The sequence below is a fragment of the Azospirillum sp. A26 genome (assembly GCF_042604635.1).
GTDB classification, from domain to species: Bacteria; Pseudomonadota; Alphaproteobacteria; order Azospirillales; family Azospirillaceae; genus Azospirillum; species Azospirillum palustre.
This window is the reverse complement of record NZ_CP170473.1, coordinates 1,130,001-1,305,000: the sequence shown is the minus strand read 5'-3', so window position 1 is coordinate 1,305,000 and position 175,000 is coordinate 1,130,001. Positions and strand designations below refer to the sequence as shown.

Genomic DNA, 175,000 nt, shown 5'->3' with positions numbered 1-175,000 from the left:
ATCTTTCAGATCACGTGGTAGCGGAGCGTTCCGTAAGCCTGCGAAGGGTGTCCGTGAGGCCGCCTGGAGGTATCGGAAGTGAGAATGCTGACATGAGTAGCGACAAACAGTGTGAGAAACACTGTCGCCGAAAGTCCAAGGGTTCCTGCGCAAGGTTAATCCACGCAGGGTGAGCCGGCCCCTAAGGCGAGGCCGAAAGGCGTAGTCGATGGGAACCACGTTAATATTCGTGGGCCTGGCGGAGGTGACGGATTGGAAAGCGTGTACGATCTTATCGGATTGATCGTGCTGTGGACCGGTTCCAGGAAATAGCCCCGCCTTATAGACCGTACCCCAAACCGACACAGGTGGACTGGTAGAGTATACCCAGGCGCTTGAGAGAATGGTGTTGAAGGAACTCGGCAAATTGCCCTCGTAACTTCGGAAGAAGAGGGCCCCGTTTGTGCGCAAGCGCAGGCGGGGGGCACAGACCAGGGGGTAGCGACTGTTTACTAAAAACACAGGGCTCTGCGAAGCCACACAAGGCGACGTATAGGGTCTGACGCCTGCCCGGTGCCGGAAGGTTAAGAGGAGGAGTGCAAGCTCTGAATTGAAGCCCCGGTAAACGGCGGCCGTAACTATAACGGTCCTAAGGTAGCGAAATTCCTTGTCGGGTAAGTTCCGACCTGCACGAATGGCGTAACGACTTCCCCGCTGTCTCCAACACCAACTCAGCGAAATTGAACTCTCCGTGAAGATGCGGAGTTCCCGCGGTCAGACGGAAAGACCCCGTGCACCTTTACTACAGCTTTGCAGTGGTGCTAGGGACTTCATGTGTAGGATAGGTGGGAGGCTTGGAAGCATGGGCGCCAGCTCGTGTGGAGCCAACCTTGAAATACCACCCTTGAAGTCTCTGGCATCTAACCGTGGCCCGTTATCCGGGTCCGGGACCCTGCATGGCGGGTAGTTTGACTGGGGCGGTCGCCTCCCAAAGTGTAACGGAGGCGCGCGATGGTGGGCTCAGAGCGGTCGGAAATCGCTCGACGAGTGCAATGGCATAAGCCCGCCTGACTGCAAGACTGACAAGTCGAGCAGAGACGAAAGTCGGCCATAGTGATCCGGTGGCTCCACGTGGACGGGCCATCGCTCAACGGATAAAAGGTACGCCGGGGATAACAGGCTGATGACTCCCAAGAGTCCATATCGACGGAGTCGTTTGGCACCTCGATGTCGGCTCATCACATCCTGGGGCTGGAGCAGGTCCCAAGGGTTCGGCTGTTCGCCGATTAAAGTGGTACGTGAGCTGGGTTTAGAACGTCGTGAGACAGTTCGGTCCCTATCTGCCGTGGGTGTCGGAGTTTTGCGAGGATCTGTCCCTAGTACGAGAGGACCGGGATGGACATACCTCTGGTGCACCGGTTGTCACGCCAGTGGCATGGCCGGGTAGCTAAGTATGGACGGGATAACCGCTGAAAGCATCTAAGCGGGAAACCCACCTCTAAACCAGAGCTCCCTTGAGAGCCGTGACAGACCATCACGTCGATAGGAGGCATGTGGACCGGCAGCAATGCCTGAAGCTAAGCCTTACTAATCGCTCGATCGGCTTGATCTCTCACCGGGCGCCATGCACAGCGGTAAGCCGCTTCATGGACGATCTGAAGACGCATCCCGTCACTTGAAACTCGATTTTATCGCGATCAGCGAAAAGGCCGCCTCCCTTGTGGGAAGGCGGCCTTTTCGCGTTCGGAGTTTGGGCCCCTCGTCTACTCGCCCAATCCCTTGAAGCCCATGTCGCTGTCGGCGATGGTGACGAACCAGTTCTTCGGATCGCCCACCGTGCCGGCCAGCTCGGGCTGGTCGAGCGCCGGCCGCACCATCATACGGGTCGGCGTGCGCAGGCCGTTCTTGAGGCAGAGGAAGCCCATCATCGACAGCGGCCGCGCCGCCTGGGCGTTCAGCGTCCGGCACATCAGCGCAACCATACCCTCCCGGCGCGCCAGTTCGGTCATCAGCGAGAAGGCCGCCATCAGCCAGCCCGGCCGGGCCAGATAATCGCAGACCACGCCGACCGGTTCGCCCTTCCAGTGGTCGACCCGCAGCACGACATAGGCCAGAACGGTCTCGCCGCGCATGACGTAGAAGCGGCGGAAGCGGTCGGCCTGGGGGGACAGGTCGAAGCGCCAGTTCAGGAAAGCCCAGTCGCGCCGGGCAATCACCGAATGCTGCGGCGAAGCCGCTTCCCAGAGGTCGTCGACGCGATAGTCGAAACGGTCGATCTCCACCAGCCGGGCGCCGAGCAGCTTGGCCGAGAGTCCGTAGCCCATCGAGGCCGACGCCAGCGCCGGCTTGCCCACCCTGGCGACCAGCTTGGCCAGACCGCCGCCATAGGGGCTGACGCGCAGGCAGCGCAGCGGATCGATCACCCGCAGATAAGTCGGCACATTGCCGAGGTCGAGCCAGCCACCGCGCTTGTAGGATTTGTAGGCTGCCTCCGTCATCGACAGCGACACGGCGAGATCGCTGGCTCCGGTGTGGGTTTCCGACAGGGCGGGGCCGACACCGCGCAGGCGCCATTCCGGGGCGACCATCAGGTCGATTGCCCAGGAGGCCCGGCGGTTGCGCTCACCCACCTTCAGGGCGAAGGGGATGCCGCCCTGCTGCCCGACCACCGCACCGTTCCGCTTGCACAGCCAGAGCTGCGGCCCTTCATGCTCCCGTTCCGGTGGTTCCTCGAACAGCCAATGGAAGTGGTCGGGACACAGCTGGATTGCGTCGGCTCCGAAATGCGCGCGCTGGAATGCCTCCAGGGAGGCGTGGTCGCCCGGTTCATACCGGGCGACGCCACGTTGCTTCCAGTCGATGACACTCATGCCTCATCCCCGACGGACACCGGCTGCACCAGATGGGCATCGCGCAGGATGCGGGCGGAGGTGCGGCGCTTGGCGGTGATGTCCTTGTAGACGCGGTGGACCTGCTGGACGGTCAGGTTCAGCGCCTCCGCGGCTTCCTCTTCGCTGGCGCCGCGACCGTAGGCGCAGAGCGCCAGATCCAGCTTGTCGTAGGGCAGGGCGTAATAGAACTCCTCCTGCGACTGCGGCAGCGTGTAGGTATCGGTGCTGGGCGACTGCGCCTGGATTTCCGCCGGCAGGCCGAGATAGGCGGCCATCTGGTAGACCTGCGACTTGTAGAGATGGGCGATCGGCTTCAGGTCGGCCAGACCGTCGCCGCCGCGCACGAAGAAGCCCAGCTCATATTCCAGCCGGTTCGGCGTGCCGAGCACGGCGTAGTTCAGGCGGTCGGCATGGGTGTATTCGACCGTCTTGCGCATGCGCTGCTTCAGGTTGGTGGCGGCGACGACGTCGAGATAGACGTCCACCGGCATGCGGCTGGTCTGGCGCTCGCCGTCCGGCGATTCGACGGTCAGGGTGAAGTAGTTGACGCGGTCGGCGTCCAGCAGGTTGCCGGCCAGACCGATCTTCTGCTTCCAGCCCGGACCGAATTCCGGGAACAGCCGGCGGATGGCGTTGTCGCGCCGCTCGTAGCAGCCGAGCGCCTCCAGCGGGCCGGTGATGTTTTCCATCACCGGGGTGACGCCGAGGTGCTCGCAGAGCAGCGTGCCGAGACGGGTGCTCTTCGGCGAATTTTCCTTTTCCGGCATCAGGATGCAGAGCACGCGTTCCGGCCCGAGGGCGCGGACGGCGAGCGTGGCGCAGACCGAGCTGTCGATGCCGCCGGACACGCCGAGCACGATGCCCTGGCGACGCAGATCATGGGCGACGATGCGTTGGATGGCGTCTTCGATCTCGCGAGCCGCGGCCGCGCAATCCAGATCGAGGGCCTTGGAGTCGAACGAGGTGAGGGCGTTCAGCATGGTCACGGTTCCCAATGGGGGTTGATGCATCGTCGGTCAGAAAAGGGCGCGGCGGTCAGGCCGCGGTGGGCTGAGGTGCGGCGGTCCGGGCGTTGCCGGCCAGATCCTCCAGCACGTGAATTTCGGCGTTGTCCAGGGCGGCCCGCTGGTCGCGGATGCTCTGGGGCAGTTCGTCGTGGACGTAATGGGCCAGCATCTGCAGGGTCAGCGTGCCGACCAGCGCCATCTCCTCCCGCTCGCCTGCCATGCGGCCGTTCTGGCGGTGGGCCTTGTCGGCCAGGGCCGAGACGGCCGCGGCATCGGTCAGGCCGTAGCGGGCGAGCGCCTCCGGCGACAGCAGGTCGCGGACATAGTCCGGGGCGCCGTCGCCGAACAGGGCCGTGGTCATCGGGGCCCGGTAAGGCCGCTTCGGCCGCTGGAAGATCTCGGCCGGCAGATGGCGGGCGGCGAGCCGGCGCAGGGCCAGCTTGTCGCGCAGACCCAGCATCTTCACCCGGTCCGGCAGGGCGGCGCACAGGTCGTCCACCGCCGGGTCGAGGAAGGGGTAGCGCACCTCAATGCTGTTGGCCATGGCGACGCGGTCGCCCTGGGCCGACAGCAGGTAGGGGGTCATGAAGGTGGCGATCTCCGCCCACTGGCTGCGCGCCAGCGGCGACCAGCGCGACCAGCCGTCCGGCAGATGGGCCGCGACATGCGCCTCGAAGGCGGCATCGTCGGCGGTGGCCTGGACATCGGCCGACAGCAGGCGCTGCGACCAGGCAGTGTTCCGCCAGCGGGTGCGGTGGGCGTAGAAGGTCTCCTCCGTCTCCATCATCCCGCGCTTGAAGAAGGCCTGCCACAGCGGGCTGTCCTTCTGGCCGTTGACGGCGGCGAAGGGATGGACACGGCCAAGCAGCTTCGGCCGCGCCTTGCTGTCGGGCTGACGCGCCCAGAAGCGGCGGACCTTGTCCTCCTTGAAGATGTCGTAGCCGGCCAGCCACTCGTCGGCACCCTCGCCGGACAGCACCACGCGGATGCCGCTCTCGCGCACCAGACGCGACAGCAGGAACAGCGGGGCGGGGGCGGTGCGGACCAGAGGCATCTCGCCATGGCGGATGACATCGGGCAGGGCGGCCTGGATGTCCTGCGGGCTGCAGAGGATGTCGTGATGCTCGGTCCCGACATGGCCGGCGACCAGCCGCTGCTGCGGCGTCTCGTCGAAGCCGGCATCGGTGAAGCGGACACCGAAGCTGTGCATGTGGGTGGTGTCGAGCTTGCGGGCCAGCGCCGCGATCACCGAGCTGTCGAGCCCGCCGCTGATATAGACGCCGACCGGCACGTCGGCGCGCAGCCGCAGGCGGATGGCGTCGAGCAGCTTCTCCTCCAGCCGGTCGGCGGCCTCGTCCAGCGACAGCTTGGCCAGCGACGGATCGGTGGCGAAATCGGGCTGCCAGTAGCGGTCGACATGCAGCGCCAGCGTGGAGTCGACGCGGATCGCGGTGGCGGCCGGCACGCTCTCCACGCGTTCGAAGACGCTGCCGTGCGGGGCGGTGCTCCAGTGGGTGAAGACCTGGGCGAGGCGGGCCGGGTCGAAGGCCGGATCCACCCGGCCGCCGCCGAACAGCGACTTGGCTTCGGACGCGAACACCAGATGGTCGCCGCGGCGGGCGTAGAACAGCGGCAGGATGCCGAGCCGGTCGCGGACCAGCCACAGCTCGCGCCGCGTGGTGTCCCACAGGCAGATGGCGAACTGGCCGTTCAGCTTGGCCCAGGTTGCGGGGCCGTATTCCTCGAAGGCGTGGACGATCACCTCGGTGTCGGTCTGGGTGTAGAAGCGGTGGCCGCGCGCCTCCAGCTCCCGCCTCAGTTCGACATGGTTGAAGATCTCGCCGTTGAAGCTGATCCAGAGGGTGCGATCCTCGTTGTGGATCGGCTGGAAACCGCCGGCCAGACCGACGATGCTGAGACGCGCATGGGCAAGCCCGATCCGGTCGTCACGGTAGAAACCGTAACCGTCCGGGCCGCGGTGACCCAGCATGGCGATCATGCGCTTCAGCTCGTCCAGACCGGCCGGTTCGGCACGCGATCCTGCGAGAACTCCGGCGACACCACACATGAGCGTGCTCTCTGTCCTGGGGTGGGTAGTGTTCGTGGTGGTGTTCTGTAGGGAGAGGGTTTCGCTCCCGCTCTGCCCCGTCCCCGCTATGCGGGGGAGCGGACGGACGCCGCCGTCGGCCGTGCCGGCGAGCCGATTTCCTCCACCAGTTCCGCCCGCCGGATTTTGCCGGAGTCGGTCTTCGGCAGGCTGTCGCGGAACTCGATGAATTTCGGCACGAGGTGGCTTTCCAGCCGGCCGCGGCAGTGCTGGCGGATCGCCGCCTCAGACAAAGCGGCACCGTCACGGGCGACGAGAAAGGCCTTGACCGCCAACCCGTCGGCATCGTCGGGAACGCCGATCACGCAGGCCTCCAGCACACCCTCCAGCTCATACAGCGCGTTTTCCACTTCCTTGGGGCTGACCTTCTCGCCACGGCATTTGAAGACGTCGTCCTTGCGGCTGACGAAGTAGAGATGCCCCTCGGCGTCCTGGGTGAACAGGTCGCCGGTGAACAGCAGGGTCTCGCCCTGCGGGCCGCGGCGAAGACGACGGGCGGTCTCCTCCGGCCGGTTCCAATAGCCGCGCATCACATTGGCGCCGCGCACCACCAGCTCGCCGACCTGGCCGGGAGGAAGGCGGCTGCCCTCCTCGTCGGCGACGAAGGCTTCGCAATTGGGGATGGCGCGTCCGACCGAAGCCGGCTTCAGGTCCAGCTCGGCGGGATCGAGCGTGCTGATGCGGGTGCAGCACTCGGTCATGCCGTACATGGAATGGAAGACGGCCTGGGGAAAGCGCTCGCGCAGCCGGTGGAGATGGGCGGCCGGCAGCGGGGCGGCGGCGTTGGTCAGATAGCGGAGGCTGCCGAGATCGGCGGTCTTCGCCGCTTCCAGCCCCAGCAGGGTGGAGAAGACGGTCGGCACGCCGGGCAGGCCGGTGACGCGGTGCTGCACCATGCGCTTCAGCGTTTCCATCGGGAAGGCGAAGGAGCGCTCCAGCACTAGGGTGAAGCCGACGCAGGCGCCGGTCAGCACCTGGGACAGGCCATAGCCGAAGGTCAGCGGCAGGACGCACATCACCACGTCGTCTGGGGTGTTCCCCAGATAGGTGGAGATCGCCCAGCTGGTGTTGACGTAGTTGGCGTGGGTCAGCATCACGCCCTTCGGACGGCCGGTGGTGCCGGACGTGTACATGATGGCCGCCAGATCCTGGTCGATCAGGCCCGGTTCGGCCGGCTGCCGGTGCTGTGCGGCCAGCGCGTCGGCATAGAGCAGGCCTGTGGCACCGTCGGGCAGGCCGGCGCCCACCCACAGCACCGTCGGCTGCGTCTCCACCGTCTCCAGCGCCGGCAGGACCTGCCGGGCCAGGGCGGATGGCGCGATCAGGACCCGGATGCCGGCGTCGGCCAGCAGATAGGTCAGCTTGTCGGCCTTGGTGGATGGGTTGACGGGCACGAACACGCCGCCGACCTTCAGCGTGCCGAACAGGCCGGCGACATATTCGATGGAGTTCTCCAGCATCACCGCGACGCGGTCGCCGCGCGCGATCCCCGCCGACTGGAGCGCACAGGCGACGGCGTCGCTTTCACGGTCCAGCTCGGCAAAGCTGCGGCGGGCATCCCCGGCGATCAGCGCGGTGCGGGAGGGATCCCGCTTGGCCGTCTCGCTGAGGAACTGGTGAACCAGATGGGCCATTGTGATGTCCTTCTTCGCCCGTCTCTCGGTGCCCGTCTCTTGGCCGCTCGCCTTCCCAATCCCGCGGGATCAGGCGGCGTTGCGCAGTTCCTGCTTGCGGCCGACGAAGGCGGCGATGCGGTCCACCGATTCCAGGTTGTCGGCGACCATGTCGTCGTCATCCACGGCGATGCCGAAGCGCTCTTCCAGGAAGGCGACGACGTGCATGATGCCAGTGCTGTCGATGATCCCCGATTCCAACAGGGATTCGCTGTTGTCGAAGCCGGAGTCCTTGCCGAGCAGGAAATTCTCCACGATGAAGGCGCGGATTTCCGGCAGGGCGGGAGCGGTCAGGGTCGTGTCGGTCAGGGTGGCGGTCCGCATGTCTCTGAAAACTCCTGCTGGGTTCGGTCGACTTGGGTTGTCGTAACGGGGGTTGTCGTAACGGGATTCGGTCGGGAGGCCGGTCGGTCTGAACGGGGAGCCGGATGTTCGGCCGGGACGCTGTTGGGGGTAGGTCCGGCTACCCCCTGTCATGTGTCCCGCTGTGTTCCGGCTCCTTGTTCTCGCATCCGTCTGATATGCAATTTTATTGTGATGCTCGCGGTGGTTTGCGAGGGCTCAAAGGATAGGAGTGGATTGAAGTCTGTGGTTAGCCACTCTGTTGTCCCGTAATAGGGCTTGTCGCGGGACGCTTGACGTTCGGCATGCCGCCGGCCCTTACGGTCATACGCCTGCCGACTTGGGTTTTACCATCGAACCTGTCCATTCGGGCGTTGCCCCATTGGCCGAATCGCCGGTGTTCGCGGCCTTGCGCTTGCGCAGCCAGGCCGGGATGCCGGTCAGTTGGACGCTCAGCCATTCCACGGTGGCGTCGTCGGACACCGGGAAGGCTTTCAGCCGCAAGGGATCGCTGGAGGCGTCGTTGAAGCCGGGGTCGATGGTGCGGGCGGTGCGGTAGCCGGCACGCCGGATCTCATCCACCTCGCGGTCGCTGAAATCGCCGTTGGGGAAGGCGAAGTGACGGCAGGACCGGCCCAGCGCCTCCTCCAGCTCGGCACGGCACAGGGCGATCTCGTCGGAACAGCGGTCGTCGTCGCATTGCAGAAGGATCGGATGGGTGCGGGTATGGGCGCCGTAATCGGCGACATCGGTCATCCGCGCGATCTCGTCCCAGGTCATCGCCTGGCGGTCGTCGCCATCCTTGTCGGGATCGTTGCCCGCCTCCGCCAGCAGGCGGCGGCGTTCCGGGTCGGGCACGCGCTTCAGACGCTCCACCCCGATGCCGTCGGCGGCGGCGGTCTTCCACCAGTAGGGGCGGGCGGTGCCGACGATCTGGCTGCACAGGTAGATCGTCGGGCGCAGGTCGAATTCGCGGAACAAAGGCGCCAGCGCCGTGTTGTTCCGGTGCCCGTCGTCGAAGGTGATGACCAGCGGATAGTCCGGCAGCTTGTCCCAGCGGCCGGTCTCCATCGCGGTGGCAACGGCATCGAGCGTAGTGAAGCCGTAATGCTTGGCGTACCAGCGCAGATGCTCGCGCAGCACCTCCGGGGCCGGATCGTGGTAGACGACGATGGTCACCGCGTTCCGCGCCTTCAGGAACCGCTGCATCGCACCGAATCCCGACCAGCGCACCAGATTGGCAATGGCGTTTTTCATGGTGCCCCTTCCTTCATGTCGATGCTCCCGGTTCGGGCCTGGGCCCAGGTCCGTGCCTGGGCTGGGTCAACCTGAACCGGGAGAGGCCTGCCGCTTTTCGGGTCAGCCGGTGGTGCTCTTCGAATGGCCTGCCGGTCCGGCGGCCGGAACCGGTCCGGCGGGAACGGCGGGCGACGCGCTCAGGCTGCCGCGCGCGTTGCGGCGGTAGATCTCCAACAGCCGCTCGCGGAACACGGCGACGTCGAACTGGCGCTCCCACCGCGCGCGGGCACCGGCGCTGAGGTTGCGGCGCAGGGTGCGGTCGTCGATCACCCGCGCCAGCGCATCGGCCAGCGCCGCCACGTCGCCCGGCGGAACGAGCAGTCCGGTCTCCCCATCGGCGATGGCGTCGGGGACGCTGCCGACCGGGGTGGCGACGATGGTCAGTCCCTCCGCCATCGCTTCAAGGACGGACATCGGCAGGCCTTCGAACATCGACGGCTGGACCAGCACATGGGCGCCGGCCAGTTCGCGCCGGCAGCCGGCCTGATCCAGCCAGCCGGTGAAGCGCACGCGGTCGGCGATGCCCAGTTCCGTCGCGAGGCTGCGGTAGGTCTCCAGATCGCCGTCGCCGGCGATGGTGACCTGCCAGTTGCGGTCGCGGCAGGTGGGGGACGCCAGCGCGTTCAGCAGGACGTCGATGCCCTTCAGCTTGATCAGCCGGCCGAGGAACAGCAGGCGGACCGGACCGGCGAAATCCTCTTCCGCATCGTCGCGCACCGGCGGCGATGCCGGACCCGGCACGGCGTTGTGCAGCAGGGTGGTGCGCTGGCGCGCCTCCGGCCCGAAGGCCTCGGCCACCCAGTCGCGCCAGAACTCGCCCAGCACAACGATCTCGCTGGTCATCGCCATCATGCGGCGGATCGCCCAGCGCATCACCGGACCGGCGTCCTTGAACTGCTTGGGGAAGCGCCCGCCATGCAGATGCAGGATCACCGGCACGCCGAAGGTGCGCGCCATGGCGATCAGGATGCCCTTGCGCAGGACACTGCCGTATTCGGCCATATGGATGTGGACGAGATCGGCCTTGCCGGCGGCAAAGCAACCGGCAAGCCGCGCGGTCGCCCGCGCGAAATAGAGGGGCATCAGGTGGAATTTACCGGGGCCGTAGCTGTCGACCACCTCGAACTTCACGTCCGGGCAATTCTGCCGGAAATCGGTCGTGAAGTTGTCGACCACACGGCCCATTCCGCCTTTCTCCTGGGTGCCGCCGGGGGAGACGATATAGATCATGTCCGCTCCTGATCCTTTCCCGGCCCGCCTTTCCTGCGTTGCGCCCCGGCTTTTACCGTGTGACGTCCGTCTTTCGACGGCTGCGGCGGGCTTGTTATGTTTTCGGCCTCTGTTCCTTGCCGGCCCGACGATCAGGCCGTGACAGGTGCGTCGCGGTGCGGCCGATGGGCTGCCGCCCTTTGGAACGCGCCGCAGCCGGAGGCCGGGCGGCGTTCACGTGCAAGTTTACGCGATGCAGCATCCGCACGCTGTGGAGCGACCGAACGGGTTGGCCTGCCGGTATGGTTACCCAACCTGTGCATGTGCATCTCCCTTTCGGCTATGCCCGCATTGATTGTTTTCTAATCCGATCATCGACAGTTGCGTGACCATGGCCTACCGCCTTTTGGATGCGGTGGCGGCCGATCCGGCCAGCTTGTCCAGGTCCCCGGACAGCTCGACGGCGCCGCGGTCCAGCTCCTGGTAGATCGCCAGAAGCGACTTGGCGTAGGCGTCGATGACGAACTGTTTCAGGAACAGGCGGCGGCCGTTTTCCGCGAGCCGGCGATAGAGGTCCCGGTCGTGGCCGACCTCGACGACGGCATCGGCCAGGGCGCCGGGGTCGTTCACCGGGATGATCCGGGCGGTCTCGCCGTCGGTCAGCACCTCCGGGATCGAGCCCACCGGCGTGGTGATGACCGGCAGCTGCGCCGACAGCGCCTCCAGGATCACCATCGGCAGCCCTTCGTGGGTCGAGGGCAGCAGCAGCATGTCGTGCGACCGGATGTGCGCATGCGCCTCCTCCCGGCCGATCCAGCCCAGGAAGCGGCATTCCTCCGCCACCCCCAGTTCGGCCGCCATGGCGCGGTAGCCGTCGACGTCGCCGCCGCCGCCGATGGTCACCCGGAAGGGCTGGCCGCGCTCCTTCAGCAGCGCGCAGGCGCGCAGCAGCGTGCCGATGCCCTTGCGCTCGGACAGGTTGGCGAGCACCAGCAGGGACAGGACGGCGCCCGGCTCCGGCGGTGTCGGCGTGCCGAGGTCGGCGCCGACATCCGGCACGGCGTTGTAGAGCACCCGGATCTTGCGGGGATCGGTGCGGACCGACTGGACCAGGAAGTCGCGCCAGTTGTCGCCCAGCACCACCACCCGGCCGCAGCGGTTGAACAGCCAGCGGCTGATGCCGCGGGCGAACATGCCGCCTTCGAAGAACTCGACGAAGGAGGCGCCGTGCAGGTGGACGACGGTCGGGCAGGACATCAGCCCCGACACCAGCTGGACCGCCGCCTTGCGCAGGAAGCTCGCACGTTCCGACACGTTGATGTGCACGACGGAGGCCCGGCGGCGGGCAAGGATCCAGCCCAGCCGTGCCAGTGTTACGCCGAGATATAAGGGTGACAGCAGAACGCTACCGGTACCGCGGGTGTCGAGGATGATGGAGCGGGTCGTGCCCGACCTGTCGAACTGGTCGACCACATAGCCCGTCATGCGGCCGATGCCACCGCCGCCATCGAGTGCGCCCGGCGTCGCGAACACGACGACGGTCCGGGTGGGCGCATCCGGTTGGCCGGTGGGGGTGCGGATGTCGTTGGTGCTGTCCATAGGCGTCGGGGTCCTTTTCGTGCTCAGGCAGCGTCGGACGCGGAGAACAAGGCCTGCCGCAGGCGGCGGCGCAGGCCGACCGGCATCAGCGAATGCATGGTGAAGGTGGCGAGCGCCATCGGCGTCGGCTGGCCGTCGCGCAGCGCCGAATTCAGGATCCGCCAGCGCGTGCCGGCGGTGCGGGCCGCCTGTTCGCCGCCGGTCGCCTGCAACAGCAGGCTGGCATAGGCGCGCGGCGACAGGTGGTCGCGCATCGACTCGGCCCATTCCAGCGCTTGGTTGATGTTGTGGCAGGTCGACAGGGTGACGCGGTTGTTTTCCTCGGTGTAATGGACGGCCATCACGTCGGGGATGTGGATCAGCGCCACGCCATCGATCCGGCCGCAGGTGATCAGCCATTCCCAGTCGTCGAAGCGGGATTTGGGGACCGGGTTGCGCAGCAGCAGCGCCTTGGGGGCCAGCAGCGTGGTGGTGGGGGCGAAGGTCTCGCCCTTGAACAGGCCGCGGCGGACGAACAGGTAGTCGCCGATGGCGTCGGCCGGGGTGGCGAGACGCCGGGGCCAGGCGAAGGTGCCGCGGGCGGTCACCACCTGGCAGCGGCAGCTGACGATGGGGAAGCGGATGCCGGCCGGGCGGCCCGCCATCTGCAACTCCACCTTCTCCGGCATCCAATGATCGTCGTCGTCCAGGAAGGCGATCCAGTCGCCCCGTGCGGCGCGTACGCCGATGTTGCGGGCCTCCGCGGCACCGTGGTTCGTCTCAAGCTCCATCACGGTCAGCCGCGGATCGGCCAGTGTCGCCAGATGCGAGGCGGTGGCCGGATCCGGCCCGTCGATCACCACGATGACGTCGAGGTCGCGATAGGTCTGGTCGAGAGCGCTGCGTACCGCCCGCATCACCATGTCCGGGCGGTTGCGGGTGGGGATCACGACCGTAACCTGATTGTTGGTCGCCTGTTCGCTGTTTGCCGGGCGGTTGCTGCTTGCCGGCTCGTTCTTCGGGCTCATGGGTCTGCCTTCGGTCGAAGGGAAATGGGAAAGGTCGCAGGGGACCGGGGGCTGGAGCGCCCTGCCGCTAGTGCCGGGACAGGGGGCCGGGATAGGGGCCGGCGTAGGCGGTCTGTCCGGCATAAGCGGGGGACGGGACGCTGGCGGCAGCGTTCCGGCGCAGGCGGTACTCTTCCGCTGTCCGGTCGTTCAGCAGACGCTGCCAGCGGCTCTGCTGGATCAGCCGGACGACGGCGATGGTGGCGATCACCCAGTTCATCGAATGGCGCTCGGCGAACACACTCTCGGACACCGAAACCGCCAGCAGGGCGCAGCCGACGGCGAAGGCCCAGGCGGCCTCGGGCCGGCTGTTGCCGTAGCGGGCGGCGAAGAAGCCCTGGAACAGCATGCGGCCCAGAACCACCACCACCAGCGCGACACCGACGAGGCCGAGGTCGAGCGTCAGTTCCAGCCAGCCGCTGTGCGCCGAGGTGATGCCCCAGTCGCGGGTGAAGCTGGAGCCCGGTCCGTTGAAGCCGGACCAGTAGGCGGCATAGCCGTAGCCTTGCAGCGGCCGCTCGCTGACCGAGTGGACGATGTGCTCCCACAGCACGGTGCGGCCGGTCAGGGTCGGGTCGCGGCCCAGCGCATAGAGCACGTCGTACCAGAAGGTCGCGCCGGCGGTGACCATGATGACCAGCAGGGCCAGCAGCAGCGCCATGGTGGGGGCGAAGTTGCGGATGCTGCCGCGCAGCATGGTGGTCGACAGCAGGGCCACCGACACCAGGACCGAGGTGACGAGGCCGGTGCCGGACCGGCTCATCACGATTAGCAGCATCGCCAGCAGGATCAGCGGCCGGGTGAGCCAGCGGCCCATCTCCTTCTGCCAGTCCAGCCAGACCAGCGCCAGGACCAGCCAGACCATCATGCGGCCGGTCACGTTCTTCTGGAAGAACACGCCCTTCCAGGCGCCGATATGCTGCGCGCTGTCCAGGCCGATGGCCGGCATCGCGAAGATCATGAAGAAGGAGACGAACATCAGGAACGACAGCCCGACCACCAGCAGTCGCATGATCTCCGGAAAGCGGAAGCGCAAAGCGAGCCAGATGCCGAACACCGTCGTGAACATGAAGGCAATCGACCGGCGCAGCGTGATGTCCGGGAACAGCGACCAAAGCGCGGTCAGGAAGGCGAAGGCGATCATCGCCGTCAGCGCCGGGCTGGCGAAGGGGATCTGGAAGGCGATGGCCGGCCGCAGTGCGATGGCGGCCAGCACCAGAACATAAAGACCGCCATAGAGGATGGTGACGCCGGCCGATTCCAGATCGCCCGCGAGCGGGTCGCCGCCGGTCAGCATCAGCGGAAGCACCGAGCCTCCGAAGGCGATGATGCCGATGACGGCGATGCTTTTTTCCAGAAAATCCAGGATTTTCATCGGCTTTCCCTTAGGCTGCCGTACCGTGTTCGGCTGTGCAGCACTGAAGATGCGGATGACACCCCTCATCTCGTAGCCGGGCGGTGGCATTAGACCGAAGGAGGCCGGGCCCGAAAGAGGTAGCCGCTTTCGCGCCACCCCCTCCCTTTGCCGCCCGAAAAAGGGAATGCACCCTGAGGACTCCAACGAAAAAGACCCCCGCGCGGGTGGCGCGGGGGTCCGGCTGGCATCCGGTTCGGGGAGGGGGCCGGTTACGACCCGTCGCCCTTCAGCACCATCACCGCGGTCTTGCAGAGGATGAAGAAGTCGAACAGCAGGCCGCAGTTGCGGACATAGAAGACGTCCATCGCGACACGCTCCTGGAAGGTGGTGCGGTGGCGCCCCGATACCTGCCAGTAACCGGTCAGGCCCGGACGGACGGTGCCGATCACCGCGGCGGAGTCACCCACCTCCGGCAGCTCCTTCGGCATGTAGGCACGCGGGCCGATCAGGCTCATGTCGCCCATCAGGATGTTCCACAGCTGCGGCAGCTCGTCGAGCGAGGTCTTGCGCAGGAAGCGGCCGAGCGGGGTGATGCGCGGGTCGACCGTCAGCTTGTGGTAGGTCATGTACTCTTCGCGGGCGACCGGGTCGTTCGCCAGCAGGTGCTGCAGCTGCTCTTCCGCATCGACATGCATGGAGCGGAACTTCAGCAGGTCGAAGGTCTGCTTGCCGCCGGCCCAGCGCTTCTGGCGGAACATGACCGGGCCGGGGCTGTCCAGCCGGATGGCGACGGCGAGGCCAAGCATCAGCGGCGCCACCAGGACCAGCAGGATCGCCGACAGAACGATGTCCATGGCGCGGCGGATGCGCAGGTAGCCGGTCGGCGGGCGGACACTGACGCGCAGGGCCAGCGAGCCGTGCAGGTTGTGGTAGGTCGCGTCGACGGCGCTGACGTTGCCTTCGCCCAGCACGCAGTAGACCTGGCGGAAGGGCAGGGTGCGGACCAGACCGGTCAAGTCGTTGCCGTGGCGGCCCATGTCGGCGACGATGGCGGCGCTGGCCTGGCCGGCGACGGCGGGCGACTTGGCCAGCAGTTCGACCGGACCCATCACCGGCAGGCCGGCGACGCGGGTCTGCCACAGGCTGTCGTCGTCATCGACGAAGCCGACCGGACGCATGCCGAGCCAGGGCAGGCGCTGCAGCTTCTCGGCGATGGCCGCACCCTGCGGGCCGGCGCCGACGATCATCACCGGCGTCCGCCAGTCCAGCGCGCTGGACAGCAGGCCCTGGATCAGCAGCAGGTCGGCGACATAGGTGACCGCGAAGCCGAGCAGCGCGATCGACAGCGCTTCCACGAAGAAGGAGCGGAAGCCTTCCATCACGATGAACGGCACCGCCAGCACGGCACAGCATAGGAAGGCCGCCTGAAAAGTCCGTCTCGTGCGTTCCATGTAGTCGAAGCGTCCGAGCGTGTAGATGCCGAACACCGACTTCACCAGAGGCACCAGCATCAGGCCGGTCACCAGCGACCGCTGCCAGGCGGCGGCTTCCATCGGCTCGGTCAGCGCATCGGCACCGAGGAAATGGTTGAGCGTCCACCCCACCAGGGCGAGGACCAATCCATCCGAGAGTGCAAGCAGCAGCCCGGGGGCGATCGTGGGGATCGTCGCCTTTTTCGCCGAGGTCAGATCGATGACCACTTCTGGGTCCAGTTTGCTCATCGCAGGTCCCGTGGTTGAAGGAAATGCCAGCCACCGCACGGCCATTCGTGCGGATGGTCGCTCGTCATCAGCGTCTCTTGGGATTCGGCCGGTCTTTACTTTGCTGCACCCCCGCGTAGGCAGAGGCGCATTTATGTAAAGAACACTCTTTCATGATTTTGGTGGGCCGATCCGCTGTTCGTTGAGGACGAATTAGGATGAGGAAGCCCGGCCAGCAACAGAGCATACGGACGTTGATTTCGCGTCCGCGATACCACCGGTGTTTCGAAGGGTGCGGGGGTCCGAATATTATTGGGGATACTTTCGGATGCCGTCCCCAGCGGGTATAGCGTTTCGGGTTAACGGCAAGGTGGTGTCGCACCCCCGGCGGCACCTGCGATCCCCGCAATTTTTAGGTATATGCCGCCAAAACCTCCCCCGACCGGACGAAAAGCGGCGGCGCGAACGGGGATGATCTCCGAACTTGCGGGGTGGGTCCGCCACCCGGATCGACCGAAGGGAACCCTCCGGCAATTCCGAGCGGGGGCGTGGCGCGAACGCACCCTTGCCTGTTGCGGGGCGCAAGAGGCAGCGTGCGAACTCGCCGGAAAGCATACTCGGAACGTCCAGGATGTCTGACCGAAGCCGTGCTGACTAGCACCGAAGAGTGTTCCGGTCGCTTCAAGGCCGAATTGACGCTGTCCCGACCTCCGCCAAGATTTGGCGCGTTCTTTTTCCTTATCTGCGCCCGTGCGGCACGCCCTTCGGAAACGGTCCATGCGACATGGACCCATGCGACAGGGCGGACGCGATGCTCTCCCCAGCAGGCGAGACCGGAAGAAGAAGCGGATTACAGGGGGCGAAGGAAACCGGATGGCTGTCGAAGCTGGTACGATCATCAAACATGGCTGGATGTTCATGGTGGCGAACGTGGTCAACCGCGCTGCGGGACTGCTTCTGCTGCCGCTCTATGCGAAGGTCCTGTCTCCGGCGGAGTTCGGCGTCTATGCCCTGATCAGCGTCGTCGGCGACATCGTTGCGGTCATGCTGATGATCGGCATGATCAACGCCTTCACCGTCGTCTATTTCGAACATCCCGACGATCGCAGCCGGTCCCGCGTGGTCAGCACCACGATGATCGGTCTGTGGGGCGCCTCGCTGGCGCTGCTGGCGGTGGCCCTGCCGGCTGGCTGGGGCGCCAGCGATCTGCTGTTCGGCGGCACCGACCAGGGGCCGATCATCGCCTTCGCCTTCGCCGGCATCGCCTTTAGCGCCGTGTTCGAACTGGCGCTCGCCTATTACCGGGTCCACAAACGGTCAGGCACCTGCCTGCTGATCTCGGTCGGCAAGGCGGTGGGGCTGATCGGCCTCAACCTCAGCTTCCTCCTGGTGATGGATCTGGGTGTGACCGGCATCTTCCTGGCCAACGCCATAACCTTCGTCGGGCTGGGCATCGCGCTGACGGTGGCGATCCTGGCGGCGAACGGCGTTGGCTTCTCCTTCGGCATCCTGAAGCGGGTGACGGTGCTGGGCCTGCCCTTCATGCCGCAGACCATGCTGGACATGGGCAACCAGTTCGCCATGCGCTATCTGGTCAATCTGCTGATGGGCGTCGCGGCGGTCGGTGTGCTGTCCTTCGGGCTGCGGCTCGCCACCATGCTCTACATGTTCCTGACCGCCTCCTTCCTGCAGATCTGGTCGGTCAGCCGGATCGAGGCGCAGGACAGCACCGCCGGGCGCGACCAGTCGGAATTCGTCTTCTACCTGTTCGTCGTGCTGCTGTCGGCGGCGGCGCTCGGCATGGCGCTGACCGCGCCGGAGGTGCTGTGGCTGATCGCGTCCGCCGAGTACGAGACGGTTCTGCCCTGCATGCCGCTGCTGGTGCTGGCCTATGTCGTCCACGGCGTGCGCATGCATGCCGAGGTCGGGCTGGTGAAGACCAAGAAGGTCGGCGTGCTGCCGGCGATCTCGCTGGGCGGGTTGGCCGTCGGCACGCTGGTCATGGCGGTGACGCTGGGGCCGCTCGGCCTGATGGGCGGCGCCATCGGCGTGCTGGTGCGCGAGCTGGTGATGCTGGGCGCCACGGAGGCGATGTGCCGCCGTCTCAGCCCGAACGAGCCGCCGCTCAGCGCGCTGCGGGTGACGGGCATCCTGGCGCCGGCCGCCATCGCCTATCTGGCCGGCCTCGCCCTGTTCGGGTTCGAGGTGAACCCGACCTTCGCCGCCGCCAAGGTCGGGCTGACCATGCTGTTCGCCGTCGCCGCCCTGTTCGGGCCGAGCTTCGGCAAGGCCGACCGCGCCATGCTGTTCCGCATGACGGCCCGATTTCGTCGCCGGCCCCAGACGGCCTGAGAGTCGGCCCGAGAGCCGCTCTGACGGCCAGCCCGACAGCCGGCGTGACAATGCTTGATCGGAGAGGATGACACCGCGATGCAGGACGCTCCGCACTACACATTTCGGCAGACGGTTGCGGCGGACGCCACCCGCTACGGCGGGGGCTCCGGCCTCGGGGCGGTGCTGAAGCTGCTGGCGGGCAACCGCATGTTCCGGGTGACCTTCACCCTGCGCAGCTGTCAGGCGCTGAACCGGATGGGCGGGCCGCTGGGGAAGCTGTTGCGCAAGCCGCTGCTCGCCGCCTGCCGGCTGCTGCACCGTTGGACCCAGCATTCCGCCGCCATGGACCTCCCGTGGGAAACCCAGGTCGGACCGGGACTGCGCATCCTGCACGGCTGGGGACTGGTGGTGAACGCCAGTGCCCGGATCGGCGCCAACGTCACCCTGTTCCACGGCGTCACGCTGGGCCAGAAGGACGATCTGCTCCCCACCGGCCGCGTCACCCATTACCCGGAGCTGGGTGACGGCGTCTGGGTCGGGCCGCATGCGGTGGTGATCGGCGTCAGCATCGGCGACGAATGCATCGTCGCCGCCTCTTCCGTCGTCACCAAGCCGATGCCACGCCGCAGCGTCGTCGCCGGCAATCCCGGCAAGGCGGTAGCCGAGGTCACCATCCCCGACATCCCGCATCCGGCGCCGGTCGGCGGCGTGTCGGCCATGATGCCCGGCAACGCCACCTCGCCGGTGCCGGGCTGATCCCGTCAGGTCCATCCCCGGAAATGGAAAAAGGGTCCGGCAGCGTTGCTGTCGGACCCTTTTCCTTCAGGCACTCACCCGGCCGGACGAACCGAACAGGTCAGGCGGCATGCGCCAGGCTGGTGTCGGTCGTGTGCAGGTCGTGATAGGTGTCGAAGGTGACGCCGAACACGTCATGGCTGACAAGCTGCTGCGTCGTCGCCAGCTCGGCGGCGGTCGCGGTGGGCGTGTCGTTGGCGGCGCTCATCGTGTGGGCCAGCAGGTCGGCCGAGCTGAGCGACGCGGCGGCGGCCTTGGCGGCCGAGGCGTCGACGATCGTGCCGGTGCCGGTGGCGTCGGCGATGGTCGCGGCGGTGGCGTTGGAGATCTTCAGGCCGAAGGTCTCGTTGCCTTCCGTCACGCTGTCGCTCAGCACCTTGACCGTCACGGTCTTGGTGGTCTCGCCGGCGGCGAAGGTCAGCTTGCCGCTGGTGGCGGTGTAGTCGGAGCCGGCCTTGGCGGTGCCGTCCACCGTGGAGTAATCCACCGTGACCGGGGTGCCGGAAGCGGACGACAGCTTGACCGTGAAGGTGGCGTTGGCGGTGTTGGCGGTGGTGGTCGGGGTATCGAACACCGCACCTTCCATGGCGCCCTTCACGATGGCGGCCTTGGTCGGGTTGATGGTCTTGTAGTCGTCCATCAGGATGCCGCCGACGTCGCCCGATTCCGGCGTCCAGGCCCAGAAGGTCCAGCTCATCCCCTTGTCGCCGGCTGCAATGTCGCTCTTGCCGTCCAGGTTCCAGTCGCCGTTCAGATACTTGGCCATGGTCTTGGCCCAGGTCTGCTCGGCCGAGCTGGTGAACTGGCCGCCCCATTCACCCAGCATGATCGGCGCGGTGTCGTTCTTGTACAGGTACCCCCACATCTTGTCGTACTGGGCCGGCAGGTTGTTGGGGTAGTTCGGGTCGTTCAGCCAGCTGAACTGCCCGACGCTCTGGCCGTAGGCATGCGGCGAATAGACCAGCTTGTTGGGGGTGTCGAAGTGAATCGGCCGCGCCTGCGCACCGGCCAGCGTGCTGCTCCATTCGGTGCCTTCGACGAACAGCAGCCAGTCCTTGTTCACCGTCTGGATGGCGTTGCCGATGCGCTCGGCAGCCGACGCCCAGTCGGTGGCGGCGCTGCCGCCCCAGGTGGCGCTGACGCTCGGCTCATTGTGCAGGTCGGCGCCGATGACCGTCTCGTTCCCGGCGTAATGCTGGGCCAGCATCTTCCAGTTGTTGATGACCGTCGATTCCGGGTGCTTGTCGGTGTACCACAGCCCGTGCTCGTTGGTGCCGGCACCGCCGTCGTTGCGGTGGTGGTCGAGGATCACCTTCATGCCGAGCTTGCCGGCATAGTCGATGACCTTGTCATAGACCTGCAGGCGGGTCAGACCGGCCAGATCCGGGTTCTTCGAATAGTCGATGCCGTTGGTCACCGCGGTGCTGTCGAACATCTCGTCCGACATAGTCATGCGGATGGTGTTGAAGCCGACCGACTTCATCTTCTCCAGGTGGCCCTGGTAGCTGTCGGCCCACAGGCCGGCGGGCACGTAGTTGTAGCCCTCGCCACCGAACCAGTTCACGCCGGTCAGGCGGACGGTGTTGCCGGCCTCGTCGACGATCTGGTTGCCCTGGGTGTGCAGGAAGCCCTGGATGCCGCCGGCGGTCTTGGTGCCGGTCGGCTCGGTCACCGTCACGTCGCTGACCGACAGGCTCGGCTGGGTCGGCGTGGTGGGGTTGTTCGGGGTGGTCGGAGTGGTGGTGGTGCCGGCGAACCAGGACTTGTCGGCCTTCACCTCCATGGTGCCGTTCCACCACATGGCCTGCTGCCCGGCGACGACGTCCTTGCCGTCGAGGGCACCCTTGTCGATCGACACGATGCTGTCGGTCGGGTTCACGGCGTGGCCGCCGATGGTGATCTTGTTGACGTAGAGGTTGCGGTCGACACCGTTGACCACAGCGTCGTTGTCGTACTGGATCTGGACCTTGTGGGCGGCATCGGCGCTGACATCAGCGTTGAAGGTGAAGTCCTTGGCGGCGGTGCCGGCCGTGCCTTCACCGATCATCTTGCCGTCGACCAGAACCTTGAAGTGGGCGTTCACGCCGCCGGCCGCATTGCCGTAGGCATTCACGACAATAGGCGTGCCGCCGGTGGTCGGGGTCGTCGGCGTGGTCGGCGTCGTGGGGGTGGTCGGAGTGGTCGGGGTCCCGGTGGAGCCGGCGAACATGTCCTTGGACATGTTGAAATCGAGCGAGCCGCTCCAGGACAGCATTTCGCGGCCGGACAGCGTGCCCTGACCTTCAGCGGCGTAGGAGACCGTCGAGCTGTTGGAAGCGATGGTCTTGCCGTTGACTTCGATCGACTTGACGATCAGGTCGCGGTACATGCCGGCCTTGTCGGTCGACAGCCAGTCGTTGTCATAAACGATCTGGACCTTGTGCGCGGCGTCGGGAGCCACCTTGGTGGTGAAGCTGTACCGGCCGGCGCTGGTGGAATTGACCGTCGCCTGGCCGACGGCGACGCCATCGACGAGGAACTTGAAATGCGGCCAGACTCCTCCGGCAGTCACACCCGAGGCATTGACGACGAAGGTCGTATCGACGGGGCTCGTTGCCATTGGAAGTATCCTCTTTTCCGTGAATTTCGCTGAAACCCAATCTGGCCGGAAAAGGTTAACGAGGTATTTCAAATTTTAGCGAAATGCGGCTCTAATGCCACTATCACTTGTGAAAAGAAAGAGACACGAAAAACCCCTTTGTCGATGCATTGCAGCAACAAAGGGGTTCGGTATGTCAGTAAGTCTTTGATTTAGCGCTTTTTTGCAGCGCTCAAACGGGTATCACTTGGGCTTATGGGCCACCACGAAAACCTCAGGCCGGAACAGATAGAGCTGACCAACCCTTCCGAGCTTGCGATTAAGGGTTAACGGTAGCCGTCCCAAAAATGCCTCAACCAGCTTGGCATAGCCCAGATAGGCGCGGCTGGCGAAATGCAGGTTCATCCGGCGGCGCACCGCCATCGGCAGGATGTAGACGGCTTCGACGCGGCCGAAGCCGGCCTGACGCAGCATCGCTTCCGTCTCGCCCCAGCCATATTCGCGCAGATGCATGCAGATCGGCTCGTTCAGGCCGAACACCTCCGACAGGTCGGCCGGACCGGCGTATTTGTGCGGCATGCTCAGGATGTACTTGCCGCCCGGCTTCAGGATGGTGCGGACATTCTCCATGTGGGTGAGAACGTCTTCCGGATGCATGTGCTCCACGACATGGGTGGAGATCACGCTGTCATAGCGGTCGGGCGCCTCGAAACGGGAGAGGTGGATGCCGTCGCTGTTCTTCCAGGTGACGTTGGAATCCTGCTCGATCCAGGTCGCACCGCGCTCGCGCGTCACCTCGGTGGCGACGCAGCGATAGCCGTGGCGGGCGAGGTAGCGCAGAAGCCGGGCCTTGCCCGATCCCACCTCGTAGACGTCCTGCGGCCCGCCCAGCAGCGTCAGGAAATGGCGGAAGTCGAGGTCGTCGTTGCGGGTGTGCGCATCGTCCTCCGCCTCGTTCAGCCAGGGACAGCTGGTGTAGAGCGTCGTATAGGCCTGCTCGAACACGTCCCAGCGCTCGTCCGGCTTGCTGTCCAGCAGCTCGCGGGCAAGCCGCCGCTCCAGGTCCCAGTGGCGCTGCACCATCTCCGCCGTCAGCGGGTAGGTCGGCGAGAGGTGGAACTTCCGCCGGTAGCGCTCGACGAGCGCATCGTCCGCCGTGCGATCGGCGGGCAGGCGATCCATCGGCAATGTGTCGGCTGTGTTCTGCACGATCGACCTCTCCATCAGATGGGTACAGGACGCATTGAGGGACTCTAAACGGGTGCGGCACCGGACGCGCGCGCGCGAACGAGAAAGTGCGCGGGCCTATCGCAGGGGGTGGATGGCACCAACGGCTTACCCCCGCGGTACGTCATCCGGGGCACTGTCAGCCCGACCGCGCCTTGCCGGTGCGTGCCTTCTCCCGCAGCGTCTCCACCACCGCCGTGTAGAGCGGCAGGGGCCGGGACGCCTCGTCATAGGGGGAGGGGTGGGCCCCCAGATCCGGATGCTCCCGCGCGATGAAATTCAGGTCGGAGCGCAGGTGCCACCAGCACAGCTCCTCCACCCGCGCATTGTCCAGCATGTCGGCCAGATACTGCCGGGCCAGCTGGGCCATCGCCCGGTCCTTCTCCGCCCGCGACCAGGAGCGGGGCAGGCGGGTCTCGTCCACGTCCATCTCCGTCAGATGGACGGACAGGCCCAGCTTGTCGACCGCGCGCAGGAATTTGCGCATGCCGGCGCTGTCATAGGGCTTGCCGCCGATCAGGTGGCTTTGCAGCCCGATGCCATGGATCGGCACGCCGCGCTTCACCGCCCCGGTCAGCCAATCGAGCAGATAGGCACGCTTGCGCTGCTGCCAGCCCTCGTCGATCTCGATGCCGAACTCGTTCAGCACCAGCTTCGCCTTGGGGAACGCCTTGTGCACATGGTGGAAGAAGGGATCGAGCCACTCCGGCCCCTTCTCCGCCCCGCCGGCCGCCACCCACCACATGCCGCGGCGGAAGCCGTAGCGGTCCTGTTCCTTCGGGTGGCTCTCCACTGTCTCCCAGAAGAAGACCTCGTTGGCCACGTCGATGCGGTAGAAGACGTCACCGTAGCGCTGCCGCACCGCCTCGACCACGCCGGTGAAGCGCGGCCAGACGTTTTCTGCGCTCAAGCTGCCGTCCGGCGAGAAATAGGCGCTTTCCGAGATGCCCAGCTCCGCTTGCCGGCCTGCGGGAAGCTTCATGTAGGGCGGCATGCCCATATGCTGCCAGATGATCGTGTGCCAGTTCGGCGTGGCGCCGATGCTGCGCGCCAGTTCGACCGCGGCGTCGAAGCGGCGCCAGTCGTAATTGCCCTCGGTGTGCTGGAAGACGCCCCATTTGCCGCCATTCTCCGGGGTGACGACGTCGCATTCGCGCGCCATCAGCCGGTCGAGCATCGGGTCTTCCGGATCGATGAAATGGTCGCGGGCGGCACCATGGCGGATGCCCAGCGCCCGGCAGGCGTCGCGCAGGGTCACCGCCGGCTCCGCCGCCTGCGGCTGGGTGGCGGCGGCTTCCGCCGTCGTCGGACCGCTGGCACCGCGGCAGCTCGCCAGCACCGCACCGGCGGCGGCGGTCCACAGCAGGTCGCGCCGGCTGGGGCGCCAAGGGGTCGGGTGCCATTTCGGGAAACCGGGCTTCGGACGTTCGGTCATGCGGAGGGGCTCTCTCTTCCTGTCGCGGGGGCCGGTCGAAGCGGCCAGCGGCCGGTTCCGGTCATGGAGAGGCCCCTCCCTCCGGGCGCCGCAGCGTCCGGAAGGAAAGGGCCTCTGGGTCGAAGGAGCTTCAGGTCACTCCGGATTCCCGCGTTACGGGGCGGTCCGCAGCGTGGTGTCGCCGTAGTATTTCCGGGTCGCCATGTAGCTGTTGTACGGACCCTGGTAACCGCGCGACGCCGCCTTCTTCAGGTTCACGTCGGTCATCACCGCGACGAACTTGCTGTGGTCGATCGGACCCAGGTCGGCGACCGCCTGCAGGTCGCTGGCGGTGGTGTGGCCCCAGCGGCTGACGAACAGCACCTTGGAGGCGGCGCCGCAGACGATGCGGGCATCCGACACGGCCAGTGCCGGGGCGGTGTCGAACACCACCAGATCGAAGTGCGGCGACAGGCCGGCCATCAGGTGGATCAGGCCGTCGACGTTGAAGCGGTCCAGCGTCTCCGGCATCAGGCGGCCGGCGGGGATCATCGCATAGGGCGCGTCCTCGCTGGTGTGGACGATCTCATCCAGGGTGGCGGTGCCGGAAACCCAGTCCGACAGGCCCTTCTTGGCCGACAGGTTGAACAGGCCGTCGATGCGCGACCGGCGGAAGTCGGTGTCGACCACCACCACGCGGCGGCCGGCCTGGGCGGCGACCTGGGCGACGGCGAGGCTCATCGAGGTCTTGCCGTCCTGCGGGCGGGCCGAGGTGACGGCGATGGAGCCGACCGGACCCAGATCCGACAGGTGGTTGCGGAACAGGGCGCGCATCGATTCCGAGAACAGCGAGAACGGATGGTTCTGGAAGATCTGGTCGAGGCGGCCGCGGGTGCCGCGGGTGGAGTGGTGCGGGACGATGTGGACCGTGCCCACGCCCAGGATGCGGCGGACGGCTTCCGGGGTGCGGATGCGGCGCTGGAACAGCTCGATGCCGAAGACGATGAAGATGGCGACGGCGAGCGAGGCGACGAAGCCGGCCAGCAGCATCAGGATGCGGAACGGACCCGACGGCTCATGCGGAACCTGCGGCGCCGAGACCAGCTTGACGGCGGTCGGGAAGGCGCGGTTGTCCTGCTGGGCCTGCACCTCTTCCAGACGGCCGAGCAGGCTGTCCAGCAGCTGGCGCTTGGCCTGGGCCTCGGCCTCCAGCGTGCGCAGCGGCACCGCTTCCTCGGTCATCGTCTGATAGCCGGATTCCAGCTTGGCGATCATCGCCTTCAGGGCGTTTTCCTGCTCGATGGCGACGTTGGCCGCCTCGCGGACGCCGCCGATCTCGTGGCGGACCTCCTGCTGCAGCGAGGAGTTCGCTTCGTTCAGGCGGGCCTGGAGTTCCTGGATGCGCGGGTGCTTCGGACCGTACTGGCGCGACAGCTGGGCCAGCTCGGTGGAGATCGAGGCGACGGTGGCGCGCAGCTGGGCGACGACGGGCGAGGCGAGGCTGCCACCGTTGCCGCCTGCGCGTTCCAGCGTCTGGGCCTGGGCGACGGCGCGGGCACGGGTGGCGGCTGCTTCGGCCAGACGCAGGCGGGCCTGCTCAAGCTCGGTGGTGGCCATCAGGCCGTTGGTGCCGTTCTTGACCAGACCGGCCTTGAAGCGGACGGCGTCGACCTTGGTGTCGGCGGCGGCGACTTCCTTGCGCAGGGTGGCGATGCGGTCTTCCAGCCAGGCGACGGCGCTGGTGGACAGGTCGCGGTCCATCTGCTGGCGGGTTTCCATGTAGCGGCGGACGACGGTGTCGACCACCTTCTGGGCGATCTCGGGGTCGCCGGCGGTGTAGCGGACCTGGATCACGCGCGACCGGCCGACGACGCCGACTTCGAGGTTGCGGCGGACGCGGTCGAGCACGCCGTCGATGCTGTCGGCGGCACGGGTCTCGCGCAGGTGGGTGTCCTTGGTCATGTTGTCGCCATGGGCCAGAACGGCCTGAACGACGCCCGGCAGTTCCGGACCGAACACGGCATGGGCCTGCTCGCGCGTCCAGGCGGTGGCACGCTCGACGAAGGGCTTCGTCTCGTCGGCCTGGACCGGCGGGTTGTATTCCTGGTTGGTCGCCAGCTTCAGGTCGGTGACGGCCTGGGACAGCACGGCGGTCGACTTCAGGATTTCGATCTCGCTGAGGATCGCGCCGTCTTCCGGCGTGATCGAGTTCAGCGCCTGGTCTTCCGCGCGGACGACGCGGACCTGCCGGTTGTCGACCAGCAGAAGGGCTTCGGACGTGTACTTGTCCTTCATCAGCGAGACGGCGAAGGCCGACAGGGCGGTCAGCGCCAGCACGATGAGGATGATCAGCGTCTTGTGCGCCGCCAGCACCCGCAGGATGAAGCGGAAGTCGGGGCCCATCGCCGGAGCGGGGCCGTCGAACTCACGCGGCACATGGTGGCCGACCTGCGTGGGCCACGCCGGAGCCGGCGGGCCGCCGTGGCCTCCGTTGTTGATCTGGGGAAGGTTTTCCACGTCTCAAAGCTCCTTCTGGATAGGCGACCGCCGGATCGGTGACGGAGAGATCCGGGTGGAAGCGGGCGCTGCGGCGCCCGTCCCGCGGGTTCGGAGGGATGCGGCACGGCGAAGGCGAAGGGTGCTCCAGGCGAAGCCGAAGGCACCGATGCAATAGCGGCGGAAGAGGCGGCGGGGCTCCTGCGCCAGACGGAAGGCCCATTCCAGGCCGGAGCGCTGGACGGCCTCGGGAGCGCGCTTGAAGCGGCCCGCCAGGAAATCGACGATGGCGCCGCCGTTGACGATCAGCACCGGATGGTCCAGCGCGCGCTTCAGCTCCGCGGCGACCTGCTCCTGCTTGGGCATGCCCATGGCGAGAAGGATCACGTCGGGGCGGTTGGCCCGCGCCTGGGCGATGTAATGCTCCACCGGGTGGAAGCCGTGCTGAAGGTCGGCGTAGCGGTGCGGCGTCGCCGTCTCCAGCACCACGCGGGCACGGTCCAGCCACGGGGTGGCCGTGCCGTAGATCGCGACCTTGCGGGGGCTGAGGGTCTTCAGCAGCAGCGGGATGAAATCGGTGCCGTTCATGTTCAGGCCGGCCGGCATGCCCAGCACCGGCAGAACCGCCTGCAACCCGATCCCGTCGCGCAGCAGCACGTCCGAGGCGCCGAAGGCGGCCAGGGCCGCGTCCGACGTCATGCAGACGTTCAGCCCGTGCGCGTTCAGGAAGGACAGCACCGTCGGACGGTCGGCCGCGCCCAGCCGTTCGATCAGGGCCCGGCGCTCGCCATCGTTCGAAATGCACCGCATGCGCTCGATCAGTTCCAGGACCTCACGAGGATTCGGCATGCGCATCTCCCAAAAAAATTAATCGGAACAAAGCATTGAACGTTACACGACCGATCTGGCGGCCGGTCCGGCTTGACCCGGTGCCGGGCCTGTCCGCCGGGCGGCGGCGGCTAACCCGTTGGGGTCGGACCACCAAACCTGCGTGGCTCTATGTGGCCGTGCCTCCCCCCTTTTCGCACGGGCGAGATCGGCGAAACGGCGACGGATTCGAATTAGCCCGGGCTTGCTCCCATCGGGGGATTCGGCTTGCCGAATCGACCGGTCAGACCCATAAAGTGAGACCCCGGCCATAAAGAGAGACCCTGGCGCTCTATGGCTGTTGTCTGAGGGCAGAGCCTAACGGCCTTGCCGGACCGGCCGCCCGGCCGATATGACCGGCCGAAGCGCTTGCATCACCGGGGCAATCTCAAGAAAAGACGATCATGACCGACGACAATTCCGACAACGCCCGCTCCGGCCGTACCCCCGGCACCGCTGACGAGTTCGACCGCCGCGACGCCTTGCGCGCGGTGGCCGCCGTGGTGCGCGGCGACGGGATCGAGGTGGATGCCGACAGCACCCCGGCGCGCTGGACGGTCGCGGTCAACCACGTCGTCCAGATCCCCGGCACCGACCGCAAGCTGAAGCTGCGCTTCAAGGTGGCGCTCGGGCCCCTTCCGGACATCGAGGCCGACCTCTGGGGCCTGCTGACCGTCGAGGAGGGGTTCGGCCGACCGCAGGCCAAGGCACTGGGCAAGCGGGTCAAGGGCGCCTGCCTGTCCTCGCCCGCCATCGCCAAGGCGAAGGACCGCGTCGACAGCTGGGTCGCGTCGATGGCGCAGCGGGCGGCCGGTTTCGGCGAATCCTGGCGGCCCAAGGGCTTCGCCGACGAGCTGGGCCGCGTCGTCGGCTTCGGCGGCCGGATCCCGCGTTTGCAGACTTTGCTCGACGCGATGGAGGAGGCCTTCTCCACCGCCGCCGCCCGTGCCGGCCTGAAGGTCCGGCGGGAGCGGCTGGAGAACGCGTCCGGCATGGGCGTCTATCTCGACAGCTTCGCCACCGCCCGCGCGATGATCCGCAAGCTGCGGCTGTTCGTCGGCCCGACCAACTCGGGCAAGACCCACGCGGCGATGGACCGGCTGGCCGAGGCGGAAAGCGGCTGCTACCTCGCCCCGCTGCGCCTGCTGGCTCTGGAAGGGCAGGAGGCGCTGGAGGCGCGCGGCCGGCCGTGCAGCCTCGTCACCGGCGAGGAGCGCGACGTGCGGCCGGGTGCCGGCTTCACCTCCTCCACCATCGAGATGGTGAACACCAGCAAGGTTTGGGGCGCCTGCGTCATCGACGAGATCCAGATGATCGGCGATCCCGACCGCGGCTGGGCCTGGACCCAGGCGGTGGCCGGCGTGGCGGCGCCGGAAATCCTGATGACCGGCTCGGCCGACGCCATCCCCTACGTCAAGCGTCTGGCTGACGCCATGGGCGAGGAGCTGGAGGTCGTCGAGTTCACCCGCAAGTCGCCGCTGCGCGTGCAGGAAGAGCGGGTGAAGCTGGAGGAGGTGAAGTCCGGCGATGCGCTGATCGCCTTCTCGCGCAAGGACGTGATGGCGCTGCGCCACGACCTGCTGGGCCGCAACCACAATGTCGCGGTGATCTACGGCGCCCTGTCGCCGGAGGTCCGCCGTGCCGAGGCGCGCCGCTTCCGCGAGGGCACCGCCGACGTGCTGGTGGCGACCGACGCCATCGGCATGGGGCTGAACCTGCCGGTCGCCCGCGTGGTGCTGTCCACCACCCGCAAATATGACGGGCGGGAGGAGCGCGAGCTGACCGCGTCGGAGATCCGCCAGATCGGCGGCCGGGCCGGCCGCTTCGGCCTGCGCGAGGAAGGCCGCGTCGCCGTGCTGGACGGCGAGAGCATCAACCCGGTGCGCCGGGCGCTGACCTCGCCGCCGGTACCGCCGGAAGACCCGCGCTCGTGGATTTCGCCCAACCTCAGCCATGTCGAGGCCATTGCGCGGGAGTTGGACACCGACAGCCTCGCCAAGGTGCTGCGCACGGCGGGGCAGGAGCTGCTGCGGGCCAACCAGACCTTCCGCATGACCGACCTGGAGCAGCGCATCCAGGCGGCAACCGCGGTGGACCGCGCCAAGCTGCCGCTGGCCCAGCGCGACATGCTCGCCCGCTGCCCGATCGACACCCGCGACCAGAACAACCTGCGCCTTCTGGGCGGCTGGGCGGTCAACCAGGGCAGGGGCATCCCCAACGCCGCCCCCGATGCCGCCGAGCGCTTCCGGCACAGCGTCGGCACCGACGTGGAGCTGGAGAAGGCCGAGCGCGCGGTGAAGGAGCTGACCGCCTACGCCTGGCTGGCTTACCGCTTCCCCGACGCCTATCCCGAAATGGATTTGTGCCAGGAGCGCCGGGCTCACCTGAACGCCTTCATCGAGCGGACGCTCGCCGAGCGCTCGCTCGCCCGCGCCTGCCCGGTCTGCGGCACGCGGCTGAAGGCCAACCATCGCTTCCGCGTCTGCGACAACTGCTACAGCAGCCGTGTCGAGGAGCGCCGCGGCGGCCGTCGCGGTCCGCCGGAGCGGGGCAATGGCGAGAAGCCGGCGCACCAGCACCATTTCCACCATCCGGTGGCGAAGGAGGGCGCCCCGGCCGGTCGTGCTTCCGACCGGGCCGGCCCCCGCACCAGCCGAGGCCCGAAGCGGCGGGGCGCGACACCGTAAAGGGAGGGTCAAGCCGCCGCGCTGCTGTCCTTTTCAGCCACTACCTCGCGCTTCGGCCAGCCGATCTCCTCGACCGTGCAGTTCTCGCCCAGGAAATAGCGGCGGAGCGGTATCAGGTCGGCCCCCAGCTCATAGACCAGCGGGCGGCTGGTCGGGATCTCGAACAGCGGGATGTCCTGGTCGTCGACATTGTCCAAATGCTTGACCAGCCCGCGCAGGCTGTTGCCATGGGCCGAGACCAGCACCCGGGCTCCCAGCCGCAGCGCCGGAGCGATCTCATCGCGCCAGAAGGGGATGACGCGCTCGGTGGTGTCCTTCAGGCTCTCGCCGCGCGGCAGGTTCGCCTTGGCGAGGCCGGCGTAGCGGCGGTCGGTGACGGCCGACCGCGGGTCGTCCGGTTCGATGGCCGGCGGCGGTACGTCCCAGCTTCGCCGCCACTGGAACACCTGCTCGGCCCCGTGGCGCTCTGCCGTCTCGGCCTTGTTCAGCCCTTGCAGCGCCCCGTAATGCCGCTCGTTCAGGCGCCAGTGCTTGTGCACCGGCAGCCACAAGCGGTCCATGTCGCGCAGGACGAGGTGCAGCGTCTCGATTGCCCGGCTCAGCACCGAGGTGAAGGCGATGTCCACGTCGATGCCGGCCGCCTTCAGCAATTCGGCGGCCTTGTGGGTCTCGGCGATGCCGCGGTCGGTCAGGCCGACGTCGGTCCAGCCGGTGAAGCGGTCTTCCGCATTCCACACGCTCTGGCCATGGCGCAGCAGGATCAGTCGGTGCATGGCGGGTCTCCTTCCAGCCCCGGCGCTCCTTCGCCGGGCATATGAGGTTTGAAACAGGGCTGTAACCGGGCCGGTTCCCGCGACAAAACGGCACAGCATCGGGCGGTTTTTGAGCGGCGGCCGGTACCCTGTGGTTTCAAACCAATTTCATGATTGCTTCCACAGACACCAATTATGTCAGCCGCGAAATCGTGGCGACATACGCGAACAATAATCCCGCGGTACGGTCACCTCATTCGAACACGCCGGCCTTCGCCGGCCACAGCGGATGGGATGAGACGATGACGCAACCGAACACGGGATCGCAGACTTCATCCGGCACCGCAGGCCTGCGGGGCGCAACGCCGAACCATTCCGATTATCGCCCCAGCAACCTGACAACCTTGCGTACCGAGGCCACGATGCTGCATCATCATGACGTCATCTCCAGAGCCGTTTCGACCGACCGCGAGATCACTCTGGAGGCGCTTCGTGTGTTCACCTATCTGAGCCGGAGGCTCCATTTCGATCGCTCCGTTCCGGTGCTCCAGTCCGAACTGGCTGATGCGCTGGGCATGCAGCGGCCCAATGTGAACCGGGCCATCAAGCTGCTGGAAACCAAGCAGATCCTTCTGCGGGAATCCAAACTGGGGCGCGCGATCACGTTCCGGCTCAATCCGGGACTGGAGGGCGGCCGGGCGTGAGTGTTTGGTCAGGGATGGAATGATCGTCGAGACACGTGAACTGTTCTTCACCAATTCCGCCCTGAAGAAAGCCCTCGCCTGGTACCAGAAGGCTCCGAACCAGACGGATCTGCCGCTGGGTGTCGTCACCATGGTGACGCCGACCTCCGATGGCGGTCTGTCGGTCCAAATCCAGCAAAGCGGCGCCTCCAGATCGCGGGAGGTTGTCTTCACCCCCAGCAAGACGCTGGCGCTGCTTCTGCTGTTCTGCCGCCGCCAGAAGGTTCCGATCCCCCGCGATGCCGGCAAGGAGATCGAGGCGGCGGATGACGGCCTGATCCTCATCGTGCGTGGCGAGACGCAGACGTCCGCACCCCCTCCCTGATTTGACCGTCCCGGTTTTATGACGCCGCCGCGCCTCCCGCGCGTGCGGCCCATTTGCGTTTCCGGCGCTTGCTTTCCGATGCCTGAACCGCAACCGGAAAGAGTGGTGGCGTGCTTAATCTTAAGTAGTGAACAAGCCAGCAATTGCGGCCAGACCGTTCCACCGTTCCGCCCATCCTATCCTGACCTAATGGGCAGGTGATTACGATGTTTGGCATAGTCGCCAAGACTGATCGCGTGGCATTTCTTCCTGTGATATTGTTCCTCTGGCTAATGGGGCTAAGCTTTAGTTCCAAACCGTCAACCGAACGGGGAACTGCGGGTTGATTCGTCATTCGAACATTCGGAAAAGTTGAAACTTGCTCTTGGCTGTTTCGCCCGTCTCGATTGGTATTCCAGTCGCTGGCGACACGGCCGCTCTCCCGTCACCCGCCCAGCTCAGCCACCGCCCAGGATTTCCCGCCGATGACCGTCACCCACCAGTCGCCGCCGCTTTGGAAGGAGCATCGGCATGGTCTGCCGCTGATCCAGCCAATGCCCGTGTGACCGGGCCGATGTCATCGCCACAGATGCCTCCGTCTTCCCTATCGTTGGCAGCATGCCCCGGCCGCCTCGCCGCTTCTCCGCGGATGCTGGTCGCCTTCCTGTGCGCGCTGCTGGCGCTGCTGGGGACGGCCTCCTGGGCCGCCGTCACCGCGCTCGACTATCGTGACACGCTCGACCGGGCCGAGAAGGACGCACGGGAAGCGGCCATCCTGTTCGACAGCCATGCGCGCGGCGTGCTGGACGCCAGTGTCGGCCTGCTGGAGCAGGTCGCCGCCCGGATGGACGGGCGTGGCCTGGCTTCCTGGGGACAGCGCACCTTGCCCGAGGCGATGGCTGTGGAGCGCAACGGCCGTGTGACGCTGCTCAGTGCCGACGGGACGGCGCTGTACGGTCCCACCGTCGCCTTTGCCGAGCCGGAAACCAGCGACGGCCTGTCGCTTCTGGTCCGCCCCTTATCGCCGGAGGAGGAGCATCGGATCCTGCCGGCCTTCGGGCATGTGGCGGGGCAGCCGGCCATTCTTCTCGCCCGCCGCATCCACACCGCGGCGGGCGTTTTCGACGGTGCGATCCTGGTCGCCGTGCCGCTGGCTGCCCTGGATCCGGTGCTGAAGCCCTTCGATGCGAGCGCCCGCTCGGTCGGTCTGTACCGCCCCGACGGCGTCCGCCTCGCCGGCGCTGGCGCCCCGTCGCTGGGACCGCTGCCACGGCTCGACGCCGGAACCATCCGGGTCGATGCGAAATGGATGGTGAACGGCAAGCCGTCGATTCTCGGTTTGAAGCGGATGGCCGGCCTGCCGATCCTGTCGGTGGTGACGATCCCGCGCACCAGCGTGCTGGATCCCTGGTATGTCCGAATGGAGCGCGGCCTTATCGTGGTGGTCGCCGGCGTCGCCGCATTGGCCGGCCTCTCCCTGCTCGGCGCCGCCAGCCTGCAGCGCGAGGCGCTGGCCCGTCAGGCCCTGACGGAGGCGAACGCCCAGCTCGAACAGGCCAATGTCCAGCTGGAGCAGCGGGTGGAGGAGCGCACCGCGGCGCTCAGCGCCCTCAACGTGAAGCTCAGCCGTGCGCTGGAGGAAAAGGAACGGGCCAATCAGGCGAAGGGCCGTTTCCTGTCAGCCGCCAATCATGATTTGCGTCAGCCTTTCCAGGCCTTGCGGCTGTTTCATCATATCCTGATGGAACGTCTCGCCAACACCCGCGACCATGCAATCGCCGAGAAGATGGGCGAGGCGCTGGACGCCGGCGAGAAGCTTCTCCATGCCCTGCTGGAGGTGGCGACGCTGGATGCCGGCGTGGTGCGGGCGCAACTGGCCGACGTGCCGGTGTCGGCGGTGTTCGAGGATCTGCTGGCCGAATTCCGCGGCATGGCGGCGGAAAAGGGGCTGGTTCTGCGCGCGATGCCCACCCGGATGGTGATCCGGACCGACCGCACGCTGCTGACCCGCATGCTGGGCGATCTGGTGCGCAACGCCATCCGCTTCACCGACGACGGCCGCGTCACCATCGGCTGTCGCCATCAGGGCAGCCGTCAGGGCCGGTGGCTGCGCATAGAGGTGTGGGACACCGGAACCGGCATCCCGCCCGAACAGCTCGACAACATTTTCGAGGACTTCGTCCAGCTCGGCAATCCGGAGCGCGACCGCCGCCAGGGCCTCGGCCTCGGTCTCGCCAAGGTGCGGCGCAAGGCGGCACTCCTGGGCCATGCTGTGGAGGTGCGGTCGCATCAGGGCCGCGGTTCGGTCTTCGCGGTCAGTGTGCCGGTGGTCGGAACCGAACGGGCGCCGACCGCGGCGCCGGTGCAGGACGCCGATCCGGTGGTGGCCGGCGACCGGCTGATCCTCGTGGTGGAGGATGACCCGATCCAACGCGATGCCGTGCGGCTGCTGCTGGAAAGCTGGGACTATCGCGTCATCGTCGCGGACGAGGGCGAGACTGCGCTGTCGCTGATCGGCGGGACCAGGCTCCCGGCCGGCTCCGCCAAGGCTGGCTCCTCCAAGGCCGACTCCATGACCGACACGCCCGTTCCCGACCTCATCGTCAGCGATTTCCGCCTGCCGGGCCGGCTGACCGGCGTGCAGATGGTGGCGAAGGTGGGGGAGCGGCTGGGCCGTCCGGTGCCCGGCCTGATCCTGACCGGCGACACCGCGCCCGAACGCATCCGCGAGGCGGTCGCCACCGGCTGCCGGCTTCTGCACAAGCCGGTGTCGCCGGAGGATTTGCGCGGCGTCATCGCCTCCATCCTGTCGGAGCGGGGCCTGTCGGAACGAAGCCGTCCGGCCGACGGCGGGGAACCGGCCATGGAGAACGAGTCCGCGGCATGAGTTAACCCTTTCTGAAGCCGGCTTGCCGTACACTGGCTCCGGGAAAGGGAGTTCACGGGACCATGGTGCACAATCGCACGCTCAAGCGCCTCGATCAGGCGCAGCTCGATCAGGCGGTGCGGAAACACGAGATGTTCCGCAATGCCCGTGTCGGCGGGGCGCGTGCCAACCTCTCCTTCTGCGATCTGTCGGGTCTGGATTTATCGGGACGCGATCTGGCCCATGCCGATTTCGTCGGCGCCAGCCTGCGCGGCGCCGACCTGTCCGGTGCGCGGCTCGACTGTGCGTCCTTCTTCGTCGCCGATCTGCGGCAGACCAATTTCGACGGCGCCAGCCTGATCAAGGCCGACCTGCGCGGCGCCTGTCTGCGTGGCGCCATCCTGGTCGGCGCCAACCTGTTCGAGGCGGATCTGCGCGACGGCTCCCTGGCCGAGAAGGACCGCTCCGGCCATCTGCACATGGTGCAGATCGAGTCCAGCCCGGCGGAAGCCGACGGTGCCGACCTGTCCGGCGCCAACCTGACCAACGCCCGGATGTCGGGCATCATGGCGGTGCATACCGACTTTTCGGACGCGGTGATGCGCGGGTGCAAGCTGGTGCGGGCAACCATGCGCGGCGCCAATTTCACCGGCTCCAACCTGGAGGGGGCCGACCTGTCCGGCGCCGATCTGCGCGGTGCCTGCCTGCGCGGCGCGGTGCTGACCGGCGCCACCATGGTGATGGCCGACCTCACCGACGCCGACGTGGAAGAAGCGCTGACCGACAAGCCGGTCGGCCGGGTGGTGGCGGAACTGGGGCGATCCCTGGAAGACCTGCTGGCCGACCATATGACCTGGGTGGGGTCGAGCGGGGCGCAGGGCGCGATGCTCGACCTGTCCGGTTTCGACCTGCGCCATGCGCCGTCGCTGGCCCACATGTGCCTGACCATGCTGCGCGCGGCCGGGGCGACGCTCTACGGCCTGGACCTCTCTGGCGTGCAGATGCAGGCCGCGGTGCTGGACCGTGCCGACATGCGCGGTGCCAAGCTGACGGACGGCGACCTGCGCGGCATCAGCCTGCGGAACGCCAAGCTGAACAACGCCGACCTGCGCAACGTCAACCTGCGCCCCCTGGTGTTCGACGAGCAGCGGTCCCGCCCCGCCGACCTGTCGGGGGCGAAGCTGCGGTACGCCGATCTCAGCGGCGCCTGCCTGCGGTCGGTCAATCTCGGCAATGCCGACCTGTCCTTCGCCAACCTGCGTGGCTGCGACCTCGCCAGGACCGACCTGACGGGTGCCAAACTGTTCGGCGCCAAGCTGGAACGCCGTGCCCTGACCGAGGGGGTGATCCTCGACGGCGTCGCCGGGCTGAAGACTTAGGCCGCCGTCCGCGACAGCCTCTGGGTCAGCCGGCGCAAGTCCAGGGCGGCCCGGTCGGCGATCCGCTGCGCCTCCACCAGCACGCCGGTGAGGTCACCGACCTCCGGGGCGATCTCAGCCGCGGCATCGGACATCGCATCCAGTTCGGCAGCCGCCTTTTCGATCAGCCCGGTCACGACGCCGGCGGCACCGGCGGTGGAATCGAAGCCAGCCATTTCAGTTCCCATTTTAAAAGTAAGGTTATTCGGAGTGTGTCGCAATCCGCCGCCTTGCGCAACGGCTTCTGCCGCGTTGCACACATCGCCCATGGATTGGCGAAGGCAGTGCCTGCTTGCACGGCTTGCGGTGGCGGCGGTACACACGGGAAGGCTGTTTGGAGTGGAAGGGTCAAGACGATGCCGGGAACGGTTCCATCCGACCGCGTGACCGCGGCCGCCGACGCTCTGACGGTCTTTCTTACCGACCGGCAAATCGACGCCGGCAAGCTCAACCGCTTCAACGCGCTATGCGACGAGATCCGCCGGACCATGGAGTTCGACGACCGGATGGCGCTTGCCGAACGGCTTGAGCGCGACGTGCCGGTGAACGACACGATCCGGCTGCGTTCCGTGCTGTTCCATCTGACCGGCGATCTCTATCATCTGGAGCGCATCCTTCATTACCTGATCCTGGGCGGCGACAGCGCCGATCCGGCGGCGCTGCACTACACCCACTGGTGCATCTCGCGGCAGCTGTTCCTCGGAGCCGCCAGCGGTGAGAAGATGGCGACCTTCGTCGCCTGCGACCTGTTCCGCTATTACACGGCGATGGTCCGGCAGATCGCGCGGCTCTGGGGACTGACACCGGCGCGGGCGGCCTTTCGCGACGGGCCGATCCGCCGCGTCGCGGTGGTGACCAACCAGTTCACCAACCAGGGACACCAGCCGACCCGCGACTGTTTCGACTTCGCCGCCCGCATGCAGGACGATTTCGGGTTGGACGTCGCCATCATCAACGTCAACGGCATGCCCGCCAGGGTCGAGAATGTCTTCATCCCGCCGATGGTGGCGGATGTCGCCGCCGATCTGGAAGGCGTCTATGCGCTGAGGATGTTCGGCCGGCAGGTGAAGGTCGCCTCCTTCACCGACCCCGTCTTCAGCCAGGACAAGCTGCGCCTCATCGTGGAGGCTATCGACGGCTACGATCCGGATCTCGTCGTCGCCTTCGGCGGGTCAAACATCGTCGCCGACCTGTTCGCGGAGGCCGATGCCCGGCCGGTGGTCGCCATCCCCACCACCTCCAGCATCACCGTCTCGCTCGCCCACATCGTGCTGGGATACGAGGAGCACGACCACACCCGCTCGATCCCGGCCCTCTACCGGGCGCCGTTCGCCCACCGTTTCCGCCCCTTCACCTTCGGTTTCACGCCGCCGCCGTCCGACGGCAAGCGCGTCGAAACCGGCTTCCCCGACGACACGGTGCTTTTCGCGGTGGTCGGCACCCGCCTGGACCTGGAGGTGGGAGCGGAAACTCTGGAACTGTTCGACGAGATTCTGGAGCGCTGCCCGGACAGCGCCCTGGTCTTCGCCGGAGAGGTGAAGGACCTGCCGGGCCGCCTTGCCGCCTTGCGCAATCGCGACCGCATGCGCTGTCTCGGCCATGTCCCCGACATCCGCGCCTTCTACGCCCGCTGCCACGTCTTTCTCAATCCGCCGCGCCAGGGCGGTGGCGGCGGCGCCTCCTATGCCCTGGCGGAGGGGGTGCCGGTGATCAGCTATGGCTCGGGCGATGTCGCCAGCAATGCCGGCCCGGCATTCTGCGTGTCCGACCGCGATGCCTATCTGGCGCGTGCCGTGACGCTCGCCACCGATGCCGAGGCTCTCGCCGAGGCCAGGCTTGCGGCCAAGGCGCGCTTCGTCGAGATCGGCGACCGCACCCGCTGCGTCGAACGGCTGCTCGCCTATGGCGAGGAGGCGCGGACCCTGCTGCGCGGCGGACCGGCTGCCGGAAATTAACCTTCCTTCATGATTTCGTGAAAGACTGGGTCCGTCAGACCGATCCGATTGGAAAACCCGCCCGTGTCGAATGCCGCTCCAGGCCTTGCCAACGGCCGTCTCCCCAGCCGACCGCCGATGTCCATCGCGGGGCGCCCGATTGGGCAGGGTCATCCGCCCTACCTGATCGCGGAGATGTCGGGGAACCACAATGGCGACCTCGGCCGTGCCCTGGCGCTGGTGGATGCGGCGAAGGAGGCGGGGGCCGACGCGGTCAAGCTGCAGACCTACACCGCCGACACCATCACCATCGCCCATGACGGTCCCGGCTTCCAGCTGGAGGGTGGGCTCTGGAACGGACGCACCCTGCATGACCTCTACCGCGAGGCGCACACCCCGTGGGACTGGCATGCCCCCCTGTTCGAGCGGGCGCGGTCGCTCGGGCTGACCATCTTCAGCTCTCCCTTCGACGAGACCGCCATCGAACTGCTGGAGGATCTCGACGCTCCGGCCTTCAAGATCGCCTCCTTCGAGGTGATCGACCTTCCCCTGATCCGCCGCGCCGCACGGTCCGGCAAGCCGCTGATCATCTCCACCGGCCTTGCCACGCTGGGCGAGATCGAGGAGGCGGTGGCCGCCGCGGGCGATGTCCCGCTCGCCCTGCTGCACTGCGTCAGCGGCTATCCCACCCCGCCGGAGGACTGCAACCTCCGGACAATCACTCATCTGGCCGAGGCTTTCGGCGGCGTCACGGCCGGCCTGTCCGACCACAGCCAGGGCATCGCCGTGCCGGTCGCCGCTGCGGCGATGGGGGCGACGGTGATCGAGAAGCACTTCACCCTGTCGCGCGCCGACGGCGGTGTCGACAGCGCCTTCTCGCTGGAACCGGCCGAGTTCAAGGCGATGGCCGACGCCGTGCGCACGGCGACCGCCGCCATGGGACGCGTCGATTACGGGGTGAAGCCCAGCGAGGCCGGCGGTCGCGACTATCGCCGTTCCCTCTATGTCGTTGCCGACGTGGAGGCGGGGGAGCCGCTGACCGCCGCCAACGTTCGTTCCATCCGCCCAGGCTTCGGGATGGCGCCCAAGCATCTGCCGGAGGTGCTGGGCCGCCGCGCCGTCCGCCGCCTTCGCCGGGGAGAGCCGCTGGGCTGGGACATGCTGGCGCCTCCGGGGGAGGGGCCGCATGGCTAAGCCCCCAAGCAGCCAGAGGATCGTTGCCATCTCGCAGGCCCGCATGACCTCGACCCGGCTGCCGGGCAAGGTGCTGATGCCGGCCGCCGGCCGTCCGCTGCTGGCCCATCATCTGGAGCGGCTGTCCCGCACGCCCGGCCTCGATGCGGTTGTGCTGGCGACGACGGTGAATGCCAGCGACGACCCGGTGGTGGAGTGTGCGCGGGGACTTGGCGTCACCGTCTTCCGCGGCGACGAGCAGGATGTGCTGGGCCGCTTCGCCGGAGCCGCGGCGCTGGCCGGCGCCGATCTGGTGGTGCGCGTCACCGCCGACTGTCCGCTGATCGACCCGGCGCTGGTCGGCCGCCTGATCGCCGCCTTCCAGGATGGCCAGCCGCTGGATTATCTGTCGATCGACAGCACACGCTATCCGCGCGGCCTGGACGCCGAGATCTTTCCGCGCCGCCTGCTGGACGAAGCGGCGGCGGACGCCACCGACCCGGCGGAGCGGGAGCACGTCACCCCCTATCTCTACCGCCGCCCCGACCGTTTCCGGCTGGGGACCGCGCTGGTGCCCGACCTGCCGCTGGAACCCGAGCTGGAAGGTCAGCGCTGGTGCGTGGACGAACCCGCCGACTACGAGCTGGTGCGCCGCCTGCTGGAGGCACTCTTGCCGGCCAACCCCGTCTTCGGCTGGCAAGATTGTTGCAAAACTCTTCGTGACCACCCCGATTGGGTGGACATCAACCGCTCGGTCCGGCAAAAGTCGCTGCACTGACCCGGTGCCGGTTCGACCAAGGAGAAAACTGATGGATCGCAACGAATTCCTACTCGCTCTTGACGAGATGCTCGAACTGGATCCCGGCACGCTGACCGGCGACGAGGCCCTGGAATCGCTGGAGGCCTGGGATTCGCTGGCGGTCATCAGCTTCATCGCGCTGGTGGACGAAAAGACCGGCGTCGTGGTCGAAGGCGAGAAGCTGGCCAAGGCCAAGACGGTCGGCGACCTGCTGGCCCTGGCGGGTGCGCCGGTCGCGGCCTGAGCGGTGCCCGTTTCCCGGCCTGTTTCAGCCCGCCCCGTTTCGGCCGGCCCTGTTTCGCAAGGAAGCCGTCTGCGCGCCGGTGTCGCCACCGTCGCCGGCGGCCCTGCCGCTTATCTTTCGGTGGGCAGCGGCGGCGTGCCCGTGCTGCTTCTGCACGGCTTTGCCGGCGACCGCCTGACCTGGCAGTTCAACCTGTCGGCCCTATCGGCCCGGCGGCGTGCCATCGCCGTCGACCTGCCGGGCCATGGCGGATCGACGCTCGATGTCGGCAGCGGCTTGGTTTCCGACTTCGCGCCCTGGCTGCTCGAATTCCTCGACGGGCTGGAACTGCCGCGCGTGCATGTCGTCGGCCATTCGATGGGCGGCTATGTCGCGCGCGAGCTGGCGAGGGTGGCGCCCGACCGGGTGGCGAGCCTGACCCTGCTGTCGAGCGCCGGCCTGGGCACGGCTTTCGACCTCGGCTTCCTGCGGCGTGCCATGGCCCCCGCCGATGTGGCGGAAGGACGTGCCTGCGCCGAACGGCTGTTCGCCGGCCCCTCGCCGCTGATTCCCCGCTTCGGCGAGGTGCTGCACGCGCAGGGCGCCGACCCGGTCCGCCGCGCCGGATTCGAGCGCATCGTCGCGGAGTCCTTCGCCGCCCATGCCGGTGGCGGACCGCCGGTGGACTGGAGCGTCTATCCGATGCCGATCCAGGTGCTGTGGGGCCGCGAAGACCGCATCATCCCGATGCCGCCGGCCGACTGGCTGCCGCCATCCGCACTCTACCGGGTGTTCGACAATGCCGGCCACCTGCCGCACATCGAGGCCGCCAGCCCGGTGACCGCCGCCATCCGCAGCTTTCTGGACAGTTGCGACGACGGTCGATCCGGGCCGTCCGATCCGTTGAGTTTGAGCAGACCATGACCGACAGCATCTTCGCCCTGATTGCCGAGGAACTCGGCCATATCGCCGCCGACAAGGGGGAGGTGCTGCCGCCCCTGACGGCGGACAGCCGTTTCCTCGACGGCGATCTGCCCATCGATTCCCTCGACCTCGCGACGCTGCTCGTGGTGCTGGAACAGCGGACCGGCCAGGACCCTTTCCGCGAGGGCTTCCGCCAGTTCACCACCGTCGGCGAACTGGCGGCGCTCTATACCGTCCTGGCATGACCGGCCGCCGCCCCGACTGGCTCCATCCCGCCTTCCGCCTGATCGAAGGGGAGGACAGTTTCGTCTGGGCAGATCTCGCGGCACTGCCGGTTCCGTCGGGCGGCACCGTGCAGGCCGACCGGCCGTCGCGCGTGCTGGCCGCTCTGGCGGCGGCGGAAGCGGCGGGGCAGGGGCTTCTGCTGGCCCGTGGCGCGGCGGATCCGGAGGGCTGGCAGCCGGGGCAGGGCTTCACCGTCACGCTGGAGAGTTCCGGCACCACCGGTACGCCCAAGCGCCTGCGCCATGACTTTGCCCGGCTGCGCGGCCGGCTGCGCGGCGTGGCGGAGGACGGGGCGCGCTGGCTGCTGACCTACGATCCCGGTGCCTTCGCCGGCCTTCAGGTGATGCTGACCGCCGCCGCGGCGGGGGCTCTGCTGGTCGCGGTGCCCGTTGGCGGTGGCGGCACGGTCGCAGCCCTGGCGCAGGCGGCGCGCCGTCATGCCGTGACCCATGTCAGCGGCACACCCAGCTTCTGGCGTGCCTTCCTGATGGCGCTCGGCGATGCGGAACTGCCGCTGGCCGCAGTGACGCTGGGGGGCGAGGCCGCCGACCAGCCGCTGCTCGACCGGCTGGCGGAACGGTTCCCCCATGCCCGGCTGCGCCATATCTACGCCTCGACCGAGGCCGGTGCGTTGTTCGCCGTCGCCGACGGCCGCGCCGGCTTCCCCGCCGCATGGTTGGATGACGCGCCCGACGGGCTGGTGCTCCGTATCGTCGACGGTGTGCTGGAGGTGCGCAGCCCGCGCGCCGCCCCCGGAGTGACCGACGCCGAAGGCTGGCTGTCCACCGGCGATCTGGTGGAGGGCCAGGGCGACCGGGTGCTGTTCGCCGGCCGTCTCGACGGGCTGGTCAATGTCGGTGGGGTGAAGGTCTCCGCCGAAGCGGTGGAACGCCGCCTGCTGGCGGTCGACGGGGTGGCCGATGCCATGGTCATGGCGGTGCCGAGTCCGATCACCGGCCATCTGCTGACCGCCACCATCGTGGCGGCGCCGGGCATGGACGAGGCAACGTTGCGCGCCGGTTTGCGCGCCGCCGCCGCCGATCTGCCCCCCGCCGCCCGCCCGCGCGCCCTGACCTTCGCCGACCACATCCCGCTGAGCGCTGCGGGCAAGAAGAGCCGAAAGGGACCACAATGACCGCTGCCCATCCGACCGTGGACGACGGCTCCCAGGCCAAACGGCACGTCATCGTCACCGGTGGCAGCCGTGGCCTCGGCCTTGCGCTGGTGGAGGCGTTGCTGGCCGACGACTGCCGGGTCTCCACCTGCAGCCGCGCCCCGTCGGAGGCGCTGGAACGGCTGGCCGGCCCCGACCTGTTCTGGCACCCCTGCCGGATCGGCGATGGGGCGGAGGTCCGCGCCTTCTTCGATGCCGCTGTCGCCTGGGGCGGCAATTCGCCGCTGTGGGGGCTGGTCAACAATGCCGGCATCGCCCGTGAAGGCGTGCTGGCGACCTTTCCGGAGGTCGATGCCGAGGCGGTGATCCAGACCAACCTCACCGGGGCGCTCCAGGCCGCCCGCGCCTTCCTGCGCGCCAAGCTGGCGGCCCGCGGGGCGGGCGCACAGGGTGGGCGCATCGTCAACATCTCCTCCATCATCGGACAGCGCGGCTATGTCGGTCTGGCCGCCTATTCGGCGTCGAAGGCCGGGCTGGACGGGCTGACCCGGGCACTGGCCCGCGAGGTCGGGCGGCGGGCGATCACCGTCAATTCGGTGGCGCCGGGTTATCTCGACACCGAGATGTCGGGCAGCCTGTCCGACGGGCAGCGCGACCAGATCGTGCGCCGCACGCCGCTGGGCCGGCTGGGCACCGCGGCGGACGTGGTGCCGCTGGTCCGTTTCCTGCTGAGCGACGGCGGTGGCTTCATCACGGGTCAGACCCTTACAGTGGACGGCGGCATCACCTGCTGAGGCCGCGTGTGACGCTGCAGGAAAACGGGGGGAGGCGGAGATGGTCGCCAGCCGGATCGACGGGGTGTGCGTGCGCGGCATCGTCGGCTGCGTGCCGGAGGGGCGTGAGACGGTTGCGGATCTCGCCCGCCGCTTCGGCGAGGAGGCGGCCCGCAGGGTCGCCGCCGCTACCGGGATCGAGGAGCGGCGGATCGTTGCCCCCGGCCAATGCACCAGCGACCTTGCCGAGGCCGCCGCCCGCCGCCTGCTCGACGGGTTGGGGTGGGAGCCGGACAGCATCGACCTGCTGGTTCTGGTGACCCAGACCCACGACCAGACGCTGCCCGGCACCGCGTCTCTGCTGCACCGCCGGATCGGGCTGCGCAAGGGCGCGGCGGTGCTCGACATCACCCATGGCTGCTCCGGCTTCGTCTATGGGCTGTGGGTCGCCGGCGGGATGCTGAAGCCGGCCGGACGGCGGGCGCTGCTGGTGGTCGGCGACACCACCTCGCGACTGATCGACCCGGAGGACCGGGCGGTTGCCCCGCTGTTCGGCGATGGGGCCGCCGCGGTGGCCCTGGAGCTTGACGACAGGGCGGAGCCGATCGCCTTCGATCTCGGCAGCGATGGGGCCGGCGCGCCTTATCTGGCGGCCGACGGCGGGGCGATGCGCCATCCGGACCGGCCGGCACGCCTGTTCATGGACGGGACCCAGGTTTTCGCCTTCACCCTGCGCGAAGTGCCGGGAAGCGTGCGTGCCGCGCTCGACGGCGCCGGCTGGACCACGGACATGGTCGACCACCTCGTCCTGCATCAGGCCAACGCTCAGATGATCCGCCATCTGGGCCAGAAACTCGGCGTCGCGCCCGACCGCACCGTCGTCGCCCTGCGCGAGGTCGGCAACACCAGTTCCGCCTCCATTCCGCTGGCGCTTGCCGCTTCGCTGGCCGATAGTCTGACCGCCGGCCCTCGCCGGCTTCTGCTGTCCGGCTTCGGCGTCGGCTGGTCCTGGGGCAGTGCGGCGCTCGTCGCCGGGCCGCTGGCGGTGTGCGAAATGGTTGTCCTGCCCGGCAGGAAATACCCGGCAGAATCTGCCGGCCCGGCAAGCCCTGCCGACTGACCGGCAGAATTTGCCGACAGATAGGCAAAATTTGCCGAGCCGTTTGCTGCCCACCGGCACGGATTACCAAGGAAACCCGGCAAATTTGAACTGGCCCGCTTTTTGCCTACCCCTTTGGCGGGGGAATTAGTCCCCTTCCGGTTCAAGCGCCTCGAAAGCAGCGCGCTTCCGGACATTGATCCTCCAAAGGAGTGGCTAAAATGGCCGGCAACGTTACCCTGTCCTCTTCCATGCGGACCAACCTCCTGCAGCTGCAAAGCACGCAGGAGCAGATCAACAAGAAACAGAACATCCTGTCGACGGGCAACAAGGTCAACACCGCCCTCGACGGCCCGACCGCCTTCTTCTCGGCCAAGGGTCTGAACCAGCGCGCCGGCGACCTGACGTCGCTGAAGGACGCGATGGGCCAGTCGATCAGCACCATCCAGGCCGCCGACAAGGGCCTGACCTCGATCGACTCCATGGTCGACCAGGCCAAGGGCCTGACCACCGCCGCCTACGCTGCGCTCGGCAACGATGCCGCCTCCATCGCCACCCGCAAGTCGCTCGCCTCCCAGTTCAACACGCTGCGTGGCCAGATCGACAAGCTTGCCGCCGACAGCGGTTACGGCGGCAAGAACCTGATCGCCGGCAACGGCATGAGCATGGACAGCACCAGCGCGTCCCGTGCCGCCGTCAACAGCATGACCGGCGTCGACAACGCCCGTGTCACCAACGTGCAGTCGGCCGACACCTACTCGATCCGCGTCAAGGGCGACGGCTCGATCGAGGGCAAGACCGCCGACATCTCCGCCGCGGAGAACGCGCACGGCCTGACCGGCCTGAAGCTGTCGGGCACGATGTCCGGCACGACGGGCAGCTTCTCGAACGTCCAGATCGAGGTGCGCGGCGCCAACGGGCGTTCCCGCGACTTCATCGTTTCGGACGGCAGCGAGAGCCGCACGATCTCCTACTTCGACAATTCCCAGACGACCTCGACCGCCCTGAAGACCGCCGCGAAGACCGGTTCGGCCCAGGTGTCGACGGTGAATATCGGTGGAACCATCGAAGAAGGCGACATCTTCACCATCACGGTGGAAGGCCAGTCCTTCAGCTACACCGCCACGTCGGGCGACGTCGCCGTCGGCCAGAACGCTTCGGCCAAGGTGGCCGCCGGGCTGAAGGCCTCGATCAGCACGGCTCTCACCGGTACCGGCCGCCTGGTCGGCAAGGACGTCGCCACCGCCTCCGTCACGAACACCGGCACGATCACCCTCACCGGCAAAGCCACGGCCGGCGCGGTGACCGACTTCACGCTGACCTCCAGCGCCACCAACGCGCTGACCAAGAAGATTTCGGAAAGCTTCGCGTCGGGCACCATCGTGTCCTTCACGGTCGACCGCCGCCTGCTGGAAGCGGCCAACAACCAGGGCAACGGCATCTCGACCATCGAGAAGAAGGTCGATCTGCAAATCCAGGTCACCAACTCCAACGGCGCCCAGGTAACGCGCGACGCCACGAACGACCAGGGTGACGGCAAGCTGACCGGTGGCGACCAGGCGTTCGCATTCGACAGCGGCACTGTCCACATGGATGTCGATGCGAAGACGATCAAGAAGGCGGCTTCAGCCAACTGCTCGGCCAACATCGTCACCAAGCAGATTTCCGACGCCAACTCCAAGAACGACATCACCGTCCAGCTGAACGAGACGAACACGAACGCGATCACGGTGAACGCGGTCAACCTGACCACCAGCGGTCAGGGTCTGAAGCTCGACGAAGCGCAGAACAACTGGACGGACCGCGCCGACATCGACAAGGCGGTGGCCGGCCTCGACAACGCGAAGGCGACGATCCGTTCGGCCTCGCAGTCGCTGTCGACCAACCTGAACATCATCACGACCCGCGAAAACTTCACCAAGGAGTTCAGCGACGTGCTGACGGAAGGCGCCAGCAAGCTGACGCTGGCCGACCAGAACGAGGAAGGCGCCAGCCTGCTGATGCTGCAGACCCGCCAGCAGCTCGGCACCATCGCCCTCTCGCTCGCCAACCAGTCGCAGCAGTCGATCCTGCGTCTGTTCTAAGGCGTAGAGTTCCAACGGCGAGTTCGGGTAGGATCACGCCCGGCGGGCGGCGGCATCAGGCCGCCGCCCGTTTCTTTTTTGGGCCGGACCGGTCCGGCAAAGGCCGGACGGCAACGGCCCGCAAGCCCCGGGTTCCCAACTCATGCCACTCAAGTTCGTGCTTCGTCCCAACGAGAAGGTCATCATCAACGGTGCCGTCATCGGTGCCGGCGACCGTCCGGGTTCGTTCTTCCTTTACAACACCGCCAATTTCCTGCGCGGGCGCGAGGTTCTGAAGGAAGAGCAGATCGACTGCATCGAAAAGAAGCTCTATTTCGTCATTCAGCTTGTCTACATCTTCCCGGAAGACTCGACGCTGAATCTTCAACGCTTCGCTTCGATATTGGACGAAACCCGCGAAGCTCGGCCGGACGCTTCCAAGACGCTGGACGAGATCACGCGTCTGGTCGAAAGCCGCAATTACTATCGGGCGCTCAAGCTCTGCCGCAAGCTGTTCAGGACAGCGGATGGCGGATCGCTGGATGGCGGTATGGCCGACAGCGCCGCCGGCGACGACGAAGACCCATCGACCACCGATCGGACGCCGTGACCGTCGCCGAGCTGCTCGACACCGCATTACCGCTGCATCGCGCCGGCCGCCTTGCCGAGGCGCTGGCGCTTTACCGCCGGATCCTGACCGATGATCCGGCGCATGCCGACGCACTGCACCTGTCGGCGATCGTCGCCCACCAGACCGGCCGCACCGCGGAGGCCCTGGCCAATCTGGGGGCCGCGCTGGCGGTGCAGCCCGGCTTCGCCACGGCCTACAACAGCCTGGGCAATGTCCTGGCCGATCTCGGCATGCTGGAGGAGGCGCTGGCCGCCTATGCGGTCGCAATCCGGCAGAACGACCGCTATGTCGAGGCCTACAACAACCGCGCCACCGTGCTTCAGCGCCTCGGCCGGCGGGATGAGGCGGCGGAGGCCTACGCCCGTGCGCTGACCATGGGGCCGGACAACCTGACGGCCCGCTTCAATTACGGCGTGCTGCAACGGGAATTGGGCCAGATCTCTCCGGCAGCCAACGCCTTCTATGCGGTGGTGCAGGCCGACCCTTCCCACTCCGCCGCATGGCGGCATCTGGCGATCTGTTTGCGCAACCTGGGCCATCCCGATGCGGAGGCCTGTCTGCGCCGCGCGCTGCAGGACGCGCCGGGCGATAAGGACCTGTCGCTGGAGCTGGGTGCCCTGCTGAACAGCAGTGGCGACCATCAGGCGGCCTGCGGTGTCCTGGCTGCGGCGGTCGCGGCGCATCCCGGCAATGCGCAGTTGCACTTCAACTATGGCACCGCCCTCCAGGGCGCGCGGTGCCTGAGGGAAGCGGCCGTGCAGTTCCGGCTGGCTCTCGACCGCGAGCCGGCGATGCAGGGGGCGTGCAACAATCTGGGCGTGGCCTTGCTCGAACTGGGAGAGATGGGCCCGGCGACCCTGGTGCTCAGCCGCGCGGTGGCACTCAGTCCCGGCGATGCCATGGTGGTGAACAACCACGGCACGTCGCTGGAAAGCCGCTACGACCTGGAAGCCGATTCCGAAAAACCGGCGCGCTGGTATCGGCGAGCCCTGCGGCTCCGTCCCGATTATGGAAAGGCTCTGGTCAATCTTGCCGGCATCCATATCCTGCGGCAAGAACTCCACCATGCCGAACGGCTTTATCGCAGCGCCGCGGCGGCCGATCCGCGCAGCGTGGAGACCTTCGTCAATCTCGGCGCCCTGCTGCTCGACCGCGACGACCTTTCCCAGGCGGGACGGATGTACCGGCGAGCCCTGGCGATTGACGCCGGCAGCCCTACCGCGCTGACCGGTTACGGTCTGGTTCTGCAAAGGCTCGGCCGCATCGGCGAGGCGGAGGCCGCACATCGGCGTGCGCTGGAGATCGATGGCCGGCATGCGGAGGCAGCCGGCAACCTCGGCATGTTGCTCTGGCAATATTATCAGGACGATACCGCCGCCGAACCCTGGATGGACCTTGCCCTGTCGGTCAATCCATCGCTCAACACCGCGCATCTCAACCGCGGGATGCTGCGGCTTTCCCGCGGCGATCTGCCCGGCGGCTGGGACGGGTACCGTCGGCGGTTCTGGGCGAAGGGCTATGTGAACCGGCGGATCGCCGCCCCGCTGTGGCAGGGGGAAAACCCCGCCGGGCGCCGCCTGCTCGTCTGGCGGGAACAGGGGGTCGGCGACGAGATCATGTTCGCCTCCTGCTACCCGTCGTTGATCGGGCGGGCCGGGCATGTGGTGATCGAATGCGACCGCCGGTTGGTGCCTTTGTTCGCACGATCCTTCCCCCAGGCGACGGTCAGGGCGGAGTCGGTCGATGCCGTCGGCAGTGAAACCATCCAGCCGCCGGGCGTCGATGCCCATGTTCCGGCCGGCGATCTGCCGGGTCACCTGCGCACCAGCCTGCCCGGTTTCGACGGGCAGGCACCTTGGCTGGTGCCGGACCCGACGCTGATGGAGCGGTGGCGGGAGCGGTTGGCGCTGCTAGGACCGGGCCTGCGGGTCGGCATCGGCTGGCGCAGCCAGATGATGACGTCGGAGCGCACGGCCGCCTATGTGATGCTGGACCAGTGGGGACCGCTGTTCGCCGTGCCCGGCCTGGTCTTCGTCAATTTGCAGTATGGCGACTGCGAGGCCGAGATTCGGGCGGCAGAGGAGCGCTTCGGCGTGACCATCCACCGCTGGGCCGATCTGGATCTGAAGGACGATTTCGAGGGCGCGGCGGCGCTGACCGCCAACCTCGATCTGGTGATCTCGCCGGCGATGTCGGCAGGCGAACTGGCCGGAGGGCTGGGGGTTCCGGTCTGGCGCTTCGGTACCCGCGACTGGACCCAGCTGGGCAGCGGGGTTCGGCCCTGGTTCCCGACGATGCGCCTGTTCCAGCCGAACCCTGGCGAAGCTCTGGACGGGGCGCTTGCCCGGATGGCGAAGGAATTGCGGCGCATGGCATCCGGTAGGCCGCAGGCGCAGCAGCCAGCCCAGCAAGCGGCCATCATGGCGCCCGCCGGGCCGGGTCTCGACGATGACCGGAAGATGGCGGAAGCCGTCGCCCACTACCGCGCCGGCGACTTTGCGCTGGCGGAGTCCCTGGTGCGGCAACTTCTCGACAGGGTGCCCGGCCATTCGGTCGCCCTGCATCTGGGCGGTGTGTTGGCCAAGCGGCGCGGTTCGCTGGAGGAGGCGCGGGACCTGTTGGCCCAGGCCTCCTCTGCCGATCCGCACAACGCCTCCGCCCATGCCGCCCTGTGCGAAGTCCAACAGGGGCTGGGCCAGCTCGAAGCCGCCGACCGTGCTTCCCGTGCCTGCGTCGCCGTGCAGCCGGACGGTGTCGGCCATTGGGTAAACCGGACGGCGCTGCTGCGCCGCACCGGGCAGGTGGCGGCCGCCCGGTCCGCCATCATCCGCGCATTGCGCCTGCGCCCCGATCTGGCCCCCGCTCTGGGACATCTTGCCGAACTGGCCGACACCCCCGCGGAAGCGGTGAAGATCCATCGCATTGCGGTCAGCCTGACGCCGGGAACGGCCGATGTCCTCAGCAATCTGGGCGGCGCCCTCCACAAGCTGCTCCGCTTCGACGAGGCGGCGCGAATGCTGGACCGTGCGACCCGCTGCGACCCCGGCCTTGCCGTCGCCTGGACCAACCGCGGCAATGCCCTGGAAGCGATGGACCGGATTGCGGAAGCGGAGACCTGCCACCGGACCGCCATCGAGCTTGCACCGTCATTGGCGGATGCGCACGGCAACCTTGCCTATCTGTTGAAACGGCACGGCCGGCAGGAGGAGGCACTTGCCGCCTTCGATGCGGCGCTCGAGGCCGACCCCAAGCACGCGCAGGCGCGATACAACCGCTCCCTTCTGTTGCTGGAAACCGGCGCATTGCGTACCGGCTGGGCCGACCATGACTGGCGCTTCGCCACGCCGCAGTTCCAGGATCAGCGGCGTCGGCTGACCATGCGGGCGTGGCGCGGCGAGAACATTGCCGGGCGGCGGCTGCTGGTGTGGCGGGAACAGGGGGTGGGCGACGAGATCCTGTTCGCCTCCTGCTATGAGGAGGCGATGCGGCGCGCCGGTCGTCTGGTGATCGAATGCGACCGCCGGCTGGTGCCGCTTTTCACGCGATCCTTCCCCGGCGCCGACGTCCGGCCGGAGAGTGCCGACCCGCGCGACGCCGATCTCCAGATCGCCGCCGGCAGCCTTCCGCGCCTGTTGCGTGCCGACCTGAAGCGCTTTCCCGCCCGATCGTCCTGGCTGGTGCCGGACCCGGCGCTGGTGGAACGGTGGCGGGAGCGGCTGGCGGCGCTGGGGCCGGGCCAGGGTCCGGGTCTGCGGGTCGGCATCGGCTGGCGCAGCCAGCTGATGACCGCCGACCGCAAGGCCGCCTATGTGATGCTGGAGCATTGGGAACCGCTGTTCGCCGTGCCCGGCCTGGTCTACGTCAATTTGCAGTATGGCGACTGCGAGGACGAGATTCGGGCGACGGAGGAGCGCTTCGGCGTGACCATCCACCGCTGGGCCGATTTGAACCTGAAGGACGATTTCGATGGCGCGGCTGCGCTGACCGCCAACCTGGATCTGGTGATCTCGCCAGCGATGTCGGCGGGAGAACTGGCTGGTGCGCTGGGGGTTCCGGTCTGGCGCTTCGGCGGCCGCGACTGGACGCAGCTTGCCACCGGCGCCCGCCCCTGGTTCCCGACCATGCGGCTGTTCCAGCCGAACCCTGGCGAAGGACTTGAGGCCGCGATTGCCCGGATGGCAAATGCGTTGCGTGCCAGCGCGACGCCACGGGGCAGGGCAGCCGGTCCGGCAGCGATCGGAGCGGGAGGTGGCGACTCCGGGACTACCGACGCCGCATATCCGGACCCCGACCCGGACAGGCTTCTGGAACTTGCGGTCGACGCCCACCGCAACGGTGCCTGGGTTGAGGCGGCTCCCCTCTATGAGCGGGTGCTGGCAAGCCGTCCGCGCGACCCGGTGGCCCTGCACCTGTCGGGTCTGCTCGCCCACCAGACGGGCGCGTCGGCGCGAGGGGAGGGGCGCATCGCCGCTGCGGTCGCCGAGGCTCCGGAATATGCGACGGCGCATATCAGCCTGGGAAATGTCCGTCTGGCGCTCGGGATGGCGGGGCCGGCGGCGGCGAGTTTCCGGACCGCTCTGGCGGTCCAGCCCGACAGCGCGGCGGCCCTGACCAACCTCGGCAATGCACTCGACGCGCTGGAGCGGAGCGCCGCCGCGGCCGACCTCCACCGGAAGGCGGTCGCGATCGACCCGGATCTGGCGGAGGCGCATGACAATCTCGGCGTCGCCCTCGCCCGGCTGGGCCGCTGGGCCGAGGCGGAGCGGGCGCATGCACAGGCGCTCCGTCGGGCACCGGGGCTGGAGGCCGGGTGGATGAACCTGTCGGTGGCGCTGCGCCGCCTCGGCCGGCTGGATGCGGCGGAACGGGCAGGGCGCCGCGCCCTGGCGCTCGCCCCCGCCCTGACTGACGCAATGGCGAACCGTGGCCGGCTGCTGCGCGAACTGGGGGATCCCACCGCGGCGGGTCCATGGTGCGCCCGCGCGCTGGCGGTTGAGCCCGGCCACGCGGCGGCGGCCTTCAATGGCGGGTTGCTGGCGCTGACGGCCGGCCGGCTGGCGCAGGGCTGGAACGGCTATGACCGCCGCTTCGACACGCGCGACATGGCGGCGGCATTCCGGCGCCCCGGCGCCCCTCTCTGGGACGGCGGGCCTCTGTCGGGGAAGCGCCTTCTGGTCTGGCGCGAACAGGGCATTGGCGACGAGCTGATGTTCGCACAGCGTTTGCCGGAACTGATTGCCCGGGCCGACCATGACGGCGGCCATGTCGTTGTCGAGTGCGATCCCCGCTTCGTACCGCTGTTCGCCCGGTCCTTTCCCCGGGCAACGGTGCGGCCGGCCCCCGCCCCGCCCGGTGAGCCATCGTCCGACATCGACGCCCATGCCCCCATCGGATCGCTGTCGCGCCGATTGGGCGGCACCCTGCCGGACTTCGCCGCATTGGGCGCCGCTGTGGGACCGGCCTTGCGCGCCGACCCGGCGGCGGTCGAGATCTGGCGGCGGCGTCTGTCCGGATTGGGAGACGGCCTGCGGGTCGGCGTCGCCTGGCGCAGTAGCCAACTCGACCCCGACCGCATGCCCGATTACACGCGCATCGAGGATTGGCGGCCGGTGCTGACCTTACCCGGCCTGATCCCGGTCAACCTGCAATATGGCGACTGCGGAGCGGAGCTGGCGGCGGCCCGCGACGCTTTCGGCCGGGCGCCGCACGACTTTGCCGACCTCGACCTGCGCAACGATCTCGATGGTACGGCAGCGCTGATGTCGGCCCTGGATCTGGTGATCGCCCCGGCGACCTCCACCGGCGAATTGGCCGGAGCGCTCGGCGTGCCGGTCTGGCGGCTGGGACGCACGGGCGATTGGACAGCGCTCGGCACCGGTGTGCGGCCTTGGTTTCCGTCGATGCGGCTGTTCTGGACCGGTCCCGGCGAACGGGTGGCCGACCTCCTTCCCAAGGTGGCCGCGGACCTCGAACGCTTCCGCCGGGCGGGCGGCTGACGGCTGTTTCCGGAACCCGGACGTCAAAAGGCCGGGGTGAGGCGGTCCACCTCAACCCGGCCTTTAACCCCTATTCAAGGGTGAAGATCAAAGGTCGTTGCTGTGATTGGGGGGATCAATTCATCTGGCCGGGGCGCGTCAGGCGGTCGATCTCTTCCTTGACGTGCAGCTTCTCGAGTTTGAGGCGCTTTACTGCGCTCTCATCCGGCCATGAGCGCTTCTCCTCGTCGAGGATCGCCCGGTCCAGGCGCATGTGCTTTTCCTGCAGAGACGAAAGGCGAGCTTCAGTGTGCATGAGTCGCTCTCCATGTGATCAGTCCGCGTCCCGCCTCAATGTGACGGTCCGGTAACAGCAGTGTTCACCGATCCGAACCGCCGAACAACCTTAATCTTGCGTTTTATGCGGTCAAACCATGCGAAAAGATGCCTCAACCGTTCAGACGTATGACAGTGGGTCGCAGGGGTGGGATCTTGAAATCACTTCGCGCACTACCATCCGGAGGCGAACAGACCCTTTGAACCAAAGGGTTATGCCACCGGTGGCTGGTCGACGGGCGGTCCGGCAATGTCGAAAAGCGCCCTGCGCAGCTCGTCACGGCCAGGCTGAAGCACCAGCGCGTGGCGATACCAGCCGGCAGCCTCGCCCTTGCAACCCAGTCGCTCGAGGATCGTGGCGAGCCTGACGGCAACGGAAGGAACCGTGGGATCGAGGCGGGCGGAGCATCGCAACGCTTCTGCCGCTGCCTCGGGCCGACCGAGGCTCTCCAGCGCGATACCCCATCGATGCAGCACCGCCGCACCGGTACCGAGCCGTGCCGCCCGGCCATAGGATTCCGCCGCCGCCGCGGTATGGCCGGCTTCGCGTTCGGCATGGCCAAGCCCCTCCAGCGCCGTCGGCAGGGCGGGCGACAATTCCAGGGCATAGCGGAATCGGCGGGCGGCATCCTCCGGCCGGCGCAAAGCGCGCAGAATCTTTGCGTGGTTGACCGCCGCCTCGGTCGCTCGCGCGTCCAGGGTCAGCGCGCGGACGAGCAGCCCGTCGGCCTCCTCGAGCCGGCCAAGCTGGGCGGCCAGCAGACTATAGCGGTGCAAGGCTTCGGCCTCCGCCGGCTCGCTGGCGAGGATGCGGCGGTAAAGACCCTCCGCCTCATCGAACCTGCCGGACTGGTGACGGTCGAACGCCTCGGCAAGCAGGCTATGGCTGTCGCTCATCCGGCCGGAACCAGGGCTTTCAGTGCATGCACCGCCTGCCCGGCGGCGACGGCCAGATCCTGGCCTTCCGGCGGCTGGATCAGGCGCATGGCCGGGAACCAGGGCCGGACGCCGGTGCCGATCTGCGTCCAGTCGCGGGTGCCGAGCCGCCAGACCGGCGTGCCCAGCGCACCCGCCAGTTCGCCGACCGCCGTGGCCGGCGAAATCACCAGATCCAGGTTGGCGATCAGGGCGGAAACGCCTTCGAAATCATCCTTCAGATTCAGGTCGTCCCACCGGTGTAGCCGGCGCGTTGCCGTTTCCACCCTCGCCAGTTCGGCGGTGCAGTCGCCATATTGCAGCATCACGACGCTGACGCCGGGCATGTCGAGCAACGCCGTCCAGTCGGCAAGGCCAGTGTAGGCGGCGGCACGCTGGACGGTGACGATCTGGCTCCGCCATGCCAGCCCCACCTTCAGGCCGGGCAGGGCGGCGAGGCGGTCGCGCCACCGGGTGACGAGACCGGGGTCGGGGCGCAGATAGGCTGGACGGTCCGGATAGCGCGCCAGCCTGTCGCGGACCATGGCCGGCAGGTTGCCCGCCGGCATCTGCAACTCGCAATCCGGCGGATCGATCGTCTCCCGCCCCGCGGGGTCCGCCGTCTCCGCCCGGACCGCCACCCAGGGGAAGGAGCGGGCGAACAGGCTGACCAGCCGCCGGTCGCACTCGACGGTGACCGGCCCGTCGAGCCCGTTCAAGGCGTCGAAACAGGAGGCGAACAGAATTTCGTCGCCGACGCCCTGTTCCGACCAGACCAGCAGTCGCCGGCCCTGCAACGCCTCGCCCATCCAGACCGGCCGGTCGATGCGGCGGGCCCGCTGCAATTGCCGGGCGGAAAAGCGGCGGGAATAGCCGGCCCAGCCCTCGGCGATGCGCCCGTCGGCGAGATCCATCAAGCCGAGATTCCAGGTCGCCAGCGCAAAGCCGGGATCGACCCGCAGGGCGCGTCGCAGATGGCTCTTCGCCTCCTCCAGCCGGTTGGCCAGCGTCGCCATGGTGGCGAGGTTGTTGTTGGCCTCGGCCGACTCCGGTTGCAGGGCCAGCGCACGGCGGTAATGGCCGGTCGCCTCCGGCGTCTGCCCGGTCAGCTCGCAGGCATGGCCGAGATTGGCATGAGCTGGAATATGGTCGGGCTGGATGGCGATGGCGCGTCGGTGCAGCCGCATGCCCTCCGCCGGCTGTCCGCCGATCTGATGGACGAGGCCGAGATGGGTCAGCGCCTCCGGATAGGCCGGGTGCAGGGCCAGCGCGCGGGCGAAGGCGAAGGATGAGTCGGCGTGGCGCTTTTCCATTTCATGCACCAGACCCAGATGGTTCCAGGCCTGGGGAAAGACTGGATCCATGCGCAGCGCTTCGCCGATCAGGGCGAGCGCATCGTCGTTCCGCCCGGTCTGGTGCATCAACAGCCCAAGCAGATGCAGGGCATCGGGATGGCCAGGGGCTTCGCGCCGGGGATCGGCGGCAATGGCGGCACGGTAGGCCGCTTCCGCCTCATCCGGCCGGCCGGTGCGGTGAAGGTCGGCGGCATGGTTCAGCAGCGCATCGAAATCGGCGGGCGTTTCCGGTTCGGGAACAGCCGTCTCCTCGGGAGCAGGCTTGGGCTCCGGCAGCATGGCGCGCAGCGCTTTGGCGATGGATGCGATGGTCGAGTCCAGCGCTTCGCCCGGCCGCGGCTGGAACAGGCGCATGGTCGGGAACCAGGGGCGGATTCCAGTGCCCAGTTGGGTCCAGTCGCGGCCGCCGAAGCGCCAGACCGGAACCCCCAGCGCACCGGCCAACTCCCCCGCCGACATCGCCGGTGAGATCACCAGATCGAGGTTGGCGGTCAGCGCCGCCGCGCCATCGAAATCGTCCTTCAGGTTCAGATCGGCCCAGCGGTGGATGGTCACGCCGAAACGCTCCTCCTCCGCCCGAAGCTCGGCCTCGCACTCGTCATACTGCAAATTGACGAAGGTCAGGCCAGGCACGGCGAACAGCGGTCCCCACCGGTCCAGCATCACATAGGAAGCCTTGCGGTCGACGGTCATCAGCTGGCTGCGCCAGCCGATGCCGACGCGCAGGCCCGGTCCTAGCAGCGCCAGCCGCTCCCGCCACCGCTCTACCAGCGCCGGGTCCGGCACCAGCCAGGGGCCTTGCGGCTCGAAGGCGGACAGGCTGCCGCGCAGCAGTTCCGGCAGGTCGCCCGCCGCAACCTGGAGGTCGCAGTCGGGCGGCTCGATGGTTTCCCGCAAGGGCTCGCCGAAAGCGTCACCGGTGCAGCTTTCGGCCCGCACCGTGGCTTTCGGAAAGGAGCGGCGGAACAGCGGCACCAGACGCGAATCGCATTCGATGGTGACCGGTCCGCCCGCCCAGGCGACGACGTCCGGATAGCAGGAGGCGAACATCATCTCGTCGCCCACGCCCTGTTCGCGCCAGATCAGCAGCCGCTTGCCGCGCAGCACCTCTCCACCCCAGCGCGGCATGGGGAAGCGCCGGTTCGGCACCGCCTCCCCGGCGGCGAAACGTCGCTCGTACCCGGCCCAGCCGCGCGCGACGTCGCCGTGAAGAAGCGCCAGCAGGGACAGGTTGTAAGTGGCGGTGGCAAGGTCGGGCTGCTGGGCCAGCGCCTCCTCGAAGCAGGCCGCCGCGTCCTCGTAGCGCCCCTGCGCCTGCAAGGCGTTGCCGAGATTGTAGCGCGCCTCCACGAACTCCGGGTGCAGGTCCAGCGCCTGCCGGTGGCAAAGCTCCGCCTGATCGGGACGGCCGAGGCGCTTCAGGACGCTGCCCAGATTGTTCAGCGCGGCGCTGTGGCGCGGGTTGCGCTTCAGCGCCTGACGATAGGCGATCTCGGCACTCTCGAAAGCGCCCTTCTGTTGCAGGACGGCGCCCAGATTGTAGAAGGCGGTGGCGTCGTCGGGGCGGTGCCGGGTCACCAGCCGGTGCTGTGCGATGGCCTCGTCCAGCCGGCCGGCCATTGCCAGCGCGTCGCCGAGATTGTTGTGCGCCTCCACCATGCCCGGCGCCAGCCGCACCGCGCGGTCCAGCGCCGTCACCGCCCCGCCATGACGGTGCAGCGCGGCATGGCCGTTGCCGAGATTGTACCAGGCTTTGGCATAATCCGGCTTCAGCGCCAGCGCCGTGGCGAAGGCCCGCTGCGCCTCGTCGTGACGGCCAAGGGCTGCCAGCGCATTGCCCAGATTGTGCCGTCGCTGCGCCCCCTGCGGGTCCAGGAGGGTGGCGTTGCGGTGGGCCTGCACCGCCTCGCCCGGCCGTCCGGCGGCGGACAGCGCGCTGCCCAGATTGTCCCAGTAATCGGCGACTCCCCTGGTCTGCGCCAGGGCCTTGCCGATCAGGGTCACCGCCTCTTCCGCATGGCCCGATTGCAGGGCCAGCACCCCCAGCAGATGAAGCGCGTCGGCGTTGCGCGGGTCTTTGGTCAGCACGTCGCGATAGCCGCGCTCCGCCTCGGCGGCACGCCCGGCCTGATGGTGTGCCACTGCCTGCGCCAGCATGTTGGTGTGCTTCGCCACGTTCCGGCCCCGTCCCTGACTGCCTGCACCCTCAAAGGGAGTGCCATCATCGGTGGATCACGGTAAAGATGCCATTGATATCGGCGGGGAATCGACCTGCGGGAGAGGGGAGAACACGCGATGGCAGGGTCACGCTCGTCCTTGCGGGGCGGGGTGCGCAGGGGGCTGGCGGGAATCGCCGTGCCACCCGCGGTGAAGCTCAGCCGGCAGGCGGACGCGCTGGCCGCGGCCGGCGACGCGGCGGCGGCGGAGCCGCTCTATGCCCAGGCGCTGGCCGCCGACCCGACACTCGCGGGCACCCACAACAACCACGGCAACGCCCTGCGCGCGCTTGGCCGTCTGGACGAGGCCGCCGCCGCCTACCGGGCCGCCGTCTTCCATGGCCTGCATGAGGGGATGGCGCACTACAATCTCGGCTCCGTCCTGCGTCAGGCGGAGCGGCAGGATGAGGCGGACGCCGCCTTCCGTCAGGCTCTCGCCCTTCGTCCCGACCATGCCGAGGCCTGGAACAACTGCGGCAACCTGCTGCGCGACCTCGGCCGCTTCGGCGGGGCGGCGGTGGATTACCGCCGGGCGCTGGCTCTTCGGCCGGACTGGGCCGATGCCCATGACAATCTCGGCGCCGTGCTCTATCTGCTGCACGAACAGGGCGGGGAGGAGGATGCGGCGGCGCTGGCCCGGCTGTGGCGGCGCGACCATCCGGACAACCCGCTGGCCCGCCACATCGGCGCCGCCATCGCCGGCGAGGAGGCCGACCCGCGCGCGCCAGACGACTATGTGCGCCAGACCTTCGACCTGTTCGCCGATGAGTTCGACCGCAAGCTGGCCGAGCTGGATTACCGGGCGCCGGCCCTTCTCGCCGGCCTGCTGTCCGACGAAGAGCCGGCCGGCGACCTCGACGTGCTGGATGCCGGCTGCGGCACCGGGCTGTGCGCCGAAGCGCTCCGGCCCTATGCCCGCCGGCTGGTCGGTGTCGATCTGTCGGACGGGATGCTGAACCGCGCCCGTGCCCGCGGCCTGTATGACGGGCTGCATGAGGCGGAATTGGTCGGCTTCCTGGCAGCGCATCGGCTGGCCTTCGATCTGATCATGGCGGCCGACGTGTTCTGCTATTTCGGCGTCCTCGACGACGCTCTGGCCGCCGCCTGCGCCGCGCTGCGCCCCGACGGCCGGCTGGCCTTCACGGTGGAGGCGCTGAATCCGGCCGACGGACGGCCCCACCGCGTCGCCACCCACGGCCGCTATGCCCATGCCGAAGCCTACATCCGCACCGCGGTGGCGAATGCCGGGCTGATGCTGCGGCGATGCGACCGCGACCGGCTGCGCTTCGAAAGCGCCGAACCGGTGACCGGGCTGGTGGTGCTGGCCGAGCGCCCTGCGATTTAGGCCGGCGGCTTAGGACCGACGGCGCGGCCGGCGGAACGGAGCAGGCTTGGGGTCGGGCTTGACCGGCTGCGGGGCAGGGGCGGGCCGGAGCAGCGCGTCGGCCTCCTCGACGCGTCCTAGTGAGCGAAGCGCCAGCGCCAGCGTGTCGCGGGGCGCCGGATGGGCCGGGTCGATGCGGACCGCGTGGCGAAGCGGGGCCAGCGCCCCGGCGGCATGGTTGGTCGCTGCCAGCGCGATGCCGAGATTCAGCGCCGCCGACAGGAAATCCGGCACCAGGGCGAGCGCGTTGCGGAAGGCGATCACCGAATCCGCGCGCAGCCCGGCGGCGAACAGGGCATTGCCCAGAAGGAAGGCGATGTCGGCATCCCGCTGGTCGAGTGCCGCGGCCCGGATCAGGTCGGCCAGCGCCGGCGTCACCTGCCCGGATTCCAGCCGCAGCCGGCCGCGCGCATGCAGCAGATCGACCAGCCTTTCCCGCGCCGGATCCAGGGCCGGCTCGATGCGCAGGGCACGCTCCAGCATCGTGGCGGTGGCGTCGATGGCGCCCGGATCGCCGCGGCCATAGCGGGCGAAGGCGCGGTCGGTCCAGGCCTCCGCGAAATCGGGGCGCAGGGCCAGCGCGCGGCGGTAGGAGTCCTCGGCCTCGTCCAGCCGGTCGAGCCCGCGCAGCAGATTGGCGCGGTTGGCGTGAATGTCGGCCGCCTCCGGCCGCAGGACCAGCGCCTTGCCGATCAGAGTCAGGCCGAACTCACCCCGGTCGATCTGTCCGGCGAGGACGCCCAGATAATGCAGCGCGTCAGGCTGCTCCGGCTCGACATCGAGGATGCGGGTGTAGAGTTCCTGCGCCTCGCCGAAACGGCCGGCGAGATGCAGGTCGAGCGCCAGCGTCAAGGCTTCGAGAATGGTGGCCATGGCTCAACGCTTTAGGACGACCGGTGCCGTCACCGCAAGCATGTGGACGGGTGGACCTTAGTTTTCGACCTAAATATTTTGCGCATCGGAAATCCCCTTTCCTCCTATGGGTTGGAATCCCCACTCCAAATAAGTGTAAAGAAACCCTTTACGCGAGGCCAGGGTTAAGGTAATTTAATGTTCAACATTCACCGATCCGGACAATCTGGTCATGAACGTGGCGGTGGCCACATCGACGGTCTCGCGGCCGTTCGCCTTCATGACGCCCCGCGGCAGCGATGCCGTTGACCCAGGGGCCAGCACCCGGACTCCGACCTCCAGCACCATCCCGCAGGCGGAAGCCGAAACGGCCGGTACAACCGAGCCGCTGGTCAACCGTTTCCCGACCGTCGCCTTCAGCTATGACACCGATGCCTCGCGGCTGGTGATGCTGTACCGCGACCCGGCCAACGGGAAGACCGTCTCGCAGATTCCGACCGAAGCCGCCTTGAAGCAGTACAAGGAAGCCCAGCAGCAGGAAAAGGACGCCGAACGCGCCTCGCTGCTGAAGCTGACGGTCGGCGAAAGCGGCCAGGGCGGACAGGCGGGAGGGCAGGCGGGCGGCCGCTCCGCGGCCTATGGGCGCAACGGGACCGATGGGCCGGCAACGGCCGGCACCGCCACCGCTTCCCCACCCCGGACCGCGGCTCCGGTCACGTCGACCGCTTCCGCCGCCGCGGCATTTGTGGCACACTCCGCCTCGGTCGCGACCACGTCCGCCGGCACATCCGCCGGTCGGGTCAATGTCGTGATCTGAGGACGCCCCGTTCCAAGGGGCGCGGTTTGCAGGGGGCAGGATGGGCATGGATGTCACGTCATCGACCGCCGGTGCGGCGATGTCCCTGATGCAGGCACAGGGGCAGATGGCTTTCGGCGTCAAGGCGTTGAACCAGAACGCCGAACAGCAGCAGGCGACGGTCGAAACCCTGATGCAGTCGGGCAATGGTTCCGGTGGCGGCTCCGGCGGCGGCAACGTCACGCCGACGCGCGGGCAGAACCTGAACATCACCGTCTGAGTTCTCGCCGGCAGATTCCGGCAGTCGGTTTTCCCGTCGGTCAGACTTTCGAATTGAGCAGGGATGTCAGCATCTCGTCCTGGGTCCGGACCACGGCGACATTGGCGCCATAGGCCCGGCTGGCCGCCATCTGGTTGATGCGCTCGGTCGCCAGATCGACGTTCGGCGCCGCGACCATGCCGTCGCCGTTCGCCGCACTGTCGTCGGGCGCATAGTCCTGCAAATAGGCCGGCGTGATCGGCGTGAAGCTGGCGCGCGTGCCGGGGTTGGCGTCGCTCTGCGCGACCGCGACGGCCTGATAGACCGCACGCTTGCCGTCGGCGCCACCGTCCGTATTCGGAACGGCCCCGGTGGAGCGCACATTCGCGACGTTGGCGGCCGAGGCGTCGAGCCGCCGGGTCTGGGCGGTCAAACCGCTGAGCGCGATGCCGATACTGCCGACCATGGCGGTCCATCCCTTGTCCGACGGCCTATCGGGGAACCTTACCACATCGGATGCCCGACACCAGCGGAGCATCGCCGGCCTGTAACAGCCCCCAATGCAATCGCCGCTGTATCTTTCACGGGGCTTGCGCCATTATCGGGCAAACGGCCGCCGCTCCTTTCCCTTGCCGCCGGTATCCCGCCGGTGCTTTCGGCCCTGATGGGACCGGTTCCATAGGAGCCGGCCCAGATGCGAGACGGGAGCCGCCGCCTGAATGCCGAACGCTGCCTTTGCCCTGACCGTCGCCGGGCTGACCGACGTCGGCCGCGCCCGTTCCCGCAACGAGGACGATTTCCAGGTCAGCATTGCCGGGGAATTCGCGGTCGTCTGCGACGGCATGGGCGGTCATGCCGGCGGCGATATCGCCAGCCGCAAGGCGGTCGAGGTGATCTCGGGCATCCTGCTGGACCATGCACCGTCCGATCCGATCCCTCTGGTGAAGCGTGAGGACGCCGACCGCACCCAGACCGACCCGGCGGCGACCGAGCCGGCGGTGCGCCATGCGCTGTCGGTTGCACGCTCTGCGGTGCTGCAGGCCAACCGGGCGATCTACGAGCTGAATATGGCCCGCGGATTCTCGTCGGGGCGCGGCATGGGCACCACCGTCGCCGGGCTCTGGCGGATTCCCGGAACCGCCTGTATGGCGGTGTTCCATGCCGGCGACAGCCGGGTCTATCGCCTGCGCGACGGGGAACTGCGCACCCTGACCCGCGACCACAGCCTCTATCAGATGTGGCTGGACAATGGCGGGCGCGGAACCGCACCGCAACGGAACATCATCGTCCGCGCGCTCGGCACGGCGGAGGATGTCGAGCCGGAGGTCAGCGTGCAGTCACTGATGCCGGACGATGTCGTCATGCTCTGTTCCGACGGGCTGAACGGCATGCTGCCGGACGGTGTCATCGCCCGCATCCTGCGTCAGGACTCCGACCCCGCCCTTGCCGCCGCCGCGCTGGTGGATGCCGCCAACGCGGCCGGTGGGATGGACAATGTGACGGTGGTGGTCGGACGCTTCGCCGCGACCGACTGACCGCCCTGGCACAATCCAATTATCGGGCCTTGCCGGTCACCCTGCCGGTCAAGGCCCGGTGGCGATGAAGCGCGCATCCGCCAGCATCGCCGGGGCATCGTCCGGCAGCGCGGCCAGCGCATCGGCCAATGCGGTCAGATAGTCGGCTGCCGGCTCCTGCTCCGGCCGCGGGGTGGCGAACAGAGGGACCGCCGTGGCGATGGTCAGCAGCATTTCGGTTCCATAGGGCGGGCCGATGGTCCAGGACCGCCCGGCCCCCGGCTTCCCGTCCTCTCCCCTCTCACCCAACCGGCGCGATGCGCCTGCGGCAAGCGCGATGGCGCTGTCCGACGGGTTGGGGAGCAGATGCACGACGCTGCCGTCGATGGTGAAATAATCGACCTGCACCTGCACCGGACGGGCCGGCGCCCGGATCTCCAGCATCAGCGGATCGCCGGCATTCAGCGCCGGCCCCTCCAGCATGGTCACCGTCAACGGCTCGGCCAAGCCCCGGTTGGCGTCCAGCGCCGTGGTGACGCTGCCCAGAGGGGCGCAGAACTGCGCATCCGCAGTGGTGAGGTCGAAACCATGGTCCCAGCCGGCGGCAAGAGTCTCGACCGTTTCGCGCACCGCCGTCTCCGCCCGCTCCCCGGCGACCGTCCCTGAAACCAGCAGCCTTCCCCCGGTCGTTTCCACGCCGACCAGCGCGCAGGGAATGGCGCGCAGCGCCGCCGCCACCGCCGCGACCGGCGGCTGCCGAGGGACTGCCGGGGGAGGGGCCTGCGGCAGGGAGGGCGCCGGTTCAGGGGGCAATGCAGCGGACGATGCAGGCGGCTCGGATGCCGGTTCGGATTCGGGTAACGCGTCTTTGACCATGGCCACCGGTGGCGGCAGAGGTGGGGCAGGCCGGTTCAGGACCGCTGCCGCAACCAAGCCGCCCAGCACGGCAACGCTGCCGAGCAACAGCGGCCAGCGTCGGGCGCGCGCCGGTGCCAACCCTGCCGATGCAACGGACGCCTCGTTCAATGCGCTGACGGCCCGCAGCAGCGCACCTGCGTCCGGAAACGCTCCGGCCCCCTCATCGCGCAATGTCGCCAGCAGGGCCGACACCCCCGGCCGCTGGTCGTGCCCGGACAGGAGCCGTTCGGTCAGCCCCACGGCGGCGGCCAGATCGTCGCGCCGGTCCACCGCTGCCGCGGTCAAGGCCGCACGGCCGAACCCGGCGACCACCGCCGCCGGTCCGGCGTGCAGCACGGTGTCGGCACCGAGCGCGCCATGGATCACGCCGGCCCGATGGGCTGCGGCGAGCGCATCCAGCACGCGACCCAGCGTCGCGACGGCGTCCTCCCACCCCAGCGGTCCGTCGGCCAGCCTCGTGGCGAGCGTCGGCCCATCGGCCGGTGCGGTGGCGACGAAGGCGGTGCCGGCAAGCTCGCCAGAGGCCAGGATTGCCGGAATGGCCGGGTGGGACAGCCGTGCCGCGGCGCCCGCCATCCGCCGGAATCTCTCCAGCCCGGCGGCATCGGCGCACAGACGGGCCAGCGGCACGGTCCACAGCGCCACCGCCTGTCCGTTGGCATCCAGGGCGCGGTGCAGCCGGGCGTCGCCGTCCTGCCGGATCAGGTCGAGCAGCCGATAACGGCCGAGCCGCTTCTCGCCTTGCGCCATGGTCACTTCAACCGCCGTCCCGTCCCGCCGCATTTCCGCTCCCCGGCCAGAGCCGCCATAACCGCGCCGCTGGTATAGCCGCAGCGCCTCACAGCGGCCAAGTCCCAGGGCACCCACCTGCAAGTTTCTGTCCCGATGGCCGGTCGCGTCGAACGTCCTAGACCTGTGACGACGAACGGTCGGTAACCTTTCGTTAGCCATGAGGCAGGAAGCTGATACCGCGAGCCGCACCTCTGCGACCCGCATGTGCACCACCCGGCGCGGAGCCTGCTGCCTTGCCCCACACTCTTTCCCTTTCCCAATCGTCCGGCCCGAACCTGTCCTGGCTGAACGGGGCGGCGCTCTACCAGATCTATCCGCTCAGCTTCCGCGACCATGGCGGCGACGGCTGGGGCGACCTCGACGGCGTGATCGAGGGGCTGGACCATGTGGCCTCGCTAGGGGTCGACGGGGTGTGGATCAGCCCCTTCTACCCGTCGCCGCGCACCGACTTCGGCTATGATGTCGCCGACCACCGGGCGGTGGATCCGCGCATGGGCAATCTCGCCGTCTTCGACCGGCTGATCGAGCGCGCCCATGGGCTGGGTCTGAAGGTGCTGGTCGATCTGGTCTGCGGCCACACCTCCAACGCCCATCCCTGGTTCGTCGAGAGCCGCCGGTCCCGCGACAACGACAAGTCGGACTGGTATGTCTGGGCCGACGCCAAGCCCGACGGCACCGCGCCGAACAACTGGCTGTCGGTGTTCGGCGGCGCCGCCTGGAGCTGGGAGCCTCGGCGGCGGCAATATTACCTGCATCATTTCCTGTCCAGCCAGCCGGCGCTGAACCTGCACCACCCCGCGGCGATGGATGCGCTGTGCGAGACGGCCGAATTCTGGATGGAGCGCGGGGTCGACGGTTTCCGCATCGATGCCGTCGACTTCTTCGCCCATGATCCGCAGCTGCGTTCCAACCCCGCCGCCGTCTGGCGCGGGTCCGAACCGCCGCTGAAGCCCTTCGCCTTGCAGCAGCACATCTACGACATGATGCACCCGGCCATCGGCAGCATCCTGGCCCGCCTGCGCGAGACGGTGGAGCGCCATCCCGGCCGCGTTCTTCTGGGTGAGCTGTCCAGCCAGCCCGGCGCCGGCCAGCGCATCGCCGCCTACTGCACGCCGCAGGGACTGCACGCCGCCTACACCCTGTCGCTGGCCAAGCAGCCCTTCAGCGCCAAGGGGTTCGCCCAGGCCTTGAGCGCCGCTGGACGGCCGGAGTCGATCTGCTGGAGCCTGTCCAACCACGATGTCGAGCGGACCGCCAGCCGCTGGCTGCCTACCGGTGCCGATCCACAGGCCTTCAACGCCCTGCTGGCGATGCTGGCCGCCTCGCTGCCCGGCACCGTCTGCCTCTATCAGGGGGAGGAGCTGGCCCTGCCCAACGCGGTGCTGGAACAGCACCAGCTGCGCGACCCGTTCGGCATCACCTACTGGCCCGATTTCCAGGGACGTGATGGCAGCCGCACGCCGATGCCCTGGCGGGCCGCCGAGCCCCATGCCGGCTTCACCGTCGCCGACCCCTGGCTGCCGGTGCCCGAGGCCCATCGCGACCTCGCCGTCGACCGGCAGGAACGGACCGCGGGCAGCCCGCTGGCGGTGTGGCGTGCCGCCCTCTCGCTCCGCCGCGACCTGGAGCCGCTGCGCAGCGGCGGCGTCACCGCGGTGGAGGAGCATGGCGACCTGCTGTCCTTCGAGCGCTGTACAGCAGACGACCGCCTGCTCGCCATCTTCAACATGGCCGACCGGCCGGCGGAATTCGCCCTGCGCGGCCGTGGCGAAACGGAAGCCCTGCCCATTCCCCGCGCGCCCGGCGCCCTGCCGCCGGAGCTGACCGCCGACGGACGGACGCTGGTGATGCCGCCGCTGTCGGTCTTCCTGGGGCGCCTGCGCACCCCGGCCTGACCCGTCTCCGCACTAGCTCTTCGAGGGTGCCGGCCACACCCTCGAAAGGCAGGCATGCACATTTATGCGATGCAGGGCGCCGCATCGGATGCTTTGTTACACTCTCGCCTAAGTCGCTGAAATTCCCTGATTCATCGCGGGTCGTGGAAATTGTCGGCAATAGCAATAATCTTGCGGAGTAGCGGGAGTGGAAAGAAGAGCGTTTCTCACCAAGGCCGGTGTCGGTGCCGTTTCGACCGTTGCCGCCTCGACCCTCGCGGCCCCGGCCATCGCGCAGAGCCAGCCGGCCATCCAGTGGCGTCTGGCGTCGAGCTTCCCGAAGAGCACCGACATCCTCGTCGGCACGTCCGAGCTGATCGCCAAGCGCGTGTCCGAGGCGACCGACGGCAAGTTCCAGATCCGCGTGCATGCCGCCGGTGAGATCGTCCCCGGTCTTCAGGTGCTGGACGCCGTGCAGAACGGCACCGTCCAGTGCGGCCACACCTGCGGCTATTATTATGTCGGCAAGGATCCGACCTTCGCCTTCGACACCGCGATCCCGTTCGGCCCGAACGCCCGCCAGCAGAACGCCTGGTTCCAGTATGGCGGCGGCCAGGAGGTGATGCGCACCTTCTTCGCCAAGCACGGCATCGTCCAGTTCCCGGCCGGCAACACCGGCGCCCAGATGGGCGGCTGGTACCGCAAGGAAATCAAGTCGCTGGCCGACTTCAACGGCCTGAAGATCCGCATCGCCGGCATCACCGGCCAGATCATGGCCAAGCTGGGCGCCGCCCCGACCCAGATCGCCGGCAGCGACATCTATCCGGCGCTGGAAAAGGGCACCATCGACGCGGTCGAATTCGTCGGCCCCTATGACGACGAGAAGCTGGGCTTCGTCCAGGTCGCCAAATACTATTACTATCCGGGCTGGTGGGAAGGCGGACCGCAGGTCTCGCTCTACATCAACCAGAAGGAATGGGACGCCCTGCCCAAGTCCTATCAGGCGATCATGACCGCGGCCTGTGCCGAGGGGAACGGCGCGATGACCGCCCGCTACGACGCCGAGAACGCCAAGGCGCTGAAGCGTCTGGTCGCCAAGGGCGCCCTGCTGCGCCCCTATCCGCGCGATCTGATGGAGGCCGCCCACAAGATCGCCTTCGAGCTGTACGACGACATCGCGAAGACCAACCCGGACTTCAAGGCCGTCTACGACAGCTGGAAGCCCTTCCTGGAGGAGGTGCAGCTGTGGTTCCGCGTGGCCGAGCTGCCCTACGACAACTTCACCCAGTCGGCCGGCCGTTCCAAGTGATTGGCTGCGGGGTCTGACGGAAAGCAGGGGGTGGCCGGTCCGGCCGCCCCCGTTCTTTTTCAGGCCAGATAGTTCAGCAGCGACAGCTTCTGCGTCTGGCCGGCGACGGTGTAGGTCGCCTGCTGGACATTCATCGCGCTGCTCAGCCGCGCCGCGACCTCGGTCTGGTCGATGCCCTCGATCTTGGCGAGGCGGTCGGTCAGCGTGGCGACCGAGTCCGTGTGGGCGTCCTTGTTGGTCTCCAGCGTGGCGGCGTCGGAGGCGACCTTGGCGTGGACCGAGCGGATCTGGTCGGATGCCTGGGTCAGCATCTCGCGCGCCTGGGTGCTGTATTCGGTCCATTTGCCGGGGTTGGCCGCCGCCGTCCGCACCAGCTGCATCGCCTTCACCAGCGTCTGGAACGCCTGGTCGTCGGCACTGACGCCGTAGGTCAGGTTCAGGTTGTCGTCGATCGTCACCTGCGACTTGCGGTACGCGTCGGGATTCTTGCCCTTGGTCAGATATTCGGAATCGTAGAAGGGCAGGTCCGGCGGCTCGGCATTGGGTACGGCGATCTGGCTGTCCTGCTCCGGCGGCAGCGTGCCGACCGAGATGGTGTTCTGCAGCGACCCGTTCGTGACCTTGGCGCTGGTCGAGAACAGCGACGAGCGGCCGGGATGGTTGGGATCGGCATTGGCCGTGCTGGTCAGCGAGATGCCCGGACCGTTGCCGAGCGCGTCGATGGTGACCGGCGGGGCAGGCTTCAGATTGCCGAACTGCTGGCGCAGCTTGTCGGCCACCTGCCCGACATCGGTGACGCCGGCGGCATAGTCGGTGTCGCTGACCGTGTAGCTGACCTTGTAGGACTGGTAGGGCGGCAGGTCGTGCGGCTCGGTCGGATGCTTCAGATAATAGTTCTGGTTGTACGGATCGTCGGGATCGCCGACCGCGACCGTGAATTCGAAGGTGTCGCCGATGTCCACCGCGGCACCGTTCAGGGTGAAGCGGTCGATCTGCGGCAGGGTGGCCGTCGGCGCCTGGGTAGTCGACGGCGCGGTCGCGGTGTTCTCCACCGTGGCGGAGTTGATGACGCGGGCGGACAGGTCGAACTTCTGCCCCGGCTGCTGGCCGACCAGGGAGATGATGCCGTTGGAGGTCGACACCGTCATCGGCAGGGGCGGGGTGGTGGCGTTGATCTGGGTGGTCAGCGTCTGGGCGACGAAGGTCAGCGTCTTCGGGTCGGACGCCTGGATCTGATAGCCGAAGGTCTTGCCGGAGACGGTCACCTCGAAATAATCGTCGGTGTTCACCAACGCGCCGTTCAGCGTGATCTTGCTGGTCTGCGTCGTCGCCGTCAGATCGGTGACCGGCTCCGTCCCGAAGCGCGAGCCGGCGAACAGGTAGCGGTCGCCGAAGCGCTGGTTCAACAGGGCCTGGATGTCGCGCATCGCGCCCTCGGCGCGGTCCTTGACCTGATCGGCCTGCGGGAAGCTGACGGAGAAGCTGCTGCTCGACGCCGCCTTCAGGCTGTCGAAGGTCAGGTTCAGGATCGCGCCCTCGCCGGGGCCGCCGGAGATGTTGAAGTTGTAGCCCTTGCCGTCGTTGGGCGGGGTGGTGCCCAGGTTGATGGCGCGGGTGGTCTTGCCGCCCAGACCGTCGGTCACCGTGACGTCGAAGGTGCCGTTGGTGCCCTGCTGCGACGGCACCGCGGTGACCGTGTATTTGGCGCCGACCGTCAGCGTCGACTTGGACGCGTCGATCGACAGCTTCATCCCGTCGGGATTGGTGTTGGTCGGGGTGGTGACGCTGGCCGGACCGGGCTGGAAGGGGAAGGTCGTGCTGGAGGTCCAGCTCGACACGATGGACTCCATCGAGGTCAGCACCTTGTCCGTCGCATCGACACGGGGCGCGGCGGTGTTGATGCTCTGGATGTAGTTGGTCTTCTTCGCCATCTCCGCCCTGAGGTCCAGAAGCTTCTGCACCTCCGGGCCGTAGGCGTTCAGATCGACCGACTTCTTGCCCGTGGTCAGCTGTTCGGACAGCGTGTTGATGTCGTTCTGGCCCCCGGACAGGTTCCGGACAAGGCTCAGATATTTCGAGTAGCTGCTGACTCCCGTTATCGAGCTCATCGGACCACCGCCTCCAGCGCATCAAACATTGCATTGGCCACTTGCATGACCCGTGCCGAAGCCTGGTAGGAGGTCTGGAGCTGCTGGAGCTGGGCGATTTCCTCGTCGATGTTCACGCCGGTCTGCGACTGGTAGCGCTCGCTGAGGAGCTGCATGGACTCCTTGTTGGAATCGGCGGCGGTGCTGGCGGTCTTGGCCGCGGCCATCCAGGTGCCGGTGATGGCGCTGCCCATGGCGCTGTAGGTGGTGTCCTTCATCTGCAGGCCGTCGGCGCTGAAGCTGCGGCCGGCGGCATTGACCGCCTTGACCATGTCGTCGATGGCGGACTGCTTGATTTTGCTGGTGTTGTCCAGGAGCTTGGCGTTGATGTTGATGGTGAAACGGTCGGTTCCGGTGAAGAACTGGCTGGCCTGTTCGCCGGCGGCGGCCGTGCCGCCGTTGTCATAGGCGTCGGCGAAGCTGGTGGGCTCGCCCGGCTTGGTCGGACCGGTGAAGGCCTTGGCGAACTCGTCGAGCTGCGAGCGCAGCTTGCGGATGATCTCCGCCGTCGGGTCGCCGCTGGCCGGGGTCGGCGGCTCGGTGGTCGAGCCGTCCTTGCGCATCTGGATCAGCGAGCCCAGCTTGCCGGTGGTCAGGTGGTTGTTGATCGAGGTGACTTGATTGCCGACCTGTAGGTTGATGTTGCCGCCGTCATAGGAAAGATTTGCCGGCTGCGCATCGACCAGCGCCAGACCCGACGGGGTGAAGATCGCCAGCCGGCCGTCCGGCCGCTCCACCGTACGGATTCCCATGTAGGTGCTCAGTTCGCGGACCAGCCCGTCGCGCTTGTCGGCGACGGTGTTGGCCGCGGCTCCCTGGCCCTGCAGCGACACCATGTCGTTGTTGATCGAGTTGATCTGCTTCAGCAGGTCGTTGACCGTGTCGACCGACTTGGTGATGTCGGTCTTCATGTCGCGGTCGATCTGCTCCACCCCCTCCGACACGCGGCGGATCTCGCGCGAGAAGCTTTCGGCCGCCTGGACCAGCTGGTACTGCGCGGTCTCGTCCTCCGGCGAGGTGGACAGCGTCTTGATCGCGGCCTGGAACTTGTCGGAATAATCGTTCAGCAGAGGCGTCCCGTTGGTGGTCCGCATCAGGTCGCCCAGCTGCTGCATGTAGGTGGTCGTCACCTGCGATCCGCCATCGCGCGAGGTCAGGTCCATCACCTGGGCCATCAGCGCCTTGTCGACCTCCCGCCGATACGTCGTGCTGACCACCTGACCGCTGGCGTCCACCGACTGCTGGGCGGTGTGGCGCGTGCGGTTCGGGTCGTTGGCCTGCGCGATGTTGTCCGAAACCAGCTTGACGCTGGTCTGGACCGTGCGCAGCCCGGCCGTGGCACTGTTCAAGGCTGCGAAGAGGGACATGGCGGGAGACCTTTCACGGATCGGGATGGTCGGGGCGGTGCCGGGACGGCTGCCGCCCCCCATTCAAACGATCAGGGAACCGGCGATCGGGAAGCTGGCGATCGGTAGAGAAGCGATCAGGCAATCAGACGGTCAGGGCCGCGCTTAGCGCTTCAGCCCCAGCACTTCCTGAAGCATTTCGTCCGAGGTGGTGACGATCTTCGCGTTGGCGGAATAGCTCCGCTGGGTGACGATCATCTTGGTGAATTCGTCGGCGATGTCGACGTTGGAGCTTTCGACGCTGTTCGCCACCACGGCACCGGCGCCGTTCGTCTCCGGATCGTTGAAGTTCGGCTTGCCGGCCTCTTCGCTCTCGATGAAGACGCCGCCGGATTCGCGCTGCAGGGCGTTGGGGTTGTTGAAGGTGATGATCGGCACCTTCGCCACCATCTTCGACCGTCCGTTGTCGTAGTTGACCATGACGGTGCCGTTGTCGCCGAACACCACGTCCTTGAACTGCCCGCGTGGCGCGCCGTTCTGGACCAGCTGGGTGACGTTGATTTCCTCGCCGGCATACTGGGTCAGGCCGCCCGGCTTCTGGTATTTGCCGAGGTTCAGCGTGATCTGCTGCGGGCCGAAGCCGTAATCGACGGTGAAGGTGACGTTGGCGTCGGACCCCGCGGACTGGTTGGCGGCGCTGACCGCCGAGCCGGTGCCGACCAGGGCGGTGGAGATATTCGTCAGCGTGCCGACCGTCTCCGGGGTCTTGCCGAAGGTCAGGCCGATGTGGGCCGGCGTCTGGCCGGCGACCGCGCTCTGGTCCAGGGTGAACTGGGCGGCGGGGGCGTCGGTGACCGCGCCGGAAGCACCGGCCGCCGTCAGCGTGTTGCCGCTGGCGGTCGCGCCGGGGACGACCGACGCGAAATACTGCATGACTTTGGCCGGCGTGTTGTACTGGCCGTAATTGGCGTTGGTAATCGTCAGCGGATAGGTCAAGCCGCCGGAGGTGATGCTGTAGGTATCGCCGATGTCGACGGTGGAACCGTTCAGCGTGACCGTGCCGGTGCCGGTCATCGTGTTGGGGTTGGTCGGGCTGGCGGCGGTTTTGGAGGTGACGGTGATGACGCCGCCCTGAGCGGTGGCGGTCACCGGCAGCGAGGTGTTGGAGTTGATCTTGTTCGCCAGCGCCGCGGTGATGTCCTCCATCGTCATCTCTTCGCCGGTGGTGCTGTAGGTCACCGCCGTGCCGTTGATGCTAAGGGTATACTGCGTGCCGATGTCGCCCGGCGTGCCGGTCAGCGTCACCGTGCGGCTCTGGCGCACGCCGGCCACGCTGGAGACGGACGGCAGCGAGCTCATCGTGTTCACCGCCGCGTTGGAGTTGGTGGCGGTCGCGCTGGAGGTGACGTTGGTGTTCACCGCATTGGCCTGGATCGACAGGATGTTGCCGGCCGACGAGGCGGTGACGGTCGAGCCCAGTGCCTGGTTGATCTTGCCGGCCAGCTGGGTGACGACGTCGCTCACCGTCGAGTAGCTCTGGTAGGTCGCGGCGGTCACCGTGTAGCTGATCGGCGTGCCGTTCACATTGATGGTGAAGGAGTCGCCGACCTCGACCTGCGTCTGCGGGAACTGGAACTTGTCGATTTCACCCGCGCTCGCCGTCGCCGCCGTCGAGGTCTGCGGGACGATGGTGTTGACGGTGTTGGTGCCGGACACCACGTCCGTGTTCAGCTTGAACGGCGTGCCGGGGTTGCGGGCGGTCACGCGGATCGTCTGGCCCGACGAGGTGGCGAGCACCGAGGCCGCCGGCGAGGCGGAGTTGATCTGGTTGGCCAGCGCGCCGGCCAGACCGGAGTAGGTGCGGATCGAGCCGATGTTGTCGGCGGTGACCTTCAGGCTGTAGTTGGCGCCGTCGACCTTCACCGAATAGGTGTCGCCGATGCGCAGATTGTCCTGGCCGTTGGTGTTGTTGCCGGCGATGGTGATGACGTTGACCTGAGCCACCGCCGTCTGGCCGGCGATGTTCTGGCCGAAGGTGACGGTGGCGGGGTTGCCGGTGAAGGTGCCGTCGACCGGCTTGGTGTTGGACCCCGGCGCGTCCAGGACCATGCGCCAGCTGCTGTCCGCCTGCTGCCGCCACTTGAAGTTGACGGTGCGCGGATTGCCCTGGCTGTCGAAGATCTGGATGCTGCTGTCGGGGACCTTTTCGCCTTCCTTGGGCGTCGCCGGCAGGTTGGCCGCAAGGTCGATGGTGTTGGTCGCCACCGGCTTGTCGATCAGGGAGTTGACCTGGATCGGCGCCACCTGGTCCTTGTGCAGGACGCCCGTCACCGGATCGACCAGCCAGCCGTTCAGGGCATAGCCGGCGCTGTTGACCAGATATCGGCTCTTGTCCAGTTCGAAATCGCCGGCGCGGGTGTAGAAGGCGGCCGACGAATTGACCGTGCCCGTCTGCGTCTGCACCAGCGTGCTGGACCCCTGGGTCGCCACCTTGGTGACGCTGAAGAAGCCCTGGCCCTGGATGGCGATGTTGGTCGGGCTCTGCACCTGGGTCAGGCTGCCCTGGATGTTGTTCATGAAGACCGGTTGCGCCGTGACCCCGCCCGGCTCGTGCAGACGCTGGCTGGACTGCAGGACCATCGTCTCGAAGGCCGAATCGACTCGCTTGTAGCCGATGGTCGAGCTGTTCGCGATGTTGTCCGAGATGTGTCCGAGCGCCTTCGACTGGGCATTCAGGCCGAGAACGGCGGTTGTCATCGAACCGAAGATGCTCATGGCCGGGGGTCTCCGAAAGAAAGGGCAAAGGTCTTCTGCGCCCTATCTAGCAAGCGGAGTGCCAACTGCCACGCCGAACTCAAGTCATTGAAATTCCTGCATCTCTTTAACAAGCTGTGCGGCAGGGCCGGAAATTGCCGCCCGGTAGGAAAGTTTCGCCTAGTGCCGCCGGGGCGGAGGGGCAGAAAGCTCCCGCCGAAGTTGCCGCTTCTACCGGGCGGTCCGGACGGCGCGGGCGGCCTGCGCCTTCAGCACGGCCGCCGCGGTGCCGAGCGTCGTGGTCCAGTCGCCTGGGCGCGGCTGGCGGAACAGGCGCAGCGACGGGTACCAGGGGCTGTCGGCCCGGTCGAGCAGCCAGCGCCAGTCCGGCACATGGGGAAGCATCAGCCAGCACGGCACGCCCATCGCCCCGGCGAGATGGGCGATGGCGGTGTCCACCGTCACCAGCAGATCGAGGTTGGCGAGAATGGCAGCGGTGTCGGCGAAGTCGCGCACCCGCTCCATCGCGTTCGGCACCCTCACGCCGGGCAGGCGGTCCAGCCCGGCGGCGGCCTCGCCGGTCTGCAGGCTGACGAAGCGCACGCCCGGCACCATCAGCAGCGGCAGGAGGGTCGCCGCCGGGATCGAGCGGTTGCGGTCGTTGCGGTGCTGGGGGTTGCCGGCCCACACCAGCCCCACCCGGAAGGCTGCACCATCCTTCTCCGCTCCATCCAGCCCGTCCAGCCGGTCGCGCCAGCGGGCGACATCGCCTGGGTCCGGGGCGAGATAGGGCACGGCGGCCGGAATGTCCGACAGGCCGGTGCCGAAGGCCCGCGGCAGGCTCATCAGCGGGCAATGGAGATCATGCGGCGGGGGATCCTCGCCGCGCGACAGCACCTGGATCGACGATCCCAGGCAGCGGTTGAACAGGCGGTAGAGCAGCATATGGCTTTCCAGGATCACCCGTCCGCCGTCCGCCGCGGCGATCTGCGCCACCAGCGGGGCATAACGGACGAACTGGATGGCGTCGCCGAAGCCCTGGTCCATGTGCAGCAGGATGGTGGCGCCGCCCGGCGGCTGTCCGGCCCAGGGCGGGCTGGCGAAGCGCTGCCAGCGGTGCTCGAACCCCTCCCATCCCGCGCGCAGGTCGCCGCGCACCAGCCGCCCCACCGCACGGGCGAGATGGGCGTCGGCATTGGAGGGCTGGCGCCCCAGCACGGCGTCGAAACAGGCCTCCGCCTCGTCGAAACGGCGCTGGTCGCGCAGGACGGTGCCGAGATTGAGCAAGGTCGCCGCATGGCCGGGCCGAAGCCGGGCCGCGCGCTCCAGCCAGCGCCGCGCATCGGGGTAGCGCGCCAGCGCATGCAGGGAAGCGCCTTGCGCCTCCAGAGCGTCGCCGTCTGCCGGATCGAGCGCCAGGGCGCGCCGCAGAACCGGCTCCGCCCGCTCCGGCATCTCCGCCGCCCGCAGGGCCGCCCCCAGATGGCCCCAAGGCGCCGGGGCGGCCGGACGGACGCGCACCGCGCGTGCGATCCATCGCACGGCGGCCGCCGCATCGCCGGTCTGCGCCCGCAGGACGCCGGACAGGTGCAGCGTGTCGGGTTGGGCCGGGTCCGCCGCCAGAATCCGCCGGTAGGCCTCGGCCGCCGCATCGGCATGGCCGGCCATGTGGTGGTTGACGGCGGCGTTGAGAGCGTCCAGGAGTGTAGCCATGCCCTCTTCTCTACACCGGCCGGCCGGGCAGAGCGAGGATCGAAGAACAGCGAAAATCCCAGGTCAGCGAGAGCTGACGATCAGGAGCCCGCCACGGCAATGGACGACCGCCTTCCGACGCATCTCTGGGTCTCGGCCCATATCCGCACGGCCGATTCCCAGGGCGTGGCGATGACCGTGGTCCGCAAGGGCGATCCCAGCCGCGGCACCGTGATTCTGAAGATCAACCGGCTCGACCGGACCTTCTCCGTGCTGGTCCAGACCCGCGAGGCCGATGGCGAGCGGCTGTTCTGGGCGCGCGGCACCGGCGCCGACCCGGTGCCGGAGGCCGACGCCGACGCCTACATCGCCCGCCAGCTCCGCTACGACCCCGACGTCTGGGTGATCGAGGTGGAGGACCGCCAGGGCCGGCATTGGTTCGACGGGCCGGTGCGCTGACCGCAGCCGTCTACCCGCGCCGTCAGGGCGGCGGGCCGATGATGGACAGCCGCAGCTCCCCGACCTCCTCCGCCGTCGGTGGACGGGGAGGGGAGCCGGAGGCGGTGATGCGCAGGCGGAGCGTCAGGCGACCGTCCCGCAGGGCCCCGGCCGGCACCGGAATGGTGACCGTTCCGGCCCCCTGACCACGCTGGGGGCCGAAAGGGGCGGCGGTCCCGATGGGCTCGCCGTCCGCCGTGGTGACCTCCACCGTCTGCCCGCGGGTGACCACGCCCAGAGTGACCGCCAGGATGGCGGCCTCGCCCTGCCGCGGCGGATGCGGCAGGGCGAGAGTCGTTTCCCCATTCCCGTCCGGTCTCCCGGACTGACCGGCCGATGCCGCGCCCGCGGGCTGGCCCGTCAGGAGGACCAGCAGCGCGAGCAGGGCGGCCGGCAGCCTGCCGGCCTGCCACGCCTTACAGGGTGTGGAGCGAGACCCCCTTGACCGCCGGGGCGGCGGTGGCGGAACCGTTGGACGGGACAATGCGGACCTCCAGCGTTGCGGTTGCCGGCGTCGCCGCCTGCGCGGCCGGGCTCCGGGCCAGTGCCGCGGTGCGGGCGGGCTCGGGCAGCGGCAGGGTGAAGGTGGCGTCGTCCGCCATGCCATGCATGGCCGGGCCGAAGAAACCGATGGTGCCGCCATAATAGGGGCTGTCCGCCGTCACCGTCGTCACGCCGGCCGGCGCGTTGATCAGCAGGTCGAAGTTGCGCGGGGCGTTGCTGCCGGCCGGGCGGGTCACCTTGACCGCCATCACCACCGGGCTGGACGGCGCCGCCGACAGCTGGACCGATCCCACGCCCTTCGCCACCGTGCCCTTGACCGGAGCCGACGGCTTGGCCGCCGCCACCTGTGCCGATTCCGCGTCGCCGAAGCCATGCCGGTACTCGTACTGGAACCGCTCGGTGCTGAGATAGTCACCGGCGCGGCCGTCGAGAACATAGCTGCCGTCGGCGCGGACGAAGAACAGGAAGGGTTCGCGGGACAGCTGCGACAGCTCCTCCTTGTCGGTCGGCAGGATCGGCAGGCCCAGCCGCTGCTGCTTGCGCGTCCACACGTCCCACAGGCGGTCCATGTTCGAATGGTGCAGGAAGAAGACGGGGTCCACCGGCGACAGGAAGTTGGTCATGTTGCCGTAGGGGCCCGGATCCCACGGGCCGACGCCGCCGATGTAGTTGTGGACGAGGTTGTGCGGCTGGCCTTCCAGCACCGAGAACTGGGTGTCCTTGCCCGGCATGACGTTGTGCGACGCCGTCTTGGAACTGGTGAAGCTGTGCGTCACGTCGGCGTTGTAATAATCCACCGGCAGCAGGCCGGTCAGCACCGTGTGGGGCGAGCAGGCCTTGGCCGTCTTGTCGTCCAGCTTCGGGTTCTCGCGGGTCAGGTAGCGCGCACGGTCGGTCGCGGCGAAGGCCTGGTTGCCGGGATCGCACTTGCCGTGGCTGCACCCGGTGACGTCGTCCCACAGCTTGTCGAAGCTGCTGTAGCCGCGAAGGTCCAGCTGCTTGCGCTGGGCCTCGTTCAGCGTGTCCCAATAGGCCTTCATCGCCGGCTTGATATAGGCGGTGAAGGTCTTCAGATCCTTGGTGTAGGGCAGGAAGGCTTCGCTGACCGGAGTCAGGGCGCCGTCGAACATCTCGTTGGGGATCTGCGGCAGGAGAGTCCAGTCCCAATAGGGAAAGGCAAAATTCGGATTGTCGCTATACTTGCGCACCGTCTCTTCGAAATAGCCGATATAGCCGCGGTGCCAGACATAGAACCACCAGTTGCCGTGCGGGCAGTCCATGAAATGGACGAAGGCGTTGCGGAACCAGTTGTGCGGATGATCGGGGGGCAGGGCCACCATCTTTTGCACAGCCGTGGCGTAGCTGCGCAGCATCGCCTTGCCTTCGTCGCTGGTCGCGCTATAGCGGACGTATTTCGCCGTCGCCGCCCGCGCCGGCCCGAACGGCAGCAGGGAGGTGCCCGCAACAGCGGTGGCCGTTGCCAGAAAATCGCGCCGATTGAAATTCATTGTGATCAAGCTCCCGCATAACGACAAAAACACCGGAAGCCTGTATAGGAAACCGACTGTTTGCACGTGAATTCAACCGGCACCGGCGGGCGGGCCTGGATTGGGCGGATGGCGCCATACCTGCGCATGTCCGATTGTCCGCGGACAGGCGCAGGCCGGGATCGGGCGGATCGGAAAACGGCGGTCGGTTCTAGGCGCCCGCAGTGACTCGGGGAAAGCGCAGGGTGAACCGGGTACCTTCGCCGGGGCGGCTCTCCACCCCTATGGTGCCGTGCAGGCGGCCGGTCACCAGATTGTAGACGATGTGCAGCCCCAGCCCGCTGCCGCCCGCCCCGCGCCGGGTGGTGAAGAAGGGGTCGAAGATCTTGGGCAGCACGTCCGGCGCGATGCCGTTGCCGTCGTCGCCGACCGACAGCTCCACCATGTCGGGACCGAGCAGCCGGGCGGCGATGGCGATCCGGCCGGGCTGCTCCGGGTCCAGCGCATGGACCAGCGCATTCATGATCAGATTGGTCAGGATCTGCGACAGCGCGCCGGGATAGCCGTCCAGCTCCAAGTCGGCCGGGCAGGCGACGTCGATGGCCAGGGCCGTCCGCGCCTTGTAGGTCGGGTGCAGGCTGCGCAGCAGCTCGTCGATGTAATCGCGCAGCAGGAAGGGACGGCGCTCGTCGCTGGACTGGTCGACGGCGACCAGCTTGAAGCTCTGCACCAGATTGGCGGCGCGGGTGCTGTTGGACAGGATCAGGCTGGCCATCTCCATCCCGTCGCTGAGGAAGCGCTGGAAGTCCGACTTCTTCAGCGCGTTCGCCGTGTGTCGGTCCGACAGCTCGCCGATCAGCGCCTGCAATTGCGAGGCGCCGGTGATGGTGATGCCGATGGGGGTGTTCACCTCATGCGCCACGCCGGCGACCAGTTGCCCGAGCGAGGCCATCTTCTCCGCCTGGATCAGGCTGGCCTGGGTCGCCTTCAGTTCGTCGAGCGCGCGCTCGGCGGCATCGCGCGACTGGCGCAGGGCATGTTCCGCCTCCACCTCGCGCGTCACGTCGACCACCACCGCCTGGATCGCCGGGCCGTCCATCCAGTCGACGCGCCGGCCGGTCAGTTCCACCCACAGCCCGGCGCCGTCGGACCGGCAGGCACGGATGCGGCGTCGCGGCGTCGACTGCCCGTTCTCCAGCAGCCGGTCGTACCCCTCGATCAGCGCCTGGCGTTCCGCCACCGCCACCACCGACAGCAGGGATGGCAGGGCGACCACCTCCGCCACCGTCATGCCAAGCATGGCGGCGAAGCTGTCGTTGGCATAGAGCACGTGGAAATCGCGATGGATGACGATGCCCTGGATTGAGCCTTCGACGAGATCGCGGAAGCGACGCTCGTTGTCTGCCACGGCCTGCTGGCGCCGGTCGATCTCCTCGATGAAATAGCGGATCGAGGCGCCGATGTCGGTGATCTCGTCGTCGCCGTCCACCGGGACCGGAACCGGCGGCCCGGCTGGCGCCGCAATGCCGCGATGGAGGGACTGGCGGCTTCCCGACAGCCGGGCCAGAACCGCCCGGTTCATCGCCACCAGCCGCGTCGACAGGAAGCGGCGGAAGAAGAAATAGACGCACACCGCCAGCAGAAGCGACGTTCCGGCCAGCACCATCACCGTGCGGGTACGTTCGGCGATCAGCGCCGCCAGCGCATCGGTGCGCTCGGCCGACTGGTCGCGGATGGAATCGTACAGCGTGCGGGTGGAGCGTTCGACCGTCTCGACCAGAACCTGGGCCTGTCCGGTCAGCGCCTGGGCGCGGTTGCGCGCCTGCAGCCGGTCGATGGCGCTCTCGAACAGCCCGCCCGGCGCCACCAGCAGGGAGAACAGCTCCTCCTGCACGGTGGACATCATCTGCCCGGTGGGGTCCGGGGCGCCGCCCGACAGGCGGGCCAGTTCAGCCAGCGTGCGTTCGGCGGACCGCGCCTCGCCCTTCAGGCGGCTGAGATGATCGAGCTGCGTCGCCCCCGCCGCCCGCGCCATCAGCGCGCCGATGCGGGCCGCCCAGGCCCCGGTGTCCGGCATGCTCTCGATCGCCGCCGCCAGCCGGCTCAGCGCGCGCGCGGCTTCGGCCTGACGGTCGCCGTAGTCGATCTGGCGCGTGACCTCGGCGTTCAGGTCGGCGACCGTGGCGGCCAGGATCAGCAGGGTGGAGCGGGTCTGCTCCAGCAGGCGGACATTGCCGTCGCGCTCGCCCGCGCCGGGATCGCCCTCCTTCATCAGGCCGCGCATGCGGGCGACCAGGAGCTGCATCGAGTCCAGCTCCGTCACCAGCCCGTCATAGATGGACCGGCGCTGCGGCGTCGAGGCGGCGGCGGCGAGCTGCGGCAGCTGCGCCACCAGCTTCTGCAACGACCCGTGCAGTTCGGCGCTGGTGATGACCTCCGGCAGGGTGTTGGTGGACAGCGCCGCCACCTCCGCCCGGAACAGGCGGAAGGAGGACATCGACACGCCGCCGATCAGCAGCACCAGCAGCGCCATCACCGACAGGCCCAGCGTGATGCGGACGGCGATGCCGAACCGCCGCCTACGGCTCGGCGGCGGCGCCTGCGGCCTGCGCCGTGCCGTGTTGTCGATGACCGCCGCGTCGTGTACCGGCAAGGGGGGGGCCGGCAGGGGGGGTGACGACAAGACGGTGGAAGACAGCCCGTCCATCACCGCCTCACCGTCATGCGGCCGTCCAGCCGGGGAACGAACTCGCCGCTGCGGGCGATCTGGTCGATCATCTGGGTGGAGACGAACTCGGTGTTGCGGTCCTCCACCAGCCGCGGCGCGCCGGCCAGGATGCCGTAGCCGTCGCCTCCCGCCGCCAGGAAGCTGCTGGTCGCCAGACGGTAGCGGCCGGACAAGGCGACCGGCTTGCCGCCGACCGACAGGCTGCGCAGCCGCTGGCCGGGCGGACGGCCGAGGTCGATCTCGGCCCGGGCATTGGACAAATGGGGAAAGCGGCCCTGCAACTGCTCCACCGCCGACACGCCGCTCTCCACCGCATCCCAGAGCTGCTGTCCGGAGACGTCCAGCACCACCCCGACATCGTGGAAGGGCAGTTCGGTGTAGATGTCGCGCCGGGTCAGCAGGGTGCCGGCCGGATACTGGCGGTCGCCGCGGATGCCGCCGCCGTTGAACAGCGCCACGTCGCCGTCCAGCGCCTCGCGCAGCGTGTCGACCACCGCATTGGCGAAGGCGTTCTCGCCCGTCCGCAGCGACTCCTTGCGGGTGTCGAGGGGGGCGGCGAGACGTCCCACCTCCATCCGCAGCATGGTGTCGAGCCGCGCCGCATAGGCCCTGGCCTGGATCAGCACCGCCGGGTCGGGCGCCACCGTCGCCGTGTCGATCAGGCGCGGCGCCGGGGTCCAGCTCACCACCGGCTGGCCGTCCGGTCCGGCGGTCCGCTGCATTGTCAGGTCGAGCGCCAGCACCCAGGCGGCCTGCGGCCCGACCGTGGCGGACAGGAACCGGCCGTCGTACTCGACGGCGAAGGGGCGGCTGCGGTCCTGGTACAGCACGATGTCGGCCGGCCGGGCGGCCAGCACGCTGCGGTGGGTGTCGCCGGCATAGCCGGTCATCGCCACCACCAGATCGACGCCGTCGGCCCGCAGGGCCGCGGCCTTGGCGGCCAGCGCCCGCACCGGGTCGCGGAATTCCGTGCGCTGGGTTCGGGTGGTTTCCCGCGTCAGCACCGGCGTCGCCGCCATCACGCCGATGCGCAAGGGGCCGGCGGTCAGCACCACCGCCTCCTCCAGCCCGTCCGGCGTGCGGCCGGTGGAGCGGTCGACCGCGTTGGTGGTGACGATGGGGAAGCCGGCCTCGAAGGCGCGAGCGCTCAGCCGGTCGTCGCCATGATGGTATTCGCGGTTCAGCGCGGCCATCGCGTCGATGGTCATGCCGTTCAGCAGGTCGATGATGTGGGCGCCCTGGTCGTAGAAGGCGAGCACCGACGGCGCCAGCGTCTGTCCGCCATGCAGGACCAGCAGGTTGGGGTGGGCGGCCCGCTCCTGCCGGATCGTGCCGGCCAGCCGCGCCATGCCGCCGCGCCCGGCGGTCTCGTCCAGGTCGGTGGTGCCCTGGGTGTAGAGGATGGTCAGCCGCACCGGCCCGCTGTCCGCCACGGTCGCCTTGGGGGAGGCGTCAGTCTCCTGCGCATGGGCCGGCAAGGTCGCAGCCGGCAGAATCGCGGCGAGGCCGATGGCAAGGCCCAGCGCCAGCGATGCGGTCAGGGGCGGCGATGTCCTGCCGGGCCGGGACCACACCCCGCCGGCAGCGCCGATTGAAATACCGATAATGTCCATAGCCCGGCGTCACCATTGCCCCCGCGCCGGATTATGCTCATTTTCCAGTCTTTGTTGAAGCAAAGCCGCGTTACGGGATTGTCATATTGATGACGCACGGCGGGGAAGAGCGCGTTTTAACCACTCGTAGACTCCAAGAAGTCTCAGTATTTCGATCAACTTCATCCGAAACGGCGCCGGAACTGCGGCAAAACGTGGCGCCAACCCCGCCCGCCGGGTCTTCGCCAGGGCGGCGCGGCGGGCATAGGAGACGCGATACAGGGTGACGCGGCGGGTGGCGGTGTCGTAACAGGCGAAGCAGGCGCGGGCATCGGCACCACGCGGCTCCCCCACCGTGCCGGGGTTCAGCAGGTAGAGCCCGTCCACCCGCAACTCCGCTCCCGCCGGCTCGTCGAGCGACACCGCCTGCACCGCACCGTCCCGCCATTCCCACAGCCCGGCCCGGTGGGTGTGGCCGAAGGCGCAGATCCGCGCGCCCGATGGATGCGCCGCGAGCGCCCGCAGGCTCAAGGCCCGCTTTCCGTCATCGTCCAGCCGGACCAGCTCCTTGCCCATTTCCGGATGCAGGGCGCCATGGACGGCGACCAGCGCGCCGTCCACATCGGCGGTCAGGGGCAGGGCGGTCAGGAAGGCGCGGCTATCCTCGTCCAGCCTTGCCCCGGTCCAGGCGACGGCGCGCGCCGCCGGGCCGCTGAACCCGTCGGTGCCGATCAGGCCGGCCACCGCCCGGTCATGGTTGCCGGCGATGCAGACGGCGCCGGCCTGCCGCAGCAGGGCGATGCAGGCGGCGAAGTCGGTGTTGTAGCCGACGATGTCGCCGAGGCAGACGATGCGCTTCACTCCCTCCGCCTGGATGGCGTCGAGCGTCGCCTGCAACGCTTCCAGATTGGCATGGATGTCGGAGATCAGGGCGATCTTCATGGGCTGTCGGGGGTCAGGGCTTCACGAGGCGGCCGGACCGGATGCCGCCGGGCATGCGGGCGAGCAGCCGGTCCAGCTTCGGCCGCAGGAAGGGCATCGGGTCGTCCGGCGTGATCGCCTTCGCCTCGCAGCGCGCCACCCAGGCCAGCCACTGCGCCATCGGCACGCCGCATTCCCGCGCCGCCAGCCGGTCCTTGCTGATGTGGCACCAGCAGGCACCGGGACGCGCTTTTACCGGGGCAGGGCGGGGCCGGCCGGTCAGGTCCGCCTGCACCATCGCCGGCAAATTCATCCCGGCGACCGCCCCCAGATGGTGCCAGAGGTTGAAGCGCGGGTTGATCTCCAGCAGGTGCAGCCGTCCCTCCGGGTCGCGCTTGAAGTCGAACTTGGCGACACCGCGCAGGCCGATCTTCGCCGCGATCTCCCGCCCAAGCGCCGCCACATCGGCGCCCTCGCCGTCGATGTCGGTGATGGTCAGCGCCGTGCTGTGGCCGTAATCGACGGGGTAGGTGCGGATCTTGCGCCCGGTGAACTCCCCGGCCACCGCGCCGCTGGCGTCGATATAGACATGGTGGCTTTCGATCCGCGTCTCCGGTCCGGGGATCAGTTCCTGCGCCAGCAGCTCGATGCCGACCGGGATCAGACGCGGCCACAGGGCGCGAAGCTCATCATGCCCGTCCAGCCGGATCGCCTTGCCCAGCCCCTCGATCTCGTCCCAGGGCGGACGGCGGGTCAGCGGCTTGACGATCAGGGGATAGCGCAGATCCAGATCCGGCGCCTCGCTGCCGGGCAGGGGGCGCAGGCGGCGGGTCCGCGGCACCGGCAGGCCCAGCCGTTCCGCCATCGCCTGGAAGCGGCCCTTGTCCACCAGCGTCTCCACCAGTTCGGCATCGGCCAGCGGAAGGCGGAAGACCGAGGCCAGCCGGTCGCGGTTGCGCGACACCATCAGAAGCTGGGCGTCCTCCTCCATATAGAGCACCGGCTTTTGCGACTGGGCGGCGCCGAAGCGCAGCAGACGGTCGACCAGCGTCCCGTCATTGCCGCCTTGCCAGGGTATCAACTGCGCGGTGAAGCGGGAATGGGCGGTCGCCCCGTCCGGCGGCCCGACCACGGCGCAGCGGATGCCCGCAAGCCCCAGCGGGCGCACCAGATCCATGTCGCCCAACACGCAGGCCAGCGGCCCGGCCGTCATCCCGGTCTTCATCGCCAATCCCCCCGTTCAGATCCCGCACTCAAATGCCTTTGGCCGGCGCGATCCATCCGCGCAGCGACCGCTTGACCGCATCGGCCATCACCCCGCGCGCCCGGCGGACATGCGCCTCCATCCGCCGGCTGAACCGGTCGGGGCCGAGCGTCAGCCAGTTCATCGGCTGTTCGGCGTTGGAGAGCAGCGGCTTGTGCCCGGCCGGGGTCGACATGAAGTCGTAGCAATCCTCGCCGCGGTCCAGCGCGTCCTCGATGGCCAGCACATGGCTCAGCAGCCCCGGCTTCAGCCGGTTGTCGGCCTCGAAGGCGAAGCCGCCCTGATAGTTCAGCACGCGGTTGCGGTGGACGAAGTTGTAGAGATAGCCGACCGCCTGCCCACCGGCGCTGACCCGGCTCAGCCGCACGGCACCCTGCGGCATCCCCTCGGCGATCAGCCTTTGATGGAAGGGGCGGAAGGCGGCATTGGCGAAGGCCCCGGCCTGCCCGCGCGCCTGCCAGCCGGCCTGATGCAGCACCTCCAGCCCGGCGAAATACTCCAGCGCCTCGTCCACCGTCGTGGCGACGCGGTGTTCGAGCTCACCGCGGCCACGGTAAAGCCGCTCGCTGCGGTTCACCGCCGCCCGCGTGTTGCGGCCCAGCCCGCCGCGGAAATCGCCGCCCGCCGCGCGCACCGTGCCGAAGTCCACCCATTGCGCGGAATCGGCGACGCGCAGTTGCAGCGTGTGGCCGGTGCGTGCCGCCACCCGCCGGGCCGCCCGCTCCGCCGCCAGGGTCAGGCCGCCCAGCACCAGCTCGTCGTTGGCGCCCAGCCGCTCGCCCAGCCAGTGCAGCATGGCGTCCGTCACCTCGTCGGCGACGCGGCGGTCGGCGAGGATGCCGTTATACTCCATGAACAGCCGGTCATAGCTGCGGTCGCCGGTCTCGTGCAGCATCCAGCAGCGGCTGGGCAGCAGCCCGAACCGGCGCCGCAGGCGCGGGCAGAGCAGGGCCAGCCCAACCGTTTCGTCCCCCTGGCGGGCGACCAGCAGCTGCGGCTCGATCCCGTCCGGCATCTGCGCCAGCCAGGGCCCGATCCAGGTCCAGGAAAGGAAGAAGGAGGAGTCGGAGCGGCTTTCCAGCTCCGTCCATGCCCGCGCCAGCTCCGGCATGGAGGGCAGGGGATGCAGGGCGACCTGTATGTCGGTTGCGGTTGCGGAACCGGCCGCCCTCTGCGGAAGGGTGCCGTCGGAGTCGGTGCGTGGCCAGATGCTCATCGGCGCGGCATCTCCGGTAGATATTCTCTACCGAAAACAACACGCTGGTCAGACGAACGGTCCCGTCAACGCCGGGGACACCCGAAAGTCTGTGCGGCGCAAACGGGTGCCGCGAAGTGGTCAGGGGCTATACGAAGTTGCCCCAACTCCCCTCTCCCTGGAAAAAGAGGGGAGTTGGGACACCGGTCTCAGCGCTTCACCGTGTCGGCGGACTGGCCGAACAGGATCTTTTTGCTGTCCTCGTTCACCGTTGGCGTGCGGTTGGGGTTGATCTCCTGCCCCTTTTCATAGGCGCGCACCACCGCCGGCCGCCCCTTGATCGCGGTGAACCAGCGCTTCAGGTTGGGGAAGTTGTCCAGATCCTGCTGCTGGCGTTCGTGCGGGACGATCCACGGGTAGCTCGCCATATCGGCGATGGACAGTTCCGCCCCGCCGAGGAACTCGTTGTCGGCAAGGCGCTTGTCCATCACGCCATAGAGACGGCTGGTCTCCTTGACGTAGCGCTCCATGGCGTAGGGGATGCGCTCCGGAGCGTATTGGACGAAATGGTGGTTCTGGCCGGCCATCGGGCCGAGGCCGCCGACCTGCCAGAACAGCCATTCGAGAACCGTCTTGCGGCCACGCACGTCGCTGGGCAGGAACTTGCCGGTCTTCTCGGCAAGGTAGACGAGGATGGCGCCGGATTCGAACACGCTGATCGGCTCGCCGCCGTCGGCCGGGGCGGTGTCGATGATCGCCGGCATGCGGTTGTTGGGCGAGAAGGCCAGGAACTCCGGCTTGAACTGGTCGCCGGTGGAGATGTTCACCGGCTTGAAGCTGTAGTCCAGCTCGGCTTCCTCCAGAAAGATCGTGATCTTGTGGCCGTTCGGCGTCGGCCAGAAATAGAGGTCGATCATCCCAAACCCTCCTGCGATTTATCGGCCCGACGGTCCAGGCCGTAATTTCGGGAAAAAGGTTAACCGCTTCGGTCCGGCTGGCAAGCCTATGCAGACGCGCGGCAGACCTCCAATCCGCCATGCATATTCCGTTAAACGAAATTCAATTTCATTTTGTTGACAGTCATTTTCGCATCTGTCAGCGTGGCCAACGAACAGACGAGGCGGCGCCCCCTCGATTTTTGATTTCCCCTGGAATCATTCTCCCCGGACGGAGAGCACGCATGGCCTTGGACACGGACGTTTTGGATCAACTGCTGGACACGCTGGGGCGCTTCGTCCGCGAGAAGCTGGTCCCGCTGGAGCACAAGGTGGCGGAGGACGACGCCATCCCGGCCGAGGTGATCGGCGCGATGCGCGAGATGGGCCTGTTCGGCCTGTCGATCCCGGAGGAGTATGGCGGGCTCGGCCTGTCGATGATGGACGAGGTGCAGGTCGCCTTCCAGCTGGGCCAGACCTCCCCGGCCTTCCGCTCGCTGATCGGCACCAACAACGGCATCGGCTCTCAGGGCATCGTCATCGATGGCACAGCGGAGCAGAAGCAGCGATACCTGCCGCGTCTGGCCACCGGCGAGATCGTCGGAGCCTTCGCCCTGACCGAACCGGAATCGGGGTCGGACGCCGGCTCGCTCCGCACCACCGCCCGGCGCGACGGCGACCATTTCATCCTGAACGGCACCAAGCGCTACATCACCAACGCGCCGCAGGCCGGCCTCTTCACCGTCTTCGCCCGCACCGACCCGGACAGCCGCGACGCCCGCGGCGTGTCGGCCTTCCTGGTCGAAGCCGGGACGCCCGGCCTGTCGCTTGGCCCCATCGACAAAAAGATGGGCCAGAAGGGCGCCCACACCTGCGACGTCATCTTCGAGGACTGCCGCGTTCCGGCCAGCGCCATCCTGGGCGGCAAGGAGGGGCAGGGCTTCAAGACCGCGATGAAGGTGCTGGACCGCGGCCGCCTGCACATCGGCGCCGTCTGCGTCGGTCTGGCCGAGCGGCTGATCCGCGACAGCCTGAGCTACGCCATGGAGCGCAAGCAGTTCGGCCAGCCGCTCGCCGAATTCCAGCTGATCCAGGCGATGCTGGCCGACAGCCGGGCCGAGGCCTATGCCGCGCGCTGCATGGTGCTGGAGACCGCGCGCCGCCGCGACGCCGGGCAGAACGTCAACACCGACGCCGCCTGCTGCAAGATGTTCTCGACCGAGATGGTCGGCCGCGTCGCCGACCGCGCGGTGCAGATCCATGGCGGGGCCGGCTATATCGCCGATTACGGGATCGAGCGTTTCTACCGCGACGTCCGCCTGTTCCGCATCTATGAGGGCACCACCCAGATCCAGCAGCTCGTCATCGCCCGCAACATGATCCGGGAGGCGGCATGACCGCCGGGCGGCCGGTTCCCGATTTCGCCGCGATGGTGGCGGCGCTGCCGCAACGCATCAGCCACGCCGCGCTTGCCTGGGCGGAGCGGACACCGGACGCCCCCGCCCTGTTCGACGGGACGCAGGACTGGAGCTATCGCCGGCTGGCCCAGGCGGTCGGCAGCGCCGCCGCGCGGTTGAAGCGGCTGGGGGTGGTCGGCGGCGACCGGGTGATGATCGTCTGCGAGAACGGCCTCGCCGCCGTCACCTTGATCCTGGCCGCCAGCGAGCGCGACGCCTGGCCGGTCATCGTCAACGCCCGCCTGTCGGACCGCGAGATCGACGCCATCCGCGACCACTGCCAGCCGCGCCGGGTCTTCTATACCGATACGGTATCCCATGAAGCCGCCGCCCACGCCGCCCGCCATGGCGCGGAGCCGCTCGGCGACCCGGATGTGCCGCCGATGGCGGTCGGCCCGCTGCTGGACGCCGATCCGGAGCCGGTCCATGCCGGCAACAGGCGGCAGGTCGGCGCGCTGATCTACACCTCCGGCACCACCGGCAAGCCCAAGGGGGTGATGCTGTCGCACCGCGGCCTGCTGTTCGTCGCCTCGGTGTCGGGCTGGATGCGCGGCCTCGGCCCCAGCGACCGCACCTATGGCGTGCTGCCGGTCAGCCATGTCTTCGGGCTGGCGTCCACCTGCCTCGGCACCCTCTATGCCGGCGGCTGCCTGCACACCGTGCCCCGCTTCGCCCCCGCCGCGGTGTGGCAGGCGCTGGAACAGGATGGGGTGACCGTGTTCCAGGGTGTTCCAGCCATGTACGCCAAGCTGGTGGAGCACGCCACCGTCACCGGCCGCACGCCCACCGCGCCGGCCCTGCGCTACCTGTCGTCGGGCGGCTCTGTGCTGGACCTCGACCTCAAGCGGACGGTGGAGCGGGTCTTCGGCCTGCCGCTGCACAACGGCTACGGCCTGACCGAATGCTCGCCAACGGTGACGCAGACCCGGCTCGACGCGCCGCGCAGCGACACCTCCATCGGCCCGGCCCTGCCGCTGGTGGAGATGCGCTTCGTCGACCATGTCACCGGCCTGGACGTGGCCAATGGCGAACCGGGTGAGCTGTGGGTCCGCGCCCCCAACGTCATGCTCGGCTATTACCGTGACCCGGCGCTGACCGCCCAGGTCATCACCGACGACGGCTGGCTGAAGACCGGCGACGTCGCCCGGCTGGAACCGGACGGCTGCGTCGCCGTGGTCGGCCGCATCCGCGAGATCGTCATCCGCTCCGGCTTCAACGTCTATCCGGAGGAGGTGGAGGGGGTGCTGACCAGCCACCCGGCGGTGACGCTGGCCGCGGTGGTCGGCCATGCCGTCGCCGGCAACGAGGAGGTCGTGGCCTTCGTCCAGTTCGTCCCCGGCCGCAGCGCCGGCGAGGAGGAGCTGAAGGCCTGGGCCGCCGAACGGCTGGCCCCCTACAAGCGCCCGTCGCGGATCGTCGCCATGGAGACCCTGCCGGCCAGCCCGACCGGCAAGCTGCTGAAAAGCGGCCTCCGCGCGCTCGCCGCCGAGGTGATGGCCGCCTGACGCGAAGAGCAAAATTCCGAAAAGCAAAGCCTCAAAAAGCAAAGCCCATGGGAGGGAACCAAAGCATGACCCGGACGCTCGCGAACCTCGTAACTGTCTCGGCCCTCGCTCTGTCGGTGGCGCTCGGCGCCGGGGCGGCACAGGCCAAGGACTTCCTGCTGGGCTCCGAACTGCCGCTGACCGGCAGCCTCGCCCGCGTCGGCCAGGGCATGCATGAGGGCATCTCCGTCGCCGTCGAGATGGCGAACAAAAGCTATGCCGGCAAGCACAGCTTCAAGGTCCAGACCATCGACGACGAGACCTCCCCCGCCAAGGGCGTGGCGGCGGTCGAGAAGCTGGCCGGCGACGGGGTGGTGGCGATCACCGGCGGCTACGGCTCCAACATCATCGGTCCGGCATCGGAAGCGGCGCAGAAGGCCGGGCTGGTCTACATCACCTCGGGCGGCGTCTCTCCCGAACTGACCCAGCGCGGCTATCCGACCTTCTTCCGCATCAACAACACCGACGGCTATGCGCTCGCCATGATCGGCATGTTGCAGGACATGGGAGCCAAGAAGGTCTCCATCGTCTACCTGAACAAGGATGCCACCAGCAGCCTCGCCAAACAGGTCAACAGCGCGCTGACCGCCAAGGGCGTCACGGTGGGCATGCACGAGTTCGACGGCTCCACCAGCGACTTCAAGCCGCTGATGAACAAGGTCAAGCTGCAGGACCGTCCCGACGTCATCGCCATGGTCGGCTACGAGAACGATTATGTCGGCATTCTGCGGGCCTCCAAGGTGCTGAAGCCGCAGGTCAAGGCGATGGTCGGCGTCTGGTCGCTCGCCACCGCGCAGATGGCCAAGGAATTCCCCGACCTGATGGAGAACGTCTACGGCACCTCCATGCTGCCCTACCCGGTGGAATTCACCCAGCCTGAAGCGGTCGAGTTCGCCGCCACCTACAAGACGCTGTTCAACAAGGATCCCGACTATCTGGGGCAGTTCGGCTATGTCCAGACCCGCCTGCTGATCGACGCCGTCGTCCGCGCCGACGAGGCCGGAACGCTCGTCAAGGGCGGCTTGGCCGACGAGCTGCGCAAGACCGACGCCAACACCCTGATCGGCCGCGTCACCTTCGACAGGAACGGCGACAACCTGAACTTCACCCACCGCATGGGCCAGCACCAGGGCGGCAAGGTGGTCCTGGTCTGGCCGAAGGACGCCGCCAACGGAACGATGAACTTCCCGGCCGTGCCCTGGTGAGCGGGCCATGTTCGAACTGACGCTCCAGGCACTGTTCTCGGGCCTGCTCGCCGGCGGCTATTACGCGACCGTGGCGGTCGGGTTGGCGCTGGTGTTCGGAACCATGCGGGTCATCAACCTCGCCCATGGCGAGCTGGTGCTGCTGGCCGCCTATGTCGCCTATGCGGCGGAAACCAATTACGGCGTCAACCCGGTGATGGCGATCCCGGTGGCGCTGGTGATCGTCGGAATGGCGTCTGCATTCGTCTATGCGCTGCTCAGCCGCATCCGGCAGGACCGCGAGATCAACTCGCTGATCCTCACCTTCGGCCTGGGGATCATCCTGACGAATGCCATCCTGTCGATCTGGAAGGCCGACATCCATTCGACCTCCGATCCCTGGTTCCAGGATTCCCTGGTCGTCGCCGATACCCTGTTCGCGATGAATGCGGAGGTCGCTTCCTTCATCGGCGGGCTGGTGCTGATGGCCGGCGTCTGGTGGTGGCTGAACCATTCCTGGCAGGGGCGCGCGGTGCGGGCGCTGTCGTCGAACCGCGCAGCAGCGACGCTGATGGGCGTCAACCCGCGCAAGATCGAAATCCTGTCCTTCCTGATCGCGGCCCTGCTCGCCACTTTCGCCGGCTTCGCCATCTACACCGGCAAGACCGTCTTCCCGGCGCTGGGCCATGTGCTGACGGTCAAGGCCTTCATCATCACCGTGCTGGCCGGCATGGGGTCGATCCCCGGCGTGCTGATCGGCGCCATCATGATCGGCGTCATCGAATCGCTGACGGTCACCTACCTGTCGGCCTCGTTGCAGGAGCTGGCAGGCATGATCCTGTTCCTGGTCGTGCTGTTCGTCTCGCCCTCGGGCCTGTTCGGCGGTGGGAGGGCACTGGCGCGATGAGGAACTCCCCGATGAACCGTCTTCTTCTGATCGCCGCGCTCGCCGTCGCCTATGTCGGCGTGCCCCTGCTGTTCGGCAGCAATGCCTATGTGCTGGGGCTGATCGTGGCAGCACTGACCATCGCCGGGGTGGCGGTGGCCTGGGCGCTGCTCGGCAATCTCGGCGGCATGGTCAGCTTCGGCCACGCCGCCTTCTTCGGGGTGGGATCCTACACCTCCGCCGTGCTGGCGATGAAGCTGGGGGTGCCGGTCTTCGCATCCATGCTGCTGGGCGGGGTGGGGGCGGCGGTGTCCTCCATCGCCATGCTGCCGGCACTGCGGCTGCGCGGGCCCTATTTCGCCCTCGCCATCCTCGCCTATGCCCACATCTTCCAGATTCTGACGACCGAGATGACGCCGGTCACCGGCGGGGCCGGCGGGCTGCTGTCGATCCCGCGCTTTCCGAAAATTCTGGGCTTCGATTTCGGCGAGAAGCTGGGCGGCTACCTGATCGTCCTGACCATCGTCGTGCTGGCGGTCCTCGCCTATGACGCCATCCGGCGCAGCAGTTGGGGCCTCGCCCTGAAGGCGATGCACGACACCGAGGTGGCGACCCGCGTCGTCGGTGTGCCCAGCACGCACCTGAAGGCGGCGATGCTGGTGCTGTCGGCCTTCATCACCGGGGTGGTCGGCGCCTTCAACGCCCATTTCATCAGCTTCCTCGACCCCGATTACGCCTTTTCCAGCGGCTGGACCGTGCTGCCCATCGCCGCAGCCATCTTCGGCGGCTACCGCACGGTGTGGGGGCCAGTGGTGGGGGCACTCGCGATCTATCTGGTCGACCAGCTGCTGTTCAAGCCGATCCTGCCGCACGGCCACCAGATGATCCTGGGCGTGCTGCTGTGCGCCATGATCATGTTCAGCCCCGGCGGCCTGATGCCGGCCTTGCGCCGCCGCCCGGTGAAGGAGAGCCGCCATGCTCACGCTTGAAGGCGTCCAGGTCAATTTCGGCGGCGTCCAGGCGCTGAAAAGCGCCAGCTTCTCCGTCGCCGAAGGGGAAAGCATCGGTCTGGTCGGCCCCAACGGCGCCGGCAAGACCACGCTGTTCAACGTCATCTCCGGCGTGGTGCGGCCGACCGCCGGTCGTCTGGACTTCCGCGGCACCTCGCTGCTGAAGCTGCCGGAGTGGAAACGGGCACGGCTCGGTATCGGCCGCAGCTTCCAGATCCCGCGACCCTTCGGCCATTGCACGGTGCGGGAGAACCTGCTGGTCGCCCAGCGCTTCGGCGCCGGGAAGACCGACCCGAAGCGGATCGACGAGATCCTCGACATCCTGAACCTGCGCGACAAGGCCGACCGCGACGCCACCGGCGAACTGGCATTGACCGAGCACAAGGCGCTGGAGGTCGGCAAGGCATTGGCGACCGAGCCCAGCCTGCTCCTGCTCGACGAGGTGCTGGCCGGGCTCGAAACCAGCAGCAAGCGCGCCTTCATGGAACGGCTGGCGGCGGTGCGCGACCGCTACCGCCTCGCCATGGTCATCATCGAGCATGACATCGCCACCATCGCCGCGCTCTGCCCGCGGGTGCTGGTGCTGAATTTCGGCCAGATCATCGCCGACGGCTCCCCCGACGCGGTGTTCCGCGACCCGGAGGTGATCCGCAGCTACACCGGCGAAACCACCCTTGCGGAGGCGTCATGACCAACGCGCTCGACATCCTGACACTGCGGGCCGGCTATGGCGCGATCAATGTGCTGTGGGACGTCTCGCTGTCGGTGGAGGCCGGCAAGACGACGGTGATCGTCGGCCCGAACGGCGCCGGCAAGACCACGCTGCTGCGCGCCATCATGGGGCTGGTGCCCGCCACCTCCGGCGACATCCGCGTCGACGGGCAGAGCCGCAAGGCGGCGAAGACCTGGGACCGGGTCGCCGATGGGCTGGTGATGATCCCCGAGGGCCGGATGATCTTCCCCGACATGACGGTGGAGGACAATCTGATGATGGGTGCCTTCCCGCGCGGCTGCCGCAAGGACTGGAAGCGCAACAGGGCGATGGTCATGGACATGTTCCCCCGGCTGGCCGAGCGTCGCGGGCAGATCGCCGGCACCCTGTCGGGCGGCGAGGCACAGATGCTCGCCATCGGCCGCGGCCTGATGGAGCAGCCGCGCGTCTGCCTGATCGACGAACCGTCGCTCGGCCTCGCCCCCGTGGTAGTGGACGAGATCTTCCGCATCCTGGCGCGGCTGCGGGCGGAGGGGTTGACCATCCTGCTGGTGGAGCAGAACACCAGCCGAGCCCTGAAGATCGCCGACCACGTCTATCTGATGCAGTCGGGCAAGGTCGTGCTGTCCGAACGCGGCGACCGGGTGGACCTGGACCGCCTTCACGCGCTTTACTTCGCGCACGAAACAGCCGCGTGATGGAACAGGGTATGGACGATTTGCTGGATGGGGAGCCGGAATCGGGCTTCCAGCGCCTGCTGGGCTACGCCTTGAGTCGCTGGGAGGAGGGCGGGGCGGAGCTGACGATGGCCATCGACGACCGCCACCTGAACCGGGCCGGCGTGGTGCATGGCGGGGTTCTGGTGACGCTTTTGGACACGGTTTCCGGATTCTCGGCAACATACTGTCCCTTCCCCGGCCGGGTGAGGCGGATGGTGACACTGTCGCTGTCGACGAGCTTCCTGGGTCAGGCGCGCACCGGTACGCTGGTCGCCACCGGCCGGCTGCGCGGCGGCGGGCGCAAGATCGTCGGCATCGCGGCGGAGATTCGCCATGGCGACACCGGCGCCCTGATCGCCACGTCGGAAGGAATGTTCAAATACCGGCCGGGCAGCGAGAACCGGGAGGGAACCGAACTATGAGCGGACAACTGACCGTCGCGCGCCAAGACCGCGTGATGGTGCTGACGATGGACGACGCGGCCACCAAGAACGCGCTGGGGCCAGAGATGATGGCCGCCGCGCGCGACGCGCTGGTGCAGGCGGCCGAGGATCCGGGGGTGGGCGCCATCGTGCTGACCGGGGCCAATGGCACCTTCTGTTCCGGCGGCAATTTGGGCCGGCTGCTCGGCAATGCCAAGGCCGATCCGGAAGTGACCCGTGCCAGCCTGGAGCGCTTCCATGGCTGGACCCGCGCCATGCGCGCCTGCCCCAAGCCGGTGATCGCCGCCGTCGAGGGAGCCGCCGCCGGGGCCGGATTCTCGGTGGCGCTCGGCTGCGACCTGATCGTCGCGGCGGAGGATGCCGTGTTCACGCTCGCCTACGTGAAGGTCGGTCTCAACCCCGACGGCGGGGCGTCGGCCTTCCTGGCCCGTGCCGCGACGCCGCAGCTGGCGGCCGAGATCATGTTCGAAGGCGGCAAAATCGGCGCGGCGCGGCTAGCCCAGCTCGCCATCGTCAACCGGGTGGTGGCGCCCGGCGCCACACTGGCCGAGGCGCTCGCCTGGGCGGAGCGGTTGGCGGACGGGCCGACGCTCGCCATCGGCCGGGCCAAGCGGCTGATCGAGAGCGGCTTCGGCGCGCCCGACGACCAGCTCGACCGCGAGGCCGCCTTCTTCGTCGAGGCCCTGCACGGGGCGGAGGCGGCGGAGGGCATCACCGCCTTCTTCGAGAAGCGCGCGCCGAACTATCCCCGCTAGAGTGTGATCGCTTCAAGCGAAATCGCTTGAAGCGTGAATCATACGGAAAACCAAAAGCTTAGAGTTGTATGGTGCTTCAATAAGCACCAGACAACTCTAAACCAGAAGGTTGCGTCTGAGCTTATCGTCAGGCCAACAGCGACAGGGTAGGATCGGGCGGGGTGGGTGCGGCGTTTTCCAGGGCGCGGACGATGTCCGACGGTGCCCCGGTCAGCCGCAGCGGCTCCGTCCGGCCGGCGAAATACAGATCGGTGCCGCCGTCGCCTGCGGTGCGCAGATAGGCGACGGCGATGGGGTTCACCAAAACGGTTTCCCCGGACGTGTCGGTCAGTTCGACGAATGCCATTGCGTGTATCCTCTCTCGCGTCCGGGTAAAACGCTCTGCGTTGGTGTATGTTTCCAACCCGGACGTTCAGTAGGGCGCCATGACCGGAAGGGAGTACCCCTTCGACCTCTTGAACGGAGCGGAACCGCGACAAACATGGGCGGTTCAGTTGATCGAAGCCGAACAGGCTTCGGAAACCGGACGGAACGGGCTATAAGCCCGCACCGTCATTCAAGGGAGCATGCCGTCTTGAAGGTGCTTGTCGTCGAGGACGATCCGCTGATCGGTCCGGCCGTGAAGGCCGTTCTGGAGAATGCGGGCTATACCGTGGTTGGACCGCTGCGCGACGCCGCCAAGGCTACGCGGGTCGGTGCCCGCGAATGTCCCGAACTGGCGCTGGTCGACGTCAATCTCGCCGGTGGGGAGAATGGCTTGGTCCTGGCCCGTCGCCTGTGGGAGGAGAATGGCATCCCGTCGCTGCTGATGACCGGCTTCGATCACCATGCCGCCGAAGCCCGCGCCTTCGCCATGGGCCTGCTGCGCAAGCCGGTGATGCCGGACGCGCTGGTCCAGGCCGTCGGCGCCGCCGGTGAAATCCTGGGCGGCCTGCGCCCGTCCTCCACGCCGGCGGCGCTGGAGCTCTTCCACGGCTCCGCCGCCATGGCCGCCGGCCTGCCAAAGGCGCGCACGGCGTGACCGTTCACCGTCCTTGAGAATCCTGAAAAACGCCCGCCCCTCGGCGGGCGTTTTCGTTTCCGAATGCCGCGCGATCATTCCGGACCGGGCCTGTTGGTGTGATGGCAAGCGGGGACGAACCTGACCCCACCGACAAGTTTCCGGCCCACCGCCGCACCGGCGTTGACGGGCCGCCCAGCGAAAGGAATCCCAATGAAGAGCCTGATGATCGGCGCCGCCACCGCCCTTGCCCTGATGGCCGCCCCAGCCTTCGCAGAGAGCAGCGGTTCGATCTCCGGTAGCCCCGCCGCGAACAGCGCCGGATCAAGCACCAATTCCAACCAGACCAACCCTCCCTGCACGTCGAACAACCAGCTCGGCTGCGGCAGCATGGGCGGCGTGGACAGCAAGAGCGGCGCCACCAGCGGCTCGTCGTCCAGCGGGTCTACGATGGGCAGCGGGTCGATGACCGGTTCCGGCTCTTCCAGCTCGACCAACGGCACCGGCGGCAACAGCCTGGGCAACAGCGGCTCGATGGGCACCGGCTCCGACGGCCCGGTCGGCACGCAACAGCCGTCAGGATCCATGGGCGGTTCCTCTACCGGCACGGGCAGCACCGCCCGCTGATCCAGGCGGTCCAGACATGAGGAAGGGCGCGCGGTCACCCGCGCGCCCTTTTCCGTTCCAGGCTGGCCGTCAGCCCTTGTTGGATAGTAGAGCCACCGGCAGGTCAGCGAACAGCGTCGCAGCCATCACCGCGTCGCCGCCCTCGACCTCCGCCCCCGTCAGGCGGTTGCGCCAGCCGGTGCCGCGCGGCAGCGGGATGGCGGTGTTGCCCCAATCGGGCTTTTCGCCCAGCTGCCCAACCAGCCGCGGCACGGCCACCACCACGGTTTCGTCACCGGTGCGGCGGGCATAGGCCACCACATGGTCGGCACGCTCGCCGGTCGCCTCCAGCGGCAGATACTCGCCGGCGCTGAAGACCTCCGGCATCTCGCCACGGACCGCCAGGGCCTGACGGGTCACCGCCAGCTTCACGGCGCCGTCGGTCCAGCGCTCCAGCAGGCCGGCGACCGCACCATGCTCCACGAGGCCCTCGACCTCCTCCAGCAGCGTGCGGCAGGCGTCATAGTCCACCGGCAGCCGGTTGTCCGGGTCGACGAGGCTGAGGTTCCAAAGCTCGCAGCCCTGATAGATGTCGGGCACGCCGGGGCTGGTCAGCTTCAGCAGGGTCTGCCCAAGGCCATTGACCATGCCGATGCGGGCCAGCGACGCCTGGAAGGGCAGGAAGGACTCCAGGAAGGCATTCCGGCGGGTCACGTCCAGCGCATCGTGGATGAAGCTGACGACCGCCCCTTCATAGGCCTCGTTTGGCGCCGCCCAGGTCGAATGCACCTTGGCCTCGCGCATCGACTTGGTCATGGCGCCGACGATGCGCTCGGCGAAGGCGGTCATCGCCGGCTGTTCGATCCGATCGACCGACGCGCCGGTCAGGTCCGCCGGCCATGCACCGAGCAGCAGCTGATAGAACAGATACTCGTCGTTGCGGTCGGGCGGGGCGGTGCCCTCCACGTCGCCGCGGCGGGCGCGCAGCAGCCGGCTCCAAGTCTGGACCTGCCGCTCCCACTCCTCCGGCATCTCCGACAGGGCGTAGAGCCGGGCGCGGGTATCCTCGCCGCGCTTGGTGTCGTGGGTGGTGCTGGCCAGCATGTTGCCCGGCCAGTTGCGGGCCCGGTCCTGGTTGGCGCGGTGGAAGGCGGAGACGCTGACGCCGAAATGGTCGGGATGGCCGCCGACCTCGTTCAGCGCCACCAGCCGGTTGTAGCGGTAGAAGGCGGTGTCCTCCAGCCCCTTGGCCATCACCGGCCCGCTGTACTGCTGGAAGCGCATGGCGAAGCGGGTGACCTGCCGGTGGCTGTAGCCGCTCTTGGGGGCGGCCACCAGATCGGTGGTCAACAGGCGTTGCAGGAAATCATAGACCGAACCGTCCGGCCCCTGCTCGACCCGCCGCGCCTGGGAGATCGCCCAGTCGATGTCCCGACGGTCCAGATCGCTCGGCACGCCGCCATCGACATAGGTGCGATAGACGGGGAAGCGGGCGATGGTCTCCTTCAGCGCCTGATGCAGGATGTTGGCGGTGAAGTCGGCGGTGGCCGGGTTGGAGCGGGCGATGCGCGCCGCCTTGCGCGACAGCACGTTCAGCTCGCTCGCCATTTCGCTTTCCATGATGCGGATCTTGCACTGCCGCACCACCTCTTCGAAATTGTCGCGACGACCGATGAAGTCGGCATAAAGGCGGGTGAAGGCCTCTTCCGCCTTAGGATCGACGAACAGGCCGCCCATCAGGTTGGCGTATTCATAGCCGGTGGTGCCGTCTATCGGCCAATCCTCGCGCAGCCGCTCATGCCGGGCCAGGATCTTCTCGACCACCAGATAGAAGGGCTTGGAGGACGCCGCGACCAGCCGCTCGCAATAGCCCTTGGGGTCGATCAGCCCGTCGATGTGGTCGATGCGGATGCCGTCGAGCGTGCCGTCCGCCACCATCCCCAGCACCATGCGGTGGGCGACGTCGAACAGCTCCGGCTCGTCCATGCGCAGGCCGGCCAGCTCGTTGATGTTGAAGAAGCGGCGGTAGTTGATGTCGTCCGCCGCGACCTTGAAATAGGCGACGCGCCAGTTCTGGCGGCCGATCAGCTCGTGCAGGTGGCCCCAGCTGTCGATTTCCCCCTGATAGCCGCGGAAGACGGACAGCCGCTGGGCAATCGCATCGGCCACGTCCGGCCGTGTCGCCACCAGCGTCGCCAGTTCCGCCTTCTGAACGCCGGCCCGCGCGATCTGATGGGGCCGGGCGTAGGCAAGATGGGCGAATGCATCGCCGATGCGCTCCAGATCCGGGTGATCGCTGCCCAGGATAGTGCCGTAATCCTGCGGCCGCACCGGCAGCTTGTGGCTGTCATAGGCCCAGACGGCGAAGCTGCCGGTCTCCGGATCGAAGCGCAGATCCAGCCCGCCCGACACCAGCACCGCGCCATACTGGTCGCCCAGGAAGGGCACCAGAAGCTTGCCCTGGAGATAGCGGTAGTCGGATTCCCATTCGATGTCGAAATACCCGGCATACGGGCTTTCCGGCCCCCATTCCAACACGTTCAACCACCATTCGTTGTCGGAGCCGCCGACCCCCATGTGGTTGGGAACGAAGTCCAGGATCTGTCCCAGCCCGTTGCGCTTCAGCGCCTCCACCAGATCGCGGAAGTCGTTCTGGTCGCCGACCTCCGGGTTCAGCTCGTTGTGGTTGACGATGTCGTAGCCGTGGGTGCTGCCCGGCCGCGCCTTCATGTAGGGGGAGGCGTAGAGATGGCTGACGCCCAGGCGGGCGATGTAGTCGGCGATGGCGGCGGTGCGGTCGAAGCCGAACTCGCCATTCAGTTGGACCCGGTACGTCGCACGAGGGATGGGCTTGCCGGCGGCGGGGGCCATGGGTGTGTGCTCCTCGGAATGGGGAAGGGCGGAGTGGGGAAGGACCATGGTGTCACGTGCGGACGGGGGCGGAGGACGGACGCGCCGCCGCCAGGATGTCGGCGACCGCCGCCGGTTCCGGCGCGTCGGCCAGTTCCTCCAGCGTCATCGACAGCTTGCGGCGCCAGTTGGGGTACTGGTCGGTGGTGCCGGGCAGGTTGACCTGATCGCGCTCGCGCGTCAGGTCGTCCAGCTGCGCCACCGCCAGGGCGGCGTTGGTGCGGGCGAGGAAGGCGTGCACCGCATGGTCCAGCGCCTCGTCATAGGGGCTGTCCGACCCAAAACCGGCGGGCAGGGCGATCCCGGCGGCGCGCAGGGCATCGACCAGGGCACCGCGGTCGGCCGACCGGCGGGTCTGCTGCTTCTCCTCCTCGTCGTCGGCCGGATAGAGGCCCGTCTCGGCCTTCAGCGTGATGTCGTCGCCTTCCCACCAGCCGCGCAGCGTGGCGAGGTCGTGGCTGCCGACGGTGGCGAGCGCCAGTTCCGGATACTCCTCCGGCCCCTTGAAGGCGCCGTCCTCGGTCCATTCGAAGAAGACGACGCGATAACTCAGCACCCCGGCTTCGGTCATCCGTTCGCGGAAGCCCTCCGGCACGGTGCCGAGATCCTCGCCGACGACGAGGCAGCGGTGACGCTGGCTTTCCAGCGCCAGGATGCCCAGCAGATCCTCCATCGGATAGGCGACATAGGCGCCTTCGCCGGGCGGACGGCCGTCCGGGATCCAATAGACATGCTGGAGCGCCATCGCATGGTCGATGCGCAGCGCGCCGGCATGGCGCATGTTGGCGCGGACCAGATCGATGAAGGGCTGATATCCAGCCGCCCGCAGCGCCTGGGGATGAAAGGGCGGCAGCCCCCAATCCTGGCCGGCCGGGTTGAACAGGTCGGGCGGGGCGCCGACATGGGCGGCGTCCACCACCGCCTGCGGCGTCATCCAGGTCTCAGCCCCGCTGGCATCGGCCCCGACCGCGAGGTCGCGGTAGAAGCCGATGGCCATGCCGAGTTCGGCGGCCCGCTCCGCCGCCAGACGCAGCTGGTCGTCCGCCAGCCATTGCAGCCAGGCGAAATAAGCGACGCGGTCGGCATGCTCCCTGGCGAAGCGCTCCACCGCTGGCGCCGTCGCATCGTGGTAGTCCGCCGGCCACCGGTGCCAGTCCGCCTTGCCCTCGGCGGCGAAGCGTTCGCGCAGGGCCTGGAAGGTGGCGAAGCGCTCCAGCCCGCTGCCGCCCTCGGTCCGGAAGGCATCGAAGGCGGCGCGGCGGTCCGGCTTGGCCGAGGTCCGGAAGCTGGCGAAGAGCTTTTCCAGCATCGGCAGCTTCAGACCGGATACCGCCGTGTAATCGACGTTGGCCGTGGCGCGGGCCGCGTCCAGCGCCTGCCGGAACTCCGGCGAGGCGACCTCCTTCCGCAGGTCGGCATCGTCGAGGAATTCCGCCACAGCGGTGACGTCGATGTAGAGCGGGTTCAGGAACAGCCGGCTGGCCGGTGAATAGGGGCTGGCATGCTCGGGATTGTCGAGGAACATGGCGTGCAGCGGGTTCAGCCCGATCACCGCTGCCCCACGCGCCGCCGCGATGTCGGCCAGCGTCCGCAGGTCGCCGAAATCGCCGATGCCCCAGTCATGCTCGCTGCGCAGGGTGTAGAGCTGCGCCGACAGGCCCCACAGCTTTTCCCCCACCAGCATCGGCGTCGGCAGATGGCAGCGGGCGGGCGCCAGGATCAGGCGGGTTTCCGCCGCGCCATGCTCCGTCTCCACCCGCAGCGTGTGGTAGCCGGCCTGGGCCAGCCGCCCCAGCGGCAGGCGGCGTTCGGCATAGGTCACGTCGCCGGCGGTGATGCAGCGGCAGCGCGGCAGGCTGCCGAAGCCGACGACGCCGCTCTGCGTCTGCCCGCTTTCCAGCGTCAGGGTGTAGCGCAGGGTGCGGGTGCCGTGGGGCAGGGTGACCGGTACGGTGACAGCCTCGCCCGCCCGGCGGACCACCGCCGGGGGCAGGGCGCGGCCATACTCCTCCTCGTCCAGCCGGTCGAGATGGGCGAGCGCGGCGGCCTCGTCCCCCGCCTCCACCCCCATGGCCGACAACAGGGCGCGGACGGTGTCCTCGCTGGCCGTCACGGTTTCCCCGGCTGCATTGTCGAAGGAGCGCTCCACCCCCATGCGGTCGGCCAGCCGGTCGAGTGCGGAGGCTTCCTCCAGCCACAGCACCACCGACCAGGGACCGAGCGTGTCGCCGGTCAGCCCGGCCCCCTCCGTCCACAGCACGCGGCCATTGGCCTCGGGGAAGCCGGACGCCGGGCTGTCGGCCAGATTGGCGAAGGCATGCAGGCGGCTGCCGTCGCCCAGTTTCCAGCAGACGGTCAGGCCGGTCTTGCCGGCCACGCCGTGGCTCGACGCACCGCCGGGAACGCCGTCCAGCCGCGGCACGATCTCCGCCCGACGCAGGGCGAGCGCCCGGCGATACCAGTCGAGACAATCGGCATGCTCCGGTGTCCTACGGGCCTCCCAGTCCAGCTTGGCCGACTCCGCGGTCTCCGGTGCGGTGGGGTCGGGGATGCGGGCGCGGGCCTCGGGGTCCTGGAATTCGGGGAACTTGGCGAACTCCTCCGCCCGGCCCTTGCGCACCGCCTCGGCCAGTTCGTCGCCGAAGTCGCAGAAAAAGGGGAAGGGCTTGGCCGATGCCCATTCCTCGCCCATGAACAGCATGGGGATGCCGGGGCCCAACAGATAGAGGATGGTGGCGGCGCGAACGGCCTCAAGCTTGGCGATGTGGGAGATGCGCTCGCCAAACGCGCGGTTGCCGATCTGGTCGTGGTTCTGGATGAAGGTCACGAAGGCGGTCGGCGGCAGATGGGCCGAGGGCTCCCCGCGCAGCTCGCCGTCGCGGTAGGCCGACGGCTCGCCCTGGAAGGCGAAGCCCTCCGCCAGGGTGCGGCCCCATTTGGCCGGATCGTGGGCATAGTCGGCGTAGTAGCCGCCATCCTCGCCGGTCGCGGCGCTGTGCAGGCAGTGGTGCAGGTCGTCGTTCCACTGGGCGGAGTGCCAGCGCGGATCGCCCTCGCGGTGGCGGGTCAGGAAGCGCGCCTGGTTGGCGTCGTTCTCCAGCACCAGATGGACATGGCGCTGGTTCTGGAAATGGCTGTGCACCCGCTCCGCCAGCTCCTCCAGAACATGGCGGTCGCTGTCGTCGATGATGGCATGGACGGCGTCCAGCCGTAGCCCGTCGAGGTGGAACTCCTCCAGCCAATAGAGCGCGTTGTGGACAAAGAAGTCGCGCACCGGCCCGCTGAGCTCGCCATCGACGTTGATCGCCGCCCCCCAGGGGGTCTTGTGCCGCTCGGTGAAGAAGCTGTTGGCGAAGGCGTGGAGGTAATTCCCCTCCGGCCCGAAATGGTTGTAGACAACGTCGAGGAAGACCATCAGCCCGCGGGCATGGGCCTCCTGCACCAGAACCTTCAGATCCTCCGGCCGGCCATAGGCGCTGTCGGGGGCGAAGGGCAGCACACCGTCATAGCCCCAGTTGCGCGTTCCGGGGAAGTCGGCGACCGGCATCAGTTCGATGGCGGTGACGCCCAGCTCGACCAGATCGTCCAGCCGCTCGATGGCCGACAGGAAGGTGCCGCCGGGCGTGAAGGTGCCGACATGCAGCTCGTACAGCACCGTCTCGTGCCAGGGCCGGCCGGTCCAGGCGGCATCGGTCCAGGCATGGACGCCGGGGTCGATCACCTCCGACGAGCCATGCACGTCATCCGGCTGGAAGCGAGAGGCGGGGTCCGGCACCGCCAGCCCGTCCGGCAGGACGAAGCGGTAGCGGCTGCCCGCCTGCGCCCGCGCGGTGGTCAGGCTGAACCAGCCGTCGCCCTGATTCTCCATCGCCACCGGCTGCCCGCCATCGTCGAGCGACAGCAGGACGGACGCCACCGACGGCGCCCAGAGGGAGAAGCGGACGGAGCCGTCGGCCTGCACCTCCGCCCCGAAGGGCATGGAGTGGCTGCGGCGGCGCTCGTCCACCGGGACGATGCGGTCACGGTCGCGGCTGGCGATCTCCGGCCCGGCGTCGGCGCGGATGATGGCGGTGACGCCGGCCAGCGGGATCGCCACCCAGCCCGGCCGGTTGGCAAGCTCGTAGCCGACCTCGTACAGCGCCTTCTCCAGCAGGAACAGCTTCAGCAGCGCCGGGGCCGCCTGGGCATCGCGCGGGAAACCGGGGCAGTCGCCGATGGCGCTGCGGTAGCCGTCGAGGAAAGCGGCGGATGCCGCCCCCTCCCACCAGGAGAGCCACGCCGTGCGGGCGTCACGCGACGGGCCGTCGAGACCGGTCGGCATCGCGTCGCGCGCCATGGCGGCGGCATAGGCGATGGAGCGCAGCATCCCGGCGACATCGCGCAGGATACAGTGTTTGGCCCGCCGTTCGGCCAGCGGGCGCATCGGCTCGCCTTCGAAATCGACGATCTGCACGTCACCGCGCGACACCAGCACCTGACCCAGGTGATAGTCGCCGTGCAGCCGCATGGCACTGAGATCGGCGGTCGCCGGGATCAGCGCGTCGATCTGCGCCATCACCGCGGCCTCGCTGGCGGCAAGCGCGTTGGCCTGTGCCGAAATCGCCGGGTCCAGCGCCGGCCCCGCGGCGCGCAGCCGTTCCAGCACGCGCTTGGCCAGGGTGCGGACGCCGCCCGCCCACTCCGTCAGCCGCTCCGCCGTCGCCGGCTCCGGCGTGAAGGCGTCGCCGCCGCCGGGGGTGGCGAGCGCCCGGTGCAGCTCCGCCGTCCGCTGCCCCAGCAGGCGCAGGAAGGCGACGCTGTCGGCATCGCCGGCCTTGGCCGCGTCGCTGTCCTCGAAACGGGCGACGCGGTCGTTCAGGTAGCCGGTGACATGCCCCCAGGCGTCCTTCGCCTCCGGCACCAGCTCCTGCATGACGCACAGCGTGGTGGAGCCGGAGCTGTTGGCCCGCTCGACCCAGCCCAGCAGGGCCGGCGTGTTTGGGAACTGCGCCACCTCGGTCAGGAAGCGGCTCACCTCCAGTTCGGGATGGATGCCGGGCTCCAGCTTGCGCAGGCCCTTCAGGATGGCGCTGTCGCCGATGCGGATGGAGGTGTTGGACTGCTCGGCCGTCATCCGGTGCAGCGGGGCGTCGGCGCGCAGCCGGTCGGACAGCGCCTCGCAGGCACGGGTGTGGCCGGCGGTCAGGCCGGCGGACAGCGCCGTTTCCCCCGGCACCGTGTCGCGCTTCAGGATGGCGCCCAACAGCGCCCGGACCACGCCGTCATCGGCATAGCCGTCGCGCAGCCGGCCGGGGATCTGCAAATCCTTGGAACCGGCAATCGCCGATGCATCCTCGCCGGTGCCGCGGTCGAGGATCAGGGGAAGCTGGTAGAGCTGAGGATCACGCCCCGGCGGTTCAACCCGCAGCAGGCAGAGCTGGGCCTGCGCCCCGCCGGCCAGCGGAAGCGGCAGGGCATCGACGATGCGCACGACCGGCCGTCCGGCGTCCTTCGCCGCATACCAGCGGCGGGTCAGCAGATGGTCCGGCAGCAGATCGTCCTGAAGACGGGACAGAATCTCGCTTTCCAGCGGGTTCGCCAGCACGGTCGGCTGGGCATGTGGCTGCGGCGCAGTGGGCACGAGGGCTCCTCCCCTGTTGAGCGCTGGGTGGCACGTCGCTCAAACAGCACGGAGGGAAGGAGTTCCCGCACCCGCGAAGCCGTTTCTACGAACGACCGCGCCCTTCTCCCAAAAGAGCGGTCAGACGGTACGCGGGTGGTGGGGCAGATGGGCGATGCGGCCGATCCTCTCGGCCACTTGAAGGGCCTCGACAACGTCGTCCAAACGCCCGTCGCGCATCAGGTTGTGCGCGTGGGTGTTCAGCGCGGCGACGACGGCCCGTTCATCGGACACCCCGCGGGCCGGCTGACCGTCCGGGTCGAGCACGGTGGCGCCCAGCGCCGCCATGGCCTCAGCGGTCAGGTTCACGGCCTCCGACAGGGCCTCTTCGTCGTCATCCGCGGCGGTCAGGATCGGTTCCAGAAGCTCCGCAAGGAGACGGGGTGTCATGGTGCTAATCCTCGGTGACATTCTCAGGCCGTCCCCTTCGACGTCGGTGCTGCATGATCTTTTCGATACAACAGACGGAACGGAGGAAAGGTCCGTCCCGCCGCGCCACCCGAGGGGCTGGCCACACGGGTGGGAACGGCACATGGGAACCGACAGACCCACTGGCAAGCTTGGGCGTTCGTCAACTGCCCCGATGGGAGAAATGTGCGGCAGCCCTTGGTCGTAATCGGAATGTCGCGGCCGCTTCAATCGAGGAAATCGTCGCGGCTCAGCCCATAGCGCTTGAGCTTGTCGTAGAAGGTCTTGCGCGGGATGTTCAACGCCTCGATGGCGGCCTTCACGCTGCCGCGGTGACGGGCGAGTTCGGCCTGGATCAACCCTTTCTCGTACAGATCGACCTGCTCGGCCAGCGACAGGGCGGAGGGCGCCGAGACCGGGGCCGGCGCCACATCCTCCAGCCCCAGAACGAAGCGGTCGGCCGCGTTGCGCAGCTCGCGGACATTGCCCGGCCAGTCCTGACCCATCAGGCGCTGCATCTGCTCACGGCTGGGCACCCGCGGCTCGCGGTTGTAGCGGGCGGCGGCCTGGGCGACGAAATGCTGGAACAGCAGCGGGATGTCGTCGCGCCGCTCGCGCAGCGGCGGTATGGTCAGCACCACCACATTCAGCCGGTAATAGAGGTCGGCCCGGAACTTCCCGGCATCCGCCGCCTGCCGCAGATCGGACTTGGTGGCGGCGACCACCCGCAGGTCGACCGGCACCTGCTCGTTCGATCCCAGCGGTTCGACCACCCGTTCCTGGATCACCCGCAGCAGCTTGACCTGCAAGGCCAGCGGCATGCTCTCGATCTCGTCGAGAAACAGGGTGCCGCCGCCGGCATGCTCGATCCGGCCGACCCGGCGCTTGGCGGCACCGGTGAAGGCGCCGGCCTCATGCCCGAACAGCTCGCTTTCGAAGATCGATTCCGGCATGGCGCCGCAGTTCAGCGCGACGAAGGGGTTCTTGCGCCGGCCGCTGGCGGCGTGCAGCGCGCGGGCGACCATCTCCTTGCCGGTGCCGGTCTCGCCGAACACCAGAACGTCGGCATCGGTGTCGGCGACCGCGGCGATGGTGGTGCGCAGCCGCTCGATGCCTGGCGTCCGGCCGACGATGCTCCCCGCCGGGTCGACGCCCCCGGCAATCTGCGCCCGCAGCCGGCGGTTCTCCATCACCAGCCGGCGCTTCTCCACCGCCCGCCGCGCCACCTCGGTCAGCCGGTCGGACGGGAAGGGCTTCTCCAGGAAATCATAGGCGCCGTTGCGCATCGCCTCCACCGCCATCGGCACGTCGCCATGGCCGGTGATCAGGATGACCGGCAGGTCGGGATCGATCTCCTGCACCCGCGCCAGCAGGGCCAGCCCGTCCATCTGCGGCATGCGCACGTCGGTGACGAGGCAGCCCGGCCAGTCGCGGCCGATATGGCGCAAGGCCCGCTCCGCCCCGTCGCAGGCCGTCACCTCGAACCCCGCCAGTTCCAACGCCTGCTGCCCGGCCAGCCGCACCGCGCGCTCGTCATCGACGAAGATCACGCTGCCGGCGGCCTCTGGGCCGGCGACCTCGGGAATGGACCGGCTCATTGTGTCTGCTCCTTGGCGGACGGCTCCGCGCTGGTGAGACGCAGGGTGAAGACGGCGCCATGGCCGGGCTTCCCGGTGCGGTTGGCGGCGGTCAGGCTGCCGCCGAAATCCTCGACGATGCCATGGCTGATCGACAGGCCGAGCCCCAGCCCCTCGCCGGCTTCCTTGGTGGTGAAGAAGGGGACGAACAGGCGGGGCAGGTCGGCCTCGGCGATGCCGCTGCCGGTGTCGGCGATGCTCAGCAGGGCTTCACCCTCGGCCGCGACCAGCCCGATGCGCAGCCGGCGCACCGGACAGCCGCGCATGGCGTCGGCGGCGTTGCCGATCAGATTGACCAGCACCTGCTGGAGCCGCACATCCTCCGCCACCACCCGGACCGGCTGGTCGGGCAGATCGGCCTCGACGACGATGTCCTCGCGCCGCAGCTTGGCCTCCAGCAGGGCCAGCGCCTGGGTCACCGCGCCCTGCACCGACACCGGTCCCAGCGTGCCGGAGGCGCGGCGGGCGAAACCCTTCAACTGGCGGGTGATGGCGGCCATGCGGTCGGTCAGCTCGGCGATCTCCGCCAGATTGTCGCGCACCGAGTCCAGCCGCCCGCGCTCCAGCAGCACCACCGCGTTGTCGGCGAAGCTGCGCATGGCGGCCAGCGGCTGGTTGATCTCATGGGCGATGCCGGCCGACATCTGGCCCAGCGCTGCCAGCTTGGCTGCCTGGGTCAATTCGTTCTCCGCCGCGCGTAGGTCGGCGGTGGCGGCGGCGACCCGGCGCTCCAACTCCGCCCGCGATTCCTCCTGCAGGGCGATCCGCTCCACCAGGGCCACCCGGCGCAGCGCCACGGCATAGGCGGTGAGCGCCGCCATCGCCACCGCCGCCGCGGCCAGCAGCCCGGCGACCCAGGCATGGGCGGTCACCGGGTCCAGGCTGGTCAGGCTGTGCAGGGTCCAGTCGCCGCCGGGCATGGCGACGGAGGTCAGCAGATAGCGCTTCTGCCCGTCCTTCTCCTCCAGGGCGATGCGGTCTGACGCGCCGCCGAAGGCCCAGGGCAGCACGTCCAGCCCCTCGCTGGTGCCTTCCGGAATGATCGGCAGGCTGATCGGCAGGCGGCGGGGCAGGGCGTGATAGCGCCAGGACGGCACGTTGGTGATGAAGACCACACCGTCGCGGTCGGTCACCAGCAGCTTCTCCTGGCCCGGCGTCCAAGCCGATTCCAGCCGGTCGAAGCCCAGCTTCAGCACCACCGCCCCCACTGTGCGATTTTCCGCCACCACCCGGTTGGCGGTGTAGAAACCCGGCACCAGCGACGTGGTGCCCAGCGCGAAATGGTGCCCTTCGCCCTGGTCCATCGCCATGCGGAAATAGGGCCGGTAGGAGAAATTCTCGCCCACGAAGCTGGCCGGACTGTTCCAGTTGCTGGCCGCCACCGTGGTTCCCTTGGCGTCCATCACATAGAGCGCCAGCGCATCCAGCGCGCGGGCGATGTCCTGGAGCTTGCGGTTCAGCCGGTCGACGGCATCCGGCGTCGGGTTGGCCAGCAGGGCGCGCACCTCCGCATCCTGCGCCAGGGCGAGCGGTACGGCGGCATGCCGCTCCAGCTCCGCCCGCAGATTGGCATTGTAGAGCGCCAGTTGCGCCTTCGCACTCTCCCTCAAATCCTCCTGCGCCAGCGACGAGGCCCAGCCCGCCGCCAGCCCGGCCGCCACCGGCACGCCCAGCAGCAGAGCGGCCAGCAGCAGCCGGCGCGGACGTTCCAGCGCCCGCGCCACCAGCTGCGTCGCCGGCGAGAGCGTCACGGCCGGGGAGTGAGGGGTGGCTGAATCTGTCGTCTGTTCGCCCGGATGGATAAGCAACGCCGCACCTGATCATGCTGCGCCGCAACAATGATGCCGCAGCGCTGTGAAGTGTGTGGATTTTCGCACATCGCCGGACCCCGTGTCGTGCGGATTCTCGCCCTCGCCATTTCGCCAAATGCTTGATGTTGCTGGATTCAGCAATTGGCCCACCGCTTGCTTTCATAGGCAATCAGTTGGGGGCCGCCCGCCCAGCCGGCGCCGAATGCCGGACGAAAGAACGGGCACCCCGCCAGGAACGCCGTTCTGAGGAACGCCACGAGGAGAGAGCAGCATGAGCGCAGACGCGACCGCCGGCCACCGGGGTGCAATGAACCAGGGCACGGTGAAGAAGCCCTTCTACACCAACCTGACCTTCCAGGTTCTGACCGCCATCAGCATCGGCATCCTGCTGGGGCACTTCTACCCGTCCATCGCGGTGGAGATGAAGCCGCTGGGCGACCTGTTCATCAAGATGGTCAAGATGGTCATCGGCCCGATCGTCTTCCTGACGGTGGTGACCGGCATCTCCTCCATCGGCAACCTGAAGAAGGTCGGCAAGGTCGGCGGCAAGGCCCTGCTGTATTTCGAGGTGGTGACCACCTTCGCCCTCGGCATCGGCCTGATCGTCGTCAACCTCGTCCGCCCCGGCGCCGGCATGAACATCGTCCCTGGCCAGCTGAAGGCCGACGCGGTGCAGAAATACGCCACCTCCGCCAAGGAACACGGCTTCATGGACTTCGTCGTCGGCATCGTGCCGGACAACGTCGTCGGCGCCTTCGTCCAGGGCGACATGCTGCAGATCCTGTTCTTCGCGGTGGTGTTCGGCGTCGCGCTGTCCGCCATGGGCCAGAAGGGCAAGGTCGTCGAGGACATTTTCGACAAGATCAGCCATGCGCTGTTCGGCGTGATCGGCATCCTGATGCGCGTCGCCCCGGTCGGTGCCTTCGGCGCGATGTCCTTCACCATCGGCAAGTACGGCATCTCGTCGCTGACCGCTCTCGGCCAGCTGATGGCCTCGGTCTACCTCACCATGGCGATCTTCATCTTCGTCGTGCTGGGCAGCATCGCCAAGGCCTACGGCTTCAGCATCTGGAACTTCATCCGCTACATCCGCCAGGAACTGCTGATCGTTCTCGGCACCTCGTCCTCCGAATCCGTGCTGCCGCGGATGATGGAGAAGATGCAGAAGTTCGGCTGCTCCAAGCATGTCGTCGGCCTCGTCATCCCGACCGGCTATTCCTTCAACCTCGACGGCACCTCGATCTACCTGTCGATGGCCGCGATCTTCATCGCCCAGGCCTTCAACGTCGACCTGACGATCTGGCAGCAGCTCTACATCCTGGTCATCCTGATGCTGACCTCCAAGGGTGCGGCGGCGGTCACCGGCGGCGGCTTCGTGACGCTGGCCGCCACCCTGTCGGCCACCGGCGTCCTGCCGATCGAAGGTCTGGCGCTGCTGCTGGGTGTCGACCGCTTCATGTCGGAAGCCCGTGCGCTGACCAACCTGATCGGCAACGGTGTCGCCACCGTCGTCGTCGCCAAGATGGAAGGCGAGTTCGACGAGAGCAAGGCGGTCGCCGAATACCAGCAGCACTTCAAGGAACCGGCTCTGGCCCGTCTGTGAGCACCTGCACAAGACGCGCGGCAAGCATGCGCGGGCCGGTTTTGGAAATTCCAAAGATGATCCATCCGGCCCGGCAAAGGTTCCTGTAAGATCAGGGGGACGCTTCGATTTGGTTCGAATCGTCCCTTTCTGTATTCCGGGTGGTTGGCGCATCAGTCCGAATGGGCTATAACCGCCATCCAGGTGAAGTGAACCCAAAGAATTAACTGAAATCTCGTTAACCGGAGGAAGAGACCCGATGTCCGGCGATTTTGAGGCGATGGCGCTCGAGTATCACCGCAACCCGCGGCCCGGTAAGCTGGCAGTCGTCGCGACCAAGCCCATGGCCAACCAGCGCGATCTTGCACTGGCCTATTCGCCGGGCGTGGCCCATGCCTGCACCGCAATTGCCGAGGATCCGTCGAAGGCGGCGGAGCTGACGGCGCGCGCTAATCTGGTCGCCGTCGTCACAAACGGCACAGCCGTGCTGGGGCTGGGCAACATCGGGCCGATGGCCGCCAAGCCGGTGATGGAGGGCAAGGCCGTCCTCTTCAAGAAGTTCGCCGGTATCGACTGCTTCGACATCGAGCTGAACGAGCTGGACGTCGATGGTCTGGTCGATACCATCGTCCGGCTGGAGCCGACCTTCGGCGCCATCAACCTGGAAGACATCGCCGCCCCGGCCTGCTTCGAGATCGAGCGCCGCTGCCGCGAGCGCATGAAGATCCCGGTGTTCCACGACGACCAGCACGGCACCGCCATCGTGGTGGGTGCCGCCGTGCTGAACGGGCTGGCGCTGGTCGGCAAGGACATCTCGAAGGTCAAGGTCGTCTCCACCGGCGGAGGGGCCGCCGGCATCGCCTGCCTGGACCTGATGCTGTCGCTGGGCGTGCGGCGCGAGAATGTCTGGCTGGTCGACCGCATCGGCGTGGTCCACAAGGGCCGCAATGAGGAGATGAACGAGTACAAGGACGCCTACGCGCACGACACCGAGGCACGCACGCTGTCCGACGTCATCGACGGCGCCGACATCTTCCTCGGCCTGTCGGGCGCGAAGGTGCTGAAGCCGGAGCTGCTGGCCCGCATGGCCGACAAGCCGCTGATCCTGGCGCTCGCCAACCCGGAGCCGGAGATCATGCCGGATCTGGCCCGCGAGGCCCGTCCGGACGCCATCATCGCCACCGGCCGCTCCGACTTCCCAAATCAGGTCAACAACGTCCTGTGCTTCCCCTTCATTTTCCGCGGTGCGCTGGACGTCGGCGCCACCACGGTGAACGAGGCGATGAAGATCGCGGCGACCCACGCCATGGCCAACCTCGCCCGCGCCGAGCCGTCGGACGTGGTGGCGGCGGCCTATGTCGGGGAATCGCTGCGCTTCGGCCCGGACTACATCCTGCCCAAGCCCTTCGACCCGCGCCTGATTGTCGAGGTCTCTTCGGCCGTCGCCAAGGCCGCCATGGATTCGGGCGTCGCCACCCGGCCGATCGCCGATTTCCGCGCCTATCAGGACCAGTTGAACCAGTACGTCATCCGCTCCGGCCTGTTCATGAAGCCGGTCATCACCAAGGCCAAGACCGCGCCCAAGCGCGTCGTCTATGCCGAGGGCGAGGACCCGCGCGTGATCCGCTGCGCCCAGGTGGTGGTCGATGACGGCATCGCGCATCCGGTGCTGATCGGCCGCCGCGAGGTGATCGAGCGGGTGATCGGCGAGATGGGCCTGCGCCTGAAGATCGGCCAGGACGTGGAGGTCATCGAGATCATCCGCGACCCGCGCTATCACAACTTCACCGAACATTACCGTAAGCTGATGGGCCGCCGCGGCGTGTCGCCCAGCCATGCCGCCAACGTGGTCCGCACCCAGCCGACCGTCTTCGGCGCCCTGATGGTCCGCCGCGGCGAGGCCGACGCGCTGGTCTGCGGCACCACCGGCCGCTTCAACGAGCATTGGGCGCACATCTGCGGCCTGATCGGCCTGCGCGACGGCGTGAAGGTCGCCGCGACGATGAACGCGCTGATCTCGCAGAAGGGCGTCCACTTCATCACCGACACCTACGTCAACCCCGACCCGACCGCCGAGCAGGTGGCCGAGATCGCCCGGCTGGCTGCGGACGAGGTGAAGCGCTTCGGCATCGAGCCGAAGGTGGCCCTGCTGTCCCACTCCAACTTCGGCAGCGCCGACACCCCGTCGGCCCGCAAGATGCGCGCGGCGGTGGAGCTGGCGTCCGAACAGATGCCGGATGTCGAGATCGACGGCGAGATGCATGCCGACGCCGCCCTGGCTCCGGCCATCCGCAAGGAAGTGCTGCCCGACAGCCGCCTGAAGGGGGAGGCGAACCTGCTGGTCATGCCGACGCTGGACGCCGCCAACATCGCCTTCAACATGATGAAGATCCTGGGCGAGGCGCAGAATGTCGGCCCGATCCTGCTGGGCGTCCAGCGGCCGGTCCACATCGTCACCCCGTCGGTCACCACCCGCGGTCTGGTCAACATGACCGCCGTCGCCGTGGTCGATGCCCAGCTCGCCGACCCGGTCAACGCCGCTCCGACCCCGCCGGTCGGCGTGGGCGCGTAAATCAAGGGAGGGCAGGGGGCGCGGTGGTTGCCGCGCCCCCATTCCACCGCATCGGAATCGTGCTATCCCTTACCCGTAGCCAACAGGAACGGCACGGGGCATGAACAACCAGCGCAATTCCGGGCAGCGCAATTCCGGCAACACCGCTGCGGCCAGCGCCGCGGCGCTGGTCGGACAGGCCGTGCCGCTGCACCAGTCCGGCCGGTTGGCCGAGGCGGATGCGCTCTACCGTCAGGCGCTCGCCGCCCAGCCGCGCCAGCCGGACGCCCTGCATTTGCTGGGCATGATCGCCTGCCAGACCGGCCGCTTCACCGACGCCGCCGACCTGATCGGGCAGGCGGTGGCAGTCAGGCGCGACGCTCCCGATTATCACGCCAACCTCGCCTACGCCCTCCAGGCACTCGGCCGCTCCGCCGAGGCCGAACGCGCCGCCCGCAACGCCCTGCGCCTGCGCCGCCCGTTCCCGGAGGCGGCCAACACGCTGGGCAACGCGCTGAATGCCCAGGGCAAGGCGACGGAAGCCGCAGACGCCTACCGCGCCGCCCTGCGCGCCCGCCCCGACTATGCTGAGGCGGAGGGCAACCTCGGCAGCGTGTTGCGCAGCCTCGGCCGCTCGGCGGAGGCGGAACCGCTGCTGCGCCACGCAGTGGCAGCCAACCCGTCCCTGCTGGAGGCGCGCGCCACCCTCGGCCTCGCCCTGCTCGACCTGGGGCGAAGCGAAGAGGGAGAGGCCGCTTTGCGCGCCGTACTGGCCCAACGGCCGGATCATGCGCCGGCCGCACTCGCCCTGGCCGGATCGCTGCAACGCCGCGGTGCCGATGCGCTGCCGGCCCACCGCCGCCATCTGATGCTGGAGCCGGCGGATGCCGAGGGCTGGAACGCCCATGGCCTTGCCCTCCAGGTTGCCGACCGGATCGCCCCGGCCGGCGAGGCCTTCGCCCGTGCCCTGCGGCTCGTCCCGACGATGGTGGAGGCGATGACCAATCTCGGCACCGTCCGCCGCTTGCAAGGACGGATCGTGAAGTCCGCCGACCTGCAACGCCGGGCGCTCCACCTGCGGCCGGGCTATGCCGCCGCCCACACCAATCTGGCGCTCGCCCTTCAGGATCTGGGAGACGACACGGCTGCCGAGCAGGAGTTCACCCACGCCCTGGGGGCCGATCCGGCGCAGGCGCTTGCCCGCTTCAACCGCGCCATCCTGCGCCTGCGCCAGGGCCGGCTGGCGGAGGGGTGGGCAGACTACACCGTCCGCTTCGAGTCCGGCCGTCTGAAACCGAAGCACCCCTTCAACATCCTGGAATGGGAAGGGGACAACCTCGCCGGGCGCCGCCTGCTGCTGTGGGCCGAACAGGGGCTTGGCGACGAGTTGATGTTCGGCGCCCTGCTGCCGGAGGCCCTGGCCCGCTTTCCCGGCACCATCGTCGAATGCGAGCCGCGGCTGGTCCCGCTGTTCCAGCGTTCCTTCCCCGGCACCACCGTGCGTGGGCCGACGCGGCGGCCGGCCGATGCCGACTGCCATCTGGGCTTCGGCTCCTTGCCTCGCCTGCTCTGGCGGACCGCCCCCGTACCGCCGCCACCCGCCGGCTGGCTGAAGCCCGATCCGACGCGGGTCGCGGCGTGGCGGTCGCGTTTGGAGGCACTCGGACCCGGCCTGAAAATCGGTATCGCATGGACCAGTCAGCGCCTCACCACCGAACGCCGCCAGTCCTACACGGAACTGGAGGACTGGGCGCCCCTGCTATGCCTGCCCGGCCTGCATGTCGTCAGCCTGCAATATGACGGGCGGGAGGCGGAGATCGCGGCCATCGAGCAGCGCCTGAGCGTATGCGTCCACCGCTGGCCCGACCTCGACCAGATCGCCGATCTGGAGGGCACCGCCGCCCTGATGGCGACCCTCGACCTCGTGGTCACCGTGGCGTCATCAGCCGGGGAGATGGCGGCGGCGCTCGGAACACCGGTTTGGCGTCTGGGCCGCCGCGACTGGACCCAGCTCGGCACCGCGGTCCGCCCATGGTTTCCCTCCATGCGCTGCATCCAGCCGGATGACGGCGATAGCATTGCAGGAGCAATATCAAAAGCAGTCCATATGCTTACCAGACTTTCCGCAGGTGATCTGTGAACACTGCCGATTGGTTTGCCGAGGCGTTGCGCCATCACCAGCATGGAGCGCTGGACGCTGCGGAGCCGCTGTATCGACGGGTGTTGCATGCCGAACCGCTCCATGCCGACGCCCTGCATCTGCTCGGCGTTCTCAACCACCAACGGAACGACAACCTTCAAGCCGTTGACCTGATTGCGAAAGCCGTCGATCTGGCTCCCGGAGTGGCGGACTATCACGCCAATCTCGGGATCGTTCTGCAACGTCTGGACAGGCTTGCCGAGGCCGAAGCAGCGCAGCGGCGGGCGCTGGAGCGCGATCCCGGCCATGTCGGCGCCCATTTCAATCTCGGCCTTGTGCTGGCGGCGCAAGGCCGCTTGGCGGAGGCAGCGGAACAGTATACGGAGGCGGCCCGGCTGTCGCCCGATCTGGCCGACGCGCACCTTAATCTCGGCGCCGCCCTGCAAGGTCTTGGGAGAGCGGACGAGGCGTTGACGTCCCACGCCCGCGCCGCGGAACTGTTACCGGGCGATCCCCGTCCCTGGACCAACCGGGCCGTCAGCCTGCGCCAGCTTGGCCGGTTGGACGAGGCTGTCGAGGCCTTGCGGATGGCCTCGGCATTGGGCGGAGGGGCCGCCGATGTGTCGGCCCTGTCCGCTCTGGCGGCCGCCCTCCATGCCGCCGGGCGGATGGAGGACGCGGCGGAACGCTACGCCGATGCCCTGCGGCTCGACCCACGCGATCCATTCTGCCTCAATGGCTTGGGACTTTGTCTTAAGGCTCTTGGTCAGCTGGAGGACGCCGCGACCTGCTTCGACGCGGCCACGGCCATCCAGCCCGACCATGCCGACGCGCTGGACAATCTCGGCAGCGTCCGCACTGTCCAGGGCCGCCCGGCCGAGGGAGAGGCGCTGCACCGGCAGGCGGTCCACCACCGGCCCGACTTCGCCGGTGCCTGGAACAATCTGGGCAATGCCCGCCACGCTGCCGGCCGCACCGCCGACGCCTGGAGGGCGTGGCATACGGCCTTGGCGCTGGACCCGATGCTGTCGGAAACCCACACGAACTTGGGCAACGCCCTGCGCAGCGCCGAGCGTTTCTCCGAGGCCGAAAGGTCGCAGTGCCGCGCCATCCGTCTTGCCCCGCTGGAGGCACGGCCCCGCAACAATCTGGGCCATCTGCGCCAGGGTCGGCACGACTATGCCGGTGCCGCCGACTGCTACCGCAGTGCTCTGGCGCTCGACCCTGCCTATGGCGAGGCGTGGAGCAATCTGGGGCTGGCTCGCCAGCGGCTGGGCGACAGCGGGGAAGCGGAGCGCTGCTACGACCGGGCGCTGACCCTCCGGCCGGAGCTGTCGCTTTCCCACTTCAACAAGGGCCTGCTGCGGCTGGAGGCCGGCGATCTCGACCGCGGCTGGCCCGGTTATGCCTGGCGCTTCGGATCGGGTCAGGTCGGGCAGGGGCGCCAGCCCCGTGCCCCGGCCTGGCGTGGCGAGGATCTGACCGGCCGCCGTCTGATGATCTGGGGAGAGCAGGGGGTGGGCGACACCATCCTGTTCTCCGCCCTCTGCCCGGAATTGGCCGGACGGGCGATTTCTACCATTCTGGAGATCGACCGCCGTCTGGTCCCGCTGTTCGCCCGCTCTTTCCCAACCATGAGGGTGCGGGCGGAGGCGCTGGACGGGCAGGGGCGCGAGGCGATGGCGATCCCGGACTATGACCGCCACGTACCGATGGGATCCTTGGCCCGCGTCCTCCGCCGCCGGCTGGCCGACTTCCCGGCACGGCCATCCTGGCTGGTGCCCGATGCCGGGCTGGTGGAGCGGTGGCGCGAGCGGCTGGCGGCCATCGGTCCGGGGCTGCGCATCGGCATCGGCTGGCGCAGCCAGATGATGACCTCCGAACGCAGCGCCGCCTATCTGCCGCTGGACGCCTGGGCGCCGCTGTTCGCGCTGCCCGGCATCCACTGGGTGCTGCTGCAATATGGCGAGGTGGAGGCGGAGGTCCGGCAGGCCGAGAAGCGCTTCGGCATCCGCCTGCACCGTTGGGACGACCTCGACCGCAAGGACGATTTCGACGGCGTCGCCGCCCTGATCGCCGGATTGGATCTCGTCATCTCGCCTGCCATGTCGATCGGCGAACTGGCCGGTGCGCTGGGCACTCCGGTCTGGCGCTTCGGCACCCGCGACTGGACGCAGCTGGGAGCCGGCGTGCGCCCCTGGTATCCGTCGATGCGGCTGTTCCAGCCCCGCCCCGGCGAGCCGCTGGCGGCGACGATGGCTGACATGGCGCGTGCGCTGCGCTCCCTCTCTCCACAACAGATATTCTCTCCCCCCGTGGAGAGGAAGAGTATCCCGGATGGCGAGAGGCTGGCGGCGCAGGCGGTCGCTCTGCACCGGCAAGGCCGGTTCGCAGAGGCCGAAGCGCTGCACCGGCAAGCCGTCGCATCGGTTCCGACCCAGCCGGCCGCCTGGAGCAACGGCGGCCTGACCCTGCTTCGGCTCGGCCGGGTCAAGGCAGCCATCCACTGGCACCGGCTTGCGATAGCGCTGAACCCGGCCTTTGCCGAAGCGCTGGGCAATCTCGGCGTGGCGCTCCAGGCCGATGCCGCCGTTCCCGAGGCCGCCACGCTGCACCGCCGCACCGCCCGGCTGCGCCCGATGCAGGCGGAAAGCTGGGGCAACCTCGCCGCAGCGCTGCTCGCCGCCCGCCGCTTCGCCGAGGCGGCAAACGCCTGCACCCGCGCGGCGGCCCTGGCGCCGGCCCTCGCCGGGGTGCTGACCACGGCCGGCGCGGCTGCAAAGGGGTTGGGGCGCTTCGCCGAGGCCGCCCGCCATGCCCGCCGGTCGCTGCGCCTCGTCCCGGCATCGCCCAAGGGCTGGTCGAACCTGGGCATGGCGTTGGCCGGGCTCGGGCGCTGGGACGACGCGCTGCACGCCCACCGCCACGCCATGGCGCTCGCGCCCGACCTGCCGGATGTGCTGGTCAATCACGGCCACACGCTGCTGATGCGGGGAGAGCGCCGGCTCGCCGCCCTGTTTGCCGACCGCACACTGAGGCTGGCCCCCGGCCGGGCCGAGGCGCGGATGAACCGGGCCCTGCTGCGGCTGGCCGACGGCGATCTCGACGGCGGCTGGGCCGACTACGCCCACCGCTTCGCCACCGGCGACGCCGTGTCCCGCCGCCTCGACATCCCCGAATGGCAGGGAGAGCCGCTGACCGGCCGCCGCATCCTGGTGTGGGCAGAGCAGGGGCTGGGTGACGAGATCCTGTTCGGCACCGCACTGCCCGATCTGCTCGCTCAGGCCGGAAAGGTCATCGTCGAATGCGACCCGCGCCTTGCCGGGCTCTTCGCCCGCGCCCTGCCGGCGGCGGAAGTCCGGGCACCCGGCGCGGATTCGCGGGATGCCGATTGCCACGCGCCGCTGGGCAGCGTCGCGGCACGGCTGCGGCCGGATTTGCGGCGGTTCCGCGCAACCAGCCCGCTGCTCGCCGCCGACCCCGGGCTGGCGGTAGGCTGGCGCGAGAGGCTGGCGACGCTCGGCCCTGGCTTGCGGGTCGGCATCTGCTGGCGCAGCAGCCGGATGACGGCGGACCGGGCCGGCGCCTACAGCCGGATCACACAATGGTCACCGGTCTTCGGCGTCCCCGGCATCGCCTTCGTCAGCCTGCAATATGACGGTCACGACGCGGAGCGGGAGGAGGCCCTTCACCGTTTCGGCACCGTCCTGCATCACTGGCCCGATCTGGACCAGCGCAACGATCTGGACGGGGTGGCGGCGCTCATGTCCGGCCTGGATTTGGTCATATCCGCGCCGACCGCGGTGGGGGAACTGGCCGCGGCACTCGGCGTGCCGGTCTGGCGGATCGCCGGGGCCGGGGACTGGTCGACCCTGGGAACGGCGGTGCGGCCCTGGTTCCCGACGATGTCGCTGATCGGCCGGTCCGGCGATCATGACGCCGCTCTTGCGGCCGTCGCGCAGCGCCTGCGCCGACTGGCTGACGGCCGCTCCCGGTCGGGGTGACCCTCGGAGAGTGGATGAGTCGGCGTAATTCCGCATTGCGATTCCCGAGCGCGCCCATTATCGACTATGGCCGCCGGGTCCCGCGCAGGGTGGATGACCCGGCGCCCGCTCCGTCGTAAGCTGCTTCGGCAAGCCGAGTGACGACAGCGGGACTTCAGCGAAAGGACGGTCGGTGCGGTCTGAGGACGCTCTTGCCAACATAGACGTCGCGGTGCTCGCCGGCGGGCTCGGCACGCGCATCCGGGGCGTTTTGGGTGACACGCCGAAGGTCCTGGCCCCGATTGCGGGCCGCGCCTTCCTCGGTCACCTGCTCGATTATCTGTCCACCTACGGGTCGCGCCGCGTGGTGCTGTGCCTGGGCCATCTGGCCGACCGGGTGACGGCATGGCTCGCCCGCGGGGATTCGGCCGGCACCATCGACGTGGTCTGCCAGATCGAACCGCGCCCGCTCGGCACCGCAGGCGCGCTCGGCTATGTCCGCAAGGAGTTGCGCAGCAGCACCATCCTGGTGGTGAACGGCGACACCTTCCTCGACGCCGACCTGCGCGCCTTCATCGCCTCGCACCGGCTGTCGGGGGCGGAGGCGTCGGTGCTCTGCGTGACGGTGGAGGACGCGTCCCGCTTCGTGCGGGTGGAGATCGGTCCCGACAGCCGCGTCCGCCGCTTCCTGGACAAGGCGCCGGGGGCGGGCACCATCAATGCCGGGGTCTATCTGTTCTCCGCCGCCTTCCTCGACCGCTTCGTCGCGTCGGGTGCGGTGTCGCTGGAACGCGACGTGCTTGAAAAGCTGCCGGCCGGCACGCTGAATGCCCATGTCGCCAAGGCCCGCTTCCTCGACATCGGCACGCCGGAAAGCCTTGCCACCGCCGCCAGCGTCATTGCCGGCCGGGAGTCCTGAAGCGGGACTCCCGGCACGCCCTCCCGAGGGCCGCAATTTACCCCCGCACGCCCCCGGTCTGTCGCTGGACAGGCGCAAAGTGCCGCGCCAAGATGCTGGCCATCCCGATCCCGCGTGCCGTGGTAGGACAGCCACGCCGTCTCTTACGGACCCGCGCCATGGCCGTCATCCTCATCCGTGCCGACGCCTCGCCGACCATCGGCACCGGCCATGTCATGCGCTGTCTCGCCGTGGCGGAGGCGCTGCGCGACCAGGGGCACGAGGCGCTGTTCGCCGCCGTGGAATCCACCCCCGCCATCGACCGCCGCCTGACCTCCGACGGCTTCCGCCATGTCTCCATCGCCGGCCCGGTGGGGGAGGCGGCGGATCTGGCCGCCACCCGCTCGCTGCTGCGGCGGGAGCATGGCAGTGCGGTGATGCTCGATGGCTACCGCTTCGGCGAGGCCTACCGCGCCGGGCTTCAGGCGGCGGGCGCACGGGTGCTGGCCTGGGACGATCTGGGCGACGGCACGCCGCTGCACGCCGACCTCGTCGTCAATGCGGCACCGCAGGCCTCCGCCCTTCCCTATGACGCGATGGCGCCCGGCGCCGTCCTGCTGCTCGGCCCCGGCTATGCCCCGCTGCGGCGGGAGGTGCGGCTGGCGGCACAGACGCAACGGCTCGGCATCGCCGAACGCTCGGTGCTGCTGGTGACCTTCGGCGGCTCCGATCCGCTGGGATTGACCGGCCCGGTTCTGGAGGCGTTGGCGAAGCGGCGGCCCGACGGCTGCCGGATCGTCGCCGTCGTCGGCGGCAGCAACCCGCGCGCGGCGGAGGTGGCAGGGCTTGCCGGCGATGGGCTCGCCGTGGAGATCGACTGCCCGCGCATGGGCGCGCTGATGGCGGAGAGCGGGCTGGCCGTGTCGGCCGGCGGCGGCACCATGGGCGAGTTGGCTGCCCTGGCGGTGCCGACCCTGCTGGTGGTCACCGCCGACAATCAGGCGATGGCAAGCAGCGATGCCGCGGAACTCGGCTGGAGCAGTGCCGTGGACGCCCGTGGCCGCCCCCCGGCCGAGGCGGCTGGGATCATCGCCGAGCGAGCGCTCGCTCTATGGGCCGATGCAGGACAGCGGCAGCGGATGCAGGATGCCGCCGCTTCACTGCCGCTGGATGGGAAGGGAGCGGTGCGCATCGCCTGCGCCCTCACCGGCCCCGCCCCCAGATCGGGCAGCGCCGCCCGGCGTCGGACGGCGCTCGCCTGAGGTTCTACCGCCGGTTGCTTGGGTCAGCTGACCACCCGCCAGGTGCCGTCCGCCTGCTGGCAGGCGGTGCCGAAGCCCTGCTGGGTGCGGCCCTGGACGACGATGGTCGTCTGGTATTCACGGCAGAGCTGACCCTGCGGCCCGGTCCCCTCGCGCACCGGGGTATAGGTGCCGTAATTGCCGGTCTCCGGGTTGTTCCAGCGCACGGTGCTGCCGGTCGGCGCGCTGTAGGCGTTGACCGCGGCCTGCTGGGCATAATTCTGGTCGGCACGGTCGAGCGAGGCGCCGGCCGCATTGCCGAGCGCCGCACCCAGCAGCGTGCCGACGCCCACCGCCACCAGCTTGCCGCTGCCGCCGCCGAAGCGCGAGCCTGCCAGACCGCCGACCACGCCGCCCAGCACGGTGCCGGCCGTTTGCTTGTTGGCGCTGACGCCGCCATAGGAATCGCCGTAGCCGGGCTGGGCGCAGCCGGCAAGCGGGGCAGCGAGCAGGCTGGCGGACAGCGCGGCGGCGAGGAAGGGGCTGGCTTTCATGGTGGCTCTCGTCCAGTTGGGTCCTGTTGGGATCGGCACGAAACCGTCCGTTCCTGACGCCATCAACATGGCTGACCCGCATCTTATTCCCGATGCGTGACGCGGTGCCTCGGTTGCTCCTATGATCGACCCAACGGTTCCACAAAGGAATCGACGACAAGCCCTTGGGAGGGAACGAACATGCTGCCCAACGCGGACAGCTGGGACGGGGTATCCCGCGCCTTCGCCTGGCGCGTGCCCGACCGTTACAACATCGGCGTCGACGTCTGCGACCGCTGGGCGGAGGCGGAGCCGGACCGCATCGCCCTGATCAACAAGCGGCGCGACGGCGGGGTCGAGGAATACCGCTTCTCCGACATCCGCGCCCTGTCCAACCGCTTCGCCAACGCATTGGCGGCGCAGGGCGTGGCGCGCGGCGACCGGGTCGGCATCCTGCTGCCCCAGGCGCCGGAAACCGCCATCAGCCACGTCGCCGTCTACAAGTTGGGCGGCATCGCCGTTCCGCTGTTCTCGCTGTTCGGGGTGGAGGCGCTGGAATACCGGCTGGCCAATTGCGGCGCCCGCGCCGTGGTCACCGACGCCGTTGGCGCCGCCAAGATCGCCCAGATCCGCGACCGTTTGCCGGACCTGCGCGCCGTCTTCCGCATCGACGGCTCGGGGCCGGGCTGCCTCGACTGGCACGGGCTGTGCGACGCGGCCTCCGACAGCTTCACCCCGGCCGACACCGGCCCGGACGACCCGGCGCTGATCATCTACACCTCCGGCACCACCGGCCAGCCGAAGGGGGCGTTGCATGCCCACCGGGTTCTGCTGGGCCATCTGCCGGGCGTGGAGATGTCGCACGACCTGTTCCCGCAGCCGGACGACCGCATCTGGACGCCGGCCGACTGGGCGTGGATCGGCGGGCTGCTCGACGTGCTGCTGCCGGCCTGGCACCATGGCGTGACGGTGGTGTCCCACCGCTTCGAGAAGTTCGACGCCGAGGCCGCCTTCGCCCTGCTGGCCGAGTTCAAGGTGCGCAACGCCTTCCTGCCGCCGACCGCGCTGAAGATGATGCGGGCGGTGAAGAACCCGCGGGCGCGCCACGCCATCGACATGCGATCGGTCGCCAGCGGCGGCGAGACGCTGGGCGGCGGGCTGCTCGACTGGGGGCGCGAGACCTTCGGCGTGACGATCAACGAGTTCTACGGCCAGACCGAATGCAACATGATCGTCTCCTCGGCCGCAACGCTGATGGCGCCGAAGCCCGGCATCATGGGCCGCCCGGTTCCCGGCCATGATGTGGCGGTGATCGACGGGGAGGGCAACCGGTTGGCGCCGGGGCAGCTCGGCCTGATCGCGGTGCACCGGCCAGATCCGGTGATGTTCCTCGGCTATTGGAACAACCCCGATGCCACCGCGGCGAAGTTCATCGGCAACTGGCTGGTCACCGGCGACCAGGGCGAGTTGGACGAGGACGGCTACATCCGCTTCGTCGGACGAGACGACGACGTCATCACCTCGGCCGGCTACCGCATCGGCCCCGGCGAGATCGAGGATTGCCTGATCGGCCACCCCGCCGTCCGCATGGCGGCGGTGGTCGGCGTGCCCGATCCGCTGCGCACGGAGATCGTCAAGGCCTTCGTCGTCCTGCAGGAGGGCGTGACGCCGGACGATGCGCTGGTCACCTCCATCCAGGAGCATGTGAAGACCCGGCTGGCGGCCCACGAATATCCGCGTGCCATCGAATTCATGGACAGCCTTCCCATGACCACCACCGGCAAGATCATTCGCCGGGAGTTGAGGAACCGCTCGTAATATCATGATCGAATTGATTTTACTGGCTGCGGCATTTTTCGCCGGGGCGATGAACGCCGTTGCCGGCGGGGGCAGTTTCCTGACCCTGCCGGCCCTTATCTATGCCGGGGTGCCGCCGGTCGCCGCCAACGCCACCGGCACGGTCGCCCTGCTGCCCGGCTATGCCAGCGGGGTCTACGGCTATCGCCAGGACCTGACCCCTGTCGGCACGCTCAGCCTGCCGCTGCTGTCGGCGGTCAGTCTGGTCGGCGGTCTGGCCGGGGCCGGGCTGTTGCTGGTTACGCCGGATTCGGTGTTCCGCGGCATCGTGCCGTGGCTGCTGCTGCTGGCGACCGGCCTGTTCGCCTTCGGCGCCATGCTGGCGCAGCGCCTGCGCAGCCTGGGACTGCACGGCAACGGGGCGATGCTGGGCACGCTGTTCGCCGTCTCGGTCTATGGCGGCTATTTCAACGGCGGGCTCGGCATCCTCCTGCTGGCGCAGCTGAGCCTGTTCGGCATGACCGACCTGAACGCCATGAACGGGCTGAAGAACCTGTTCTCGGCGGTGCTGACCGCCATCGCCGTGGTGGCCTACGCCACCGGCGGCGCGGTCGAATGGCAGAAGGCACTGCTGATGACGGTCGCGGCGGTCGCCGGCGGCTATGTCGGCGCCCGTCTCGGCCGCCGGATTCCGAAACCCGTGCTGCGCGCCGGCATCATCGCCGTCGGGCTGGTGATGAGCGCGGTATTCTTCCTGAAATGATCGCGCTATAGAGGGCGCAACTTCGCGCCTGTCCGGACCCCCGCCGCCATGCTGACCGTATCCGATCTCGACCTGTACTATGGTGACGCCCAGGCGCTCGACGGCGTCACGTTGCAGGTGGCGGCAGGGCAGACCACCGCCATCGTCGGCGCCAACGGGGCGGGCAAAACCTCGCTGATCCGGGCCATCGCCGGAATCCTGAAGCCGGCACGCGGCAGCATCCGCTTCAAGGACCGCGAGATTGCCGGCCTGCCCAGCCATGTCGTCTGCGACCTCGGCGTCGGGCAGGTGGCGGAGGGGCGGCAAATTTCCCGACGCTGAGCGTGCGCGAGAATCTGGAGATGGGCGCCGTCATCCCGCGCGCCCGCGCCGGTGCACGCCAGACCTACGACCGCGTGCTCGACCTGTTCCCGCGCCTGCGCGAAAGGCTGGATCAGGCGGCCGGCACCCTGTCCGGCGGCGAGCAGCAGATGCTGGCCATCGGCCGCTGCCTGATGGGCAAGCCGGAGCTGATCATGTTCGACGAGCCCTCGCTCGGCCTGTCGCCCGCCCTGGTGCAGGAGCTGTTCCGCATCATCCGCTCGCTGGCCGCCGAGGGCATGACGATCATTCTGGTCGAACAGAATGTCGCGGCCTCCCTGCGCATCGCCCAGACGGCTTACGTGCTGGAGAATGGCCGCGTCGTCCTGTCGGGGACGGGCGAGGCGCTGCTGGCCGACCCGGCGGTGAAACAGGCCTATCTCGGGCTGTGACGCCACCGGCCCTCCGGCCGGCGTTACCCCCCTTATCCTCCTATCGTTGAATATACGAACCATCTACAGTCCTCGTAAGCTGGCAGTCCAAAGAATGAGCGGACGGGGACCATGGCGGCAGGCTGTAGCAGACGGGCGACCTTGCTGGCGGCCGGCGCGCTTCTGGCGTCGGCGATGGTCCGGACCGCCGCGGCCTCCAGTCCGCCGCCAGCCGTCCGGCCGTCCGCGCCGGGGTGCTGAAATTCGGCACGGTCAGCTGGGAACTCGACACCGTCCGCGCCAATGGTTTCGACAGGCAGGCCGGGATCGACCTGCAACTGGTCGAGCTGGCCGGCAACCCCGCCACCCAGGTGGCGCTCCAGGCCGGTGCCGTGGAGATCATCGTTTCCGACTGGCTGTGGGTGTCGCGGATGCGCAGCAAGGGGGAGGCTCTGTGCTTCATCCCCTATTCGACCGCCGTCGGCGCGCTGGTGGTTCCCGCCGGGTCGAAGATCGCCGGGGTCGGCGACCTGCGGGGCAAGCGCATCGGCGTCGCCGGCAGTCCGCTCGACAAAAGCTGGCTTCTGCTCAAGGCGGTGGCGGCCGACCGGCACGGGCTGTCGCTCGACCGCGATGCGCAGCCCTTCTTCGCCGCCCCGCCCCTGCTGAACAGCAAGGTCGCCGACGGTGACTTCGATGCCGTGCTGACCTATTGGCCCTTCGCCGCCCGGCTGGAGGCGAAGGGCATGCGGGTGTCGATGACCGTGGCCGACATGCTGGAGGCGTTGGGCCAGCCGGCGACGGTGCCGTCCATCGGCTACGTCTTCCATGAGGAGTGGGCGCGCGCCAACCCGGCCGCCCTTGCCGGCTTCCAGGCCGCCACCGGTCAGGCGAAGACCCTGCTGGCGCAGTCCGACGCCGCCTGGGAGCGGCTTGCCCCGCTGATGCAGGCGGAGGACGACACCACCTTCCGCACGCTGCGCGACCGCTACCGCGACGGCATCCCGCGCCGCTGGACGGAGGAGGAGCGGGCAGGGGCCGCGAAACTCTACGCGCTGATGGCAAGGCTGGGCGGACGGGAACTGGTCGGCGACGCACCCGCCATCGCGCCCGGCACCTTCTGGACCGGCGGGGCGTAGCCGGTGCGCCGCGCCCTGATGCCTGCCCTGATGCCAGTGGTGTCGATCCTGCTGCTGCTGGCGCTGTGGCAGGCCGCGGCCATGATCGTCGGCGGGCGCCTGCTGCCGGGACCGCCGGTGGTGGCCCACGCCCTGCTGCGCGAGGCGGAGAGCGGGGCGCTGTTCCATCATATGGGCGTCACGTTGCTGCGCGTGCTGGCGGCCTTCGCGCTCGCCATGTCCATCGGCGTCGGCATCGGCCTGCCGATGGGGCGCTCGCCATTCCTCGACCGGCTGTTCGGCCCTTGGTTGGTCTTCTTCCTGAACCTGCCGGCGCTGGTGGTCATCGTGCTGGCCTATGTCTGGTTCGGCCTGACCGAGGCGGCGGCCATCGGCGCCGTCGCCATCAACAAGATTCCCAACACGGTGGTGCTGGTGCGGGCCGGTGCCCGCGCCATCGACGAGGGGCTGGTCGACATGGCCCGCGTCTACCGCCTGTCACCCGCGGACCGGCTTCGCCATGTGCTGCTGCCGCAACTCACCCCCACCATCGCCGCGGCTGCGCGGTCCGGCCTCGCGCTGATCTGGAAGATCGTGCTGGTGGTCGAACTGCTGGGCCGCAGCGACGGTGTCGGATTCCAGATCAACCTCCTTTTCCAGACGTTCGATGTCGCAGGAATCCTGGCTTACACCATCGCGTTCGTGGCCGTGGTCCAGCTTCTGGAATACGGCGTCCTCCAGCCGGCCGAGCGGCATTGCCAGCGTTGGCGGCGGATGCCCGCTGACGCTTGAGATCCGCTCCAAGCGTTTCGGCGCGGTGGAGGCGGTGCGCGGCCTGACCCTGTCGGCCGCGGCGGGGGAGGTCGTGGCGCTGGTCGGCCCCAGCGGCTGCGGCAAGACGACGGCGCTCGGCATCGTCGCCGGGCTGGACCGCGCCTTCGACGGCAGGGTGGAGGTCGGACCGCGGCCGGACGGCGGACCGGCCCGCCTCGGCTACGTCTTCCAGGAGCCGCGCCTGCTGCCCTGGCGCACGGTGCGGCAGAATCTGGCGCTGGTCCTGCCGCGGGCACAGCGGCGCGGGCCGGCGGTCGACGCCATGCTGGAGGCGCTGGAGCTGTCGCCCTTCGCCGACCGCTTCCCGACCCAGCTGTCGCTGGGGATGGCGCGGCGGGTGGCGCTCGCCCGCGCCTTCGTGGTGGAGCCGGACCTGCTGCTGATGGACGAGCCCTTCGTATCGCTGGACGAGCCGACGGCGCTGCGGCTGCGCGGGCAGCTGTCGGACTTGCTGGACAAGCGGCCGACCACCGTCCTGCTGGTCACCCACAATCTGCGCGAGGCTCTGGCCTTGGCCGACCGGCTTCTCCTGTTGGCGCCTTCCCCCGGCCGGGTGGTGGCGGAGGTGCCGGTGGCCGTTCCCCGCGCCGCCCGCGACGACGCCACCATCGAGGCGCTGCGCCGCGACCTGCTGTCCCGGCCGGAGCCGGCTTTCCGCCTGCTGGCCTGAGGCAACGGGCCGACCCTGCGCGGCCTGTGGGTCCATTTGCCGCTCGTCCGTTCACGAACGCTGCGCTATCGTGGCCGCATCCTTGCCGGGAACGCCCGGCGTTTGCAGAGGGCGTCAAAGCCGGATGGCTTTCGGTCGGATGACAGTGCGGCGGGTGCGGCGGCTCGGCCTTGTGGCCGGGATGGCTGCCCTTTTGCTGCAAGTCATCGCCTGGGGCTGGATGCCCCTGATGAGCAGCGGGATCGCCGAGGCCGGGGAGACCGTGTCCCTGGCGATCTGCTCTTCCGGCGGCCTGACCACCATCCAGGCCGCTGCGGCCGATTTCGCGGTCCCCCATGACGGCGATCATGGGAAGTCGCCGGACCAAGGACCGTCCGGAACCGGCCATTGCCCGCTCTGCCCGCTGGTGACCGGGCTGGCCTTGCCGCCGCCGCTGCTGGCGGTCGGCCCCGCTCTTGCCATGAACCGCGACACCCGCCTGCTGCAGGCCGAGCATGTCGCCGCCGGCTGGTTCCTGTCGACCCTCCAGGCGCGGGCTCCCCCACCGCTCGCCTGATTTTCCTCCCGCTTCGAATCGTCGCCGCTGCCGGCCGTCACGCCCGATCCCTGGGCGGATTACCGCATCTCGGTCACCGCAGCGATCCAAGACACAGCGTGCCCCGGCGCACGCCCCGTTTCCCGAGCCCCGCGGCGTCATCCGCCGTGGCGGCCATCCCCCTGCCATTCACATCCGCATTCCAGGAGAAGAGTCCATGAAGCGCATTCTCGGCATCGCCGCAGCCATCGCCCTGTTCGGTGCCGGCACCGCCCTTGCCCACGGCTTCAAGGCCGGTGCAATCGAGATCGGCCACCCCTGGGCCCGCGCCACCGCGCCGTCCGCGCCGAATGGCGGCGCCTATCTGTCGCTGACCAACACCGGAACGACGGAAGATCGTCTGGTCGGCGCCTCCACCCCCGCGGCGGAGAAGGCCGAACTGCACACCCATCTGAACGAGAATGGCGTGATGAAGATGCGCGAAGTCGCCGGCGGCATCCCGGTTCCGGCGGGCGAGGCGGTGAAGCTGGCGCCGGGCGGGCTGCACATCATGCTGCTCGGCCTCAAGCAGCCGCTGGTGAAGGGCGCCCACATCCCGATGACCCTGCGCTTCGAGAAGGCCGGTAACGTCGAGGTCGAGATCGCCATTGAGGCGGCCGGGCAGGCCGCGGCGCCGGCCGAAGGCCACAGCATGGGGGCTGCCGGCGCCGGCCATAGCCACAACGCCGCACCGGCCCAGAAGCAGTAACGGAAAAGGCCGCCGGCAGGGAAACCCGCCGGCGGCCTTTTCTACACCCCACGCCCTTATTCGGCCGGGGCGATCCCCACCGGCTGGGCCAGCCTCGCCGCCTCGGCCGCCCGATAGCGGGGCGACAGCACGCCGAACCGGCGCGCCCACCAGGCGGTCAGCGGTGGCGTCAGCAGGGCGGTGACGACGACGCTGGTGGCGATCAGCGCCGTGGCGGACGGAGCGACCGGCGCAAAGGTCGGCTCGATGGAAGCGATGATCGGCGGCACCGTCACCGCGGCCCCGGCGGTGGAGGCGGCGCCGATGCCGGCCGTGCCGTTGCCCTTCGCCAGCAGGATGTCGGCCAGCACCAGCATGAAGCCGGTGACGGCGATGACGCCCAGCCCCAGCACGATGCCCAGCAGGCCGGTGTTGAGGATGGTCGAGAAGTTCAGGTTGTTGCCAAGCGCGAAGGCGAAGAAGGGAACCATCACCGAAACGCCCTGGGTGAAGAAGGCCCGCAGGTCCTTGTCGAGGTTGCCCAGCGCGAAGCCGATCAGGAAGGGCAGCAGGGCGCCGACCATCGTCTGCCAGGGGAAGGCGGCCAGACCGGCGATGCCCAGCGTGACCATGGTCATGAAGGGGCCGGATTCCAGGCACATCAGGCAGAAGGCGCCGGCTTCCTCCTTGGTGCCGTACTGCTGCATCAGCGCCATGTACATGCCGCCGTTGGTGTCGTTCATCACCGCGATGATCGCCAGCACCGACAGGCCGGAGAAGAAGCCCGAGGTGATGCCCTCCGCCGGGATCAACCAGGAGGCGATGACGCCCGCCATCGCCGCGGTGAGAATCTTGACCGAAACCAGCACGCCGCTCTTGCGCAGGACCAGGGGGGTGGCCTTCAAGCTGATGCTGGCGCCGATGCAGAAGAACCACACCGACAGGATCGGCAATGTGCCGGTGATCAGGCCATTGGTGAAGGAGCCGAAGAATTTCCCCGTATTGGGAGCCAGCGTGTTCAGGCAGGCGCCAAGAAACAGGGGGACGATCATCATCCCGCCGGGGATGCGGTCGATCCGGGATTTGATGTTCATGGAAGACACTCCTGCGAATTTCATCCCGTCGCCGCCGCGCCCCTTCGCCATCGGGCATGTTTCAGCGGCCGTCAATCTCGTTGAAAGCGGCAGATGAAGCGCCGCTCTGTGCATACTAGTATACAAGTTAGACGGCCATTGTCAAAGCGGCTGATTGTCAGCCGCGACAGGTTGTCGCGCCGCGTGAGAAACGGAAAGCGGAAGGCCGGGGGGGCAGCAGGCAGCATGCCGGAACCAGCACGCAGGGCTGCGGCTGGACCGGGGTCGGTCCAATGTCGATGCGGATGTGGGCCGGTCCCGCCGGTGCCGGCGGCGGAACCGGCGGGACAGAGGGTCAACGCGGCCGGTGGCGGGCGAGGGCGTCGGTGATGTCGATGTCGCGGAACGGCTTGCCGATCACCGGCCGGGTGCGGTGGGCATCGGGCAGGCCCTCGGCGCCATGGCCGGTGGTGAAGATGAAGGGGATGCCGGCGCCGGCCAGCCGGTCGGCCACCGCGTCCACCCGTTCGCCACGCAGATTGACGTCAAGCAGCGCGATGTCGAATCCGCCCGCTTCGATCATTTCCAACGCCGCGGACACCGAACCCGCCGGGCCGAGACAGGCAACACCCTGGTCGATCAGGGCATCCTCCAGGCTCATGGCGATCAGCGGTTCGTCTTCGACGATCAGGACGGTCAGGTTCGACAGATTCGCGTCGGTCACTGTGGGCTCACTCGCGAAGACAGAGGAATGACAAGCCGGCATCGCACGCCGGCGGTTTCGAAAGCAAGGGCGACATCGCCCTCCAACTCATGCGCCAGACCGCGCTCGATCAGGCGGGAACCGAAGCCGCGCCGGGTCGGCGGCGCCACAGGCGGCCCGCCGCTCTCGCGCCAGCGCAACACCAGCGCGCCGGCACCGTCACGGACGGATCGGCCGGAACTGGCCAAACTGGAACCGGCCTGACCGGAACTGGATTGGCTCACGCCATCCCGCACCAGCGTTTGCCCCGGCTTGACGATTTCCCAATCCAGGTCGACACGGCCGTTTTCCGCCGACAACGCGCCGTACTTCGCGGCGTTGGTGGCAAGCTCGTGAAAGGCGAGGTGCAGTGATACCGCCACGCCGGTGGTCAGATTGACCGGCGGACCGCCAACCTTGACGCGGCCGGCATGGACATGGGGCTCCAGCGTCAGCGCGGCGATCTCGCTCAGCGAGGCGCCCTGCCAATGGCGGCGGGTCAGCAGATCGTGGGCCTGGGCCAGCGCGCGCAGACGGGACTGGAAGGCATCGGGGAAGGCCTCCACCGACGGGGCGGCGCGCAGGGTCTGCTTGGCGATGGACTGCACCATCGCCAGCGTGTTCTTGACCCGGTGGTTCAGCTCCTCCAGCAGCAACAGCTGCCGTTCCTCAGTCTTCTTGCGGTCGGTGATGTTCAGCGAAACGCCGGCCATCCCGGTCGGCGCGCCGTCCTTGTCATAGACGGCGCGGCCACGCACCTGCACCCAATGGACGCTGCCGTCGGGCCAGATCGTGCGGTATTCCATGTCCAGCGGCGACCCGCTGCTCACCGCCTGCCGCACCATGGCCTGCTGATGCTCGCGGTCGTCGGGATGGACATGCTCCACGAGCCGCTCATAGGTCGAAATGTCCGCCGGATCGACCAGACCCAGATTGGCGGCGCAGATCGACGAGACGCGCAGCCGGTTGGTCGCCAGCGTCAGTTCCCAGGACCCCAGCCGCCCGGCCTCCAGCGCGAAGCGCAGCCGCGCCTCGCTTTCAGCCAAGGCGGCACGCTTGTCGGCCAGTTCGTTGCGGTCGCGCGCCTCGATCAGGGCGCGGCGCACCACCACCTGCAACCGCTCCATCCGCAGCTTCACGACATAGTCGGTGGCGCCCTTCTTCAGCGCCTCGATGGCGTTCTCCTCGCCCAGCATGCCGGACACGAAAATGAAGGGCACCCGCGGCAGGCGGTCGCGTGCGATGGCAAGCGCCGACATGCCGTCGAAATCGGGCAGGTCGAAGTCGGACAGGATCAGGTCGAAGGGGCCGCCGTCGGTGACCGCCTCGATGAAGGCCTGCCGCGTCTCGACGCGCTGCACATCGAATGCATGGTCGTCGATCATCAGAAGATGTTCGCGCACCAGATCGGCGTCGATGCCGCTGTCCTCCAGCAGGAGGACGCGGCAGGGCGCCGGCGGGCCCAGACCCGCGGCATCGCCGGCGGCGGTGTCGATCACGTCAGCCATCAGGTGCCGCGTGGCCGGCGGGGATGACAACCGGGCGGCGGCTCGTTCAAAATCGCCCAGAAGCTGCCGATGTCGCGGATCGCGTCGAAGAACTCCTTGAAGCCGACCGGCTTGACCACGAAGGCGTTCACCCCCAGGCGGTAGCTGCGGACTATCCTGCTCCTCCTTGGAGGAGGTCAGCATGACCACGGGGATGGCGCGCGTGTTCTCGTTCGCCTTGATCCGCTGCAACACCTCGATCCCGTCCACCTTCGGCAATTTGATGTCGAGGATGATGACGGCCGGATATTTCGGGTCGGTCGGCTTCGACACCGCCTCCCCATCCGCATGGAACAGGTAGGACAGCGCCTCCGCCCCATCGCGGGCGACGACGATGTCGTTGGCAAGCTGCGCCTCGGCGAACGCCTCCAGCGTCAGCTCCAAATCCTTGGGGTTGTCCTCGACCAGCAGGATCGGTTTCAGCGTGGCCATGGGGCTACCTCGATTCGGCGGCGACGGACCGCGGGAGGGAGAAATGGAAGGTCGCGCCGTGATTCAGCCTGCCTTCCGCCCAGACCCGCCCGCCATGGCGCTCCACGATGCGGCGGACATTGGCAAGCCCGATGCCGATGCCTTCGAACTCTTCCTCGCGGTGCAGGCGCTGGAATACGCCGAAGAGCTTACCGGCATAGGCCATATCGAAGCCACGGCCATTGTCGCGGACGAAGAACTCATGTGCCTCGGCGTTGGACCGGCAGCCAATCTCGATCTCCGGATCGGTTCGGTCGCGGGTGTATTTGATGGCGTTTGACAGCAGATTCTGCACCACCAGCCGCAGCATGGTCGGGTCGCCGGTCACGCCGGGCAGCGGATGCACGGTCCAACGAACGTTGCGGCCCTGCAAATCCGGTTCCAGCAGATGGCGCACCTCGTCCACCAGCTGGCCGACATCGACCTCCACCCGCGCCAGCGTGGCGCGGCCCAGCTGCGAGAAATGCAGCAAGCCATCGACCAGCCGCCCGGCCGAACTCGCCGCCTCGATGATGCTGTCCAGATAATGGCGCTCCCGCTCGCTCAGCTTGTCGCCCGCGCGGGACCGCAGCAGTTCGGCATAGCTGGAGACGTGCCGGAACGGAGCCCGCAGGTCGTGCGAGACCGAATAGGAAAAGGCGGCAAGCTCGCCGTTGCTGCGGCGCAGCTCCTCGTTCAGCGCGGCCATCTCCTCGGCCTTGCGCAGAACGATGCCGACGATGGCGTTGCGGAAATCGCCGGCCGCCTCGATCTCGCCATGGCGCCAGGGCAGGGACTGGCCGCGCACTGTCTCCTTCCAGGCTTCGAAGGAACTACGGGGAGACAGCCCGCCGCTGGCACCCAACGGCTTCTTGGGATTGCCGGCCCAGTCGATCGACTGCACGATCTCCGGCCGGAACCACAGAAGATAGCTGGGGTGAAGCTGGGAGATGGAGATCGCCAGCAGGCCACTTGCGGTCCGCTCCATCCCGGCGGCGGCCGGCATCTCGGCCGGAAGCTGGTGGCTGACGAACAGATCCTTGATGCCCTGACCGGCCAGTTCGGCGGCGATGGCCTCGACCACCTCCTGCGGCGGGGTGCGGCCGATCAGCCGGCAGTCGCCGTCGAACAGGATCGCGGCGCCATCGGCGTTGACCAGCCCCGGCGGATCCTCGCGGTCCTCGCTCAGCCCGTCGATGAAGCTCTCCGCCGCCGCCATATGGGCGAGCAGGCGGGCCTGCGTGCTCTTGGAGCGGATGCGATGGTCGGCATCCAGCGCCCGCTCCAGCGCGATCATCTGGCTGGACAGCACCTGCCCGAGCAGGTCGCAGGCGGTGCGTACCGCGAAGGACACCTGCCGCGGCTCCGCATGGTGGCAGGAGATCAAACCCCACAGCCTGTCGCCATCCATCACGGAGATCGACATGGAGGCCGGTGTGCCCATGTTGCGCATATATTCGAGATGCACCGGCGAGACGCTGCGCAGCACGGAAAAACTGAGGTCCAGCGCCGGCACATCCCGCTTGGCCAACAGAAGGGGAACCGGCTGGTAACGGGCGTCGGCGATCAGCCGCAGGCGGTTCAGCGCATAGAGCCGCCGGGCCTGCTGCGGGATGTCGGAGGCCGGAAAGCGCAGGCCGCGGTAGGAGGGCAGGCGGTCGTTGCCGTCCTCGGCGATGACGGTTCCGTTCCATTGCTCGTCGAAGCGGTAGACCAGCACGCGGTCGAACCCGGTCAGCGCACGTACCTCCGCGGCCGTGCTGGCCAGCAGGGCATCGAAGTCATGGGCGGCCTGCATGCGGCGGATGCCTTCGCGCATCTGCGGGTAAAGCGCCTCCAGCGTGCCGGCACCGGTGGCGGGCAGCTCCTCCAGTTCCAGGATCACCAGGGCACCCGTGCGGTGGGCAATGGCCTGATGGTCGGCGCCGCCGCGCAGGCTGAGGATTTCGAGCTGTACCGGCTCCGTCGGGGCGTTGCGCAGTCCACGGACCAGCGACGCCATCGACGCGCAGTCGATCAGCCGGTCGACCGGCTGACCGAAGGCTTCGGCGGGCGGACGGTTCAGCACCGCTCCGGCCTCGGCGCTCGCGCAGACCAGACGCAGGCTGTCCGCCTCCACCGCCAGCAGATGACCATGCGGCTGGATGCTGCCGGGAAGGTGAATCGGTTCGCGCGCGCAGGCGTCGAGGTCGAGCGTGCCCGCCATGGTCTGGGGCCACGGTTCCGGTCCGGTTGCAGGCGTCACAATCGTCCTTTGCTCGTCTCGGTCACAGTTCGACGGTCCGTTCTTGAGCCGGAGCCGTCTTCAAATCGGACCCGCTGATGTCGCCCGCCGGTTTTCGCCGGTATTCAGCATAATCAGCGGCTTAAAAACCCTGTTTTCGCCGCGCGCACCGCTTCGAGGTGAGCGAAGCGACAGGATATTCTGTCAGACGCTATACTTCATTATCATAGGATACGTTGTATGAGCGTTCTTGGATTTTCCAACGTTCCGCTCTTTCATCATACGCCGAAGAGCATATTCCAAGCTGGCGTTTGGAATCGCTTATAAGCAAGTATGCCGCAGGGGTTCCATCACTGTCTGCGACAAATGGTCAGATATGGGGAAGGGGACGCCATGAGAACCGAGGTAACGCGCCTGCTCGGCATCGATTACCCGATTGTGCAGGGCGGGATGCAATGGGTCGGGCTGGCGGAGCTGGCGGCAGCCGTGTCGAATGCCGGCGGCCTGGGCGTCCTGACCGCGCTGACCCAGCCGACGCCGGAGGATCTGGCGCATGAGATCGGGCGGTGCCGCGCGATGACGGACCGGCCATTCGGCGTGAACCTGACCATGCTGCCTGCGGTGAAGCCACCGCCCTACGAACGTTATCTCGACGTCATCATCGACAGCGGCATCACCATCGTCGAGACGGCCGGCAACAGCCCGCGCGCCTTCGTGGAGCGGATGAAGGCCCACGGGATCCGCATCCTGCACAAATGCACCAGCGTCCGCCATGCGCTGAGCGCCGAACGGGCCGGGGTGGACATCATCAGCATCGACGGGTTCGAATGCGCCGGCCATCCCGGAGAGGACGACATCCCGGGCCTGATTCTGATCCCGGCAGCGGTGCAGGCCTTGCGCATACCGGTGATCGCGTCGGGCGGCATCGCCGACGGGCGCGGTATGGCCGCCGCTCTGGCTCTGGGCGCCCAGGGCGTCAACATGGGCACCCGCTTCCTTTGCACGCGCGAGGCGCCGGTGCATGACGGCATCAAGCAGGCGCTGGTCGCCGCCGGGGAACGCGACACCAACCTGATCCTGCGCAGCATGCGCAACACCGCCCGCGTCTTCAGGAATGCGGTATCCGACGAGGTCGTGGCGCTGGAGAAGCGCCCGGGCGGCGCCCAGTTCGAAGAGGTTCGGCCGCTGGTCGCCGGCCAGCGCGGCCGGGCGGCCTTGCAGTCCGGCGATGTTCAGGACGGGATCGTGTCCGCCGGCATGGCAATCGGCCTGATCGACGACATCCCGAGTTGCGACGATCTGATCCGCCGAATGGTCGCCGACTGCCGCGCCCATCTGCGCCGCGCACTAGCTCTGGCGGAGGAATAGACAGGCGGGGCAGGGCAGGGACTCAGAAGATCAGCTTCAGGATGCCGGTGACGACCAGCAGTCCGATGATGAAGATGATCAGGATGGCCCAGCCGAGAATCTTGAGCATGGTGTGGTCCTTCAATCGCCTCGTTGGCAGCGCCACCGGCCTCCGGTGACGCCACGGTCATGCTTGGAACAACCCGCGATGTCCTAAGCGGGTTCCCGCCAGACGGGCAAAGATGTCGGCCACGCACCGTGCCGGGAGAGCACGGCTTGGTCGGCGCACAAAAAACACATAAGTTATCTTATGGAAATTTATTACTGGAGCAGGGCCTCTTCTCAGGGAAATCCCCTATGGGGAAAATTGCCTGCCGCCGCGCAGGACTTCCGGCTCCGGCCGCGTATAAAAGCCTGACAGCAACCGGGAGCGGGCGGACGACGGCGTGAAGCCTACCGAGGAGACGGTAACGGACGAGGCGTTGATGGCGGACGCCGCGGCCGGTGACCGCAAGGCGTTTGGAACGCTCACGCGCCGGCATCTGCGACGCAGCATCGCCTTGGCCCAACGGGTCGTCGGGAACGCCGCCGACGCCGAAGAGGTCGCGCAGGACGCCTTCCTGCAGATCTGGGCCAACGCCGACCGCTGGCGCGGCGACGGAACCCGCTTCACGACCTGGCTGTACAGGATCGTGGTGAACCGTGCCATCGACTATAAGCGGCGGCGCAGCTTTGCCCCCCTGGATGCCGCCGACGAGATCGTCGACCCGGCCTGGAGTGCCGAAACGGTGATCGACGGCATCCGGATCGGCGCCGCGGTGGATGCCGCAATCGCCGCTTTACCCGAGCGGCAGCGGGCGGCGCTCAGCCTCTGCTACCATGAGGAGATGACGTGCGCTGAAGCATCGGAAATACTGCAGGTGTCTGTTTCGGCTATGGAAAGTCTGCTGGTCCGGGCGCGCCGCGTCGTGCGGGCCCGGCTTCAACCCCTGATCCGTCAGAAGGACGGTGCACGGTCATGACGCTCAAAGAGTTCAAACGCTACGCCGAGGCCTATGGCGCCGATCTGGACCGCTGGCCGCGTGCCGCCCGGGTCGATGCCCTGGCCCTTCTGGACGACAGCGCCGAAGCCCGCGACCTGCTGGCCGATGCCGCCGTCACCGACGCGCTGCTCGACGCCGCCTCGACCCCGCTGGTCTCATCCCGGCGCGAGGCCGAGGTCTTCGACCGCATCGCCGACTGTCTGGCGCAGCGGATCGTGCCCGAATTCGTGCCGTGGTTCCTGTCGCGGCCGCCCTTCCGCCCTGCCCCGCTGGCCGGATTCCTGGCCGGCATGGCGCTGGTCGGCTTCCTCAGCTACAGCCAGGGCCTGATTTCCTTCGAAAAGACGAACACTCCCAGCCTGTCCGGCGTGATGATCGTCAGCTATCTGGGAGACACGCGATGACGCCGTCGATCCGGCGCCGCTGGCCCTGGTTCCTGCTGGTCGGGTCCCTTGCGCTCAACATGCTTGCCGGCGGCTTCGTCGTCGCCCACAGCTTCCGCCCACCCCCGCCGCCCGGCGGACCGGATTCGACGTTGGAACGCTTCGTCGACGACGCGGCGCGGCGCCTGTCGCCGGCCGATGCCGCGGTCCTGCGCAAGGCGCTGGACGACGCCCGCCCGCTGTTCGTCCGCATGCATGTCAGCCGGGAGGAGTTCACCCCCCGCCTGCGCACCGCCCTGATGGCCCAACCCTTCGATGCGGCCGGCGTCAAGGCCATGTTCGACAGCGTCCATGCCAATGACGCCGCCGTGCGAAGCGAGATTGAGGCGCGCGTCGTCGATACCCTGTCCCGTCTCTCCCCCGAAGGCCGCCTGCGTTTGGCTGAAAGCCGCCTTCCCTGATCCTTTCGGTTTCGACCGGCGGCAGACACATCCGGGGTCAGGCCGGGGCGGCATGTCCGTCCCGGCCTTTTTTCCTTTGTCCGGAAACGGATCGGGCGGCCAAAAAAGAAAAGGCGGCTTGGCGGTATCGCCGCCAAGCCCCCTCAAGTTGGTTCGGGAGGAAACGCAACCAAGTTGCACGCAAAGATATAGGCCGATATGGTTAACGGCCGATGAATGGAGGGGAGAAATCGCCCCCTACCACTTATTTGCGAAGATCGTCGCCGTATGGTCCCGCTGACGGTTGGCCTGCCCTGCCCCGATGCATTGTCTCTCTGCCGAAAGGCTGGGGTGGCGTCACCCGGCCCCGACGCGCTATGACAGACGCCCGTTGTTTCGTCACCAGTCCGCAGGATCCCTGCCTCATGCTGTCCATCAGCCAGCGCATCGCCGACGAACTGTCGGTCCGCGAGTCTCAGGTCGCTTCCGCCATCGCCATGCTAGACGAGGGATCGACCGTCCCCTTCATCGCGCGCTACCGCAAGGAGGCGACCGGCGGCCTGGACGACACCCAGCTCCGCACCCTGGAGGAGCGCCTGGGCTATCTGCGCGAGTTGGAGGACCGCCGCGCCAGCATCCTGTCCACCATCCAGGAACAGGGCAAGCTGACGCCGGAGCTGGAGCGCCAGATCAAACAGGCCGACACCAAGACCCGGCTTGAGGATCTCTACCTCCCCTACAAGCAGAAGCGCCGCACCAAGGCCCAGATCGCCCGCGAGGCCGGGCTGGAGCCGCTGGCCGACGCGCTGCTGGCCGATCCGAAGAAGCAGCCGGATTTGGAGGCCGCCGCCTTCGTCAGCGCCGACAGGGGCGTCGCCGACGTCAAGGCGGCGCTGGACGGCGCCCGCCACATCCTGGTCGAACGCTTCGGCGAGGATGCCGAACTGGTCGGCCGTCTGCGCACCGCCATGGCCGACAAGGGCGTTGTCACCTCCAAGGCGATCGAGGAGAAGAAGGCGGAGGGTGCCAAATTCTCCGACTATTTCGACTTCTCGGAGAACTGGTCGAAGCTGCCGTCGCACCGCGCGCTGGCGCTGTTCCGCGGCCGGGCGCAGGGCGTGCTCGACATCCGCCTGGACTTGGCCGTCGAGGAAGGACAGCCCCACCCGGCGGAGGGCACCATCGCCGTCCACACCGGCATCCGCGACCAGGGCCGCCCGGCCGACAAGTGGCTGTCCGACGTGGTGCGCTGGACCTGGAAGCTGAAGATCGGCCCGCACATCGAGACCGATCTGATGGAATCCTTGCGCGAGCGCGCCGAGGACGAGGCGATCCGCGTCTTCGCCCGCAACCTGCACGACCTGCTGCTGGCGGCCCCCGCCGGTCAGCGCGTCACCATCGGGCTCGACCCCGGAATCCGCACCGGCGTGAAGGTGGCGGTGGTCGATGCCACCGGCAAGCTGGTGGAAACGACCACCATCTATCCGCACCCGCCGCGCAACGACTGGGACGGCTTGCTGGCGGTGCTGGCGGCGCTGGCCGCCCGGCACAAGGCGGAACTGATCTCCATCGGCAACGGCACCGCATCGCGCGAGACCGACAAGCTGGCCGCCGACCTGATGAAGCGCCACCCCGAGCTGTCCCTGACCAAGCTGGTGGTCAGCGAGGCCGGCGCGTCGGTGTACTCTGCCTCGGAAACCGCGGCGCACGAGTTCCCCACCCTGGACGTCAGCTTGCGCGGTGCGGTGTCCATCGCCCGCCGCCTGCAGGATCCGCTGGCGGAGCTGGTGAAGATCGAGCCGAAATCCATCGGCGTCGGCCAGTACCAGCATGACGTGGCCGGCGGCAAACTGGCGCGGTCGCTGGACGCGGTTGTCGAGGATTGCGTGAACGCCGTCGGCGTCGACCTCAACACCGCCTCGATTCCACTGCTGACCCGCGTGTCGGGCCTGAACGAGACCATCGCCCGCAACATCGTCGAGCATCGCGACCGCAACGGCGCCTTCCGTTCGCGCAAGCAGCTGCTGGACGTGGCGCGGCTGGGACCGAAGACCTTCGAACAGGCCGCGGGTTTCCTGCGCATCCGCGACGGCGAGAATCCGCTCGACGGCTCATCCGTCCATCCGGAAGCCTATCCGGTGGTTCAGCGCATCGTGAAGACGACCGGCCGCGATCTCGGCAGCGTCATCGGCGATGCCCGCTTCCTGCGCGGGCTGAATGCCGAGGAGTTCACCGACGAGCGCTTCGGCGTCCCCACCGTCGAGGACATCATCAAGGAGCTGGAGAAGCCCGGCCGCGACCCCCGTCCGGAGTTCAAGACCGCCACCTTCAAGGAGGGCGTCGAGGAGCTGAAGCATCTCCAGCCCGGCATGATGCTGGAAGGCGTCGTCACCAACGTCACCGCCTTCGGCGCCTTCGTCGACATCGGCGTTCACCAGGACGGGCTGGTGCACATCTCACAGCTCGCCAACAGCTTCGTCAAGGACCCCCACACGGTGGTGAAGGCCGGCGACGTGGTGAAGGTGAAGGTTCTGGAGGTCGACATTCCCCGCAAACGCATCGCCCTGACCATGCGCATGGGCGAGGAAGCGCCGCGTCCGGCCCGCCGCGAAGAGCAGCGCCGCGACGAACGCGGAACGGGCCGGCCGCTGCAGCAGCAGCAGGATCGCCGCCCGGCCGCACCGGCGGCCAAGGCTGCGCCGAAGCCGGCCAAGGCGCCGGAGCCGGTCAACAGCGCCTTCGCCGAGGCGTTCGCCCGGGGGCAGTCGGGCAAGAAGAAGTAAGGGTCAGGGAGGGGGCAAAGCGTCCGCCATCAAGCGGACGCCCAGTCCGCCGATGGCGGCGGTGGCGACCCGGTCGACCCAGCGCTTGGACCGCAGGTAGGCAGCACGCGGCCGGCCGGCGGAGAATGCCGCGGCAACGATGGCGTACCAGCCGGCTTCGATCAGGAAGATTGCCGGCGGCAGGAAGACGAACAGCCAGGCCGGCGGTGAGGCCGGCATCAGCGCGGCGAAGATGCTGCCATACACCAGCGCCGTCTTCGGGTTGCTCAATTGCGTCAACAGCCCGAACAGCATCGGCCGCATCAGCCCGGCGGGGGCGGTCTGCCCCTCGTCCGCCATCACGAGAGGCTCCGCGGCTCCGCGCCAGATGCGGATCGCGAGGTAAAGCAGATAGGCCCCGCCCACCAGCTTCAGCACCGCATAAAGCCAGCCGACCTGCGACAGCAACGCATGCAGCCCAAGCAGCGCCAGGGACGCGAAGAACACGCCGCCGATGCCCATGCCGAGGGCGGTGGCCAGACCGGCCCGGCGGGATACGGCGATGGAGGTGCGGGCGACCAGCACGAAGCTCGGCCCCGGACTGGCGGCGCCGACCGCAATGGCCCCGGCGATGCTGACGAAGGCAAGTGCGGGATCCATGTTCGCTCCCCTTCCGCTCGAAGGTGGCGACGATACCACAACCGCGACAGCCCGCGAATGGCGGACAAAAAAGTCCCCTCGTCCGCGGGGGGAACGAGGGGACGAAGGCCGATGGCTTGGCCGTTACGGGGATGTCATTCGGCTGCCATCAGCATCGGCGCCTCGTCGCGCACACGATTCACCGCCACATAGCGGTCGAGCGCGTCCAGGCATTCGCTGAGGGTTCCGGAACCGACCGCACGGCAATCCTCGAAGGCATGCGGTTCGGGGCGGAACCAATGGGTGATGTAGCATTCCTCGCGCCCGTCCAGGCTGAGGGTGAGGGCGAAGCGGCCCTCACGCCCAAGATGGGCTTGAGCGGCGCGCAGACGCGCCTGGACCTCTTCTATCGTCATGGGATGATATCCTTCCCTTGATGCCGCCTGCGGTCAGGCGGCGCGAGCGAACTTGCCGTCTTCCGAATCAGAATCTTCCAACCGTCGAGCCCAGTCGATGTCACGCGACAACGAGTTGACAAGGACGCGGGCCGCACCTGAAGTTTCCGCAGGCGTATCGGACCGCAGCAGTCCCGACAGCCGCATCGCCAGCGTTTCGGCCTCCGCCTCCACCCAGCGGGCGTAATGGCGGCGGCGCTGGTCGCGATTCCAGTACCAGCGCGGCAGCTGCGCGTTGGCACGTTCGAACTCGCCTTCCCAGGCGCTCATGCGGAAAAGACCGCTGGGCGACCGGTCGCCGGTGCTCTGAGTCGCCCTGGGAGTGGTCTGGGTCATGACGTTCCGTCAGGCGGCTTCCCGCCCGTCCTCTTCCTCGCGCTTCATAATCTCGGCCTTCTTCTGGGCGAACAGGCCGGTGATGCGGTGCTGGGCGGCGCGGTCCACGGCGCCGATCTCGCGCAGGCGGGTGCCGACGCCCGACCGCCAGACCTCTTCCAGGTCATCGAGGTCCAGGCAGGCCCCCAGCCGGCGCTTCACCTCCGCCTCGAAGGCTTCGACGGCAGCGGGTTGCAGGTCCGGATTGGACTTGGCGGCATAGAAGGCCTCCGATTCCTCCCGGTACTTGCTGTCGTCGAACTGGCCCATATAGACGTCAGCGGCCAGACCGATTTGCAGCAGGCATTTGCCAACCGCGTCGGTCATCGACATCTTGAAGCACTCGTCGTCCGGCATCTCCATGCCGTTGCGGCGGCGGACCATCTCGGTCCCGCCCCACTGCGGGCCGGTGAAGCACTTCTCCTTCGTCTCCGGGTCGACGTACCAGACGCGCGCGCAGATGAAGATCATCCGTTCCGCGATGGTCCAGTCGACCTGCTCGTAACCCCAGCCCTTGCCGATCGGGCCGAACACCTCCGTCATCATCTGGAAGCGCCAGGTCGGGTCGATCTGCGTGCCGCGGAAGCCGCCGGACCGGGTGAAGGGCTTGGTCGCCTTCGGGTCGGTGCGCTTCAGCCGGTTCCACAGGAACATGGTGTCGATGCGCTGCGGCTCTTCCGCCCGGCTGCCGGCACCCGCGGCTCCCTTGGACCCCTGCGAGCCGCGGCTGCCGCCGGATTTCGCGTCGACCGGAACGGTCTCCGTCACGCTGGACTCGGTCATATTGGACTCGGTAACGCTCGACTCAGGGGTCTCGGTATCGGCAACGAGGTGGTCGGTCTTGCTCATGCGTCCCATGATTTGGGTCCTTCTTGTCCAAACGTTTCGGCTCTCCCCTCACCCCAGCCGGCGGTCAGCGCTGCTTCCAGGCTGAATTCCACCCCGTTCGGGTCAGCGGAGGGCACCCAGGATTGCGCGTCGGCCAGGGCCCGGCGCGGCGGTGCGCCATAGCGCAGGCTGAGCCGGCCCTCGCGGTCACGCGCGAGATAGAGGCCACCGGCCCGGTCACTGGCTTGACCGTCGACCTGACCGGTGGCGACAAAAGCGATGCGGGCATCGTCGGGCATCAGCGCTTTGAGGGCGGCCTCAGCCTCCTTCACCTCCAGCGCCGCCGCCCGGTTGGCAACCAGCCGGTCGGCCAGCGCGCGGAAGCGGTTGTGCCGGCCCATGTCGAAGACGCGGCCATTCTCATAGGACGGGCCGTCCATCGGCAGCGGGTCCGACGGCTCGACGTCGTTGACGACGTGCCACCAGAAGGCTTCCAGCGTCTCGACCAGCCGCTCGACATCGTCCGGCCGCCGGTCCACCGTCACCAGGCTGTGGCCGGTGGGGCGCAGGATCGACAGCAACGCGCGGTCCAGACCGACCACCTCCAACTGGTGCTGGACCTGCCAGTGATAGCGGCGGGCGAGGTCGGCATCGCTCTGGAAGCCGCTGTTGAACTTAGCCTCCACGATGGTGTCGAGAGCGCCATCGGCCACGCTGCCGGTCAGGAAGTCGGGATGGGCGACCATCCAGTCATGCTCGGCGTGTCGGTAGGTATCGGGTGCCGCAACGCAGGCGCGGCCGGTGGCATGGGCGACGAAGCGCGGGTGCAGATGCTCAGTCGCGATTCCGATCTGCACGGCGGCGACAATATCGACATTCTCAGGCTCGACCCGGCCGGTCTTCTCGCGCCACAGCGACAGCCAGTCGCCGGCCATCACGCGCGTCGCGTCAGACGACCCGATCCGCCCCGCCCGCAAATCCCGCTGTGCCTGAGTGATCGCCATGCTGTTCCGCTTTTCCCGATTCCGGGTCCTTTCGGACCGCCGTCCCGGCTTCGAAGCACGGCCTCTGCTGCGACTTCGCAGCATGTGCTTCGGACCGCTTCACCGGACTCTGAATATGGGATGCGAACACGCAGCTTTCAAGAACAAAACATGAACCTATGGCTTAGCCATAGACCAGATCAAAGACCTGAAAACACGCTATATTTGGTGTGGCCTGACGAGATTCGTCACAAGTCAAAACGGACGGAGTAGAGCTGGCCGTTTTTGCGAGTCGCGGCGGATGGGAACGCGCGCCGCGACTCTGTCCGCCACCGGCTTTTACATGCGAAGCGCTCGCACAACGTGAACGGCGACTCCGGCCACATGGGCACGGTCGAAGGCGGTGGGGTGGCAATCGGGATCGGTCGAAACCGGCATCAGATGGGGCGGAAAGAAGCGGTACCCGCAAATGGTGCCCTCGCCCACCGTCACCACCACGTCACCCGCCTGCGGCGTCAGCACGTCCAGCGGTTCCAGCACCACGCAGTCGCGCGGCAGCACGCCGGCGGCATCCAGGCTCTTCGACAGGATGCGCAGCGCAAAGGCCCGGCGGGATGTGTGTCCGTCCATGGCGACCGACGCCGCACCCTCCTTCAGCGCCCCGGCCAGGAACGCCTCCCCTGCCCGGCGGCCGAGGTCGAGGAAGATGTGCGCCTGTTCCAGCGTCAGCACCGGCACGCGCGTGACCGGGGCATAGGCATGCTCGTCGAGAAAGCGCGGCTCCGACCCGGCGACGCGGGCCAGACGGGCCAGCGTGTCGGCACTGGGCACGCTGCTCATCGCCGGATCGCGCAGGAAGCGGGTCAGGTTGGTGGCGGTGACGCCGGCCAGCCGCGCCCAACCGCCGGCGCTCCAGTCCTTCGCCTCCATGACGCCGGTCATCCAGCGCAGGATGGCTTGCCGCGTGTCGTCCATCATTCTCCCCTCGGCAGTCCCCCGCCCTGTCCTACACGGTCGCGACCGGATGGGGGAAGGCGCGATGGACTAGAAGCCGCTGCGATTTCGCAGTGCCGCCTTGGACTCCGCCGTGGCGGCCCCATCTGTGCGGCATCGAAGCCGACAGAAGGAGTTGCGACCGTGATCGTCACCAGCACCGATTCCATCGAGGGCCGCCAGATCACCGAGTATCTCGGCATCGTCGCCGGCGAGGCGATCATGGGCGTCAACGTGTTCCGCGACCTGTTCTCCTCCGTGCGCGACATCGTCGGCGGCCGGGCCGGCGGCTATCAGGCGGCCCTGCGCGAGGCGCGCGAGGCGGCCTTCGCCGACTTGCAGGACTCGGCCCGCGCCCTGGGCGCCGATGCCGTGGTCGGCGTGGATGTCGATTACGAGGTGCTGGGCAAGGAGAACGGCATGCTGATGGTGTCTGTCAACGGCACCGCCGTGCGCCTCCGCTAAAGGCAGCCCCTGACCGTAAGCGTCAGCGATGGCGTCTGGACAGGCCGGACCTTATGCGTAGACTCCCCCTCCAGCTAACAATCTGAGGGGGGATGCACATGCGTGGGGTTGTCCGCGGTTCCATCCGGTCAGGCTGCATCGGCGGCCTCGCCATGGCGGCGTGCCTGTTCGGCGCCCTGCCCGCTCTGGCGCTCGACGCCATCGTCGAGAAGAAGGTCTTCGAGATGCCGTCCTACACCACCACCGGTGGCGGGACGATCAAGAATGTCCGCATCGGCTGGGAAAGCTACGGCAAGCTGAACGACGCCAAGGACAACGTCATCCTCATCACCCATTTCTTCAGCGGCAACAGCCATGCCGCCGGGAAATACAAGGCCGATGATGCCGCTCCCGGCTATTGGGACAGCATCATCGGTCCCGGCAAGCCGCTGGACACCGACAAATACTTCATCATCGCCTCCGACACGCTGGTGAACCTGTCGCCCAAGGATCCCAACGTCGTCACCACCGGCCCGGCCAGCATCAATCCGGACACCGGCAAGCCCTATGGCATGAGCTTCCCCATCGTCACCATCCAGGACTTCGTCAACGTCCAGAAGGCGCTGGTCGACAGCCTGGGCATCAAGACCCTGCAAGCGGTGATGGGCGGCTCGATGGGCTTGCTCCAGGCCTTCGAATGGGGGGCCGACCATCCGGAGATGGTCAAGCGCGTCATCGCCGCCATCGGCGGGCCGGAGGCCGACCCCTTCCTGATCGGCTGGCTGAACCTGTGGGCGGCCCCGATCAAGCTCGACCCCAACTGGAACAACGGCGACTATTATGGCAAGGCGGAGCCGAAAGCCGGCCTGACCGAGGCGCTGAAGCTGGTCACCCTGCACGCCCGCCACTGGAAATGGGCCGACGCCGCCTTCGGCCGCAAATGGGCGGAGGACGGCAAGGACCCGAAGGCCGCGATGGGCAACCAGTACGCCATCGAAGCCTGGCTGGAAAAGGCGGCTTCCGGCCGCGCCGCGGTCAGCGACGCCAACCATTTCCTCTATCTGGTGAAGGCCAACCAGACCTTCGTCACCGGCAACGGCGCCTCGCTGGAGGACGGTCTGGCGAAGATCAAGGCTCCGGTCCTGCTGATCCCGTCGGCCGACGACCTCGTCTTCCCGCCGGACCGCAACATGCGCCCGCTGAAGGACCGGCTGGAGAAGCAGGGGAATGCGGTGGAGTACACCGAGTCGATCACCTCGACGCTCGGCCATCTCGACGGCGTGGTGAACATCGGCAAGGCGGGCGACACGATCGCGCAGTTCCTGGCGAAGTGAGGTGCCGGGGGCTTTGGACGCCGGAGCCCCCTACTCCCCGCTGACCGGCGCCCCGCGGAAGTTCAGCAGGCTCGGCGCCTTGTCGATGATCTCTTCCAGGATCAGCGACGCCGTCTCCAGGTCGCGGTCCAGTTCCGGGCCGAGCTTGCCGACATAATTGGGCCGCTTCAGCTTTTCCGCGGCATCGTGCAGGCTGCGCAGCTCGGCGACGAAGATTTCGCGGGCACCCATCGGCAGGATCGGGTTGGCCGACAGCACGAAGAAGAAGCGCATGCTGGCCCGCACCAGAAGGGCCAGCATCACCATGTCCAGCTTCTCGAACTGGTCGCGCAGATCGTCGGAACGCGCATCGACCAGATTGCGCAGGCGCTGCTCGATCAGGATGACCAGCGCCTGGAACTCGCCCACCTTGTCGCGGAAATCGCGGTAGGCGCCGAAGCTGTGCTTGCTGGCCTCATGCTCGGCCAGCTGGGCCAGCTTCGATGCCTCACGGCACTGGCGTTCCAGCGCGCCCAGCAGTTCCTTGACCTCGGTTCGGGTGTATTGGCGCTTGCTCATGGGACTCGGCCGGGTTTGTGCAGGTGTTCGGACTGGCGGTCTTGCGTTCCGTCAAGCTATAGCACAACCCACGGGCGGCAACCTATCCCATGCTCAGTGGTCCGCCTTCACCGGCGCCCCCGGACGGCGCACCAGCGGCATGAACAGCAGCGCACCGAAGAACACCGCCGACATCAGCAGCATGGCGTCGTTGAAGGTCAGGATCAGCGCCTCGCGCTGGACCAGCCCGACCAGCCGGGACATCGCGGCGGCGGTCGGATCGGCCACCAGCCCGTCGAAGCGCTGGCTGAGGCTGTCGACCATCTGCTGCACCTCCGGACGGGCGAGGTTCACATTGTCGCCGAGCCGGTTCAGGTGCAGGGCGTTGCGGTCGGTCAGCACCGTGTTGATCGCGGCCAACCCGATGGCGCCGCCCAGGTTGCGCATCAGGTTGTAGAGGCCCGACGCGTTCTTCAGCTTGTCCGGCGACAGGGTGCCCAACGCCACGCTGTTGATCGGGATGAAGCACAGCATCAGCGACATGCCGCGCACCGCCTGCGGCAGGAACAGCTCCCAGAAGCCGGTGTCGGCGGTGAAGTGGCTGTTCAGCCAGACGCCGGTGCCGAACAGGATCAGCCCCAGCGCCAGCATGGCGCGCAGGTCCATCCGCTTCGACAGCGCGCCGGCAATGGGTGCCGACATGAACTGGAAGATGCCGGTCACGAACATGATCTCGCCGATCTGCAAACTGTTGAAGCCGCGCACGCGGGCGAGGAACAGCGGCTGCAGATAGACCGACCCGTAGAGACCGATGCCGAGGATGAAGCTGTAGAGCGATCCGATGGCGAAGTTGCGGTCGGCGAAGGCACGCAGCTCGACGATGGGATTGCGGTAGGACAGCACCCGCCAGAAGAAGCCGGCGGCGGAGACGGCGGCCACCACCGCCAGAACGAAGATCGCCTCGTCGTCGAACCAGTCGTTGCGCGGCCCCTCCTCCACCACATATTCCAGGCTGCCCAGGAAGGCGGCCATCAGCCCCAGCCCGAGGAAGTCGAAGCCCTTGCGCAGTTCCGGATTCGGCCGGTCGACATCGACCAGGAACCAGACCAGCGAGGTCACCAGGATGCCGGGGATGACGTTGGCCAGGAACAGCCAGTGCCAGGACAGGTGCTGGGTCAGATAGCCGCCCAGCGTCGGGCCGATGGTCGGCGCCATGGTGGCCACCAGCCCCATCATCACCGACACGCCCGCCCGCTTTTCCGGCGGGAAGATCATGAAGCTGGTGGCGAACACCGTCGGGATCATCGCGCCGCCGATGAAGCCCTGCAACGCCCGCCAGACGATCATCGATTCGATGCCGCCGGCAAAGGCGCAGGCGACGCTGGTCAGGGTGAAGCCGGCGGCCGCCAGGGTGAACAGCACGCGGGTCGACAGGATGCGCGACAGGATGCCCGACAGCGGGATCATCACGACCTCCGCGATCAGGTAGGAGGTCTGCACCCACGAAATCTCATCGGCGCTGGCGGCGAGGCCGGCCTGGATTTCCGACAGCGAGCTGGAGACGATCTGGATGTCGAGGATCGCCATGAACATGCCGACGACCATCGCGAAGAAACCGGCGATGTCGCGGGGGGTGAGGGGGCGCATGCCCTGGGCCGGTGTCGCCATGGAACCGCTGCCTTCCGTCGCGGCCGAACGACTGCCGCCCCGGGGGTGGCCCCAGGGCCGACTTCGGCCGATATGCTGCCTGGATCTCTTGAAGTGAACGACGGACAGGGACGCCGCCCCGAAGGGGGAGGAGGAGCGGCGTCCCCGCCGGAGCCGTGGCCGCTTATCTGGCGGCCACCGCCTGCTTGTCGGTCAGCGCGCCGAAGACGCCACCGCTGGCCAGATGCGGCTGGTTGTCGGCACCGCGGGTGTCGACCTCCGCCACCACGGACAGGCCGGGGCGCAGCAGGCCGGCCAGCGCGTTGTCGCGCGGCAGGGCGATGCGGACGGGAACGCGCTGCACGATCTTGGTGAAGTTGCCGGTCGCATTCTCCGGCGGCAGCAGCGAGAACTTGGACCCCGAGGCTGGGGCGAAGCTTTCCACCGTGCCGATCAGATGGCGATCCGGGAAGGCATCGACGGAGATGCTGACATGCTGGCCGGGGCGCATGCGCGACAGCTGGGTCTCCTTGAAGTTGGCGACCACATAGACGTCGGGCAGCGGCACCAGCGACAGCATCTGCACGCCCGGCCGGGCATACTGGCCGACCTGGACGCCGCGGTTGCCGATCACGCCATCGACCGGCGCGCGGATCACGGTGTTGTCCAGATCGTTGCGCGCCGTCTGCAGGGTGGCCTGCGACTGGGCGAGATGGGCTTCCGTCTCGGTCCGGGTGGCGCGCAGGACGTTGACCTGCTCGTTCTCCGAGGCCAGCGCCGCCCGCGCCTTCGCCACCTGGGCCACCGCCTTGCGCAGGTCGGCGTCGGCGGTCTCCAGCTTCTGGCGGCTGGTCCAGCTGTCGTTGGCCAGCGAGCGGTTGCGCTCGAAGTCCTGCTGGGCACGGCGCTGCTCGGCCTCGGCGCTCGCCAGCGTGGCGGCGGCCTGGTCGATCACCGTGCGCTGAAGCTCCAGCTTGCTGTCCAGCGTGCCGAGCGCCGCCTTCTGCGCGGTCACCGCGGCTTCGGACTCCGCCACCTTGGCGCGGAAATCCTGGTCGTCGAGGATCGCCAGCACGTCGCCCGTCCGCACCAGCTGGTTTTCGGCGACCTTCACATCGCGGACATAGGCGGAGATCTTCGGGCTGACGACGGTGATGTCGCTCTGCACATAGGCATTGTCGGTCGATTCCATGAACCGGCCTTCCGTCCACCAATGTTGGCCGGCGACGGCGCCACCTGCCAGCACGGCCAGCGCAACGCCCGACAGCACGATCTTCCGCACGCCATTCGCCATTGTCTCTATCCCCAATCCACCGCGGTCCGGTCAGGAATCCGCCGATGCGCTCTTGCCGGCGCCGTCACGGAAAAGAAACTGAACCGTTCAGTTTAGTCTTGCCGGAAGATGGCGGACGGCCTATCTGTTGTCAAGACCGAACTGAACGGTTTAGTTTTTGTCAACAGGTGTCAGGGGGCTTGTCGGGCGATGCGGAACGCGGTAGGGGCCAAGCACATGGACTCAGGCGAGGCGCGCATGACCACGTTGGTTGCCCCCACTCCCGAAGCAGGATCGAAGCCGGCCCAGATCATGGACGCGGCAGGCACCCTGTTCCTGGAACATGGCTACAGTGCCGTCAGCATGGACGCGGTCGCCAAGAAGGCGAACGTGTCCAAGGCGACGTTGTATGCCCATTTCGGCAGCAAGGAGGAACTGTTCCGGGCGATGGTCGCCTGCGAATGCGCGAACTCCGTCATGGCCGGCATCTGGGACGATGCGATGCGCCTGCCGGCAGCCGACGGGCTGCGCCTGATCGGCAAGACCTTCGTCCGCTTCATCGCGTCGCCCAAGGCGCTGGGCCTGTACCGGATGGTGCTGGGCGAGGTGCTGCGCCAGCCCCAGCTCGCCCAGGCCTTCTATGACAGCGGTCCCGCCGAAACCTTCCAGCGCGCGCAGCAATTCATGACCCATATGGTGGAGAGGGGGGAGCTGGCGATCGCCGATTGCGACCTCGCCACCCACCAGTTCTTCGGTCTGCTGAAGGCCAACATGCACATGAAGCTGCTGCTTTGCCTGAGCGAGCGGCCGGGCGACGCGGAGCTGGAGCGATTCGTCGATGCCGCCGTCGACCTGTTCGTCAAGGGCTACGCACCCGAGGCGCGCTGAGGAGCGGGGCGCCTGAAATACGCTCAATAAGAGTTGAGCCACAGCGCCCACAAACCCTCAGTTGGTGCCAGCGACAATCCAGATCCAATAGTCATAAATCCAGCGACAGGCTTCGCCCCCTTCGGCTTGTCACCGGCCAAGGCTTCGTATAGCGTGCCCATGACATACCGGCGTAACGGTGCGTGGCAGGTTTGCGGATGGATTTCGAGACGACCTTCATCGCGCAGGTCATCACCGTCATAGGCTTTGCCATCGGTCTGTCCATTGTGGTCGCCTCAGGCCGCTATCCGCGCCATATCCGCAACTCCCTGCGTGCCTATGCCTACGGCAAGTTCCTGGTGGGGCTGGGCTTCCTGGTCGCGGGCCTGCGCGGCGGCCTGGCCCCGGACCTGCTCGTGCCGCTCGCCAACGGGTTGGGCATCGCCGGGCTGTCGATGAACTACACCAGTGTCCGCCATCTCCAGAATCGGCCGGCTCCGCCGCTGGCGCCGGTGGCCGTCGGGCTGGCGGTGGGACTGGTCAGTGCCCTGCTGCTGCTGTCCGGCGGCGGCATCGCTTCGATCCGCATTCTGGTCAGTTTCACGACGGCGGCCGTGCTGCTGGTGATCGCCTTCGAAGTGCTGGTGCGTTACGAGGGGCGCGGCATTCCTCACTATGTGACCGGGATCCTCTGCGCCTCCCTGGCCATGGCCTATCTGGTCCGCATGGGCGCCGGCGTGACACAGGGCGAGGCACCGACCGCCTACATGCTGGACGACGGGGTGGAAAGGCTCACCTTCCTGCTGACGCTGCTGGGAACGGTGGTCGGGGCGATCAACTATGTCCTGATGGCGAGCGACGAGTTCAACCGCGAACTGACAAAGCTCGCCCACACCGACGGGCTGACCGGCAGCCTGAACCGCCGCCGCCTGTTCGAGCTGGGCGAGGTCGAATTCCGCCGCGCCCGCCGCCATGGCCGCGACCTGACGGTGCTGGTGCTCGACATCGACCGCTTCAAGGCGGTGAACGACCGGGCCGGCCATCCGTTCGGCGACCGGGTCATCCAGGCGGTGGCCGACTGTTGTGCCGCACAAATCCGGCGCGAGGATTCGGTGGGCAGGATCGGCGGGGAGGAATTCGCCATCCTGCTGCCGGAAACGGGCGTCGAGGCCGGCCGGCTGCTGGCCGAGCGGCTGCGCAGCGCCATCGAGCGGCAACTGGCCCAGCTCGGCGCCGAAGGCGGCGTGACGGTGACCTGCAGCATCGGCGGCGTCAGCCTGACGCGGGAACACAGCGAGTTTTCCGACCTGATGGCCCAATCGGACAGCGCGCTCTACGATGCGAAGCATGCCGGGCGCAATCAGGTGCGTTTCTACCCCGCGGTGGCGCTGACCCCTGCGTTGCACGCCTGACAGCAAGGAAAGAGACGCGCGGGACCGGTTAGAAAAAGCGGCCCGGCCGGCAATGGCGCACGGCCGCCTTTACCCGCGGGGCCGCTTGCAGCATTATCCGCGCCGGTCCCCACCGGCCGGTTTACTCCGGTCGATAGTCCGGGGCCGGCTTGCCGGGTCCGACCCGGCTCCGTCCCTTCCGGCAACATCGGCGCAAGGTCGTGGTTCTTTCCCATCTCGGCTCCGGCGGCCTGGAGCCGCAGCGGTCGCAGCTGACGCTCGGCACAAAATTCAGGCTCATCAACTGGGGGCTGGTCCTGCTGATCTGCACGATCACCGGGGTCGGCGTCGGGCTGCTCTATTCCGCTGCCGGCGGCCATTGGAAGCCGTGGGCGCAGCCGCAGCTGGTCCGCGCCATTCCCGGCCTCGTCCTGATGCTGGGCATCGCGCTGGTCGACATCCGCCACCTGATGAAGTCGGCCTACGTCATCTTCTTCATGGTGCTCTGCCTGCTGATCGCGGTGGAGCTGATGGGCCGCATCGGCATGGGCGCCCAGCGCTGGATCGACCTCGGCTTCTTCCAGCTCCAGCCGTCGGAGCTGATGAAACCGGCGCTGACGCTGGCGCTCGCCCGCTATTTCCACGGGGTGACGCTGGACCAGATCGGCCGGCCGCTGCTGCTGATCCCGCCGCTGCTGCTGGTCTTCACGCCCGTCGCCTTCGTCCTGATGCAGCCCAACCTCGGCACCTCGCTGCTGCTGATCATGGGCAGCGGCGCCATCTTCTTCGCCGCCGGGGTCCGGGTTTGGAAGTTCCTGCTGGTGATCGGCGGCGGCCTCAGCGCCATCCCCATCGCCTGGGAGTTCCTGCACGACTACCAGAAGCAGCGCGTCTACACCTTCCTCGATCCGGAGACCGATCCCCTCGGCGCCGGCTACAACATCCTGCAATCGAAGATCGCGCTCGGCTCCGGCGGCCTGTTCGGCAAGGGCTTCATGTCCGGCTCGCAGAGCCAGCTGATGTTCCTGCCGGAAAAGCACACCGACTTCATCTTCGTCGTGCTGGCGGAGGAGTTCGGCATGGTCGGCGCCGCCACGCTGCTGGCGCTCTATATCCTGCTGTTCATCTATGGCTGGGTGATCGCGCTGAACAGCCGCAGCCAGTTCGGCCGGCTGGTCGCGGTCGGCATGACGGCGCAGTTCTTCCTCTACGTCTTCGTCAATGTGGCGATGGTGATGGGGCTGATCCCCGTCGTCGGCATCCCGCTGCCGCTGGTGTCCTATGGCGGATCGGCGATGATGACGCTGATGATCGGCGTCGGCCTGCTGCTGAGCATGTCGGTCCACCGCGACGTGCGCATCCCCAAGAGCGGCGTCACCGACGTTTGACGTCCCGCGTCTGACTTCCGACGTCCGACATCCTCCATTCGGTTCGGTTATCGGCTGAGGTACGCCGGGCAAGTCCCTGTCGCACCCCGGCCGCGCCGTTGCCGCTTTGCTCCGCCCTCGCGATATCGGGGTGCAGGCCGACCGATCTTGCGGGTAGGCCCGGTATCAGCGGGAGGAAATGGCGATGCGGAGAGATGCCTTAGGACAAAGCGGACGGACGACAGCGATCGGGGCGGGCCTCGCCGCCCTTCTGCTCGGCAGCGCCCCGGTGCTGGCGGACTCGCTGTTCAGCCATATCGGCGGCAGCTTCAGCGAGACGGCCGGGTCGTTCGAGACCTCGCGCTGGCAGCGCTCCGACGGCTGGAAGGCCGGCGGGCACATGAACTGCACCTGGAGCCGGGCCAACGTCACCGCCGGGAAAGGCCACCTCGCCCTGTCGGTCAGCGACCGGATATCCGGCAGCGAGCGCATGTCCGGCAACGACCGCTATTCCTGCGGCGAATATTCGACGCACCGCTTCTACGGCTACGGCGCCTACACGGTCTCGCTGAAGGCGGTGAAGGCCGATGGGGTGATGACCTCGGTCTCCCACTATACCGGCCCGCCCTTCGGCGATCCGTGGGACGAGATCACCATGGGGATCGCCGGCAAGGACACCACCAAGCTGGAGATCAGCTACGTCGTCAACGGTGCCGGGCACCGCAACACGGTGGTCGATCTCGGCTTCGACGCCGCCAAGGGCGTCCACAGCTACGGCTTCGACTGGAAGCCCACCGGCATCGTCTGGACCGTCGACGGCAAGCCGGTCCATCAGGTGTCGGGCAAGCCGGAGGAATTGCCGCGCATGCCTGGCCGGCTGATGCTGCGCTTCTGGAGCGCGTCCGGCGACACCGAGTGGCTGCGCCGATTCACCTATCCCGGCCATCCCCTGGCCGCCGAGGTCGCCTCCGTCACCTACCGCGAGGATCCGGCGAACCTCAGCAACTGAGGGCCGCCCGGTCAGTCCAGCGCTTCGGCGCCCAGGTAGGATTCGACGACGCGGGGGTCGGCGACGACCTCCGCCGGGGCGCCGTCGGCGATCTTCTCGCCATGGTCCAGCACCACCACGCGGTCCGACAGCGCCATCACCGCCCGCATGACATGCTCGATCATCAGGATGGTCAGGCCTTCGCGCCGGTTCAGGTCGCGCAGGACCTCGACCATCCGGTCGACCTCGGTCGGGCGAAGCCCCGCCAGCACCTCGTCCAGCAGCAGAAGAGTTCGGACGGGTGGCCAGCGCGCGGGCGACCTCCAGCCGCTTGCGGTCGGGCAGGGTCAGGCTGCGCGCCGGGCGGTTGGCCTGATCGGCCAGTTCCAGACGCTCCAGCACGACGCGGGCCTGCCGCCTCGCGGTCTCCACCGACCGTTCGCGGGCCAGCGCGCCGACCACGACATTCTCCTCGACCGTCAACTGGCCGAAGGGCTTGACGATCTGGAAGGTGCGGCCGATTCCGGCGGCGCAGACCTGGTTGGGCTTCAGGCCGGTCAGGTTGCGGCCCTTCAGCGTCACCCGCCCCTCGTCGGGCGGGAAGACGCCGGCGATCAGGTTGAAGGTGGTGGTCTTGCCGGCGCCGTTCGGGCCGATCAGCGCCAGGATGCGCCCCTCCGGCACGGTGAAGCTGACCTCCGACACCGCCTTCAGCCCACGGAACCGCTTGGACAGGCGCTCGACCTCAAGCAAGGCGGTCATCTCAGGCGCCCTCCCCCGGCTGACGGACAAGGCGCAGGCGGCGGGCCAGCCAGGGCCAGACGCCCTCCGGCCGGAACACCACGATCGCCACCAGCGCCGCGCCATAGAACAGTTGCTTCAGGCCGGGCAGGTCCAGCCCGCCGGCCTCGATCAGGAAGGTCAGCACTTCGCCCAGCGGCGTCAGGATGAAGGCGCCGAGGATCGGGCCGACCAGCGTGCCGATGCCGCCGACGATGGCCGGCAGGATAATCTCGATGGAGCGGCCCATCGAGAAGACCTGCTCCGGGAACAGGTTGTTGAAATAGAAGGCCTGGAACACGCCGCCCAGCGCGGTCAGGGCGGACGACACCGCCACCGCCGTCATGCGGGCGCGGAACAGGTCGACGCCCGAGGCTTCGGCCGCGTCCGGCTCCTCGCGCACCGCCAGCCATTGGTAGCCGAGGCGGCTGTGCAGCAGGGCGCGCGACAGGAACAGCGCGCCGACGACCAGCGCCAGCGCCACGTAATAGAACAGCACCGGCGAGCCGCGCAGGTTGAGCGGATCGCTCGCCCCCGCCTCCACCGGCAGGAAGAAGCCGCCGGAGCCGCCGACCCAGGTGATGTGGTCGAAACCGATGCGCGCGACCTCGGCGAAGGCGATGGTCAGCAGGGCGAAATGCACGCCCTTCACCCCGAAGCGGAACCCCAGAAAGCCGATGACGCAGCCGGCCACCACCGCGACCAGCATCGCCAGGACTATGCCGGCCCAGGGGCCGATGCCGAAATGCACGAACAGCGCCGCGCTGACATAAGCGCCGAGGCCGACATACAGCGCATGGCCCAGCGACAGCAGGCCGGAAAAGCCCATCATCACGTTCCAGGCCTGTCCGACATAGGCGAACCACAGCACGGTGGTCAGCACCGACACCAGATAACGGTCGGCGACGAAGGGCGCCACCGCCAGCCCCAGCGCCGCCAGGACCAGCAGCACCATCCCGCGTCCGGTAATCCTGGAAGGCATCACTCCCGAAAGCCCACTCATGACCGTTTCCCCAACAGCCCTTGCGGGCGCAGCAGCAGAACCACGATCAGCACGCCGTAGCTGAACAGGGATTTCAGGGATGGCGTCAGCAGGAAGCCGGCCAGCGCCTCCGACATGCCGATCAGCACGCCGCCCAGCAGCGCGCCGGGCAGGCTGCCCAACCCGCCGACGATGACGATGATGAAGCTGAGCAGCGTGTATTCCGGCGCCAGCTGCGGCCGGGCATCGACCAGCAGCGTCATCAGCGCGCCGGCCACCCCGACCACCGCGGCGCCGATGCCGAAGGTCAGCGCATACAGCCCGTCGATGTTCAGCCCGACCACGCGGGCGCCCAGCGGGTTGTCGGCGCAGGCGCGGATCGCCTTGCCGGTGCGGCTGAAGCGGAAGAAGGCGAACAGCGCCGCCGCCACCACGATGGCCGCGGCCCCGGCACGCAGCCGCACGGCGTCCAGCAGCATCGACCCGATCTCCACCGTGTCGAAGCTGTAGGGCACCTGGACGTTGCGGGCGTCCGGGCCGAACAGCATCAGCATGGCGTTGACCAGGATGGTGGCGATGCCCAGCAGCAGGATGAACTGCATGTGCTCCGGCCGCTCGACGAACTTGTTGACCAGCCCGCGCTGCAACAGCCAGCCGCAGGCGAACAGCAGCGCCGCCATGAGCGGGGCCGACAGCAGCGGGTCGAGCCCCAGCCAGCCGCCCAGCAGCACCGCGCCGTACATGCCCGCCACCATCATCTCGCCATGGGCGAAGTTGACGACGCGCACCACGCCGAAGATGACCGAAAGCCCCAGCGCCGCCAGCCCGTAGACCAGGCCGGTCAGCAGGCCGGAGGCCGCGATGTTCAGATAATAGTCGATCGGCATGGGCGGCGGATTGTCCGAACGGTTGGGTTCTGCGGGTTAGCAGTCCAAGGGGGATGCAGGCAAGCCAGAACGACCGCCGTCATCGCGATTCGTCCCGATCCTGCTATGGCTGGCCGGCGATCCGGGTCCCGCCGCGCAGGCTCGCGATACGTTCCGCCACGTCATTCAACCGGCGGTCGAGTGCCGTCGCCAGACAGGACTGCGCCGCCGCGGCCACCGCCGTGTCCCCCTCGGTCCCGCTGCGAATCCAGCAGAGTGCCGCGATCCGCTCGTGGAAGCGCCGCTCGTCCTGGATCAGTTCATAGGCCGCATTGGCGCGGGTCGCCGGATCGGCGATGCCGGCCAGAAAATGTTCCTGCGTTGCGCGGGCGCGGCCGTCGAGAAAGGCGAGCGCCGGGACGTCGCAGATCATCCGCCGCAGCGGCGCCGTCACGGTGGCGCAGCGCGGATCGGCGACCGGCGCTGGCGGCGGCTCCGGTGGCGGCTCCGGTGGCTTGGCGATGGCGCCCGCAGGCACCGGGACGGCAGCGGCCGGCGGTGGTGGCGGCGCAGCCTTGGCCGCGACTGCAACCGCCCCGGCCGGCCGGGAAGCCGGCAGCTCCGGCTTAGCCCCACCCAGCGACTCCCGCACCACCCGCACCGGCATGCCGACCTCCGCCGCCGCGAAGACGGTTTCGATGTCCGCGGGCAGCATGCGGAAGCAGCCGCCGCTGGCCCGTGTGCCGATCGAGTCCGGGTCGTTGGTGCCGTGGATGGCGATGGCCGGCCAGCCGAGATCGAGCGCGAACCGGCCCAGCGGGTTATTCGGTCCGGGCGGAACCGCCCGCGGCAAGGTGGGGTTGTCGCGCCGCTGGTTGGCGGTCGGCCGCCATGTCGGGTCGCGGCGCTTGCGCTGGATGCTGCTGCCGCCGACGGGAATCGGCACGCCGGGACGGCCGATGGCGACCGGAAAGCTGCGGGTTCCGCCGTCGGGATCGGTCAGGTAGAGGCGGCGGTCGGCAAGGCTGATGGCAATCGACCGGCCGCCCGGCTTGGGATCGACCGCTCCCGGATCGGCCGGCCCCGGATCGGCCGCCTGGACCGAACCCGCCCCGGCGATCCCGGCAAGGGCGAGGAAAGCCCACAAAAGACACCGTGCCAGGATGGCGGTGGTGGCTGTTGTCGGTCGGAGGAGGGCGCCGCGGCCTCGGTCTCCCCGAAAGGTCGTAAATCCATGCATGCGGAAAGTTGATCGCGTGTCCCCTAAAACAGGGTAAACAGCATGGGACGACGGTCGCCGGGGAACGCGGCCGCCCCGGACAGCAAGGACGTGCATCATGGACCAGATCGAGCAGACGTTGGCCGTCGCAACGGAACACCACCGCGCCGGCCGCACCGCGGAAGCCGAACGGCTGTACCGCGACGTGCTGGACGCGTCTCCCGGCCATCCGGACGCCCTGCATCTGCTGGGGGTGATCGCGCTGCAATCCGGCCGGGCGGACGAGGCGGTCGACCGCATCGCCCAGGCAGTGGCCGGCGATGACGGTTCCCCGCTGTTCCATGCCAATCTGGGTCACGCCCTGCACGCGTCCGGCCGCCACCGCGAGGCGGCGATGAGCTTCGCCCGCGCCCTGACCCTGCTGACCAACGAGGGAGAGGGCTGGGGCAATGTCGGGGCGCTCGCCAACCTGATCCGCCGCTATGACGACGACATCCGCGCCGCCGCCGCCGCCGAGGTCGATGCCCGTTACACCATGAGCGACGTGATGCGGCGCCAGTCGCTGCTTTTCCTGCTGACCGGCGACGTGGCCCATTACAGCGCCCTGGTGAACACGGCACTGGACGACCCGCTGCGCTTCTCCATCCCGTCGATGCATTACGCCTACTGGGGCATCGCCATGCGGCTGTTCCAGGGCGACACGCGCAAGGGCGATGTCAGCGCCTTCACCACCGGCGAATTCCGCCGGTTCTACCGACTGCTGGTGGAAGAGACGGCACGCCGCTACGGCCTCGACACCCGCCTGCGCCGGGTGGCGCCGCGCACTGCGGTGAAACGGGTGGCGCTGATCACCAACCAGATGCTGGGCGAGGGGCACCAGCCGACCGCCGACGCCTTCGATTATGCCCGCCGGCTGCAGGACGACCATGGCTGCCAGGTGCTGATTGTCAACCCCAACGCCATGGCGGTGGAAGGCGAGAACGGCTTCGTTCCCGAATACAGCTACAACGTCACCGCGGAGTATGACGGCGAACAGACCCTGACCGCCTTCGGCGCCAAGGTCCGCATGCTGTCCTTCCCGCAGCCGCGTTTCGACGAGGAGAAGCTGACCGCCATCGTCGATGCGGTGCAGCGCTTCGATCCCGACGTGATCGTTGCCTTCGGCGGCTCCAACACGGTGGCCGATCTGTTCGCCCGCAGCCGGCCGGTGGTGTTCCTGCCGACCTCCAGCGGCCTGCCGCCCTCGCTCGCCACGCTTCTGCTGGGCTATGCCCCGGAGGACAGCGCCGCCGGCTGGCCGGAGGAGGCACGGGCGCGCTTCCGCCCCTTCTTCTTCGGCTGGACCTTGCCGGATGCCGGTCCGGCGCGCAGCCGCGCCGATTTCGGCCTGCCGGCCGACGGGCCGCTCTATGTCGTCGTCGGCAACCGCCTGGATCAGGAGGTCGGGCCGGAGTTCCTTGAAACGCTCGACCGCCTGCTCGACCGCGTGCCCGATGCGCATGTCGCCTTCGCCGGCGCGGTGACCGACCTGCCGGGCCGGATCGCCGCCACCCGCAACGCGGCGCGGATGCAGGCGTTGGGACATGTCGACGCCATTCGCGGGCTGTATGGCGTGGCGACGGCCTATCTCAACCCGCCGCGCCAGGGCGGCGGCGGCAGCGCGGCCTTCGCTCTGGCGGACGGGCTGCCGGTGGTGACCTATGCCCAGGGCGACGTCGCCGGGATCGTCGGTCCCACCCTGACCGTTGCCGACGAGACGGCCTTCCTGGACCGCGCCGCGGCGCTTGGACAGGATGCCGCCGTGCGGGCGCAGGCTGCCGAGGCGGCACGCACCCGCTTCGCCGAAACGGCGGACCGCACGCGGTCGGTGGAAAAGCTGCTGGACTATGCGCGCGAGGCGCAGGAGCTGTACTGAAACCCGGCCCCTCCCCTGCCCCAGACAGACGTCCGCCCGCCTCCCGTACGAAGCAGACCTTCGTACGGGAGGCGGGCGGAATTGTTTCAGACGCTATCCGACGGCGGAAGTCTCAGACCGTCACTGATCGTATGTCCCGGCGCCGACGATGTAACGGCCATCGCGGGTGACGTAGGAATGCTTGTGCTCGACCTTGTTGGTCTGGCGGTTCAGCCAGACATAGTCGATGACGGCGGTCGGCTTTTCCTTGGTCTCGGTGATCATCGCCTGGACGATGGGCTTGCCTTCCGCGTCCTTCAGATCGGCGGCGTTGGAGCCGGCCAGCTTCGGGTTGGCGCCGGAGGCGACATAGCGGCCGTCGGTGTCGAAGACGAACACATACAGCTCACCGCGGCGAAAGCTGCCCTTGGGGTCCTGGAAGGCCTTGGTCGCCTCGTCCGGCCCCTTGGCCTTCAGATAGGCGACGGCCTCGGCGACCAGGGACTTGGCCTGCTCCGGCGTGGCGTGATCGGCGGCGAAGGCCGGTGCGGTCAGCAGGGCCGCCGCGACGGCGACCAGGGATGCGGTTCTGCAAATCATGGATGACCACCTTGGAAGAGAGGAGAAGAGGGAAGGAGCCAACGATCCGGCAGGGGTCACTCCTCATGCACGGTTTCGAGCCAGGAGCGGATCGACCACAGCGCCTCCTGCCCCAGCGCTTCACCGAACTGCGGCATGTAGGTCACGCCGTTGCGGATCGAGCCGTTGGTGACGCGCTCCTTGAACCACTCGTCGCCGGCATCGCCCTTCTCCAGGTAGCGCAGGTCGGGGGCGATGCCGCCCGACACCGCGCCCAACCCATGGCAGCGCGCGCAGTTCTGGTTGAAGGCGGACGAACCGATCTCGATGGCGCGCGGGTTGCCACGGTAGGGATTGCTGTCCCGCCACTTTTCACCCAGCTTGTCCAGCCCGGTGGTGTCCACCGGCTGCGGGACGACATCGCCGTGGGCGTAAACCAGACCGGGAAGAGCGACGGCGCCGATCAGACCAATCGCGGCTGCAAGCCGAACAATCCGTGCATTCATGAGAAAGACGTTCCCTCTGTTTCTGGCCGCCCCGCGGCCTTTGCTTCGCATGAGCGGACGTTATCAGCAGTGGGACCCACGAATAATTGGACTATGGTAGGACACAGTCAATTCTGTGCGAGGAATGACTTTCCAGGCCGCAGACACGGGAATAGGCGGACCGGATCGCTCCGGCCCGCCTTGCTCCCACTTGTCCGCGCTGGCGGTCAGGCCTTCGGCAGCTTGAAGACCCAGAGCAAGCCGCCCTGGTTGATGTCCTTCACCAGCTTGGCGACGTCGCCGCCCCACAGCGGCACCGCGCCGCCCCAGCCGGAGACAACGGCGACATACTGCTCGCCATCCATCTTCCAGGTGACCGGGCTGCCGACCACGCCGGAGCCGGTCTGGAACTTCCAGACCTCCTGGCCGGACTTGGCGTCGAAGGCCTTCAGATAGCCTTCCGGCGTGCCGGTGAAGACAAGGTTGCCGGCGGTGGTCAGGACGCCGCCCCACAGCGGAGCCGGGTTCTTGTATTCCCAGACGATCTTGCCGGTCTTCGGATCGACGGCGCGCAGCGCGCCGATGTAATCGTCGTACAGCGGCTTGATGGTGAAGCCGGCACCGAGATAGGCCGCACCCTTCTTGTAGGTGATCGGCTCGTTCCAGATGTCCATGCCCCACTCGTTGGCCGGGACATAGAACAGCTCGGTCTGCGGGTTGTAGGCCATCGGCATCCAGTTCTTGGCGCCCAGGAAGGCCGGGGCCGAGAACACCGACTTGCCCTTGGCGTCATGCGCATCGGCGGTCGCCGGGGCGCCCGGACGGTTGTCGTCGTTGTACATCGGACGGCCGGTCTCGATGTCGATGCCCTTGGCCCAGGTGATCTTGGTGACGAAAGGCGAGGCGTTGATCAGCTTACCGTTGGTGCGGTCGATGACGTAGAAGAAGCCGTTGCGGTCGGCCTTGCCGCCGGCCTTGATGACCTTGCCGTCCTTCTTCAGGTCGAAGGACACGAACTCGTTGACGCCATCGAAGTCCCAGCCATCATGCGGCGTGGTCTGGTAGTGCCACTTGATCTCGCCGTTGTCCGGATTGATCGCCAGCGTGGAGGAGGTGTAGAGGTTGTCGCCGGGACGCAGGTGCGAGTTCCAGGGCGCCGGGTTTCCGGTGCCGAAGAACAGCGTCTTGGTTTCCGGATCGTAGGTGCCGCCCAGCCAGTGGCGCCGCCGCCGGTCTTGTACATGTCGCCGGGCCAGCTGGCGTTGGTCTTGCCGGTGACGGTCAACTCCTTGCCGTTCAGCGTGCCCATGTTGCCTTCGATGGTCGGGCGCTGCCAGACCAGCTCGCCGGTTTCGGCATCGCGAGCTTCGACCATGCCGATGACGCCGAACTCGCCGCCGGAATTGCCGGTGATGATCTTACCGTCGACGATCAGCGGGGCGGCGGTGTTGGAATAGCCTTCCTTGTATTCCTGCAGCTTCTTGTTCCACACCACCTTGCCGGTCTCGCGGTTCAGCGCGACGAGGCGGGCGTCCAGCGTGGCGAAGTAAATCTTGTCCTTGTAGATCGCCGCACCGCGGTTGACCACGTCGCAGCAGGGCATGATGCCGTCGGGCAGGCGGTGGTTGTATTCCCACTTCTTGTGGCCGGTGCGGGCATCGACCGCATAGAGGCGGGAGTAGGAGCCGGTGACGTAGATGGTGCCGTCATAGATGATGGGCTGGGCTTCCTGCCCACGCTGCTTCTCGCCGCCGAAGGAGAAGGACCAGACCGGGACCAGCTTCTTGACGGTGTCGGCAGTCAGGTCGGTCAGCGGGCTGAAGCGCTGGGCCTGCGGCCCCATGCCATAGGTCAGGACCGCTTCGGTGTTGGTGGCGCTCTTCAGCAGATCGTCGCTGGACGGGCCACCGGCGTCGGCGGCGAGGACGCCGGTGGCGCTGAACGCGGTCAGCGAGGCTGCCAGGGCGAGACTTGTAACCAGGCGCTTCATATGCGGTTGCCTCCCAAAACTGATGATGACGGCACCGCCCGGGCAAGGCCCGCCCGTTGCCGCCGGACGGGCGGGTCCGGCGGCGGCGAACGGAATCGGGGCGGCTTTTTCAAGCTTTTGGCGGCCGGAGGGGCCGCATCGCTTTACGATATTCGGCAGTGTAGACGGATGATCGGTCGGGTAAATTGTCGGATAGTAGCAGGCGTAAGCGTCAGTTCTCCTCCGGATCCCCAGCCCGTCAATTGACCCGCGGCAGACTTGCCTGCTCGATCCTTGGCCAGAGATGGGCGACGGAGCGGCGATACTCTTCGCGCAGCACATCAAGCACTTGGAACCGCTCCGGAATGGGCAGTTCCAACGCTTCGGCCATATCGAGGCCGGATGAGACGGCTTCGCGCAGCGTGCCGTCGAGCCAGGTCAGCCAGTCGCGGGTCTGGGCGACGCAAGCCTTGTCGGGACGGATGTGCCCGTGGTTGGGCACCAGCAGCCGGATGTCCAGCGCATCGACCGCGTCCAGTTCCTTCAGCCAGTCGGCGACGGTGGCGTGCGGCGTGGTCGGGGTGCGGTCGCAGAACACCGCGCCGCCGGAAAACAGCACGCCCGTCAATTCGTCCAGGATCATCAGATCGGCGGCGGTGTGGCCGCTCAGCGGGATCAGCCGCAGGCGGTGGTCGCCGAACTTCACGGTCGAGCCATAGACCGGCTCCGTCGGCAACGTCACCTCGGTCCCTCGCATCCAGTCGCCGACCAGCCGGTACATGTTCTCGGCGATGCCGTTGCCCTCCTCCTGGATGCCGGCGATGGTGCCGGGAAGCGCCGCGATCGGCACATCGGCGAAGGCCTGGTTTCCCAGCCAGTAATCCGGGTGCAGGTTGCTGATGAAGACCTTGCGGATCGGCTTCTCGGTGACCTTGCGGATGGCCGCGCGCATCTCCTCGCCATAGCGGCGGGACGGGCCGGTCTGGATGACGATCACGCCATCGCCGGTGACGATGAATCCCGAATTCAGGATGTTGCCGCCGTTGGCGCGGGTGAAATGCTTGGTGGAGCCTTCGAAGACATAGGTATCGGGAGCAATTCTCGTCGGCTTCAGATCATAGGTCAGCGTCCCGGCGGCCTGTGCCGCACCGGTCATCGTACCGGCTGCCAGCGATGCGGTGAGGACGGCGGTCAGCGCCAGCCGGCGCAACAGCGGCACGCTCATTGCCCGACACTCCACGGCTGCCCGGCAGGTTTCAGGGACATCGCCGGTTTGGCATCGGGCGGCGGCATCGGGATGGTTGCCCTGATTTCGCCACCCTGGTTGTCCCGGCCGCGCAGGATCAGCGCCGTGGCGTCCGGTGGCGGGCGGAAATCCAGCGAAAACACCGGATTCTCCGACACCGGCTCCAGGCTGTCGATGCGCGCCAGCGTCGGCGATCCGCCGGGGGTCTGCGCATCCACCTGCAGGGTTTCGACGAAATAGGCCGGGATGCCGTCGACCAGCCCGGTGTCGTTGGGATGGCGGATGCGCAGCCGCAGCCGCGCCACCCCATCCTCGTCCGCCGGCCACAGCCGGGCCTGCACCTCGCCGACATGGTCGGCCCAGTCCTTCTGGGCATAGGATGCCGGCGGCGCGCTGCACCCGCCGCCCGCCGCGTCGACCAGCACGCCGGAGACATGCCAGACCCCGTCGGCGGTCCGCGCCGCGCCGCGCACGGCGGTGGCCTGCTCGATTTTAATTCGGGTGGCGATGTAGGGCGCCGCAGTGCCGGGGTGGTAGCGCAACACCAGTGGGAAGGGGTTCAGGTCGGCAATCGCCACCATCTCCACCACCTGTCCCAGCGCCGTGGCGTCGACGGAGAGCGGCACCGCGCGGGTATCCTCCGCCGCCGCCGGAGCGGTCACCTTGACCGCAGTATCGAACACGACCGGAGCGCCGGCGAAATACTGGTCGCGCAGGATGTCCCACATCACGGATTTCAGCGGATCGGACGGGGAGCTTGCGGCGAAGGCGGGAGCGGCAGCGACGAGCATCGCACCGGCAAGTCCCATATGGCGCAGCGCGTATCTCATCCACCTCTCCCGACCCATACGGCAAACCATCCACTTGTCCCCGGTTCACTCCACCAGCGGCGGCGGCGTGTGGGTGACGCCGTAGGCGGCGAAGATCTTCGCCATCGTTCCGTCCTCGGTCAGCGCCGTCACCGCGTCGCCGATGCTGTAGGCGAGGTCGCGGGAGTTCTCCTTGGTCGCCATGCCGATGTTCCAACTGGAGGTCATCATGCCCGGCAGGGTCACGGTGGTGACCGGGAACTGCTCCATCCTGGCCCCGAGCGCCGCCTGCACCTGGCTCAGCGGCGCCAACACCGCCGCCGCCTCGCCGGCGGTCAGCTTTTCGATGGCGGCCTCCGGCGTCGGACAATGGATGATGCGGCTGCGCAGCCGGCCTCCCTGCAAACCCAGCAGGAAGAAGTCGGGAACGCTGTCGATCTCCACCGCGATCGGCTCGTCCGGCAGGGTCGCCAACACGGCGGAGCGCACCCGCTGCGGATCGCGGGCGAGCGCGAAGACCTCCTGATGATAGGGGCCGAACAGCACGGCTTCCGGGTTCATCAGGCCGAAGCGCTTGTCATAGGGGATGTGCATCATGATGTCGGCCAGCTCGCCGCCGAACAGGCTGCCGCGCCACACCGCCACGCGCAGATCGTCCGACACCGTCTCGCCGGGGATCTGCTCGTAGATGTCGGCCTTGACGCCCAGCTTTCCCGCAATCGCCCGCGCCAGATCGACGTCGATGCCGACCAGGGTGCCGTCGCGCTGGAAGGAGAAGGGCGGAAACCCGCGATAGACCGCCACGCGAAGCCGTCCGCGCTCCATCACCTCGTCTAGCGGCCTGGCGGCAGCGGGCCGGGCGCCAAGCATGGACGCAGCCCCGGCGGACGCACAGCTTGCGGCCAGTCCGGACAGGAAACGGCGGCGTGTCACAATCGCCATGGCAGGTCCCGGCAGTGGTGGGTTCATCGGGGAACGGGCTGGCAGGATAGCCATTGCTCCGCAACGCCAATAATTGGACTTTGGTACAAGATGCCCTCCGTCCTGCCCGGCAGACCCCGGTCGGCGGGCCCCGGACGGTCGGCCCTGCCCACCCCGTCCCCTGTCCATGCTTCCATAGTCGCATTCCGGAGTTGTGCGTCGCCCGATAGGCTGCACTCCAAACTGTTGGCATTCCGACGGATACGATGACCAAGCTCCGCCTGCCCCGCCTTCTCAACAGCGTGTCTCTGGCGGCACTCGGCGCCCTGCTGCTGGCCGGTGCGCCCGGTGTCGGCACAGCCGCAGACGCCGTGGGCGAAATCCGCATCGGCTTCCTGTCGCAGACGCCCGAGCCGCCGCCCTCCGTCGCCAACCCGGACGAGCCGGCGGCCGACGACGGTCTGGCCGGGGCGACGCTCGCCATCGCCGACAACAACACGACCGGCAAATTCCTGAAGCAGTCCTTCGTGCTCGACAGCGTGGAGGTTGCGCCGGACGGCGATGCCGCCGCGGCCTTGCGCGAATTGGCCGGCCGGGGCGACCGCTTCGTCGTTGTCGATGCCCCCGGCGCGACGGTGGAGGCCCTGTCGAAGCTGCCGGAGGCACGCAATCTGCTGCTGCTGAACGCCACCGCGCCCGACGACGCTCTGCGCGGCAGCGCCTGCGCCGCCAACCTCGTCCATGTCGCGCCCAGTCGGGCGATGCTGGCCGACGCGCTCGGGCAATATCTGGTGAAGAAACGCTGGCCGCGCTGGTTCCTGGTCACCGGCCGCCGGACGGAGGACAAGCTCTACGCCGATGCCGTCCGCCGCGCCGCCAAGCGCTTCGGCGCCCAGATCGTCGCGGAGAAGGAGTGGACGGCCGAAAGCGACGTCAACCGCACCGCCGAGTCCGAGATCCCGGTCTTCACCCAGGCCAAGGCTTACGACGTGCTGGTCGTCGCCGACGAGGTCGGGGAGTTCGGCGACTATCTCTCCTACCGCACCGCCGATCCGCGCCCGGTCGCCGGCACCCAGGGGCTGGTCCCCACCGTCTGGCACCGCACGCACGAGCAATGGGGGGCGGCGCAGCTGCAATCCCGCTTCAAGGCGGCGGCGAAGCGCCCGATGACGGCGCGCGACCACAATGACTGGACCGCCGTCCGCGTCGTCGGCAAGGCCGCCGCCCGGGCCCGCACCGCCGATCCCGACCGCCTGATCGCCTTCATCCAGTCGCCCGACTTCACCATGTCCGCCTTCCGCGGCGCACCGCTCAGCCTGCGGCCCTGGGACGGACAGCTGCGCCAGCCGGTGCTGCTGGCCGCCGACCGCTCGCTGGTGTCGGTGTCGCCGCAGGAGGGTTTCCTGCACCCGCGGACCGAACTGGACAGCCTGGGCTACGACCAACCGGAAACGCTCTGCAAGACGCGAGGAAAAACCACGCCATGACCGCCGCCCGCTTCACCGGCATTTCCCTGGCCGCATTGATCGCCGCCACCCTGGCGTCCGCCGCCTCGGCCCAGACCATCTATGTGTCGAACGAGAAGGACAACACGCTGTCGGTGATCGACGGCAAGACCATGGCGGTCACCGACACCATCAAGGTCGGCAAGCGCCCGCGCGGCATCACCCTGTCCAGGGACGGCACCCAGCTGTTCATCTGCGCCAGCGACGACCACACGGTGCAGGTCTTCGACCTTACCAGCAAGACGGTGGTCCACAACCTGCCGTCGGGCGAGGACCCCGAGCAATTCGCCCTCAGCCCCGACGGCAAGAGCCTGATCATCGCCAACGAGGACAGCAACATCGTCACGGTGGTCGACGTGCCGACCCGCAAGGTCGCCTTCCAGGTCGATGTCGGGGTGGAGCCGGAGGGGATGGACGTCAGTCCCGACGGGCGCTGGGGCGTCAACACCTCCGAGACGACCAGCATGGTCCACTGGATCGACATGGAAAAACGCGCGGTGGTCGACAACACGCTGGTCGGCCCCGCCCGCGCTACGCCCAGTTCACCAAGGACGGCTCGCAGCTGTGGGTGTCGTCGGAGATTGGCGGCACCGTCAGCGTCATCGACACCGCCACCCGTCAGGTGAAGAAGGTCGTCGATTTCCACATCAAGGGCGTCGCCAAGGACCGCATCCAGCCGGTGGGCGTCAAACTGACCGACGACGGCCGCTATGCCTTCGTGGCGCTCGGCCCAGCCAACCATGTCGCGGTGGTGGATGCCAGGACTTTCGAGGTGAAGGACTACCTGCTGGTCGGCCGCCGCGTCTGGCATCTGGCGCTGACGCCGGACCAGAAGATGCTCTACACCACCAATGGGGTCAGCGGCGACGTGTCGGTGATCGATGTCGACAGCCTGAAGGTGACCAAGACCGTCAAGGTCGGCCGTTACCCCTGGGGCGTGGCGGTCAAGGGCTGAGGCACGGGAAAGGGAAGACGGAATGACGGTGCCGGCACTGGAGGTCGAGGGGCTGCGCCACGGCTATGGCGGAAACCGCCTTGCGCTGGAGGATGTCGGCTTCCGCGTGATGCCCGGCGCCTTCACCTGCCTGCTTGGGCCGAATGGCGCGGGGAAGAGCACTCTGTTCGCGCTCGCCACCGGGCTGCTGCGGCCGACCGACGGGCGGGTGCGCATCCATGGCCACGACGTCGCGCAGGCGCCGGGCAAGGCGCTGGCGGAGTTGGGCGTGGTGTTCCAGCAGCCCACCCTCGACCTCGACCTGACAATTCTGCAAATCTGCGCTATTTCGCTTCGCTGCACGGCATCGGCAGCCGCGAGGCCGACCGGCGGATCGAGACGGAACTGACCCGCCTGTCGCTGTTCGAACGGCGGGGGGAGAAGGTGCGGGCGCTGAACGGCGGCCATCGCCGACGGGTGGAAATCGCCCGCGCCCTGCTGCACCGCCCGACCCTGCTGCTGCTGGACGAACCGACGGTCGGGCTGGACATCCCCGCCCGCCGCACCCTGATCCGCCATGTCCACGCCCTGTGCGCGGAGGATGGCATCGCGGTGCTGTGGGCCACCCACCTGATCGACGAGATCGACCCTGCCACCGACCATGTCGTGGTCCTGCACCGCGGCCGGGTGCGCGCCAGCGGGCCGGTCGCCACAGTAAATGCCGAAGCCGGCTGCGCCACCGTGGCGGAGAGCTTCGACTGGCTGACCGCCGCCCGACCCACCGCCGACGTGGAGGCCGCGGCATGACCGGACGGCAGCTGAAAATCTGGGGAATCGCCTTCCAGGGCATCGTCACGCGCGAGGTGCTGCGCTTCATCCACCAGCGCGAACGCTTCCTCGGCGCGCTGGTCCGCCCGCTGGTCTGGCTGTTCGTCTTCGCCGCAGGGTTCCGGGCGGCGCTCGGCATCGCCATCATCCCGCCCTATGAGACCTACATCCCCTACGAGGTCTACATCGTGCCTGGATTGATCGGCATGATCCAGCTGTTCAACGGCATGCAGGGATCGCTGTCGATGGTCTACGACCGCGAGATGGGCAGCATGCGCATCCTGCTGACCAGCCCGCTGCCCCGCGCCTTCCTGCTGGTAGCGCGGCTCTTGGGCGGGGTGGTGGTATCGGTCCTCCAGGTGGCGGCCTTCCTGCTGATCGTCAGGCTCTATGGCATCGACCTTCCGGCCTGGGCGCCGCTGACCGTGCTGCCGGCCCTGCTGCTGAACGGGCTGATGCTGGGGGCGCTCGGCATGGTGCTGGCCTCCACCATCCGCCAGCTGGAAAATTTCGCCGGGGTGATGAACTTCGTGGTCTTTCCCCTCTTCTTCCTGTCCTCCGCGCTCTATCCGCTCTACCGCATGGAGGAGGCAGGGCCGCTGCTGTGGTGGCTGTGCAGCCTCAACCCCTTCACCCACGGGGTGGAGTTGATCCGTTTCGCCCTCTATGGCCGGATCGACGGGCTGGCGCTGGCGGTCGTCGCCGGTTCCACCCTGCTGTTCGCTGCACTGGCAGTGCGCGGCTACTCACCCGCGCGCGGCATGGGATCGCGGGCGCCGTCGGCGGCGGGGTGACGTCTCAAGCCGCATCGTGAAAGATGATACCCGTCGTGTAGCGCGCACCTGACCGCACCGGGCTGACGCCATGGCGGTGCCGGACGCGGTAAGTCCCGCGGGAGCCCTGCACCGGGCGCTGGTCCACCGCGAAGATCACCGCCTCGCCCAGCTCTAGCGGCACGACGGTGGCGCGCGACTGCATGCGCGGCCGCTGCTCGGTCAGGACGAACTCGCCGCCGGTGAAGTCCGTTCCCGGTGCCGACAGCAGAATGGCGACCTGCAACGGGAACACCGTCTCGCCATACAGATCCTGATGCAGGCAGTTGTAGTCGCCGGGACCATATTTCAGCAGCAGCGGCGTTGGACGGGTCTGTCCAGCCGCATGGCAACGCTCCAGAAACTCGGCATGCTCCGCCGGATAGCGGGCATCGAGCCCCATCGCGGCAGCCCAGCGGTTGGCGACCGGTGTCAGCCGGTGGTAGAGCGGCGCACGCAGCGCCACAATCGGCTCCGGCAGCGGGTGGCTGAAATATTTGTACTCGCCTTTGCCGAAGCCATGCCGCTCCATCACCACCCGGCTGCGAAAGGGGGCGTCCTGCCCGTAGAGCCCCGCCAAGGCCTTGCAGGTCTCCCCATCCAGCAGAGGCCCGACGACGGCATGACCCACCAACTCCAGTTCCGCGCCGATGCGCGTCCAGTCCCGATCCTCCAGCGCCATCACCGTGTCGCCTCCTTGCGTTCGCGGTCCAGCAGGCCGCGCTTGCGCTCCACGCCCCAGCGATAGCCGGACAGGCCACCATCCGACCGCACCACCCGATGGCAGGGAATCGCCACTGCCAGTGGGTTGGCGCCGCAGGCGCGCGCCACCGCCCGCACCGCCGCCGGCTCGCCGATGGCAGTCGCGATCTCGGCATAACTGGCGGTCCTGCCGGCCGGAATGGCACGCAGCGCCTGCCATACCCGCTGCTGAAAAGCGGTGCCTCCGATATCCAGCGGCAGGGCGAGGCTCGTCCCTGGCGCTTCGACAAATCCCACCACCTGCGCCACCGTGGCCTCGAAGGCTGGGTCGCCCCCGATCAGTTCCGCCCTCGGAAAGCGGTCCTGCAAATCACGGAGCAGCAGGTCGGGATCGTCGCCGAGCAGGATCGCACACACCCCGCGCTCCGTCGCCCCCACCAGAATTGAGCCCAGCGAGCAAACGCCGACCGCGAAGCGGATCGTTTCCCCTGCCCCACCCCTGCGGTAGCTGGTGGGCGTCATTCCCAGCCGTGCGCCCGCGGTCTCATAGAACCGTCCGGAGGACCCATAGCCGGCCTCATAGATCGCCTCGGTCACGCTGCCGGCCTGCTGCAAGGCATCGGCGACGCGGGCGGCACGCTGGGCCTGGACATAGGCTCGCGGGGTGACCCCGGTCACCTGCTTGAAGATGCGGTGGAAATGGTGCGACTCATCCCGGCTGCCGCCGCGAGTTCTTCCAGTTGGGGCGCTTCCTCCGCCTCCTCGATCAGGCGGCAGGCAGCGGCAACGGCCTCGGCGCGGCGGTCGCCCTGGCTCGGCCCATCCGGCCGGCAGCGTTTGCAGGGCCGGAAGCCTGCCCGTTCGGCCTCGGCATTGGTGGCATAGAAGGCGACATTCTCCGGCCGTGCCGGCCGTGCGGCACAGCTTGGCCGGCAATAGACGCCGGTGCTGCGGACCGCATAAACGAACCGCCCGTCGGCGGCTGGATCGCGGCGGCGCAACGCCTCCCAGCGCTCCGCCTCCACATCGGTAATGACAGGATCGGCGGCGGCAGTACCCAGTGCGACGGTCATGTGTCCCTCTCTCTGCACGAACCTTACAGGTTCCGTGGTGTGGTGAGGGAGCAATCTGAACTGCCGGACAAACCGGCACACTCCGTCGCTTGCTTTTGAATTGCGGTGATCCAGCCCAAACAGGAAAACACCCCGTCTCTTTCGAGGCGGGGCGTTTGTGATCAGTGTGAAGATGCAAGCATGTGCGCTTTGCGAGGAGCGTCTCTTGTGCCTGAGCGACCTGGCGGCGACCTACTCTCCCACGTCTTAAGACGCAGTACCATTGGCGCGGAGGCTTTTCACGGCCGAGTTCGGGATGGGATCGGGTGTTTGACACCTCGCCATGACCACCAGGTCACCGAGGCACAAGACCGACGCCGTTACCGAAAGCGCTGTATGCTTGTTCGTGCAAGTGAGGAGGATGGATCGAACGGCTGTGCGCTGGTCAAGCACTGCTTTGGAGCAGGCTTGCTGCTGCGCATGGCGCGGTTTGTGGTGTCGAGATCAAGCCGATCGAGCGATTAGTAAGGCTTAGCTTCAGGCATTGCTGCCGGTCCACATGCCTCCTATCGACGTGATGGTCTGTCACGGCTCTCAAGGGAGCTCTGGTTTAGAGGTGGGTTTCCCGCTTAGATGCTTTCAGCGGTTATCCCGTCCATACTTAGCTACCCGGCCATGCCACTGGCGTGACAACCGGTGCACCAGAGGTATGTCCATCCCGGTCCTCTCGTACTAGGGACGAATCCTCGCAAAACTCCGACACCCACGGCAGATAGGGACCGAACTGTCTCACGACGTTCTAAACCCAGCTCACGTACCACTTTAATCGGCGAACAGCCGAACCCTTGGGACCTGCTCCAGCCCCAGGATGTGATGAGCCGACATCGAGGTGCCAAACGACTCCGTCGATATGGACTCTTGGGAGTCATCAGCCTGTTATCCCCGGCGTACCTTTTATCCGTTGAGCGATGGCCCGTCCACGTGGAGCCACCGGATCACTATGGCCGACTTTCGTCTCTGCTCGACTTGTCAGTCTTGCAGTCAGGCGGGCTTATGCCATTGCACTCGTCGAGCGATTTCCGACCGCTCTGAGCCCACCATCGCGCGCCTCCGTTACACTTTGGGAGGCGACCGCCCCAGTCAAACTACCCGCCATGCAGGGTCCCGGACCCGGA

The 175,000-nt window shown here is 68.1% G+C and carries 136 protein-coding genes, 3 rRNA genes and 3 pseudogenes (2 of these 142 only partly in view); 70 read left to right on the top strand and 72 right to left on the bottom strand.

Going from position 1 to position 175,000, the window contains the following annotated elements:
* Positions 1 to 1,591: ribosomal RNA gene (locus tag ABNQ39_RS19795) — 23S ribosomal RNA — on the top strand (it extends 1,156 nt beyond the left edge of the window).
* Positions 1,592 to 1,742: 151 nt separating this feature from the next.
* On the opposite strand, the gene ABNQ39_RS19790 is transcribed toward ABNQ39_RS19795, so the two are convergent.
* From ABNQ39_RS19790 to ABNQ39_RS19740, 11 genes are all read right to left on the bottom strand, one after another.
* Positions 1,743 to 2,849 carry a GNAT family N-acetyltransferase gene (locus ABNQ39_RS19790; RefSeq protein ID WP_376959959.1) on the bottom strand — a complete coding sequence of 369 codons (1,107 nt, stop codon included), beginning with the start codon at positions 2,847 to 2,849 and terminating at the stop codon, positions 1,743 to 1,745.
* The gene (gene nadE, locus ABNQ39_RS19785) at positions 2,846 to 3,850 is read right to left on the bottom strand and encodes an NAD(+) synthase (protein ID WP_098737746.1); all 1,005 of its coding nucleotides are present in this window, start codon (positions 3,848 to 3,850) and stop codon (positions 2,846 to 2,848) included. The genes ABNQ39_RS19790 and nadE overlap by 4 nt, the downstream gene beginning before the upstream one ends.
* 55 nt (positions 3,851 to 3,905) lie before the next feature.
* A complete protein-coding gene (gene asnB / locus ABNQ39_RS19780) occupies positions 3,906 to 5,945 on the bottom strand; it encodes an asparagine synthase (glutamine-hydrolyzing) (protein WP_376959958.1) in 2,040 nt (679 codons plus the stop codon).
* Positions 5,946 to 6,031: 86 nt separating this feature from the next.
* A complete protein-coding gene (locus tag ABNQ39_RS19775) occupies positions 6,032 to 7,618 on the bottom strand; it encodes a class I adenylate-forming enzyme family protein (protein WP_376959957.1) in 1,587 nt (528 codons plus the stop codon).
* Positions 7,619 to 7,687: 69 nt separating this feature from the next.
* A complete protein-coding gene (locus tag ABNQ39_RS19770) occupies positions 7,688 to 7,981 on the bottom strand; it encodes a phosphopantetheine-binding protein (RefSeq protein ID WP_098737743.1) in 294 nt (97 codons plus the stop codon).
* A gap of 342 nt (positions 7,982 to 8,323) precedes the next feature.
* Positions 8,324 to 9,256 (bottom strand): polysaccharide deacetylase family protein, encoded by a 933-nt coding sequence (locus ABNQ39_RS19765; protein ID WP_376959956.1) that lies wholly within the window; start codon positions 9,254 to 9,256, stop codon positions 8,324 to 8,326.
* 102 nt (positions 9,257 to 9,358) lie between these two features.
* A complete protein-coding gene (locus ABNQ39_RS19760; protein WP_376959955.1) occupies positions 9,359 to 10,528 on the bottom strand; it encodes a glycosyltransferase family 4 protein in 1,170 nt (389 codons plus the stop codon).
* Between the two features lie 375 nt (positions 10,529 to 10,903).
* Complete coding sequence (locus tag ABNQ39_RS19755) at positions 10,904 to 12,106, bottom strand: glycosyltransferase family 4 protein (protein ID WP_376959954.1); 1,203 nt, start codon at positions 12,104 to 12,106, stop codon at positions 10,904 to 10,906.
* Between the two features lie 23 nt (positions 12,107 to 12,129).
* The gene (locus ABNQ39_RS19750) at positions 12,130 to 13,113 is read right to left on the bottom strand and encodes a glycosyltransferase family 2 protein (RefSeq protein WP_109050495.1); all 984 of its coding nucleotides are present in this window, start codon (positions 13,111 to 13,113) and stop codon (positions 12,130 to 12,132) included.
* 67 nt (positions 13,114 to 13,180) lie between these two features.
* The gene (locus tag ABNQ39_RS19745) at positions 13,181 to 14,527 is read right to left on the bottom strand and encodes an O-antigen ligase family protein (RefSeq protein ID WP_376959953.1); all 1,347 of its coding nucleotides are present in this window, start codon (positions 14,525 to 14,527) and stop codon (positions 13,181 to 13,183) included.
* Between the two features lie 251 nt (positions 14,528 to 14,778).
* Complete coding sequence (locus tag ABNQ39_RS19740) at positions 14,779 to 16,230, bottom strand: exopolysaccharide biosynthesis polyprenyl glycosylphosphotransferase (protein WP_098737738.1); 1,452 nt, start codon at positions 16,228 to 16,230, stop codon at positions 14,779 to 14,781.
* Positions 16,231 to 17,082: 852 nt separating this feature from the next.
* On the opposite strand from ABNQ39_RS19740, the gene ABNQ39_RS19735 reads away from it, so the two are divergent.
* Both ABNQ39_RS19735 and ABNQ39_RS19730 read left to right on the top strand, forming a co-directional pair.
* On the top strand, positions 17,083 to 18,561 hold the full coding sequence (locus ABNQ39_RS19735; RefSeq protein ID WP_376959952.1) for a lipopolysaccharide biosynthesis protein: 1,479 nt from the start codon (positions 17,083 to 17,085) through the stop codon (positions 18,559 to 18,561).
* 78 nt (positions 18,562 to 18,639) lie between these two features.
* Positions 18,640 to 19,299, top strand: coding sequence for a serine acetyltransferase (locus ABNQ39_RS19730; protein ID WP_376959951.1), 660 nt, complete (start codon positions 18,640 to 18,642; stop codon positions 19,297 to 19,299).
* A gap of 100 nt (positions 19,300 to 19,399) precedes the next feature.
* Here the strand turns inward: ABNQ39_RS19730 and ABNQ39_RS19725 are convergent, their stop codons facing one another.
* The 5 genes from ABNQ39_RS19725 to ABNQ39_RS19705 all read right to left on the bottom strand — a co-directional run bounded on the left by ABNQ39_RS19725 (position 19,400) and on the right by ABNQ39_RS19705 (position 27,902).
* Positions 19,400 to 21,937, bottom strand: coding sequence for a cellulase family glycosylhydrolase (locus ABNQ39_RS19725; protein WP_376959950.1), 2,538 nt, complete (start codon positions 21,935 to 21,937; stop codon positions 19,400 to 19,402).
* 222 nt (positions 21,938 to 22,159) lie between these two features.
* Entirely contained in the window at positions 22,160 to 23,125 is a 966-nt protein-coding gene (locus ABNQ39_RS19720; protein ID WP_376959949.1) for a class I SAM-dependent methyltransferase, read from the bottom strand.
* Positions 23,126 to 23,282: 157 nt separating this feature from the next.
* Complete coding sequence (locus ABNQ39_RS19715) at positions 23,283 to 24,578, bottom strand: endo-1,4-beta-xylanase (protein ID WP_376959948.1); 1,296 nt, start codon at positions 24,576 to 24,578, stop codon at positions 23,283 to 23,285.
* A gap of 153 nt (positions 24,579 to 24,731) precedes the next feature.
* On the bottom strand, positions 24,732 to 27,074 hold the full coding sequence (locus ABNQ39_RS19710; RefSeq protein ID WP_376959947.1) for a GumC family protein: 2,343 nt from the start codon (positions 27,072 to 27,074) through the stop codon (positions 24,732 to 24,734).
* A 3-nt stretch (positions 27,075 to 27,077) separates the two neighbouring features.
* The gene (locus ABNQ39_RS19705; protein WP_376959946.1) at positions 27,078 to 27,902 is read right to left on the bottom strand and encodes a WecB/TagA/CpsF family glycosyltransferase; all 825 of its coding nucleotides are present in this window, start codon (positions 27,900 to 27,902) and stop codon (positions 27,078 to 27,080) included.
* Positions 27,903 to 28,324: 422 nt separating this feature from the next.
* On the opposite strand from ABNQ39_RS19705, the gene ABNQ39_RS19700 reads away from it, so the two are divergent.
* Positions 28,325 to 30,607 (top strand): helicase-related protein, encoded by a 2,283-nt coding sequence (locus ABNQ39_RS19700; RefSeq protein ID WP_376959945.1) that lies wholly within the window; start codon positions 28,325 to 28,327, stop codon positions 30,605 to 30,607.
* Between the two features lie 8 nt (positions 30,608 to 30,615).
* Here the strand turns inward: ABNQ39_RS19700 and gpmA are convergent, their stop codons facing one another.
* Positions 30,616 to 31,380 (bottom strand): 2,3-diphosphoglycerate-dependent phosphoglycerate mutase, encoded by a 765-nt coding sequence (gpmA, locus tag ABNQ39_RS19695; protein ID WP_376959944.1) that lies wholly within the window; start codon positions 31,378 to 31,380, stop codon positions 30,616 to 30,618.
* Between the two features lie 281 nt (positions 31,381 to 31,661).
* Here gpmA and ABNQ39_RS19690 point away from each other — a divergent pair, with 281 nt between their 5' ends.
* The 4 genes from ABNQ39_RS19690 to ABNQ39_RS19675 all read left to right on the top strand — a co-directional run bounded on the left by ABNQ39_RS19690 (position 31,662) and on the right by ABNQ39_RS19675 (position 36,651).
* The gene (locus tag ABNQ39_RS19690; RefSeq protein ID WP_098737729.1) at positions 31,662 to 32,063 is read left to right on the top strand and encodes a MarR family transcriptional regulator; all 402 of its coding nucleotides are present in this window, start codon (positions 31,662 to 31,664) and stop codon (positions 32,061 to 32,063) included.
* Between the two features lie 19 nt (positions 32,064 to 32,082).
* A complete protein-coding gene (locus tag ABNQ39_RS19685; protein WP_109445364.1) occupies positions 32,083 to 32,427 on the top strand; it encodes a hypothetical protein in 345 nt (114 codons plus the stop codon).
* 628 nt (positions 32,428 to 33,055) lie between these two features.
* On the top strand, positions 33,056 to 35,293 hold the full coding sequence (locus ABNQ39_RS19680; RefSeq protein ID WP_376959943.1) for an ATP-binding response regulator: 2,238 nt from the start codon (positions 33,056 to 33,058) through the stop codon (positions 35,291 to 35,293).
* Positions 35,294 to 35,355: 62 nt separating this feature from the next.
* The gene (locus tag ABNQ39_RS19675) at positions 35,356 to 36,651 is read left to right on the top strand and encodes a pentapeptide repeat-containing protein (RefSeq protein ID WP_376959942.1); all 1,296 of its coding nucleotides are present in this window, start codon (positions 35,356 to 35,358) and stop codon (positions 36,649 to 36,651) included.
* On the opposite strand, the gene ABNQ39_RS19670 is transcribed toward ABNQ39_RS19675, so the two are convergent.
* The gene (locus ABNQ39_RS19670) at positions 36,648 to 36,866 is read right to left on the bottom strand and encodes a hypothetical protein (RefSeq protein ID WP_376959941.1); all 219 of its coding nucleotides are present in this window, start codon (positions 36,864 to 36,866) and stop codon (positions 36,648 to 36,650) included. The genes ABNQ39_RS19675 and ABNQ39_RS19670 overlap by 4 nt on opposite strands.
* Positions 36,867 to 37,046: 180 nt before the next feature.
* On the opposite strand from ABNQ39_RS19670, the gene ABNQ39_RS19665 reads away from it, so the two are divergent.
* The 12 genes from ABNQ39_RS19665 (at position 37,047) to ABNQ39_RS19610 (ending at position 53,704) form a co-directional block, all read left to right on the top strand.
* Entirely contained in the window at positions 37,047 to 38,645 is a 1,599-nt protein-coding gene (locus ABNQ39_RS19665; RefSeq protein ID WP_376959940.1) for a glycosyltransferase, read from the top strand.
* Positions 38,646 to 38,762: 117 nt separating this feature from the next.
* Complete coding sequence (pseI, locus tag ABNQ39_RS19660; RefSeq protein WP_376959939.1) at positions 38,763 to 39,818, top strand: pseudaminic acid synthase; 1,056 nt, start codon at positions 38,763 to 38,765, stop codon at positions 39,816 to 39,818.
* Entirely contained in the window at positions 39,811 to 40,575 is a 765-nt protein-coding gene (locus ABNQ39_RS19655; protein ID WP_376959938.1) for a cytidylyltransferase domain-containing protein, read from the top strand. Before pseI ends, ABNQ39_RS19655 begins: the two co-directional genes overlap by 8 nt.
* Before the next feature lie 31 nt (positions 40,576 to 40,606).
* Entirely contained in the window at positions 40,607 to 40,840 is a 234-nt protein-coding gene (locus ABNQ39_RS19650) for an acyl carrier protein (protein WP_098737721.1), read from the top strand.
* 135 nt (positions 40,841 to 40,975) lie between these two features.
* Positions 40,976 to 41,743: an alpha/beta fold hydrolase gene (locus tag ABNQ39_RS19645; RefSeq protein ID WP_376959937.1), complete on the top strand. Its 768-nt coding sequence runs from the start codon at positions 40,976 to 40,978 to the stop codon at positions 41,741 to 41,743.
* A complete protein-coding gene (locus ABNQ39_RS19640) occupies positions 41,740 to 41,988 on the top strand; it encodes a phosphopantetheine-binding protein (protein WP_376959936.1) in 249 nt (82 codons plus the stop codon). The genes ABNQ39_RS19645 and ABNQ39_RS19640 overlap by 4 nt, the downstream gene beginning before the upstream one ends.
* On the top strand, positions 41,985 to 43,163 hold the full coding sequence (locus ABNQ39_RS19635) for an AMP-binding protein (protein ID WP_376959935.1): 1,179 nt from the start codon (positions 41,985 to 41,987) through the stop codon (positions 43,161 to 43,163). The genes ABNQ39_RS19640 and ABNQ39_RS19635 overlap by 4 nt, the downstream gene beginning before the upstream one ends.
* On the top strand, positions 43,160 to 43,936 hold the full coding sequence (locus ABNQ39_RS19630; protein ID WP_376959934.1) for an SDR family NAD(P)-dependent oxidoreductase: 777 nt from the start codon (positions 43,160 to 43,162) through the stop codon (positions 43,934 to 43,936). Before ABNQ39_RS19635 ends, ABNQ39_RS19630 begins: the two co-directional genes overlap by 4 nt.
* Before the next feature lie 40 nt (positions 43,937 to 43,976).
* On the top strand, positions 43,977 to 45,035 hold the full coding sequence (locus ABNQ39_RS19625; protein ID WP_376959933.1) for a 3-oxoacyl-ACP synthase III family protein: 1,059 nt from the start codon (positions 43,977 to 43,979) through the stop codon (positions 45,033 to 45,035).
* A 200-nt stretch (positions 45,036 to 45,235) separates the two neighbouring features.
* Positions 45,236 to 47,098, top strand: a complete 1,863-nt coding sequence (locus ABNQ39_RS19620; protein ID WP_376959932.1) for a flagellin — start codon at positions 45,236 to 45,238, stop codon at positions 47,096 to 47,098.
* 142 nt (positions 47,099 to 47,240) lie between these two features.
* The gene (locus ABNQ39_RS19615) at positions 47,241 to 47,687 is read left to right on the top strand and encodes a flagellar biosynthesis repressor FlbT (protein WP_376959931.1); all 447 of its coding nucleotides are present in this window, start codon (positions 47,241 to 47,243) and stop codon (positions 47,685 to 47,687) included.
* Positions 47,684 to 53,704, top strand: a complete 6,021-nt coding sequence (locus ABNQ39_RS19610; protein WP_376959930.1) for a tetratricopeptide repeat protein — start codon at positions 47,684 to 47,686, stop codon at positions 53,702 to 53,704. The genes ABNQ39_RS19615 and ABNQ39_RS19610 overlap by 4 nt, the downstream gene beginning before the upstream one ends.
* A gap of 115 nt (positions 53,705 to 53,819) precedes the next feature.
* On the opposite strand, the gene ABNQ39_RS19605 is transcribed toward ABNQ39_RS19610, so the two are convergent.
* The 3 genes from ABNQ39_RS19605 to ABNQ39_RS19595 all read right to left on the bottom strand — a co-directional run bounded on the left by ABNQ39_RS19605 (position 53,820) and on the right by ABNQ39_RS19595 (position 58,464).
* Entirely contained in the window at positions 53,820 to 53,999 is a 180-nt protein-coding gene (locus tag ABNQ39_RS19605; RefSeq protein WP_376959929.1) for a YdcH family protein, read from the bottom strand.
* Between the two features lie 233 nt (positions 54,000 to 54,232).
* Positions 54,233 to 54,916, bottom strand: a complete 684-nt coding sequence (locus tag ABNQ39_RS19600) for a tetratricopeptide repeat protein (protein WP_376959928.1) — start codon at positions 54,914 to 54,916, stop codon at positions 54,233 to 54,235.
* Positions 54,913 to 58,464, bottom strand: coding sequence for a tetratricopeptide repeat protein (locus tag ABNQ39_RS19595; RefSeq protein ID WP_376959927.1), 3,552 nt, complete (start codon positions 58,462 to 58,464; stop codon positions 54,913 to 54,915). The genes ABNQ39_RS19600 and ABNQ39_RS19595 overlap by 4 nt, the downstream gene beginning before the upstream one ends.
* Before the next feature lie 120 nt (positions 58,465 to 58,584).
* Here ABNQ39_RS19595 and ABNQ39_RS19590 point away from each other — a divergent pair, with 120 nt between their 5' ends.
* Positions 58,585 to 59,850, top strand: coding sequence for a tetratricopeptide repeat protein (locus ABNQ39_RS19590; RefSeq protein WP_376959926.1), 1,266 nt, complete (start codon positions 58,585 to 58,587; stop codon positions 59,848 to 59,850).
* A gap of 9 nt (positions 59,851 to 59,859) precedes the next feature.
* Here ABNQ39_RS19590 and ABNQ39_RS19585 read toward each other — a convergent pair whose 3' ends face one another.
* Entirely contained in the window at positions 59,860 to 60,762 is a 903-nt protein-coding gene (locus tag ABNQ39_RS19585) for a tetratricopeptide repeat protein (protein ID WP_376959925.1), read from the bottom strand.
* Positions 60,763 to 60,973: 211 nt separating this feature from the next.
* Between ABNQ39_RS19585 and ABNQ39_RS19580 the strand changes: the two genes are divergently transcribed.
* Both ABNQ39_RS19580 and ABNQ39_RS19575 read left to right on the top strand, forming a co-directional pair.
* Entirely contained in the window at positions 60,974 to 61,558 is a 585-nt protein-coding gene (locus ABNQ39_RS19580) for a hypothetical protein (protein ID WP_376959924.1), read from the top strand.
* 46 nt (positions 61,559 to 61,604) lie between these two features.
* The gene (locus ABNQ39_RS19575; RefSeq protein ID WP_143273295.1) at positions 61,605 to 61,817 is read left to right on the top strand and encodes a hypothetical protein; all 213 of its coding nucleotides are present in this window, start codon (positions 61,605 to 61,607) and stop codon (positions 61,815 to 61,817) included.
* A gap of 40 nt (positions 61,818 to 61,857) precedes the next feature.
* On the opposite strand, the gene ABNQ39_RS19570 is transcribed toward ABNQ39_RS19575, so the two are convergent.
* Positions 61,858 to 62,262, bottom strand: a complete 405-nt coding sequence (locus tag ABNQ39_RS19570) for a flagellar basal body rod protein FlgC (RefSeq protein WP_376959923.1) — start codon at positions 62,260 to 62,262, stop codon at positions 61,858 to 61,860.
* Positions 62,263 to 62,515: 253 nt separating this feature from the next.
* Between ABNQ39_RS19570 and ABNQ39_RS19565 the strand changes: the two genes are divergently transcribed.
* Entirely contained in the window at positions 62,516 to 63,331 is an 816-nt protein-coding gene (locus ABNQ39_RS19565; protein ID WP_376959922.1) for a PP2C family protein-serine/threonine phosphatase, read from the top strand.
* A gap of 48 nt (positions 63,332 to 63,379) precedes the next feature.
* Here ABNQ39_RS19565 and ABNQ39_RS19560 read toward each other — a convergent pair whose 3' ends face one another.
* On the bottom strand, positions 63,380 to 64,978 hold the full coding sequence (locus tag ABNQ39_RS19560) for a serine/threonine protein kinase (RefSeq protein ID WP_376962637.1): 1,599 nt from the start codon (positions 64,976 to 64,978) through the stop codon (positions 63,380 to 63,382).
* Positions 64,979 to 65,253: 275 nt separating this feature from the next.
* Here ABNQ39_RS19560 and ABNQ39_RS19555 point away from each other — a divergent pair, with 275 nt between their 5' ends.
* Positions 65,254 to 66,915, top strand: coding sequence for an alpha-amylase family glycosyl hydrolase (locus ABNQ39_RS19555; protein ID WP_376959921.1), 1,662 nt, complete (start codon positions 65,254 to 65,256; stop codon positions 66,913 to 66,915).
* 187 nt (positions 66,916 to 67,102) lie between these two features.
* On the top strand, positions 67,103 to 68,203 hold the full coding sequence (locus tag ABNQ39_RS19550) for a TRAP transporter substrate-binding protein (protein WP_376959920.1): 1,101 nt from the start codon (positions 67,103 to 67,105) through the stop codon (positions 68,201 to 68,203).
* A 59-nt stretch (positions 68,204 to 68,262) separates the two neighbouring features.
* Here ABNQ39_RS19550 and ABNQ39_RS19545 read toward each other — a convergent pair whose 3' ends face one another.
* The 4 genes from ABNQ39_RS19545 to ABNQ39_RS19530 form a co-directional block, all read right to left on the bottom strand.
* Positions 68,263 to 70,311 carry a hypothetical protein gene (locus ABNQ39_RS19545; protein WP_376959919.1) on the bottom strand — a complete coding sequence of 683 codons (2,049 nt, stop codon included), beginning with the start codon at positions 70,309 to 70,311 and terminating at the stop codon, positions 68,263 to 68,265.
* A complete protein-coding gene (gene flgK, locus ABNQ39_RS19540) occupies positions 70,308 to 71,717 on the bottom strand; it encodes a flagellar hook-associated protein FlgK (RefSeq protein ID WP_376959918.1) in 1,410 nt (469 codons plus the stop codon). The genes ABNQ39_RS19545 and flgK overlap by 4 nt, the downstream gene beginning before the upstream one ends.
* 144 nt (positions 71,718 to 71,861) lie before the next feature.
* On the bottom strand, positions 71,862 to 74,471 hold the full coding sequence (locus ABNQ39_RS19535) for a flagellar hook-basal body complex protein (protein ID WP_376959917.1): 2,610 nt from the start codon (positions 74,469 to 74,471) through the stop codon (positions 71,862 to 71,864).
* 210 nt (positions 74,472 to 74,681) lie between these two features.
* Entirely contained in the window at positions 74,682 to 76,163 is a 1,482-nt protein-coding gene (locus ABNQ39_RS19530) for a tetratricopeptide repeat protein (RefSeq protein ID WP_376959916.1), read from the bottom strand.
* Positions 76,164 to 76,262: 99 nt separating this feature from the next.
* Here ABNQ39_RS19530 and ABNQ39_RS19525 point away from each other — a divergent pair, with 99 nt between their 5' ends.
* Positions 76,263 to 76,601, top strand: a complete 339-nt coding sequence (locus tag ABNQ39_RS19525) for a DUF1491 family protein (RefSeq protein WP_109050458.1) — start codon at positions 76,263 to 76,265, stop codon at positions 76,599 to 76,601.
* A gap of 22 nt (positions 76,602 to 76,623) precedes the next feature.
* Here ABNQ39_RS19525 and ABNQ39_RS19520 read toward each other — a convergent pair whose 3' ends face one another.
* The 8 genes from ABNQ39_RS19520 to ABNQ39_RS19485 all read right to left on the bottom strand — a co-directional run bounded on the left by ABNQ39_RS19520 (position 76,624) and on the right by ABNQ39_RS19485 (position 87,248).
* On the bottom strand, positions 76,624 to 76,872 hold the full coding sequence (locus ABNQ39_RS19520; RefSeq protein WP_376959915.1) for a hypothetical protein: 249 nt from the start codon (positions 76,870 to 76,872) through the stop codon (positions 76,624 to 76,626).
* Positions 76,873 to 77,056: 184 nt separating this feature from the next.
* Positions 77,057 to 78,652, bottom strand: a complete 1,596-nt coding sequence (locus ABNQ39_RS19515) for a tyrosinase family protein (RefSeq protein ID WP_376959913.1) — start codon at positions 78,650 to 78,652, stop codon at positions 77,057 to 77,059.
* 190 nt (positions 78,653 to 78,842) lie between these two features.
* Positions 78,843 to 81,284, bottom strand: a complete 2,442-nt coding sequence (locus ABNQ39_RS19510) for an ATP-binding protein (RefSeq protein ID WP_376959912.1) — start codon at positions 81,282 to 81,284, stop codon at positions 78,843 to 78,845.
* Between the two features lie 53 nt (positions 81,285 to 81,337).
* The gene (locus tag ABNQ39_RS19505; RefSeq protein ID WP_376959911.1) at positions 81,338 to 82,972 is read right to left on the bottom strand and encodes a bifunctional metallophosphatase/5'-nucleotidase; all 1,635 of its coding nucleotides are present in this window, start codon (positions 82,970 to 82,972) and stop codon (positions 81,338 to 81,340) included.
* Positions 82,973 to 83,053: 81 nt separating this feature from the next.
* Positions 83,054 to 83,893, bottom strand: a complete 840-nt coding sequence (locus tag ABNQ39_RS19500; protein ID WP_376959909.1) for a metallophosphoesterase family protein — start codon at positions 83,891 to 83,893, stop codon at positions 83,054 to 83,056.
* A gap of 13 nt (positions 83,894 to 83,906) precedes the next feature.
* Positions 83,907 to 85,097: a carboxylate--amine ligase gene (locus ABNQ39_RS19495; RefSeq protein WP_376959908.1), complete on the bottom strand. Its 1,191-nt coding sequence runs from the start codon at positions 85,095 to 85,097 to the stop codon at positions 83,907 to 83,909.
* Between the two features lie 28 nt (positions 85,098 to 85,125).
* Positions 85,126 to 86,352: a GNAT family N-acetyltransferase gene (locus ABNQ39_RS19490; protein WP_376959907.1), complete on the bottom strand. Its 1,227-nt coding sequence runs from the start codon at positions 86,350 to 86,352 to the stop codon at positions 85,126 to 85,128.
* A 188-nt stretch (positions 86,353 to 86,540) separates the two neighbouring features.
* Complete coding sequence (locus ABNQ39_RS19485) at positions 86,541 to 87,248, bottom strand: glutathione binding-like protein (protein WP_376959906.1); 708 nt, start codon at positions 87,246 to 87,248, stop codon at positions 86,541 to 86,543.
* Between the two features lie 263 nt (positions 87,249 to 87,511).
* Between ABNQ39_RS19485 and ABNQ39_RS19480 the strand changes: the two genes are divergently transcribed.
* From ABNQ39_RS19480 to ABNQ39_RS19440, 9 genes are all read left to right on the top strand, one after another.
* Positions 87,512 to 88,663: an acyl-CoA dehydrogenase family protein gene (locus tag ABNQ39_RS19480; protein ID WP_376959904.1), complete on the top strand. Its 1,152-nt coding sequence runs from the start codon at positions 87,512 to 87,514 to the stop codon at positions 88,661 to 88,663.
* On the top strand, positions 88,660 to 90,228 hold the full coding sequence (locus tag ABNQ39_RS19475) for a class I adenylate-forming enzyme family protein (protein WP_376959902.1): 1,569 nt from the start codon (positions 88,660 to 88,662) through the stop codon (positions 90,226 to 90,228). Before ABNQ39_RS19480 ends, ABNQ39_RS19475 begins: the two co-directional genes overlap by 4 nt.
* 65 nt (positions 90,229 to 90,293) lie before the next feature.
* Complete coding sequence (locus tag ABNQ39_RS19470) at positions 90,294 to 91,472, top strand: ABC transporter substrate-binding protein (RefSeq protein ID WP_376959901.1); 1,179 nt, start codon at positions 90,294 to 90,296, stop codon at positions 91,470 to 91,472.
* 7 nt (positions 91,473 to 91,479) lie between these two features.
* Complete coding sequence (locus ABNQ39_RS19465) at positions 91,480 to 92,358, top strand: branched-chain amino acid ABC transporter permease (RefSeq protein ID WP_376959899.1); 879 nt, start codon at positions 91,480 to 91,482, stop codon at positions 92,356 to 92,358.
* Positions 92,359 to 92,369: 11 nt separating this feature from the next.
* On the top strand, positions 92,370 to 93,326 hold the full coding sequence (locus ABNQ39_RS19460) for a branched-chain amino acid ABC transporter permease (RefSeq protein ID WP_376959898.1): 957 nt from the start codon (positions 92,370 to 92,372) through the stop codon (positions 93,324 to 93,326).
* The gene (locus tag ABNQ39_RS19455; protein ID WP_376959897.1) at positions 93,313 to 94,038 is read left to right on the top strand and encodes an ABC transporter ATP-binding protein; all 726 of its coding nucleotides are present in this window, start codon (positions 93,313 to 93,315) and stop codon (positions 94,036 to 94,038) included. The genes ABNQ39_RS19460 and ABNQ39_RS19455 overlap by 14 nt, the downstream gene beginning before the upstream one ends.
* On the top strand, positions 94,035 to 94,757 hold the full coding sequence (locus tag ABNQ39_RS19450; RefSeq protein ID WP_376959896.1) for an ABC transporter ATP-binding protein: 723 nt from the start codon (positions 94,035 to 94,037) through the stop codon (positions 94,755 to 94,757). Before ABNQ39_RS19455 ends, ABNQ39_RS19450 begins: the two co-directional genes overlap by 4 nt.
* Positions 94,758 to 94,768: 11 nt before the next feature.
* Entirely contained in the window at positions 94,769 to 95,200 is a 432-nt protein-coding gene (locus ABNQ39_RS19445; RefSeq protein ID WP_376959894.1) for a PaaI family thioesterase, read from the top strand.
* Positions 95,197 to 95,976: an oxepin-CoA hydrolase, alternative type gene (locus ABNQ39_RS19440; RefSeq protein WP_376959893.1), complete on the top strand. Its 780-nt coding sequence runs from the start codon at positions 95,197 to 95,199 to the stop codon at positions 95,974 to 95,976. Before ABNQ39_RS19445 ends, ABNQ39_RS19440 begins: the two co-directional genes overlap by 4 nt.
* A 127-nt stretch (positions 95,977 to 96,103) precedes the next feature.
* Here the strand turns inward: ABNQ39_RS19440 and ABNQ39_RS19435 are convergent, their stop codons facing one another.
* Positions 96,104 to 96,322: a hypothetical protein gene (locus ABNQ39_RS19435; protein ID WP_376959892.1), complete on the bottom strand. Its 219-nt coding sequence runs from the start codon at positions 96,320 to 96,322 to the stop codon at positions 96,104 to 96,106.
* Between the two features lie 234 nt (positions 96,323 to 96,556).
* Between ABNQ39_RS19435 and ABNQ39_RS19430 the strand changes: the two genes are divergently transcribed.
* Together ABNQ39_RS19430 and ABNQ39_RS19425 are read left to right on the top strand one after the other, a co-directional pair.
* Complete coding sequence (locus ABNQ39_RS19430) at positions 96,557 to 96,997, top strand: response regulator (RefSeq protein WP_376962635.1); 441 nt, start codon at positions 96,557 to 96,559, stop codon at positions 96,995 to 96,997.
* Between the two features lie 192 nt (positions 96,998 to 97,189).
* Positions 97,190 to 97,603, top strand: coding sequence for a hypothetical protein (locus ABNQ39_RS19425; RefSeq protein WP_376959891.1), 414 nt, complete (start codon positions 97,190 to 97,192; stop codon positions 97,601 to 97,603).
* Between the two features lie 69 nt (positions 97,604 to 97,672).
* On the opposite strand, the gene treY is transcribed toward ABNQ39_RS19425, so the two are convergent.
* The 5 genes from treY to ABNQ39_RS19400 form a co-directional block, all read right to left on the bottom strand.
* A complete protein-coding gene (gene treY, locus ABNQ39_RS19420; protein ID WP_376959890.1) occupies positions 97,673 to 100,453 on the bottom strand; it encodes a malto-oligosyltrehalose synthase in 2,781 nt (926 codons plus the stop codon).
* Between the two features lie 52 nt (positions 100,454 to 100,505).
* Entirely contained in the window at positions 100,506 to 106,112 is a 5,607-nt protein-coding gene (gene treZ, locus ABNQ39_RS19415) for a malto-oligosyltrehalose trehalohydrolase (protein ID WP_376959889.1), read from the bottom strand.
* A 120-nt stretch (positions 106,113 to 106,232) separates the two neighbouring features.
* On the bottom strand, positions 106,233 to 106,541 hold the full coding sequence (locus tag ABNQ39_RS19410) for a hypothetical protein (protein WP_098737678.1): 309 nt from the start codon (positions 106,539 to 106,541) through the stop codon (positions 106,233 to 106,235).
* A 245-nt stretch (positions 106,542 to 106,786) separates the two neighbouring features.
* The gene (locus ABNQ39_RS19405) at positions 106,787 to 108,157 is read right to left on the bottom strand and encodes a sigma-54-dependent transcriptional regulator (RefSeq protein ID WP_376959887.1); all 1,371 of its coding nucleotides are present in this window, start codon (positions 108,155 to 108,157) and stop codon (positions 106,787 to 106,789) included.
* Complete coding sequence (locus tag ABNQ39_RS19400; protein ID WP_376959886.1) at positions 108,154 to 109,947, bottom strand: ATP-binding protein; 1,794 nt, start codon at positions 109,945 to 109,947, stop codon at positions 108,154 to 108,156. Before ABNQ39_RS19400 ends, ABNQ39_RS19405 begins: the two co-directional genes overlap by 4 nt.
* 331 nt (positions 109,948 to 110,278) lie before the next feature.
* Between ABNQ39_RS19400 and ABNQ39_RS19395 the strand changes: the two genes are divergently transcribed.
* The 6 genes from ABNQ39_RS19395 to pseG all read left to right on the top strand — a co-directional run bounded on the left by ABNQ39_RS19395 (position 110,279) and on the right by pseG (position 122,423).
* A complete protein-coding gene (locus ABNQ39_RS19395) occupies positions 110,279 to 111,610 on the top strand; it encodes a dicarboxylate/amino acid:cation symporter (protein WP_376959885.1) in 1,332 nt (443 codons plus the stop codon).
* 238 nt (positions 111,611 to 111,848) lie between these two features.
* Complete coding sequence (locus tag ABNQ39_RS19390) at positions 111,849 to 114,161, top strand: NADP-dependent malic enzyme (protein WP_376959884.1); 2,313 nt, start codon at positions 111,849 to 111,851, stop codon at positions 114,159 to 114,161.
* A gap of 100 nt (positions 114,162 to 114,261) precedes the next feature.
* Positions 114,262 to 116,280: a tetratricopeptide repeat protein gene (locus ABNQ39_RS19385; protein WP_376959883.1), complete on the top strand. Its 2,019-nt coding sequence runs from the start codon at positions 114,262 to 114,264 to the stop codon at positions 116,278 to 116,280.
* The gene (locus ABNQ39_RS19380) at positions 116,277 to 120,284 is read left to right on the top strand and encodes a tetratricopeptide repeat protein (protein WP_376959882.1); all 4,008 of its coding nucleotides are present in this window, start codon (positions 116,277 to 116,279) and stop codon (positions 120,282 to 120,284) included. The genes ABNQ39_RS19385 and ABNQ39_RS19380 overlap by 4 nt, the downstream gene beginning before the upstream one ends.
* A gap of 172 nt (positions 120,285 to 120,456) precedes the next feature.
* On the top strand, positions 120,457 to 121,182 hold the full coding sequence (locus ABNQ39_RS19375) for a sugar phosphate nucleotidyltransferase (protein ID WP_174470791.1): 726 nt from the start codon (positions 120,457 to 120,459) through the stop codon (positions 121,180 to 121,182).
* 158 nt (positions 121,183 to 121,340) lie between these two features.
* Entirely contained in the window at positions 121,341 to 122,423 is a 1,083-nt protein-coding gene (pseG, locus tag ABNQ39_RS19370) for a UDP-2,4-diacetamido-2,4,6-trideoxy-beta-L-altropyranose hydrolase (protein WP_376959881.1), read from the top strand.
* 23 nt (positions 122,424 to 122,446) lie between these two features.
* Here the strand turns inward: pseG and ABNQ39_RS19365 are convergent, their stop codons facing one another.
* A complete protein-coding gene (locus ABNQ39_RS19365; RefSeq protein WP_109050431.1) occupies positions 122,447 to 122,956 on the bottom strand; it encodes an RT0821/Lpp0805 family surface protein in 510 nt (169 codons plus the stop codon).
* Positions 122,957 to 123,136: 180 nt separating this feature from the next.
* Between ABNQ39_RS19365 and ABNQ39_RS19360 the strand changes: the two genes are divergently transcribed.
* The 8 genes and pseudogenes from ABNQ39_RS19360 (at position 123,137) to ABNQ39_RS19325 (ending at position 130,131) form a co-directional block, all read left to right on the top strand.
* The gene (locus ABNQ39_RS19360; protein WP_376959880.1) at positions 123,137 to 124,753 is read left to right on the top strand and encodes an acyl-CoA synthetase; all 1,617 of its coding nucleotides are present in this window, start codon (positions 123,137 to 123,139) and stop codon (positions 124,751 to 124,753) included.
* 4 nt (positions 124,754 to 124,757) lie between these two features.
* A complete protein-coding gene (locus ABNQ39_RS19355) occupies positions 124,758 to 125,495 on the top strand; it encodes a sulfite exporter TauE/SafE family protein (RefSeq protein WP_376959879.1) in 738 nt (245 codons plus the stop codon).
* 48 nt (positions 125,496 to 125,543) lie between these two features.
* A pseudogene (locus ABNQ39_RS19350) lies at positions 125,544 to 126,247 on the top strand (ABC transporter ATP-binding protein).
* Positions 126,248 to 126,480: 233 nt separating this feature from the next.
* Positions 126,481 to 127,365, top strand: a complete 885-nt coding sequence (locus ABNQ39_RS19345) for an ABC transporter substrate-binding protein (RefSeq protein ID WP_376959878.1) — start codon at positions 126,481 to 126,483, stop codon at positions 127,363 to 127,365.
* Positions 127,366 to 127,383: 18 nt separating this feature from the next.
* Positions 127,384 to 128,136 carry an ABC transporter permease gene (locus ABNQ39_RS19340; RefSeq protein ID WP_376959877.1) on the top strand — a complete coding sequence of 251 codons (753 nt, stop codon included), beginning with the start codon at positions 127,384 to 127,386 and terminating at the stop codon, positions 128,134 to 128,136.
* A gap of 34 nt (positions 128,137 to 128,170) precedes the next feature.
* Positions 128,171 to 128,848, top strand: coding sequence for an ABC transporter ATP-binding protein (locus tag ABNQ39_RS19335; protein WP_376959876.1), 678 nt, complete (start codon positions 128,171 to 128,173; stop codon positions 128,846 to 128,848).
* Positions 128,849 to 129,077: 229 nt separating this feature from the next.
* Entirely contained in the window at positions 129,078 to 129,404 is a 327-nt protein-coding gene (locus ABNQ39_RS19330) for a DUF2946 family protein (protein ID WP_376959875.1), read from the top strand.
* A 196-nt stretch (positions 129,405 to 129,600) separates the two neighbouring features.
* Positions 129,601 to 130,131: a copper chaperone PCu(A)C gene (locus ABNQ39_RS19325; protein ID WP_376959874.1), complete on the top strand. Its 531-nt coding sequence runs from the start codon at positions 129,601 to 129,603 to the stop codon at positions 130,129 to 130,131.
* Positions 130,132 to 130,187: 56 nt separating this feature from the next.
* On the opposite strand, the gene kdgT is transcribed toward ABNQ39_RS19325, so the two are convergent.
* The 4 genes from kdgT to ABNQ39_RS19305 form a co-directional block, all read right to left on the bottom strand.
* Positions 130,188 to 131,204: a 2-keto-3-deoxygluconate transporter gene (gene kdgT / locus ABNQ39_RS19320; RefSeq protein WP_376959873.1), complete on the bottom strand. Its 1,017-nt coding sequence runs from the start codon at positions 131,202 to 131,204 to the stop codon at positions 130,188 to 130,190.
* Positions 131,205 to 131,538: 334 nt separating this feature from the next.
* The gene (locus ABNQ39_RS19315) at positions 131,539 to 131,907 is read right to left on the bottom strand and encodes a response regulator (protein ID WP_109050424.1); all 369 of its coding nucleotides are present in this window, start codon (positions 131,905 to 131,907) and stop codon (positions 131,539 to 131,541) included.
* Positions 131,904 to 133,904 (bottom strand): HWE histidine kinase domain-containing protein, encoded by a 2,001-nt coding sequence (locus ABNQ39_RS19310; RefSeq protein ID WP_376959872.1) that lies wholly within the window; start codon positions 133,902 to 133,904, stop codon positions 131,904 to 131,906. Before ABNQ39_RS19310 ends, ABNQ39_RS19315 begins: the two co-directional genes overlap by 4 nt.
* Positions 133,905 to 133,908: 4 nt before the next feature.
* Positions 133,909 to 136,128, bottom strand: a complete 2,220-nt coding sequence (locus ABNQ39_RS19305) for an ATP-binding protein (RefSeq protein ID WP_376959871.1) — start codon at positions 136,126 to 136,128, stop codon at positions 133,909 to 133,911.
* A 411-nt stretch (positions 136,129 to 136,539) separates the two neighbouring features.
* On the opposite strand from ABNQ39_RS19305, the gene ABNQ39_RS19300 reads away from it, so the two are divergent.
* Positions 136,540 to 137,514 carry an NAD(P)H-dependent flavin oxidoreductase gene (locus ABNQ39_RS19300; RefSeq protein ID WP_376959870.1) on the top strand — a complete coding sequence of 325 codons (975 nt, stop codon included), beginning with the start codon at positions 136,540 to 136,542 and terminating at the stop codon, positions 137,512 to 137,514.
* Between the two features lie 22 nt (positions 137,515 to 137,536).
* On the opposite strand, the gene ABNQ39_RS19295 is transcribed toward ABNQ39_RS19300, so the two are convergent.
* Complete coding sequence (locus ABNQ39_RS19295; RefSeq protein WP_376959868.1) at positions 137,537 to 137,659, bottom strand: hypothetical protein; 123 nt, start codon at positions 137,657 to 137,659, stop codon at positions 137,537 to 137,539.
* A 280-nt stretch (positions 137,660 to 137,939) separates the two neighbouring features.
* On the opposite strand from ABNQ39_RS19295, the gene ABNQ39_RS19290 reads away from it, so the two are divergent.
* The 4 genes from ABNQ39_RS19290 to ABNQ39_RS19275 all read left to right on the top strand — a co-directional run bounded on the left by ABNQ39_RS19290 (position 137,940) and on the right by ABNQ39_RS19275 (position 142,142).
* Positions 137,940 to 138,515 (top strand): sigma-70 family RNA polymerase sigma factor, encoded by a 576-nt coding sequence (locus tag ABNQ39_RS19290; RefSeq protein ID WP_376959867.1) that lies wholly within the window; start codon positions 137,940 to 137,942, stop codon positions 138,513 to 138,515.
* Positions 138,512 to 138,940 carry a hypothetical protein gene (locus tag ABNQ39_RS19285; RefSeq protein ID WP_376959866.1) on the top strand — a complete coding sequence of 143 codons (429 nt, stop codon included), beginning with the start codon at positions 138,512 to 138,514 and terminating at the stop codon, positions 138,938 to 138,940. The genes ABNQ39_RS19290 and ABNQ39_RS19285 overlap by 4 nt, the downstream gene beginning before the upstream one ends.
* A complete protein-coding gene (locus ABNQ39_RS19280; RefSeq protein WP_376959865.1) occupies positions 138,937 to 139,380 on the top strand; it encodes a periplasmic heavy metal sensor in 444 nt (147 codons plus the stop codon). The genes ABNQ39_RS19285 and ABNQ39_RS19280 overlap by 4 nt, the downstream gene beginning before the upstream one ends.
* 404 nt (positions 139,381 to 139,784) lie before the next feature.
* Complete coding sequence (locus tag ABNQ39_RS19275; RefSeq protein ID WP_376959864.1) at positions 139,785 to 142,142, top strand: Tex family protein; 2,358 nt, start codon at positions 139,785 to 139,787, stop codon at positions 142,140 to 142,142.
* 3 nt (positions 142,143 to 142,145) lie between these two features.
* Here the strand turns inward: ABNQ39_RS19275 and ABNQ39_RS19270 are convergent, their stop codons facing one another.
* The 6 genes from ABNQ39_RS19270 to ABNQ39_RS19245 form a co-directional block, all read right to left on the bottom strand.
* Positions 142,146 to 142,781, bottom strand: coding sequence for a LysE family translocator (locus ABNQ39_RS19270; protein ID WP_376959863.1), 636 nt, complete (start codon positions 142,779 to 142,781; stop codon positions 142,146 to 142,148).
* A gap of 134 nt (positions 142,782 to 142,915) precedes the next feature.
* Positions 142,916 to 143,176, bottom strand: a complete 261-nt coding sequence (locus tag ABNQ39_RS19265; protein ID WP_109048324.1) for a hypothetical protein — start codon at positions 143,174 to 143,176, stop codon at positions 142,916 to 142,918.
* A gap of 33 nt (positions 143,177 to 143,209) precedes the next feature.
* Positions 143,210 to 143,551, bottom strand: coding sequence for a hypothetical protein (locus ABNQ39_RS19260; RefSeq protein ID WP_376959862.1), 342 nt, complete (start codon positions 143,549 to 143,551; stop codon positions 143,210 to 143,212).
* Between the two features lie 9 nt (positions 143,552 to 143,560).
* On the bottom strand, positions 143,561 to 144,448 hold the full coding sequence (locus ABNQ39_RS19255; RefSeq protein ID WP_376959861.1) for a hypothetical protein: 888 nt from the start codon (positions 144,446 to 144,448) through the stop codon (positions 143,561 to 143,563).
* Positions 144,436 to 145,422, bottom strand: coding sequence for a YqaJ viral recombinase family protein (locus ABNQ39_RS19250; RefSeq protein ID WP_376959860.1), 987 nt, complete (start codon positions 145,420 to 145,422; stop codon positions 144,436 to 144,438). The genes ABNQ39_RS19255 and ABNQ39_RS19250 overlap by 13 nt, the downstream gene beginning before the upstream one ends.
* A 318-nt stretch (positions 145,423 to 145,740) precedes the next feature.
* Positions 145,741 to 146,379, bottom strand: a complete 639-nt coding sequence (locus ABNQ39_RS19245) for an XRE family transcriptional regulator (protein ID WP_376959859.1) — start codon at positions 146,377 to 146,379, stop codon at positions 145,741 to 145,743.
* A gap of 159 nt (positions 146,380 to 146,538) precedes the next feature.
* Here ABNQ39_RS19245 and ABNQ39_RS19240 point away from each other — a divergent pair, with 159 nt between their 5' ends.
* Both ABNQ39_RS19240 and ABNQ39_RS19235 read left to right on the top strand, forming a co-directional pair.
* Positions 146,539 to 146,859, top strand: coding sequence for a heavy metal-binding domain-containing protein (locus ABNQ39_RS19240; RefSeq protein ID WP_109450084.1), 321 nt, complete (start codon positions 146,539 to 146,541; stop codon positions 146,857 to 146,859).
* A 98-nt stretch (positions 146,860 to 146,957) separates the two neighbouring features.
* Positions 146,958 to 148,172 carry an E22 family MetX-like putative esterase gene (locus tag ABNQ39_RS19235; RefSeq protein ID WP_376959858.1) on the top strand — a complete coding sequence of 405 codons (1,215 nt, stop codon included), beginning with the start codon at positions 146,958 to 146,960 and terminating at the stop codon, positions 148,170 to 148,172.
* A 30-nt stretch (positions 148,173 to 148,202) separates the two neighbouring features.
* Here the strand turns inward: ABNQ39_RS19235 and ABNQ39_RS19230 are convergent, their stop codons facing one another.
* The 3 genes from ABNQ39_RS19230 to ABNQ39_RS19220 form a co-directional block, all read right to left on the bottom strand.
* Positions 148,203 to 148,730 carry a hypothetical protein gene (locus tag ABNQ39_RS19230; RefSeq protein ID WP_109048318.1) on the bottom strand — a complete coding sequence of 176 codons (528 nt, stop codon included), beginning with the start codon at positions 148,728 to 148,730 and terminating at the stop codon, positions 148,203 to 148,205.
* Between the two features lie 93 nt (positions 148,731 to 148,823).
* Entirely contained in the window at positions 148,824 to 150,377 is a 1,554-nt protein-coding gene (locus tag ABNQ39_RS19225) for a DHA2 family efflux MFS transporter permease subunit (protein WP_376959857.1), read from the bottom strand.
* 163 nt (positions 150,378 to 150,540) lie between these two features.
* Positions 150,541 to 151,650: an HlyD family secretion protein gene (locus tag ABNQ39_RS19220; protein ID WP_376959856.1), complete on the bottom strand. Its 1,110-nt coding sequence runs from the start codon at positions 151,648 to 151,650 to the stop codon at positions 150,541 to 150,543.
* 237 nt (positions 151,651 to 151,887) lie between these two features.
* Here ABNQ39_RS19220 and ABNQ39_RS19215 point away from each other — a divergent pair, with 237 nt between their 5' ends.
* The 4 genes from ABNQ39_RS19215 (at position 151,888) to ABNQ39_RS19200 (ending at position 156,263) form a co-directional block, all read left to right on the top strand.
* Positions 151,888 to 152,517 (top strand): TetR/AcrR family transcriptional regulator, encoded by a 630-nt coding sequence (locus ABNQ39_RS19215; RefSeq protein WP_376959855.1) that lies wholly within the window; start codon positions 151,888 to 151,890, stop codon positions 152,515 to 152,517.
* Positions 152,518 to 152,714: 197 nt separating this feature from the next.
* Entirely contained in the window at positions 152,715 to 153,908 is a 1,194-nt protein-coding gene (locus tag ABNQ39_RS19210; protein ID WP_376959854.1) for a GGDEF domain-containing protein, read from the top strand.
* A gap of 200 nt (positions 153,909 to 154,108) precedes the next feature.
* Positions 154,109 to 155,275: a rod shape-determining protein RodA gene (gene rodA, locus ABNQ39_RS19205; RefSeq protein WP_109490756.1), complete on the top strand. Its 1,167-nt coding sequence runs from the start codon at positions 154,109 to 154,111 to the stop codon at positions 155,273 to 155,275.
* A 184-nt stretch (positions 155,276 to 155,459) separates the two neighbouring features.
* Positions 155,460 to 156,263, top strand: coding sequence for a family 16 glycosylhydrolase (locus ABNQ39_RS19200; protein ID WP_376959853.1), 804 nt, complete (start codon positions 155,460 to 155,462; stop codon positions 156,261 to 156,263).
* Between the two features lie 11 nt (positions 156,264 to 156,274).
* Here ABNQ39_RS19200 and ABNQ39_RS19195 read toward each other — a convergent pair.
* The 4 genes and pseudogenes from ABNQ39_RS19195 to ABNQ39_RS19180 form a co-directional block, all read right to left on the bottom strand.
* Positions 156,275 to 157,004, bottom strand: a pseudogene (locus ABNQ39_RS19195) (ABC transporter ATP-binding protein).
* A 1-nt stretch (position 157,005) separates the two neighbouring features.
* A complete protein-coding gene (locus tag ABNQ39_RS19190; protein WP_376959852.1) occupies positions 157,006 to 158,025 on the bottom strand; it encodes a branched-chain amino acid ABC transporter permease in 1,020 nt (339 codons plus the stop codon).
* Complete coding sequence (locus tag ABNQ39_RS19185) at positions 158,022 to 158,891, bottom strand: branched-chain amino acid ABC transporter permease (protein ID WP_376959851.1); 870 nt, start codon at positions 158,889 to 158,891, stop codon at positions 158,022 to 158,024. Before ABNQ39_RS19185 ends, ABNQ39_RS19190 begins: the two co-directional genes overlap by 4 nt.
* A gap of 103 nt (positions 158,892 to 158,994) precedes the next feature.
* Positions 158,995 to 160,017, bottom strand: coding sequence for a L,D-transpeptidase (locus ABNQ39_RS19180; protein ID WP_376959850.1), 1,023 nt, complete (start codon positions 160,015 to 160,017; stop codon positions 158,995 to 158,997).
* 190 nt (positions 160,018 to 160,207) lie between these two features.
* On the opposite strand from ABNQ39_RS19180, the gene ABNQ39_RS19175 reads away from it, so the two are divergent.
* Positions 160,208 to 162,004, top strand: a complete 1,797-nt coding sequence (locus ABNQ39_RS19175; RefSeq protein WP_376959849.1) for a tetratricopeptide repeat protein — start codon at positions 160,208 to 160,210, stop codon at positions 162,002 to 162,004.
* A 120-nt stretch (positions 162,005 to 162,124) separates the two neighbouring features.
* Here the strand turns inward: ABNQ39_RS19175 and ABNQ39_RS19170 are convergent, their stop codons facing one another.
* The 6 genes and pseudogenes from ABNQ39_RS19170 to ABNQ39_RS19140 form a co-directional block, all read right to left on the bottom strand.
* Positions 162,125 to 162,583 carry a cache domain-containing protein gene (locus tag ABNQ39_RS19170; protein WP_376959848.1) on the bottom strand — a complete coding sequence of 153 codons (459 nt, stop codon included), beginning with the start codon at positions 162,581 to 162,583 and terminating at the stop codon, positions 162,125 to 162,127.
* 56 nt (positions 162,584 to 162,639) lie between these two features.
* Positions 162,640 to 163,068: a cytochrome c-550 PedF gene (pedF, locus tag ABNQ39_RS19165; RefSeq protein ID WP_376959847.1), complete on the bottom strand. Its 429-nt coding sequence runs from the start codon at positions 163,066 to 163,068 to the stop codon at positions 162,640 to 162,642.
* Between the two features lie 206 nt (positions 163,069 to 163,274).
* Positions 163,275 to 165,037 (bottom strand): annotated as a pseudogene (locus ABNQ39_RS37275) (methanol/ethanol family PQQ-dependent dehydrogenase).
* Positions 165,038 to 165,275: 238 nt separating this feature from the next.
* The gene (locus ABNQ39_RS19150; protein ID WP_376959844.1) at positions 165,276 to 166,241 is read right to left on the bottom strand and encodes a quinoprotein relay system zinc metallohydrolase 1; all 966 of its coding nucleotides are present in this window, start codon (positions 166,239 to 166,241) and stop codon (positions 165,276 to 165,278) included.
* Complete coding sequence (locus tag ABNQ39_RS19145; protein WP_376959843.1) at positions 166,238 to 167,092, bottom strand: quinoprotein dehydrogenase-associated SoxYZ-like carrier; 855 nt, start codon at positions 167,090 to 167,092, stop codon at positions 166,238 to 166,240. Before ABNQ39_RS19145 ends, ABNQ39_RS19150 begins: the two co-directional genes overlap by 4 nt.
* A 45-nt stretch (positions 167,093 to 167,137) precedes the next feature.
* Positions 167,138 to 168,013, bottom strand: coding sequence for a transporter substrate-binding domain-containing protein (locus ABNQ39_RS19140; RefSeq protein WP_376959842.1), 876 nt, complete (start codon positions 168,011 to 168,013; stop codon positions 167,138 to 167,140).
* 245 nt (positions 168,014 to 168,258) lie between these two features.
* Here ABNQ39_RS19140 and ABNQ39_RS19135 point away from each other — a divergent pair, with 245 nt between their 5' ends.
* Genes ABNQ39_RS19135 through ABNQ39_RS19115 form a run of 6 tightly spaced genes read left to right on the top strand, consistent with a single transcriptional unit; the run spans position 168,259 to position 172,053 of the window.
* A complete protein-coding gene (locus tag ABNQ39_RS19135; protein WP_376959841.1) occupies positions 168,259 to 169,479 on the top strand; it encodes an ABC transporter substrate-binding protein in 1,221 nt (406 codons plus the stop codon).
* Positions 169,476 to 170,123, top strand: coding sequence for a beta-propeller fold lactonase family protein (locus tag ABNQ39_RS19130; protein WP_428846404.1), 648 nt, complete (start codon positions 169,476 to 169,478; stop codon positions 170,121 to 170,123). Before ABNQ39_RS19135 ends, ABNQ39_RS19130 begins: the two co-directional genes overlap by 4 nt.
* Positions 170,066 to 170,452: a hypothetical protein gene (locus ABNQ39_RS37270; RefSeq protein ID WP_428846403.1), complete on the top strand. Its 387-nt coding sequence runs from the start codon at positions 170,066 to 170,068 to the stop codon at positions 170,450 to 170,452. Before ABNQ39_RS19130 ends, ABNQ39_RS37270 begins: the two co-directional genes overlap by 58 nt.
* Before the next feature lie 22 nt (positions 170,453 to 170,474).
* The gene (locus tag ABNQ39_RS19125; RefSeq protein ID WP_376959840.1) at positions 170,475 to 170,840 is read left to right on the top strand and encodes an ATP-binding cassette domain-containing protein; all 366 of its coding nucleotides are present in this window, start codon (positions 170,475 to 170,477) and stop codon (positions 170,838 to 170,840) included.
* Complete coding sequence (locus ABNQ39_RS19120) at positions 170,771 to 171,238, top strand: ATP-binding cassette domain-containing protein (protein ID WP_376962631.1); 468 nt, start codon at positions 170,771 to 170,773, stop codon at positions 171,236 to 171,238. Before ABNQ39_RS19125 ends, ABNQ39_RS19120 begins: the two co-directional genes overlap by 70 nt.
* Entirely contained in the window at positions 171,235 to 172,053 is an 819-nt protein-coding gene (locus ABNQ39_RS19115; RefSeq protein WP_376959839.1) for an ABC transporter permease, read from the top strand. Before ABNQ39_RS19120 ends, ABNQ39_RS19115 begins: the two co-directional genes overlap by 4 nt.
* A 4-nt stretch (positions 172,054 to 172,057) precedes the next feature.
* Here ABNQ39_RS19115 and ABNQ39_RS19110 read toward each other — a convergent pair whose 3' ends face one another.
* The 5 genes from ABNQ39_RS19110 to ABNQ39_RS19090 form a co-directional block, all read right to left on the bottom strand.
* The gene (locus tag ABNQ39_RS19110; RefSeq protein ID WP_376959838.1) at positions 172,058 to 172,753 is read right to left on the bottom strand and encodes a 2OG-Fe(II) oxygenase; all 696 of its coding nucleotides are present in this window, start codon (positions 172,751 to 172,753) and stop codon (positions 172,058 to 172,060) included.
* Positions 172,753 to 173,451, bottom strand: coding sequence for a methylated-DNA--[protein]-cysteine S-methyltransferase (locus tag ABNQ39_RS19105; RefSeq protein ID WP_376959837.1), 699 nt, complete (start codon positions 173,449 to 173,451; stop codon positions 172,753 to 172,755). The genes ABNQ39_RS19110 and ABNQ39_RS19105 overlap by 1 nt, the downstream gene beginning before the upstream one ends.
* Positions 173,448 to 173,846, bottom strand: a complete 399-nt coding sequence (locus ABNQ39_RS19100) for an Ada metal-binding domain-containing protein (RefSeq protein WP_376959836.1) — start codon at positions 173,844 to 173,846, stop codon at positions 173,448 to 173,450. The genes ABNQ39_RS19105 and ABNQ39_RS19100 overlap by 4 nt, the downstream gene beginning before the upstream one ends.
* Before the next feature lie 218 nt (positions 173,847 to 174,064).
* Positions 174,065 to 174,180, bottom strand: a 5S ribosomal RNA gene (gene rrf / locus ABNQ39_RS19095).
* Between the two features lie 145 nt (positions 174,181 to 174,325).
* Positions 174,326 to 175,000 (bottom strand): 23S ribosomal RNA (locus tag ABNQ39_RS19090); it runs 2,071 nt beyond the window's last position.

Bases quoted from the DNA above. Each gene is read 5' to 3' on its own strand.
- ABNQ39_RS19225 (WP_376959857.1), bottom strand. From the start codon at position 150,377: ATGGCGACACCGGCCCAGGGCATGCGCCCCCTCACCCCCCGCGACATC.
- treY (WP_376959890.1), bottom strand. From the start codon at position 100,453: ATGGCCCCCGCCGCCGGCAAGCCCATCCCTCGTGCGACGTACCGGGTC.
- ABNQ39_RS19765 (WP_376959956.1), bottom strand. From the start codon at position 9,256: ATGAAAAACGCCATTGCCAATCTGGTGCGCTGGTCGGGATTCGGTGCG.
- ABNQ39_RS19705 (WP_376959946.1), bottom strand. From the start codon at position 27,902: ATGCCGAATCCTCGTGAGGTCCTGGAACTGATCGAGCGCATGCGGTGC.
- ABNQ39_RS19445 (WP_376959894.1), top strand. From the start codon at position 94,769: ATGGACGATTTGCTGGATGGGGAGCCGGAATCGGGCTTCCAGCGCCTG.
- ABNQ39_RS19620 (WP_376959932.1), top strand. From the start codon at position 45,236: ATGGCCGGCAACGTTACCCTGTCCTCTTCCATGCGGACCAACCTCCTG.
- ABNQ39_RS19110 (WP_376959838.1), bottom strand. From the start codon at position 172,753: ATGGCGCTGGAGGATCGGGACTGGACGCGCATCGGCGCGGAACTGGAG.
- ABNQ39_RS19505 (WP_376959911.1), bottom strand. From the start codon at position 82,972: ATGGACATTATCGGTATTTCAATCGGCGCTGCCGGCGGGGTGTGGTCC.
- ABNQ39_RS19355 (WP_376959879.1), top strand. From the start codon at position 124,758: ATGATCGAATTGATTTTACTGGCTGCGGCATTTTTCGCCGGGGCGATG.
- ABNQ39_RS19740 (WP_098737738.1), bottom strand. From the start codon at position 16,230: ATGAGCAAACTGGACCCAGAAGTGGTCATCGATCTGACCTCGGCGAAA.
- ABNQ39_RS19425 (WP_376959891.1), top strand. From the start codon at position 97,190: ATGAAGAGCCTGATGATCGGCGCCGCCACCGCCCTTGCCCTGATGGCC.
- ABNQ39_RS19650 (WP_098737721.1), top strand. From the start codon at position 40,607: ATGGATCGCAACGAATTCCTACTCGCTCTTGACGAGATGCTCGAACTG.
- ABNQ39_RS19770 (WP_098737743.1), bottom strand. From the start codon at position 7,981: ATGCGGACCGCCACCCTGACCGACACGACCCTGACCGCTCCCGCCCTG.
- ABNQ39_RS19760 (WP_376959955.1), bottom strand. From the start codon at position 10,528: ATGATCTATATCGTCTCCCCCGGCGGCACCCAGGAGAAAGGCGGAATG.
- ABNQ39_RS19485 (WP_376959906.1), bottom strand. From the start codon at position 87,248: ATGATCGACCTCTATTTCTGGCCGACGCCGAACGGCCACAAGATCACG.
- ABNQ39_RS19300 (WP_376959870.1), top strand. From the start codon at position 136,540: ATGAGAACCGAGGTAACGCGCCTGCTCGGCATCGATTACCCGATTGTG.
- ABNQ39_RS19685 (WP_109445364.1), top strand. From the start codon at position 32,083: ATGATCGTCGAGACACGTGAACTGTTCTTCACCAATTCCGCCCTGAAG.
- ABNQ39_RS19285 (WP_376959866.1), top strand. From the start codon at position 138,512: ATGACGCTCAAAGAGTTCAAACGCTACGCCGAGGCCTATGGCGCCGAT.
- ABNQ39_RS19245 (WP_376959859.1), bottom strand. From the start codon at position 146,379: ATGATGGACGACACGCGGCAAGCCATCCTGCGCTGGATGACCGGCGTC.
- ABNQ39_RS19150 (WP_376959844.1), bottom strand. From the start codon at position 166,241: ATGAGCGTGCCGCTGTTGCGCCGGCTGGCGCTGACCGCCGTCCTCACC.
- ABNQ39_RS19545 (WP_376959919.1), bottom strand. From the start codon at position 70,311: ATGAGCTCGATAACGGGAGTCAGCAGCTACTCGAAATATCTGAGCCTT.
- ABNQ39_RS19185 (WP_376959851.1), bottom strand. From the start codon at position 158,891: ATGCCGATCGACTATTATCTGAACATCGCGGCCTCCGGCCTGCTGACC.
- ABNQ39_RS19340 (WP_376959877.1), top strand. From the start codon at position 127,384: ATGCCTGCCCTGATGCCAGTGGTGTCGATCCTGCTGCTGCTGGCGCTG.
- ABNQ39_RS19220 (WP_376959856.1), bottom strand. From the start codon at position 151,650: ATGGCGAATGGCGTGCGGAAGATCGTGCTGTCGGGCGTTGCGCTGGCC.
- ABNQ39_RS19655 (WP_376959938.1), top strand. From the start codon at position 39,811: ATGGCTAAGCCCCCAAGCAGCCAGAGGATCGTTGCCATCTCGCAGGCC.
- ABNQ39_RS19535 (WP_376959917.1), bottom strand. From the start codon at position 74,471: ATGAGCATCTTCGGTTCGATGACAACCGCCGTTCTCGGCCTGAATGCC.
- ABNQ39_RS19280 (WP_376959865.1), top strand. From the start codon at position 138,937: ATGACGCCGTCGATCCGGCGCCGCTGGCCCTGGTTCCTGCTGGTCGGG.
- ABNQ39_RS19515 (WP_376959913.1), bottom strand. From the start codon at position 78,652: ATGAATTTCAATCGGCGCGATTTTCTGGCAACGGCCACCGCTGTTGCG.
- ABNQ39_RS19575 (WP_143273295.1), top strand. From the start codon at position 61,605: ATGGATGTCACGTCATCGACCGCCGGTGCGGCGATGTCCCTGATGCAG.
- ABNQ39_RS19530 (WP_376959916.1), bottom strand. From the start codon at position 76,163: ATGGCTACACTCCTGGACGCTCTCAACGCCGCCGTCAACCACCACATG.
- ABNQ39_RS19260 (WP_376959862.1), bottom strand. From the start codon at position 143,551: ATGACCCAGACCACTCCCAGGGCGACTCAGAGCACCGGCGACCGGTCG.
- ABNQ39_RS19630 (WP_376959934.1), top strand. From the start codon at position 43,160: ATGACCGCTGCCCATCCGACCGTGGACGACGGCTCCCAGGCCAAACGG.
- ABNQ39_RS19100 (WP_376959836.1), bottom strand. From the start codon at position 173,846: ATGACCGTCGCACTGGGTACTGCCGCCGCCGATCCTGTCATTACCGAT.
- gpmA (WP_376959944.1), bottom strand. From the start codon at position 31,380: ATGCACCGACTGATCCTGCTGCGCCATGGCCAGAGCGTGTGGAATGCG.
- ABNQ39_RS19495 (WP_376959908.1), bottom strand. From the start codon at position 85,097: ATGAAGACCGGGATGACGGCCGGGCCGCTGGCCTGCGTGTTGGGCGAC.
- ABNQ39_RS19490 (WP_376959907.1), bottom strand. From the start codon at position 86,352: ATGAGCATCTGGCCACGCACCGACTCCGACGGCACCCTTCCGCAGAGG.
- ABNQ39_RS19590 (WP_376959926.1), top strand. From the start codon at position 58,585: ATGGCAGGGTCACGCTCGTCCTTGCGGGGCGGGGTGCGCAGGGGGCTG.
- ABNQ39_RS19135 (WP_376959841.1), top strand. From the start codon at position 168,259: ATGACCAAGCTCCGCCTGCCCCGCCTTCTCAACAGCGTGTCTCTGGCG.
- nadE (WP_098737746.1), bottom strand. From the start codon at position 3,850: ATGCTGAACGCCCTCACCTCGTTCGACTCCAAGGCCCTCGATCTGGAT.
- ABNQ39_RS19565 (WP_376959922.1), top strand. From the start codon at position 62,516: ATGCCGAACGCTGCCTTTGCCCTGACCGTCGCCGGGCTGACCGACGTC.
- ABNQ39_RS19745 (WP_376959953.1), bottom strand. From the start codon at position 14,527: ATGAAAATCCTGGATTTTCTGGAAAAAAGCATCGCCGTCATCGGCATC.
- ABNQ39_RS19395 (WP_376959885.1), top strand. From the start codon at position 110,279: ATGAGCGCAGACGCGACCGCCGGCCACCGGGGTGCAATGAACCAGGGC.
- ABNQ39_RS19210 (WP_376959854.1), top strand. From the start codon at position 152,715: ATGGATTTCGAGACGACCTTCATCGCGCAGGTCATCACCGTCATAGGC.
- ABNQ39_RS19365 (WP_109050431.1), bottom strand. From the start codon at position 122,956: ATGAAAGCCAGCCCCTTCCTCGCCGCCGCGCTGTCCGCCAGCCTGCTC.
- ABNQ39_RS19460 (WP_376959898.1), top strand. From the start codon at position 92,370: ATGAACCGTCTTCTTCTGATCGCCGCGCTCGCCGTCGCCTATGTCGGC.
- ABNQ39_RS19675 (WP_376959942.1), top strand. From the start codon at position 35,356: ATGGTGCACAATCGCACGCTCAAGCGCCTCGATCAGGCGCAGCTCGAT.
- ABNQ39_RS19715 (WP_376959948.1), bottom strand. From the start codon at position 24,578: ATGACCGAACGTCCGAAGCCCGGTTTCCCGAAATGGCACCCGACCCCT.
- ABNQ39_RS19410 (WP_098737678.1), bottom strand. From the start codon at position 106,541: ATGACACCCCGTCTCCTTGCGGAGCTTCTGGAACCGATCCTGACCGCC.
- ABNQ39_RS19625 (WP_376959933.1), top strand. From the start codon at position 43,977: ATGGTCGCCAGCCGGATCGACGGGGTGTGCGTGCGCGGCATCGTCGGC.
- ABNQ39_RS19690 (WP_098737729.1), top strand. From the start codon at position 31,662: ATGACGCAACCGAACACGGGATCGCAGACTTCATCCGGCACCGCAGGC.
- ABNQ39_RS19390 (WP_376959884.1), top strand. From the start codon at position 111,849: ATGTCCGGCGATTTTGAGGCGATGGCGCTCGAGTATCACCGCAACCCG.
- ABNQ39_RS19440 (WP_376959893.1), top strand. From the start codon at position 95,197: ATGAGCGGACAACTGACCGTCGCGCGCCAAGACCGCGTGATGGTGCTG.
- ABNQ39_RS19665 (WP_376959940.1), top strand. From the start codon at position 37,047: ATGCCGGGAACGGTTCCATCCGACCGCGTGACCGCGGCCGCCGACGCT.
- ABNQ39_RS19500 (WP_376959909.1), bottom strand. From the start codon at position 83,893: ATGAAGATCGCCCTGATCTCCGACATCCATGCCAATCTGGAAGCGTTG.
- ABNQ39_RS19455 (WP_376959897.1), top strand. From the start codon at position 93,313: ATGCTCACGCTTGAAGGCGTCCAGGTCAATTTCGGCGGCGTCCAGGCG.
- ABNQ39_RS19640 (WP_376959936.1), top strand. From the start codon at position 41,740: ATGACCGACAGCATCTTCGCCCTGATTGCCGAGGAACTCGGCCATATC.
- ABNQ39_RS19435 (WP_376959892.1), bottom strand. From the start codon at position 96,322: ATGGCATTCGTCGAACTGACCGACACGTCCGGGGAAACCGTTTTGGTG.
- ABNQ39_RS19585 (WP_376959925.1), bottom strand. From the start codon at position 60,762: ATGGCCACCATTCTCGAAGCCTTGACGCTGGCGCTCGACCTGCATCTC.
- ABNQ39_RS19275 (WP_376959864.1), top strand. From the start codon at position 139,785: ATGCTGTCCATCAGCCAGCGCATCGCCGACGAACTGTCGGTCCGCGAG.
- ABNQ39_RS19615 (WP_376959931.1), top strand. From the start codon at position 47,241: ATGCCACTCAAGTTCGTGCTTCGTCCCAACGAGAAGGTCATCATCAAC.
- ABNQ39_RS19145 (WP_376959843.1), bottom strand. From the start codon at position 167,092: ATGAGATACGCGCTGCGCCATATGGGACTTGCCGGTGCGATGCTCGTC.
- ABNQ39_RS19130 (WP_428846404.1), top strand. From the start codon at position 169,476: ATGACCGCCGCCCGCTTCACCGGCATTTCCCTGGCCGCATTGATCGCC.
- ABNQ39_RS19635 (WP_376959935.1), top strand. From the start codon at position 41,985: ATGACCGGCCGCCGCCCCGACTGGCTCCATCCCGCCTTCCGCCTGATC.
- ABNQ39_RS19305 (WP_376959871.1), bottom strand. From the start codon at position 136,128: ATGGCGGGCACGCTCGACCTCGACGCCTGCGCGCGCGAACCGATTCAC.
- ABNQ39_RS19570 (WP_376959923.1), bottom strand. From the start codon at position 62,262: ATGGTCGGCAGTATCGGCATCGCGCTCAGCGGTTTGACCGCCCAGACC.
- ABNQ39_RS19330 (WP_376959875.1), top strand. From the start codon at position 129,078: ATGAGCAGCGGGATCGCCGAGGCCGGGGAGACCGTGTCCCTGGCGATC.
- flgK (WP_376959918.1), bottom strand. From the start codon at position 71,717: ATGTCCCTCTTCGCAGCCTTGAACAGTGCCACGGCCGGGCTGCGCACG.
- ABNQ39_RS19170 (WP_376959848.1), bottom strand. From the start codon at position 162,583: ATGATTTGCAGAACCGCATCCCTGGTCGCCGTCGCGGCGGCCCTGCTG.
- ABNQ39_RS19470 (WP_376959901.1), top strand. From the start codon at position 90,294: ATGACCCGGACGCTCGCGAACCTCGTAACTGTCTCGGCCCTCGCTCTG.
- ABNQ39_RS19265 (WP_109048324.1), bottom strand. From the start codon at position 143,176: ATGACGATAGAAGAGGTCCAGGCGCGTCTGCGCGCCGCTCAAGCCCAT.
- ABNQ39_RS19700 (WP_376959945.1), top strand. From the start codon at position 28,325: ATGACCGACGACAATTCCGACAACGCCCGCTCCGGCCGTACCCCCGGC.
- ABNQ39_RS19600 (WP_376959928.1), bottom strand. From the start codon at position 54,916: ATGAGCGACAGCCATAGCCTGCTTGCCGAGGCGTTCGACCGTCACCAG.
- ABNQ39_RS19405 (WP_376959887.1), bottom strand. From the start codon at position 108,157: ATGAGCCGGTCCATTCCCGAGGTCGCCGGCCCAGAGGCCGCCGGCAGC.
- ABNQ39_RS19385 (WP_376959883.1), top strand. From the start codon at position 114,262: ATGAACAACCAGCGCAATTCCGGGCAGCGCAATTCCGGCAACACCGCT.
- pseI (WP_376959939.1), top strand. From the start codon at position 38,763: ATGTCCATCGCGGGGCGCCCGATTGGGCAGGGTCATCCGCCCTACCTG.
- ABNQ39_RS19190 (WP_376959852.1), bottom strand. From the start codon at position 158,025: ATGAGTGGGCTTTCGGGAGTGATGCCTTCCAGGATTACCGGACGCGGG.
- ABNQ39_RS19755 (WP_376959954.1), bottom strand. From the start codon at position 12,106: ATGGACAGCACCAACGACATCCGCACCCCCACCGGCCAACCGGATGCG.
- ABNQ39_RS19725 (WP_376959950.1), bottom strand. From the start codon at position 21,937: ATGGCAACGAGCCCCGTCGATACGACCTTCGTCGTCAATGCCTCGGGT.
- ABNQ39_RS19790 (WP_376959959.1), bottom strand. From the start codon at position 2,849: ATGAGTGTCATCGACTGGAAGCAACGTGGCGTCGCCCGGTATGAACCG.
- ABNQ39_RS19125 (WP_376959840.1), top strand. From the start codon at position 170,475: ATGACGGTGCCGGCACTGGAGGTCGAGGGGCTGCGCCACGGCTATGGC.
- ABNQ39_RS19465 (WP_376959899.1), top strand. From the start codon at position 91,480: ATGTTCGAACTGACGCTCCAGGCACTGTTCTCGGGCCTGCTCGCCGGC.
- ABNQ39_RS19680 (WP_376959943.1), top strand. From the start codon at position 33,056: ATGCTGGTCGCCTTCCTGTGCGCGCTGCTGGCGCTGCTGGGGACGGCC.
- ABNQ39_RS19230 (WP_109048318.1), bottom strand. From the start codon at position 148,730: ATGAGCAAGCGCCAATACACCCGAACCGAGGTCAAGGAACTGCTGGGC.
- ABNQ39_RS19175 (WP_376959849.1), top strand. From the start codon at position 160,208: ATGGACCAGATCGAGCAGACGTTGGCCGTCGCAACGGAACACCACCGC.
- ABNQ39_RS19310 (WP_376959872.1), bottom strand. From the start codon at position 133,904: ATGGCCACGCTGAAACCGATCCTGCTGGTCGAGGACAACCCCAAGGAT.
- ABNQ39_RS19360 (WP_376959880.1), top strand. From the start codon at position 123,137: ATGCTGCCCAACGCGGACAGCTGGGACGGGGTATCCCGCGCCTTCGCC.
- ABNQ39_RS19450 (WP_376959896.1), top strand. From the start codon at position 94,035: ATGACCAACGCGCTCGACATCCTGACACTGCGGGCCGGCTATGGCGCG.
- pseG (WP_376959881.1), top strand. From the start codon at position 121,341: ATGGCCGTCATCCTCATCCGTGCCGACGCCTCGCCGACCATCGGCACC.
- ABNQ39_RS19270 (WP_376959863.1), bottom strand. From the start codon at position 142,781: ATGGATCCCGCACTTGCCTTCGTCAGCATCGCCGGGGCCATTGCGGTC.
- ABNQ39_RS19250 (WP_376959860.1), bottom strand. From the start codon at position 145,422: ATGGCGATCACTCAGGCACAGCGGGATTTGCGGGCGGGGCGGATCGGG.
- asnB (WP_376959958.1), bottom strand. From the start codon at position 5,945: ATGTGTGGTGTCGCCGGAGTTCTCGCAGGATCGCGTGCCGAACCGGCC.
- ABNQ39_RS19325 (WP_376959874.1), top strand. From the start codon at position 129,601: ATGAAGCGCATTCTCGGCATCGCCGCAGCCATCGCCCTGTTCGGTGCC.
- ABNQ39_RS19560 (WP_376962637.1), bottom strand. From the start codon at position 64,978: ATGGCGCAAGGCGAGAAGCGGCTCGGCCGTTATCGGCTGCTCGACCTG.
- kdgT (WP_376959873.1), bottom strand. From the start codon at position 131,204: ATGAACATCAAATCCCGGATCGACCGCATCCCCGGCGGGATGATGATC.
- ABNQ39_RS19480 (WP_376959904.1), top strand. From the start codon at position 87,512: ATGGCCTTGGACACGGACGTTTTGGATCAACTGCTGGACACGCTGGGG.
- ABNQ39_RS19255 (WP_376959861.1), bottom strand. From the start codon at position 144,448: ATGGGACGCATGAGCAAGACCGACCACCTCGTTGCCGATACCGAGACC.
- pedF (WP_376959847.1), bottom strand. From the start codon at position 163,068: ATGAATGCACGGATTGTTCGGCTTGCAGCCGCGATTGGTCTGATCGGC.
- ABNQ39_RS19525 (WP_109050458.1), top strand. From the start codon at position 76,263: ATGGACGACCGCCTTCCGACGCATCTCTGGGTCTCGGCCCATATCCGC.
- ABNQ39_RS19475 (WP_376959902.1), top strand. From the start codon at position 88,660: ATGACCGCCGGGCGGCCGGTTCCCGATTTCGCCGCGATGGTGGCGGCG.
- ABNQ39_RS19115 (WP_376959839.1), top strand. From the start codon at position 171,235: ATGACCGGACGGCAGCTGAAAATCTGGGGAATCGCCTTCCAGGGCATC.
- ABNQ39_RS19215 (WP_376959855.1), top strand. From the start codon at position 151,888: ATGACCACGTTGGTTGCCCCCACTCCCGAAGCAGGATCGAAGCCGGCC.
- ABNQ39_RS19605 (WP_376959929.1), bottom strand. From the start codon at position 53,999: ATGCACACTGAAGCTCGCCTTTCGTCTCTGCAGGAAAAGCACATGCGC.
- ABNQ39_RS19730 (WP_376959951.1), top strand. From the start codon at position 18,640: ATGCAGGACGCTCCGCACTACACATTTCGGCAGACGGTTGCGGCGGAC.
- ABNQ39_RS19140 (WP_376959842.1), bottom strand. From the start codon at position 168,013: ATGGCGATTGTGACACGCCGCCGTTTCCTGTCCGGACTGGCCGCAAGC.
- ABNQ39_RS19775 (WP_376959957.1), bottom strand. From the start codon at position 7,618: ATGGCCCATCTGGTTCACCAGTTCCTCAGCGAGACGGCCAAGCGGGAT.
- ABNQ39_RS19200 (WP_376959853.1), top strand. From the start codon at position 155,460: ATGCGGAGAGATGCCTTAGGACAAAGCGGACGGACGACAGCGATCGGG.
- ABNQ39_RS19670 (WP_376959941.1), bottom strand. From the start codon at position 36,866: ATGGCTGGCTTCGATTCCACCGCCGGTGCCGCCGGCGTCGTGACCGGG.
- ABNQ39_RS19235 (WP_376959858.1), top strand. From the start codon at position 146,958: ATGCGTGGGGTTGTCCGCGGTTCCATCCGGTCAGGCTGCATCGGCGGC.
- ABNQ39_RS19735 (WP_376959952.1), top strand. From the start codon at position 17,083: ATGGCTGTCGAAGCTGGTACGATCATCAAACATGGCTGGATGTTCATG.
- ABNQ39_RS19580 (WP_376959924.1), top strand. From the start codon at position 60,974: ATGAACGTGGCGGTGGCCACATCGACGGTCTCGCGGCCGTTCGCCTTC.
- ABNQ39_RS19750 (WP_109050495.1), bottom strand. From the start codon at position 13,113: ATGAGCCCGAAGAACGAGCCGGCAAGCAGCAACCGCCCGGCAAACAGC.